Annotated in this window: 249 protein-coding genes, 5 tRNA genes and 3 rRNA genes (2 of these 257 running past the window's edge); 153 read left to right on the top strand and 104 right to left on the bottom strand. The window is 58.9% G+C overall.

Translation table 11 applies throughout. The features are described 5' to 3' along the window. Positions 1-21 carry the final stretch of a hypothetical protein gene (locus tag PCAL_RS11060; RefSeq protein ID WP_011850757.1) on the top strand. It extends 429 nt beyond the left edge of the window, so the window shows 21 of its 450 coding nt (coding positions 430-450); its start codon lies beyond the left edge, outside the window; it ends in the stop codon at positions 19-21. On the opposite strand, the gene PCAL_RS11055 is transcribed toward PCAL_RS11060, so the two are convergent. Beyond that, positions 11-1603, bottom strand: a complete 1593-nt coding sequence (locus PCAL_RS11055) for a B12-binding domain-containing radical SAM protein (protein WP_011850756.1) — start codon at positions 1601-1603, stop codon at positions 11-13. The two genes, PCAL_RS11060 and PCAL_RS11055, sit on opposite strands and share 11 nt — an antisense overlap. A gap of 52 nt (positions 1604-1655) precedes the next feature. On the opposite strand from PCAL_RS11055, the gene PCAL_RS11050 reads away from it, so the two are divergent. Beyond that, entirely contained in the window at positions 1656-2231 is a 576-nt protein-coding gene (locus PCAL_RS11050; RefSeq protein WP_011850755.1) for a hypothetical protein, read from the top strand. On the opposite strand, the gene radA is transcribed toward PCAL_RS11050, so the two are convergent. After that, positions 2228-3226, bottom strand: a complete 999-nt coding sequence (radA, locus tag PCAL_RS11045) for a DNA repair and recombination protein RadA (RefSeq protein ID WP_011850754.1) — start codon at positions 3224-3226, stop codon at positions 2228-2230. The genes PCAL_RS11050 and radA overlap by 4 nt on opposite strands. A gap of 108 nt (positions 3227-3334) precedes the next feature. On the opposite strand from radA, the gene PCAL_RS11040 reads away from it, so the two are divergent. After that, positions 3335-4168, top strand: coding sequence for a class I SAM-dependent methyltransferase (locus PCAL_RS11040; protein ID WP_011850753.1), 834 nt, complete (start codon positions 3335-3337; stop codon positions 4166-4168). 125 nt (positions 4169-4293) lie between these two features. Here the strand turns inward: PCAL_RS11040 and PCAL_RS11035 are convergent, their stop codons facing one another. Genes PCAL_RS11035 through udg form a run of 4 tightly spaced genes read right to left on the bottom strand, consistent with a single transcriptional unit; the run spans position 4294 to position 7894 of the window. After that, on the bottom strand, positions 4294-4761 hold the full coding sequence (locus PCAL_RS11035; protein ID WP_011850752.1) for a DUF2153 family protein: 468 nt from the start codon (positions 4759-4761) through the stop codon (positions 4294-4296). Between the two features lie 30 nt (positions 4762-4791). Continuing rightward, a complete protein-coding gene (locus PCAL_RS11030; protein ID WP_011850751.1) occupies positions 4792-6399 on the bottom strand; it encodes a DUF2070 family protein in 1608 nt (535 codons plus the stop codon). Then, complete coding sequence (locus PCAL_RS11025) at positions 6396-7283, bottom strand: hypothetical protein (RefSeq protein WP_011850750.1); 888 nt, start codon at positions 7281-7283, stop codon at positions 6396-6398. Before PCAL_RS11025 ends, PCAL_RS11030 begins: the two co-directional genes overlap by 4 nt. A gap of 26 nt (positions 7284-7309) precedes the next feature. Continuing rightward, positions 7310-7894, bottom strand: a complete 585-nt coding sequence (gene udg, locus PCAL_RS11020; protein WP_011850749.1) for a type-4 uracil-DNA glycosylase — start codon at positions 7892-7894, stop codon at positions 7310-7312. Positions 7895-7939: 45 nt separating this feature from the next. On the opposite strand from udg, the gene PCAL_RS11015 reads away from it, so the two are divergent. Further along, positions 7940-8611 (top strand): Atg14 domain-containing protein, encoded by a 672-nt coding sequence (locus tag PCAL_RS11015; RefSeq protein ID WP_011850748.1) that lies wholly within the window; start codon positions 7940-7942, stop codon positions 8609-8611. Here the strand turns inward: PCAL_RS11015 and PCAL_RS11010 are convergent. Then, the gene (locus PCAL_RS11010) at positions 8608-8796 is read right to left on the bottom strand and encodes a hypothetical protein (RefSeq protein ID WP_193322728.1); all 189 of its coding nucleotides are present in this window, start codon (positions 8794-8796) and stop codon (positions 8608-8610) included. The two genes, PCAL_RS11015 and PCAL_RS11010, sit on opposite strands and share 4 nt — an antisense overlap. Before the next feature lie 28 nt (positions 8797-8824). Beyond that, complete coding sequence (locus tag PCAL_RS11005) at positions 8825-9703, bottom strand: ATP-grasp domain-containing protein (protein WP_011850747.1); 879 nt, start codon at positions 9701-9703, stop codon at positions 8825-8827. A gap of 31 nt (positions 9704-9734) precedes the next feature. Between PCAL_RS11005 and PCAL_RS11000 the strand changes: the two genes are divergently transcribed. Continuing rightward, positions 9735-10307, top strand: a complete 573-nt coding sequence (locus PCAL_RS11000) for a hypothetical protein (protein WP_011850746.1) — start codon at positions 9735-9737, stop codon at positions 10305-10307. Here the strand turns inward: PCAL_RS11000 and PCAL_RS10995 are convergent. Both PCAL_RS10995 and PCAL_RS10990 read right to left on the bottom strand, forming a co-directional pair. Continuing rightward, complete coding sequence (locus PCAL_RS10995) at positions 10286-10783, bottom strand: hypothetical protein (protein ID WP_011850745.1); 498 nt, start codon at positions 10781-10783, stop codon at positions 10286-10288. The genes PCAL_RS11000 and PCAL_RS10995 overlap by 22 nt on opposite strands. Then, the gene (locus PCAL_RS10990; RefSeq protein WP_193323057.1) at positions 10780-10965 is read right to left on the bottom strand and encodes a hypothetical protein; all 186 of its coding nucleotides are present in this window, start codon (positions 10963-10965) and stop codon (positions 10780-10782) included. Before PCAL_RS10990 ends, PCAL_RS10995 begins: the two co-directional genes overlap by 4 nt. Before the next feature lie 39 nt (positions 10966-11004). On the opposite strand from PCAL_RS10990, the gene PCAL_RS10985 reads away from it, so the two are divergent. Beyond that, on the top strand, positions 11005-11424 hold the full coding sequence (locus PCAL_RS10985; protein ID WP_193322727.1) for a hypothetical protein: 420 nt from the start codon (positions 11005-11007) through the stop codon (positions 11422-11424). On the opposite strand, the gene PCAL_RS10980 is transcribed toward PCAL_RS10985, so the two are convergent. Next, the gene (locus PCAL_RS10980) at positions 11399-11743 is read right to left on the bottom strand and encodes a helix-turn-helix transcriptional regulator (RefSeq protein ID WP_011850743.1); all 345 of its coding nucleotides are present in this window, start codon (positions 11741-11743) and stop codon (positions 11399-11401) included. The two genes, PCAL_RS10985 and PCAL_RS10980, sit on opposite strands and share 26 nt — an antisense overlap. Further along, positions 11737-12237: a hypothetical protein gene (locus PCAL_RS10975; RefSeq protein WP_193322726.1), complete on the bottom strand. Its 501-nt coding sequence runs from the start codon at positions 12235-12237 to the stop codon at positions 11737-11739. Before PCAL_RS10975 ends, PCAL_RS10980 begins: the two co-directional genes overlap by 7 nt. Positions 12238-12268: 31 nt before the next feature. On the opposite strand from PCAL_RS10975, the gene PCAL_RS10970 reads away from it, so the two are divergent. Next, positions 12269-12646: an ASCH domain-containing protein gene (locus PCAL_RS10970; RefSeq protein ID WP_011850741.1), complete on the top strand. Its 378-nt coding sequence runs from the start codon at positions 12269-12271 to the stop codon at positions 12644-12646. Positions 12647-12648: 2 nt separating this feature from the next. Further along, entirely contained in the window at positions 12649-13686 is a 1038-nt protein-coding gene (locus tag PCAL_RS10965) for an aminopeptidase P family protein (protein ID WP_011850740.1), read from the top strand. On the opposite strand, the gene PCAL_RS10960 is transcribed toward PCAL_RS10965, so the two are convergent. Continuing rightward, positions 13683-14519 (bottom strand): RsmD family RNA methyltransferase, encoded by an 837-nt coding sequence (locus tag PCAL_RS10960; RefSeq protein ID WP_193322725.1) that lies wholly within the window; start codon positions 14517-14519, stop codon positions 13683-13685. The two genes, PCAL_RS10965 and PCAL_RS10960, sit on opposite strands and share 4 nt — an antisense overlap. A gap of 91 nt (positions 14520-14610) precedes the next feature. On the opposite strand from PCAL_RS10960, the gene PCAL_RS10955 reads away from it, so the two are divergent. Further along, positions 14611-14907 carry a hypothetical protein gene (locus tag PCAL_RS10955; RefSeq protein ID WP_011850738.1) on the top strand — a complete coding sequence of 99 codons (297 nt, stop codon included), beginning with the start codon at positions 14611-14613 and terminating at the stop codon, positions 14905-14907. Here the strand turns inward: PCAL_RS10955 and PCAL_RS10950 are convergent. Further along, positions 14899-16314, bottom strand: coding sequence for an HD domain-containing protein (locus tag PCAL_RS10950; protein WP_011850737.1), 1416 nt, complete (start codon positions 16312-16314; stop codon positions 14899-14901). The genes PCAL_RS10955 and PCAL_RS10950 overlap by 9 nt on opposite strands. A gap of 44 nt (positions 16315-16358) precedes the next feature. On the opposite strand from PCAL_RS10950, the gene PCAL_RS10945 reads away from it, so the two are divergent. Further along, positions 16359-17432, top strand: a complete 1074-nt coding sequence (locus PCAL_RS10945) for an NAD(P)/FAD-dependent oxidoreductase (protein ID WP_193322724.1) — start codon at positions 16359-16361, stop codon at positions 17430-17432. Here PCAL_RS10945 and PCAL_RS10940 read toward each other — a convergent pair. After that, complete coding sequence (locus PCAL_RS10940) at positions 17394-18512, bottom strand: tyrosine--tRNA ligase (protein WP_011850735.1); 1119 nt, start codon at positions 18510-18512, stop codon at positions 17394-17396. The genes PCAL_RS10945 and PCAL_RS10940 overlap by 39 nt on opposite strands. 33 nt (positions 18513-18545) lie before the next feature. Between PCAL_RS10940 and PCAL_RS10935 the strand changes: the two genes are divergently transcribed. Then, positions 18546-18998 (top strand): DUF371 domain-containing protein, encoded by a 453-nt coding sequence (locus tag PCAL_RS10935; protein WP_226951964.1) that lies wholly within the window; start codon positions 18546-18548, stop codon positions 18996-18998. Positions 18999-19016: 18 nt separating this feature from the next. Then, entirely contained in the window at positions 19017-19709 is a 693-nt protein-coding gene (locus PCAL_RS10930) for a diacylglycerol/polyprenol kinase family protein (RefSeq protein ID WP_011850733.1), read from the top strand. Here PCAL_RS10930 and PCAL_RS10925 read toward each other — a convergent pair. From PCAL_RS10925 to PCAL_RS10915, 3 genes are read right to left on the bottom strand one after another with little or no spacing between them, the layout of a single operon-like run. Then, on the bottom strand, positions 19682-20032 hold the full coding sequence (locus tag PCAL_RS10925) for a PIN domain nuclease (protein WP_011850732.1): 351 nt from the start codon (positions 20030-20032) through the stop codon (positions 19682-19684). The two genes, PCAL_RS10930 and PCAL_RS10925, sit on opposite strands and share 28 nt — an antisense overlap. After that, a complete protein-coding gene (locus tag PCAL_RS10920) occupies positions 20029-20760 on the bottom strand; it encodes an NAD(+)/NADH kinase (RefSeq protein WP_011850731.1) in 732 nt (243 codons plus the stop codon). The genes PCAL_RS10925 and PCAL_RS10920 overlap by 4 nt, the downstream gene beginning before the upstream one ends. Before the next feature lie 34 nt (positions 20761-20794). After that, entirely contained in the window at positions 20795-22642 is a 1848-nt protein-coding gene (locus PCAL_RS10915) for an aldehyde ferredoxin oxidoreductase family protein (RefSeq protein WP_193322723.1), read from the bottom strand. A 176-nt stretch (positions 22643-22818) separates the two neighbouring features. Between PCAL_RS10915 and PCAL_RS10910 the strand changes: the two genes are divergently transcribed. From PCAL_RS10910 to PCAL_RS10840, 15 genes are all read left to right on the top strand, one after another. Beyond that, positions 22819-23223, top strand: coding sequence for a hypothetical protein (locus tag PCAL_RS10910; RefSeq protein ID WP_011850729.1), 405 nt, complete (start codon positions 22819-22821; stop codon positions 23221-23223). Further along, a complete protein-coding gene (locus tag PCAL_RS10905; protein ID WP_193322722.1) occupies positions 23220-23456 on the top strand; it encodes a ferredoxin:quinone oxidoreductase in 237 nt (78 codons plus the stop codon). The genes PCAL_RS10910 and PCAL_RS10905 overlap by 4 nt, the downstream gene beginning before the upstream one ends. After that, on the top strand, positions 23449-24759 hold the full coding sequence (locus PCAL_RS10900) for a complex I subunit 5 family protein (RefSeq protein WP_011850728.1): 1311 nt from the start codon (positions 23449-23451) through the stop codon (positions 24757-24759). Before PCAL_RS10905 ends, PCAL_RS10900 begins: the two co-directional genes overlap by 8 nt. Further along, positions 24747-26378, top strand: a complete 1632-nt coding sequence (locus PCAL_RS10895) for a proton-conducting transporter transmembrane domain-containing protein (protein ID WP_011850727.1) — start codon at positions 24747-24749, stop codon at positions 26376-26378. Before PCAL_RS10900 ends, PCAL_RS10895 begins: the two co-directional genes overlap by 13 nt. Next, positions 26369-27490 (top strand): proton-conducting transporter transmembrane domain-containing protein, encoded by a 1122-nt coding sequence (locus tag PCAL_RS10890; RefSeq protein WP_011850726.1) that lies wholly within the window; start codon positions 26369-26371, stop codon positions 27488-27490. Before PCAL_RS10895 ends, PCAL_RS10890 begins: the two co-directional genes overlap by 10 nt. A gap of 81 nt (positions 27491-27571) precedes the next feature. Then, positions 27572-28510 (top strand): 2-oxoacid:acceptor oxidoreductase family protein, encoded by a 939-nt coding sequence (locus PCAL_RS10885; RefSeq protein ID WP_011850725.1) that lies wholly within the window; start codon positions 27572-27574, stop codon positions 28508-28510. Beyond that, positions 28507-29715, top strand: coding sequence for a transketolase C-terminal domain-containing protein (locus PCAL_RS10880; RefSeq protein ID WP_011850724.1), 1209 nt, complete (start codon positions 28507-28509; stop codon positions 29713-29715). Before PCAL_RS10885 ends, PCAL_RS10880 begins: the two co-directional genes overlap by 4 nt. Continuing rightward, positions 29708-30778 carry a thiamine pyrophosphate-dependent enzyme gene (locus PCAL_RS10875; protein WP_226951963.1) on the top strand — a complete coding sequence of 357 codons (1071 nt, stop codon included), beginning with the start codon at positions 29708-29710 and terminating at the stop codon, positions 30776-30778. The genes PCAL_RS10880 and PCAL_RS10875 overlap by 8 nt, the downstream gene beginning before the upstream one ends. Continuing rightward, positions 30775-31173, top strand: coding sequence for an NADH-quinone oxidoreductase subunit I (locus PCAL_RS10870; RefSeq protein ID WP_011850722.1), 399 nt, complete (start codon positions 30775-30777; stop codon positions 31171-31173). Before PCAL_RS10875 ends, PCAL_RS10870 begins: the two co-directional genes overlap by 4 nt. Continuing rightward, positions 31170-32144, top strand: coding sequence for an NADH-quinone oxidoreductase subunit NuoH (nuoH, locus tag PCAL_RS10865; RefSeq protein WP_011850721.1), 975 nt, complete (start codon positions 31170-31172; stop codon positions 32142-32144). The genes PCAL_RS10870 and nuoH overlap by 4 nt, the downstream gene beginning before the upstream one ends. Then, entirely contained in the window at positions 32141-32491 is a 351-nt protein-coding gene (locus PCAL_RS10860) for an NADH-ubiquinone oxidoreductase (RefSeq protein WP_011850720.1), read from the top strand. The genes nuoH and PCAL_RS10860 overlap by 4 nt, the downstream gene beginning before the upstream one ends. Positions 32492-32581: 90 nt before the next feature. Then, positions 32582-33019, top strand: coding sequence for an NADH-quinone oxidoreductase subunit B (locus PCAL_RS10855; protein ID WP_011850719.1), 438 nt, complete (start codon positions 32582-32584; stop codon positions 33017-33019). Continuing rightward, positions 33009-34229: an NADH-quinone oxidoreductase subunit D gene (locus PCAL_RS10850; RefSeq protein ID WP_011850718.1), complete on the top strand. Its 1221-nt coding sequence runs from the start codon at positions 33009-33011 to the stop codon at positions 34227-34229. Before PCAL_RS10855 ends, PCAL_RS10850 begins: the two co-directional genes overlap by 11 nt. After that, complete coding sequence (locus tag PCAL_RS10845; RefSeq protein WP_011850717.1) at positions 34226-34528, top strand: hypothetical protein; 303 nt, start codon at positions 34226-34228, stop codon at positions 34526-34528. Before PCAL_RS10850 ends, PCAL_RS10845 begins: the two co-directional genes overlap by 4 nt. Positions 34529-34689: 161 nt before the next feature. After that, positions 34690-34796: transfer RNA gene (locus PCAL_RS10840), tRNA-His, on the top strand. 215 nt (positions 34797-35011) lie between these two features. On the opposite strand, the gene PCAL_RS10835 is transcribed toward PCAL_RS10840, so the two are convergent. Both PCAL_RS10835 and PCAL_RS10830 read right to left on the bottom strand, forming a co-directional pair. Further along, positions 35012-36037, bottom strand: coding sequence for a glycosyltransferase (locus tag PCAL_RS10835; protein WP_011850716.1), 1026 nt, complete (start codon positions 36035-36037; stop codon positions 35012-35014). A gap of 52 nt (positions 36038-36089) precedes the next feature. Beyond that, entirely contained in the window at positions 36090-36236 is a 147-nt protein-coding gene (locus PCAL_RS10830; RefSeq protein WP_193322721.1) for a hypothetical protein, read from the bottom strand. A 60-nt stretch (positions 36237-36296) separates the two neighbouring features. On the opposite strand from PCAL_RS10830, the gene PCAL_RS10825 reads away from it, so the two are divergent. Beyond that, positions 36297-36929, top strand: a complete 633-nt coding sequence (locus PCAL_RS10825; protein ID WP_011850715.1) for a cyclase family protein — start codon at positions 36297-36299, stop codon at positions 36927-36929. Between the two features lie 26 nt (positions 36930-36955). Then, positions 36956-37231 carry an ATP cone domain-containing protein gene (locus PCAL_RS10820; protein WP_011850714.1) on the top strand — a complete coding sequence of 92 codons (276 nt, stop codon included), beginning with the start codon at positions 36956-36958 and terminating at the stop codon, positions 37229-37231. Here PCAL_RS10820 and PCAL_RS10815 read toward each other — a convergent pair. Beyond that, a complete protein-coding gene (locus tag PCAL_RS10815) occupies positions 37197-38543 on the bottom strand; it encodes a DUF402 domain-containing protein (RefSeq protein WP_011850713.1) in 1347 nt (448 codons plus the stop codon). The genes PCAL_RS10820 and PCAL_RS10815 overlap by 35 nt on opposite strands. A gap of 183 nt (positions 38544-38726) precedes the next feature. Between PCAL_RS10815 and PCAL_RS10810 the strand changes: the two genes are divergently transcribed. The 5 genes from PCAL_RS10810 to PCAL_RS10790 all read left to right on the top strand — a co-directional run bounded on the left by PCAL_RS10810 (position 38727) and on the right by PCAL_RS10790 (position 41517). Then, a tRNA-Pro gene (locus tag PCAL_RS10810) sits at positions 38727-38837 on the top strand. Between the two features lie 147 nt (positions 38838-38984). Then, entirely contained in the window at positions 38985-39371 is a 387-nt protein-coding gene (locus PCAL_RS10805) for an aspartyl protease family protein (RefSeq protein ID WP_011850712.1), read from the top strand. Positions 39372-39548: 177 nt separating this feature from the next. Then, positions 39549-39698, top strand: a complete 150-nt coding sequence (locus PCAL_RS10800) for a hypothetical protein (RefSeq protein WP_193322720.1) — start codon at positions 39549-39551, stop codon at positions 39696-39698. A gap of 83 nt (positions 39699-39781) precedes the next feature. After that, positions 39782-40306 (top strand): hypothetical protein, encoded by a 525-nt coding sequence (locus tag PCAL_RS10795; RefSeq protein ID WP_011850711.1) that lies wholly within the window; start codon positions 39782-39784, stop codon positions 40304-40306. Between the two features lie 20 nt (positions 40307-40326). Further along, positions 40327-41517, top strand: a complete 1191-nt coding sequence (locus PCAL_RS10790) for a glycosyltransferase (RefSeq protein WP_011850710.1) — start codon at positions 40327-40329, stop codon at positions 41515-41517. Here PCAL_RS10790 and PCAL_RS10785 read toward each other — a convergent pair. Next, positions 41500-42642: a hypothetical protein gene (locus PCAL_RS10785; protein ID WP_226951962.1), complete on the bottom strand. Its 1143-nt coding sequence runs from the start codon at positions 42640-42642 to the stop codon at positions 41500-41502. The two genes, PCAL_RS10790 and PCAL_RS10785, sit on opposite strands and share 18 nt — an antisense overlap. 307 nt (positions 42643-42949) lie before the next feature. Here PCAL_RS10785 and PCAL_RS10780 point away from each other — a divergent pair, with 307 nt between their 5' ends. After that, positions 42950-43864, top strand: coding sequence for a glycosyltransferase (locus PCAL_RS10780; protein WP_011850708.1), 915 nt, complete (start codon positions 42950-42952; stop codon positions 43862-43864). A 31-nt stretch (positions 43865-43895) separates the two neighbouring features. Here the strand turns inward: PCAL_RS10780 and hemA are convergent, their stop codons facing one another. Continuing rightward, positions 43896-45071 (bottom strand): glutamyl-tRNA reductase, encoded by a 1176-nt coding sequence (gene hemA, locus PCAL_RS10775; RefSeq protein WP_011850707.1) that lies wholly within the window; start codon positions 45069-45071, stop codon positions 43896-43898. A gap of 54 nt (positions 45072-45125) precedes the next feature. Here hemA and PCAL_RS10770 point away from each other — a divergent pair, with 54 nt between their 5' ends. The 7 genes from PCAL_RS10770 (at position 45126) to PCAL_RS10745 (ending at position 49306) form a co-directional block, all read left to right on the top strand. Further along, positions 45126-46166: a formate--phosphoribosylaminoimidazolecarboxamide ligase family protein gene (locus PCAL_RS10770; RefSeq protein WP_011850706.1), complete on the top strand. Its 1041-nt coding sequence runs from the start codon at positions 45126-45128 to the stop codon at positions 46164-46166. Continuing rightward, positions 46163-46318: a hypothetical protein gene (locus tag PCAL_RS11635; RefSeq protein WP_226951961.1), complete on the top strand. Its 156-nt coding sequence runs from the start codon at positions 46163-46165 to the stop codon at positions 46316-46318. The genes PCAL_RS10770 and PCAL_RS11635 overlap by 4 nt, the downstream gene beginning before the upstream one ends. Next, the gene (locus PCAL_RS10765) at positions 46294-46647 is read left to right on the top strand and encodes a PaREP1 family protein (protein ID WP_226951960.1); all 354 of its coding nucleotides are present in this window, start codon (positions 46294-46296) and stop codon (positions 46645-46647) included. The genes PCAL_RS11635 and PCAL_RS10765 overlap by 25 nt, the downstream gene beginning before the upstream one ends. 187 nt (positions 46648-46834) lie before the next feature. Then, a complete protein-coding gene (locus tag PCAL_RS10760; RefSeq protein ID WP_193322719.1) occupies positions 46835-47773 on the top strand; it encodes an ATPase domain-containing protein in 939 nt (312 codons plus the stop codon). A 3-nt stretch (positions 47774-47776) separates the two neighbouring features. Beyond that, positions 47777-48508, top strand: a complete 732-nt coding sequence (locus PCAL_RS10755; protein ID WP_193322718.1) for a thermonuclease family protein — start codon at positions 47777-47779, stop codon at positions 48506-48508. Then, positions 48508-49146 (top strand): hypothetical protein, encoded by a 639-nt coding sequence (locus PCAL_RS10750; RefSeq protein ID WP_011850702.1) that lies wholly within the window; start codon positions 48508-48510, stop codon positions 49144-49146. Before PCAL_RS10755 ends, PCAL_RS10750 begins: the two co-directional genes overlap by 1 nt. 48 nt (positions 49147-49194) lie before the next feature. Beyond that, positions 49195-49306: transfer RNA gene (locus PCAL_RS10745), tRNA-Trp, on the top strand. A 288-nt stretch (positions 49307-49594) separates the two neighbouring features. Here the strand turns inward: PCAL_RS10745 and PCAL_RS10740 are convergent. Beyond that, positions 49595-49795 carry a hypothetical protein gene (locus PCAL_RS10740; RefSeq protein ID WP_193322717.1) on the bottom strand — a complete coding sequence of 67 codons (201 nt, stop codon included), beginning with the start codon at positions 49793-49795 and terminating at the stop codon, positions 49595-49597. Between the two features lie 260 nt (positions 49796-50055). Next, on the bottom strand, positions 50056-50412 hold the full coding sequence (locus PCAL_RS10735) for a NifB/NifX family molybdenum-iron cluster-binding protein (protein WP_193322716.1): 357 nt from the start codon (positions 50410-50412) through the stop codon (positions 50056-50058). Positions 50413-50514: 102 nt separating this feature from the next. Between PCAL_RS10735 and PCAL_RS10730 the strand changes: the two genes are divergently transcribed. Genes PCAL_RS10730 through PCAL_RS10720 form a run of 3 tightly spaced genes read left to right on the top strand, consistent with a single transcriptional unit; the run spans position 50515 to position 52601 of the window. Next, positions 50515-50700 (top strand): hypothetical protein, encoded by a 186-nt coding sequence (locus PCAL_RS10730; RefSeq protein ID WP_193322715.1) that lies wholly within the window; start codon positions 50515-50517, stop codon positions 50698-50700. A 39-nt stretch (positions 50701-50739) separates the two neighbouring features. Beyond that, a complete protein-coding gene (locus PCAL_RS10725) occupies positions 50740-51759 on the top strand; it encodes a hypothetical protein (RefSeq protein WP_011850700.1) in 1020 nt (339 codons plus the stop codon). After that, positions 51756-52601 (top strand): transcription factor IIB, encoded by an 846-nt coding sequence (locus PCAL_RS10720; RefSeq protein WP_011850699.1) that lies wholly within the window; start codon positions 51756-51758, stop codon positions 52599-52601. Before PCAL_RS10725 ends, PCAL_RS10720 begins: the two co-directional genes overlap by 4 nt. A 94-nt stretch (positions 52602-52695) precedes the next feature. Here PCAL_RS10720 and PCAL_RS10715 read toward each other — a convergent pair whose 3' ends face one another. From PCAL_RS10715 to PCAL_RS10695, 5 genes are all read right to left on the bottom strand, one after another. Further along, positions 52696-52995, bottom strand: a complete 300-nt coding sequence (locus PCAL_RS10715) for a hypothetical protein (protein ID WP_011850698.1) — start codon at positions 52993-52995, stop codon at positions 52696-52698. 126 nt (positions 52996-53121) lie between these two features. Continuing rightward, positions 53122-53655, bottom strand: a complete 534-nt coding sequence (locus PCAL_RS10710; RefSeq protein WP_011850697.1) for a hypothetical protein — start codon at positions 53653-53655, stop codon at positions 53122-53124. Further along, entirely contained in the window at positions 53643-55820 is a 2178-nt protein-coding gene (locus PCAL_RS10705) for a hypothetical protein (protein WP_226951959.1), read from the bottom strand. Before PCAL_RS10705 ends, PCAL_RS10710 begins: the two co-directional genes overlap by 13 nt. Positions 55821-55980: 160 nt before the next feature. Next, a complete protein-coding gene (locus PCAL_RS10700; RefSeq protein ID WP_011850695.1) occupies positions 55981-57003 on the bottom strand; it encodes an SPFH domain-containing protein in 1023 nt (340 codons plus the stop codon). A gap of 5 nt (positions 57004-57008) precedes the next feature. After that, complete coding sequence (locus tag PCAL_RS10695) at positions 57009-57530, bottom strand: hypothetical protein (protein WP_011850694.1); 522 nt, start codon at positions 57528-57530, stop codon at positions 57009-57011. 46 nt (positions 57531-57576) lie between these two features. Here PCAL_RS10695 and PCAL_RS10690 point away from each other — a divergent pair, with 46 nt between their 5' ends. Continuing rightward, the gene (locus PCAL_RS10690) at positions 57577-58941 is read left to right on the top strand and encodes a TrpB-like pyridoxal phosphate-dependent enzyme (RefSeq protein ID WP_011850693.1); all 1365 of its coding nucleotides are present in this window, start codon (positions 57577-57579) and stop codon (positions 58939-58941) included. Here PCAL_RS10690 and PCAL_RS10685 read toward each other — a convergent pair. After that, positions 58938-59420, bottom strand: coding sequence for a hypothetical protein (locus tag PCAL_RS10685; protein WP_011850692.1), 483 nt, complete (start codon positions 59418-59420; stop codon positions 58938-58940). The two genes, PCAL_RS10690 and PCAL_RS10685, sit on opposite strands and share 4 nt — an antisense overlap. 47 nt (positions 59421-59467) lie before the next feature. On the opposite strand from PCAL_RS10685, the gene PCAL_RS10680 reads away from it, so the two are divergent. Next, complete coding sequence (locus PCAL_RS10680) at positions 59468-60334, top strand: tRNA 2-thiocytidine biosynthesis TtcA family protein (protein WP_226951958.1); 867 nt, start codon at positions 59468-59470, stop codon at positions 60332-60334. On the opposite strand, the gene PCAL_RS10675 is transcribed toward PCAL_RS10680, so the two are convergent. Together PCAL_RS10675 and PCAL_RS10670 are read right to left on the bottom strand one after the other, a co-directional pair. Further along, positions 60320-60646: a hypothetical protein gene (locus PCAL_RS10675; protein WP_011850690.1), complete on the bottom strand. Its 327-nt coding sequence runs from the start codon at positions 60644-60646 to the stop codon at positions 60320-60322. The genes PCAL_RS10680 and PCAL_RS10675 overlap by 15 nt on opposite strands. After that, positions 60643-61563, bottom strand: a complete 921-nt coding sequence (locus tag PCAL_RS10670) for an NAD-dependent epimerase/dehydratase family protein (RefSeq protein ID WP_011850689.1) — start codon at positions 61561-61563, stop codon at positions 60643-60645. The genes PCAL_RS10675 and PCAL_RS10670 overlap by 4 nt, the downstream gene beginning before the upstream one ends. A 44-nt stretch (positions 61564-61607) precedes the next feature. Between PCAL_RS10670 and PCAL_RS10665 the strand changes: the two genes are divergently transcribed. The 3 genes from PCAL_RS10665 (at position 61608) to rrf (ending at position 62985) form a co-directional block, all read left to right on the top strand. Then, entirely contained in the window at positions 61608-62225 is a 618-nt protein-coding gene (locus PCAL_RS10665) for a hypothetical protein (RefSeq protein WP_226951957.1), read from the top strand. Positions 62226-62277: 52 nt separating this feature from the next. After that, entirely contained in the window at positions 62278-62838 is a 561-nt protein-coding gene (locus PCAL_RS10660) for a PaREP1 family protein (RefSeq protein WP_011850687.1), read from the top strand. Between the two features lie 26 nt (positions 62839-62864). Beyond that, a 5S ribosomal RNA gene (gene rrf, locus PCAL_RS10655) occupies positions 62865-62985 on the top strand. A 253-nt stretch (positions 62986-63238) separates the two neighbouring features. Here the strand turns inward: rrf and PCAL_RS10650 are convergent. Further along, entirely contained in the window at positions 63239-64015 is a 777-nt protein-coding gene (locus tag PCAL_RS10650; RefSeq protein WP_193322714.1) for an SAM hydrolase/SAM-dependent halogenase family protein, read from the bottom strand. Positions 64016-64138: 123 nt separating this feature from the next. Between PCAL_RS10650 and PCAL_RS10645 the strand changes: the two genes are divergently transcribed. The 3 genes from PCAL_RS10645 (at position 64139) to PCAL_RS10635 (ending at position 66412) form a co-directional block, all read left to right on the top strand. After that, positions 64139-64453, top strand: a complete 315-nt coding sequence (locus tag PCAL_RS10645; RefSeq protein ID WP_011850685.1) for a hypothetical protein — start codon at positions 64139-64141, stop codon at positions 64451-64453. Positions 64454-64536: 83 nt separating this feature from the next. Then, a complete protein-coding gene (locus tag PCAL_RS10640; RefSeq protein ID WP_193322713.1) occupies positions 64537-65064 on the top strand; it encodes an MFS transporter in 528 nt (175 codons plus the stop codon). A 301-nt stretch (positions 65065-65365) separates the two neighbouring features. After that, positions 65366-66412, top strand: a complete 1047-nt coding sequence (locus PCAL_RS10635; protein WP_011850683.1) for an NOG1 family protein — start codon at positions 65366-65368, stop codon at positions 66410-66412. Here PCAL_RS10635 and rtcA read toward each other — a convergent pair. Continuing rightward, the gene (gene rtcA / locus PCAL_RS10630; RefSeq protein WP_011850682.1) at positions 66409-67452 is read right to left on the bottom strand and encodes an RNA 3'-terminal phosphate cyclase; all 1044 of its coding nucleotides are present in this window, start codon (positions 67450-67452) and stop codon (positions 66409-66411) included. The genes PCAL_RS10635 and rtcA overlap by 4 nt on opposite strands. Before the next feature lie 72 nt (positions 67453-67524). Between rtcA and psmB the strand changes: the two genes are divergently transcribed. Then, positions 67525-68136 (top strand): archaeal proteasome endopeptidase complex subunit beta, encoded by a 612-nt coding sequence (gene psmB / locus PCAL_RS10625; protein ID WP_011850681.1) that lies wholly within the window; start codon positions 67525-67527, stop codon positions 68134-68136. Here psmB and PCAL_RS10620 read toward each other — a convergent pair. Together PCAL_RS10620 and PCAL_RS10615 are read right to left on the bottom strand one after the other, a co-directional pair. Continuing rightward, positions 68133-69029 (bottom strand): electron transfer flavoprotein subunit alpha/FixB family protein, encoded by an 897-nt coding sequence (locus tag PCAL_RS10620; RefSeq protein ID WP_011850680.1) that lies wholly within the window; start codon positions 69027-69029, stop codon positions 68133-68135. The two genes, psmB and PCAL_RS10620, sit on opposite strands and share 4 nt — an antisense overlap. Then, positions 69026-69796 carry an electron transfer flavoprotein subunit beta/FixA family protein gene (locus PCAL_RS10615; RefSeq protein ID WP_193322712.1) on the bottom strand — a complete coding sequence of 257 codons (771 nt, stop codon included), beginning with the start codon at positions 69794-69796 and terminating at the stop codon, positions 69026-69028. Before PCAL_RS10615 ends, PCAL_RS10620 begins: the two co-directional genes overlap by 4 nt. Positions 69797-69886: 90 nt before the next feature. On the opposite strand from PCAL_RS10615, the gene PCAL_RS10610 reads away from it, so the two are divergent. Both PCAL_RS10610 and PCAL_RS10605 read left to right on the top strand, forming a co-directional pair. Further along, a complete protein-coding gene (locus PCAL_RS10610) occupies positions 69887-70162 on the top strand; it encodes an ACT domain-containing protein (RefSeq protein WP_011850678.1) in 276 nt (91 codons plus the stop codon). Beyond that, positions 70159-71505, top strand: a complete 1347-nt coding sequence (locus PCAL_RS10605; protein WP_011850677.1) for a PFL family protein — start codon at positions 70159-70161, stop codon at positions 71503-71505. Before PCAL_RS10610 ends, PCAL_RS10605 begins: the two co-directional genes overlap by 4 nt. Positions 71506-71526: 21 nt before the next feature. On the opposite strand, the gene PCAL_RS10600 is transcribed toward PCAL_RS10605, so the two are convergent. Next, a complete protein-coding gene (locus PCAL_RS10600; protein WP_193322711.1) occupies positions 71527-72993 on the bottom strand; it encodes a hypothetical protein in 1467 nt (488 codons plus the stop codon). Positions 72994-73103: 110 nt separating this feature from the next. Here PCAL_RS10600 and PCAL_RS10595 point away from each other — a divergent pair, with 110 nt between their 5' ends. Beyond that, complete coding sequence (locus PCAL_RS10595) at positions 73104-74246, top strand: fucose isomerase (protein WP_193322710.1); 1143 nt, start codon at positions 73104-73106, stop codon at positions 74244-74246. Here PCAL_RS10595 and PCAL_RS10590 read toward each other — a convergent pair. The 4 genes from PCAL_RS10590 to PCAL_RS10575 form a co-directional block, all read right to left on the bottom strand. Beyond that, the gene (locus PCAL_RS10590; protein WP_011850674.1) at positions 74236-75483 is read right to left on the bottom strand and encodes an RsmB/NOP family class I SAM-dependent RNA methyltransferase; all 1248 of its coding nucleotides are present in this window, start codon (positions 75481-75483) and stop codon (positions 74236-74238) included. The two genes, PCAL_RS10595 and PCAL_RS10590, sit on opposite strands and share 11 nt — an antisense overlap. Continuing rightward, positions 75483-76019, bottom strand: coding sequence for a 50S ribosomal protein L5 (locus tag PCAL_RS10585; RefSeq protein ID WP_011850673.1), 537 nt, complete (start codon positions 76017-76019; stop codon positions 75483-75485). The genes PCAL_RS10590 and PCAL_RS10585 overlap by 1 nt, the downstream gene beginning before the upstream one ends. Before the next feature lie 40 nt (positions 76020-76059). Next, positions 76060-77202 (bottom strand): hypothetical protein, encoded by a 1143-nt coding sequence (locus PCAL_RS10580; protein ID WP_011850672.1) that lies wholly within the window; start codon positions 77200-77202, stop codon positions 76060-76062. A 120-nt stretch (positions 77203-77322) separates the two neighbouring features. After that, complete coding sequence (locus PCAL_RS10575) at positions 77323-78147, bottom strand: proteasome assembly chaperone family protein (protein WP_011850671.1); 825 nt, start codon at positions 78145-78147, stop codon at positions 77323-77325. 124 nt (positions 78148-78271) lie between these two features. Here PCAL_RS10575 and PCAL_RS10570 point away from each other — a divergent pair, with 124 nt between their 5' ends. Beyond that, positions 78272-78868 carry an alpha/beta hydrolase gene (locus PCAL_RS10570; RefSeq protein WP_011850670.1) on the top strand — a complete coding sequence of 199 codons (597 nt, stop codon included), beginning with the start codon at positions 78272-78274 and terminating at the stop codon, positions 78866-78868. Positions 78869-78981: 113 nt separating this feature from the next. On the opposite strand, the gene PCAL_RS10565 is transcribed toward PCAL_RS10570, so the two are convergent. From PCAL_RS10565 to alaS, 4 genes are read right to left on the bottom strand one after another with little or no spacing between them, the layout of a single operon-like run. Next, positions 78982-79716 (bottom strand): DUF2192 domain-containing protein, encoded by a 735-nt coding sequence (locus PCAL_RS10565; RefSeq protein WP_011850669.1) that lies wholly within the window; start codon positions 79714-79716, stop codon positions 78982-78984. Beyond that, positions 79697-80233, bottom strand: coding sequence for a 50S ribosomal protein L16 (locus PCAL_RS10560; protein WP_011850668.1), 537 nt, complete (start codon positions 80231-80233; stop codon positions 79697-79699). Before PCAL_RS10560 ends, PCAL_RS10565 begins: the two co-directional genes overlap by 20 nt. A gap of 28 nt (positions 80234-80261) precedes the next feature. Next, positions 80262-80630: a nascent polypeptide-associated complex protein gene (locus PCAL_RS10555; protein WP_011850667.1), complete on the bottom strand. Its 369-nt coding sequence runs from the start codon at positions 80628-80630 to the stop codon at positions 80262-80264. After that, positions 80627-83302 carry an alanine--tRNA ligase gene (alaS, locus tag PCAL_RS10550; protein ID WP_193322709.1) on the bottom strand — a complete coding sequence of 892 codons (2676 nt, stop codon included), beginning with the start codon at positions 83300-83302 and terminating at the stop codon, positions 80627-80629. Before alaS ends, PCAL_RS10555 begins: the two co-directional genes overlap by 4 nt. Positions 83303-83346: 44 nt before the next feature. Between alaS and PCAL_RS10545 the strand changes: the two genes are divergently transcribed. After that, positions 83347-83736: a hypothetical protein gene (locus tag PCAL_RS10545; protein WP_011850665.1), complete on the top strand. Its 390-nt coding sequence runs from the start codon at positions 83347-83349 to the stop codon at positions 83734-83736. Here PCAL_RS10545 and spt4 read toward each other — a convergent pair. From spt4 to PCAL_RS10520, 5 genes are all read right to left on the bottom strand, one after another. After that, positions 83709-83930, bottom strand: a complete 222-nt coding sequence (spt4, locus tag PCAL_RS10540) for a transcription elongation factor subunit Spt4 (protein WP_011850664.1) — start codon at positions 83928-83930, stop codon at positions 83709-83711. The genes PCAL_RS10545 and spt4 overlap by 28 nt on opposite strands. Then, positions 83927-84511, bottom strand: coding sequence for a DNA-directed RNA polymerase (locus tag PCAL_RS10535; RefSeq protein WP_011850663.1), 585 nt, complete (start codon positions 84509-84511; stop codon positions 83927-83929). Before PCAL_RS10535 ends, spt4 begins: the two co-directional genes overlap by 4 nt. Positions 84512-84553: 42 nt before the next feature. After that, positions 84554-84895: a PIN domain nuclease gene (locus tag PCAL_RS10530; RefSeq protein WP_011850662.1), complete on the bottom strand. Its 342-nt coding sequence runs from the start codon at positions 84893-84895 to the stop codon at positions 84554-84556. Then, positions 84892-85935 carry an ATP-binding protein gene (locus PCAL_RS10525; protein ID WP_011850661.1) on the bottom strand — a complete coding sequence of 348 codons (1044 nt, stop codon included), beginning with the start codon at positions 85933-85935 and terminating at the stop codon, positions 84892-84894. The genes PCAL_RS10530 and PCAL_RS10525 overlap by 4 nt, the downstream gene beginning before the upstream one ends. A 98-nt stretch (positions 85936-86033) precedes the next feature. After that, entirely contained in the window at positions 86034-86504 is a 471-nt protein-coding gene (locus PCAL_RS10520) for an HIT domain-containing protein (protein ID WP_193322708.1), read from the bottom strand. A 284-nt stretch (positions 86505-86788) separates the two neighbouring features. On the opposite strand from PCAL_RS10520, the gene PCAL_RS10515 reads away from it, so the two are divergent. Then, complete coding sequence (locus PCAL_RS10515) at positions 86789-87349, top strand: phosphoribosyltransferase (protein WP_011850659.1); 561 nt, start codon at positions 86789-86791, stop codon at positions 87347-87349. Positions 87350-87486: 137 nt separating this feature from the next. On the opposite strand, the gene PCAL_RS10510 is transcribed toward PCAL_RS10515, so the two are convergent. Then, positions 87487-88458, bottom strand: coding sequence for a hypothetical protein (locus PCAL_RS10510; RefSeq protein ID WP_011850658.1), 972 nt, complete (start codon positions 88456-88458; stop codon positions 87487-87489). Positions 88459-88503: 45 nt separating this feature from the next. On the opposite strand from PCAL_RS10510, the gene PCAL_RS10505 reads away from it, so the two are divergent. Continuing rightward, positions 88504-90099 carry a CTP synthase gene (locus PCAL_RS10505; protein ID WP_011850657.1) on the top strand — a complete coding sequence of 532 codons (1596 nt, stop codon included), beginning with the start codon at positions 88504-88506 and terminating at the stop codon, positions 90097-90099. On the opposite strand, the gene ndhC is transcribed toward PCAL_RS10505, so the two are convergent. Beyond that, a complete protein-coding gene (gene ndhC, locus PCAL_RS10500; protein WP_011850656.1) occupies positions 90096-90455 on the bottom strand; it encodes an NADH-quinone oxidoreductase subunit A in 360 nt (119 codons plus the stop codon). The two genes, PCAL_RS10505 and ndhC, sit on opposite strands and share 4 nt — an antisense overlap. Before the next feature lie 248 nt (positions 90456-90703). Between ndhC and PCAL_RS10495 the strand changes: the two genes are divergently transcribed. Genes PCAL_RS10495 through PCAL_RS10455 form a run of 9 tightly spaced genes read left to right on the top strand, consistent with a single transcriptional unit; the run spans position 90704 to position 96523 of the window. After that, positions 90704-91492, top strand: a complete 789-nt coding sequence (locus PCAL_RS10495) for a hypothetical protein (RefSeq protein ID WP_011850655.1) — start codon at positions 90704-90706, stop codon at positions 91490-91492. After that, positions 91489-92241 (top strand): 5'/3'-nucleotidase SurE, encoded by a 753-nt coding sequence (surE, locus tag PCAL_RS10490; protein ID WP_011850654.1) that lies wholly within the window; start codon positions 91489-91491, stop codon positions 92239-92241. The genes PCAL_RS10495 and surE overlap by 4 nt, the downstream gene beginning before the upstream one ends. A 12-nt stretch (positions 92242-92253) precedes the next feature. After that, entirely contained in the window at positions 92254-92607 is a 354-nt protein-coding gene (locus PCAL_RS10485) for a hypothetical protein (protein WP_193322707.1), read from the top strand. Then, positions 92608-93804 carry a helicase C-terminal domain-containing protein gene (locus PCAL_RS10480; protein WP_011850652.1) on the top strand — a complete coding sequence of 399 codons (1197 nt, stop codon included), beginning with the start codon at positions 92608-92610 and terminating at the stop codon, positions 93802-93804. A gap of 19 nt (positions 93805-93823) precedes the next feature. Then, positions 93824-94705, top strand: coding sequence for an ATP-binding protein (locus PCAL_RS10475; RefSeq protein ID WP_011850651.1), 882 nt, complete (start codon positions 93824-93826; stop codon positions 94703-94705). Then, positions 94693-94875 (top strand): hypothetical protein, encoded by a 183-nt coding sequence (locus PCAL_RS10470; RefSeq protein ID WP_193322706.1) that lies wholly within the window; start codon positions 94693-94695, stop codon positions 94873-94875. Before PCAL_RS10475 ends, PCAL_RS10470 begins: the two co-directional genes overlap by 13 nt. A gap of 20 nt (positions 94876-94895) precedes the next feature. Beyond that, positions 94896-95261 (top strand): DNA-binding protein, encoded by a 366-nt coding sequence (locus PCAL_RS10465; protein WP_193322705.1) that lies wholly within the window; start codon positions 94896-94898, stop codon positions 95259-95261. A 31-nt stretch (positions 95262-95292) separates the two neighbouring features. After that, positions 95293-96180: a M48 family metallopeptidase gene (locus PCAL_RS10460; protein ID WP_011850649.1), complete on the top strand. Its 888-nt coding sequence runs from the start codon at positions 95293-95295 to the stop codon at positions 96178-96180. After that, entirely contained in the window at positions 96164-96523 is a 360-nt protein-coding gene (locus PCAL_RS10455; RefSeq protein WP_011850648.1) for a hypothetical protein, read from the top strand. The genes PCAL_RS10460 and PCAL_RS10455 overlap by 17 nt, the downstream gene beginning before the upstream one ends. A 136-nt stretch (positions 96524-96659) precedes the next feature. On the opposite strand, the gene PCAL_RS10450 is transcribed toward PCAL_RS10455, so the two are convergent. Then, positions 96660-97076 carry a hypothetical protein gene (locus PCAL_RS10450; RefSeq protein ID WP_011850647.1) on the bottom strand — a complete coding sequence of 139 codons (417 nt, stop codon included), beginning with the start codon at positions 97074-97076 and terminating at the stop codon, positions 96660-96662. Position 97077: 1 nt separating this feature from the next. Beyond that, positions 97078-97254, bottom strand: a complete 177-nt coding sequence (locus PCAL_RS10445; protein WP_011850646.1) for a hypothetical protein — start codon at positions 97252-97254, stop codon at positions 97078-97080. 37 nt (positions 97255-97291) lie between these two features. Between PCAL_RS10445 and PCAL_RS10440 the strand changes: the two genes are divergently transcribed. After that, positions 97292-98020 (top strand): BtpA/SgcQ family protein, encoded by a 729-nt coding sequence (locus PCAL_RS10440; protein ID WP_011850645.1) that lies wholly within the window; start codon positions 97292-97294, stop codon positions 98018-98020. Between the two features lie 130 nt (positions 98021-98150). Here the strand turns inward: PCAL_RS10440 and PCAL_RS10435 are convergent, their stop codons facing one another. Further along, positions 98151-99227, bottom strand: coding sequence for a nucleotidyltransferase family protein (locus PCAL_RS10435; protein ID WP_011850644.1), 1077 nt, complete (start codon positions 99225-99227; stop codon positions 98151-98153). Between the two features lie 96 nt (positions 99228-99323). Between PCAL_RS10435 and PCAL_RS10430 the strand changes: the two genes are divergently transcribed. Further along, the gene (locus PCAL_RS10430; protein WP_193323056.1) at positions 99324-99482 is read left to right on the top strand and encodes a hypothetical protein; all 159 of its coding nucleotides are present in this window, start codon (positions 99324-99326) and stop codon (positions 99480-99482) included. On the opposite strand, the gene PCAL_RS10425 is transcribed toward PCAL_RS10430, so the two are convergent. Then, positions 99479-100177 (bottom strand): hypothetical protein, encoded by a 699-nt coding sequence (locus tag PCAL_RS10425; protein WP_011850642.1) that lies wholly within the window; start codon positions 100175-100177, stop codon positions 99479-99481. The genes PCAL_RS10430 and PCAL_RS10425 overlap by 4 nt on opposite strands. A gap of 67 nt (positions 100178-100244) precedes the next feature. Here PCAL_RS10425 and PCAL_RS10420 point away from each other — a divergent pair, with 67 nt between their 5' ends. Continuing rightward, positions 100245-100457 (top strand): hypothetical protein, encoded by a 213-nt coding sequence (locus PCAL_RS10420; protein ID WP_011850641.1) that lies wholly within the window; start codon positions 100245-100247, stop codon positions 100455-100457. A 21-nt stretch (positions 100458-100478) separates the two neighbouring features. Here PCAL_RS10420 and PCAL_RS10415 read toward each other — a convergent pair whose 3' ends face one another. Beyond that, positions 100479-101237 (bottom strand): recombinase family protein, encoded by a 759-nt coding sequence (locus PCAL_RS10415; protein ID WP_011850640.1) that lies wholly within the window; start codon positions 101235-101237, stop codon positions 100479-100481. After that, positions 101234-101776, bottom strand: coding sequence for a hypothetical protein (locus PCAL_RS10410; protein WP_011850639.1), 543 nt, complete (start codon positions 101774-101776; stop codon positions 101234-101236). The genes PCAL_RS10415 and PCAL_RS10410 overlap by 4 nt, the downstream gene beginning before the upstream one ends. 142 nt (positions 101777-101918) lie before the next feature. Between PCAL_RS10410 and PCAL_RS10405 the strand changes: the two genes are divergently transcribed. After that, the gene (locus PCAL_RS10405) at positions 101919-102221 is read left to right on the top strand and encodes a hypothetical protein (protein ID WP_011850638.1); all 303 of its coding nucleotides are present in this window, start codon (positions 101919-101921) and stop codon (positions 102219-102221) included. Here the strand turns inward: PCAL_RS10405 and PCAL_RS10400 are convergent. Beyond that, complete coding sequence (locus PCAL_RS10400) at positions 102211-103341, bottom strand: hypothetical protein (protein ID WP_226951956.1); 1131 nt, start codon at positions 103339-103341, stop codon at positions 102211-102213. The genes PCAL_RS10405 and PCAL_RS10400 overlap by 11 nt on opposite strands. Then, complete coding sequence (locus PCAL_RS11630; protein WP_226951955.1) at positions 103287-103883, bottom strand: S16 family serine protease; 597 nt, start codon at positions 103881-103883, stop codon at positions 103287-103289. The genes PCAL_RS10400 and PCAL_RS11630 overlap by 55 nt, the downstream gene beginning before the upstream one ends. Before the next feature lie 136 nt (positions 103884-104019). Here PCAL_RS11630 and cobB point away from each other — a divergent pair, with 136 nt between their 5' ends. Next, positions 104020-104760, top strand: a complete 741-nt coding sequence (gene cobB / locus PCAL_RS10395; RefSeq protein ID WP_011850637.1) for an NAD-dependent protein deacetylase — start codon at positions 104020-104022, stop codon at positions 104758-104760. Between the two features lie 44 nt (positions 104761-104804). Further along, entirely contained in the window at positions 104805-105164 is a 360-nt protein-coding gene (locus PCAL_RS10390) for a GIY-YIG nuclease family protein (RefSeq protein ID WP_011850636.1), read from the top strand. A 350-nt stretch (positions 105165-105514) separates the two neighbouring features. On the opposite strand, the gene PCAL_RS10385 is transcribed toward PCAL_RS10390, so the two are convergent. From PCAL_RS10385 to PCAL_RS10375, 3 genes are all read right to left on the bottom strand, one after another. Continuing rightward, complete coding sequence (locus PCAL_RS10385; protein ID WP_193322703.1) at positions 105515-105946, bottom strand: hypothetical protein; 432 nt, start codon at positions 105944-105946, stop codon at positions 105515-105517. A gap of 14 nt (positions 105947-105960) precedes the next feature. After that, a complete protein-coding gene (locus PCAL_RS10380; RefSeq protein ID WP_193322702.1) occupies positions 105961-106248 on the bottom strand; it encodes a hypothetical protein in 288 nt (95 codons plus the stop codon). A 506-nt stretch (positions 106249-106754) separates the two neighbouring features. After that, positions 106755-107486: an MBL fold metallo-hydrolase gene (locus PCAL_RS10375; protein ID WP_011850633.1), complete on the bottom strand. Its 732-nt coding sequence runs from the start codon at positions 107484-107486 to the stop codon at positions 106755-106757. A gap of 43 nt (positions 107487-107529) precedes the next feature. Here PCAL_RS10375 and PCAL_RS10370 point away from each other — a divergent pair, with 43 nt between their 5' ends. The 3 genes from PCAL_RS10370 to PCAL_RS10360 all read left to right on the top strand — a co-directional run bounded on the left by PCAL_RS10370 (position 107530) and on the right by PCAL_RS10360 (position 109141). Beyond that, positions 107530-107934 (top strand): hypothetical protein, encoded by a 405-nt coding sequence (locus PCAL_RS10370; RefSeq protein WP_011850632.1) that lies wholly within the window; start codon positions 107530-107532, stop codon positions 107932-107934. Positions 107935-108033: 99 nt separating this feature from the next. Then, positions 108034-108606 (top strand): NADH-quinone oxidoreductase subunit B, encoded by a 573-nt coding sequence (locus PCAL_RS10365; RefSeq protein WP_193322701.1) that lies wholly within the window; start codon positions 108034-108036, stop codon positions 108604-108606. 1 nt (position 108607) lies between these two features. Beyond that, a complete protein-coding gene (locus tag PCAL_RS10360; protein WP_011850630.1) occupies positions 108608-109141 on the top strand; it encodes an NADH-quinone oxidoreductase subunit C in 534 nt (177 codons plus the stop codon). On the opposite strand, the gene PCAL_RS10355 is transcribed toward PCAL_RS10360, so the two are convergent. Both PCAL_RS10355 and PCAL_RS10350 read right to left on the bottom strand, forming a co-directional pair. Further along, positions 109130-110407 (bottom strand): MFS transporter, encoded by a 1278-nt coding sequence (locus PCAL_RS10355; RefSeq protein ID WP_011850629.1) that lies wholly within the window; start codon positions 110405-110407, stop codon positions 109130-109132. The genes PCAL_RS10360 and PCAL_RS10355 overlap by 12 nt on opposite strands. 340 nt (positions 110408-110747) lie before the next feature. Continuing rightward, positions 110748-110921, bottom strand: coding sequence for a hypothetical protein (locus PCAL_RS10350; protein WP_193322700.1), 174 nt, complete (start codon positions 110919-110921; stop codon positions 110748-110750). A 189-nt stretch (positions 110922-111110) separates the two neighbouring features. Between PCAL_RS10350 and PCAL_RS10345 the strand changes: the two genes are divergently transcribed. The 3 genes from PCAL_RS10345 to PCAL_RS10335 all read left to right on the top strand — a co-directional run bounded on the left by PCAL_RS10345 (position 111111) and on the right by PCAL_RS10335 (position 113570). Then, a tRNA-Gly gene (locus PCAL_RS10345) sits at positions 111111-111218 on the top strand. 413 nt (positions 111219-111631) lie between these two features. Beyond that, a tRNA-Phe gene (locus PCAL_RS10340) sits at positions 111632-111720 on the top strand. A 1487-nt stretch (positions 111721-113207) separates the two neighbouring features. After that, complete coding sequence (locus PCAL_RS10335) at positions 113208-113570, top strand: transcriptional regulator (protein ID WP_011850628.1); 363 nt, start codon at positions 113208-113210, stop codon at positions 113568-113570. Here the strand turns inward: PCAL_RS10335 and ccsA (PCAL_RS10330) are convergent. The 3 genes from ccsA (PCAL_RS10330) to PCAL_RS10320 are packed head-to-tail and all read right to left on the bottom strand — an operon-like array spanning position 113542 to position 116841. Beyond that, on the bottom strand, positions 113542-115593 hold the full coding sequence (gene ccsA / locus PCAL_RS10330) for a cytochrome c biogenesis protein CcsA (RefSeq protein ID WP_011850627.1): 2052 nt from the start codon (positions 115591-115593) through the stop codon (positions 113542-113544). The two genes, PCAL_RS10335 and ccsA (PCAL_RS10330), sit on opposite strands and share 29 nt — an antisense overlap. Continuing rightward, entirely contained in the window at positions 115593-116426 is an 834-nt protein-coding gene (locus PCAL_RS10325) for a hypothetical protein (RefSeq protein WP_011850626.1), read from the bottom strand. Before PCAL_RS10325 ends, ccsA (PCAL_RS10330) begins: the two co-directional genes overlap by 1 nt. Then, entirely contained in the window at positions 116416-116841 is a 426-nt protein-coding gene (locus PCAL_RS10320; RefSeq protein WP_011850625.1) for a copper chaperone PCu(A)C, read from the bottom strand. Before PCAL_RS10320 ends, PCAL_RS10325 begins: the two co-directional genes overlap by 11 nt. 184 nt (positions 116842-117025) lie before the next feature. Here PCAL_RS10320 and PCAL_RS10315 point away from each other — a divergent pair, with 184 nt between their 5' ends. The 19 genes from PCAL_RS10315 to PCAL_RS10225 all read left to right on the top strand — a co-directional run bounded on the left by PCAL_RS10315 (position 117026) and on the right by PCAL_RS10225 (position 130786). After that, positions 117026-117145: a cytochrome c oxidase subunit 2A gene (locus PCAL_RS10315; RefSeq protein ID WP_193322699.1), complete on the top strand. Its 120-nt coding sequence runs from the start codon at positions 117026-117028 to the stop codon at positions 117143-117145. A 1-nt stretch (position 117146) separates the two neighbouring features. Then, entirely contained in the window at positions 117147-117623 is a 477-nt protein-coding gene (locus PCAL_RS10310; RefSeq protein WP_011850624.1) for a cytochrome c oxidase subunit II, read from the top strand. 35 nt (positions 117624-117658) lie between these two features. After that, complete coding sequence (locus PCAL_RS10305; protein WP_011850623.1) at positions 117659-119341, top strand: cbb3-type cytochrome c oxidase subunit I; 1683 nt, start codon at positions 117659-117661, stop codon at positions 119339-119341. Positions 119342-119371: 30 nt separating this feature from the next. Beyond that, positions 119372-120118, top strand: coding sequence for an SCO family protein (locus PCAL_RS10300; RefSeq protein ID WP_011850622.1), 747 nt, complete (start codon positions 119372-119374; stop codon positions 120116-120118). A gap of 96 nt (positions 120119-120214) precedes the next feature. Beyond that, positions 120215-120772, top strand: coding sequence for a c-type cytochrome (locus tag PCAL_RS10295; protein ID WP_011850621.1), 558 nt, complete (start codon positions 120215-120217; stop codon positions 120770-120772). Between the two features lie 62 nt (positions 120773-120834). After that, a complete protein-coding gene (cyoE, locus tag PCAL_RS10290; protein ID WP_011850620.1) occupies positions 120835-121674 on the top strand; it encodes a heme o synthase in 840 nt (279 codons plus the stop codon). A gap of 49 nt (positions 121675-121723) precedes the next feature. Beyond that, the gene (locus PCAL_RS10285) at positions 121724-121972 is read left to right on the top strand and encodes a hypothetical protein (RefSeq protein ID WP_011850619.1); all 249 of its coding nucleotides are present in this window, start codon (positions 121724-121726) and stop codon (positions 121970-121972) included. Beyond that, on the top strand, positions 121950-122399 hold the full coding sequence (locus tag PCAL_RS10280) for a cytochrome c oxidase subunit II (RefSeq protein ID WP_011850618.1): 450 nt from the start codon (positions 121950-121952) through the stop codon (positions 122397-122399). Before PCAL_RS10285 ends, PCAL_RS10280 begins: the two co-directional genes overlap by 23 nt. 57 nt (positions 122400-122456) lie before the next feature. Next, the gene (locus PCAL_RS10275; RefSeq protein WP_011850617.1) at positions 122457-124853 is read left to right on the top strand and encodes a cbb3-type cytochrome c oxidase subunit I; all 2397 of its coding nucleotides are present in this window, start codon (positions 122457-122459) and stop codon (positions 124851-124853) included. Next, positions 124837-125061 carry a respiratory chain protein gene (locus PCAL_RS10270; RefSeq protein WP_193322698.1) on the top strand — a complete coding sequence of 75 codons (225 nt, stop codon included), beginning with the start codon at positions 124837-124839 and terminating at the stop codon, positions 125059-125061. The genes PCAL_RS10275 and PCAL_RS10270 overlap by 17 nt, the downstream gene beginning before the upstream one ends. After that, entirely contained in the window at positions 125021-125527 is a 507-nt protein-coding gene (locus PCAL_RS10265; protein WP_011850616.1) for a hypothetical protein, read from the top strand. Before PCAL_RS10270 ends, PCAL_RS10265 begins: the two co-directional genes overlap by 41 nt. 171 nt (positions 125528-125698) lie before the next feature. Then, on the top strand, positions 125699-126202 hold the full coding sequence (locus tag PCAL_RS10260) for a class I SAM-dependent methyltransferase (protein ID WP_193322697.1): 504 nt from the start codon (positions 125699-125701) through the stop codon (positions 126200-126202). 82 nt (positions 126203-126284) lie between these two features. Further along, the gene (locus PCAL_RS10255) at positions 126285-126977 is read left to right on the top strand and encodes a nitrous oxide reductase accessory protein NosL (protein ID WP_011850614.1); all 693 of its coding nucleotides are present in this window, start codon (positions 126285-126287) and stop codon (positions 126975-126977) included. 117 nt (positions 126978-127094) lie between these two features. Then, positions 127095-127709, top strand: a complete 615-nt coding sequence (locus PCAL_RS10250) for a hypothetical protein (RefSeq protein WP_193322696.1) — start codon at positions 127095-127097, stop codon at positions 127707-127709. Further along, positions 127663-128832: a right-handed parallel beta-helix repeat-containing protein gene (locus tag PCAL_RS10245; protein ID WP_193322695.1), complete on the top strand. Its 1170-nt coding sequence runs from the start codon at positions 127663-127665 to the stop codon at positions 128830-128832. Before PCAL_RS10250 ends, PCAL_RS10245 begins: the two co-directional genes overlap by 47 nt. Beyond that, entirely contained in the window at positions 128829-129455 is a 627-nt protein-coding gene (locus PCAL_RS10240; protein WP_011850611.1) for an ABC transporter ATP-binding protein, read from the top strand. Before PCAL_RS10245 ends, PCAL_RS10240 begins: the two co-directional genes overlap by 4 nt. After that, positions 129439-130182: a hypothetical protein gene (locus tag PCAL_RS10235; RefSeq protein ID WP_011850610.1), complete on the top strand. Its 744-nt coding sequence runs from the start codon at positions 129439-129441 to the stop codon at positions 130180-130182. The genes PCAL_RS10240 and PCAL_RS10235 overlap by 17 nt, the downstream gene beginning before the upstream one ends. Next, entirely contained in the window at positions 130179-130526 is a 348-nt protein-coding gene (locus tag PCAL_RS10230; protein WP_011850609.1) for a hypothetical protein, read from the top strand. Before PCAL_RS10235 ends, PCAL_RS10230 begins: the two co-directional genes overlap by 4 nt. A 29-nt stretch (positions 130527-130555) precedes the next feature. Then, positions 130556-130786, top strand: a complete 231-nt coding sequence (locus PCAL_RS10225; RefSeq protein WP_193322694.1) for a ferredoxin — start codon at positions 130556-130558, stop codon at positions 130784-130786. On the opposite strand, the gene PCAL_RS10220 is transcribed toward PCAL_RS10225, so the two are convergent. From PCAL_RS10220 to nosZ, 7 genes are read right to left on the bottom strand one after another with little or no spacing between them, the layout of a single operon-like run. After that, the gene (locus tag PCAL_RS10220) at positions 130688-131845 is read right to left on the bottom strand and encodes an MFS transporter (protein WP_011850608.1); all 1158 of its coding nucleotides are present in this window, start codon (positions 131843-131845) and stop codon (positions 130688-130690) included. The two genes, PCAL_RS10225 and PCAL_RS10220, sit on opposite strands and share 99 nt — an antisense overlap. Positions 131846-131873: 28 nt before the next feature. Next, complete coding sequence (locus tag PCAL_RS10215) at positions 131874-132659, bottom strand: ABC transporter permease subunit (protein WP_011850607.1); 786 nt, start codon at positions 132657-132659, stop codon at positions 131874-131876. After that, on the bottom strand, positions 132653-133240 hold the full coding sequence (locus PCAL_RS10210; RefSeq protein WP_193322693.1) for an ATP-binding cassette domain-containing protein: 588 nt from the start codon (positions 133238-133240) through the stop codon (positions 132653-132655). Before PCAL_RS10210 ends, PCAL_RS10215 begins: the two co-directional genes overlap by 7 nt. Positions 133241-133262: 22 nt before the next feature. Next, a complete protein-coding gene (locus PCAL_RS10205) occupies positions 133263-134531 on the bottom strand; it encodes a right-handed parallel beta-helix repeat-containing protein (protein ID WP_011850605.1) in 1269 nt (422 codons plus the stop codon). Next, positions 134531-135085: a hypothetical protein gene (locus PCAL_RS10200; protein WP_011850604.1), complete on the bottom strand. Its 555-nt coding sequence runs from the start codon at positions 135083-135085 to the stop codon at positions 134531-134533. The genes PCAL_RS10205 and PCAL_RS10200 overlap by 1 nt, the downstream gene beginning before the upstream one ends. Beyond that, positions 135082-135525, bottom strand: coding sequence for a nitrous oxide reductase accessory protein NosL (locus PCAL_RS10195; protein WP_193322691.1), 444 nt, complete (start codon positions 135523-135525; stop codon positions 135082-135084). The genes PCAL_RS10200 and PCAL_RS10195 overlap by 4 nt, the downstream gene beginning before the upstream one ends. A 17-nt stretch (positions 135526-135542) precedes the next feature. Next, positions 135543-137690: a Sec-dependent nitrous-oxide reductase gene (gene nosZ / locus PCAL_RS10190; RefSeq protein WP_193322690.1), complete on the bottom strand. Its 2148-nt coding sequence runs from the start codon at positions 137688-137690 to the stop codon at positions 135543-135545. Positions 137691-137817: 127 nt separating this feature from the next. On the opposite strand from nosZ, the gene PCAL_RS10185 reads away from it, so the two are divergent. From PCAL_RS10185 to PCAL_RS10170, 4 genes are all read left to right on the top strand, one after another. Continuing rightward, positions 137818-138249: a bacterio-opsin activator gene (locus PCAL_RS10185; protein ID WP_011850601.1), complete on the top strand. Its 432-nt coding sequence runs from the start codon at positions 137818-137820 to the stop codon at positions 138247-138249. A 91-nt stretch (positions 138250-138340) separates the two neighbouring features. Next, the gene (locus PCAL_RS10180) at positions 138341-139453 is read left to right on the top strand and encodes a hypothetical protein (RefSeq protein WP_011850600.1); all 1113 of its coding nucleotides are present in this window, start codon (positions 138341-138343) and stop codon (positions 139451-139453) included. Positions 139454-139462: 9 nt separating this feature from the next. Further along, complete coding sequence (locus PCAL_RS10175; protein WP_011850599.1) at positions 139463-140431, top strand: hypothetical protein; 969 nt, start codon at positions 139463-139465, stop codon at positions 140429-140431. A gap of 117 nt (positions 140432-140548) precedes the next feature. Continuing rightward, complete coding sequence (locus PCAL_RS10170; RefSeq protein WP_011850598.1) at positions 140549-141007, top strand: LuxR family transcriptional regulator; 459 nt, start codon at positions 140549-140551, stop codon at positions 141005-141007. Here PCAL_RS10170 and cyoE (PCAL_RS10165) read toward each other — a convergent pair. Beyond that, a complete protein-coding gene (gene cyoE / locus PCAL_RS10165; protein ID WP_193323044.1) occupies positions 141004-141840 on the bottom strand; it encodes a heme o synthase in 837 nt (278 codons plus the stop codon). The two genes, PCAL_RS10170 and cyoE (PCAL_RS10165), sit on opposite strands and share 4 nt — an antisense overlap. 158 nt (positions 141841-141998) lie before the next feature. Here cyoE (PCAL_RS10165) and PCAL_RS10160 point away from each other — a divergent pair, with 158 nt between their 5' ends. Continuing rightward, entirely contained in the window at positions 141999-142454 is a 456-nt protein-coding gene (locus tag PCAL_RS10160) for a helix-turn-helix domain-containing protein (RefSeq protein ID WP_011850596.1), read from the top strand. Positions 142455-142469: 15 nt separating this feature from the next. Here PCAL_RS10160 and PCAL_RS10155 read toward each other — a convergent pair whose 3' ends face one another. After that, complete coding sequence (locus PCAL_RS10155) at positions 142470-144095, bottom strand: cytochrome D1 domain-containing protein (RefSeq protein ID WP_011850595.1); 1626 nt, start codon at positions 144093-144095, stop codon at positions 142470-142472. An 84-nt stretch (positions 144096-144179) separates the two neighbouring features. Between PCAL_RS10155 and PCAL_RS10150 the strand changes: the two genes are divergently transcribed. The 11 genes from PCAL_RS10150 to PCAL_RS10100 all read left to right on the top strand — a co-directional run bounded on the left by PCAL_RS10150 (position 144180) and on the right by PCAL_RS10100 (position 152067). Next, positions 144180-144782 carry a hypothetical protein gene (locus PCAL_RS10150; RefSeq protein ID WP_011850594.1) on the top strand — a complete coding sequence of 201 codons (603 nt, stop codon included), beginning with the start codon at positions 144180-144182 and terminating at the stop codon, positions 144780-144782. A 31-nt stretch (positions 144783-144813) separates the two neighbouring features. Continuing rightward, on the top strand, positions 144814-145260 hold the full coding sequence (locus PCAL_RS10145) for a helix-turn-helix domain-containing protein (RefSeq protein WP_011850593.1): 447 nt from the start codon (positions 144814-144816) through the stop codon (positions 145258-145260). A gap of 22 nt (positions 145261-145282) precedes the next feature. Further along, positions 145283-146005 carry a hypothetical protein gene (locus tag PCAL_RS10140; protein ID WP_011850592.1) on the top strand — a complete coding sequence of 241 codons (723 nt, stop codon included), beginning with the start codon at positions 145283-145285 and terminating at the stop codon, positions 146003-146005. A gap of 18 nt (positions 146006-146023) precedes the next feature. After that, positions 146024-146563, top strand: coding sequence for a hemerythrin domain-containing protein (locus PCAL_RS10135; protein WP_011850591.1), 540 nt, complete (start codon positions 146024-146026; stop codon positions 146561-146563). Next, a complete protein-coding gene (locus tag PCAL_RS10130; RefSeq protein WP_011850590.1) occupies positions 146553-146873 on the top strand; it encodes a hypothetical protein in 321 nt (106 codons plus the stop codon). Before PCAL_RS10135 ends, PCAL_RS10130 begins: the two co-directional genes overlap by 11 nt. Continuing rightward, positions 146874-149030, top strand: a complete 2157-nt coding sequence (ccsA, locus tag PCAL_RS10125) for a cytochrome c biogenesis protein CcsA (protein ID WP_011850589.1) — start codon at positions 146874-146876, stop codon at positions 149028-149030. A gap of 91 nt (positions 149031-149121) precedes the next feature. Then, positions 149122-149700 (top strand): cytochrome c family protein, encoded by a 579-nt coding sequence (locus PCAL_RS10120; protein ID WP_011850588.1) that lies wholly within the window; start codon positions 149122-149124, stop codon positions 149698-149700. A 1-nt stretch (position 149701) separates the two neighbouring features. Then, entirely contained in the window at positions 149702-150256 is a 555-nt protein-coding gene (locus PCAL_RS10115; RefSeq protein WP_011850587.1) for a QcrA and Rieske domain-containing protein, read from the top strand. Next, a complete protein-coding gene (locus tag PCAL_RS10110) occupies positions 150253-151485 on the top strand; it encodes a cytochrome b (protein ID WP_011850586.1) in 1233 nt (410 codons plus the stop codon). Before PCAL_RS10115 ends, PCAL_RS10110 begins: the two co-directional genes overlap by 4 nt. A 2-nt stretch (positions 151486-151487) precedes the next feature. Continuing rightward, on the top strand, positions 151488-151817 hold the full coding sequence (locus PCAL_RS10105; protein ID WP_011850585.1) for a hypothetical protein: 330 nt from the start codon (positions 151488-151490) through the stop codon (positions 151815-151817). Next, entirely contained in the window at positions 151810-152067 is a 258-nt protein-coding gene (locus tag PCAL_RS10100) for a hypothetical protein (RefSeq protein WP_011850584.1), read from the top strand. The genes PCAL_RS10105 and PCAL_RS10100 overlap by 8 nt, the downstream gene beginning before the upstream one ends. On the opposite strand, the gene narJ is transcribed toward PCAL_RS10100, so the two are convergent. Beyond that, complete coding sequence (gene narJ, locus PCAL_RS10095; RefSeq protein ID WP_011850583.1) at positions 152060-152599, bottom strand: nitrate reductase molybdenum cofactor assembly chaperone; 540 nt, start codon at positions 152597-152599, stop codon at positions 152060-152062. The genes PCAL_RS10100 and narJ overlap by 8 nt on opposite strands. A gap of 81 nt (positions 152600-152680) precedes the next feature. On the opposite strand from narJ, the gene PCAL_RS10090 reads away from it, so the two are divergent. The 9 genes from PCAL_RS10090 to PCAL_RS10050 all read left to right on the top strand — a co-directional run bounded on the left by PCAL_RS10090 (position 152681) and on the right by PCAL_RS10050 (position 166059). Continuing rightward, positions 152681-154843 (top strand): nitric-oxide reductase large subunit, encoded by a 2163-nt coding sequence (locus tag PCAL_RS10090; protein ID WP_011850582.1) that lies wholly within the window; start codon positions 152681-152683, stop codon positions 154841-154843. A gap of 85 nt (positions 154844-154928) precedes the next feature. Beyond that, complete coding sequence (locus PCAL_RS10085) at positions 154929-158807, top strand: nitrate reductase subunit alpha (protein ID WP_193322689.1); 3879 nt, start codon at positions 154929-154931, stop codon at positions 158805-158807. Beyond that, positions 158804-160225, top strand: coding sequence for a nitrate reductase subunit beta (gene narH, locus PCAL_RS10080; RefSeq protein ID WP_011850580.1), 1422 nt, complete (start codon positions 158804-158806; stop codon positions 160223-160225). Before PCAL_RS10085 ends, narH begins: the two co-directional genes overlap by 4 nt. Next, complete coding sequence (locus PCAL_RS10075; protein WP_011850579.1) at positions 160222-161133, top strand: ethylbenzene dehydrogenase-related protein; 912 nt, start codon at positions 160222-160224, stop codon at positions 161131-161133. The genes narH and PCAL_RS10075 overlap by 4 nt, the downstream gene beginning before the upstream one ends. 4 nt (positions 161134-161137) lie before the next feature. Beyond that, on the top strand, positions 161138-161866 hold the full coding sequence (locus tag PCAL_RS10070) for a hypothetical protein (RefSeq protein ID WP_011850578.1): 729 nt from the start codon (positions 161138-161140) through the stop codon (positions 161864-161866). Further along, positions 161823-162638 (top strand): hypothetical protein, encoded by an 816-nt coding sequence (locus PCAL_RS10065; protein ID WP_193322688.1) that lies wholly within the window; start codon positions 161823-161825, stop codon positions 162636-162638. Before PCAL_RS10070 ends, PCAL_RS10065 begins: the two co-directional genes overlap by 44 nt. A 21-nt stretch (positions 162639-162659) precedes the next feature. Continuing rightward, entirely contained in the window at positions 162660-164033 is a 1374-nt protein-coding gene (locus tag PCAL_RS10060; RefSeq protein WP_011850576.1) for a TldD/PmbA family protein, read from the top strand. Then, a complete protein-coding gene (locus PCAL_RS10055) occupies positions 164030-165310 on the top strand; it encodes a TldD/PmbA family protein (protein WP_011850575.1) in 1281 nt (426 codons plus the stop codon). Before PCAL_RS10060 ends, PCAL_RS10055 begins: the two co-directional genes overlap by 4 nt. Next, on the top strand, positions 165307-166059 hold the full coding sequence (locus PCAL_RS10050; protein WP_011850574.1) for a HepT-like ribonuclease domain-containing protein: 753 nt from the start codon (positions 165307-165309) through the stop codon (positions 166057-166059). The genes PCAL_RS10055 and PCAL_RS10050 overlap by 4 nt, the downstream gene beginning before the upstream one ends. A 2-nt stretch (positions 166060-166061) precedes the next feature. Here PCAL_RS10050 and PCAL_RS10045 read toward each other — a convergent pair whose 3' ends face one another. From PCAL_RS10045 to PCAL_RS10025, 5 genes are all read right to left on the bottom strand, one after another. Beyond that, on the bottom strand, positions 166062-166991 hold the full coding sequence (locus PCAL_RS10045; protein ID WP_011850573.1) for a phosphoribosylformylglycinamidine cyclo-ligase: 930 nt from the start codon (positions 166989-166991) through the stop codon (positions 166062-166064). Positions 166992-167036: 45 nt separating this feature from the next. Continuing rightward, the gene (locus tag PCAL_RS10040; protein WP_011850572.1) at positions 167037-167891 is read right to left on the bottom strand and encodes a PD-(D/E)XK nuclease family protein; all 855 of its coding nucleotides are present in this window, start codon (positions 167889-167891) and stop codon (positions 167037-167039) included. Positions 167892-167910: 19 nt separating this feature from the next. Next, positions 167911-168849: a bifunctional 5,10-methylenetetrahydrofolate dehydrogenase/5,10-methenyltetrahydrofolate cyclohydrolase gene (locus PCAL_RS10035; protein ID WP_193322687.1), complete on the bottom strand. Its 939-nt coding sequence runs from the start codon at positions 168847-168849 to the stop codon at positions 167911-167913. Further along, positions 168834-169667, bottom strand: coding sequence for a phosphoribosylglycinamide formyltransferase (gene purN, locus PCAL_RS10030; RefSeq protein ID WP_011850570.1), 834 nt, complete (start codon positions 169665-169667; stop codon positions 168834-168836). The genes PCAL_RS10035 and purN overlap by 16 nt, the downstream gene beginning before the upstream one ends. A gap of 258 nt (positions 169668-169925) precedes the next feature. Next, positions 169926-170639: a phosphoribosylaminoimidazolesuccinocarboxamide synthase gene (locus PCAL_RS10025; RefSeq protein WP_193322686.1), complete on the bottom strand. Its 714-nt coding sequence runs from the start codon at positions 170637-170639 to the stop codon at positions 169926-169928. Between the two features lie 98 nt (positions 170640-170737). Here PCAL_RS10025 and purD point away from each other — a divergent pair, with 98 nt between their 5' ends. Together purD and PCAL_RS10015 are read left to right on the top strand one after the other, a co-directional pair. After that, entirely contained in the window at positions 170738-172183 is a 1446-nt protein-coding gene (gene purD / locus PCAL_RS10020) for a phosphoribosylamine--glycine ligase (protein ID WP_011850568.1), read from the top strand. Between the two features lies 1 nt (position 172184). Beyond that, positions 172185-173330 carry a phosphoribosyltransferase family protein gene (locus PCAL_RS10015; protein ID WP_011850567.1) on the top strand — a complete coding sequence of 382 codons (1146 nt, stop codon included), beginning with the start codon at positions 172185-172187 and terminating at the stop codon, positions 173328-173330. Here PCAL_RS10015 and purE read toward each other — a convergent pair. Continuing rightward, positions 173307-173786 carry a 5-(carboxyamino)imidazole ribonucleotide mutase gene (purE, locus tag PCAL_RS10010; protein ID WP_011850566.1) on the bottom strand — a complete coding sequence of 160 codons (480 nt, stop codon included), beginning with the start codon at positions 173784-173786 and terminating at the stop codon, positions 173307-173309. The genes PCAL_RS10015 and purE overlap by 24 nt on opposite strands. A gap of 98 nt (positions 173787-173884) precedes the next feature. On the opposite strand from purE, the gene PCAL_RS10005 reads away from it, so the two are divergent. The 4 genes from PCAL_RS10005 to PCAL_RS09990 all read left to right on the top strand — a co-directional run bounded on the left by PCAL_RS10005 (position 173885) and on the right by PCAL_RS09990 (position 177579). Further along, the gene (locus PCAL_RS10005; protein WP_193322685.1) at positions 173885-175021 is read left to right on the top strand and encodes a 5-(carboxyamino)imidazole ribonucleotide synthase; all 1137 of its coding nucleotides are present in this window, start codon (positions 173885-173887) and stop codon (positions 175019-175021) included. A gap of 187 nt (positions 175022-175208) precedes the next feature. Continuing rightward, positions 175209-175811 carry a thiaminase II/PqqC family protein gene (locus PCAL_RS10000; protein ID WP_011850564.1) on the top strand — a complete coding sequence of 201 codons (603 nt, stop codon included), beginning with the start codon at positions 175209-175211 and terminating at the stop codon, positions 175809-175811. Positions 175812-175833: 22 nt separating this feature from the next. Continuing rightward, positions 175834-176535: an HAD-IIB family hydrolase gene (locus PCAL_RS09995; protein WP_193322684.1), complete on the top strand. Its 702-nt coding sequence runs from the start codon at positions 175834-175836 to the stop codon at positions 176533-176535. A gap of 117 nt (positions 176536-176652) precedes the next feature. Then, positions 176653-177579 (top strand): hypothetical protein, encoded by a 927-nt coding sequence (locus PCAL_RS09990; protein ID WP_011850562.1) that lies wholly within the window; start codon positions 176653-176655, stop codon positions 177577-177579. On the opposite strand, the gene purQ is transcribed toward PCAL_RS09990, so the two are convergent. Continuing rightward, the gene (gene purQ / locus PCAL_RS09985; protein WP_011850561.1) at positions 177576-178217 is read right to left on the bottom strand and encodes a phosphoribosylformylglycinamidine synthase I; all 642 of its coding nucleotides are present in this window, start codon (positions 178215-178217) and stop codon (positions 177576-177578) included. The genes PCAL_RS09990 and purQ overlap by 4 nt on opposite strands. Beyond that, positions 178214-178468, bottom strand: coding sequence for a phosphoribosylformylglycinamidine synthase subunit PurS (locus PCAL_RS09980; RefSeq protein ID WP_011850560.1), 255 nt, complete (start codon positions 178466-178468; stop codon positions 178214-178216). The genes purQ and PCAL_RS09980 overlap by 4 nt, the downstream gene beginning before the upstream one ends. Positions 178469-178589: 121 nt before the next feature. Between PCAL_RS09980 and purL the strand changes: the two genes are divergently transcribed. Together purL and PCAL_RS09970 are read left to right on the top strand one after the other, a co-directional pair. Beyond that, entirely contained in the window at positions 178590-180671 is a 2082-nt protein-coding gene (gene purL, locus PCAL_RS09975) for a phosphoribosylformylglycinamidine synthase subunit PurL (protein WP_011850559.1), read from the top strand. 1 nt (position 180672) lies between these two features. Next, positions 180673-181977, top strand: a complete 1305-nt coding sequence (locus PCAL_RS09970) for an amidophosphoribosyltransferase (RefSeq protein ID WP_011850558.1) — start codon at positions 180673-180675, stop codon at positions 181975-181977. On the opposite strand, the gene PCAL_RS09965 is transcribed toward PCAL_RS09970, so the two are convergent. Further along, positions 181934-182767, bottom strand: coding sequence for a PhoU domain-containing protein (locus PCAL_RS09965; RefSeq protein WP_011850557.1), 834 nt, complete (start codon positions 182765-182767; stop codon positions 181934-181936). The two genes, PCAL_RS09970 and PCAL_RS09965, sit on opposite strands and share 44 nt — an antisense overlap. A gap of 138 nt (positions 182768-182905) precedes the next feature. On the opposite strand from PCAL_RS09965, the gene pstS reads away from it, so the two are divergent. The 6 genes from pstS to PCAL_RS09935 all read left to right on the top strand — a co-directional run bounded on the left by pstS (position 182906) and on the right by PCAL_RS09935 (position 188985). Continuing rightward, a complete protein-coding gene (pstS, locus tag PCAL_RS09960; RefSeq protein WP_226951954.1) occupies positions 182906-184207 on the top strand; it encodes a phosphate ABC transporter substrate-binding protein PstS in 1302 nt (433 codons plus the stop codon). Positions 184208-184223: 16 nt separating this feature from the next. Then, positions 184224-185114, top strand: coding sequence for a phosphate ABC transporter permease subunit PstC (gene pstC / locus PCAL_RS09955; RefSeq protein WP_011850555.1), 891 nt, complete (start codon positions 184224-184226; stop codon positions 185112-185114). Further along, complete coding sequence (locus tag PCAL_RS09950) at positions 185111-186115, top strand: PstA family ABC transporter permease (RefSeq protein ID WP_011850554.1); 1005 nt, start codon at positions 185111-185113, stop codon at positions 186113-186115. Before pstC ends, PCAL_RS09950 begins: the two co-directional genes overlap by 4 nt. A gap of 6 nt (positions 186116-186121) precedes the next feature. Beyond that, positions 186122-186952, top strand: coding sequence for an ATP-binding cassette domain-containing protein (locus PCAL_RS09945; protein ID WP_011850553.1), 831 nt, complete (start codon positions 186122-186124; stop codon positions 186950-186952). After that, positions 186949-187563 carry a phosphate signaling complex PhoU family protein gene (locus tag PCAL_RS09940; RefSeq protein WP_011850552.1) on the top strand — a complete coding sequence of 205 codons (615 nt, stop codon included), beginning with the start codon at positions 186949-186951 and terminating at the stop codon, positions 187561-187563. Before PCAL_RS09945 ends, PCAL_RS09940 begins: the two co-directional genes overlap by 4 nt. Before the next feature lie 219 nt (positions 187564-187782). After that, positions 187783-188985: an ATP-binding protein gene (locus tag PCAL_RS09935; protein ID WP_011850551.1), complete on the top strand. Its 1203-nt coding sequence runs from the start codon at positions 187783-187785 to the stop codon at positions 188983-188985. A gap of 265 nt (positions 188986-189250) precedes the next feature. Here the strand turns inward: PCAL_RS09935 and PCAL_RS09930 are convergent, their stop codons facing one another. Next, positions 189251-189421 (bottom strand): hypothetical protein, encoded by a 171-nt coding sequence (locus PCAL_RS09930; protein ID WP_193322683.1) that lies wholly within the window; start codon positions 189419-189421, stop codon positions 189251-189253. A gap of 400 nt (positions 189422-189821) precedes the next feature. Between PCAL_RS09930 and PCAL_RS09925 the strand changes: the two genes are divergently transcribed. After that, on the top strand, positions 189822-190901 hold the full coding sequence (locus tag PCAL_RS09925) for a hypothetical protein (RefSeq protein WP_011850550.1): 1080 nt from the start codon (positions 189822-189824) through the stop codon (positions 190899-190901). After that, positions 190889-191752: a hypothetical protein gene (locus tag PCAL_RS09920; RefSeq protein WP_011850549.1), complete on the top strand. Its 864-nt coding sequence runs from the start codon at positions 190889-190891 to the stop codon at positions 191750-191752. The genes PCAL_RS09925 and PCAL_RS09920 overlap by 13 nt, the downstream gene beginning before the upstream one ends. Here PCAL_RS09920 and PCAL_RS09915 read toward each other — a convergent pair. From PCAL_RS09915 to PCAL_RS09875, 9 genes are all read right to left on the bottom strand, one after another. Next, the gene (locus PCAL_RS09915) at positions 191742-193787 is read right to left on the bottom strand and encodes a hypothetical protein (protein ID WP_193322682.1); all 2046 of its coding nucleotides are present in this window, start codon (positions 193785-193787) and stop codon (positions 191742-191744) included. The two genes, PCAL_RS09920 and PCAL_RS09915, sit on opposite strands and share 11 nt — an antisense overlap. Before the next feature lie 42 nt (positions 193788-193829). Next, positions 193830-196664: a hypothetical protein gene (locus PCAL_RS09910; protein WP_226951952.1), complete on the bottom strand. Its 2835-nt coding sequence runs from the start codon at positions 196662-196664 to the stop codon at positions 193830-193832. After that, the gene (locus PCAL_RS09905; protein ID WP_193322680.1) at positions 196651-196821 is read right to left on the bottom strand and encodes a hypothetical protein; all 171 of its coding nucleotides are present in this window, start codon (positions 196819-196821) and stop codon (positions 196651-196653) included. Before PCAL_RS09905 ends, PCAL_RS09910 begins: the two co-directional genes overlap by 14 nt. A gap of 397 nt (positions 196822-197218) precedes the next feature. Continuing rightward, positions 197219-198175: a hypothetical protein gene (locus tag PCAL_RS09900; RefSeq protein WP_011850546.1), complete on the bottom strand. Its 957-nt coding sequence runs from the start codon at positions 198173-198175 to the stop codon at positions 197219-197221. A 269-nt stretch (positions 198176-198444) separates the two neighbouring features. Further along, a complete protein-coding gene (locus PCAL_RS09895; protein ID WP_011850545.1) occupies positions 198445-199509 on the bottom strand; it encodes a hypothetical protein in 1065 nt (354 codons plus the stop codon). Positions 199510-199531: 22 nt separating this feature from the next. After that, positions 199532-201481, bottom strand: coding sequence for a hypothetical protein (locus tag PCAL_RS09890; RefSeq protein ID WP_226951951.1), 1950 nt, complete (start codon positions 201479-201481; stop codon positions 199532-199534). Beyond that, on the bottom strand, positions 201369-202361 hold the full coding sequence (locus tag PCAL_RS09885; protein ID WP_011850543.1) for a hypothetical protein: 993 nt from the start codon (positions 202359-202361) through the stop codon (positions 201369-201371). Before PCAL_RS09885 ends, PCAL_RS09890 begins: the two co-directional genes overlap by 113 nt. 209 nt (positions 202362-202570) lie before the next feature. Then, positions 202571-206785, bottom strand: a 23S ribosomal RNA gene (locus PCAL_RS09880). A 48-nt stretch (positions 206786-206833) separates the two neighbouring features. After that, positions 206834-208332 (bottom strand): 16S ribosomal RNA (locus tag PCAL_RS09875). Positions 208333-208587: 255 nt separating this feature from the next. On the opposite strand from PCAL_RS09875, the gene PCAL_RS09870 reads away from it, so the two are divergent. Genes PCAL_RS09870 through PCAL_RS09840 form a run of 7 tightly spaced genes read left to right on the top strand, consistent with a single transcriptional unit; the run spans position 208588 to position 213998 of the window. Further along, positions 208588-208953, top strand: a complete 366-nt coding sequence (locus PCAL_RS09870) for a hypothetical protein (protein ID WP_193322679.1) — start codon at positions 208588-208590, stop codon at positions 208951-208953. Next, positions 208884-209534, top strand: coding sequence for a hypothetical protein (locus tag PCAL_RS09865; protein ID WP_226951950.1), 651 nt, complete (start codon positions 208884-208886; stop codon positions 209532-209534). Before PCAL_RS09870 ends, PCAL_RS09865 begins: the two co-directional genes overlap by 70 nt. Before the next feature lie 15 nt (positions 209535-209549). Continuing rightward, complete coding sequence (locus tag PCAL_RS09860) at positions 209550-210587, top strand: hypothetical protein (RefSeq protein ID WP_193322677.1); 1038 nt, start codon at positions 209550-209552, stop codon at positions 210585-210587. Then, positions 210584-211648 (top strand): hypothetical protein, encoded by a 1065-nt coding sequence (locus PCAL_RS09855; RefSeq protein ID WP_011850538.1) that lies wholly within the window; start codon positions 210584-210586, stop codon positions 211646-211648. The genes PCAL_RS09860 and PCAL_RS09855 overlap by 4 nt, the downstream gene beginning before the upstream one ends. Next, a complete protein-coding gene (locus PCAL_RS09850; protein WP_011850537.1) occupies positions 211645-212670 on the top strand; it encodes a hypothetical protein in 1026 nt (341 codons plus the stop codon). Before PCAL_RS09855 ends, PCAL_RS09850 begins: the two co-directional genes overlap by 4 nt. A 43-nt stretch (positions 212671-212713) precedes the next feature. Next, positions 212714-213703 carry an AAA family ATPase gene (locus PCAL_RS09845; protein WP_193322676.1) on the top strand — a complete coding sequence of 330 codons (990 nt, stop codon included), beginning with the start codon at positions 212714-212716 and terminating at the stop codon, positions 213701-213703. Beyond that, a complete protein-coding gene (locus tag PCAL_RS09840; protein WP_193322675.1) occupies positions 213681-213998 on the top strand; it encodes a hypothetical protein in 318 nt (105 codons plus the stop codon). Before PCAL_RS09845 ends, PCAL_RS09840 begins: the two co-directional genes overlap by 23 nt. Before the next feature lie 200 nt (positions 213999-214198). On the opposite strand, the gene PCAL_RS09835 is transcribed toward PCAL_RS09840, so the two are convergent. Beyond that, positions 214199-214558, bottom strand: coding sequence for a hypothetical protein (locus PCAL_RS09835; protein ID WP_011850534.1), 360 nt, complete (start codon positions 214556-214558; stop codon positions 214199-214201). 121 nt (positions 214559-214679) lie between these two features. Here PCAL_RS09835 and PCAL_RS09830 point away from each other — a divergent pair, with 121 nt between their 5' ends. Together PCAL_RS09830 and PCAL_RS09825 are read left to right on the top strand one after the other, a co-directional pair. Continuing rightward, on the top strand, positions 214680-216254 hold the full coding sequence (locus tag PCAL_RS09830; RefSeq protein ID WP_011850533.1) for an AAA family ATPase: 1575 nt from the start codon (positions 214680-214682) through the stop codon (positions 216252-216254). Beyond that, positions 216254-217528: a hypothetical protein gene (locus PCAL_RS09825; protein ID WP_011850532.1), complete on the top strand. Its 1275-nt coding sequence runs from the start codon at positions 216254-216256 to the stop codon at positions 217526-217528. Before PCAL_RS09830 ends, PCAL_RS09825 begins: the two co-directional genes overlap by 1 nt. On the opposite strand, the gene PCAL_RS09820 is transcribed toward PCAL_RS09825, so the two are convergent. Genes PCAL_RS09820 through PCAL_RS09810 form a run of 3 tightly spaced genes read right to left on the bottom strand, consistent with a single transcriptional unit; the run spans position 217497 to position 220133 of the window. Further along, positions 217497-218030: a hypothetical protein gene (locus PCAL_RS09820; protein ID WP_011850531.1), complete on the bottom strand. Its 534-nt coding sequence runs from the start codon at positions 218028-218030 to the stop codon at positions 217497-217499. The two genes, PCAL_RS09825 and PCAL_RS09820, sit on opposite strands and share 32 nt — an antisense overlap. A 19-nt stretch (positions 218031-218049) precedes the next feature. Beyond that, on the bottom strand, positions 218050-218748 hold the full coding sequence (locus PCAL_RS09815; protein WP_011850530.1) for an acetate--CoA ligase family protein: 699 nt from the start codon (positions 218746-218748) through the stop codon (positions 218050-218052). Beyond that, positions 218745-220133, bottom strand: a complete 1389-nt coding sequence (locus tag PCAL_RS09810) for an acetate--CoA ligase family protein (protein WP_193322674.1) — start codon at positions 220131-220133, stop codon at positions 218745-218747. Before PCAL_RS09810 ends, PCAL_RS09815 begins: the two co-directional genes overlap by 4 nt. A gap of 75 nt (positions 220134-220208) precedes the next feature. On the opposite strand from PCAL_RS09810, the gene PCAL_RS09805 reads away from it, so the two are divergent. Further along, a complete protein-coding gene (locus PCAL_RS09805; RefSeq protein ID WP_226951949.1) occupies positions 220209-220937 on the top strand; it encodes a hypothetical protein in 729 nt (242 codons plus the stop codon). Here the strand turns inward: PCAL_RS09805 and PCAL_RS09800 are convergent. Continuing rightward, positions 220934-221509 (bottom strand): mechanosensitive ion channel domain-containing protein, encoded by a 576-nt coding sequence (locus PCAL_RS09800; protein ID WP_011850527.1) that lies wholly within the window; start codon positions 221507-221509, stop codon positions 220934-220936. The two genes, PCAL_RS09805 and PCAL_RS09800, sit on opposite strands and share 4 nt — an antisense overlap. A gap of 37 nt (positions 221510-221546) precedes the next feature. Here PCAL_RS09800 and PCAL_RS09795 point away from each other — a divergent pair, with 37 nt between their 5' ends. Then, positions 221547-222062 (top strand): Rab family GTPase, encoded by a 516-nt coding sequence (locus PCAL_RS09795; RefSeq protein WP_011850526.1) that lies wholly within the window; start codon positions 221547-221549, stop codon positions 222060-222062. Here PCAL_RS09795 and PCAL_RS09790 read toward each other — a convergent pair. Beyond that, positions 222057-223361, bottom strand: the 3' portion of a protein-coding gene (locus PCAL_RS09790) for a nucleoside/nucleotide kinase family protein (protein WP_011850525.1). The gene runs 618 nt beyond the window's last position; 1305 of the gene's 1923 nt are visible here — the last part of the coding sequence; its start codon lies beyond the right edge, outside the window; it ends in the stop codon at positions 222057-222059. The genes PCAL_RS09795 and PCAL_RS09790 overlap by 6 nt on opposite strands.

Here is a 223361-nt window from a genome sequence, read left to right as displayed (position 1 = left end):
AGGCTCCGAGCTACTGGGTGAACACCAGCACCCCCCTCCTCTCCCTCTCTCTCCTCTCCCTAAGCTCGGCCTTGTAGCGCTCCACGTAGTCCTCCAATTCGGCGATTCTCTTGTCGACGTAGGATATGAAGAAGTTGACTAGGCGGCGGAGTAGGAAGTACTGAGGCCCCTTGAAGTAGTACTTGTTCACAATGTCGCGCGCCCAGAAGATCGAGTGTCTGGCCACGGCTTTAAGCAGATCTATGTGTTCGGGGTAGAGGCTTAACTTGTCCAGCCAGCCAGTCTTGTCAGATCTTACGTGGCTCATGGGGACATAGAACAGTGGCACTATCAAGCTCCTGTAGGGTCTCAGCTTCTCCACTAGCTCTATTGTCTCTAGCACGTCCTCCGGCTCCTCCTCCGGCAGACCCACGATTAGTGTAATCGCCGGTATAAGTCTTATCTCGTGCATAATTGCGGCGGCCTCGACTACAATCTCGTGCCATTGCTCAATCTTGTACGGGGCAGCTTTGCCGGGCATTATCCGCCGCGCCAGCCTTATTGAGCCAGTCTCCAGTCCTATCTGCGCTCCCCACCAGTCCTGATGTTCGTCCAGGATGATCTCTGAGAGCTTTGTGAAAAGCTTCCCCATCTTCTTCTCCCCGTGGTAAATTGCGACGAACGTCGAGTGGCTCCACCCCACCTTTCTGTAGTACCTCTTGGCAAGCTTGTGGAGCTCGATCAGCTTGTCGGGCCTGGGCTCAACGCCGGAGGAGCCGTAGAGGGGGACCTCGTCTGAGTGCAATATGCCGTCCACTACGCCGGCCTCGGCGTTTATCCTCAGCTCCTTCTCTATTTTCTCGAGGGGGTACCACCTCATTGCCCTCAGCGTCACAGAGCAAAAGGCGCATCCCCTTGGGCAGCCTCTCCCAATTTCTACTAAGCCGTTTATGCTGGGGTACTTTATCTCGGAGATCTCTGAGACGTCGGGAGCCTCGGAGACGCCCACATAGACATATCTAGGCAACGGCTTCCCCTCGAGGGCGTTTTTCACAAGTTCAACTACGAGCTTTTCCCCCTCGCCGTCGAAGATCGTGTCTATGCCCCAGCGCTCCACTAGTTCTGGGAAGTAGAGCCACTGCCACGCGGCTGGGCCCCCCACTATTACCTTGAGCCCGTTGGACGCCTTCGCTTTAGCTATATGGGGGGCCAGTCTCTCCATGAACCTCTTGAAGAATAACGCGTTCATGGGCTCCTTGCCCACTATGACCCCCCACGTGCTACTGGGCGGGTTTAGGCCAAAGTAGTCGTGGTGGCTTAACATGAGCACTTTGGCCTCGTGTATGTACTTGTGGACGTGGTCTGGGTCTATCACGGCGGCGTTGATGCCCGCGTCCAGCAGCTTGGCCTCAATCTTGCGCATGCCGTAGGGCGCCTCAAGCGGCCTCCCCCATTTGTCTACCTTGAGCTTAGGCGCAAAGAGGAAAGAGTGGAACTTCTCAGATAGCCCAAACGGCAACTCCACGAAGATAGGCCCAGTGGTCCCAAAGCCGAGAAACTCCTTACGGTGGTAGTTAGACATCATGGAGCGGTCTGCGGTTAAAATGACGTCGAACTTAGGCATACATCTCTCTGTGTTTCCATTTTTATACTTTGGCCGAAGACAAGCCGTGGACATGATATGGTTGAAAGAAGTCGACGAAGAAACACGCCGCCTCATCTCGGAGTTGCTCAACGCCTACGGCCCACCCCCCATCGACGTGGTAGTGGTGGGAGCAGAGAGAACACGGCTAGAGGTAGGGGACTTGAGCAGGCTAGACATATCTCTGCCCTTGGACAAGTACGCAGTTCTGAGGGAGGTCGCCCTCTCGCACGCAGTTGTCGACCCCCAGCTAATTGAGATATGGGCGATACCGCCCGACGTAAGACAAGACGAGCTTGCGGCGGAGCTCTCCCTAGCCCTATTACTCAGACTAGTGGACTCCATGGTGGCAAAGGTCGACTTCGAACTTCTCATGGCGCGTGCCAGCCCTGGAGTAATAGAGGGAGACACAGTGGCGTATACCATAGTGCGCACGTTTGCCAACGACGTGTCAATAAGCCTAGCGCTGGCAGGTCGCCTCTCTGAAGCGTTGCAAATCGTCAATAGGCTGGCGGAGCACCCGGTCTACCAACTATATCGCCAGTTCTGGGACTTCGCATTGACAAATTTCAAATTCCTCCCCTTGTATAACTGGCTGTTGCTCCTCTAGTCGACGAGGCCCTCCTCGGTAATGCGGAACGAAACCTCTCCCTCTGGGTGGTAGGGCGAGTCGAATATCTTGGCAATGCGGATGTTCTCCTTGGACTTGCGGAGCCACAGCCTGTAGGTGGCGCCGTGGGCGAGGATGTTCCCGCCCGCTGGCCTCAGCGGGTTGCCGAAGAAGACGTCTGGCTGGGCCATCACTTGGTTTGTGACAACGACGGCTACGTCGTAGGCGTCGGCCAGCCTGAGGAGGTCGGCGATGTGCTTATTCAACTTCTGCTGGCGCTCTGCGAGGTTCTCCCTGCCGGGGAACTCGGCGCGGAAGTGGGCGATTACTGAGTCTACCACTAGGAGGGCCACGTTGTGTTGTCTAATCAGCGACTTGGCCTGCTCCACTAGCACCATTTGGTGATCGGCGCTGTACGCCCTGGCGTAGAATATGTTGTTAAGGGCTTGGTCTGGGTCGAGGCCCCTGGCCTTGGCTATCTGCATAATGCGCTCTGGCCGGAAGGTGTTCTCTGTGTCAATGTATATAGCCTTGGCCCCCAGCCCGCCCCTGTCCTCTGGCAGTTGAACCATGACGGCCAGCTGGTGGCACAGCTGAGTCTTCCCCGAGCCAAACTCGCCCACCACCTCAGTAACGGCCCTAGTCTCAATGCCGCCGCCGAGTAGCTCGTCAAGTGCTCTCACGCCGGTGGAAATACGCCTAATTTTCTTCCTCCTCTCGTACACCTCCAAAGCCGAGATAAACGAGTGAAGCCCAAGCATTTTCCTCGCCGCTTCCACAATTTGCTGAGCTCTCTCCTCACTACCGACGATCTCCGCCAACTCCTTCACAGAGGCGTAGGCCACGTCTCTCACAGTGTAGTACCCCTTCTCCTTCAGCTTGGCCCCAGTGACACGTCCAATGCCCTCGAGCTCCTCCACGTCGATATCTGGGCTAGCCGCGACAGTAGCCGCCTGTGCCACCTCGGCATCCGCCTTCTTTTTCCTAGTAGACACGTTTTAAACCCCTGTGAGTGTTTATATATTTAATGAAGACAACTTACCCTTCTGACAATGTGACGAGTGGGTCAGGGACTGATACATCTCACCCCACATGTGTGACGCATGTCGCTTAAGGAAAGAGTCGCTGGGGCAATTCCCCCGGAGCTACTCGACAAGGTGCCTACCTCATTTGAGATAATAGGCTCCCGGAGCGGCGCCGTGGCGGTGGTAGAGATCCCCCCAGAGCTAGAGGAGTACAAACACGTAATAGCCAAGGCGATTACACAGATGAATAAACACGTACGCGCAGTTTTGAGAAAGCTGGGTGGGAGGAGAGGCGAATATAGGCTCTACGAGTTTGAAGTACTGGTTGAGGGTCCTACGGAGGTTTTACACAAGGAACACGGGTACTACATAAAGGTGGACCCCACCAAGGTCTACTTCTCCTCTAGAGATCAGACAGATAGACTAGACGTGGCGAAGATGGTGAAAGAGGGCGAGAGAGTGCTCTACCTATTTGCCGGAGTGGCGCCGTACGCCATTGCAATAGCCAAATTGGCAAAGCCCAGGCTAATTGTGGCAGTGGAGCTCAACCCCTGGGGGTTCAAGTACATGGTGGAGAACTTTAGAATAAACAAGGTGAAAAACGCGGTGGGCATCCACGGCGACGTTGCGACAGTTGCGCCGCTTCTCAGGGGGAAATTTGACAGAGTTCTCCTAACGCTCCCCCTAGGCGCGTATAGGTACCTCCCCCTAGCCCTAGAGTGTCTAGACGGCGGAGGCGTCGTACACTTCTACCACACTGGCCGAGAAGAGGCGCCGTTTGCAGAAGCTGAGGCAATAGTCCGCGACGTGTGTCCAAACTGCATAGTAATAAACAGGAGAATCGTACGAGACTACGCTCCAGGAGTTTACAAAGTCAGAATAGACATCTACAAGCCCGACCACATCACCTAGGGCGGCGGCAAGACGTCCTCCGCAGTGAAGCCTCGGCGCCACCTCTCAGAGGCGCACATTCCCAAAGCGGAGAAAACACCGGCCTAGAGGAATATCTTCTGAGAGTTAAATAGGGAGTTGAAGGCTTAGAAGAACCTCGGGGTTCCTCCCTCTTCGCCGCCTCTCCTCCTAGTTGGCGGCTGGGGCCTCTGTTGTACATACAGCATTAGGATTGAGGGGACTTTTCCCTCTTTTGCGAACTTTGACAGTAGGTCGCGGTACTCAGAGGTGTGGGCTATGTCCACCTGGATAAACTTGATTGCGACTTCTCTCAGCATGGCCTCCAGCCTCCTCAACATGTCCTCGGGCATTACCGAGGTGACAACGGGATTGCTGAGCCATGATTCAAAGTCCTTCAACACCCTGGCTATGTAGTTCAACATTGCCTGCGCCGAATAGAGCAAGGCGAGGCGGTCGGCGGCCTTCATAGCCTCGCCGTGGGACTCCAGCTCTTTCACCTGTCTCTCCTGCTCTTTCACCCACTGATCCAGCCGCTCCATCATCGACTCTAGGTATTCCAACACCACGTCCGACGTTGGGACTTCATGAGACATGATTAACCCCCTCGTGTCTGTATATAAGCCTTATGCCAACAGCGAAATTACGACCAGAGGCAAAACAAATATCACAGACACGATTAACGCGCCGACCCTCTTGTATACTCTGACCGCCCTCTGAATTCTCTGAAACCCCAGCTCCCCCAAGACCTCCGCCTCCACCTCTAGCCTCCGGTATGATACTCTATGCGGGCCTAGAGAGGCTTCTGCCGCTTTAACAGCCCTGTCCACCACCTCCAAAATTCGCTGGTGGCTTAGCCTCTCGCCCACCACGCGGTACCCCTTGCCAAATCCGACACCGGTAGACCTGTGAGTATCTGTAGTGGCTATTTCAACCACGTCGTACCTTGACCCGTACCTCTTCACTAACTCGTCGTAAAGTTTCCTGTCTAAGTTATTCCCATCGAACACTATGAGGAGCCCCCTCCTCCCATCGCACGTCACTGCTATGGCTGAGACTCCGGCTGGCCCAATCTCAAGCCCCAGCGGATCTATATGCTCCGCGCTGGCTTTGCCTACGCCGATTTCGAAAGCGCCGCAGTGGGGAGCCTCGTGTAGCGCTTTGATTGCCTCAGCCAAGTTCTCCACGTCGGCCTCCCGCCACCTCACCACTCCATCAAACCTATTCTGCGCGTCCACAAGTACGTACATACCGCCCTCTACGCGCCGGGCAACCCAGAGCGGAATATCATCTGTGGCAGAGTTGACCCTACTCACAACCGCGAGGTGAGGCAAAGTCCCCAAGCTAAATCCCACCAACTTTACATCGCCAATAACCACTTTAGTGGGAGCCACGCCGCTTGCCGGCGCTCCGTCTTGCATATAGTACAAGGCGTCCTTAACCGCGTTGACTATCTTAGATACGGCATGTTGAGAGACGGGGTCTCTCTCGTGGCTACCCACGCCGTGTAAAAACGTGAAAGTGAAGCCAAGTTTCTCAACCTCTCTGTTTAAAATATCCACCAACATGCCTCCCCCAATATGCCTAAAAGGCCCAGGGTGAAAGTCTGATACCACTACCACATGCCTCTTGCCAATTACGTAGAGGTGAAGAGGGACTCTCTCCACAGTTCCAAGCTCTCTAAACGCGTCCTCTATTACGTCGTCTTCGGCAAACACTGCGTATATAAAGCTAGAAAACATGCACATGGCATCTAGGCCGCCGGTTATTCTGTTAATCACGGGCTTTATGCCGTATATAACGGCGGCGTATAGTAACGTGGCCACGGCTAGGGCGGCGAACCCTAGCGCATAGTATAAAACCGAGGTTGTGAAGAGGGGGGCTAAGAAGGCCGGCGACTTGCACTTGAGAGACTGCAAAACGACGGCAACTATGGAGGCGCCAATTAGGGCAAAGGCGAGAGGCGGCTTTTTAAACAACACGTCGAATAACGCCGTCGCAGTGGCCGACACGGCGGAGACGTAATAAGCCCTCCTGGGATTAATCACGTCTCTCTCTGCCACAAACACTACGGCGAACATGGCCAGCGTAAATACGGCGTAGTAAAGTAGGGCAAGTGGGTGGCTCAAGCTCTCAATCGTAGCCAGTAGAGCCAGCAGTAGCGTTGCTACGACGGCTATGTTCTTGGCAGACTTGCCAAAGAGGATGGAATAGGCGCGTTCAAAAGTCCTCATAGCGTCTCCACGTAGTCCCTAATTAGGCTGGAGTACTTCTGCGCAGAGAGGCTCATCTTTAGGTACCTGTTAGCCCTAGGCAATTTGTACATGTGCACCTCCTCCTCCATCAAATTCACCGATGCGTAGCCCACCTCCGCGATGTCCCAGCGGTTCTTAATTCTATTACCTACGCCCTTGTGAAAGTCGTGGTCAACATATGGGTGGAGTATGACTACGTAGTCGAGCCCATACATCAAGAGATTTTTGGCAGCTGTAAACCCCAGGTGGTATGTCTTAGTCACGTCCACGTAGCTAAATCCGATCAAGCTGTTGTCAACCCCCTTTAAGAGTATATCAATCCTGTCTGTGTATTTGTTGGCGAGTTGAGGCACATATGGCACCTTCCTCACAACCTTGGCAATCCTCCTCCCCAGAAACACCGAGGCCCTTTCGAAGAAAGACGCCAATGCTTCAACTACGTCCGCCTCACCGGCTATGCCCTTGAGGCTTACTACGTAGGGTCTCTTGATCTCATAGTCCTCCTCGGACAGCTCGGGGAGGGGCAGGTTCTCTAGCACCTCCTCGCTGAGCAACGTGTAAGGCAGGTAGAAGGCGGAGCCCTGGCGCTCCGCGGCGCCGGATTTACTAATGGCATCCAAGTGTTTGCACAAACTGTCGTCCCATATGCAGTCAACTACGACGCTCCCAGAGAGAAACATGTAGATGGGGTTCTTCGTATTAACCCAGTTGACGCTGATCTTCTGCAACACCGCCATCTGCTCCGCGGTGAGGTTCAACAGAGCCCTCTTGACATGTCCAAGGCCGTAGCGGCTAGACCCATAGTCAAACTCCTTCAGGTGATCCTCGGCAGAGCACCCGCGCCTAGCGCACAGAAAGTCCACGGGACATACTACACCTATTAAACTTTTTAGAAGTACCGCTCAAGCCCTCCCCCGCCTAGGAAAGCCGCCAAGTCTTCTGCAAACGTCCCTCTAAGCCTTGGGTTTCTAAGGACTGCCGCTGGGTGATATGTCACACAGATCTCTACGTCAACGCCCGCCACTTTCCCACGGAAACACTTGCCTCTCACATCTCCAACTCTTTCCACTTGGCGCCCAATGAGCCCCAGGAGTGCGCCGGCGCTTACTGCGCCAAGCGCAATTATGCGCCTAGGCCTCAATATCTCTATCTGGCGCAGTAGATATGGTAGACAGGCGGCCACCTCCTCGCGCGTAGGCGTCCTGTTTCCCGGCGGCCTGCACTTCACCACGTTTGTAATATAGAGGTCCCCCCTCTCTACGCCTAGCGTCGACAACGTCTTGTTCAACAGACTGCCCGCCGCTCCCACGAAGGGTCTGCCTTGCTCGTCTTCGCTGGAGCCCGGCGCCTCGCCGACTATCATTATGCCAAGTCTTCCACTCCCCTCGCCAGGGACAGCGTTGCGCCTAGTCTTGTGCAGTGGACACCTTGTACACCTCTTTATCTCCTCATGTAGTTGCTCAAGCGTATACACCGTATCTTGAACCTTGGCTATATTAATACCTGTGCGGCGTGTTACGTGTTTTGGAGGCTTTTCGGCGCTGTCGCTAAGCAGAAGGAGAAGGACGTAAAGCTCCCCACCGTCAGAGGGAAGCCCGTCTACATTGGCGGAGTTCTGTTAATAGGCGTGGCTGAGAAGGGGGAGTTCGACGTAAAGAGGAAGAAGCTCGTCTCGCTTGAGGTAAAGGACGCAAATGGGCAGACGTACTACCTAGACACTTCCAACACCAGGGTTAAGATAACTAGGGAGTACGTGGACTTAGACGTCTCGGCGTTGCCCAAGTTCTTCGAAATAAAGGTCAGAGAAGTTAACAAGATGATTGAGGAGTTGAAGAAGGCCAGAGGAGAGCTGGACAAGTCTTACCACAAGCTTGAGGAGGCGCTGCTAAAGGGAGTCATAGGGATGGACGTGTACAACGAGCAGATAAAGAGGTTGCAGGAGAGGGAGAGGCGGCTTAGGCAAGCCTGCCTAGACATGGAGAAGAGCATGGCCTCTGTCAACCAGTCCCTGTCTCAGCTAAAGGCGGAGCTTGAGAAGAAGAGGGAGAGGCTGGAGGCAAAGCGGATCTTAGACAAGCTTGACCCAGAGGAGGCGGAGGAGTTGGGCAAGGTGTTAAACACGTTGGGGAGCATCAACGCGCTTTCTCACCTAATAACCAGTAGCATTATACAACTGAGGCTCATCTGCTAATCTATTACATCTGCCCCACTCGCTGGGCACTCGCCGTCTAGGCACCCCAGTATTAGGTGCTCTCTATTGGCCTTACAACGCCTGCAGTATATGAAGAGCTTCCCCCCAAAGAGGGCCAGATTAAACCCCACGTCGAGTATCCTCTCTTCGCCGCATGTCATGCACTTCAAAATCCACTTAGTCACAGGGCCGCTCTCGTGGGAGGTAAAATAATTATCGCCTAGCCACGCGCTCTATGTAGTCGGCTAAGTACACGGCGGGGTTTATCCCAGTGGCTTGTTTAAACCCCCGCCAGTCGGGGCTCGCGTTGACCTCAAACACCACATAGCCCTCTCTCCCCTCGCCTATGTCCACTCCGGAGTAGACGAGGCCCAGCGTCTTAGTGGCCTTGACCGCTATGTCCTCTAACTCGGCGTCGAGCTTGCAAGGAATGCCCACAGCGCCCTGCGCTATATTGGTCTTCCAGCTGTTAGACACCCGGTACATACAGCCGATGGGCCTTCCGTCCACTACTATTATCCTTATGTCTCTATTTGGCTTTTCTATGTACTGCTGTATGTAGAGGGGGTTCCTCGCCACAAGAAGCGTGCGCATTACTTGGAAGGCCACCTCTGGGTCGTTGAACATCATGGCGCCGAAGCCCCGGCTACCCTGTATGGGCTTTATCACCACCTTCCCCATCTCCTTAGCGGCGGCGTATCCGTAGTATAAGTCCTCCGTGGCCACCGTGTAGGGGACTCTAATGCCCGCGAGCTTGAGGAGGTATATGCTCTCCAGCTTATTTCTACACGTCATAAGCGCGTCTACTGGGTTTATGACTGCCACGCCGCTTCTCTCGAGGATTCTAATTGTGGACACACGCCGCATTAAGGTGTTGCTGTCTACCACATACCCCAGCCCCCTTACCACAACCACCGAGGCGTCGAGAGGCCCTCTGCGCGTCTCCACCACGGCTCCCCCTTCGGCTACTCTGACAGATAGCCTCTGTATAGGTATATACCTAGTCTTAAGCCCCCTCTTCTTGACTTCGAAGTATATATCTCGCGTTGGCTCATCCGGCGTCTGGGCCTCCGCCACTATGGCGACGCTCATGTCAATTATATATGGGGGACTATTTATACTAGTGGGCAATCTAGAGGTTGCCAAGGGGATAGCCACCTGCCCCTCCTGCGGCTTCACGGCGCCGGCTCTTGACATGTGTAAAATTACTGGGACATGCGTCGTCTGTGCCCGAGAAAAGCTGGGCGATGCCTGCTCCACTTGTCCAGACAAGGCTAAGTGCGACATGGCGGTGGAGGGCGTCAAGTTCATGAAGCGCCTTGAGCCAGTGCTCGACGTCTACATAGACTTAGGGAAGCACATAACGCGGCAACTGGAGAAATACGACAGAGTTGAGCTGGGGGTTGTATTCCTCAAAAGCCTAATGGGACTTGTAAAACTCTTGGAGCGGGAGAGAAAGGAGCGGGCATTTCCGGCGTGGGTATCAGCCGTGTTTAAAGGCGACGTGATTTCTAGGCTTGTTAAAACGCCGTATGTGGTAAAGCTCGACTTATACCAGCCGTTGAAAGCGTTTTGCGCCGTTTTCAAATGCGAAGGGCTGGAGGCGCCTTTGAACAACCTGCTAAACGCGCTTGTCAGCTTATCTCTTATTGAGAAGACAGGCGATCCGGCGCGCTACTTCCGCCTAGGCGCATAGTAGCTGGTGACGCCTCTTAGGATTGTAATGGCGAAAATGGTCATGGCTAGAGAGGCGGCGATGAGGGCTAGGTAGAGGTAGAGGGGCCAGCCCACTATCCCCGAGGCTGGCGGCGCTGCGGCAGAGGCGGAGAAGCCCAGAGCAACCCCAGCGGTTACAATTGCTGAGTAGAGGAGTTTAAAGCTCGACGCAAACTCTCCCCTGGATGTAGTTGCCCTGGAGAGGAAGATCAAAAGCGCCGACGTTGCCAGAAGTATAAAGGAGATGAGGACCAAGATGCTCTGTAGAAAAATGACATCGCCGTAGCCGCTTGCCGCCGCGGCGTTTCTGCTTAAGTACACTGGGAGATTACTCGAGGCGTATACTACCCCGCCGACCAGCAGAGTGACTAGGTAGAACACGGCTGTGAACAAGCCGTAGAGGGAGTAGCGCTGTTTTAACTCCTCCGACCTTTTGTAGAGCACTGCCCTGCTCATAGTTGTACATACTGCCTAATTTTTATACCACACCACTTACACGTTAGACTTCTCTCAAAGACTCTCCTGCCCGTCAGCTGGTCTATTCTCAGAAACTGGTTGACCACCTCCATATCTCTCCCACAGGAGGGGCACTTGGACAAGTGTGCAAGATATTCGGAGGCTGGGGAAGCGGAGTCCACGTCCGGCTAAACGTTTTAAATTTAATATTTGAGCCCCCCGTGGAGAAGATAACGTTACAAGAGCTAGTGGCTAGGGTGGAGAGAGGCGAGAACGTAGAGGTAGTAGACTACGAGGGGAACTTAGTGGTGGTGGATAAGGTTAAAGGCGTAGTGAAGGGCGACTTTTCTCAAGAGGACTTGAGTGAGCTGAAGAAGAGAAAGCCGCGGGGTAAGCCTACTAAGGAGCAATTGGCCCTAGCCGCCGAGATAGCTAAGTTGCTGGCTGAGGCTAGGCAGAGGTTTAAGATTGTTTATGGGCCAAAAGAGGTCACTATTAGGGTTGGAAGCGGATTTATCAGAGTTACAGAGGACGACGTAAGACTTGCGGGCTACAGCGGCTTGGAGGAAGCCCCCCTCCCGCTGATAATCGACACTCTGCGCAAATACGGCGAAGTTAAGTTGTTGAAGCCTCTGAAGTAGGACGTTTAAGCACAACGACGTTAAGCCGACCGCGTTTTTGTATTTCGACGTAGCCAGCCTCGCTGAGCCTCCTCAACGCCTTGTGTACCGTGCTCTTAGGAAGGCCTAACACCTTCATAATCTCGCTCTGGTACACGACGCCTTGTCTCTCGGCCAGTAGCTTTAGGATGGACTTGTCCACCTCGGGCAAGTCCTCTTTCACGAGCTCCTCTGTGTGGTTTTGTGCGTCGTTTATCATGGCCTTAAGCCTCCGCCGGCCCGTATACACGGCGAAGGCCACTACCGCGATTTGAGCTACTAGGAGTATAAGCGCTAACATGTCAGCTTGCTCAGCTCCTCCTCCAGCTCTATGGCCTCCACCAGGGAGTTCACGTGCCTCCGCGCCTCTAGGAGGTACTTCGACGCTGACACTTCAAACCCCAGCCTCTGTAGCTCCCCGGCGAGGCAGAGCTGGGTTGTTACCACAGACGCCGTTCTGTTCAATTTGTCGTATTCAAACGTTATAAAGCCGCTAACGCCAGCCCTCCTGCTTCTCCTAATTTTTACAATGTCCCTCCCCCCCTCCACGAGCCACCCCATGTGCAACAACGACTCTTTTACGTCCAGGAGAAGCGACGAGACGTCGGAGTTGCACAAGGCCTTCAAGGCGCTGGCCAACTCCGGGAGCTGGGGCGTTATGTGAAGGGCCCCGTCTCTCACCTCTACCCTTTCCGCCACGTTTCTCACGGTTAGATACGCCATTACGGTCTCAAGCTCGGGGCCTGAGAAGACCAAGCGGTCTTCCACGGCGGCGACCTCGCACACGGGGTACATAAGGTTGATTAATATAAAGGTTCGGCTGTCTGTGGGCAGAGAGGTGGACATAGGGCCCTTCGTTAGATTCAAAGAGAAGTATTTGGAGAGCGTACTAAGCGGGAGGAAGAGGGTCACTGTTAGATACGGCGTAGTGAAGCCGAGGCTCTCTCTCATATACATAGTCTGTTGCGACAAAATATACGCCGAGGCCCTCATCACAAGGGTGTACTACACCGAGCTGGGAAAACTCGGCGAAGAGGTAGTAGAGGCCGAGGGATTTACAAGCAGAGAAGAGCTGATAAACGAGCTACGCGAGATATACGGCGAGGTGGGTGACAGGGACGTCGTGACAGTGATCTACTTCACAGTGGTGAGAAAATACGACAAGCCCGTGCCGCTGAAGAGATTAAATAAGGCCCATTTTTAGCCATGCGGAACTTGAAAAAGCTGGCAAAGGCGTTCTCAGAACGCTTCGACTACTTGGTTCTCACAAAGAGCCCCAACTTGGCCTACGCGGTGGGTATGCCAGACGCGTTGGGGCTAGTCCTAGAGCTCTCCACGGGACGCGCCACCCTGTATGTATCTAGGCTGGACTACGCCAGAGCAAAGGCCACCGCCCCCGTAGACAAAATCGTAGCGTTGGCTTCCACAGAGTTGCCCCCAAGGAGGCCTGGGGAGGAGTTAGAGATAGCGTCCAGCTTCCTGGACGTTGCCAAGAGGCTCCAGGGGAGAGTAGCCTCCGACAGCAAGGAGTTGGGAGTGGACGTGTCTACAGAGCTGTTGGACTTGCGTAGCGTTAAAGAGGAGTGGGAGCTAGAACTTATGAGAGAAGCTCTTAAGATAACTGAGAGGGCCTTTCTACGGCTTGGCGAAATGAGGCTTGTCGGACTAAGGGAGAGAGATGTGGCGGCTCTGGTCTACAAGTGGTTTATGGAGGAGGGCGCAGACGGCGTTGCCTTTGACCCAATAGTGGCCTCAGGGCCCAACGGCGCCTTCCCCCACTACCGCTTTGGGGACAGGAAGATTACACAAGGCGACCTAGTGGTGGTGGACATAGGGGCTAAGAAGGACGTGTACTGCTCAGACATGACTAGGACTCTCCTAATGGGCAACCCGGGGCCCGTACTCAAAGACGCGGTATACGCCGTATATGAGGCAGTAAAGGCCGCAGAGAAGGCGGTAAGGGAAGGCGCGCCGGCCGCAGATGTGGACAAGGCGGCGAGAGACGTCCTCGGAGAGTACGGCTTTGCCAACTACTTCATCCACTCCACGGGGCACGGCGTCGGCGTTGAAGTACACGAGCCCCCACGGCTCTATGCCACGTCTAAAGAGGTCCTGAAGAGAGGCCAAGTTATAACCATTGAGCCAGGCGTCTACATCGATGGCGTAGGCGGCGTAAGAATAGAGGACATGGTCTACGTTGCAGAAGGCGGCGTTGTCTTAAACAGAGTGCCCCACCTCCTCTAGCGCCTTTTCGCATACACCCCAATTCCGCTCTCCGCCCCCTCTACGACGAACCCCACTTTGCTAAGCCTTTCCACTACGCCGCGCAGTGGATTAAGCCCCCTGTACTTCACGCCGGTTTGACTCACATAGTGAAACAACCCTCCGCCCCTTTTCAAAATTCTGTAAAACTCTCTGTAAAGACCCTCAGAGTACAGCTTCTGAGTGGCATGGCTAAGTCTCGGGGGGTCGTGTATTACGTAGTCAAACGACGAGTCTCTAACAGCGGCGATGAAGACCAAGCAGTCCTCCACCACTATATCCACCGCAGGAGACCAGAGTCCTCTGCTAAAGGGGTTGTACATGGCCAGAGTTAACACGTTGGGGTCCACCTCCACGGTGACCACCTGCCTAGCCCCCCTCCTCAAGGCCTCAATTGCTGTGTAGCCGAGGCCGGTGCAACACTCAAAGACGCGCCCGCCGACTCTCCTAATCTTCCGCGCGGTTATGACCATGGGGTCCTCCAAGACGCTGTGCATAGTGATTCCATCTATCATCAAGGTGGGGGCCCAGCCCCTCTTAAACACGCACAGCTTATAAAACCGGCTCTCAGCTATCGACAACTCGCGCCACGTCCCCTCCACATATGCATATACTTCACAGCTCTCCTCGTCCACATCTGGAAGCTCGTCCAACGCCACCTCGTACCAGACGCCCCGGTACTCAAACTTGGCAAACCCGCCCACATATTCAACCCGGCTCTTGGTAAGCTCTAAGTCGAAGGACACTTCCCGAGACCTATTTTTCAAGTCCTCTATCTGCCACCTAGACACCACTGGTACCTCCACAGGCCCCACACCTCTACACAGGAATTTTCAATTTACCCCCTCCCTCCCTACACCTCTTCTTAAGTCCTGGAGATAAATAACGGAGGTTTCACTATATCGTATGTATGTCCAATATGTACGCTACAGCCCCATTGGGGAATACCTCCGGCTAGTCATAATGCGCCGGCTCGCCGAGGGCCCCGCCAAGGTGGAGGAAATAGACGAGTTGGCCAGGCGCGCGGTTGAGGAGCTCGGCGAGAGGTACAACTGGCGGGTGTGGCCTCAGCTTCTGAGGCGCGAGGTGGCGATAAGAGGCGGCGTGGTGGAGCTTACAAAGGAGGGCAAGGCGCTGTATGAACAGACTAGAGATGAGGTAGCGGAGTACGTGAAAAAGACGCTCGGCGTGTCGCTAGGATGAGATTCTCCTAATAGTCAGCTCGAGAAGCGGCTCTAACGACGCTTTTAAAATATCGAGGGCGTTTTTGCACTTGTCCAAAACCCCCCTCCTAACGTGCACAAAGAGGTGGGGGGCCCTCCTCCACGCCTCGTTGACTGCGGCCACCAGTGGAGAAATTTCGTATATTGGCACAGGCCCCCGCGCCGTCGTTATATACAAGTCCTCTGCCCTGGGGTCAAAGCTCACGTAAGATATCAACACGTCGCTGGGCTCAAGTCTGCAGTTGGAATCGCCGAGCTCGACGTTGAGCCGCTCCACGAGCTTCTTCTTCAACTTGTCTATCAAGGCCCAGTGCGGCGGGCCAAGCCTATCCACAGCCTCGTTAAGCCTAACGGGGTCCTTAAACACCTCCAAGAAGTCTTTTTCACGCTTCCAAAGAGCCACGTAGTCGAGCTGCTTGCGTGAAAGTAGCTCCCTAAACTTTGGGTCTTTGACAAAGACTGAGACGAAGTACTCGTCTGTGGCCTTCCAAACCACCTCTTCATCTACGTCGCCTGATATAAATCTCGCGAGGTCGCAGAGATATTGACAAATCTCACCCCCGCGCCCCTCCGCACATTTTTCCACATTCTCAGCTATTATGCTCCTCGCGACTTCTGTAAAAAGGACCGTCTTGTGGTGGAGGTAGACGTGCCGATACAAGTTATAGCGCGTGATTAAGTAGCCCTCCAAATTAACTCTCGCCTTCTCGTTAAACAGAAATCTGTCCCCCGCCTCCTCGAGATTTTCCACAACTCGCTCGAGGTCTATGTGTGTAAAACTGGTGCCCACAGCCGCCCCCGTGAAATACATATCTCGCATTATGTAGTCCAGCCGGTCTGCGTCAAATACCCCCGAGAGTATGCTGTGAAACGGCTTATACTTCTCTCCGTCAAACAGCAAAGCCTTGACGAGGTCTGGGTCGTAGCCCAGCTCAGAGAGCCTTGGCGAAACTTTATCCACTAGAAGCCTAGTCGTGACCTCGTGGGGCTTCCCCACGTCAAACATGGAAAGGTCCACATCGACGCACCCACCCTTCTTGGCCATGTGGAGAACTTCGCTGACCACGGCCTCGAAGGAGTGGGAAAACGGCAGGTGCCCCAGGTCGTGCAACAAGGCGGCTATGCGGAGGTGCTGAAGCAAGCCCTCGTCTTTCTCGCCCATCAACTGCATTATCTTCTCCCCAAGCAACGTGGCGATGTACATCACGCCTAAGCTGTGGTCAAACCTCGTATGCGTGGCCGTTGGATATACAAGATAGACGAAGCCCAGTTGTTTCACATACCTCAGCCTCTGGACAAGAGGCTCGCCGTCTATAAACTTGACCTCCTCCTCAGTGAGCTTAATGAAGCCGTGGATTGGGTCTCTAATCGCTTTCTTGTACAACACAGCCCCCGTGGAAGCCGAATATATAAATGCTGACAAATAGTGTCGTGCGTATTGCGGTCATAGGTGCAGGTCCTGCTGGACTGTCCGTAGCAGCCGCCTTAAAAGACGCAGAAGTCTTTGAAGAACACAACGTAGTGGGGCTTCCCAGACATTGCACAAGCCTCGTCAGCGCCGTCTCGGCGGAGAGGGTAGGCATCCCCCGAGAGGTGGTGGTTAGGAGGTACGACGAGCTCTACGTGACAAACCTAGACGGCGACTTTATCCGCTTCCGCATAAGAGGCGGGGTGTACCTACTGGATAGGCCGGGGCTGGAGCGGCGTCTCGCAGAACACGTGGCCAACATCCGCTTTGGCGAAAAGGTGACGGCGATCAAGGGCCCGTACTTGTACACAGAGAGGGGGGAGAAGTACGGTCCATATGACTACATCGTAGTGGCCGAGGGCTCGCTGAGGCGCCTCTCTAGGGCGTACGGCGAGGTGGTCAGACTGCCGGGCCTCCAAGTGGACGTAAAAAGCCCGGCTGAGCTCCCCGGCATCACCGTCGTATACAACCCCAAGATTTCCCAGGCGTATTTTGCATGGGTTGTTGAAGTGGACAAGGGCGTCTACCGCGTAGGCCTAGCCGACAAGTGCTGCCTAGTGGAAAAGTTGAACAAGCTGGTGAAGTTGTTAAAGGGGTCGCCTGTGGACAGGCCGTTTGGCGGCGGCGTGCTTGCCGGACCTCCGGTGCAGAGGGTGGTGCACGGCAGAGTGGTACTCGTGGGAGACGCCGCGGGGCTCGTCAAGCCCCTCAGCGGCGGGGGGATCGTGCTCGCGGTTAAAAGCGGGAAGCTGGCCGCGGAGGCCTTGGCGAGGGGCACCCCAAGCCTTTACGAGGAGGGGACGCGGCAGTTGCGCATGAGGCTGAGGGCGGCGCACCTCTTGTTCAAGCTTCTCTACGGGAAGAGGGCCGTTGACCGGCTGTTGAAAACTCTCAGCGGCGGAGACTACCTCGCAGTGGACTACGACGACCACGTGAAAACTCTCGCAACGGCGGCGCTTACAGACCCCAGGTCGCTTGCCGCGCTCAGAGCCCTCCTCCTAGCGGGTTATAGCTATGTTTCTCATTTCTTCAAGTAGCTTCGCCCCAGGCCCCTGGAAGAACTTATACACCGGCTCCAACAGCGCGGCCAAGGCCTCGGCCGTCACGGCCTTTAAGTCTGCCGGGTGTATCTTCCCCTCCTTATACATGGCCTCAAGCTCCTCGTACTTCCACACCTCCACGTCTCCCCCGTACTTCTCCGGCCTCTTAATAACCAGCGGCGTCTTCCTCTCCTCGCGGAAGGCCGCTATCCTAAGAAGCTCCAGCACGGGGTTGTACTCTACCTCACGCGGCGGGCAGTAGGCCTTGGCCACCTTCTGCCTAATCTCCTCGGGGCTGTCGTGGACAAAAATGGCGCTCTGGGGGATGCTCTTCGACATCTTAAGCTCGCTCAACTCCTCTTTGCTACTGGGCTTGGAGGATATGTTGAGAGCTGGGAGTAGCCTGTGGTGAAGCGCCACTGGCTTAATTCTCTTGCCGTCAACAGTGAGGGGGTAGAACCTAATCTTGTCTGCCACTTGCCTCGCCAGTATGTGCGCCCTCCGCTGGTCAATTCCCCCGTGTGGAATATGGGCGCCGAGCGCGAACACGTCGGCCACCTGGAGCGGGGGGTAGACCAAGTAGGCGAGGGGGATGGACTCCCCCATCTTCCTGCCCAGTATCGTCAAACTATGCCTAACCTGCGACAGAGTTAGATGCCGAGTTATATCCATTAGGAGAAACCAGTACTCGTCGTTGTGGTGGTAGAGGTCTGAGCCGAGGACAAACCGCGTGGCGTCCGGGTCTCCCCCAAGGACCTCTATAATCCTCTTGAAGGTTTCGACGTAGTACGTCACGGCCACCCGCCTAATGGTGTCTAAGTCGCCCCCGAGCTTGTTATTAAGCCACGAGTGAATATCTGCTAGAAAAACCGTGGTCCTCACCCCGGCGCGTTGCAGATCTACCACTTTCGACATGCTCACCACGCCTGTGCCTATGTGGATAAACCCACTTATCTCAAACCCAATGTAGTGGTTCAGCTTGTAGCCCCCCTGGAAGAGCTCCCTAAGCTCCTCCACTGTGATCACCTCCTCAGTGGGGTACCGAAGCACTAGCGAAAGTCTCTCCTCGACGTCCATGGCAACTTTGAAAAAGTGTCAATAAATAATATCGTGTGCCTAGAGAAAGTGAAGAGGGGCGACGTCCCCCGCGACGTGTTTACCGCACGCGGCCACCCCAACATCACTGCCACAAACAGGAGGACGCTTGAAATAACGAAGGACCCGTATGTGACAAAGCGGGGCGACTGCATAGTGGCTTGTTGCGCCGAGAAGGCGGCTGGCGAGCTAGACGCACAAGTGCTCCACGCCTTGGCGCATGAGGGCACCGTGGTGATAATACTCGACGTAGGCACAGCGGTGGACTACGTCGTGGGCAAAACGCCGAGGTGGACGCCCACCTCCCGCTGGCGGCTCGTGGTCAGGAAGTCGGAGTACGTGGACGAGTCCACGGTGGCCGTGGCCAGTGACAAGTCCGCGGCAGAGCTGGATAGGAGGCTGGTGGCAGAGCTTAAGAGAGGCGCCCCGCTGAGGGTCATAGTGGGCGTCTGCCCAAAGGATATATAGCCGGGGGTCTTGTCGCATGTGTCAAAATGGGCGTCGTTAAAGACTCTCGCGGCGAGAAAGGCGATCCACGTTGCCTTTGTAGCGTTGCTCGCAGTGCCCTTCCTAGTAGACGTCTCTGCCGAATTGTACATCTCCCTATTGGTGGTGGCCAGCGGCTTCATTTACTCGATACAAGTCAGGCAGCCGGCCGCGTGGGTTGAATTCCGCCGCAACGTGTTTAAGACCTTTGAGGACTTGTTCAACAGGCTTGAACAACTCATCCCCATTGAGAGGCCAGAGCTAAGGCTTCAGTACCAGAGAGCCCTTAGGCAACTGGAGGAGTTGATAGACATGGCGGAAAGAGACTACGAAAAGAGACATGGCTACCTCGGCGTTTTAATGGGCGGAGTAGGCTTCCTAGCCGCCTTGACCCTCTTTGGCAGGCAACACCTACTCGCCTCCATAGTGAGCATGGCCGTCTACGACACGGTAAGCGCCGTGGTTGGGACAGCCGTTGGGGGCAGAAAAATTGGGAGAATAACCGTGGCCGGTACCCTCGCCGGGGCTTTAGCCAACGTAGTGGCGCTGATGGCCGCGGGCTACCCGCCGCTGGCGGCCCTAGCCATCACCGCGCTGGTGGTGGTGGCAGATGCGACAAGCCCAGAGGACAACCTCACAATACCCGTCGCCGCCGCGGCGGGGTCCTACCTATCTGGCCTCCTGCCTCGGTAAAACACCCCCTCCACTCTCACGCCCAGCCTCCTCGCCGCCGCGGCCAACCTCCCATCGTCTGTAACTAAGACGCACCCCCTCTCCAAGGCGAGGGCCAGCGCCGAGGCGTCGGCCGGCGACAGCCCCGTAAACCTCTTCACGAGCTCTCTCACCTTTCTCTCGTCAACCTCCTCTACTCTCACGCCCAGCACCTCCACCGCCGCCTGCGCCCTCGGGTCCCTCAGCTCTTCAACCACCTCCCTAGTGGTGTACAACTCGCCTTGGAAGATGCGGAGGTCTCTCCCATGTATAAACGCTGAGGCGTCGAGCACAAAACACGTCATAGGCTCCTGAGCCGCTCCATCACTCTATTCAAGAAGTTGAATTCCCCAAACACGGCCAGCCTCAGCCGCCTCTTGCCTCGTTCTACGACAAACCGCCTCCCAACGCCGCCCTCTCTGCCGTCGCAAGTCATAACCGCCTCCTCCCCCACCTCCACTTCCACGCGCCTAGAGCTAAGCACCAGAGGCCTTAGGAAGAGAGTGAAGGGGGCCACAAAGGAGACCACTACGACGTCGGCTCTGTAGTCCACAATGGGGCCATAGGTGGACACCACATAGCCGCTTGTCCCATGAGGCGTTGAGACAATAACCCCATCCGCCCTCCCGGCTATCTCGCCCTCCTCAGTCAAAATCTTAAAACTCAACAGACGTCCGTGTTCCCTCCTAAAAAAGGAAACCTCGTTAAGCGCCGTGCAGCCGCCCGCCTCCAGCGTGGCCAAGTCCACAACCTTGTAATCGTTGCTTATTATGCGCGTGATGGCCTCCCTAGGCGGCATAGGCACCTCAGCGCTTCTGTAAAAATTCACCCTCCCAAGACCTAGGTGCACCACCACAGAGTCAAAAATACACGGAAAACGCCTAATGGCCTCAAGCAAGGTCCCATCCCCCCCGAGGATTAACACGTGGGAAAAACCCACGCCGCAACTCAGATCCACGGCGTTAAACTCCCTCTTCACAGCCTCAGCCAACTCGCCCAGGTCAGGCCTGTAGAAGACTGCAAATGTGGACACGGAGGTTTGAAAAAAGGCCGGCTTAAAAATTGGTTTATAAGAGGTACTGGAACTCCTCCAGCCCTAGCCTCTTCAAAGTCTCGTATGTGGGCTTGCCGTCGACCCAGCCGCGCAACTTGTAAAACTCCTTAATGCCCTCGTCAAACATCTTTGACGCCGTGTGGCCGGCGGCTGGCCCAGTCTTTATAGGCTCCCTCATCTTGGGCGGAAGCTCGTCCTTGACCCACTTGCCCTCCTTCACGTGGAATAGCCTCTCCACGTTGAATATCCTCTCCCCGATGGTCAACATGTCCTCCCCCGTGACATTCCACCCATAGGCGGCGTTGAACAAGTCTGCCAGGTGTTGCTCAAATATGCCGTCTTTGTCAAGCGTGTCGAACTTGCAATATGTGACTGAGTCTGAGAGAGCCATTAAGTGTTGCGCGTAGATTACCAGCCTTACCTGCTTAGAAATACACTCGGGAGTCTCGCAGAGCGGGTCCACCTTCTCGGGAACGCCCAACACCTCCCACGTAGGCGAGTACGCCTCTAGGTGGTCGCCGCCGCGGTTGGCCGTCACGTACGAAATGGCGAAGCCCTTAAGCGCTCTGGGGTCGTAGGCCGGGAAGCCCTGCCCCCTGGAGCCCACAAAGGCGTCGGGCGCGCCGTACTTATTCGCCAGCCTCCAGTCGCCCTCGGCTAAGTCGTTTCCAATGCCGTCTCTATAAGCGGTCTTGTACACCAAGTCTATCAAGGCGCCGGCGTCGCCCCAGTCGATGTCATACTTTATCTTGCCCCTCTTCACAAGCTCGAGGAAGGTGCCCAGCGTGTTGCCCAGCGATATCGTGTCCATACCCAGCTCGTTGGCCAACTTCTCCATCTTAAGCACAGCCTCGGTCTGCGAAAGGCCCAGGTTGCCGCCTAGAGCCCACGTGGACTCGTACTCGTACTTTATCTTCTCACCAGGCACCTTGTAGGGCCCTGAGGTCACAACGGCCATCTGAGTACACTGGATTGGACAAAGCATACAGCCGTGCACCTCCTTCACATAGTTCTGCTTGATATACTCCCCGCTTATTTTCTCCGCCGTCTCGAAGTACCCCGTCTCGAAGTTCCTCGTGGGGTAACCCCCTATGGAGTTTATGATGTTGGCCAAGAGGTTTGTCCCATACTGGTGCAAAGCCTTGGAAGTGGCGTTATTCATGAGCTTTACAGAGTACTCGGTGGCGATTTTGAGGAACTTTTGCTTGTCCACGAAGTCCTTCATCGGGTCGTGGGTCCCCCAGACCACTATGCCCTTGAGCTTCTTGGCGCCGGCAACGGCGCCCAGCCCGCCTCTCCCGGCGAAGCGCTCGTAGTCGCTGAACCTGAGGCCCGCAATTCTCACGAGGTTCTCCCCAGCAGGTCCGATGGTCATTACGCCGGCTTTCTTCTCGTCGGGCTCAAGCCCGGCGTCCTCTAGCAGGGCCTTGGTGGCTGAGCCCGTCCACTTGCCCCATATGTGTTTGGCAGGCCTAATGGACACCTCGCCGTCTTTCACAAGGATGTACACGGGGTCCTCCGCGGCGCCTTCCACAATTATCCCGTCGTAGCCGCTCCTCCTAAGCCAGTAGGCGAAGTTGCCCCCCGCGTTTGAGTGAGTGTAGGAACCCGTCAGGGGGCTCTTGCCGACCACGTTTATCCTGCTGGTGGCCAAGTTGGCGGTGCCCGACAAGGGCCCCGCGAATATGTACAACTTATTCGAGGGCGAGAGCGGGTCTATGCCCCTTGGCAACTCCTTCAACGCCAAGTACGCCCCCAGCCCCCTTCCCCCCAGGAATTTCTTCACGACGTCCTCCTTATATACTTCTTCGCTTATTTTCTCTGTTGACAAATCAACTCTTAGTACTCTGAATACTACCATAGGATTAAGCATGAACTTCCTATTTAAGTATTTCCTAACACTAAGTTTAAATATTTCGAAATGCATGTGCGGCGCAGTTTTCTTAATTATACTTAATTCTAAATTTCTCAAGGCTTCAATGGCTGTATGTTCAAGTTACTTTAGTGAAATTTAAAAAGAGGTCGGCGGGCATTCCTATGGACCTCTTGACTTTAGTCGGCGTGGCGGCCCTCGCCTTCTTAATACTGTACACAAGGGACAACATATATGCCTCTCTCCTATTGACAGGCCTAGGGGTAGCCGTGGCCCTGGGCTCCACGCCCCACTTGGGCGCTGCTGCGTTTATACTCATCACGCTTGTGTATATAGTGGCCGCGCTGACCCTCGTGCTCATCGCCGCGGCCTCGATGGGCGACGTGGCAAAGCCCGTAGAATTTAGGAAGTCTGCCCTCGCCGCAGTTGCCGTGGCCCTCGCAGCCCCCCTCCTCCTAAGGCCTGGCCCCCAGCAAGCGGTGCAACAGGCGTTGGACTACATGTTGATACCTCTGGCGGCCGCCTTCATCGTCTATGTGCTGAAGATTGCTGTAGAGTTGAGTACATGACCGAGTTGGTCACGCTGATCGTCTTGTTGGTGGCGGGCCTTGTTGCCATTGCCACAGCGGTCTCTCTTGTGAGAGTCGTAATTGGTGCCGAGATTTTGACGCTAGCGGCGCTGTATGCGGCGGCGGTTGCTAGAGACATAAACCTGCTCGCCGTTGCGGCCGCGGTGGGCGTCGCCGAGACGCTGATATTCGTCGCTACACTGTTCAAATTGGCGAAGGAGGGCCATGTATAGCCTATATTTCCTGCTGGCAACGCTCCTATCTTCTATACTTGCACTAGCGGCTGTCCGCTTCGGCAGATGGGCTGCTGTTGCCTCCGTGGCCACAATGGCGTTGTACTTCGGCGTCGTGGAGCGAACCGTGTTGGCCACTTTGCCATATGTGGGCGAGGTCGCGTTTTCGCTGACTGCCGACAAGTGGCCATTCGCAACAGTTTCCATAGTGCTCGGCCTGATCACGGCCCTCTACGCCCAGCGCTATTTAGAGCACCTAGGCGCCGAGAGGTGGTACTACATGGTCCACGCCTTCTACGTGCTGTCCTTTGTCTGGATCGTGGCCTTTGAAAACCTCATCTTCGTCTTCCTCGCCCTAGAGCTCAGCATAATAACGAGCTTCCTCCTCATATGGTACTTCGGCTACGGCAACAGGAGGGTGGTGGGCATCCTCTACTTCCTCTGGGCCCAAGTCGGGTCCATCCTCTTCCTAGTGGGAGTGGCGCTGGCTGGGAAATTTGACGCAGATGTGTTTCAAGCCGCGGGGGTTGCCTCCCTCCTCGTGCTTGTGGGCCTGTTGGTGAAGATGGGGACTTTGGGAGTCCACTTCTGGCTCCCCTACGCCCACGCCGAGGCCCCCACACCGCTTTCCGCCCTCCTAAGCCCAGTCCACGTGGGGCTAATGGCTTACTGGATCTGGAGGCTGAAGGAGGGCGCCCACTGGCCCCTCGACGCCCTCTACCTCTACGGCCTAGCCACCGCCGTCTATGGCTCACTCCTCGTCTTCAGAGAGATGGACATCAAGAGGGCTCTCGCTGACTCCACCATCGCCAACATGGGCCTGCTCGTGGCGGCGGCCGCCATGCCCAAGTACCAGGTTGCACCACACCTGCCCCCCTTAGACTACTTGGCCACCGCCGTCTTGTTCGTGGGGCACGCCTTCGCCAAAGCCGCTGGATTTATGCTCTCAGGCATTTACATTGTTAAGTTGCACACCCGCGAGTTGGACAAGCTCGTGTGGGACACCTCGGCCCTCGCCCTGGCGGTCTTGACCTTCGTGGCCCTCTCAGGGGTCTTTGGAATAGTCTTAGTGGGGAAGGCGCTGTTGGCCATGGGGCTTCCCCACAGCCTCTCAGCCGCCGCGCTATTGATACTCGCTCTGTTCTCCACAGCCCTCTACAACTTCTATATACTGAACAGGGTATACAAGGCGGGGAGCGGCCCACTGGACGCGCCTAGAGATATGTACATCCCTACTCTCGCGACGGCGCTGGCGCCCTACGCCCTCCTCGCAGCAGTGCCGTGGCTGTTATGGTCGCTTTAGAGCTACTCCTGGCGCTACCTTTCATAGCCGCGGCGCTGGACCTGTTGACGAGACGCGGCATATTCGCAGTGGCCACCTCGGCGGCTGTGGCGGCGGCTCTGCTTCTGGGCTCAAGCCCTACCACTCACCTATTTAGACTCGATGGACACATACTGGGCCTGTTGGTCTTTGTCTCGGGCATATACGCGGCCATATCCCTCTACTCAATCTTCTATATGAGGGGCAACCAGCGGCTTGGGTGGTTCTGGGCCTGGATGAACTTGTTCTACGGCTCTATGCTCGTCTTCGTCTCGGCAGACCACTGGATCCTCCTCGCGGTAGGGTGGGGAGGCCTCGACATAGCCAGCTGGGGCCTAATCCTCACGTACAGAGACGAAGAGGACGCGGGAAGGGTGGGGCTTGGGGAGAGGTTCTGGGGTCTCACATGGCTGTGGACTCCGAGCGCCTCTGCCCTTAGGGCCATTTTGACCGTGGAGGTGGGCTCCGCCTCCCTCCTCGCCTCTCTGGGCATGGCCGCGGCGCAGTATGGCGGCTACATCTCGCAGTGGGTCGCCCTAGGCGACTTGGCGGCCGCCCTTTTGCTCGTGGCCGCGTTTGCCAAAGCCGCCCAGCTCCCCTTCACAGACTGGCTTATGACGGCAATGTCGGCGCCGACGCCGGTGAGCGCGTTACTCCACTCCTCCACCATGGTCAAGGCTGGGCCCATCCTCCTGCTCAAGTTCGGCTCGTTGATGCCCACGTGGGCCGCCGACGTGGCCTTCGCCGTCGGCATAACCACAGCCCTCTACGGCGGGCTGGTGGCCCTGGCCCAGAGGGAGCCCAAGGTCCTGCTCGCCGCCTCCACCGCCTCCTATCTGGGCTTAATAACGGCGTTTTCTCTCAAGAACCCCCATGAAGCGCTGTGGCTCATATACGCCCACGGCGTGGCCAAGGCCACATTGTTCATGGCGGTGGGCCACGCGATCCATGAGACTCACAGCAGAACGCCCGGGGCGTATCCCCTAGCCGCCAAGGCCGCCATGGCGCTGGCGCTTCTGACGCTGGCGGGGCTGACCCCCCTCGGCGCCTTGGCCAAAGAACACGCCGACGTCTGGGTACTCGCCTTCTCGGCGCTCACGGCGGGCTACGTGGGGAAGCTCCTCCTTAGAACTGGCACAGAGGGCACGGGCCTTGGCCCAATGGCGTTGCCCTACCTAGGCGTGGCCTCCTCGGCGTTTTTAGTGCCAGCGTTGCCGAACCCCCTCTGGGCCCTGGCGCTGATGGGCCTGGCGCTGGCATATGTCCCGCCTCCGCGCGTGTTATACGCCAGGCTCGGCCTGCCCCTGCTATACGACCTAGCGGCCCCGAGGGCGTTTGACGCTGTAAAGAGGGCGGTGGCGATAGGGGACAGAGCAGTCGACCTCCTAATCTTTAAGTCCATCGACGCGTGGAACGCCTTGGTCAAGCTAACCGCCACGGCAGACCGCGTTGTTGACCTAGCTCTACACGGCGCGTTGCCCACGGCGCTTGCCGCGGCGTCGCGGCAGATCTCCAAGAGGAACTTCGACTACTGGCTCTACGTAGCGGGTACGGGCATAGGCGTGGCGCTTGTGTTGGCCTTGGTAGTGTTATGGAGGTAGACAAGCTACTCTTGCCACTTGCCTTCACTGCGTATGTGGTCCTTAGGCTATTTCTACGTGGCGCATGGCCGCTCGACGTGGTATATATCTCCGCCTTAGCTGTTTATAAGGCCGCAGAGGGGTGGCCGCCTATTTTGGCTGGTGTTTACACACTGCCGTATCTCCTCGGCGTGGCCATGGTGGCTCGGGGCAAGTTGGCAAAAGAGGCCGGCATGGCCGCCGCGGTGTCGTACACCGGCGTTTTGCTCATAGCCACGGGGGTTGCACATCTGCAGCTCCTAGGCTTTGCCATGGCCACGCTGGCCCCAGCGGTCTTATTGCCCACGATGGGCGACAGGGGGTCCCTAGAGGGGCTGTTTAGATACCTCGTAATCTCCTCCATAGCCGTCAGCTTTATGGCGGTGGGGCTGGCCACTAGGCCCGACTACCCCGCGTTCGGCAACTTCTTCATATTCATGGCCGTGGCCGCCGAGCTGGGGGCCGCGCCTCTCCACCTCTGGGTTCCCGACGTGTACGGCCGCTCTAGGCCGGCGGGGCTAGCCGCCTTGGCCAGTTTGCCCAAACTGGCGGCCGGCTTCGCGTTGCTCTACGTGAGGCCGGAGGTGGGGGCCTTGGCCGCGTATGGGCTCGGCGCTCTTTCTATGTTCGTGGGAAACCTCGGCGCCTTGACCAGCGGAGACTTGAGGAGGGTGCTCGCCTACTCCACAGTGGCCCACGCAGGCTTCGCCATATTCGCGTACCCCCTGTCCCCCCAGGTGGCCCTCCTGTTGATAATGGCCGACGCCTTGGGCAAAATGGCCTTGTTCAACCACTTGGAGGCCGGGTCGGGCAGATGGGCCGCCTACCTCTTGGCCATGAACCAGATAGGGGTGCCGCCGGCCCTCGGCTTTTGGCCAAAGCTCTACCTCCTCATACTCGCCGCATACACCCTGGGCCCTCACGTCGGCGTATACCTGTTGGCCAACATAGCCCTCTCAGTGCCCTACTACTTTAGAGTGGCTAGAGATCTCCCAAGCGGCGTGGGCCCCGTCGCGGCGGCCATTGCCGTGGTGTTAACCGCCGCCGGCGCCGTTGCGCCCCTCTGGCTTTCACATACTCTATCATTATCTTAAATTTGAGATTTGTAGAAGAAATCTTAACTCAATTCCCTTTTGCACATAGGCAAATTTATATGGATGCTACGGGGTAGACCCATGCGGGTGGAGACAGTCTGGCTAGGCCGCGGCGGGCAGGGCATTGTCACAGCCACGTACATTATAGCAAACGCCGCGGTGATAGACGGGCTCTACGCCATTGCCAACCCCGAGTTCGGCGCCGAGAGGAGGGGCGCCCCCGTCAAGGCCTTTCTCACAGTTAGCAAAGACCCCATAGAGGACCAAGAGCCGGTGAAGACCCCCGACGTGGCCGTGATCTTCGACGACAAGTTAATTGACCCAATGAGGTTTGCCATAGACGCAGTCAAGCCTGGCGGCTACATAATTCTCAACACAGGTAAGAGGCCAGAGGAGGCGAGGAAGCTCGTGGGCAGAGACGACGTCTACCTAGTTGTGTTAGATGCCATAGACATAGCAAGACGTCACTTGAAGCTGGACATTCCCAACGGGCCGCTGGCTGGCGCCTTTGCCAAGGTGATGGGCTTCCCCTCCCTGGAGTCCATAAGACAAGCGTTTGAAACCCAGCTGGGGAAGGCGGTTGAGGAGAACTTCGCGGCAACTAAGGAGGCCTACGAGACGGCTGTGGTCATACCCCCAGAGAGAGTGGACAAGTCGGCTAAGCCGAAGGGCATCATATCCACAACCTCTGCCTTCTTGACTGGGCCGTACGACATCGTGGGCTGGCAAGAGGTGAACAAGGCTGGGGCTGTCTTCCCGGGCACAAGCTTCTTCTACACGACGGGGGGCTGGCGCATTGACAAGCCGGTGATAGACCACTCCAAGTGTATAATGTGCCGCAAGTGCTGGCTGTACTGCCCCGACGACGCTATAATAGAGGCCTGGAGAGAGGTGGAGGGGCCCAGGGGGAGGAAGTTCCGCATGAAGTTCATAGACTTTGACTACGCCTTCTGCAAGGGTTGCGGCGTGTGCGCTGAGGTGTGCCCAACTGGGGCAATACAGATGGTTAGGGAGATATGACGGCGCAGGCAGTTATCCCAAGGGAGAGAAGGGTTGCGCAGAGGCGGATAGCGCTCACGGGGAACCACGCAGTGGCCCTGGCGGTTAAGATGGCCAAAGTTGAAGTAATTGCGGCCTACCCCATAACGCCCCAGACCCCGGCAGTGGAGAAGCTGGCGGAGTATGTAAACAACGGCGAGCTAGACGCCGAGTATATACCGGTGGAGTCGGAGCACTCGGCCATGTCCGCGGTGATAGGCGCCTCAGCCATGGGGGCCAGAACCTTCACCGAGACGTCTTCGCAAGGGCTGTTCCACATGTACGAAAACTTGCCCATAGCTGTGGGCATGCGCCTACCCATTGTGATGGGCATAGCCGCGAGGACGGCCTCAGCCCCAATAAACGTCTGGGGTGACTACAGCGATGTGATGTCTATGAGGGAGCTCGGCTGGATTATCTACATTGTGCAAAACGCGCAGGAGGCTTTTGACACAATAATACAGGCGTACAGAGTCGCAGAGGACTCCCGCGTCCACTTGCCCGTGGCCGTGGCCTACGACGGCTTTTGGACAAGCCACGTCCTCCAGCCGCTCGACGTGCCAGAGGACGAGGAGGAGGTGATAAGGTTTGCGCCTATTACCAGGAGCTGGGTTAAGCTGGACGTGGACAACCCGGCGCAGCTGGGCGCAGTGGGCACGCCTGAGTGGTACTGGGAGGTTAGGTGGCAGGCGGTAGAGGCTCTTAGAGAGTCTATAAAAGTAATCGAGGAAGTCGACTCCGAGTACTGCAAGTGGTTTGGCAGAAGCTACGGGCTCGCGGTCCCCTACCGGCTAGAGGACGCAGAAGTGGCGATAGTCACCTACGGCTCCATCTTTGGGCTTGTGAAAAAGGCCGTCGACCGGTTGCGCTCAGAGGGCGTCAAGGCGGGGGCCCTGAGGCTGAGGGTCATAAGGCCCTGGCCCTACGACCTCTTGAGAAAGCTCCTAGGCCACGTCGACAAAGTCGCTGTAATAGACAGGACAATTAACCACGGCGGCCCGCTCCAGGGCCCCATGGCGGTGGAGGTGGCCGCCACGTTGCACAAGCCCGTGTACAACATCTTAGCCACCATTGGCATGAGGGCAATAGACAGCGACATGATATACGAAGCCGGTTGGAAGATCCACAAAGGCCATTGGGCACCTGGGCAGACATACACTCTGGGCCTCAGGGGAGGCTATGAGTGAGGTCAAGGGTAGATTCCGGGAGAAGATATACATAAGGCGCCACTCGCTTGGCATACCCGGCGTAAAAGTGGCAGAGGAGTACGCCGGCCTCTACGAGTACGCCAACTTTGAACTGCCGCAGGAGGAGCTGTTTCTCCCAGGCCACGGCCTATGCGCGTCGTGCACCATAGGCGTCATCGCTAGACACATGTTAAAGGTCTTGGGGCCAGACACAGTCGTGGTGAATCCCACCGGATGCGCCGAGGTGTCCACCGTCGTCTATCCGCGCACCAACTGGGCCGTCCCCTGGATGCACGTGGCCTTTGGTAACGGGGGCTCTGTGGCCTCTGGCATAGAGGCCGCCATCAAGGCCTTGAAGAGGCGCGGCGTAATTGACCCCAACAGGAAGATAAACGTCGTGGTCTTCGCAGGCGACGGCGGGACGGCGGACATCGGGTTCCAGGCACTGAGCGGCATGCTGGAGAGGGGCCACCGGGTGATCTACATCATGTACGACAACGAGGGCTACATGAACACGGGCATACAGCGTAGCGGCACCACGCCCCTAGGCGCATCTACAACGACGGCCCCCGCCGGGAGGAAGGTGCCTGGGAACGTCACTCATAAGAAGCCCATGGCCCTCATCGCGGCGGCCCACGGAATTCCCTACGTGGCCACGGCCAACCCGGCCTACGTCCACGACATGGTCATGAAGATAAAGAAGGCGGCGGAGGTGGACGGCCCCTCCTTCATACACATACTCCAGTCGTGTACCCCAGGCTGGAGGTTTGAGCCCAAGTACGCGATACGGGTCTTGGAGCTGGCCACAGAGACGGGGTACTGGGTCAACTACGAGATTGAAAACGGCGAGTTTAGAGTCACGATACCCGTCCCCAAGAGGAAGCCGGTGAAGTGCTTCTTACAGCTACAGGGCAGGTTCAAGCACTTGAAGCCAGAGGAGATAGACATGATACAGGCCATCATTGACAGAGACGTGGCCGAGATAAATAGAATGGTGGGCAGAGAGGTGATAGGCCCCGTGGACCCAAGCCTCCCCTGCATGACGCCGCGGGGCGCTAAATGATCACTCACATAAAGCTCTTCGCAGTAGCTCTAAAAAACCTATTTGAAAAGCCGTGGACCGTTAGATGGCCCGAGGAGAGGAGAGACTACGGCCCGGCCCCCCGGGGATTTATAGTAAACGACAAGTCTAAGTGCATCTCTTGCCAGCTGTGCGAGGCGGTCTGCCCCGCCAAGGCCATAAAATTCCACCTAGAGGAAGACGGCAAGAGGTACCCCGGGATAGACTGGGGGAGGTGCATACTCTGCGGCTACTGCGTAGACGCTTGTCCCACCGGCTCCCTTCAGCACACGGCCCACATAGAAATCACGTGGGACAGCCTCGACACGTATAAGAAGCCCAAGGAGATGACGCCCGGCTCCGTGGCCGCCGATGTCGGGGACAAGTCGCTGGTATGATCGCGGGCATCCCAAGCGACATCCTCGCGGCGCTCATATTCCCAGGGATAGCGGGAATCCTCGGCTTCCTCGTAGTGGCCATATGGGCCGAGCGGAAGCTGGTGGCGAGGGTACAGTGGCGCTACGGCCCCCTCTACGTCTCTAAGCCGCTGGGGGGCTTTCTCCAGCCCATAGCAGACCTCATAAAACTAGTGTTCTCCGAGCTCGTCCTCCCCAGACACACCAATAGGCACCTCTTCGCCCTGACGCCCCTCCTCCTCTTCGTCGCCGAGGCTGTGCCAGTGGTCTTCATCGCGGTGGCCCCTGGCCTGGTCATATTCCACCACTCTTACGGCCTGGCGCTGGCCGTGGTGACGTGGTTGCTCATTCCGGTGTTTTTAGTGGGGATGGCGTGGGCGGAGGCGGACAAGTTCACTTACATAGGCGCCGTGAGAGAGATCCTCCTCACCGCTGCCTACGAGGTCCCCCTCCTTCTCTCCGTGTTGGCCATGTTCATCTTGTACGGCACGGCCGACCCCTACGCCGTCGTGGAGAGGCAGAGCCTCTGGGGCGTCCTCCTCAACCCCCTCGCCTTCCTCGCCTTCTACATATCGTTGGCCATGTCCACCACAAGGTTCCCCTTCGAAATCCCCGAGGCAGAGCCTGAGGTGGTGCTGGGGCCGTATACTGAGTACGGCTCTACCCTCTTCATCCTCTCCTTTGGGGCCAACTACGTCAAGATGTACGCAGGCGTCCTCCTGGGCGCAGTGCTGTTCCTCGGCGGGTGGTCCCCCTTCGGCGACTTGTTGCTAGGCGCGCTGGCGGTGGTCGTCAAGGCCGCCCTACTCACAGTCCCGCTGCTACTCCTAAGAGCCATCTACCCCCGCTACAGGATCGACCAAGCCCTTAGGCTAGGCTGGAGCAAATTGCTGGCGCTGGCGGTGGCCGCCGTGGCCCTCTCCGCGGCGCTTAAGGCCGCCGGCGTGGCATGACCGCCCTTCTCCTCTTCCTAGCCCTCCTCTTCGCCGCCTTGGCCGCCCTCGTCTACGTGGGCTACAGACTCGCGCCCAAGAAGCCAAGCGAGGTCAAAGAGCGGAGGTTTGAGGCAGGCAATCCCCCATACGGCGAGGTTAAGAGGAGGCTGGTGGCCCAGTACGTCGGCTACATATACCTCGTCACAGCGGCGGAGGCGGTGGCGGGGCTCTTGATCGTCTACGCACTTCTGAGCGGCGGCGCATCCCCCGGCCTCTTCGCCGCCTTGGCCCTCTCCTTGGCAGTTGTGGCAGCGTTCGTAGCCGCCTATCTAAGGGTGCTAGGAGACATAAAGAGGTGGAGTTAGACAATGGTCGAAATTTAAAGTACCTGGAGAAGAAATTTTAATTATATAAAATTTTTAAAAATCTTTTTAAAGGGAAGCGGCGTTAAACCCATGAGAACTCTTTTGAAAAAGACCGTGGACAAGGTGGCCAAGTGGGGCACTAAGTGGTCTCTATGGCCGCCCCACCTCGTCACCGCCTGTTGCGGCGTGGAGTTCGGCCACGCCTTCGGCTCCGCCTACGACGCCGAGAGGTTTGGAATGCTTCCCATGGGCTCCCTTAGGCAGAGCAACATAATTGTGATTGAGGGCACGATCACCATGAAGATGGCGAAGTTTGTAAAATATGTATACGAGCAGATGCCCGAGCCCAAGTACGTAATAGCCATGGGCGCCTGCGCCATTAAGGGCGGGGTCTTCTACGGGAGCTACCACATGGTCCCCGCCTCCAAGGTGGTGCCAGTCCACCAATACGTCTCCGGCTGCCCCCCGACCCCCGAGGCCCTCCTAAAAGCGGTGAAAAACCTCCAGGACAAGATATATGCAGAGTGAGTGGCCGTTCACGGCCAAGTTCGGGGACACCTTCTTCGTAGAGAGGGAGGAGGAGCTCTTGAGGGGCCGCCGCGGCCTTGTGCTAGTGGTAGGCCCACAGCACCCAGGCTCTGGCCACATGAGGCTGTTCCTAGTGTTGGACGGGGACATAATAGTGGACGTAGTCCCAGACCCGGGCTTTGTCCACCGCGGCGTGGAGAAGCTGGCCGAGAACAGGCCCTACTGGACGTTGATACCTCTCGTGGAGAAGGCCTCAATAATGGACAGCATGAATATAACGTACCCGGCGGTATTGGCGCTCGAGAAGGCCCTAGGCCTAGAGCCGCCTCCCAGGGCGCAGTACCTCCGCTTAATCATGGCGGAGCTCTCCCGGATAAGGACACACCTCTACGACCTAGCCCTCCTGGGCATATTCCTCGGCCACTCCACGGCCTTCATGTGGGGCTTCGCCCTACAGGACCTATTCGCCGAGGTATTCGCCAAGATAACAGGGGCCCGCACCACTATATCGTACCCGGCGCCGGGCGGCGTGAGGCGGGACTTCAAGCCAGAGCACATCGCGCTGGTGGAGAGGCTCTTGGCCAAGGTGGAGAAGAAGCTCGGCGACTTCAAGACGCTGTTCTTAGACAACCCAGTGACCAAGGCCAGGCTGGAGGGCGTCGGAGTCTTAGACGCCAAGGCGGCGGCCGAGGTCGGGGCAGTGGGGCCATTCGCCAGAGGGTCCGGCATAGACTTCGACGTGCGGTCCGCCTACCCCTACGACGCCTACCGAGAAATAGATTTTGAGCCAGTGGTGGAGAAGGCCGGCGACGCCCTTGCAAGAGTCATGGCCAGGTGGCGCGAGGTCTACGCCTCCATAGACCTCGTCAGACAAGCCCTGAGAAGCCTCCCAGAGGGAGACGTAGTCGACCAAGCCCTCCTCGTCAAAAACCCAGAACACAGGCGAGAGGGCATGTCCGGAATACTCGGAGTCTACACCTATCTCTACCCCGAGCCAGGGGAGCACATGGGCATGGCGGAGGCCTCCAGGGGCCTCGCCTACGTCCACATATTTGCCACGGGGACTCAGCGGCTCTACAGAATGCGATTCGTGACCCCCAGCTGGCGCAATCTGCGGGCAATGATAGAGGCCATGAAGGACCAGAGGCTAGCCGACATGCCGGCCATATACATGTCATTCGGCTACTTCCCGCCGGAGGCGGACAGATGACCCGGCTAAAGTTAGTAGACATAGACACAAAAAACGCCGTGGAAATAGACATAGATGGCCAGGCGCACCCCACTAAGATAATAGACAAGCTGAAAGAGCTAGGCATCCTAAAGCCAAACGAGACCGCCATGTTCGGCGTATCGCCAGACGAGCGGCACATATACTACGTGCCAGCGGCCACAGTAGACCAGCTAATCGCCTACCTCAATCAGACAAAACAGATACTGTACTACCGACGCTACCCAATCCACGGATACCGAGGGCCCACGACAACGCAACAAGAGCGCCAAACGGCCTAAGGCGCCACCTAAGCGACTTGTCTACAACACTGTCAGCTGAAGAACGCCGCCAGCAGCCAATGACTCAGAGAGGCAGAGATTACGCACACAAGCAAATACACGCGCTCTTCTGCACACAGGGGCCCCCTAAAAATTTTTAAACTTTAGCTCAGAAACCCCCGGCCGCCGTAGTCTAGCGGCTAGGATACGCCCATGCGCCTAAGGGCGGGTTGTGGTCCCGTTGACCCGGGTTCAAAAGGGGAAACCCCTGGGAGTCCCGGCGGCGGCCTCCATATTTATCAACGTCCTCCTCAGGCATCGGTGCAAGAAGTACGCAATATTACGTACGATGAGAGTGTAGGCGTAGAGAAACCTTCCCCGTTGCAAGAGACTCGTCGTCTGCAAGAGAGAAATGTGTGGATAGCTGAAATTAGCCTACGCCCTTGCTATCCCATGCCACGGCCTTCTACGCATGGTGCCGTCTTAAATGGTACTATAGCGGCTTTAGGTCTTGTCTATTACATAGAAGTGGCGTGTCCTCCTTACGGCGCCGGCTAGTAGGCCTATGAGTTCTAGGAGCGAGGCCAGCCACACGTCAACTATGTACCTCCTCGCCTTGAGGCTGCCGTACACGTAGACGCCGGCGTATATGCCAGTCACCACTGCCGCTAGGTTGGGCCCGTAGAGGACCCACAGGGGGGCGGTGGCCCAGAGGGCGGCTGAGAGGGCCACGGCCGCGACGGCGGCCGCGTTGCCGTAGCGGAGCGCCTCGTGGAGGGAGTTGGCCCACCTGGCCCTCTGGCGGAGGAAGTCGCGGAGGGAGTTCGGGCTCTTCACAGACACCCTGGTGGAGGTTTGGAAGACTTTGTAGCCGCGGCGGAGTAGCTCCATGGCGAATCTGAAGTCCTCTGTGACTGTGTCGCCCATGGAGGGCCAGATCTCTCTGAGCACGTCTCCCCTCACGATTAGCAGCTCGCCGTGGAGGCCGAAGATGGGTCTCTTCAGGAGGCGGAGGGCCAGCCTCTGCCTAGTCAAGTCGTCGAAATGCCTCACCCAGTCTAGGGCGTAGGCGAGTCTAGACTTCCCCGGCCTAGGCACGAGCACCCCGTTGCCCGCCACGTACCCCCTAGCGCCGTAGTAGGCGATGTCCCGCAGAAACTGCCTGTCGAGCGGGTAGCTGTCGTCGTCGAGGAATATGTACCAAACGTCGCCGCGGGCGTAGTTTTTAACAAACCACCTAATAGCCCGGTACTTAGAGCCGTCCTCCTCCCTCGGGACGACGAGCACGTTGGAGAAGGGCAGAGGCCTAGACGAGACGACCACGTACCTCAGCCCCAGCTCCTCTAGACGCCCTACCGTCTCCCGCAAGGCGGGCAACACGCGCCAGTCTCCAACCGTAACCACCACCACGAGGTAGTTCTCAACCTCGGGTCCCCCGCCCGGCCTAGCCCGCTGGCCGAGGCCGATTAGCAGAATGGCGAGGTACAGCCCGCCCAATACGTTAGACACTACGTATGCCAGCTCAATCACGCCTATCCACTTGTGCCACTTTAAAACAGTGAAGAGAGAAGACCCACGGCCCTCAGCCGTCGGCGCCGATTTCGCCGACAGCGCCAGGCGGGGCGAACCCGTCCAGCGCCGCCGGCTTATCCCCGCGCCCCCCGGGGGAGGCCCGGGGAGTGGGCCCGGGGGCGGCTGAAGGCCGTGGGTTGTCTCTACAATGGTACATAGTTATAACAGTGACGTGGTAATACACTTATAATTTAAATATGGAAAAGTTCTACTTCCCATGTACATAGATTTGACACAGTACCTGGGTCCAGACACGCCGGTGTTCCCGGGCTATCCAAGGCCGGCTCTCCTGCAGTGGAGTAAATACGACGTGCACGGCTACTACTCCAACGTCCTCTTTGCCCCAGAGCACGTGGCCACGCACGTGGACTCCCCCGCGCACTTTGTCCCAGGCGCCAAGACGGTGGACCAGATAGACCCGGCCAAGTTCATCTCCAGATTCGTGGCCCTGGACTTCTCCCACCTCCCGCCGAGAGGGGCCGTGACGCTTAGGGACTTCGAGGCGTCTCTGCCGCGGGGCGTGGAGCTGGGGCCCGGCTGGGCTGTGCTAATAAGGACGGGCTACGACGCGTATGCGGGAAGCGAGAAGTGGCTTGAGCACCCCGACATAAGTCCAGAGCTGGCGGAGCACTTGGCCAAGCTCGGGGTAAACGCCGTTGGAGTAGACGCCCCAAGCCCAGACCACGCCCCCTTCGAAGTGCACAAAATTCTGCTGAGCCGCGAGGTGTTGATATACGAAAATTTGACGAACCTAGGGGCCGTGGTTGGGAGGACTGGTCTCTTCATAGGCCTGCCGTTGAAGATAAAGGGCGGCAGCGGCGCGCCAGTGAGGGCTCTGGCGCAAGTATAGATTTATATACAGGCGCAGGGGGATATATGGTCAAGGTAATTAAGAGGGATGGGAGAGAGGAGGAGTTTGTGGTTGAGAAAATTGTCGTGAGCATATTGAAGGCGGGCGCCCCCGTGGACGTGGCGAGGAAGATAGCGAAGAAGGTGGAGTGCGCCGTCATGGACCGGGAGTCTGTCACGGCAAAGGAGCTGACAATGCTCATACTCACTGAGCTGAAGAAGGTGAACGAGCAGTGGTATCGGAACTGGATAGTCTTCGACCAGGCGGTTAAGAGGAGGCGGACTGAGGAGGAGCTTCAATAATCCCCCTTTCTCCGCAGGCCACTGGCGGGGACAGGACCCCGCTGGGAGGCCTAAGCCTCGCCGGGAAGACGTCCTCGTACCTCCTGTACTCCTCCAGGTCCAGCACCTTGGCCTCGCCGCCGACGTACGCCACGTCTACGAGGAGGTCGATGTATATAATCCGCCTGCCCCACTCGGGCTCTGAGTTGACGTTTATGTACGTCCCCACGGCCCTCCCCTCAGGCGTGTAGTAGGTGTGGACCACGTAGTTCCCCCGCCTAGGCACACAGGTAAGGGCGTAGAACCCCCTCTCAATCTTAACCCCAATCCCGTCTAAGACGCCGCCCGGCCTGAGAGGCCTCTTGACCACTAGCCAGTCGCCGAAGACGCCCACCGCCTCTCCCCGCATCTTCACCATCTCTCCCCAGGGCTTTATGTGCCAAATCTCCACAGCCCCCCTAGCCAAAAACTCGGCCGCCCGCTCATAGGCCTCCACGCCCAAATAGTCGAGTAGGTCGAGGCATTTGCCGAGCCCCTGTGCCCTAAGCGCGTGGTGGCCACGCGCCGTGGGGACCACCGACCTCCTAACCTCGTCCAGCCTCTCCTTCGCCGCTTTGTCGAACAGCGCCAGCGCCAGACACCGCCCACGCCTAAGCACAGCACCCGCCTCTCCCCCCTTAGCCAGCTCCACCAGCTCTCTGTAGAGGGCCTCCGCCTCTCTAACAACGGCCTCATCCTCCGCGAACCGCGCCGACGATTTAAACCTCACCCCCAGGCCCCCCAGCCAGCCCAGCCTGGTCTCGGCGAGGAGCCTAAGCCTCACCCGCTCCCCCTCCGGAATGTGGCGGCTAAACCTAACCCCTGGCGAAGTGCTGAGCTCCACGTAGTCGCCTTCGACTATGATGTCGGGGACGGCCACGCCCTCCACTGGGCCGAGAGGCGGCCTCACCACGGTGAAAACTCCCACGGACCCCACCGTCGGCGCAAACCGAGGTGGTACCCTCAGCACAATGCCCCCCGGCCCTTCCACGCGCCCCTCGCCCACAACTTTGCCCACAAACACGTCGTGTACGCCCAGATCCGCCTTAACTACTACGGGATCCACCGCCTCTCTAAGCCTTTCCACAAAGGCCTCCACGGCGCCGCACTTCCCCAGCACGACAACCCCACTTTTCGACTCGTGGTCAATCACAGTGACGTCAGGCGGCGAGTTGTCCACAGGCAGGTCAAACCTCTCCACAATCTTCCCCGTAGGCTGGACAATGGAAAAACCCCAGTCCAACGCCAACTTCGTCAACGCCGTGGCGAAAATCCCGCGGATCCGCACCTTCACGTACAAAAACAAAAAACAGGTTAAAAACGGTGATGAATCCTTCCGCTAAGGACACGTGACGAATACAGCGGCTCTGACCTCTCCAGCGCGTCTGGCAAACAGAATCGGCCCTACGACGCGGTGGTCGTCGGCGCAGGCCCCGCGGGGCGCAAAAACTTAAATAAACGGAAAGTAGGTGGCAAGGGGGCCGTAGTCTAGCCTGGTAGGATAGGGCACATCCCCCTGAAGCGCGGTTCGGGTCCGCGTGACCCCGGGAGGGAGACCCCGGGAATTCAAATCCCGGCGGCCCCACCACACCCTACTCATAAACAGCTCACTAGTATTACACACCGTTGGCTACCCAAGCGTATCACGCAGGCTTACTTCATCTTCGCTACGTGTTGTAGTGACATCGTTCCCGAGGAAGTACGGCACGTCCATACGCGTTACGCACGTCCCGGCTTGAGACATTTATTGGGGAGCACCATTGTCTCTGTTGGCACGTTTTCTGCGAGGGCGAGGATCTGGAATCCCGCGGACAAGAGGAGGGAAGCCGTGGTTGAGCTGGTGGTAGACACGGGGGCTACCTACACCGTGTTGCCGCGCTCTCTGTTCGAGAGACTGGGCATATCGCCCATCAGGTCAATGCGGCTTGCAGATGGGAGAACTGTGGAAAGGCCACTGGGCGAGGTGGGGATAGAGGTAAAGGGCCGCTACGCGAGCGCCACACCTGTAGTCTTCGGCGAGGAGGGCATCTACCTCCTCGGCTCTGTGACCATGGAGGAGCTGGGCCTAGCCCCAGACCCCGTGGAAAAAAGACTCAAGCCCACAGAGGCGTTGCTGATGTAGCAGTGAACACAGCGCCGGACCTTTGACAGTATATAGCCTGCTATAATCTCTAAAGGCAGATAAAAACAGCGTATAAGTCCTTTAGAGTATAGAGTCTTGTCAATGCCGGTGGCTTTGAAAGGCCGCCGGCCTGACGGGCTTATCGATGTTTTTATTTAGCTCGTCCTTCTCGGTGGCGTGATAATTGCCACTTACCTCCCTCTTTATCGAGTTTACGAGCTGGAGCTGTTTAAGAAGAATGTAGAGGTGGTCCAGGCCGAGAGGGCTGTGGTGTGCGTGGATTACTTCACGTCTGATAAGTTGAAGCAACTTGTCGAGGGGTACTGAGGGATTTGGGGGTGGAGGCGGAGCTGTTGGCGGGGAATTGACAGAACCGCTCCTCGTGCGTCCTCCGCCTCCTCAGGCTCATCGTGGAGGAGGGGGGAGATGGGCTGGTGGTGGATTCGGACAACCTCCTCCCTCACGACTTCCCCTTGCTCGACGAGAAGCTGGATTTGCCCCTCTACCACCTCTCGGATGTCCCGTGGGAGCATCCCAGGGTTGTGAGGAGGGAGAACCGCGGCGGAGTAGAGGTGTACTACTGGAGTGTGAAGAACTTGTGGGGGCGCGTAATGCACGTCTTCGCCGGGCCTAAACAGGGCATAAGGATTAAAAAGCCCGTGCTCAATGTCGGGGCCATCGACTACGTGCTCTCTGTGGTGGCAGATGAAATTACGATCGGCATTGTCTACGACAAGTCGGGCATATCCGAGGTGCCTTTCATAGTAGCCACGAAGCACTTGGGCCACTCCAGCTACCCCCGCCTGGGACACCACAAGGCCATACGCAGGAAGATCTACGCCATGGCCCTCGCCAGGCTCTACTGGAAGACGGGCTACGCGCTCCCAGCCCTCCGCTACGCCGCCACAGCTCTCATCTGGGGGCTATCCTTTTAACCCCCCGCACAGACGCTTCCATGTCTCTTGTGGCACACCACTACTGGGGCTCCCCCGGCGGGGGCCAGTTGGTCTGCGCCGCGGCGGCCTACGCTCTGGACAAGGCGGGGTTGGCGCCCGTGCTCAGCGGCACGTTTAAGTTTGACCCGGGGAAGTACGTGGAGTGGTACGGCATAGACATCTCCAAGTACCCCCGCGTAACTCTGCCAGTGGGCGCCAAGGCCTTCGGCCTTTGGGCCAGGCTCCTGGTGTGGTTGCCGGCCAAGAGGGCCGTTGAGAAGTACAGGCCGCGGCTCATTTTCACAGACGAGGTGGCGTATAAGCCCATCGCCGGCGCGGCGCCCCTGGTGGAGTACATACACTTCCCCTTCGAGGTGTTCATAGACCCCCGCTTCAGGGGCACCGGCCTGGCCTATGGGGAGGATCCCTACATAACAGAGCGCTACTCCCGCTTCCCGCTGAGCCTCTACTGGCGCATCTACGTCAAGCTGTTGCCAAGGTACGCCAGGGAGAACCCCTTCCACTACGCCAGCCTAGTCCTCGCCAACTCAAGCTGGACCGCCGACGTGGCCAAGGAGGTATATGGGGAGAGGCCAACCGTCCTCAACCCCCCAATTGCGCCCAACGTAGAGGTGGTGGAGTCGCCTAGGCCCTTCGAGGAGAGGGAGCCCGCCGTGGTTATGCTGGGCCGCTTCTCGCAGGAGAAGCGCTACCACTGGGCCGTCACAGAGGTGGCGCCGCGCCTCGTGAAAGAGGTGCCGGGCGCAATGCTGTACATCTTCGGCGGCGCCGCCACGCCCACGCTGAGGGCCTACATGGAGGAGGTGAAGAGGCTGGCTGAGAAAAGCGGCGTGGCACACGCCGTCCGCCTAATCCCCAATGCCCCGAGGCGGGAGATAAACGCCACCATGGACAGGGCCAGGGCCTTCTTCCACGCCACGATAAACGAGCACTGGGGGATAGCCGTGGCCGAGGCCATGGCCAGGGGGCTACCCCCCGTGGTCCACAAAAGCGGAGGCACGTGGAGCGACTTGGCCCAGGGGGCCGGGCTGGGCTACGCAAGCGCTGAGGAGGCAGTGGAGCAGTTGGCCAAGTTCCTCACAGACCCCAAGGCCTGGAAAGCCGCGTCCGCCGCCTCCGTCGCCAAGGCAAAGGGTCTAACACTAGACGTCTTTGCCAAAAAGCTGGCCGACTTAGTGTCGGCGATTTAACAGGCGTAGGGCCAGCTGGCGGTAGACGGGCGAGGCGGCGAGGAGCACGGTTGCAACGGGCGCGGCGAGGTACAGCGCATAGGCGGCGGCGACAGCCAGCGCAACGGCTACATTAGTAGAGGGTTGGAGGGGGAGCGGGGGGACCAGCACGGCGGCGCCCAGCGCGGCGAAGTGGGAGAGGTACAGCGCGAGGAGTGGCTTCCACATTGGGAGATAGTAGAGCCTAACCACGGCGGAGTAGGCGAGGGCGGCGGCGTTCGCCGCCACGAGACCCACCGCCCCCAGCCTAGACACGGCCACGTAGGTCAGCAACACATTTGCGGGGAAGAAGGCGATGTCGAGGAGGAGGGCCTTGGCCGGCCTATCCCTAAGCGTGAGGATCTCCCTCGGTTCAACGCCCAACAAGACGTTCCACGCGTGAAGCTGAACCCCCGAGAGGAGTAGCGCTACTGCGTTTAGCCGCATCGCGGCCAAGAGCTCACCGTTTCCCAGCTCCTGCGGCCTAAGCACGGCCAAGAGGGCCTCAGGTGCCTTGAGCATAACCGCGGCGGGGACCGCATAGAGGAACAGAATAATGGCGCCGTCCACCAGCGCCCGCCTCTCCTTGTCCGCCGCGGTGAGGAGCGAGCCGTACATCAAGGGGACAATGGTGAGAGCGGGGTATACCATCTTTGACAGTTGGAAAAGCACAAACCCATAGTACAACATGACGGCGCCCCCCGCCGCCGCTACCACGTACTGCATAAGCCCGCCCAGCGCCGTGGTAGCCAGAGACAGAGTCTGAAAAGGCGCCCCCCTCACGAGGCGGAATAAGGTGAGGAGAGCACCCCTAAACGCCGGCTTGACTCTAATGGCGAGAGCTTGGGGCAGAGACATGAGCACGTTGACTGTGAGCACCGCCTCCACAGTTGGGTGCTGTCTAACGGCCAGGGCGCCCCCAATTTTCACAAGCTGAGACGCCGCCCCAAGCGCCGCCGCCAGGCGCTGTCTGTGAACAGAGAGGTAGGCCCCAGCCGGCACGGCGTAGAGCACGAGCATTGCCCCCAGCAAGGCGAGGAGCGCGGGGTCCCACGCGCCGTAGTGGGCAAAGAGAAGGAGGTAGCCCGCCGCCGCGGCCCACGCCACACCGGCGGTAAGAAGGCCAGCCGCGAAAAGGCTTCCATAGGCCCCCGGGTCCTTAGCTAAAACACGGGGATACCATCCGGTGACATAAGACATCAAATTAATTCCAATCGAGTATGCCGAGTTAACTAAGTTTAACACAGCCAAATCGTTCGGCGGAAGCCTTCTAGAGACAGACAACGAGAATACAAGAGATGCCAATAGGGCTAACCCACCAGAGGTAAAGGCTAAGAGCCTAGAACTGGAAAATCGCATAAGAGGTCTCCAGAGGAGGGTTTAAGATATTTTAACATCGCTGTTTTTCGACATAATGATTTTGTCTATGATTACGAAGAACTCGGCGGAGAAGGTGGGAGCGGATTTCGAGGCCGTCTGGGTCTCCTCGCTACAAGTGCCTTACCGCGCCATAATCCTCGTAGACGACTCCGATACGCCTAAGACGAGGGAATTTGTAAAACGCTTTGCCGATGCGCATGGGAAAGAGCTTGTTGTGGAGAGAAGCAGGCTGTACGGGTGGCACAAGCCCACCCGTGCCACTGCTAGGCAGACCGCCATTGACATCTTCTTCGAGCGGTTCAGTGACGAGTGGCTCTTCTTCCTAGACGATGACTTCATATTGAGAAGCGGCTGGTGGGAAGAGGCGCGGGGCTATGTGGAAGAGCCCCGCGTTGGCCTTGTGTGGGGAATTGACTATACGCCGAGATGGCAGGAGAGAGCGGCGTGGGTGAGAGTCAGGGGATTTGACGAGGTGACTCATGCAATTGAGAACTTCAAAGTGAGAGGTGGGCTCCATGACACGCTCCTGAGGAGACGCGCGTTGGAGGGGGTTAAGATACCGCCCTGGCTTAACGTGTTTGAAGACGCATGGGTTAAGAAATATGTGGAGTGCAAAGGGTGGGAGTGGCGGATAGTCAAGACGGGTGGAGACCACTTACGTGATGAGACGACTGGGGGTTATGAGAGGGCTGACTTCTACATAATGGCCTACGTCTCCTCTGCCCTTAAGCTAGAGCCCGTGTCGTGGCGTAGCTTCCTAAAGGCACTCCTCGGCTTACCCGGCTACGTCTATTATTCTGCAAAGGCGTACGGACTGCGGTTAGCGCTACAGCGAGGGATAGACAAGTGGAGACATAGGGTGATATACCGTTGGCTGTTGCTAAGACATAAGCGCAATGAGGATCCCTGTCACGTTGTGATAACAAGCTCACTATCACCGCCGAGATAAAGTAGAGGAGATCTTGCATTTTTTAGATGTATTAAGATTGCAAGGCTTCTTGTAGGAGTTGGATGAGTTTTGCGGCTTCTTCCGCTTTACCGTTTTCAGCCATTTCCTTGAGTTTTGTAATTAGGGGAAGTAGGGTTCTCTTGACTGTGGTTTTGGCGGCTAGGACAGCTGTGTCGCACCCGGCCCGCTTCCCCTCCTCCTCTGCGGCGGCCATGGCCTGGGCCATTATGGCGGATGTTGCCTCTTCCACGTAGCGCCTGGCAAGCAGTCTGGGCAGGCGGGCTACCTCCTCATCCACGATGGCCCAGGCCTTTTCCACCTCCCCTGCCCTTTCCCTGTTGTACTCCTCTGCCAGCTCTCTCAAGTCCTCTATTTTGACCACGGCGACGGGTAGGTTGGGGACCACGGAGCTGGGGACGCCGAGGTCGACGATTACCTTGACTCTGGCCTCCGGGGGGACGCGCTTGATAACCGGCTGGAGGGTGTGGACTGAGGAGAAGACCACGTCGCATTCGGCGAGGCACTTCTCCACCTCCTCCTCTGTGAGGGGCCTCGCCTCGCCTCCCACTCTGTTGGCCACTTCCACTGCCTTTTCATAGGTGCGGTTTAGGACGACGAGCCTTTTGACCCCCCTGGCCGCGAGCTCCATGGCCAGTCCCGCTCCCACTGCCCCCGCGCCGAGGACTGCGACAGAGGCCTCTCTGAGGTCCAACATCCTCGACACGTACATCACCGCCAGGGAGCCGAGGCCTCTGGGCCCCCTGGAAATTCCCGTCTCTGTCCTCACCCGCTTCCCCACTCTCACCGCCCTCTCCACCACCGTCTTGAGGAGCCCCCTGGTGTACCCCGCCTTTACCTGCCTGTCGTAGGCCTCCTCCAGCTGGCCCAGAATGTCGGTCTCGCCTATGAGCATGGAGTCGAGGCCTGCCGCCACTGCGAAGAGGTGCCGAGCCGCCTCTGCCCCCCTAAGCACCTTTACTCCCTCGGCGAAGCGCCTGTAGCGGGCGGCCACCCGCGCCACTTCCTCCTCCGACGCGCCGTATAGGTAGACCTCTACTCTGCCACATGTGTGGAGGACGAACATGGGCGTGGCCTTGGCCAACTCCTCGGCGCATTTTCGCATCTCCTCGGCGAGGGCCCCCAACGCGTCGCCTCCCACTTCTCTGTAGGTTAAAACGACGGCGGAGAGGGGGGCGAGGAAGTCCATACGAGGTCCGCCGCCCCAATTTTAAAGTTTTTATTATCCGTGGGAGTGTAGGCCGTGGTCTCGGTGGCGGTGCTTGCCTCTCACAGCGCCTTGGATGTGTTGGACGGTGCCAGGGACGAGGGGCTGAGGACTATTGCCGTTGCAAAGAGGGGGAGGGATAGGGCGTATCGGGAGTTCCCCGTGGTGGATAGGCTCATCGTGTTGGAGGACTACCGGGACATATTGAAGATCGTCGACGTGTTGAAGGCGGAGGAGGCTGTGTTTGTGCCAAACCGCTCTTTCGCGGTGTATGTGGGCTATGACGCCATTGAGAGAGAGTTCCCCGTGCCCATCTTCGGCAATAGGTTTCTGCTGAGGTGGGAGGAGCGGACGGGGCCCTACAACTACTACCGCCTCTTGGACGAGGCGGGGATAAGGAGGCCCCGGACCTTTAGACCCGACGAGGTGGACAGGCCTGTGATCGTTAAAATGCCGGAGGCGGAGAGGAGGGTGGAGAGGGGGTTCTTCGTGGCGAGGGACAGAGACGACCTCTACAAGAAGGCCAAGAGGCTGGCAGAGGCGGGGGTGATTAGGCTGGAGGACCTCGACCACGCGTCGATAGAGGAGCTAGTCCTCGGCGCACACTTCAACGCCAACTACTTCTACTCCCCCCTACGCAGGAGGCTTGAGCTCCACAGCTTTGACAGGAGGATACAGAGCGACTTAGACGGCGTCTACCGCCTCCCAGCGAGAGAGCAACTGGAGCTAAACCCCGAGGTTAGGTACATAGAAGTGGGCCACGAGCCGGCCACCATAAGAGAGTCCCTCCTGGAGAAGGTGTTCGACGTTGGGCATAGGTTTGTGGAAGCGGCGAGGAGGCTCGTGCCGCCTGGGGTAATTGGCCCATTCACCCTCCAGTTCATCGTAACCCCCCAGCTGGACCTCGTGGTGTACGACGTGGCGCCTCGGATAGGCGGGGGTACAAACGTCTACTTGGGCGTGGGCGGGCAGTATTCAAAGCTGTACTTCGGTAGGCCCATCTCCATGGGTAGGAGGATTGCCATGGAGATAAGAGAGGCAGCCCAGCAGGGGCGGCTGGAGGAGGTTACCACATGATGGAGGCCCTTCTGCTCCCCCGCCGCATCGCCGAGGCGCTTAGACGCGCCGCCGAGGCCGAGGGGGTGTGCCTAGAGGACCTCCTCCTGGACTGGCTCACCCGCGGCGCCGACCTCCACAGAGGGCTGTGGAATATGCAAGGGCAGCCCTAGACCTCCTTGAGGCGGCCAGGGCCGAGCTAGCGGCTGGGGACCTCAGGCAGGCCAGCGAAAAGGCGTGGGGGGCCGCGGCCCTGGCGGTCAAGGCCTACGCCTATTGGCGGGACTCCCAGAGGCTGGCCTCCCACGGGGAGCTGTGGCGCTACGCCAAGAAGATGGCCGAGGAGCTCGGCGACTGGGTACACGACGCGTGGGCTCAGGCCAACGCCATGCACATAAACTACTACGAGGGGTGGGCCCAGAGAGAGCAAGTGGAAAAGGCGATAGAGAGAGTGGCCCGGCTAGTGGAAGAAGTGGCGAGGAGAATAGGCGTGAAGCCGTAAATGCCCAGGGGTCTTCGCGGAATGCCAGCCTTCAAGTGAGATGTCGCAGAGGCGTGAACACGACGGTTCCATTGACTAGTCCCATAAGTTGCCGAAAATAACCATAAGACGGCTTTCCACATACGTAGACACAGACTAGGAAGCCCCATTATCTTAACACGTATAAACCCGGCCACGAGATATGGGTATGAGCAAGAAGAGGGAAAGAGACCCCCTAGAGGAGCTTGAGGGAGTTGGCCCTAAGACGCTTGAGCGTCTTAGGGAGCTTGGGGTTACGTCTGTGGAGCACTTGGCCGAGTTCACCGTTGAGGAGCTGGTGGAGGCTGGCGTGGAGTACGACCGCGCCGTCAAAATCCTTCAACAGGCAATTCAGCGCGTCGGCACGACTAGGCCGTTAACGGCTAGGGAGCTCCGCTCGCAACAGAGGCGCGTTTTCAAGACCGGAGTCTCCGAATTCGACGAGAAGACTCCCTGGCGCGGCATCCGCGAAGCCTTCATCTACGAATTCGCCGGGGAATTCGGCGCGGGCAAGTCCATGCTGGCACACCAGCTCTCTGTCGCGGCGTTGGCGCAGGGCTTCACGACGCGTGTGGTGTACATAGACACCGAGGGGACGTTCAACGACGGCCTTGTCGAGGCAGTGGCAAAGAGGTTCGGCCTCGACGTCGACAAGGCGTTAGAGGCAATCGTCGTTTATCAGCCGGCCAACGTGGTTCAGCTTGAGCAAATCGTCAAGTTCGACCTACCACGGCACATAGCGGAGGGCTGCCGCCTCGCCGTGATTGACACCATTACTGCGCTGTACCGCGCCGAGTTCGTTGGGAGGGAGATGCTGGCGGCTAGACAGCAACGCATTCACTACCTCGTGGATTGGCTGAGGAGACACGCCAGGACGTTTGGGCTAACGTCGGTGCTCACAAACCAGGTCATGGACGTCCCCGAGGCCTTTTCCGTGGGCAAGAGGCCCGCCGGGGGAAACGTGTTGGCGCACGCGGTAAACGCCAGGTTCATGATGGCTAGGCCGAATAAGGCCAAGGCGGAGGGCTACATGTGGCCTCTCGACGTCCCCGGCATGCCCCCGGACGTCCGTATAGACTACCGCATCACGGATGCTGGCCTAGAGTAGGGTGTGTTGAGGTTGGGCTTGTTTGCCGCTGTTGTCGCTCTTGCGCTGTTGTTTGCAGTCCCAACGTTTGGCGCAGTTGAGGAGCACTGCGGCGTAGTCACTAGGGTCGTCGATGGGGACACGTTCTATGTGTCTGGCTTGCCCGAGCGGGTTAGGCTGGCCGACGTCGACGCTCCCGAGCTCTCTACTGCTGAGGGGCAGAGGGCCAAGGCGGCGCTTGAGGCCCTCCTCCTGGGGAGGCGGGTCTGTCTAGACATAGACGACTTGTACAAGACCGACAGATATGGACGCTTCGTCGCTGTGGCGTACCTCGACTACAACGAGACGCATTGGCTGAACGTAAACCAGTGGCTCGTCGAGCGCGGCTACGCCGCATACGTGGACTACCCCAACGAGTTCCACCCGCCGTGGCCCCTCTACTTGCCCAAGGCCGCTGCGCCTAAGGCGACGACCAGCGTAACCCCCGTCACCGTCACAGTAACTCAGACTTCCACCACTACGGTGGCGACCACAAACACAGTCACAGCCACGGTGACGGTCACCAAAACTGTGACAGATACAGTGGTGGTTACGCATACGGTAACGCAAAAGGAGCCTGTCACGTACACGGTAACCACCACTACCACGGTAACTGAAACTGCCATAGCCTTCGGCGGCTACGCCTTGGCACTGTTAGCCGTAGTCGTGGCCCTACTGCTAATGGCGGCTGTCGTAGCTAAATTAGCCAAGCGATAATGCCTCGAAACCGCCGCATAGGCTATACCACAGGCAAAAATAGACGCCCCAACGGCGACCCCCTCCGCATCGCCCTCGACAGGCTTAGGCGGGATTTCCCCGGAAAGAGCCGGTCGTGGGTCAAGAGGGCCCTCTTCAGACTGCCCCACGTGCGCGAGGTGAGGGAGGGCCTCTACGTCGTGGAGGGGGTGAGGGAGCTGGGAGACTGGAAGCCGCTCTACCAAGTGTGGTGGAGCGCGAGGGAGGGGCGGTGGGAGTGTACTTGCTACTACTCCACATTCGGCTGGAGGAGGCGGAGGGGCATTTGCACACACGTGGCCTCCGTCCTCCTCTACCGCCGCTTCAAGAGGGCGGTTGAGGCAGTGGAAAACCGCCCCGTCTACTTCGCCTCGGCGGAGGTGGAGTGCGTAGACGTAAAGGTGAGGGGGGCGCTGGAGCACCGCGTTGTGCCATTGGAGCAGTCTGACACAATCCTCGACTGTGGGAAAAGGCGCAGATTCGCCGTCTACGTCGTGTCGGCGGAGCCAGAGGTGGAAATCCTATGTGACAACGCCCCCGTAAAGCTCCAGGGAGTCAAAGTAAGCTATAAGGTAGCCAAGGCGCTCCTCCAAGACGCCCAACGCGGAGATGCGCCATAGCGCCGAATAGGGCAGTTAAACTTTTAAGCAGAAAAAGATAGCACGTACGGGCCGTTAGCTCAGCCAGGCAGAGCGGCGGGCTCCAGACCCGTAGAGCCGCCGGCGCGGAAGCCAGGGGTTCAAAAGGGGGAACCCCCTGAGAGTCCCCTACGGCCCACCACTCTTCTCCGCCTCTTCCTATTTCGTACTTTGGCAGTAGGGCACTCATCTTACGGCTCTCATCTGCTATTTCCTCTACCTTGGACTTGTCGTATGGGCTTATCCTAATGCTACGCGCCCATGATCTGCCGCCGCGACAATTCTCGCCATTTTGGCTACTCAAATACACGCTTGGTGGTTTCCACATCACCTGTGGACATCACAGGCCTCGCCTCTTTTGTCTTTTTCCACATTGCTGGGGAAACTTCGCCACGGCTCCGCGTCGGCTTAGCTCTTGAGCGTCTATAGGTCAGTTTTCTTGTGCCGCACTGCCGAGGCCGTATATAACTTCGCTGAGGCTAGCGGCCTCCTCTTTCCCAATTACAAATCTTCCGCCGTTGCGGTAGAGCAAGTATGTACTTCCGCCTGTCTCGGTCGTAGCGGCTGACTTAGAGGTGGAGTTGAAGAAAGTGGAGGCGGCCAATAAGGACAGCGGCACGTCGATCTTCACGGGGGCTACTTGGACGAGATTAGAGGGCTGTTTTGAGCAATGTTCCGCCGTGGCGAGGAGAACCCCCTGGCCGACATCGTCAAGCTGAGCCTTGACGTGGCCGGGGGGTGGGGGGCTGGAGTGAGAACAGATGATTAAGGGGTTGGTGGACTCCGAGAGGACCAGGCGGCTTTGGCCACAGTGGACTGCCGCTGGTCAAGGGGTGTGCAATGTGCGAGAGTACTGCCCAGTGAGATTGTGATGGAGCAGGCTAGCCCGTATTAGTGTTCGTGGTGGGGCTCGTGGGCTAGCTCTTCGGGGAACTCTCTTAGCTCGCCTCTCTTCCACTTCTCCACGGCTTCTCTCAGCGTCTTGGCGTCTGCGTAGTACACGGTGACGCCCTTTTGCCTAAAGGCGGCGTACGCTGGCTTCCCGATCTCCTTTGTGATCACTACATCGGGCTTCAGCTTAGTGTACAGCTCGGCCCACCTAGGCCCTCTCCCAGTTATCACCTTCGGCCCCTCTACTATTGTCAAACTGTCTCCATCTACGAGGGCGAAGTAGGGGGCGTGGCCGAACTCGTCCGATATCTTGGAGTCCCACCCCCTATTCTCATCTAGGGGAACAACGACGCGCATATAGGCGTAGGGTTTGTAGTTATTAAGCATTTCCGCAGTGGACCGCCAGCAGGGTGCCCGCTGTAGTCGAAAAAGAATTTAACCCGGGGCGGCGGCTTGGCTGTGGAGGCAGAAGAGAACGTCTCTGACGTGGAGGTTGAAGAGACGTTGGAGAGGGTGGAGGAGCTTAGGAGGAGGATGGCCGCCGTGTGGGATAGGTTTGAGGAAGCCAAGCTTGCCTGGCGGGAGTTAGTCCGAAAGCGGGCGGAGAGGTTGCTTAAGGCAGGGGGCCCGCGCCGAGACACATAACGGCGGCCCAATTTTTTATATCTCAGCCACTGGGCCTCCGTGGGGTATGTGGAGTTGCGGTGCCGGTACTGCGGCGCGCCGCTTGACGTGACGCCTGACTCGGTGGTAGTCGTGTGTAGGTACTGCGGCCAGCCCAACTTTCTTGACGGCTCCGCCGGGAGGGCGCTGGCCGTGCCCACGCTCTCGGCCTCCGAGGTCATTAGACGCGCCGTGGAGAGGACGAAGAGGGACTTCAACCTCGGCAGGCGGATGCGGGACATAAACTTCGCCGCCCCCACGCTCCTCTACCTGCCCTTCTACCTAGTGGACGTGGCAATGTCCGCAGTGTACAAAGCGCGCGTAGTCGTGACCTACACCAAGACGGTGTACGTAGGAGGGAGGCCTCAGACGCGGGTGGTGACTAGGACCGTCGACGTGGAGGGCGCCGTGCGGCTTAGCGACGTGGTGGCCGTGCTTGCGAGGAGGTCTGCATGGGGCCTCTCCGTGGACAAGCTAGTGGACCACTTCTTCAAGACTGCGCCGGAGCCCAAGCCTCTGCCCGAGGTGGCGAAGGAGGCCGCCACTGCCTCCGCCTTTCTTGCGGGCGAGTTTACAGAGGAGCAGGCCAAGGCCAAGGCGGTGCGCGCCCTCGTCCCCAAGCTCTTGGCCGCCGTGGACAGCGACGCCTCTGAGAGAGCCAGGGCTATGCTGGGCGTCATCGCCGCCGCCACGAGCGTGGTGGACAAGGCCGTGGACTACACAGTGGAGAAGCTCGCCGTGTCGCCGCTCACCTACTTGCCCATGTGGATTGTGCCGTACTTCTACAAGGGGTCTCACTACAGCTACTACTCCGCCGGGTGGGACGGCGCCGTGGTAGTGGCCGAGGAGCCCTCCTTCGTGGAAAACAGGGCGATAAGCGTCGTGGGCGCCGCCGCGGCGGCCGGCCTACTCGGGGGACTGGGCGCGGCGGTAGCAGTTGCGGCAGACCCACTGTTTGGAGCCGCGGCGCTGGTCGGCGGCGCGGCCGCTGCGTACCTCGCGGCTGGGGGCCTTTTGAAGAGCAGGAGGGTAGAGACGTGATTATCCAGTGCCCCTTCTGCGGCGCTAAGTACGAGGCGCCGCCCGGGCGCAGATTCTACGTGTGTCCATACTGCGGCACAGCGCTGAGCGAGGGAAAGACCTATGAAAACGTCTACATCTTCAAGCCCGCGGTGGACAAGACCGCGGCGTTTAAGGCTGTGCTAAACTTTAGACCCACGGCGGCCCCCGAGGACCTCCCCGCCGCATCCCCAGTGGAGGCAGAGCTACACTTCCTCCCCCTCTACCTCTACTACGTGTCTTTCCCACCTCTCGACCAACTTGCCACATACGCCACAGCCCTAGCCACCTCTAGCCCCCCAGTCCCCCTCCCGACGGGCTTTAGATTCCCCGCGAGGTGGCGCACCCCATTCAAGCCCACCCTAGAGAGAGTCGGAGTCTTCCACTCGCCGGACCTAGACCCAGAGGCCGCCTTCACCTCGCTTCAAGAGGTGGTGGAAGAGGCCAGGGCATACGCCCAGGTCTTCAAGGTGAAGATAGGCGTTGAGTGGCGCCTCGAGGGCCTCGTCTATTACCCCATCTGGCGCTTGGCCTACGACTACCGCGGAAGGAGGTACAGTGCGGCGGTCGACGCCACAGACGGCACAGTGCTCTACATGGAGTACCCAATATCGGCGAGAGGCCGCGCGGAGGCGCTGGGGATGGCCGCGGCCGTTGTGGCCGGCGCCGCGGCGCTTGGCGCAATGGCGGCGGCTTATGTGGGCCTGCCGCCGGCCCTCGGCGCAGTGGGCGGAGGCGTCGCCAGCCTGGGAGCGGCGACCAGGCTCGTGCTCAACTTAGCCGCGGCGAGAGTGGGCAAGTACAAGGCAGAAAAGAGACTCTAGCTACAGGGACCTCTTAGTACTCCCTATGTAAGACTTGACCACTGTTTGACTACTCGTTTGAAGTTGGATTGTGTGTCTGCTGTGGCCAGTGTGTTTACTTGCGCAGGAGACTTAGCAGGGCAACCAGCGAGGCGAAGACCAGCACTACGCCGACTACGAGGAGGGGCGACGCACCGCCGCCGTAGATGAGGGCTACGCCAACAATTAGCAAGAGCCCTCCCCAAAAGGCCGCTTCCCTCGTCCTACCTACTACGGCGTAGGACACGCCGAAGGTGGCCGCGGCTAGCCCGAGCAGGAAATTCACGGCCAGGGGCACTGTGCCTAGAGATGCCAAAATTAAGTAAATTCCCACCGCCAGCGTTGCCACTGCGGCGGCGACCTCCCCAGCACCCATGGGGATTAATGTTTGACTCTAAAATAAGTTAACTATCGACACTCTGGCACTGTCCCATGCCCCGCAGGCGCTAACAGACGGGGCTCCTTTTGCAAGAGCTTGCCCTAAACATACGTTGTAACGAGGTCACTCCTCTCTGGGCTTAATTCCCGCGGCTCTGTAGATAAATGCGGCTGAGATGTGCGCCAAGACCGTCGCCACGGCGGCGGGTATGAAGAAGGCGGGCACAGTCCACATGGCGTCTGGCATTAAGCCCTCCTTTGTGGCTCTCTCGACTAGCCCACCTGTTGCTAAGTCGATGAGGTAGAGATACACTCCGCCGAGCATGGCCACTAGAATCACATAGGCCACGCCGAGGAGTATTCCGAAACGTTTATACGCCAGGTAGAAAAAGGCTATCACGGCGGCTAGAAAGGAGAGAGGCGACACTGCCATGGCCGCCGTGTAAAGCGGCGCGGCGAAGAAAGGCGTATAGAGAAGTAGTAGGTAGACGTAGTGGCGCCCCTTTGCACCTAAGAAGGAGGCAAATAGGGCAGACCAGAGGAAGAGAAGTAGGCCGAAAAGCGAGGGCACCAGCGTCCCCCAAGGGACTACGAAGGCGAGTAAAGAGGCGAGACAGATGGCTGAAAAAAGGAGGAGTTTGTAGACTAGCTCAGCCATATGTAGATCGCCTCGGCCCCGGTGAGTCTCTTGAAGGCCCACAGTTTTACAAAACTGTGATCCACCTCAGGATAATATCGCTCAGCATTTGAAGGCCTAAGGTTTAAGTTTATGTTTGGCGTGGCTTCGATGGGATATACCTTGACGTATGTAACTGTAAATGTGGTAAATTTGTCGGAGTTAAAGAGGGCCCAGTAGAGCACGGTATCCCACGGCTTGTCGTTGGCCCACCCGGCGTTGTAGTACAGCTTCAAGGTGTAGGGATCTACATTTGCGGCATCGGCGCGGGGGCCTGCCGACTCTAGGAGCTGGCCCACGGCGTAGGAGAACACCGAGTGTATAAGTGTCTTGAACCTGTCTAACTGCAGGGCTCCCACTAGGAAGTCTACCGCCTTTTTAAGCATCTTGGCTATCCACACCCACTGAGGCGGGCTAAGCTCTTCAAACCTCGAATCTCCCACGTAGGCTGCGTAGATAGGGGCCCCAGTTGAGACTGGGATTGGGAACCTGAGGCGCACCTCCCAGTAGCCCACGGGCGATGTGGCGCCGGAGGGCTGGAGCACCCTTCCCGTTACATACATGACAATGGCCGGCCCCCGCGAAAGACTGTCTGCAAAAATACTCACAAGGCCGTGTACCCGTAGCTTGCTAGTCGCGTCGGAGCCGCCCCAGCCGCCGTACATTCCCAGCAACTGCAACTGGGTGAGGAGGTGTGGCTCTTGCCATATTTCAGGTATTTTGCCTTGACTATTCGGCGTTGATTTCCACACCTCGGCCCACCTAGACCCTCTCAGTGGGGTGTGGGGATTGAGCCAGTAGTATCTAACAAAGGGCGCGCTTCCGTCGTTGTACGAGATCCTCAGTTGATACATGAGATCCTCTGTCAGAGTCTTGGCGTGTCTAACCGCAAGCAGTGGAAATCCGCCGGAGATTTGCACGCTGTATCTACACGTTCCCGAGAGCTGGACTCCTGTGGACGAGCCGTATTCGTAGCTGTAGCCGTTTATGTAAAGCCTCCAGTACAGAGTCTGGCAAGCTCCGTTTACGGGGTCGGCCTCAATTACAACGCTTAGAGATCTTGTCCCGTCTTGCAACACGCCGTCAGGCATCATGTAGGGGCCTAGCAAAATGCTTGAGACCCTGGCCCCTACGTATATGGGACTTCGGCTACCGGCGAAGTCGCCCCACGCGACCTCTACAGAGTAGTCGGACACCTCAAAGCCGTGATGCACCGTTCTAATGTACTCAGCCATTCCCTGCACCTTCACCACAGGCGAGCCGCTTACAGACGTAATGTTCAAGATTACTTTCACGCCTATCTGCGTGTTTTGCGACGAGGTAGGGTTTACGCCGGCCACAGTGTAGTACATCGACCTAACAGCATAGAGGGGGTACTTCTCCTCGCCTATCTTGCTACATGTTCCATCAGAGTTGACCTTGTAGATTTGTACAACTATGTTGCCTTGCACTGTGCCGTTCACTGCGACGTAACCTAAGAGGAGCTGATTTACGTCTAACCCCACATACGCCACGTTTCTCACGTTCGAACAAACTTGGATGTCTCCGTGCGGCTGTACCTCCACTACGCCCACTTTTGCGTTGACATTTCTAAAGTAGACGCCCCCTAGTGGGTACACAGTGCTACCCACCGAAGCGGCCAGAGGCTCTGGCAGGGGCTCGGGTTGCCGGCCTTGCTGGCTTCCCCCTACTAGCCTCGCCCTGCCGCCCCTTTGCGGCACATAGCCCATCTCTGCGAGCACTTTTTCAAGGCTCTCCAGCGAGTCGACGATGGCCAGCACTGGCCCCCCGCTTCGGAAGCGGAGGGGGTACCTTCCTTGGGGAGTTTCTAGGTAGAAGTCGCCCGGCGTCTCGGGCGGAGGGCCGCGGGGAACTACGACGTAGGCTCTAGACATGTTGAAGAATTTGACGCGGGTGACGTTGCCAGTGAACGCAAAAACCGCATAGTCTTCGCCGGCAGGCGCCACGAAGAGGGGTAGCGGTCCGACGCCCACTACTTCGACGCCTCGCCCATAGATGTCTTCTGCAAGCTCACCGCTTATTTCTACTTCGTAGATTACAACGCCTATGCCTTTGGCTAAGGCCAGCCACGCCAGTAGTATCACTATTAGAGTACTCCGCATGGCGAATGCACCTCTAATCGGCATAGAGCACAGGGCCTAGACCCATGCCGCTGGTCGCTATAGAGGTATGCATTGCGCCAATAGACGCAGTGGTTGGACGACACTGTGAGGGGAGAACCGCCATAGGGGTGGGACTGACTGGTTTTGCACGTAGCACCGTCGTACCACCTCTTATCGTAACTAGCTAAGTCAGTCTCGTGCCGCAGTTAGCGCAGAACTTGGCATCTGGCGGATTTACGTAGCCGCACTGGGGGCACTTCTTCCCCAGCATATAGCCGCAGTTTATACAGAACTTAGCCCCAGGGGGGTTTACATATCCACACTGGGGGCAGACAATGCCCTGTTGTTGTTGGCCCTGTGATACGGCTACTTGCGGTTGTTGCTGTGGGGTGGCCTGGGGCGCCGGTTGTGCGGTTGCGGGTTGTTGGGCCGTCTGTTGTGGCCATAGGAGGGGCGGTATGAGGACTATGCCTGTGCCCGCGGCGGCGCCTGGGCTTTTGCCGAGCTCTGCGGCGGCTTTTTGGACAGTCTCCATGCGCAGGTACTCGGCTGGGTTTACGCCGGTGGCTCTTATGTAGAACAGCCGGTCTCTCCACACGGGGTCTGTGACGTCGAGTCCTTCAAATTTCAGGTCGATGAGCTCTAGGCCTATGCGGCGGAAGTGGGGGTCTATGGCCGCCTTTGCCACAAAGCTGGCTTGTTCCAGGTTGGCGTATATTGTGAAGATGGACTGCTTGGAGAGCTCGGCCATGAGGAGCTCGTTGAAGTAGCCCCTCAAGAACTTCTGCAGGTCCTCGGTGGTGTAGACGTTCTGCCCGCCTACCACTTGGGTGACGAAGAGGGCTGGGTCTGCCACTCTAAACCACGCCGTGCCGTAGAACTGTATGGGGGCCAGCTCGGCGGTCTGCCCCCGGCCTCCGAACGGGAGCTGGTGTTGCTTTAGGGAGACGAATATCACTGTGGCTGTGAAAGGCGATTTGTCGAACCCAGCCACTCTGCTCAACGCCTGGGTTAGGAGGGGCAGGTTGAGAGTGGTCAACGTGTGGCGCCCCGCGCGAAAGACGTCGTACACCTTGCCGTCGCGCATGAAGACCGCCGCCTGCCACTCCTCGACTATGAGCTGGGCCCCCCACTCAATTCTATCCACGGGGTACCGCCAGATGATGTCCCCCTCCCTGGGGTTGACCCACTGGATGACCTGCGGCATGGCCTCTACTTAAGCTGGGGCGGCTCCCTTATGCCCTTTAGGATTGCGGCCCTCTTGTCCACCTCGGCGTCGAGGGCCTCTACGAGGGACAACAGCTCTCTCAGCGCCTTGGCCCACTCCTCGCTCCCAGGCCTCAGCGACTTGACAGCGGCGGCGGCGTCGGCGATCTTCTTGGCGTATTCCACCAAGGCGAGGTCGTGCCGGTACACTTCCTCGAGGGCCGCCTCGTCTACCTTGACTAAGTCGAAGAAGCCGGAGTAGCCGTGGGGGGCCTTGTCTATCCTCTGGGTCACTCTGTCCAGCGCCGCCTTTACGGAGTCCCAGAGGTACCTCGCCTCGGGGTTTGCGGCCACTAGCCGCGCATCTGCGGGCGAGAGGACGAGGGACTGGGCGGCTTGGGCCAGAATAGAGGCGACGTGCCTCCTCACCAGGGCGTCGGTTTCCCGCCTGACCTCCTTCTTTTTGTACCCAGCGTAGCCGGGGATGTACGAGGCTATTCTCTCGAGGAGCGTCTTCCTAAAGCTCATAGAGTCCACTGAGCCAACGTATTTATACCTTATGCATCTAGCGGCCATGCGTAGGTCGTCGACGGAGGAGTGGATGGTCCCCACTCGGTGGTACAACATAGTGCCCGACCTCCCCAAGCCGCTTCCTCCGTACCTAAAGCCGAATGGGGAGCCGGTTGCGCCCAAGGACTTCGAGATGCTCTTCGCCAGGGAGTTGGTTAGGCAGGAGTTTTCGCAGGAGAGGTGGATATCGATACCGCGGGAGGTCAGAGACGTGTACCTGATATGGAGGCCCACCCCTCTGGTGAGGGCCAGGAGGCTTGAAGAGGCCTTGAAGACCCCCGCGCGCATTTACTACAAGTTCGAGGGCGTCTCGCCGCCGGGCTCCCACAAGCCCAACACGGCGGTGGCCCAGCTCTACTACGTCTCAAGGGAGGGCGTGGGGAGAGTGACTACGGAGACTGGGGCCGGGCAGTGGGGCTCCTCCGTCGCCTTCGCCGCGTCTCTCTTCGGCGTAAAGGCCACAGTCTACATGGTCAGAGCCTCGTATTTGCAGAAGCCGTATAGGCGGGTGTTGATGGAGCTCTGGGGGGCCGAGGTGGTGCCGAGCCCCAGCGACAGGACCGAGGCCGGCCGTAGGTTCCTCTCAGAGGACCCCAACCACCCAGGGTCTCTGGGCATAGCCATATCCGAGGCCGTGGAGGATGCGGTCAAAAACGGCGCAAAGTACGTCCTAGGCTCCGTCTTAAACCACGTCCTGATACACCAGACGGTGATAGGCCTCGAGGCCCTGGAGCAGATTAGGCAGTTCGACGACTACCCGGACTACGTGGTGGGGGCCTGCGGCGGTGGGAGCTCCTTCTCCGGCCTCTTCTGGCCTTTCTACTACGAGAAGAAGGTGGGCAAGGCGGAGAAGGATGTGAAGTTCCTCGCCGTGGAGCCCAAGGCCGTGCCCACGTTGACCAAGGGGGAGTACCTCTACGACTTCGGCGACACGGCGGGCTTGACCCCGTTGATCAAGATGTTCACCATAGGCCACGACTACAAGCCGCCTCCCATACACGCCGGGGGCCTTAGATACCACGGGTGTGCCCCAACGCTCTCCCTCCTGGTGGCAGAGGGGGAGGTAGGCGCCGTGGCGTACGGCCAGAGGGAGGTCTTCGAGGCGGCGGTGCTCTTCGCCAGAACCGAGGGCGTGGTTCCCGCGCCTGAGTCTGCCCACGCGGTGAAGGCCGCCGTGGAGCTTGCCCTAGCCGCGAAGAGGGAGGGGAGGCCAATCACAATACTCTTCAACATGTCGGGCCACGGCCTCCTAGACCTAGCCGCATACGACGAATACCTGCGGGGAGCTCTGCCAGACGTGGAGCCAAGCGCCGAGGCTCTCGCAAAGCACATAGAAAAGGTTAGACAACTACAGGCGGCGAGGCCCTAGCGCCTGAGGAAGTAGATGAGGGCGGCGAGCTTTATCGCGTCGGCGGCCGCGGGTATCTGCCAGTAGCCGAGGAGCACCGTGGGCAAGGTGTAGGCGTAGGCGGCTGCTGAGGCGAGGAAGAGCGTTGCCCACGCGGCGTTTATTTCCCTCAGCCTCTTGTACACGAAGTAGCCCATCACAGGCTCCCCGAGGTACGCCAAGGCCACTAGGGCCGCCCCCACGCCGGCGCCGGTCCACATAAGCGCCACTCCCACTGCGGCTGTGCCTATCACCGGGGGGCCGAGAGCCGTAAAGGCGGCGCTCCTCAGCGCCTTGGTGAAGTTGAAGTAGACGTACACCGCCACGGCCACAAGCGCCGACATGAGGGCCAGAGGCGCGGCGTGGAAAATGCCGTAGGCCTGGGAGAGGATCAACACGGCCTCTATCAAAACGGCCGCCACGACGCTGCCCCAAAGCCCCCTGCGGATGCCAGGGTCCATAGTAGATAAGTGAGCAAAGTATTTTTATCGAAGACGGCCCCGTGCTTGTGCAAATCCGCATCGCTGTGACTAAGCAGGGGGTTGACTTGGGGTCGTACCGGCGGCGGGTCTTTGAGACTATCCGCCGGTATAGGCTTGTGGAAATGGGGGACGTGATCTACGTTGCGGTGTCGGGCGGGAAGGACAGCTGCGCCGCGTTGTCGCTTCTAAGGGAGTACGTCGAGGAGTATAGAGTAGACGCCGAGGTGAAGGCCCTCCACATAAACCTCGGCTTTGGCTACTCCCCCAAGCTGGAGGAGATCGTGAAGAGGCAGGCGGAGGCCCTGGGCGTCGAGCTCCACGTGGCCTACGCCAAGGACTACTTGGACATACTCGCCGCCTCTAAGGCCAGCGGGAGGCCGATATGCTCAGTGTGCGGCGCAGTGAAGCGCTACATAATGAACAAGGTGCCCAGGGAGCTCGGCGCCACCAAGGTGGCCACGGGCCACCACATGTACGACTTCTTGGCCTACTACTTCAAGAACTTGGCCGGGCAGAACCACCAGTGGAACTTCAAAATTTTGCCCAAGGTAGAGGGCCGGGGCCTGCTTCTCACCAAGATTAGGCCCCTCATATTTGCAAGGCCGGAGGAAAACGAGGCGTACTGCAAGTCGAAGGGCCTCCCCGTCAACGAGGTGTGTTGCGAATACGGCCTCTGCGGCGCGGCGCACGCCGAGGTGGTAGAGATGCTACGGGCCGCCAGGAGGAGGGACCCAGACTTCGACCTCAAGCTCATGCGCGGCGTCGTGGACTTCAACACGAAGTTCCGCCCGGCCGAAGAGGAGCCGGTGAAGAAGTGCAAAATCTGCGGCGAGCCCACCAGCGGGGAGGTGTGCACAGTCTGCAGGCTGAGGTCTCTGCTAGGGGCCACGTAGCGCCGCCGCTATCCGCTCAACTAGCCCCTCCACGTCGTCCACGGGCCCGCTGTGAATTAACCTGCCGTTGACGATGACCAGCGGAATTTTGCCGGTGCGGTACTTCACCATTAGCCAAAGCCCCCTCAACGTGGTCGGCGCCGTGACCCTCACGGGGACGGGGCCCAGCTTGGCCAAGGCCGCTAGAAGCCTCGCCGCGTCGTCCGGCAACTCCAACGACTCCCTAAGCCTAATCTTGAACACGTTGGCAATCTCGTCGCATGTCCTACACACGCCGAATTCCACGGGCAAAAACGCCACCACCTCGATCATGTCCCACCGGGGCCCCCGCCCACGATGTAGTGCACCATTTCAGCCACCTCCCGCTGGAAGTCCGGCGCGGGGACAAAGCCCAGGAGACTCCTCATCTTCTCGCAACTGAACCTCTTGCCGAGGAAGGGCAGGTGGGGCCTCAGCTCCCTTGGCGCGGCGACCTTTAGGAGGGCGGCCGGCACCGGGATTTTCACAGCCCTCTTCCCCAGGGCCGTGGCAATGGCGTCTACAAACTCGGCGAGGGGCCTCGGCTGACACTCCGTGGCAAAGAAGTACTCCCTCGACAAGTGGAGAGAGCGCTTGACCGCCTTGGCCAACTCTCTGGCAGAGATAGAGGACACCCCCGCCGATATGGCAGGCGCAATGCCTCTGGAGACCAGCCTCGTCAAAGTGACCCACTCTGGGTGGTCGTTGAACCTCCCGTAGACCAGCGTAGGCCTGACAATGACCCAGTCGTCGAAGCAGTTGGCCACCACGGCCTCCCCCTCCGCCTTGAACTGGTCAAAGGGGGATACTGGGCGTATCCCAGAGAGGTGGGGCCTCTCCTCCTCAATGACCTCCCCCACGGGCCCCCTCACGGTGGCCGCGGAGAAGTGGACCACCTTCCCCCTCCACCCCACGCGCCTCGCGGCGTCGCACAGCCTCTTGGGAAACTCCGCGTTCGCCTCCCTAAGCTCTTCAACCCCACCGAAGTACTCCCCCACCAAGTTTACCACAACGTCGGGCCTCACGCGCTCAATCACGGCGGCTGGGTCTCTGTACTCCACGAGCTGGGCGTATCGAGAGACGAACTGGGCAATGAGAGGCCTCTTAGACGGAGAAGAGGGGCGGTGCGCCACGTAGAGCTCCTCGCCGGCCAACGCCTCAACCACATTGGCACCTATAAAGCCAAGCCCGCCGAAGAGCACCACTCTCACACGACTCAAGCGTCATGAATTTAAATACACGCGCAAAGAAAGGCGTGAGGCTCCTCGCCGCCGTCCTCCTCCTCGCATCGGCGACTTGGGCCATGGTGCTCGACTGGAACGGCAGGCCCCTCTCCGAAGGCACCGCAGTCGTGTACGATGGAAGAGGCGCGGTGGTGGGCCTCTCCTACATAACCTCGGGGCGCCTGCTCTACCCACTGCCCTGGGGCCCCGGCTACACGCTCCGCGTGGCCTGGGGATTCGCCTCGCTGTACGAAGTCCTCGGGGGCAACGTCGTGTGGATCTACGACAGCGCGGTAACCCGCGACACGATCGAGCTGGGGTCACCCCAGTGGGGAATCCGGACGTGGGTATACCCAGTGACAGTAGCCATCAGAGACGGCGCGGGGAAGCCCGTGGCCGGCTGTGTGGCCAAGGTGGTAGACGCCGCGACGAGGGGCAGGTGGCTGTACATCTTCTCCCCAACAGACTCCGACGGCTCCGTCTCAATCAGCCAAGCCCCCGCCACAGACTACTACGTCTATGTGTACTGCGACGGCGTATTGGCGGCCGAAGGAAAGTTCTCCATACAAAGGGGAGCCCCCTCCACGGCGTGGAACGTAGAAATGAAAGTCCAGTTCATAGACACGGTAAAAGTAGCCAACGCGCCATAGCCAACAGCCAAGCCCCGCTGAAAAGTTATATTCCCCTGCCGCGCAACACTACGTGTTTCCTACCAAGACCTGGAAAGACATTGAGTCCTATAGACAGGCCAGGCTCAGGGAGGCCCTCGTGGAGGCTAGGCTTTCTCTAGAGTTTTTGGAAGATGGTCTCGTCCGCAACGCCGCCGGCAAGGCCTTTCAGGCGTGGAAGGCCTACCTAGGCGCCTTAGCCGCCGAGCACAGAGACAAGCTAAAGCCCATCTACCCCGGCTCCCGCAAGATAAGGGCAGGGGAAGAGGAGGTGGAGGATGTGGACGTGGTAATAGCCCTAGCCCCCACCTCTGTCATGTTCAAGATCGCCGCCGAGTTGGCCAAATTCGCCGGCGTTGAGGTGGTGAAAAACACGGCCATAGCCCTCCAACTACACCGCTACCAGTACAACGGGCCAGACCCAGAGGGCCTTTTAACGGACATACCAGACGACAAGACGGCGGCCCACCTCATCTGCGCCCTCCTACAGCCGTTCTCAGAACACCTAGGCGAACTCTACGACAACGTCTGTGGAACACTGAAAAGGCAGACCGCGACGACGCCGAGCACCACCCCCGGCCAGAAAAGTTTATAAACTAGAGCAATTAGGGGTACTGCCCCTAACCCGGCCATAGGCGCCGGTGCTACACCCGGTCTCATCAGAACCCGGAAGTTAAGGCCGGCGCCGCGCTCGGGAGTACTGGGCTCCGCGAGGGCCCGGGAAACCGGCGTGCTGGGAGGGGGCTTCTCTTTACCCTTCCCGCACTCGGTACTGTTAGCTGGAAAACATTTAAACTCGACAGAGCTTTTCTCTGGGGCAGAGAGGCCCGCCTGGGCTTCAATGAATACTCCACGTACGCCAGTGGCCCACCACGGGTCTGGAGCCTACACCTACGACCTCTACAACTTGTCTAAGGACTACTGGGCGTTTTCAAAGGTCAGATAGGATGGCCGTCCTCACGTCTCAGTGCGGCGGCGCTAGGTCATCACGTGCGTCAACACCTCCGTATTTTTATCGCTTGCCCCGGCTTTAGGCCGTAGGTGGCCGCGGCGTTTCCCATGGAGATGGCCAGCTCTAGGTACCCCTCGCTGTTTATCAGGGCCACCGTCTCCCCGGGCGAGGCGTAGCCGTAGGCCTCCACGTACCGAGCCCTGATCGTGGCCGGCCCCTCTACGCAGAGGACGTCGCCGGGGGACGCCAGCTGTCTGACGTCCTCCTCGGTGGCCGAGGTGTAGACGTTGCCAAATCTGTCCACGTAGATCGTGTGGGCGTAAAGCGCGCCTTCTCTGTACTCTGCGCGGGGCGCCTCTAGCCTCTTCCATTGGCCCATGGGCGCTCCCAGCATGGAGGGGCTAATGCCCAGCGACAGGTAGGCCGCCGCTGGGGCAAACACGTCCCGTCCGTGGAAGGTCCTAGAGACCCTGGGGAGCCTCGCCTCAATGCGGTACGCCGCCACTACCCCGTCCTCTTGGGCGGCTAGGGAGAGTACGCCGTTGTCTGGGCCTACGAAGAAGTAGTTCCTTGTCTGGAGCAGGAGGGGCGCCCTCTCGGTTCCCACGCCTGGGTCCACCACTGCCACGAAGATTGTGCCTCGGGGAAACCACTTGTACACGGACTTGAGCACGAAGGCCCCCGTCCACACGTCCTGCGGCGGCACCTCGTGGGTTATGTCTACTACCACGGCGTTGGGGTTTATGGAGAGGATGACCCCCTTCATCGCCGCCACGAAGTAGTCCTTGGTCCCGAAGTCGGTCAACAGGGCTATGACCACGGCATAGACTACTGGCTTTTTAAATACGTTCATAATTCCCTTTGGTGGCAGTGGGCGTGGTAGTAGCCCTCCTCATGTACATGGCTCTTATGACTTTATAGTTACAAGGGCTTCTCTAGTTTTTTGCCGGCGTTGTTGAGGGAGAGGGGAGTTGGCGAAGAGGTCATTGGGGTGGCGTACTCGCTTGAGAAAGCGGTGACGTTTGTTGTCGTGGCTCTGGCTACTGCGCTGTCTCTGAGGGCGGGGCCAAGGTCGTTCCTGCTGATGCCCCTCATGACGGTGCTCATGGCCGTCCTCTTTCCGTTGTTCACTGTCGTTAGGGGGACGCTTGAACTCGTCGTATTTGTGGCGCTGTTTGCGGGCTTGTATATGGGTTTAAGGCCGTTCAATAGATCCCTGGTCAACATTGTTGTCCCGGAGAAGTCGCTGGTAGCTTAAGAGACTCTCTCCGCAGACTGCGGGCCATAGTCTCTAACCCCGTAATTGTCTACGATGTTGTTACCTCCTTCTTTGAAACTGGCGTGGCGGTGTACTCGGTGATCGTCCTCTGGGACCTTCTCGGGGGCCCTCTGCCCGCTGGCATAGCAACTGCGGCAATTGAAGCTGGGTTTCTAATTCTCGCGCCCATTATGGGCGCGGTGGCGGATAGGGTGAACAAGCCTGTGCACTTCATAGCGCTGTCCAGCGTCGTTATAGCTTTGGGGTACTTGTCTCTTTCGCTTGGATACTACGCGCCTAGCGACGTTGGTAAAATCGCGCTTGTTGGAGTTGCCATACTAGCCTTTAGTCTATCGCCGTCGCTTTACATCCCGAATTTTCAGAAATTTGTAAGAGGTTTCTCCAAGGGCGATGCAGAGACTCTCACTGTATTCTCGTCGATAGAGGCGCTCCAGTCTTTAACCTCGATCCCCGCTCCGCTGATTGCCGGCGTCCTTATAAGCTTAATGGGGTATTCGTACTACCTCTTGACCACGGCGCCTCTCATCATAATCGCCACGGTAGTATTCGTGGTGTGGTACACGGCCGCAGCAAAGCGACTTCGGCAATAAACCCCAACGACGTTTAAACAAAGAGTAGAAGTGTTGAAGTTCGCAAGCCATTGGACAGGGGAATTGAGGTAAAGTACGACAAAAACGGCGTACTATACATCTACCTTACCAACGCCAATCTAGGGCTGTTAGGCGTAAGATAGAGTGATAACACATGCCAGCCTATAAGGGAGGGCGTAAAGTAGCGGTCAAGGGATTTGGAACGCCGGGGTCGAGGTAGTTGAGACACATCTTCTTACCGAAGTTCACCGCATGGAAAGGGCTTTTAAATACGTTTATATAGCGGTGCCCAATCCGCCTCGTGTCTTTCGAGGTCGTGGATAAGGCCAAGTTGCCCTACATATACACCGCCGACGAGCTCATCTCTATGTTTCTCACCGCCTATGCCCGAGAGGAGGCTAGGGGCTCCACGGCTGAGCCCGCCTTTGTGAAACAGAAGAGGCTGGAGATTAGGCGGATAGTGACCTCGGGCAAGCTTCTCGCCTCGACTCTTAGGGACATGGCGCTTAGAATGCCCTTTCTCGACAAGTTGCACCCCTTCTACAGAGAGCTCATAGACGTGGTATACGGCGCGCAGGTGTATAAACACGCGGTGGCTAAGGTGGGCAACGCCCACATCGCCATAAAAGCCATAGCCAAGGAGGCTATCACGGCCGTGAGGACGGCGGCGGACAAGAGCCAGCTCTACAAGGCGAGGAAGATGTACCAAGCCAGAGTTATAGACCTACTGAGGGACTTGGCGCCGGAGCTCGACAAGCTCAGAGAAGTCGTGATCTACCTTAGAAAGCTACCGTCGGTGGACCCCACGCTCTTCACAATCGCCGTCGCGGGGGCGCCCAACGTGGGGAAGAGTAGCTTCGTGAGGTGCGTGTCCACCGCGGAGCCCGAGGTGGCTGAGTACCCCTTCACAACTAAGCAGATCCACCTGGGCCACATCATCCTAAAGGGGGACAAGGTCCAGATTGTCGACACGCCGGGCCTCTTAGACAGGCCGCTGGCCGAGCGCAACGCCATTGAGCGGCAGGCCGTGCTCGCCCTGCGCCACTTGGCCAACGTGATCCTCTTCCTCGTGGACCCCACCCCCCACAGCGGCTACAGCTTAGAAATGCAGAAGAGGCTCTACGACGAGATTAAGACGAGCTTTGAGGCCCCCACAGTCGCTGTGGTAAACAAGGTGGACATAGCCACGCAGGAGGAGCTAGAGAAGGCCAGGGAGTTGTTCAACCCAGTGGCCCACATCTCTACGCTAAACTGCCACGGAACAAGGGAGGTGGTGGACTACGTGTTGAACAAGTACTACGTCCCGCTGGCCTTGGAGAAGCTGCGGGAGATTCGGAGGAGGGCCTAGCGCCGGCGGCCCACGCCGTTGACCTCGATCAAGTGGCGTTGGCCAAGCTTCTCCACTCTAAACTTGACTGGGAGAAAGCGCTCCACTATGTACATATTCGTCTGGAGGTGCAGGGTGAGCTCCGGCGTAGTGATGCGGCTGACGCCCTCTGCGAGGGCCATATACACCACGGCCATGTCGGCCATGTGGGAGTCCACAGAGGCGCCCGACTTAAGCGCCGTGAGCAACTTCTCGGCGGCCTCCCTCCCCACGGCCTCCGCGGGCTTCCCCCTCTCGCCCAGGGCGTCTCCCCCCACCACGTTGCCCACGTCTGACTCGGCCCACAGGACGACCCCAGAGCCGGGGCCCAGCCCGTCGTTTCTCACCTCGGTGGAGATGTCGGCGGCGTACCCCTCCTTGGCCAAGGCCTCGGCCGCGGCCCTTGCCTGCCTCTCCGCCACGTGGGCCGGGAGATTGACGGCATGCGAAATACCGCGGATCTTCAACACTTTCCCAAAGTCCACCGCGTCGACGGGCTTTAGCACGTCCACGGGCGCCACCTCCACCTCCACGCGCCCGCCGCCCTTGGGGTAGTGCCCCCGCCTCAACACCTCGATCTTAACCCGGCCGCCAAATCTCCCCACCACTGGCGCAAAGACGAACCTCATGTAGTCTATGGGCGGCGCCCACGCCACGTCGGTGCCCCCCGTGATGCTCAGCCTCACGGGGCACGGTGCGAAGAGGGCAATGGGAGTCAACGTCTGAATAACCAGCGAGATGCTACCCGCCGTGCCGATGTCGATCTGAAAGCCGCCGCACTTAATAGTCTTGGGCTTAAACACCAGCCTAGTGGACCCCTTGGCCGCCCCCTCCAGCTCGGCGTCTGTCAACAGAGCCGCGGCGTTTACGCCGGTGAGGTGCTGGGGCTGTAGGCCTGGGTTGGCCCGCTTCGCCCTAATATTGAAGACCTCAACCGGGACTCCCAAAAGTGCCGACAGTGCAATGGCAGTCCGGAGAATTTGGCCGCCTCCCTCCCCGTACGATCCGTCAATGCGAATCACGCCTCCAGTATTGCCGTGGGTCAAAAATGTTGTGCCGCGATATATTTAAAAATGGGGCACGTGGCGTAGGCCATGGGAGAGGAGGTGTCTATAGGCGCCACAGCGGTGGGCATAAAGACTAAGGAGGGCGTAGTGCTCGCCGCGGAGAAAAGGGTCTCCTACGGATTCTATACGCTTAGCACGGCGGGGAAGAAGGTGTTCATTGTAAACGACAGGCTGGCCATAGCGTCGGCGGGCATCATCGCCGACATGCAGACGCTGGCCAAGATCCTCAAATTAAACGCAAAGGCGTATGAGCTTGAGATGAAGAGGAAGCCCTCGGTGCATGCCATGGCCAAGTTGCTGTCTGTGGTGATGTTCTCTAGGCGGTTTATGCCGTTCTTCGCCGAGGTGCTCGTCGGCGGCATAGACGACGAGGGGCCCCACCTCATCGTCATGGACCCCCTGGGCAGCCTCATCGAGGACAACTACGCGGCGTTGGGCACCGGGGCGAAGCTCGCGATTGCCATAATAGACGCCTCGTATAAGCCAGACATGTCGCTCCAAGACGCAAAGAAGCTCGCCGTCCAAGCACTCAAGGCGGCGCTGGAGCGGGACCCAGTCTCAGGCGGCGGGATAGACCTAGTGGTAATAGACAAAAACGGGGCGAGGGAGGAGGAGGTAAAATTGCAGGTTTTGATTTAGGCCGATTTTAGCTTAGACAGCTTGTTTATAAGTATCGGCACGATTTTGTAGAGGTCTTCTACCACTCCGTAGTCGGCGTATTGGAAGATGGGGGCCGCGGGGTCGCTGTTTATGGCGGCTATAATCCTGCTGTCTAAAATGCCGGCGATGTGCTGGGGCTGGCCAGATATGCCTATCGCTAGGTAGAGCTTCGGCTTAACCTTCTTCCCAGAGAGGCCGACCCAGTGCTCTTCTGGCAGCCACTTGAGGTCGGCCGCTATTGGGCGTGAACAGCCCACTTGGCCGCCGAGTATCTTGGCAAGCTCAAAGGCCATTTGTATATCTTCCTTCTTCTTAAAGCCCCTTCCCACGGATACTATGATTTCGGCCTCCTCAAGCCTCACGGCGCCCTTTGCCTTCTCCTCCACTGCCACAACCCTCGTCTTCGGCGCTGCGTCTACCTGTATCTTCTCCACGGAGCTCTGCACGGCTGGCGGCTCGCCTTGGAATCTGCCCGGCGCTATTGACACAACCACCGGCGTCGGCGACTCTACGGCGGCCACCGCCTTGTTTCCAAACACGTAGCGCTCAGCCTTCACCACGCCCCCCTCCGCCTTCAGCGACAGGACGTCGGTCAAAAACTCGGCCCCCAGCCGCTGGGCCAACAGGCCGCCCACGGTCTTGGCGTTCTTGGTGGAGGGCAACAGCACTACGTCGTAGCCGCCCGCCGCCTTCGCCGCCGCCTCGGCCACAAGCTCTGGCACGCGTGGGTCCACAGCGGCCACGTACACCTTGCTTGCCTTTCCAGACACTGCGGCCGCCTCCGCGTCGCTGAAGACTAGGGCGCCCACCTCGCCCAGCGTAGAGGCAGCGTAGAGCAACTCCTTGTTCGGGAAAACGACTAGCGCCTTCATACCACCCCCTCCTGCCTCAGGTACTGTATAAGCTTCTCCGCCTTTTCCTCGGGCGTGCCGTCCTTGATGATGACCTTCTTGCGCTGAATTACCACGGGCTTGTACGACGCCTTGGCCTTCACGTCTAGGGAAATACCCAAGTCGCCGAGCGTCAGCTTGTGCACAGGCTTCTTCATGGCCGCCCTAATGGCTAGAAGCGTGGGTATCCTGGGCTGGTTTATCTCCCTAGTCACAGAGACCACCGCGGGGAGGGGCGCCTCCACCACCTCCACCCGGTCTTCTAAGTCCCTCTTGGCCACCACTTTGCCGCCCTCCACCTTAAGCTCTCTGGCGTATGTGATCACCGGCCACCCCAGCTCCGCCGCCACTCTCGCGGGGATTTGCCCAGTGTAGTTGTCAACGGTGGCCTCGCCCGCCAACACGAGGTCTGCCCCAACCTTTTTCACCACGGCGGCTATCGCCTTGGCCGTGGCCACGTGGCTGGCGTTGAGGAGGGCCTCGTCTGCCACTAGGTACGCCTCGTCGAGGCCCATGGCCAAGGCCTCTCTTAGGACGTTCTCAGCCTCCTGCACTCTCTTCTGTAGCGGCCCCCACTTCAACACCGTGACCCCGTAGGCCTGGCCCTGCCCCTTGAGCTTCACCGCCTCCTCAACCGCGTTTCTGTCAATGTCGCTTATCTTAAGCGGCGTCTCCTCCACTACGACGGTGTCTCTCACCCTGAGCTGGCCTGTGTCCAGCGCCGTCTTTACCAACACGGCGATTTTCATATGAGAAAATTCGCCCATCCATAAATAGATGCCTTCGCCAAGTTTTGAAACCTCTCTTGAGCACATTTTAAATACGGGCGACTTTTAGCCATGGGCGACTACGTGGTAGTGAGCGTCCTCGGCGCAGACAGAGTGGGCATAGTGGCCGGCATAGCCTCCGTGCTGGCCAAGCACAACGCGAACATCGTGGACATATCTCAAACCGTTGTAAAGGACATATTCTCCATGGTCATGATCGTCGACGTGTCTAAGGCGGATGTGGACATCGCCGCGCTTAGGAGAGAGCTGGAGGAGGAGGGGAGGCGGCTGGGCGTCATGGTGGCGGTACACCACATCGACGTGTTTCGCTACATGCAGAGGATATGAGGTTCGACCCCTCGGAGATAGGCGAAGTCCTCGAGATGGTGCTCTTCAGAGAGTTGGACATACGCGCGGTCACCCTCAGCGTAAACACGGTCCCAGCCGCCAGGCCCAGCGCCGCGGAGCTGGCCGACGCGCTGGAGGAGGTCCTCCTGCCCTACTTGAAGAGGCTTAGGCCGGCCGTGGAGAAGGTGGCCTCTAGGCTGGGCGTCAGGATTGTGACCGTGAGGCTGGCGGTGTCGCCCATGTCCATCCTCCTAGAGCCCTCGGGGAAGGCCGAGGCGGCTCTGGAGGCCGCCCGGCGCCTCGAGGAGCTGGCAGTGAAATACGGCGTGGACATGGTGGGCGGCTTCTCGGGATTTATACACGCCGGCGCCTCCAGGGGCGACAGGGCCCTCATCGAGGCGCTTCCGGATGTCCTCAACTCCACCACTAGGCTGGCGGGGTTTCTCAACGTGGCCTCCACCTACACTGGGGTGAACTTAGACGCTGTGAGGGCCTCGGCCGACGTGGTGCTCAGCCTAAAGCCCCACGCCGCCGCGAGATTCGCCGTCGCCGCCAACGCCCCCGAGGACGTCCCCTTCATGCCGCTTGCCTACCACGGCCTCGGCCTCCCAGACGCGGTGGTGAACATAGCGGTGAGCGGGCCGGGGGTCATCGAGGCGGTGGTGCGGAATATGCCAAACGCAGACGTGCGCACGCTCCACGACGCCATCAAGAGGGCCGCCTTCAAGATAACGCGCCTCGGGGAGCTGGTGGGCAGAGAGGTGGCCAAGGAGCTGGGGGTAGAGTTCGGGGCCGTGGACCTAAGCGTCGCACCCTCCCCCAAGGTGGGAGACTCCGTGGCCGCCATCCTCGAGGCCATGGGCCTCCCCCGGGTCGGGTCCCCCGGCACGGTTTTCGCCCTAGCACTCTTCGTAGACGCGGTCAAGAAGGGGGGCGCCATGGCCACCTCCACCGTGGGAGGCCTATCCGGCGCCTTTATCCCAGTGAGCGAAGACGCCGTCATGTCAAAGGCCGCGGCCGAGGGGCACATAACCTTCGACCTCCTCAAGGCCATGGCGGCGGTGTGCAACACCGGCGTGGACATGGTGGGAATACCCGCCGAAACCCCGCGAGACACCGTAGCCGCACTGATAGCAGACGTCATGGCCCTAGCAGTCCACCTCGACAAGACCCTAGGTGTGAGGCTAATCCCAGTGCCAGGGGCAAAGCCAGGCGACGTATACGACCTAGGAGGCCTCTACGGGCAGGTGGCCGTCATAGGCCTACCCCACAGCGGCGAAGTAGCACTAGTCCAACGCAGAGGCGTCGCGCCCCCAGGCATAGAGAGGCTGAAAAAAGGGTAGCTAAAAAAAGGGTACGTTAGACTACCTAAACTCCGCGTAGAGAAACGGCAGATCTACTTGGCCGCACCAAGGAATCTCCACCTTGTACTGCGTAGTATAGAAGTACAAGTCAAACTGCTTGCCAGAGGGGGCGTCAAACCGCAACCCGCCCAACACTACAAAAAAGTTAGTTCCAGAAGTCCAGGCAACATCAACGCCGACGAGTTCAATGACTTTGGCAAACCTCTCGGCAACCACTTTCCCAGCTTGAGCCGCCTTCCGCAATATCAGCTTACCCAAGTCAACACCCGCGCCGACCTCAACACGGTCTAACATACCAGGGCACTCCTGATAGAACCATCCAGCCAGATGGGGTACCTGTATTTCATAGATGGGGCTATCATTAGGCGAACCAGTGCCAGTGTATCTCTTGTAAAAGATTGTCGTCGTCCCTGGTATCTGAATATCTGCATCTGTCATGTAGGCGTCGCCCATTATTATCTCATTACCAGAGGTTTGTACTGCCGTGGGGTAGACTCTGTAGAGCCAGTCCTGGTCTATAATGAGGCATCCGCGGACATCTCCCGCGTAGTAGTCAATCCTATACACCTCATACTTCCCCTTTGTCAAAATGTAGATCATTTTACCGCCTGAGACCGGAATGCCAGTAAACTTATTGCCCCAATACATCGCGCCAAGCGCGTATGATAAGCCCTCTATCTTAACGCCGACATTGAATAAGTCTTTTATATCCTCTTGAATTGCGAGTCCGTAGGAAAACCTCTTCTCATAGTTTACTGCCAGTCCTATCTGAAACATTCCATAGACTCCAGCTAGGTTTCTGACTCGGAATAGTGGCGTTGGCATAAAGTCGGTTTGGTATTCGTCCTCTTTCACCATGACGGCCTCTGGGCATGCGGCAAAGTGCATTCCCCTGTCTCCTCTATCTCGCTTCACTTTGCCCCTTACTTTGGCCTTTACTTCGTATTTCTCTCCTCTTTCCTTGGCCTTTTTGTAGGCTTTTAAGTCCACCTCCGCAGGTGCCGTGGCTATGTCTGTGCCGTTTACTACCACCACCGTTATGCCCACCTTGGGGTATTTGTCTGCGTTCCACTTCTCAAGGAGCCTCTCCACGTGGCTGGGCGCCTCTGCACGCCCTTTCGCCACCGCCACCGGTTCCAGCTTGTCTGGCAGAGAGTCGTCTTCAGGCGCCGCGGGGAGGATGAAGACGAGGCCATCGAGGGGTCCGGCGTCGTCCTCTATGTAGAGCGTCAGGGTGGCATTACCTTTTCTTCCACCAGGCGCGGTAGCGGTCGCCAAACTCTCACCGGCTTGCTCGACGTATATTCTGCCTGTCGTCTGACTCTGCGCGGCTTGTTGAGCTTGTGCATCTGCGGTTGATGTTTCTGTGACCCCTGGCGCCGTGCTGTAGTAGTCTCTGAGGCCTAAGAAGGCGACCATCACTAACAATACTACAAGCACCGCCACCCATTTGATCCTTCCGCGCATGGTAGCATCTTTTTGCCAGTATTTTTTTTACTTTAGAAGTTGTCGAAATAGTTTTCGTTGATAGTTTTCTCGCGGGGGGAAGGTTTAAGTAGTTGCTTCGCTTCTTGTCTGTGGTTGTTAGAGTGGCCGCGGCGCCGAATGTGGGTGCCGAGATTCGGGAGGAGTATCTGAGGCTTTACGAGGGCCTTCTCCCCAGGGTGGAGGAGGTGGTCTTTATCGTGGTTTTGACTGGGGGCGCCGAGCCTGAGATCTTGAGCCAGGCGGGGCGGTTCAACGTGCTTTTGGCGTGGCCTCACTACAACTCCCTCCCCTCTGCCCTAGAGGCCGCGGCGGCTCTCAGAGAGCGGGGCGCCTTTGCGGAGGTTGTGGCGCTCGAGGGGCCGGGCGCGGAGCCCCCGGCAGAGCGGGTGCGTAGGCTTGTGGAAGTGGCGCGCCTGTTGGACAAGCCGCCGCGGCTCATGCTGGTGGGGGAGCCTAACCCCTGGCTCGTGGCGTCGGACTTGGCGGGGAAGCCCGACGTGCGCGTAGACGAGGGGGAGGTGTACCGCCGCTCCCTCTCCATGCAGGCGGCCGAGGAGGCGCGGCGCTTGGTGGAGTCGGCGCGGGAGAGCGCGTACGGGCCCGGCGAGCTGGAGCGGGTGCTGGCCTACGCCAAGGCCCTGCGTGAGGCGGCGCGGGGGGTGGACGGGCTTACGCTGGGGTGCTGGTGCTTCAACTTCCCCAGGGTCGAGGAGCGGGGGTGGACTCCGTGCATCTCCCTCGCCGTGTTGAACGACTGGGGGGTCACCGCCACGTGTGAGGGCGACCTCAGGGCGCTCTACTCTGCGGTCGTCCTGCGGCGGATTTCTGGGAAGCCGGCGTGGATTAGCAACGTCAACGCGGCGCGGGGCGAGCTCCTCCTCCTTACGCACGACGGCTTGCCCCCGTCCATGGCCAAGGCCTACTCCATTGTCCCCCGCCTAGCCACCAAGGCCCCCGCCGCGATTAGGGCAGAGGTGGAGCCGGGGAGGCCGGTGACTCTGCTCAGAGTGTCCCGCGACTTGAGGCGGGCCCTCCTCCTTGGGGGCATCACCGCCGAGGCGGAGAGGGTAGAGGCGTGTGCGACGCAGATAGCGGTGAGAGTGACCAAGGGGTCCCCCGCCGCGGTCTACAAGGCGGGGCTCGGGAACCACTTGGCCTTTGTCTTCGACGACGTGTACGAAGAGGTGGAGGCCTATCTGAGGTACCTGGGGGCCTCCGTGGTCACGGCCTGAGCCGCGAGATGAAGAATGCCTCGCTTCTGTGGATGTGGGGGAAGGTTCTGCCGCCTATGTCCCCCCAGTAGGATGGGGCTAGCTCGGCCAGCGGCTTCTCTGCTCTGGCGCCGGCCTTGGACACCACCTCTTCCCCCTCCTCTGGCAGAATGGAGCAGACGGCGTATACCACCTCCTCTGCCAGCTGTAGTGCGCGCGTGAGCAGTTGGAGCTGTAGCTGGGAGTATTGGCGGGCCCTCTCTACCCTTGGGTATATCTTCACGCCGGGGTCTTTGGTGAAGGCGCCGCTGGAGGTGCACGGCGCGTCTAGAAGCGCCTTGTCGAACCGCCTGGCGGCGAGCTTTCTAGAGTCTGCGTGTACCACGTCTACGTACTGGTAGGCCCCTAGCGCCTTTAGTAGGTGCCTCATTCTGGCCACCCTCTTTCGGGACACGTCTGCCGCAACTACCTTAAGCTTCCCCTCGGCGATTTGGGTGGCTAGGCTTATCTTCATCCCAGGCGCCGCCGCTAGGTCGAGCACCGAGTCCCCTGGCCTTGGGTCAAGGGCGAGGACTGTGTAGACTGAGGCGAGGTCCTGGGGGATCGCGGCGAAGGTCTTAACCGCTGAGAGGTACTGGATGGGCTTGCTGGCCTTTTTCACAAGCACCATGAAGGGTATGTGGGGGTGGGGTTCCACCTCTGCCTCCTGCTCCAGTAGCTTAAGTCCCTTGTCCACGTCCACTTTGAAGGTGTTTATCCTCAGCCACATCCACGTGGTGTTGCCCGCCTCCAACAGCCTCTCCACCTCGCCCAGGGGGAGGTATCTGAGGAGCGTCTCCACTATCGCCGGGTGGTAGCTGTACTTCACCGAGAGGTAGCGCGCTGGGTCGCCCCTCAGCTCTTCGAGGGCCTTCTCCACGTCCTCCGGCTTGGCCAAGGCCCTCTTGAGCAGCCGCTTCCTGTACCTGGCCACTAGCTCTTTGTTGTAGAGCAGAGAGTCTGCCCTGTACAAGAACCACGCCTTTGCCGCGGCCTTCGCACCGCTTGAGCCAAAGAGCTTCGACGCGGCGAACCTCAAGAAGTAATAGTGCCTAACTGCGTCAAAGGAGGCGTCGTAGAAGACCTTGAAGCTCTCCAGCGCCCTCCAACGCCTCTTGACTTTTTGAAAGGCGTAGTCCAGGGTGAGCTCGTTTTGAACAACTTCGTACAAGACCTTGGCCACGAAGGATACCAGCTCCTCTGCAGTCCACTTAGCCACTAGTCGACCTGGACCCCCAGCACCTTTTGGAAAAACTCCACCGCCTCCTCCCTAGTCACCAGTTGCCCCTTCCCAACCTTGCTCCTCCTCCGCCTTCTAAGCTGCACCCTCAGCCCCGGCTTCGCCAGGCGGACGCACACGTCCATGCCCCATATGCCCACGGCCGGGTCGTACTTCACGCCCGGCAACATTATGTGCTCCTTTATGCCAAAACACACGTTGCCCCTCTCGTCGAAGCTGCTGCGCTTTATCCTATTGCCCACGGCCTGGAGGGCGCGCATGAGGAACTCCACGGCCTTGTCTCTCCTCAGCGTAACTGCCACGCCGATGGGCTCCCCCTTCCTAATGCCAAAGTCCTTAATCGAGCGCTTGGCCCTCCTCAGCGAGGGCTCCGCCCCCGTTAGCTCCCTCAGCAAATTAGCCGCCTTCTCAAGTCTCTCGCCGCCGGTGCCCACCCCTATGTTTACCACGACCTTCTCTATGTACACCCGTTTCATTGGGTGGTCTTTAACAAGAACAAGCTCCTTCCACTTCATCGCAACCCAACAACAACCGCTTTAAAAATTTTCAAAAACCTCAGCTCACAAGCCGCCTCTTTAACATAAGGAGGCCGACGGCCACTGCGACGGCCGCCCCAACGGCAGCGACTATGGCGAAGAGCAAAGTACGCGGTATACACTCTGGAACGAGGAAATCTATCCCTGTCTTTGGCCAAAACTCCACCACCAGCGGGCTTTCGCAGAAACCTGACAGTTCCACAAAGCGGCGGACCAGCCTCTCAGCAGTGGCCCTATCCGGCACAGTGCCGCCGGGAAACGGGAAGACCACGTAGAGGGGGCCAGTCGCCAGTGGGGCAAATGTGTGCATAGTGCCCTCTATGCCCAAAAGGTGGCCGCACACGTCCCGAACCTCCCGCACAGTGCCTAGCTCTTTCTCAATGGTCTGCGTTGCGTTTATCAGGGCCGCTCTAAACTTCTCGTCGCGCGGCAAGAGGTAGGGGCCGTATTTTAGAGTAACCCGCACCAAGTCGTAGATGGGGCCCACCTCCTCCCTAACGCCTCTGAGGAGCTCCACGGCCTTTGCGAGGTCTGCCGTTGCGACGTCAAGTGAGGTGTGGTAGAGGTCTAGAGTAATTACGACTCTTACGTCCTTGTTTTGCCAGACAACGTCCGCCAAATAAGCTACCTCTTGTCTCCCCGCGCGTATAGCCTCCCGCACGTCTTTAAGCCCAAGAAGCACCTCCTCGCCAAGGGCCCTCTCCGCCTCCTCCCTAAGCCCCCTAGCCGTGGAGGCGGCGATGTGTAGTAAGTCGCGCCACTCTAAAGTAACAGGAATTGAACTATTGTCTTCGACGACCACTCGTCGGTGGGCCATGGCGACGGTGACCTTACTAGGCGGGCCCAGGCGCTTGAGTAAGGCGTCTAACAGCCGCTCGGCTTGGGTAGAGTTGAGGGGGGTTGAGGACTTGTTGCTTAAGATGTGTAAATCGGTGATGTTCCCCGCCGTCAGCGGCGAGTTTTTCTCGTCGAAGTCTGTGATGAACACGAGCACTTTACAGCCGTTGACATAGAAGACATAGTTGGGCTGGAACCTCTCAAGTGGCGATGTAGCGTTAATGACGTCGTCCACCAGCCCCGACAAATCGACAGCGGCGACCCAGACTGAGGTTAAGAGGAGGACCCCGGTAATGGCGTATGTAGTTAATAAGCTCTTTACCATGTTGTGTCTCTCTTCGTTAATATTTGAGTGTTTGTGTCATTGCGACGTTTTACGGGGAACTCAATCTCTACAGCCAACTGTGGAGGTGGTGCCAGTGGAGGATGTTTGTAAAAATCGACTTTAAAACACTAGAGGCACTTCTCGCCTTGCCGTTGTTGCCACGGCTTCCATGGGCTTGAAGAGGGCCTCTATGTTTTTCTCAACTAGGAATGCGTATTTTGAGGCGTGTTCTTGTAGTTTTGAGGTGTCTATCTGTGTCTCGGCCAGCTTTGCCACGGCGTTTACCAGCTTGAGTGCGGCTCCCACGTCGGGGCCCGTCCGGCCTACTAAGTCGTTTAAGATGGCTATTACGTCTCTGTGGGTGGCCACTTTCCCGCTGTCGACGAGCCTCTTCACGGCGGTTAAGAGCTTGGACTCTGCGATGAGGAGTACGCCGTCTATGCTCCGGCCTAGGACGGCGTCTAGGTAGGCCCCCTCTAGCCCAGTCACAGTGGCCTCTCGTATGGGGACAAAGCCGTACTCCTTGAACTTTTCCACGAGTCCCTCCTCTGTGACAAAGTACACCGCGTCGCTCTCCTTCTCGCCCAGGGCGGGCATGGCGGAGAGACACGCCACGAGCTTTACCTTGTTCTCCTCGGCCCAGTCTAACACCTTGTGGATAAACTCGGCGTACAGCTGCGGCGGTATTGGGACGTGTTGCCTAATGGCCACGATGCCCGCCTGCCTAGAGTAGAATATGCGGTGTGGCAACTTCGCCGCGCCGTTTACCACGGCGATGACCGGCGGCATCTCCGTGATCTTGATGGCGCCTATCTCCTCCATCTGGAGCTGGTCAATGAGGTACTCCACCGCCACTACCCCAGCAAGCGACGGCTCAGGACACGCCAAAACCAAGATGTTCCTCTTATCCCGCGGCAAGCCGCTGATCTTAACTTCGAGACGCATGTTCCCTCTTACACTCTACTTTATATATTTGGCCCCGTTGGGCGCAAAGGCCGCGTACCGTACGCCGGCGAGGCTAGGGGCGCTTAGTTCTAAATCTTTTAAAAATGGCATAATAGTGCTCCACATGGGTAAGGCTTTGGTGTTCCACGGGTTTAGGAGCTCGCCTGCCAACGTCCAGTGGCTCGCCGAGCCTCTCCGCGGCTTAGGCCTAGAGGTCGTGGCGCCGCAGATTAGGGAAGTGGAGGACGGCTACGAGGCGGGAGTTAGGGAGTTGCCGGTGGTCGTCGCGGCTGGGCACAGCATGGGGGGCACGGTGGCCCTCCTCCTGGCGGCTAAGAACCCCGGGCTTGTGAAATGCGTCGTCGCAGTCGCCGCGCCGGTGGACAGGAGGCTACAGCTACAGTACATATCTCAGTCGAACAACCCCTACCTCAGACGTCTTGCAAACGAGCTCATGGCCCTCGGCAACAAGCTAGAGCTCACCTCCCCCTCTAGGTACATCGGCAACGGAATGCCCCCCGTGCTCTACATAAGGGGGTCAAACGACGACGTGGTGCCAAGGACACATGTGGACATACTGGCCGGGCTCTCTGACCGCTTCAACTTCCCGCTGGAGATCGTCGAAGTGGAGGGGATGGGGCACACCCCCCAGGAGGAGATGCATGTGAAACAAGTGGCAGAGGCTGTGGTGAAGTTTGTATCGAGGTGTATGAAAAGCTAGAAGTGGGCGACAGGAAGGACTTCAGATTGGCAAAGGCGGCATTAATCAATACAACAGGTCTAGAGTATATGTGGAGAGTCTTCCAGGGACGGGGCAACGAAGGGTCTGGAAAACTATCCCAGTTTTGGAAGTACTCCCTTTGCGAATAGCCTCGAGAGGGTGGCCTTGTCTACCTTGTATATGGCTGAGGCGACTTCGGCGATTAGCTTGTCTGAGGGTTTGCATTTCTGGAAGCCTAGGCGTAGGCAGTAGGTGTATTTGTGGATTTTCAAGTCCTCAGCAGTCCTTATCTTCCCCAGGGCTATCTCTTCTGCTATCTTATACGCGCTGTAGAAGGCGGCGTAGTTGAGCAAGCGTTCTGAGAGGTGGGGGTAGGCCACTTCGTAGGTCTTTATGGCTTTGACTAGCAGTACCTCGGGGAAGTAGCCCATTACCGTGCCTGTGAAGGCTAGGCGGAGTACTCTAAATACCTTGTCCTCTTCAGACTTTCCCTTCACTTCCTCGGTCTTCCTCTTGAGCTCCTCCTGCGTCTCCTTGGTCACTACCTCTGTGATTTTTCTCACCACGTCGAGCGCGGCCTCTGACCTGTTCTCTATGTAGAACACGTCGTCGTATTCGCCGGGGGACATGACCCCGGCGCCGTAGACACCCACCACGTACACGGTGGCCACCTCCTTGTCGTATACCCCCTCCTTGGAGAGGCCTCTAAAGGGCTCTATCCCCCTCTCTCTGTACACCGACTGTAGCTCTGCGACTAGGGCCGAGCGAGATGTCACAGCGCCAGAGAGGACCTTCTCTAGGAGGAGTAGCGCGGCCTCTATCCTTGCCCTATGAAGCTGTCTTACCATCTCCCTTCGGCTCGACGACGATGCGCGTAGGTATTGGTAGCTTCGACGCCGCGCGGCGTAGGGCCTCCTTCACGTGCGCCAAGTGTTCCGGCTTGAATTCTACGTAGAATATAACCTGCCCGGGCTCCACACGCGCTGCTCTCCCCGCCGGCGAGCCAAAGGCCAGCCTCATGCCCTCCTGGAGACGGTCTGCGCCCGCCATGGCCAACATCCTGTTTTCTCTCAAGACGTGGTGGGGGACCACGTTTAGCCTGAGGTAGTAGTTGGCGTCGCCTACGTACTTAGTGAGGTACTTTGAGGATATTTGGCGGGCCGCCTCTAGGGCCTGCATCCTAATCTGGCCGCGCTCCTCTGCTACCAACTTCGCGACCATGGTGAAGGCGGCCCGCGCCGCGGCGCTTGTGGTGCCCATGTCGAACTTTGGTATTTGGATCATCGGCGCGCCGTGTATGTACTCCTCCCTCGTATACGGCGGCCCCTTAATCCTCCTGTAACAACGCGCCGGCCTAGCTGGCATGGCAGATTGAAGGGGGGATATTATAAATTTACTTCTTTAACAGCTTCATGGCAGCCTGTACTAAGTCGCCCTTGGCCTCCACAAGCGCCTTTATGGCCTCCTCTCTGCTTGCGCCGGTCTGCTCAATCAACAGCGCTATGTCCTCCTCGCTTGGCTGATACTCAGACGTGGCGGGGGCGGCCGCGGGGGCCACCTTCTGCACAGAGCCCTCTGCCGCCTGGATTTGATAGACCAAGACCTTGTTGGGCATCCGCATTAGGGCCACGGTGGGGCTGTTTATCCTAATGGTCTCCCCGTTCTTCAACTTCAGCTCGACGTACGCTACATCCACCTCCTCCACCTTTATGCCCATGCGCTTTAAGATTTTCTCAAGCTCCCGGGGGCTTGTGGGTATCATAGGGCCCTCCTAATGGCCTCTTTTAACTTTTCCACATCGCCGGCGTAGACGCCTTGGGCAAAGGTCTTGGAGCCGCCTCCTCTAAACCCTATCTCTCTAAGCGCCTTGACTATTGGCCCCACGTCGACGCCACCTGTGTAGATAGTCACCCGCTCGCCAGCCTTAACCACTAGGACTAGGTCGGGGTCCCTCTTGGTGGCCAAGAGGGCAACCCTCTTGGCGAGCTCCTCGTCGTCAAGCTCGACCACGGCAAGCCTCCGCTGGCCCACTGCCTCGGCCTTGAGATTCTCGGCAAGGGCCGCGGCGTAGAGCTCTGCGTAGTGCCTCGCCTTCTTCTCAGCCTCCTCCGCCCTCTTCAAGAGCCTCTTCACCACCTCCACCAGCTCCTCTTTGCTACCGCCTCCAAGGGCGGCGGCCTCTGCGGCCTGGCGCTCTAGCTCTTGCACATAGGCAACTGCGTGGGGCCCCGTGGTGAAGATGAAACGCACTACTCCATCTGCGATGCGCTCTACCTTGTGCACTTTTATGAGGCCTATCTCCCCAGTGCGCCTGAGGTGGGTCCCCCCGCAGGCCTGGACGTCGTAGGGCTCGTCGTCGGGGCCTATCTGCACCACCCTGATCTCTCTGGCGGGCACCACGCCGCCTTGGTAGAGGATGAAGCCGTACTTTGCCTCAGCCTCGTTGCGGGGCATGACTTTGACGTACACTGGGAGGTCGCGCTGCACGACGTCGTTGGCGAGCCTCTCTATCTTTGCCACCTCCTCAGGCGTGGGCAACTTGTAGTGCGTCACGTCGATGCGGCTGAAGGGTATGTCCTTCTGCGCCCCCGCCTGCCAAATATGTGGGCCAAGCACTCTGCGAATGCTCTGGATGAGGACGTGGGTCCCAGTGTGCATCTTCATCAACGCGTATCTCCTCTCCCAATCCACCTCCCCAACCACCTCGGACCCCTCCTGGGGGACGTCGCCTTCCACGACGTGGACTATTACGTGGCCCACCCTCTGCACGTCCACCACCTTGGCCACGCCGCCGCTGTGCCGCAGTACTCCAGTGTCAGCCGGCTGGCCGCCGCCCTCCGCATAAAACGCCGTCTGGTCTAAGACCACGTATTTCCCATCTATTACGCGGAGAACCTTGGCCTTAAACGTCCTCATGTACGCGTCTTCGTAGAACAGCTCCCTAGTCCGCGGCAAGTCGGCCACCTTTGCCATCTCTACCAGCGTCGCCTCGCGCCCCTTCTCCCTCCGCACGTGGCGCGAGGCCAGCAGGGAGTAGAAGTCGTCTGGCACCTTGACCTCTATGCCCATGGACTTCGCCGCCTCGGCCACCACCTCTGGGGGCAACCCGTAGCTGTCGTAAAGCGTGACGAGGTCCTCTTTGTCTAACCCCGCCTTCCCCCGCCTCCTGTTCTCCTCCAACGCCCTCTTCACCACGGCAGGCGCCGACTTCAACACCTCTCTGTACTTCTTCTCCTCCATATCCACCAGCTCGAGAATGAGGGACCTCGCCTCCCACACCTCGGGGTAGTCGTACCTCAGCTCCTTCAAGTGTAGGTCGAACAGCTCAACGAGTGGCGCGTCTACGCCGGCTAACATAAGCCCCCTAAGCGCCCTCCTTATCAAGAGCCTGGCCAAGTACCCCGCGCCGCTGTTGGAGGGTATGACGCCGTCGGCGATCATCCAAGCCACAGTCCTAGAGTGGTCTGCCAAGACGTAGAGGGCCTCCTGAGGCTTCACCACCTCTCTCAGCCACTTCCCGTCCACGCCGATCTTCTCGGCAATTATGTCGTACGCCTTGTCGAGGCTGATGACCTCGGGGTCCATTTGCCCAAAGTATATAGAGGCCTTGGCCATCACGTCCCGCGGCGGCTCTGGCACCCCCAGCCTCTCCCTAACCTTGGCCAAATAGGGGCCGAACACTGCGTCGTAGATTGTGGGCGTCCCCTTTATGAGCCAGTATATCCGCTCCAGGCCGTACCCCGTGTCCACGATCTTGAGCGGGAGCTCCACGTACTTGCCGTCCTTAACCTCGTAGTGCATAAACACGAGGGTGGCCGCCTCAAGCCCCCTCACCAGCACCTCGAAGCACTCCCCAGCGTTGCCGCCTCCCTCCCACATGGACTCCTTAAAGGTGATCTCTTCGGGCGGAATTCCCAGCTCCTCTGTGAAAAACCTGTAGGCGTACTCCGTAGTCTCGTCAATCCAATAAACGTACTTGTCCGGATAATTGAACGCGTGGTGTGCCATCATCTCAAACCCCGTCAAATGCCTTCCGCTCCTACCCACCTTATCCACGTCTGTCAGCCTAATAGAGGGCTGGGAGATAGTGAGGGGGTTAGCGGGAGGGGGGACCGCGCCGCTCGTGACCCAGGGCTGGAAGTCGTAGATAGACGCCCCCACTAGGTACACGTCGTCCCGCCACCGGGCCACCACTGGGTACCGCTTAATGCGGGCGTGGCCGTGGCGCTCGAAGAAGCTCAAAAACCTCTCTCTCACATCTCTCAAAGACTCGACAGCAACCTTCGTCGGAGGGTTGCCAATGAAGCCGTACGGGGTACAGGGCTGGTCGCCGCACACCTCCTGGTCTGGGCGGAGAGTCCAGAAGTGCGACTTGCAGAGGGGGCACTGCTTCCTAATGTGGCCCCTCCTCCTGAATATCTCGGCAGAAAGCATCTGGGTCTTTTGCATGGTATATAAAAAGCTTAATTATAGCCCCCGTGGACGAGGAAGAGGCCATCTCCATCCTCAAGGAGAAGCTCCAAAGCAAGTCGTTTAGGAAGGCGGTGGGGGCGAGGGTGGCAGAGGCCATTGAGGTGCTGATCCGCCGCTACGAGTGCGGCGCGTGCCTCGCCGAGAGCGAAGCGGCGGCCTTGGCCAACGACTACTACGTCTTTGAGTCGCGCCTGCGGCGCCTGCTCGAGCTCTACGACAAGCTTACCCGGGGCGCCTTGAGGGCCGTGGCCGCGGAGGTGCTAGGCGAGGAGTTCCATGCGGCGCCTGTGGAGTACGACGCTTTGCTGGGAGAGCTGGAGGCATATAGGAGGGCGCTGTTCGCGGTGGTCGGGCGAGTCTTGAAGTGCTACTCCTCGACGAGCTCAAGCGCGTAGACGCCCGGCTTGTCTATGCCGAGCCGCTTGGCGATACACGACTTGGCGGGGTCTAACACGGCGATCATCCCCCTCCACTTGTAGGTAAACTCCTCCGAGCCGCAGTTGGGACATTGTTTAGCGTCCTCAGGCACGACGTACTTACAGTGTCTACAGGCCTTGTACCCCGAGAGTGTCTTCTTCCGCGCGCTCATGCCTTCTTGGCCGGGGCCGCCTTCTTCTCTCTCTCCTTAATCCACTCTAGTTTCCCAAGCCCGGGCATCCTCATGGTCATTGTGACGCGGAGGAGGAGGTCTGTCCCCTCGCGCGGCGTTGTAAAGCTCACCCCCGTGATGCGCGCCCTCACTATGTCGCCTACAGACACCCTCCGCCTAGTGCGCTCGCCTATGTAGCTCTTGGTGCTCGCGTCAAAGAAAATATTCGGCTCATCCATGACGTGGATCTTGTTTATAAACCCGACGATGGGCCCTATGCGGACCAACATGCCCACCTCCCTCACATTCTCCACAACTCCCTCCACCACTTCGCCGTCCAGCGGCACAAAGGCCAGTAGGGTAAACCTGGCCTTGTGGTAAGTCCCCCCGTCGCCGAATATTATCTTGCCCTCTCTTTTGACCTTAACCGAGAGGACAGCGACGACGTACCCCACCTCGCGCACAACCCTGTTTTCGTACCGGGCCTTCAGCTGGGCGAGGGCAATGTCCTCAAGCGGCTTGCCAAACTCGCTCGGAGGTATGCGTACATAGTCCTCTGCCTCGACTAATTTGAAAGGCACGTCGTGATTCAACCACCAGTTTATATTTATTACACGGGCTTCTTACGCCACGGCCAGTTGCCCCTTGTGGAACCGCGCAACTGGCACCCCAGCCCTTCTCGCCCTGTCCGCCAGCTCTCTGTCGCCTGTGAGCAACACGGCCCCCAGCTCGCGTGCGCAGTCGAGGACTGCCGCGTCGGCGGGGCCCGCCTTGGGGCAGGGGTGGGGGTGGAGCGCGGCTGCGACTTGGAGCGCCGCCCTGGCCTTCCGGCTCCTCTGCGCCAATTTGCGTAACTCCTCCCACACGGCGTCTGGGATGTACACCTCGTGCTCTAGGAGCTGTGTCGTGTCTATCTTCTTCTCCACTATGAATATGAGGGCGGAGGTGTCTACCACCAGCTTCACAGCCGCGCCACGTGGAAGCCTAGTCTCTCCGCCGCGGCGGCGAAGGAGGGCTCCCTGGCCGACGCCACCACTTGTAGCCCCCTGCGCTTTGCCAAGTCGGCCACTGCGCCTAGGATCTCCTCTGCGCGGTTGGAGGGAGAGCCGAGGTCTATGTCGTCTATGAAGACGGCGGCGCCTTGGTTGGCCAAGAGGAGCTGTAACAAGACGGGGAGAATTGCCTTAGTGTACGTGCCGGCGTTGTAGGAGTTTGTCCACATGCCCCTGCGCTTTATGTACATGGCTATTCTGCCGCTTTTCACAAGCCCCACTCTTACGTCCTCTACGTCGGCCAGGGGGAGGTACTGGTAGAGCTCCTCGCGCAGTCTCTCAAACTGCGACTGGGTGAGAATCCTCGAGAGGTGATGCGGCGTGAACTGCCCCTCGGGCCCCACGCTTGTGGCAGGCATCAGGTCCACGTGCGTCTCATATGTGTACTTCCACGCGGCGAGCCGCCTCCCGCTTACAAAGTAGAACTTGTCCCTTAGTCCAATCCTCAGCGCCAGGAGGGCCCTCTCCGCCTCTCTAAGCTTCTCGTCTTCCACTGCGCCGCAGGTGATGAGGACGTCCTCGTTCAACACTGCGTAGGGGGCAGTGCAGAGCTCCGCTTCGACGGGCTTTAGCAAGACGCCGCGTTCCCCCCTCTTAGCCGCGTGGGCCAACACCTCGCCGCCTTTTGACACCCACTGCTCGACGTAGTTAGACGCCGTGGCGTACTTATAGCCGTAGCCGTACGCCCCGCCCTCCACCTCTGCCTCAAACTCCACCACGAAGGGGATGGACAAGTCGCCGCCGTAGTGCAGGTCCTCGGGCTCGTGGACAATAAGGAGCGGGCCCTCAAGCGCGAGCCACTGCTCCCCCCGGCTCTGCATGAGGAGCGCCAGCGCCTCCATGAAAGAGGTCTTGCCCGAGTTGGGCGGGCCGTAGAGGATGGTGAGGCCTCCAAGCTCTACGCATCCCTCCTCCACGGCTTTAAACTTCTTGAGACAGATGCGCCTAATCATATCCTCCCCCCAGGTCCGCGCCTATGGGAAACTGCGATAAATTTTGAACCATCGCCGTCGTATCATGGCCCAGTTATAAATTTCCACACGGAGGCGGCCTACGCCGTGTGTACAAGCGCCTCCCTCAGCTTCTTGGTCAACTCGGCCAACGCCGCGTCTAAGTCGTCGGCTTTCACCTCGGTGTCCTTTGGGATTATGTGGAGGTGGATGTGGCTCTCTAGCCCGGCCCCCGCTGCTCTGCCTATGTTGAGGCCGATTATGAAGGCCTGCGCCCCGACGACCTTTTTCAACGCCTCGACAGCCCTCTTAGCCATTTGGATCATCTCCGCCCACTCCTCCACTGTCATCTCCTCCACAGTGGCTATGTGTCGGTACGTGGCCACCATGACGTGGCCCCACGTATACGGGTACTTGTTGAGGATCAGGAAGACGTGCCGACCCCTGAGAGGCACGAGCAACTCGTCGTCGCGGCCTTGTTGATTAGCCGCCTCGCATAGAAAACACCCGCCTTTCCCAATCGCCTTTATGTACTTATACCGCCACGGGGCAAACACCACCCGGAACTCCATATCGTCCACAACGCCGGGTCTTAATATCTCTATCCACATTTCACCTTTGGACAAAACTGAGGTTCCCTTTCTTCAGCGCTTGTTTACTGGCTACCGCTTTGCAATAAGCGCCTCCTGTGGCCAAACAGCGGTGTTGTGGGCTGTGACGTGGCGTGAGACTTATAAGTCTGTGGCTTTACGAGTGTGGATGAAGAGTTGAACCCACGCGGCATTGGTGGCGAGAGCCTGCCCAGCAGTGGCGGGCGCTGACCGTCAAAGATTTATACAATTGGCCGCAGTGCCGCATGGCCGTGGTAGAGGTCGGCGGGGTAAAAGTGCGCTTTATTTCGTGGGCTGAGGGGATTCTGCTGAGCGAGGCCCTGGCAGGCAAAATACGAGACTCGGGCTATAGGCCCGAGGTGATAGTCGCCGTCTCAAGAGGCGGCCTAGTGCCGGCTAGAATAATCAGCGACGTGCTCGAGGTCGACGACATTGTGGCAGTTGGCGTGAAGTACTGGGCCCTCGCCCAGAGGAGGGCTGAGAGGCCGGTGGTGTACCACGGCGTAGAGCCGGGGGTCATAAGGGGGAGAAAGGCGCTGGTGGTAGACGAGGTGGCAGACACGGGGCACACTCTTGCCCTCGTAAAAAACCTCCTCGGCCTGCTGGGCGCCGCGGAGGTGAAAACCGCGGTCATACACCTAAAGGCCACCAGCCAATACACGCCGGACTACTACGCGGAGAAGGTAGAAGAGTGGGTCTGGATCTCCTACCCGTGGTCCCGGCACGAGGACATGCGAGAGTTCAAGAAGAGGGGATTCGACATCTCTAGATACGTGGAGAAGATCTGCCCAGGAGAAACGTTTTAAACACAAACGCGTCTACGCGCGTGATGTAGCTTCACCTCGCAGATCTGTGAAGAATCCTTTAAGATCTGAGCACACGTCTTTCACGCCTTCCAGCGGCTAGGCGCTTTTCCTCTGTCTACGCGAGGGAGTGCTATAGGTTAAACGGTCTGTTGTCGGCGTTTTTGCTCTTTGTCATATTCAAGCTCGTTTAGTAGTGTTACTGGTAATCCGCGGTTTTTGAGATACTCCAACTGCCACCCTGTCAGTGCCAGTTCCACTTCTCCGCCCCTCCGCCGAGGCTTAACTGGAATGTCATACCGCCTTAGCTCTTGGTAAAGTGCCTCCGCCTCTTTACCCTTTGCAACAAATAGGCCGTCTCGGCGCTCTAATAAGTAGGCGCCTTTCTGTGCCTCTACCTTTGCGGCGGCCGCGTATTCAATTATGGCCACGTAGAGGACTACGTCCTTTTTGTACACAGGAGAGGGGGCTACAGGCAGTAACAGTCTTATCATCCAGTCCCTCAAGATTACGAACTTTCCGTCGACTACGGCGTCTAGCGCTTCCGCGATTTTCTTTGCCCGCTCTGCGCTTCCCGCATTTATGGCTATTAGGAATGGGGAGACATAGCCGCTTGAAAGTATCAACGTCTTCACCGCTGCGGAGAAGGCTATGTGGCTTCCCACGTCTGCGACTACGTACCGCCCCTCCTCTAGGGCGAAGGCGGCCTCCCGCAGGGCTTTAAGCACATCGCATATCTTCTCTACTACCTTATCCTCGTTGCCTAGCTCAATTCCAAATTTGCAGTAGACCTCTCTTATCGCCTCGGCGGTTTCTCCCACGGGCTGTACTTTCACTACCACTCTGCCCCCGGGGGCTGGGTATGCGGTCATTTTGAGGAGCGACGGGTCCTTCTGTGCATAGGCGGCTAGGGCCATCCAGTGGAGCGCTCTGACGGCCGCCTCTCCGTCTTCCACAGCCTCGTGGACTAGCTCCCTTTTGGAGTCCCCGCCGAGGAGCCAGCCGAGGTTTAAAAACAGCGCGAGTGGGGCCTTGTCGTTTCCGCCCAGCTTCTCCGCCACCTGGGGCGGGAGAGGGACTTCGAGGAGCAGTGGAGCCAAGTCATCGGCCACGTCTTACAAAGTGTAAGCTTTTTAAAGCTGGGACGTATGGGTTAAGTGCCCAAGTTCGTGGTTGTGACTGGGGGCGTGATGTCTGGGCTTGGGAAGGGGGTAGTGGCGGCTAGCGTGGGGAGGATTCTCAGGGCGCGCGGCCTCTCTGTCACTGCGGTTAAGATTGACCCGTATCTAAACGTTGACGCAGGGACTATGAACCCCTACCAGCATGGGGAGGTGTTTGTCACTTTTGACGGGGGCGAGACGGACTTGGACCTTGGCCACTATGAGCGGTTTTTGGACGTGGAGCTTCCGCATAGGAACAACATCACCTCTGGCCAGATCTATAAGTCTGTGATTGAGAAGGAGAGGAGGGGGGACTACTTGGGGCAGACTGTGCAGTTGATTCCCCACGTCACTGACGAGATTAAGAGGAGGCTTGTGGAGGCCGCGGGGGGCTTTGACGTGGCTATTGTGGAGATTGGGGGGACTGTGGGGGACTACGAGCAGTTGCCCTTCTTGGAGGCCGTGCGGCAACTGAGGCTCGAGCTGGGTGGGGATGTCCTCTTCGTCCACGTGGCGTGGGTGCCCATCCTCAAGACCACTGGCGAGTTTAAGACTAAGCCTCTTCAGCACAGCGTGGCAGAGCTCAGGCGTTACGGCATACAGCCAGACGCCGTGGTGGTGAGGTCGGAGAGGCCCATCGACGCCAACGCCGTGAAGAAGATCTCGCTCTTTGCCCACGTGCCTCAGCACGCGATTTTCAACTCCTACGACGTAGACACGATATACAAGGTGCCTCTTCTGCTGGAGCGGCAGGGCATGGGGGACTTCTTGGTTGAGCGGCTCAGGTTGCGAGGCAGGTCGCCTGACTATGGGGAGTGGGAGAGCTTCGTGGCTAGGCTGTCTGCACCCAGCCGGAAAATCGCCGTGGGCATGTGTGGGAAGTACGTGGAGCTCCCCGACGCCTATTTGAGCATTGTCGAGGCTCTGAGGCACGCGGGGGCCGCCCTCGACGTGAGGCCGGAGCTCGTCTGGATAAACTCGGTGGAGGTGGAGAAGAACCCCGACCTTTTGCCCAAGGCGGGGGTAGACGCCATGGTGGTACTCCCGGGGTTTGGGAAGAGGGGAACTGAGGGGATGATAGAGTGCGTCCGCTACGCGCGGACGGAGAAGATACCCTTCTTGGGCATATGCTTCGGCATGCAACTGGCCGTAGTGGAGTTTGCTAGAAACGTCCTTGGGCTGAGAGACGCCAACTCCACCGAGCTGGATCCCCAGACGCCGCACCCCGTGGTCCACCTGGCGCCTGAGCAGGAGAGCGTCGACGTGTTAGGCGGCAGCATGATTCTTGGAAACAGAGAGGTGGAGATAGTCCCTGGGACCCTCGCCGCGGCCCTCTACAAGGCCTCGCTTACGGTGGAGCGGCACAGGCACCGCTTTGAGGTAAACCTAGCCTATGTGCCCAAGCTACAGGAGGCGGGGCTCGTCGTGTCTGGGTGGAGGCGGGACGTGAAGCGTGTGGAAATAATCGAGCTCCCGGCTCACCCCTACTTCATAGCGACGCAGTTCCACCCCGAGTTTAAGTCTAGGCCCACTAGGCCGAGGCCGCTGTTCCTAGGCCTACTCAGCGCGGCTGTGGAGCAAAGCCGGCGCTAGGCTCTCCAAAACTCTATCTTTTTCGCGTATCTGTACGCGTATGTAGACGCGGCGAGCAACACCAATATCCCGACGAGCGCTGTATATACAGTGGACATTAAATCTCTTGTGAAAATATACACCGCTATTGGCAAGGCGGCGGCTGGCTCCAGTGCCACAAGCATGAGGAGGTACCCGAGGTACTGCATGGCCAAGGGGGCCTTCGCGGGGCCAGTCTCAGGGTTGCCTGCCTCGTAGCGCATTAACTTCTGCGGAGTGGGGCGCCGCGGCGCTATCAACATGGCCAAATAAACAGTTCCAACCATTAGGGCGAAAATCACTAAAAATGCTAGGGCTACCATCGTTGCGTCGTCCATGGGTACAAAAAACAGTGGACTATATAACAGTCACTGCAGAGGCCTCCCACGCGCAGACCTATTGATCGTTGCATAGAGGCAACGCCTTATGCGGCGCCGAAAACGCCTCGGTCAGTCGGCATTTGAGCCCCATACATCACTGAAGCGAGAAGGGCGTGGTTCGACGTTGAGCAACGAATAGCCGGGGAAGTCCTCTGTTGCTTCGCGGCGGGGCGGGAAGTGTAAAATACCTCGGGGTTTGCCCGCCTGTGGATGTTTCTCTTATTGCGGCGTCTTTATCGGCTATTGCTTATGGCATTGCACCACTGATTTACAGAGCGGCCTTAGACTGCACATCTCAGTATAGGGCGTTGTCCATATTTGCGCTGTACTCCGTCCTGTTGGGGCTAATTCTGCCGTGGAGGGGCTTGGACGGCGCTGGCGTATTGTACGCCGTGGCGGCTGGCGCCTTGGGGGGCCTTGTGGGGTCATGGTTCTACGTAACGGCGGTTAAGGTGGGCGGGGCCTCGGTAGGCAACTTAAGTAGCTCTGCATACATAGTCCTCCTGCCAGTGGTGTCTGGTAAGTACATCTACTTGGCCTCCGCCGGGCTTGTGTTCGCCGGCATTGCAATATCGGTATGGGGCAACCGGGGCTCCGTGAGGGGGGCCTTGTTTGGGCTAGCCGCCGCCTTGGCGTGGACTTGGTCTATTGGGCTTTACGCCGCCGCGGTGGCGTCGCTGGGGCCTGGCGGGGCCTTGGCAGTTAGGGGGGCCACAGTTTTTCTTGGCGGCGCCGCGCTGAGCCTTAGGTCGAGGATGTGTATGACTTGGCGCCTCGCCTTGGGAGGGTTTGTGGACACGTTCCTCGGCTTTGGCTTATACACCTTTGCCGTGTCCGTCGGAGACTACGTGGCCGTCAGCGTCGTGGCCTCTGCCTACCCGTTGATCACGGCGCTTCTCGAGCGGCCCTTTTTGGCGAGGAGGGCCTTCGGCGCCGCGGTGGCGTTTCTGGGCGTGGCCTCAGTCTTTATAAAACCGGCGTCTTCTCTTGTGTGAAAGTTGTAGTTACAAATGACGATGGGCCACAGACGCCTCTGCTTAAGCCGCTGGTAGAGGAGTTGAAGAAGGCCGGCCACAGAGTCGTAGTGGTGGTTCCAGAGAGACCTCGGTCTGCCGCAGGGCTGGCTAGGACGTTCCACAAGCCGCTGAGAGTTAGGCAGGTGGACGGAGGCGTCTACGTGGTGAACGGGTATCCGGCCGACGCCGTGTTTTTGGCCCTAAAGCTCATAGCCCCCGACGCCGAGGTGGTGGTCTCCGGGGTCAACGTGGGGGAAAACGTGGGCGTCGAGGCGACCTTCGGCAGCGGCACAGTTGGCGCCGCCATACAAGCAGGCGTCTTGGGGGTGCCCGGCGTAGCCGTGTCCATGGAGCAGGGCGGAGATGTTCAGCTAATGCGGCGCGTGGCCGCGGCCGCTGTAGACGCCGTGGGAGGCGGCTTGGGCGACGCCTACGCCGTCAGTATAAATATCCCCGCCGAGTGGGGCGGAGGGCTCTTCTGCCCCGAGAGGTTGGCGAGGGTGGTGTACCAGGAGCGGCTCTACGAGGGGGTTGACCCCCGGGGCGAGGCCTTCTACTGGCGATGGGGCCCTAGGCGGGAGAGACTCGACGCTGGGACAGACGCCTACTACTTCTACACGGAGAGGGGGATAACGGTGATCGGCCTTTGGGAAAACGGAGTGGCGCCGGTTGCAGAGTATGCCAAGAGGCTGGGCTCCCTCCTTGGCGTAAAGTACATAAAGTGTTAAATGACGTCGGGCGTGGACGTGGTAAAGACCATGCGGTACAAATTCGTCCGCTACTGTGTAAACAAGGCCTACGCCGAGGTGGACCTCAAAGACTTGCCGGCGGAGGTTTTAAACGCCTTCGACGACGTGGTAAATCAAATCAGGGATTTGGAGAAGTACTTCACGTCAATTGAGGCCATAGCCAAGGTGCTGAGAGGCGAGGTGTTGGAAAAGTTAAACGCACTTAGGGAAAGGAGCCCCGCCCTTGCGGAGGAGTTTTTGAAAAGAGTAGTGGAACATTGTATGGAACTGGAAGAGGTGGCCGACTCCCCGCTCAGAGACGTCTTCCAGGAGTTGCTTAGGAGGTTTAATGAGGCAAAAAAGTGAGTGAGAGTCGTCTTAAACGCTCCGCCTGGCTTTGGCAAATCGCGCCTCTTGGCAAAGCTCGCCGCCTCGTACAAGCCGTCTCTAGTCTTTGTGAGAAGCCACGTGGAGGGGTTCCAAATGGCGCGCTACATAAGGGAGTTCGGCGAAGAGGCCAGTCTACTCTTCGGCAGAGCGGCCCTCTGCCCCTTTGGGGCATCTACCGCGGCTCAGTGCCTCTCGCTGAGAGAGGGCGGCGTCTGTAAGGCCACGTCTAAGACATTGAGCAAATACGTCCCCGACGTGGAGGCGGTGTATGAGGCCGGCGTCTGTCCCTACGAGTTTTTCCACGCCTCGGCCAGGGGCAGGAGGGTGGCCGTGCTTCCCCTGGCCTATTTATCCAAGGTGGGCAACGTGTCGGCTGTGGCAGACCTGTTCGAAGAGGTGGCTTTCGTAGCCCTCGACGAGGTTCACAACTTCCTCTCTGTGGTGCCCGTGGGCGACGACGAGTTTTACTCTAGGCGCTACTGCGCCGAGGAGGGCGGCCTTTTGCTCTGCCTAGCTCTCCCGCTCGTGGGCGAGCTGGCGAGGAGAGCTCCTAGGCTGATGGCGGCAAGCGCCTCAGTAGTTAGGCACTTCGCCGACATTTTTACATACTTCCTCTCTTCACAGTACATACAGGTGGAGGAACTGCCGGGCCGGGAGAACCTAGAGGTGGAATACATCCCCCTCGAGATTCGCTATAGGACGCGGCTTAGGCCGACCTACGTAGAAAAGGTGGTAGACGTGATTAAGAGGACCTATGAGCAATACCGGAGGGTAGTGGCGTTTTTCCCCAATAAGGAGCTTGCGTCGTACTACGCCGCGAAGATGGACGGGCTGCCCGTCTCCGACAAGCCTCTAGGCGATATAGACCACGTGGTTGTAACATACTTTGGCTCGCCTCTCTCTGAGGGAGTAAACCTCTCCGTGAAGGCGGGCGTGTTGGTGGGGTTCCCCTTTCCCAACGTCAAATCTAGGGAGCTCTGGCTCAAGGTGAGGCTATTGGACAGGCTGGGCTTCGGCGGTTATAAGTACGGCATATTGTTCACAGCGGTGAACAACGTTGTACAAGCCGCGGGGCGCGTGGCCAGGGGGTTGACAGAGGAGAGGAAGCACATAGCGCTCGTCGACGACAGATTTCTCCAGTACAGGAGGCTCCTCCCCAGCTACCTACAGTAGGTTAAAAAGGCTGGTGTAAGTGTGGGAGCTGGGCCTACTCGCCCTCCTTGCCCTGGCCACTGTAAGAGAGGGCGTATTCATCGGCTTTGGGAAAATGGGGCCCGTGATGTTGCCCCTGGATAGACACGTCGTTATCACTGGGCCGACTCGTAGCGGCAAGACGACTCTCGCCAAGAAGATAATTAGGCGGGCCCGCCTGCCGGCGGTTGTGCTAGATTGGCATGGGGAATACGACGTGAGAAAAGTGGACTCCCGGCTGCTCAAGTTCAACTTAGCAGCCCTGGACAAGAAGCTCCTCTGCGAGCTCATAGGCCTTTCTCTAAATCTCACGGAGGCAAGCGTGTACTTCCTCTACCGCGCCATCCGCCGCGCCGAGGTAAAGAGCTTGAGGGACGTAATAACGGCGCTCGACGACTTTCTCGTCTCCACTAGGTCGGAGGTGGAGATGAAGGCGGCGATAGCCAGGAGGCTGGAGTACATTGTAGACGTCTTCGAGAGGGGGGCTGTGCCAGTGGACCTGCTGTTTAAGGCCAAGAGGCCGGTCGCGGTGGACCTCTCTAAGCTGAGGCTATATGAGGAGAAGGTGCTCGTGACCCTCTTCATCATGGCGTCGCTCTACAACTACCTCTTCTCGAGGGGAGTGGCAAAGAGGCCGACGCTGTTGTTAGTGGTAGACGAGGCGCAGAACGTGTTGAAGCGGGGCGACGTGGTGCGGTACCTCGTTTTTGAGAGCGCGAAATACGGCCTCAGAGTTGTCCTAGTGACCAACGAGATGCCGCCAGGCGAAATACTCGTCCACTCCAATGTAATAATAACAAAGCCACATTTTACATACAACATGGATATCCGCCGCCCCACCCTGATAAGCAATAACAAGCTCACTGAGGTATGGATAGTCTAGACTTTGAAAAAGTGGTAAAGCTACTAGGCCTACGCGTCGACGAGCTGGCCCCCTGCGACATCTACGTAAACTACTTCCTCCAATACTTGGCAAATATCGAGGCCAAGATATACGACTTAAAAAACAAGGTGGAATACCTTGAGAGAGTGTGTGCAAAAAGAGATAAATAGAGGGGCTTTCTGTGTACTCAATGGCTGAGATAAAAACTCTCTCTCGAACTTACAGCGATAAAATAGACTCCTACCGCGTGAGGCTTATCACGTTGAAATTCCTAAAAGACCAAGTCCAAAACGCCAAGGGAAACCTCATAACTTTCAGGCCGTCTAAAGTGGCACAAGACCTCCACATATACGACCGACAAGACCTAAGGGCGAAGACCGTCCTAATCAGAACCTTCCTAGACGACTTAGTGCAGAGGGGGTACATCACCGTGGTAAAGAGAAGCGCGAGGGGGAAGGTGTACGGGCTCTACAAGAGCAACAAGTTCTGGGACCTCCTATCCACGTACGAGCCAGACAAGATTCTAGAGCTTTTAGAGACAGAGAAAATTCAGTAATTGTCTTATATACACGCCGTCCCCCCTTTTAGTGAACGTAGAAGAGCTACTGAGACATCTACGTAGGTACAAGGGCGAGAGCTTCAGAGTAGCGCTGGTGGGCACCTACAAGGGGGGGAGATATGTCGAACCCCCGCCGCTGAAATCCGACGCGGCTCTGCTCTACCTCCCACTTGCCCTATCGGCGCTACCCCTCCTAGTGACTAAAGACGTGTGGATACAGTGGGCCATGGGCACCGCGTTGATAGTAGGCGCCTACTTGGCCACATATGCATACCTAAGGGCCAAGTGCTTTACCCCAGACTTGGTAAAAGTAGTACGCACAAACCACGGCGACGTGGAACACCTGCGGAGAAACAAGCTCCAAGTGCTGGAAAACCCCTCGTCGCTCCCCGGGGACTACGAGGTCTACTACACCGCGCCCAGAGTCTGCGTTGCCAAAGACAAAAGGCCCAACGCCTTCACCCTCGACGGGCCCAAGGGGCCAGTGGTGTACTTCACCACAGGCCTCTTCGCCCGCCTCTCCCCAGAGGAGATACAGGCCGTGTTAGAGCACGAGGTTGGCCACGTGAAGTACCGGCACACCTACAAGCTACTCGCCTTCTTAAACGCCGAATACGCGCTAAGGCTCACGCTGGTACACTTGATATACTTGAAATACGCAGTGTACCTACTCGCACTCCACCTAATCGGAGTAACCCTCCTCTTCACAGCCATGCTACAGGCCTTTGAATTTGAGGCAGACAACTACGCGGCGGCCAAAAGCCGCGAAAAACTCGCATCAGCGCTAGTAAAACTAGACTGGAACGGCATAATTGAGACACTACAAAGCCCCATAGCCACGCGGCTCACGCTACTCGCCAGAACACACCCCCTCACAATAGACAGGTTACGGAAAATCCATGTACTTCCTATCTAAACTCGCCAAGACCATAGACCTGCTCAACAGAATAGCACAAAAGCGCCAAGACGAAGAGCTAAAAGCAGTAGTAGACGACTTATACAAGCAACTCACCATAGTCATAAACCTACTCGAAAAAATCTACTCAATATACACGGAGCTGGACATACTCATGAAGACCGACCTAAGGCTAGACCAAGCCCCCCTAGAAGACCCCCCTCAAGGCGAGCGCTTAGCGGACTACGTCGCCCGGCTAGCCTCCGAGGGCAAAGACCCCAGCAAAACCCTGGCCTACCTACTCGGGGCAGGCCTAGCCGTGCTACAGGTAAAAAACGGCGAAGTATACATAGACCAGCGCTAAGCCGCGGACTCAAGCCACCCTGCCAGCTTAGCTTGCACATCGAGCTCTACTAGGAGGAGGGATCAGCGCTATTAACCTCAATCACAAGTCATACAGCCTGGTCTCTTCACCGAGAAGAGACGGGAGGGGGAAAAATTTAACATTTTTCCAAAAGCTCCAGCCCCCTCCTCAGCGCGGCGGCCACGTCTACCCCAGTGCGAAACCTCCGCCGCCACTCTCCAGCAAACACAGCGGCCTTGCCCCCCCTCAGCACCACCTCCACGGCTGAGGTAGGCGCCACGTAGGGCCGAAAGACCACCTCGCCCTCTCTCACCTCCAGAGGGCCCGTGTACGTGTAATACCTAGATTTCACAAGTCTCCCCACTCTGTCCATTAGCCTAGTGAGAAGCCACGCCGCCCTCTTAAGCTCCTCGTCTGCGAGAACTCTCTCACAGCCCCGCGACACCACAGCCATGTAGACGCTCTTCGCATAAAGGTGGACTACAAGTATCCTATCCCCCCTAGTGATGGTGATGCCCCTAACCCCGGGGCTTGCAGTTATAGACAAAAACACGCTATGCGGGCTCAAGGGGGGTCACCGCGTCGGGGCACTTGTACTGAAGCTTCCTGGCACACACGTCGCAGAAGACGTAGCCCATCTTTTTACACACGTACTTGTCCTCAAACGCGTACAGCCTCCTACCGCAACGAGAGCACCTCCCCACCATCAAAGTTTTCGGCGGGTAAACCATGGCGACAACCATAAAAGCCACTTTAAAAATATTTCACATGTTGATAGGCGTCGTCCACCTACTGCCGACCGGGTCCCCCCAGCGCCTAGAACATGCGGTTAGAAGCGCCAAGAGGCTCGAAGAGGCCGGCTTCGACGCAGTGATAGTGGAGAACTACTACGACATGCCGTTTAAGCCCAAGGCGGACTTCGAAGCCGCAGTGGCCATGGCCGTGGCGGCGAGGGAGGTGGCCAGGGAGGTCTCACTGCCCGTGGGGATAAACCTGCTGAGAAACGCATGCGTAAAGGCCTCAATAATAGCGAGACACGTGGGCGCCACGTTTATCCGCTGCAACGCGTACACGGACATAGTCCTCTCCGAGTCGGGAATCTTAACCCCCCAGGCCCCCTACATAAAGGGCGTCAAAGTGCTCGCAGACGTCCACGTAAAACACGGCGAAAGCATTTACCCGCGGACACTCGCCGAGGCGGTGGAAGCGGCTTCCACAAGGGCGGCACCAGCCGCCATAGTAGTCACCGGCAGAAAGACGGGGGAGGCCCCAGACCCAGTAGACTTGGCGACGGCGAGGGCGTACACAGACCTCCCAGTGCTAGTGGGAAGCGGCATATGCTTCCAGACCCTCCCCCTCTTGAAAATAGCAGACGGCGCAATAGTCGGCACATGCGTAAAAGATGGTGCAGAGATAGACCCCGAGAAGGCAAGACGCCTCGTAAGAGAGGCAAAGGCAGTGCTCAAGCCCAAGAGGCCATTGCAGCTGAAGTCCTAGAGACAACGAGGGCTCCAGCGCCCCTACTCAGGTCTAGACGTTACCACCCAGGCGACCTGGCTAGAGAGGTGGTATTTAGCTACAAGGCCGCTGGCGCACCTCTGTGAAATAGCCCCGCGACCAGGGATTGTCAGGGGAGGACCTCCCCCTCTTTTACGTCGGCCTCCACTTCTCTGTTGGGGCCTATGGAGGCGCCCCTGCCCACAGTCACTTCGTCTTTTATAAACACGCCGTCGGCCACCACGGCTTCCACAACTCTGACCCACTTCCCCAGGGCCGCCCCCTCGCCTATTATGCTACGGACTATGTGCGACCCGGCCTCTACCACCACGCCGTCCATCAACACGCTCTCTCTAATGCGGACGTGAGGCCCAATCTTGCTCCGCCCTCCCACTACGACGTAGGGCCCCAACACGCTGCCCGGCTCAACCACGGCGTCGGGCCCTATGTACACGGGGGGAATTATCTTCACCCCCCTAATCTCTGGCCTACACTCTCCACATTTGTCAAGGGCCGCGAAGTTGGCCTTGAGGTAGTCCTGGTGTGTCCCAATGTCGAACCACAGCCCCCTGTGCACATATGCATATACGTCGAACTTCTTCAAAAGCTCGGGAATTATGTGCTTCGCAATCTTGACCTCTCCATTCGCTTCCGGAAAGGCCGCCAAGGCCTCCTCGCTAAATACGTAGACCCCCGCATTTGCCAAATTACTACCCACGGGCTCCCTGGGCTTTTCCACAAACCTCTTAACTCTCCCATCCTCGTCGATGACGGCGATGCCGAACTTGCTCACGTCCTCAGGCGGGACCTCTATGAGCGCTAGAGTGGCCGCGGCCCCCTTCCTCCTGTGGAACTCCCACACCTCCCTCACGGGGAGGTCGGTAAACACGTCGCCGTTGGCCACAATTACGGGGCCCCTCAGCCCCAGGCTCTTAACCACATTCACCACTGCACCCCCGTCGCCCAGGGGCCTGTCCTCCTCCACAATCCTCACTCTGCTCCCCCACCTAGAGCCCACGTAGGCGCGGATGAGGCTAGAGAGATACCTAGCCGACACCACCGGCTCGGCGACCTCAGCCACGTTTTCAACTACCCAGTCCAATACGGGCCGGCCCAACACGGGGAAAAGCGGCTTAGGCTTAGTATAGCTAAGCGGGCGAAGCCTCGTCGCAAAGCCACCAGCCAAGACAATGCCAGCCTCAGCCACGACGCACACAGCCCCCGAATATAAAAGCTTTAACCGAACCGCCTCGCTACGCCCGGCGCTACGGAGGATTTTTTAAATTGGATGTACGGCGTACTCATGGCGTCGGTGTTAGAGTTGTTGGGGCCTCACGCCTACGGGCTTTGGAAATACGGCGTAGGCCCCACTGACGACATAGAAGCCGCCATCGCCAAGCTGAAGGCCAAGGCGCCGCACTTGGCCAAGTTCTTAAGCGAGGTAGCCCAACAGAGGCTCTAGGCTTTAAGCTTAGATAAAAACTCGTAAGCGGCTACCTCGGCCTCGGCAAGACCCACCTCTCGCCTCTCAAGGACGTTTCCCCCCTCTCCGGCTATGAAGAAGGCCTTGCCGCTTCTTGGCGACGAGGCGTTGAGGTAGAACTTGGCGACGATGTATCTACCATCTCGCCTGACGAAGATCTCCACGGGCATTAGGCCCAGCCGGCAGGTGCAGTTCATGTGCAACTCGCCTCCCCTCTGTAGTATGCGTGCGACGGCCAAGGCCTTTTCGGCGATTTCCACGTTGGAGGGCACGGCGTTTATGTGCAACAAGGCGCCAGCCCTGGAGAAGCCCACGGCCACCGTTGGGCTAGAGCGCTGTAGAAAGACTGGCTTATTCCAGAGGGGCTCCCACGAGCCGAACTCCTTAGCCTTTACGCTCCTCACTGTGACGGCCTTTTTTACTAGGGGCCTGAGCCCCTCCGCGTCTAAGACGTAGGCCGGCTTGAGAAGCGCCACCCCTTTCACAATCGTGGCCGAGTAGGAGGTTACGGCGAGGTGTCCCTCCAAAAAATCCCCCACAACAGCCGGCGCCGCAGAGTCCACATCCACGCCAACAAATTCCTCAACTCGCTTGCCGCTGTCCAACTCCAAGTAGACCGCGCGGCCTCCCACGACCCCCACCAACACCACGCATGGAGTAGTAAACGTGGCCACGGAGCATTATGCGGGGTATTTGTTTATTTTGCACGCCGCGTTAAAATCTTAGCTCCGCCGCACTACAGTGGACATCCGCATATTGGCAAAGCTGGTGGCCTCAAAGGTGGGGGAGCAGCCGGTGGATCTCGACGACGTGTTAGAGTCCCTGGGAGTGGACATGGACTGGAAGGAGAAGATAAGGCTGGTGCAAAGCCTCGAAGACGTCGAGGCGGTGTACCACGCGGTGTCGGGGAAGATCTTGCTCCGGAGGAAGATAGGCAACAAAAGCGTCGCCTAGCTCCGCCGCTGGGGGCGGGCGTCAGTCCGCCTTTCTCACCTCCTCGTAGCCGCAGTTGGGGCAGTAGAGGCGTTCTACCACTGCGTATCTCCCCCCGGCCACTCTGACGTCTCGCTCGGCCACCTTGAGGCGGGAGAAGCACCTGGGGCAGGTGTAGGGGGTGGGGCGGTAGAGGCCCGCTACGGCGAGGAGCCTCCTCACCTCGTAGAGCGACAGGCCGAAGGCCCTGGCCGTCTCTCTCAGAGAGCCGCTCTGCCTGTAGTACTCGGCCACCGCTTCCACAAGCTCGGGGTGTCGCTCAGCCACGTTGTTCACCTTGCCCGCAGCCCTCGCCCTCTCGAGCGCCGCCTTCGTCCTCTGGCGGATGAACTCCCGCTCCATGTGGGCCACGAATGCCAAGACGGCCCGGAGGAACTGGCGGTAGACCCCGTCCAGGGACTGTAGCGCCTGCTCCCTCTCAGACGCCGACACTACCACGAGCCCCAGCTTGTTCTCCACGAGGTCGAGGAGGTGGAAGAGCTCTTGGAAAGATCTCACAAGCCTAGAGGTCTCGTACACGAGGAGGACCCTCGGCTTGGGCTCCAGGGCCTCCACCTCGCTCATCAGCCGCTGAAAAGCCGGCCTCTCCCACGGCGCAGAGGCCCCCGACACTCCCACGTCCACGTAGTGCTTCACAATGGCCAAGCCGTGCTCAGAGGCCCACTTCTCCAGGTAAAGGCGCTGATTCTCCGGGTCCTGCTCCTCAGTGGAGACGCGTATGTACGTGACCGCTGGTATCACGAACGTTCCTCTCCCCCGCGCCTAGACTCCCCCTGCCCCCTCTCCCTGCCCCTAGGCCCCCTCCGCCCACGCGGCGGCTTCACCTCCTGCGGCGGCTGGAGGGGGGCCACGAAGTACCCGAGAGGCCAGCCGTAGACTCTATCCCGCTGCTCGCCGCCCGTGGCGTGTACGTCGATTAAGAGGGAGCCTCTGAAGATGTACGGCTCCTCAGCCCACACGCCCACCCTCTCTGGGTAGTAGGCAATGGGGTGGACAAACCACTCGTAGGTTCTGCCGTCGTGGATAAAGCGCACGAAGTCGAGGTACTCATCTGCGTTGTAGAAGCCCCACAGCACTATGACAGAGGCCGGCTGCAACGTGACGCCTATTCTCCCCACCTGCAGAGTGTAGCCAAAGTCCTCCGCCTTTTCTCCGTAGATGTGGCGGGGCTGTAGCGTCTCCACACGCCCCCCTATCTTTTTGGCGTATTCCTGGGCAACGCCGTAGGCCCTCTTGATGGCCTCAACAGCCTCCCCCCTTCCCAAAGGCAGGAACCACACGAACCCCTCAATTGCATCAGTATTTAAACAATATCCTTTCCAACGACGGCGCGCCGCCCGGCGATGCGCTCGGCGGCTCTTAATATATGCACATGCCTCATAATAACCGATGGACATAAAATAGGCGAAGTAGGCCGCGCATATGTTGGGGCTCGTGGCTTTGACCGTGGTGGCCGTGGTGGCGGCCCTCGCCCTTAGGAGAGTGCGAGACAGAGCCTTGACCGCGCTTGCCCTCGCTGGCTTAGTGCTGTTGGCAGTGCCCGCCGTGGTGGTAAACGGCGACGTGGTAGAGAGACTCGTGGCAGCCGTCTACGTCTACGCGCCCTACTGGGAGTACTTAGTCCCCCTAGCCTTCTTCGCCCTGGCGCTACTGCCAGGCGGCAGAGCCAACAACAAGAGAAAGAGGAAGGGGAGGGAGGTCAAAAAAGACGTGGTCATCGTCTAGAGGCGTACACTAGGGCGAGGGCCGCCAAAAGCGCCACGGCCAGCGGAATCAACAAGTTGTTTTCCCCCGTTTTTTTCACAGGAGCCAAGCCGCTACCCGCCTCCGTCTGCGTCTCACTGATGTTCGTAGCAGACGTCGTATTAGCCGAGAATATTGGCTTGTAAACCGTGGCGGTCTTAAGAGTACACGCCACGTCTCTCATGGCCGTGGCGTATATGGAGGACATTATGTAGTACATGAGGCTGTTCTGCGGATTGCCCTGCTCTCTAAAGTAGTCTCCAAACTGGAGGTAGGCCAGGGGGAGGGTGTTTGTATAGCCGCACTGCGCCGCGGCCGCCATGTTCTCCATGGCCTTGCCCCGGGCGATGTCTATGTACTTGCTGGAGGCGCCCGTCATAAGCGCCGCGGCCGTCTCAGCTATTATCTCAATGGAGTTGGCCATAGAGGCCAGGTAGAGGCCTTTGCCGTAGAGGTCCTCGGCGACTTGCACCGCCGTGGATATGTCGCTGAGAGTCATGCCGTAGGTTGTCTCCAAATAGGCGTACATGGCCTTGGCGTAGTCCAAGTACATGCGCGCGACCTCCGCCAAGCCGCTCTCGTTTATCGCAGGGCCGTAGGCCATCTTCTTAGCCTCGTCAACCCACGACTTCAACGTGATAGCTCTGGCGTACATGGCGCCGGGCCTAGGCGCCGTGGAATTCGCGGTGAGGTACACCTCGTAGATCCTCGTATACGACGCCACTACTAGGTCTATGTTGTTTATGGTGAGCGGTATAGTGGAGAGCTGAGCCTCGGCGTCTTTCGCCATCTGAAGGGCTTGGTTGTAGAGGTCTCTGTAAGTGCGCCTAGAGGACGACGCTGCGTTGTCGTAGTAAGTGACGAGGCCTTGGAATATGAGCGAGGCGGCGGTGTAGTACATCCCCCTCGCCTTAAGACTCTCAATCGTGGCCAAGTCCACATTGCCGCCACGCACAGTCTGGTTGTAGTAGCCGTACACTGCGTTGAACAAGTCCCGCGACACTTGCACAAACGCGGCGTCGTCCACCGAGGCGGGCGCTGGGCGGGCTATCTTGCGGCCAGTGAGGTAGTATACGGCGTCCTCAATTGTGCCAATCTCCACGACCTTAATCCCCCCACGCCGCTGGGAGCCTCGCCGATTGGAACAAGCACCGTCTTTATCCCCTGGGCCGCCGCGGCTTGAACCTTCTGCGACACCCCGCCCACGGGACCAATTAAGCCGTCTGGGAGAATTATGCCAGTCATGGCCGTGTCGTTCCTAAGCTCTAGCCCGTTCATCAGTGCGTACATGGCCGCAGTTATGTAGCCGCTGGCCGAGGGGCCCCCCACCTGCGCATCGCTGGCCAACACGCGGAGGAGGGCAGTGTAGTTGTTGTAGGGCACCCCCGAGAGCCTCGCCGCTACGTACAAGGCAATTTGGGCAGAGGGGCCAAAGCCCTGCCCAGCCTCAGGCACTCCGGCCACGTAGGCCCTCCCGTCCCCAGGGGTGAGCAGAGTCACCTTTATAGGCAACACGGCGCCGCCCAAGTCGCTCACCGCCAGGGCGTTGATCTCCACAGAGCTCACCTTGACCGTATATGTCGTCCACCCAACCGCAAACGCCAACACCACCGCCAGCAGAGCTATGATAGCCACTTTTCTCATGGCGCAAATCCCCAAACCCTCTATAAAAAAGTAACTCACTAGAGGTCGTCGGCGGAGGTCTTCAGAGGAGGTCGTGTTGCGTCACTAATCCGACACGCCTGGGTCATCACTTAAAAACGTGGACGCACGGGTTTATATGGATGTGGCCGACCTAATAGCCAAGTCGCGCCACTGCGTAGTGTTCACAGGGGCAGGCATGTCCGCCGAGAGCGGCGTGCCCACTTTTAGGGGGAGCGGCGGCTTGTGGGAGAGGTATAGGCCGGAGGAGTTGGCCACGCCAGAGGCCTTCGCCAGAGACCCCGTCCTAGTGTGGAAGTGGTACAAGTGGCGGCAAGAGATTGTGTACAACGCGAGGCCCAACCCAGGGCACTACGCCATAGCGAAGCTCGAAGAGGCGGAGGTCGTAAAGGCCGTGGTCACGCAAAACGTCGACGGGCTCCACCAGAGGGCCGGTAGCAAGCGTGTGGTAGAGCTACACGGCTCCCTCTGGAGGGCTAGGTGTACAAAGTGCGGGGCGGTCTACAGGCTGGAGAAGCCGGTGGAGGAGGTGCCGCCCAGGTGTCCAAGGTGCAGCTCCCTCCTGCGGCCAGACGTGGTGTGGTTCGGCGAACCGCTTCCACAAGAGGCGTGGGAAGAGGCGGTGAGGCTTATGGCCGCCTCAGACGTTGTGATAGTGGTGGGGACCTCGGGCGTGGTTTACCCAGCGGCGTATTTGCCCAAGTTGGCAAAGGAGAGCGGGGCCGCCGTGGTTGAAATAAACGTTGAGGAGTCAGCCATAACGCCGATCGCAGACGTGTTCATAAGAGGGAAGGCCGGCGAAGTTCTGCCAAGGCTAGCAGAGGAGGTCCTCAAGCGGCTCGGCACCCGCCGAGCTTGACGCCACGTAAAGCGCCAGCCATCGCCTCGTCACAGCCGGGTGACATGGGGAGGGGGTATAAATCCTATCTCGTCTTCTTCCAATGCCCAGCGCAAGTGGTAGACACGGGCGCCCGCCGCTTTGCCCTAGGCGAGGGGGTCTACGTCTACGTGGGTAGCTGCGGCGCGTCGTGCATAAGGCGGGTCCTGAGACACTTGGAACGGTCTCAGACAAAGAGATGGCACATAGACTACCTAAACTGCGCCGCCCTATACGCGGCGGTATTGAAAAGGAGCGAGGAAGAGGTGGCCGCCTGCCTCTCCCAGCTCTGCCCCCACGTCCCAGGCTTCGGCTCCACAGACGACCCAGCCAACCCCAGCCACCTCTTCCAATGCCGACCCGCCGACGCAATACAGTGCGTCTAACGTCGTCGCCCAGCGCCTTTCACAAGGCCGAATGTAAAAACCGCCCCCAAGAAAACGCAATTTAGCTCATGTCCCTGGTCACCCCAAGCGGCAGATCGTCAGTTCCGCACCAATCAGACTAGCGGTTTACGTTATGGACTTCTAACCGGGTCTATGGGCAGAGCGGTGATTGCCGTGGCGTATTGGAGGAGCCGCTGGCGCCAAAGGAGCCGTCGAAAGTTTTCATGGACTCCGACCCCCGTAGGGGCAAGCCGGCGTAAGGCGGACGTGTCAGCGAGACAAAGCACGTATGATGTAGTATAAGGCAAACAAGGCGAAGTAAATTGTCACGAGAAACCAGAGAGAGATGTCTATGTCAGCCCTACGATAAAGAGCCATGTCAAAAACCCAGTTACAAGAGTCCTCAAGACTAGGACGGGCATGAGGATCCTACATGTCTCATCCTCCACCACAGCGCAGGCGGCATATGAGACAAGGGTGAGGCCCCAGAACGAAGCTAGGAAGATGAATGAGGCTATCCAAATGACCCCGCTTCTAATCAAGGCCGCTTCACAGTCCGACTGCCCAGGTATATACACAAGAGGTCTTGCTTTAATGAAAAAGAGGGCGCCGAGATATAGCGTTATGAATATCAACAAGGTATTGACGTACTGCCACTTGATAACGGCGCTTGCGCTCGCCCTCCCGGCCCTAAACGCCAAAAGATGTCGCAATTCCACAAAGAAGAATACCCAGAAAAGGGCGGCGACAAAAAGAGAGGGAATATTTTCCTGGAGTTGCACTACAAGGCAGTCAGTCATCTAGTCATATCTACGCGCACGGAAATGTCCACGGTCACAACTTGTTGAATGCCCATAGTGTGTAGAAGGCCACGTTGAAGAAGTATAGAGCGGTTTGGGAAAGAAACCCCCACCACCGTCAGCAACTGTGCTAGCTCGCTGTAAAAAGCCTCAACTTCTATGTCTGAGTCTCTCTCTTTGACAGCCCTCCTTATCTTCTCCGTAGCGGCTGGGCCAGGCCCTCTTCCCTCGGCGTCGGTGGTATTGCTTGTCCCCACGGCCAGCTTGTGGGCAAGGATGGCCACGGCTGATACGCCTTTCATCTTAAATATCTTTTCCGCAGCTCTATCGTGCGTTTTTAGTATTTCGCCGAGGGGCTTCTTATGCAGCGGCTACATCACCACTGCCCAGCCGTACTGCGAAGCGACACTCCACGCTCCCAGCGCCGCCACATTCCACCAATGCCCCGCGGTGAAGTTCTACAAGGCGACGGCCACGTGGCTGTGGTTGAGGGCACCGCGGTAGTGTTTATGTCTATGCGCCTTTGTAAATGGCGTGGGCGCTACGGTGAGACCGTGGGTGGCACGGCACAGGTCCGCTCGACGCCGGGCGGTGCTGTGATACACAAGGTACCTCTACTGTAACGCCCAAGAAGTGGTCCTAGCCTTCTGATTGCCCGCGTATAGCAGATGTTGCAATCGAAAGACGCTGTGACTGACTATCTGTCTCGGGCTACATGGGATGCAGGGTGCGGCTGTGGGTTGCCTCCGCCAATGTGCCCCCGGCCGTGTACGTCCGGCCCTCGCAGGAGCTATGCGACGCGCTTGACCACGTAGGGCGTCGAGTTTGTAATTTTTACATAGCCGCCCTCTGCCAAGTATTTGACGAAGGCGAGCCCCTCCTCGGAGAGCCTAAGCACGTCGCCTCCTCCTCTGGCACACAGCGCAATTCTGTAGGGCGTCCCCTCGCCAACACATTCCATATACGCCCTTAGGAGTTTTCTAAACTTGCCCTCCAGCGCCGCGGCGAATTCCTCAGCCTCCACGCGCTCCCCGCCGCCTGTATATGCCACATAGCCCTTGAGGCCCTTTAGAGAGGACACCACGTTGATGAAAGTGGGGACGCTCACAATCCAGCCGTCCAGGTCCCCCGTGAAGATGACGTTTCCCACCCCGTAGCAGGTGTGGCCCCACGTATGCGAGCCACAGGGGATTACTCTCACAGAGAGGTCGCCCAAGTCGACCCACCCGGCGGTGAAGGTGTGGACTCTCCCCGCGAAGGGCCCCGCAGATATCTTAGGCCTGTAGTCGCGGGGGGCCCCTGCCCTCTTGAGCACCACCTCGGCGTAGCGCAAGGCGCGGCCGAGGTCGCTGGCCATGCCGTACTCCAATGGGTTAATCACCACGAGCTTGGCCCGGCGGGCCCCCGCCACGTGTCTCTCGTGGTGGTGCGTCACTAGGACAGTGCTCGCCCCGGCCTCCTCGGGGGTGTCCACGCCGAAGTACCCCTCGTACACCCATCCAGTCCCAACGCGCGAGAACACGTATTTTCAACTTACTACTTTAAATATAGTCCAAGTATAGCCCGTGGACTGGGTTGCACAATTTCTGGCAGACGCCGAGAAGATGTTCTCAATACCCCGGGCCGAGCTTGAAAAATTTGTTCAATACATGTCGAGCGACCCAGAAAAGGTGCAAGAGTGGGCAGAGAAGTTGCAAATAGACGAGGGCGACTTGCTAATGCTTACCACCCTCTACATCTTGTATAAGACAGAGGAGAAGGTCTTCGCCGCTCTTTCAGACCTAGAGCTAAAAGTCGACGAGGCGGTAGGCCTCGCGTCGACCATCGCTGCCAACATCCTCAACGCGCTTCCAGAAGAGGAGAGGAGGCCCATCCTAGCCCAGCTAATCCTCGCCATAGCGCTCCAAGTAGAAGACGCGGCCATAAGAAACTCGCTGGCAGAATACGCCAGGGTGCTACTGGCCGAGTGAGAAGTCCTCGTGTAGGGCTTTTCTTCACGGCTCTGCGCCGAACCCTTTCAGCCACCGTCTGTGGTAGCAACATATTTAAAGAGTTTTCCACCTATGCCCATGGCTCAGGCATTGAGGGAGTTTTTGATGAAGAAGGCTAAGCTAGAGCCGCTCTTCAAGTGGGGCGTTAGGTGGTCGCTCTGGCCCGTCCACTTGGTCACCTCTTGTTGCGGGGTCGAGGTTGCCCACACTTCTGCCCCAGGCTTTGACGCAGAGAGGTGGGGAGTCCTCCCGTTCCACACCATGAGGCAGAGCAATGTGATACTGGTGGAGGGTACCGTGACCAAGAAGATGGCCAAGGTGTTGAAGCAGGTGTACGAGCAGATGCCGGAGCCCAAGTTCGTAATCGCCATGGGGGCCTGCGCCGTGCGGGGAGGACTCTTCTGGAACTCGTACCACGTGGTGCAGGTGGACACAGTAGTGCCAGTGGATGTATATATCGCCGGGTGTCCGCCCACCCCCGAGGCAGTGATTAGGGCGTTCATCATGCTCCACAACAAGATCAAGGGTAAGCCGGGGCCCTACGTGGAGCCAGTGAAAGTGGACTTGACGCCTTATCTGCCGCCTCCGCCTAAGCCGCCCGCGGCCAAGCCGGCGGCCCCAGCCCCACAACAGCAACAACCGGCGCAGTAGTATGTCGGCGAAGGCCCCGCCCAAGTGCCCCCAGCCAGCCGACCACCCGCTCTTGGCCAAGGTGAAAGAGGCGCTGGGGGGCGCGGTGCTGTCCCACGGAGTGACGCCGGAGGGCCACCTCTGCGTCATGGTCCCCGCCGCGAAGATACGGGACGTGGCCAACGCGGTCAAGTCCATGGGCTTTGACCACGTCCTCTCCCTCAGCGCCGTGGACTACGTAGGGGAGAAGAAGTTCTTGGTGATGTACGTCTTTGCCTCATACCTCTCGCCGGAGCTCAAAAACCAGCTTCTCCACGTACGTGCCGAGATACCGCGGGACGACCCAAAGATCGCCTCCATAGCTGACATCTTCCCATCAGCCGACTACGAGGAGAGGGAGTGCCACGAGATGTTTGGCATATGGTTTGAGGGAAATCCGCACATGGGCAAGCGCTTTCTCCTCGACCCAGACTGCTGCATCGACGAGAAGACGGGCAAGCCGCTGTATCCGCTGAGAAAAGACTTCAAAGTCCCCGACTGGGGCCTAATGGGCTAGCCTGCGCAAGTAGCGCGCCAAGCTCAACGCCGCGGTGGCAACGGCGAAGTAGCCCAAGAGGGTCAACAAGTCGTACACGCCGGCCTCCAAGCCTCCTGCCCTTTGCAAGACGTAGGCCGCCAGGGAGTTGCTGGCAGACTGCCCCAAGACCCTCGCCTCGGCGACCATGGCAGAGGCTACCCCAGGCGGAGCCGATGTCAAAATAATGGTTGTGTTGGGGACAATGAAGAGGGCAAAGCCCAGCCCTATGGCGAAGAGGTAGAGGGGGGCCCATTGGATGGGCGTGCCGCGAGAGTAGAGGAAGAGGGATGCGGCGAGAATTGCCGAGCCAGCCGCCGCAAGCAACGCTGGCTGATACCTATCGCTTAGTCTGCCCGCGAGAGGGGCAAAGACGGCCATTGCAATGGACATAACTGAGAGCAGGGCGCCCGTGGCGCCTGGGGGCACGCCGTATACGGACTGGTAAAGCAGGCTCAAGGCCGGCGTGAGAGCCGCCGTGGAGAGATAGTTGAGGAACGCCGAGGCCACAGACGAAGCAAAGACGACGTCCTTAAAGAGCCTCACGTTGAGAATAGGCGCCTCGCGCCTACTTTCAAGCACCACGGCCAAAGCCAGAAGGACTAAGCCAGTCAGCGCCAGGCCCACATTGGCGAAGCCCATGACGAGGAGGACCACTGCAGAGGAGAGGAGTAGAGCCCCCGGCCAATCGTACCCAGCCCCCCTCCCCGGTGCGGCGGGTGGAGGACCCACGAGGAGATGCGCCAAGGCCGTCAAGACGACCGCCGGGAGAAATATGAGGCGCCACGAGACAGAGGCGAGGAGGCCGCCAACCAGTGGCCCAGAGACTAGGCCAATGTATACAAACATGGAGTTCATGCCCACGACAGACGCCCTACGTCCAGGCGGCGCTATTTGCACCAGAAGTGCGTTGTTGCTCCCAAAGACCGCCGCCAGCCCCCCGCCCATTAACGCCAAAGCCGCATACAGCGCGTAGAGGCTGGGCGAGGTAGAGGACGCCGCGAGGCCAGCCAGCGCCACCAGTAGACCAGCCCTAAACACGCGGTGCGCCCCCACGACGTCCGACAGCCTACCCATGGGCAGAGCCAACGCGGCAACGGCCAACGTCAACACCACAAGCAAACTGACCGCGGCGGCAGGCGGTATCCCAAACTCCCTAGCCACCTGGGGAAGCGCAATGCTCAAGGTGCTATTCACAAACGGCGTTACAAACGACGTGAGAAATATCGCCAATACTCTATGATCCACACATACAATTTGCCCGGTATAAAAAATGTCCCAAGCAGAGATGACTCTCCTCAAAGCCCCATCGGCTGGGCAACAAAAACTGGTGCGTCTTCTTCACTCTTCTGGCTAAACAAGTAGAGTTATTGGGCAATCCAGGGGCCGCTTCGAGCCTTAGAAGGGGGCCAAGCTGACGCAAGCCACGTGGCGAAAACCGCCAGCACTCAATTATATAGCATTTTTAACCGCAATTAACAAAGATAGTTAGTCTCGCCTGTGTATTAAGGACTTGTTCTCTGCGATGACGTGAAGCGTTACCTAGCTTAGAGATGTGTGCTACAGCCAATAATAGGGTGTTGATACGTCACGAGGGTTTACACGAGGCGCGCCCCGCGGTGTATACGGCGTAGAGACCTAGGGCGATAAATGGGAGACCTAACATCCAGCCGACCCCCTGCGCCCAGCTCACAAGAACAACGCCGACGAGGAGTACTATGACCCCTAGGACAATAAGCAGGAGCACAACAACCTGCGACACATAGACACTACTACGATGTTTTAAAAATCTTGCCACAAGGTGTTGGGTCTAACGCGAGACGGGCCGCAGATGGCGGCGCACTACACCCAACGGATCTCTGTCGACGGGCTGAGCCGTTTGAGCGCAATCGGCAAATTTAGGCTGGTTGATACGGCTTAAACTTATAAACATGCCACATAGTTGACTACAGCGGCGGTAGTCTAGCCTGGTTTAGGATGGCGAGGGAGCAACCCCCACAAGCCTTCCACGCTCGGCGAGGAGAGCCGTTGATCCCGGGTTCGAATCCCGGCCGCCGCATGCCCTTATTTTCCACTTGGGCTTGGCGTCCTTTGATACCTTTTGCCATATTGCCATAAAACATATCACTATAAAGGCCTCTTGCTCGTAGCTTACCAAGACGGGGATGCCTATCCTACATCACGGGGGTCGGTATTTAATCATCCTACGATGGCGGCGTCCCGAGACAAACGAGAGGCATATACAACTGACGATGGACATTACAAACTGAGATGGCACAGTAGCGAGCGGCAAAGGCTTAAGCGCCGGCGCCGATGTAGCAAATCCGCAGAGAGCGTAGAGGGAGGTACCAAGCACTGGAGACAGTGGCTATTAACATATTCGCGTCTCCACGCAGAGCCGCCAAGGCGTGACCGCCGAGACGCCGAGGGTGAGGGAGATAAAGCTTAAAAGTACCCGTGTATTAGACCACAGCGGCCGTAGCTCAGCGGGAGAGCGCCCGGCTGAAGACAGTCGCAAGACCTCCAACGGGCGGTCCCGGGTTCAAATCCCGGCGGCCGCATTCCCTTTTTATATTAATTTCAAATTCTTTGCATCTTGTATAGATGTAACACCTTAATTTTACAATGGTATTGTTGTAAAAACGTAAATGGGCGGAAAAAGCGGGGGCTACCCTACAGATCATCTCCACCGAGGTGGTGTAGATGGCATAGACTACTTGTAGCCTCTCCCCTCGCCGACAGTTTTAGCACACTCTTCCCCTGTACACCCCTTTCACCAATCGGCTATCGGGTAAGCGGAGAAAAATTTTTCTATGTAAGCAGACTGTCATAGAGAGGGGGAGGTCAGCTAGCCTGGAGTCGGGCAGAAACCCCTTGCCAAGCGCCTCATCATCCCCTCCCCCGATGAATTTTCCCAAGACGTATAAGAGCAGTCACTTTGCTCAGCCTCTCCTCTCTCCGAGAATTTGGCCAACTTCCTCGAGATAAAGCGCAGTAATCTGTTTACACTTTGCAGTCAAAAACGGGGGTTGAAGGGCGGTACAAAAAACGTAAGTTGGCGCAAATGACCACGACTACAGCTGTTGCCGTTTGTCTGCTGGCGGCTGTTGTGCTTATGAAGACGTATGTTTCGGCGACTCCCTCACTTCCACGCTGTCTACACTTGTTTTAAACTGCATCTGCTACACGGTGGCACGTATTTGGCACCGCCGCCCGGGAGCGCGGCGCAGGGTATGTCAAGGGAATTCTGCCTAAGGGCATATCCACGCGGGAGGTCAGCCACATGAGGCCTCTAGCTTAGGTTCACATATTCGTCCACTATCCTTTTGTAGTCTAGGCATCTCAGCGCCTCTTGGTATAGGTAAAGGTCTTGAGCGTGTAGAGCCGTGAAAGTCCCTCAACGCTTAGTCTCTTCGGCGAGCTTGGGCAAAGTCTCCTCGATTAGCCGCTTAAAAGCTGTTGCCGAAATCACGCGCGGTCTTTAGACAACCACTTGAGGTCTATAGGGCCGATGGAAGAGAAGAATCCAATTACGCACCTCGACAAGACTGCCGACAACGTGCCTGCATGCTCGGCGTGGTCGTATTCGGCTGTTTAAAAGCCTACTGGTAACGCCGTTGTGACCTCCACTGCGCCGTAGGCGGCCTCGCCGTCGAGAAACAGCGCTCTACCTAGCTACAGATATGCCATCGACGAAGCGACGGGTGAAGACGCTTCTACTCCCTCTACCACCTGCAACCAAGTGAAGAGGGGCTCGTGAAGGCGCCGCCTCTAAGTTGCTGACGCAAGTCGTCGCTCAAAGGCTAGCAAGTTCTGAATGGCGCCAGCTACGCCTTGCCCTCAACAGCTTCGACATGCCCTCTGACAAGATGACCACAAGTAACAAGCGTTCATCTTCTCCAACGACTCCCGCTCGTCCACCCCTCCGCCACCTTCTAACGTCTAAAACCTTTGCATAATCCGAGAGATGTAACTCGACGTCCGCACTCGGCGACGTACGAGAGAGCCGGGCCAGTTGAGATTTATTTATCCAAATTTTCCCCTTCATGTGGATATTTTTCTCCACATCGCCCGTTGCCCCGGGCCGTACTTTAGGCTGTTGGCCAAGGAGTTGGGGATGCCCATAGGCACCCTTAAGTATCACTTGGATAAGCTGACTAGAGACCGCCTCGTCTATACGCTGGGGAGGAGGCCCCGGTACTTCCCCTACACTATGCCGGTGGAGGAGGCCGCCGTTGTCTACCTTGTTAGGGAGGGGCCCGGGGCCCTGGACGCCGTGGAGGTGAGGCGTTGTGGGCGGAGGCTCTGCCCAGAGATAAAGGAGCTGGCAATGGCCCTCGTGAGGCAGTACCCCTGCCTCCAGAGAGACCTCGTGGCCAACTTCATCGACCTCTTCTCCCAGCTACTATAGACGCGGCCACTAGCCCAGCCGCCAGGGCCCACACCGCTGGTACAAGTGGCACAGGCCTAAAGGCCACTACCCAGAGGGGGTCGTCTGCGTTGAGGTATTGGACGAAGGCAGTTAGGTTGAGGTCACGTCCGGCGGAGAAACTCACCGCGGTGTACGCCGCGTTGACGTTGCACATGTCTACAAGCGACTTGGCGTACGACGCCGTGGCCTTGTTCCACCACACGTCTCCCACGAGCTTGTATGGAGGGGCCGCGGCCAAGTTCACGTCGATGACTCCGTAGACCTCTCCCACGCCCACCACTACCCCGCCCACGCCCCTCAAGTCGCCGGGGAGGTCGTACCGCACGGGCACCTCCACCGCGGCCCCGTCCACGTACACCCTCAGCCAGTAGACGGCGCCTCTGGGCACAAGCCTACTCCCGTTGCCTAGACACTTCAGCACATGGTTCACAAGCCCCGGGTCTATGGACAAGGCCTCCATAAGGTCCAGCGGGGCTGGGAAAACCACGACTGTGCCGTTCCTCTCCACCCGCGCCACGGGGAAGCCGCCCCACTCCCCCACCACCTCTCCGCCGCCCCACACCACCACGTACTTCACCCCGCCGACGTCCACCACAGTGTAGTTCAGCCCCGCAAGAGAGAAGGGGCCGCCCACCCTTTCCACAAAGGCGCTATAGTTAAAAGGCGCGACCCTATACAGCCCCGGCGGAATTTCCACAAGCCCCGCGTCGAGGGAGTAGGAAACACCCACCACCCCCACCTTCTCCGGGTAGGGCCAGGGCAGTAGCGTGAATACCACGGCGCCTGGCTCCGCGGCGATGAGTTTGTAGTAAGACATGTTGTAGGCAAAGGGGCCGGATACCGCCACCGCCGCTAGCAAGGCGACGGACAAGACGTGCACCGCCTTGGCCCACCTGTCCATCTTGCCCTTGGCCAAGTGGTACACCGCGGCGAGAGAGGAGGCGGAGATGGCGACGAGGAAGAAGTTGGTGTAAGGCGCGCTCTCCCACGCTGGCCTCACCCCAGCCGCCGTCAGCGCGGCACCTAGGGCCAAGGCAACGGCGTAGGGGAGAAATGCCCCAAGCCTAGGCCCCACCGCGTAGACCCCAAACAGCGACATCCCCGCCACAGCCCCCGCGGCAAGGACAAGGCCGACCCTGATATAGGCCTCGTCCCCCGCCGGTACCTCCACCTGGGCGCCGAGCGACGCCGCGAAGGCCGGGGCGACCACCGCGGCGTAGACGTACAGAGAGAGCGCAAGCATGGAGTAGCCCACGACGGCCGCCACCCTATCCGCCGCCGGCCTCCTGGCCTCCCAAAGCCCAGCCGCCAGCGCGGCCACCGACAGGGCGAAGAGGGGCACGGCGAAGCCGGGCTCTAGGCGCCGCAGGGAGGAAAAGCCCCCCAGCTCAACTGCCGAAGCCCCCAGCGCGGCCCCCACGGCGGCGAGGCGTCCCCTCTTGATGTGCAAGACGGCCGTGGCCGCAAGCCACGCCGCGAGGTGGGCAGTCTGAGCGGGGTCCCACGCCCAGTAGCCCCCCCAGCCAAAGGTGTAGTAGCTCCACACGGCGCCAAATAGGAGACCCGCCGAGGCCAAGACCCACCCGGCGTAGAAGCCCCTCCCGTGCACTGCCCCAGAGAGCATAAGGCCATACCCGGCGAAGAGGGCCGCGTAGTAGAGGGGCGCCCAAGGCGAGGAGAACCTCGGGTCAAGCCATGGGCCGGCCTCAAGAGGGGGAGCCGATGCGAGGAGGTAGGCGGCCGCGGCCGCCGTCGCTAGACGAGCCGCCAGCCGGTGATTTGTTAATGCTAAGGCGGCCGACGGCAGGGCGAGGAGGTACACAATGCCCGCTGGGTTCGCCAGCGCCGCAGTGGCCGCCTCCCACGGCGTCGGGTGCGCCTTAGCGAAGTTGTATAGATAGTAGAGAAACGAGGCAATGAAGAGGACAGGCCCGGCGGGGGGCCTGAGGAGGGGGGAGAGGGCTAGGGCTGAGGCGAGGATGGCTAGGTGGAGGAGGTCCATTACCGGCTCTTTAGGTATAGGACAAAGGCCGAGACCACTAGGAGGTGGGCGAAGGCCCCGTGGAAGGCGGTCTGAGGGCCGGGGGCCCACGGGTCGGCGGAGGCGCCGTAGAACATAAGCAGTCCGGTGAGGGGCTGCACGGCGATGGAGAGGGCGAGGAGTATGTGCCACAGCGAGGGGGAGAAGCCCGAGGCGAGGGCCACTAGGCTGAAGGACACAGCCAGCAGAGCCGCCGCCAGGTGGATGAGCCACGCCAAGTCCCACGACGGCGGCCAGAGGCTGTACGCCAGCGGGGCTTTTACAATCTTGTGGTAGCCCAATATGTAGGCCCCCGACACCGACGCCACCGCCCCCCAGAAGGCGGCCCCTCGGTAGAAGAAGGCCAGCCGCGTCTTATACCTCCGCGGCTCTAGAAGCGACGCCAAGAGAGCCATAAGGAGGGCCGTGGCCAAGGCGAAGAAGTTGTTCAAGGGATACACAGCGTAGGAGATGGGGGGAGGCACCTCTCCCCCTAGCACGAGCAACACGACCCGGCCCGTCAGCGCAGTGGCGGCCAGAGAGGCCAGCGCCAGAGCCGCCACCAGCCTCAGCCGCCCGCCCACCCTCCAGGCGGCGAGGAAGACCAAGAGGTAGAGGACTCCCGCGGCCACTGTGAAAAATCTGTGCACAGGCTCGAAGCTACCCTCCACGGCCTTTAACACGAGGGCGACGGCGTTGCCGGGCCACTGAGTCCCCAAGTCGAAGCCCTGCCCAAGCCCCGCGGTTAAGGCCCCCGTGAAGCTTGTGGCCACTGCGGAGAAAAAGGCGGCTTTTGCAAGCGGCCTAATGTACATGGACGCCGCCGGCTTCCCTAAACTCTGCGACAAAGGATATGGCGGACCCGTCGTCTAGGCGGAGCACCACGTCCGCTACGCGCGAGGCGTTGCCGTAGAACATGACGTGGTACCCCAAGGTGGTGAACTGGAGAGTGGAGAAGGGCCCCGCGCATACTCTGTCCACGGGCACCATGGCCGCGTGAGTGCCGTTAAACTCCGTCTTGTGAAGCTCCGCGGGCCTGCCGCCGACGGAGACCTCCACGATGCACACGGGCCGGGGCGATGGGTTGACAAAGGTAAACAAGACCATCCCCATGTCGGGGGGCACAAAGGTGAGGTAGGCGTCTTTAACATACGGCTTTGCAAACGCTAAAAAGGCCGCCAGCGCGAAGGCGGCCAAGGCCAAGAGGAGCAGGGGGAAATTCAAGCGCATGGGATCAAAAAGTCTACTACAAAAAAGCTTTTCTCAAAACAAGCGCATGTACATGAGCACATAATCTAACACATATGAATATAAAAGTAAATATAAATGTAAAGTTTTATTCTGTATAGATCAAGAAAAATGTTTTGTTTTGATATGGGAAAAACTTTAAAAATGAAAGGTTTTCGGGTATAACATGCCAGAAGAAGTAGAGGCGAGGGGTGCTCTGGCGACTATTTTGATCTATGGCGCAATATTCGCGGTGCTGTGGTTTGTCATATATGCAATAACGCTGAGTAGAGGCATTGTGGGGTAGTATGACGATTCACAAGGAGGAGAAGATCTGGGCCGGCATCGTCGCAGCCATGGTAGTCGTATTCCTGGCGGCTCTGGCCTACGCCGCCTGGGTAATTGGGCTACAGGTCCCCGGCGGCGATGTGCAGATGGTCAACCCCCAGCGCGCGCTAGAGGAGCTGAAGCCTGGGGTGAGAGAGGTGGCCCCCGGCAAGTACGAGGTCACGCTGATTGGCAAGATGTGGTCGTGGTTTCCCAACAAGATAGTGCTCAAGGATCCAGTGGAGGTGAAGTTTAGGCTTACCTCAGTCGACGTGATCCACGGCTTCCAGATAGTGGGGACTAACGTCAACGTGATGGTTTTCCCAGGCTACGTGGCTGAGATCACTTGGAGAGTCCCGCCCAACGCCAAGGGGACGTATCTAATGATCTGCAACGAGTACTGCGGTGCTGGACATCAAAACATGTATGGCTACGTAATAATTGAGAGGTCCTCTTAAACGAAAAATTTTTAAATTCCAATTCTCTTATACTTATGGCTACTACAACAAAGTTTGTATTCGAGGACAGATTCGCCAAGGTGGCGATAACGTTTAGCTACATAATGCTTCTGCTGGGCGGCCTCTTTGGATTTCTGCAAGTGTTGTCCAGGGCCCCCGGCATGCCGCAGTTGGAGACGCCCGAGCTCTACTACAGCGGGCTGACGCTACACGGCACTGCCTTGGCGATATTGTGGACGGCGTTCTTCATAATGGGCCTTGCCGTGTTCGTGGTGACGCGGGAGCTCGACATGAGGCTGAACCCGGTGCTCCTCCGCTCTGCCTGCGTCTTGGCCGTTCTCGGCACTCTAATGGCGGCTGTGGAGATTCTCAGAGGAGAGGCCGCAGTGCTCTACACCTTCTACCCGCCGCTGTACGCCTCGCCCCTCTTCTTCATAGGCCTAGCCGTCTTGCTTATAGGCACTTGGCTGTTCGGCGCCGCCATCTTGCACGCCATTTTCAAATGGAAGGCCGCTAATAGAGACAAGGAGGTGCCTCTGGGCGTCTACGGCGTGTTCACCACCGTGATGATATGGCTCTACGCCACTCCGCCGCTGGCATACGCCGTGTTGTTCAGGTCTCTCCCCATGGCCCTCTTCGGCTCCAACGCCCCAGTAGACGTCTTGGAGTGGAGGCTGTGGTTCTGGTACTTTGGCCACCCGCTGGTCTACTTCTGGCTAGTGCCCGCGGTGACTGTATGGTACACCATCTTGCCCAGAGTGCTCGGCGTGGAGGTGTTCAGCAAGACCATGGCCAAGGCCGCCTTCTTCCTCTACCTAATAGCCTCCACCCCGGTGGGCCTGCACCACCAGTTCGTAGACCCGGGCGTCCACCCGGTGTACAAGTATTTGCACACGGTGCTCACGTACGTGGTGGCTGTGCCCAGCTTCCTCACGGCCTTTAACATAGTAGCCACTCTGGAGAGGGCGGGCAGGGCCAGGGGTGGGAAGGGCCTCTTCGGCTGGATAACCGCGTTGCCCTGGGGCAAAGACCCTGTCTTCACCGGCATAACCTTTGCCATAATCCTCTTTGGAATTGCTGGCTTCTCCGGCGTGGTTAACGCCTCCTTTAACGTGAACTATATGGTGCACAACACCGCCTGGATAGTGGGCCACTTCCACTTGACGGTGGGCGGCGGCGTGACGCTGACATTCATCTCCACCTCCTTCCTGCTGGTGCCGCTCTTGTTTGGCAGAGACTACGTGGCCAAGAGGCTCTTGATCGCGGTGCCCACGCTGTGGTTCATAGGCCAGCTCATCTTCGGCTTCGCCTACCACCTGGCGGGAATATATGGAGCGCCGCGGAGGACCTATCTGCCGCCCTATCTGCAGAACCCCGACTTGACGCAAGGCGCCCATTTCGTGCCCGACTGGATTCCGCTCCTCCAGCTCGGCGCAGTGGGCGGCGTCACCTTCGCGCTGGGAGGCGCCCTGTTCCTACTGCTGACCTTTGCCACAATATTTGCAGGCCCCAGGGTGAGACTGAGCGGCGGCGAGGTGAAGATATCCCCAGACCCCGACCGCGCCACATTCTTCGACAAGCTGGGCCTCGTAATATTGATAGGCCTAGTGCTGATCGTAATCGCCTACTCGCTGCCAGCGATAGAGGTGTACTCCAGAGGCTTGAGCCCAGCCCCGCCCTACAACCCGCTCACAGGCGCCCCTGTGACGACTAGCTAAACTTTTAAGGCAAAAACCTCCCTTTTTTACATGTCCACCCGGTCTCTTATCCTACTCGCAGTAGCCATAGTTCTCCCCTTTGTCGTCGCCCTCGTCATGCAGTCTGGACAGACCACCGCCGAGGAGCACAGCGGCCTATTTGAGCGGATTGTCCCCACGTGCTACATCCCAGGCCAGGAGCCAGCCGCCGCCGACTTTACCCTAGTAGACCAGTTCAACCGCACCGTCACTCTCTCAGAGCTCTGGTCTAGGCCCGTCCTAATCACCTTCACCTACAGCTGGTGCCCAGACGTGTGCCCCACAATGCACCTCGTCCTCAACCGCACTCTGCCGATGATAAGGGGCTATATAGGGGCTGTCTTAGACGTCTCTCTAGACCCCGAGAGAGATACGCCAAGGCGCCTATATGCATATTCGACGGGCAATAGGTACAACTGGACTTTTCTCACAGGCGACCCGAAGACACTGGAGAGAGTGTGGTCGGCATACGGCGTCTATAGGTACGTGGAACAGAGACCCACAGGCCCCTACATAGTCCACAGCGTAGACTGGATCGTGGTAAAAGACGGAAAAATCCTAGGCAGAGTAAGAGGCCTCCCATCCCCAGAAACCCTCGCCAAGTACCTAATAGACATAGCAGAGAGAAGGTGCGGCTACTCCGCTCCCACGCCGACGTCACAGCCCACGACGGCAACACCTCCTGCCATCTCTACCACGTTGATCATGATCACGGCCGTCGGCGCAGCTGTCGTGGCGGCTTTGGCTAAGAGGAGATAGGCTTAATCCCCGTTTTCCCCCACTTCTCTCAGCGCCGAAGCAAATGGCCCACCTTAGAAGAAACGTTTTTAAAAAAGTATAGATATCGAATATTTAATGAAAACATCTCTGGTGATAATAATCGCCGTGGTTATAATAGTCGTAGTCGCGGCGCTGGCCTTAGTGGGCTTAGGCACCCCCGCCACCCAGACCCCAACGCACCCCTCCCCAACCACTTCCCCCTCGCCAACGCAGACTACTACTCAGACTCAACAGCCTCAAACTACCGAGCAACCGCCTTCTGCGCCGTTATACAACGCCGAGTTGGCCAACAAGGGCCTTTCCTTTTTCAAGGAGGTTGGGTGTGTGGCTTGTCACTCGATTAAGTCTCTTGGCGTGTCTGGGGGGAATGTGGGGCCAGACTTGAGTAAGGCGTTGTTAGACTCTCAGTCTCAGTGGCTTGGGAGATACTACAAGGAGAACGGCCTTCAAAACCCCGCCTCAGATCCGGCGAAGGCGGCCGAGCTCTTGGCCAAATTCCTCACCCAGCCCCCGCAGTACGCCACCACCATGACGGCGCAGATAGCCGCCTACAAGTCCCTATACGGCGACCAGTGGGAAAAAGAATACGTCCCAGCCCTAGTGGAATTGATGAAGATGGCCGCGTCGAAGTGAGTTTTATACAAAAACGGCCTTGTTTCGAGTTTAAGTATATAAGGTAATATTTCACTTCCCCCATGGTTAAGCCTTATCTAGTGCTTTTGAAGCCGCGGGTTATTTGGCTTTTGGTATTGGCGAGTGTCGCTGGCTATGTATATGCGGCGCCGGTGGTGGATTGGGGGAGTCTCTTGGCGTTGGTGGTGGTGGGCGTCTTGTCGTCCGGGGGGGCCGCCGCCTTTAACCACGTATTTGAGAGAGACATCGACGCGTTGATGTCGAGGACTGCGGCGCGGCCGTTGCCCAGGGGGTTGGTCTCGGTGGGGGCTGCGTTTGCCTATGCCTCGGCCGTTTCGGCCCTAGGCGTCTTGCTCAGCCTCGCGTGGCTGGGGCCTCTCCCGACGCTTTTTGTCGTGCTGGGGTGGTTTTCCTACGTCGTGGTTTACACTGTGTGGCTGAAGCGGAGGAGCTGGCTCAACGTCTTGGCGGGGGGATTCGCGGGCAACGCCTCATTCCTCACCGGCTACGTCTTCGGGAGGGGGACGTTGGACTGGCCCGGCGTCTTGATGTCCTTCGCCGTATATCTCTGGATCCCGGCGCACATATGGTCTCTGGCGTATAGGTACAGAGAGGACTACAGGCGGGCGGGTGTCCCCATGTTCTCCACAGTAGTCGACCAGCGCACCGCGGTGGTGGCCATTTCGCTCTTGAACATAGCGTCGGCGTTGTACATGGCGTTCCTCTATGTGCTCTTCGGGGGAGATCCCCTCGGCTATGTGTTTGTGGCCCCCGCGGTGGGCCTCACCTTGTACACAAGCGCGCTGGCCCTTGTGAAAAAGAGCGACGACGCCTTCTGGAAGATGTTCAAGGCCTCGTCCCCCGCCCTAGCCCTCTTCCTAATCGCCCTAGTGTTGCACTAACGCCTGTGCGCTAAAAGGTAAATTTTTTAACTTTTGAGTTCTCTCGCACATGTTTTCGAAGAAAGATTACCTCTTGCTCACAGCTGTGTGCACATTGGTACTGCTGGCGTGGCTGTACGTGGTAAACTTCGGGAAGCCTCCCTTTGAGCCCGCTTCCTACATCTCCCAGGTCATATTTGACGCGTACACCGCCGTTGTCGTGGCGGCGGGCGTCGTGGCCAGTATATTCATAGGCGCCATGGTGTACTTCACAGTAAAGTTCAGGGCGGGTGACCATGGAGAGGGGGAAGGTCCTTGAGTATTTGACCATCTTCGGCGCCGCCGCCATCTTGGGCTTCTTAGCCTACATAACGGCGGTGGGGCTGTACGCGGTAGACAACTACGGCAAGACGGCGGGCAAGGCCGCATTTGGCACAGGGGGGTACGAGGTGATAAAGGTCTACGGGCGCCAGTTCTCGTGGGTGTTTGAATATCCAAACGGTACCAAGACCTTCAACGAGCTGGTGATAGAGAGGGGGAAGTTGTACAAGTTGGAAATAACCTCCTTAGACGTGGTGCACTCCTTCTACATAAGAGAGCTCGGCATTAAGTACGACGCGGTGCCGGGCTTCTGGTACACCATGTGGCTTCAGGTGGACAAGCCCGGCGTCTACAACATACTCTGCGCGGAGTACTGCGGCGCAAAGCACTACCTCATGCTCGCCAAGTTGATAGTTGTTGGCTAATTTCCAATTCTGTTGTTTTTTGGAAGAAAATTTTTAAAGAAGGACACACTAGACCACATGCATGTGTTGGAGAAGCTTCTCGACTATTTAACTACGACGGATGCCCACAAGATAGGCATCATGTACATAACGCTGTCCGTCATAAACTTCGTGTTGGCTGGCGTCATGGCCTTCTACATGAGGCTCACCATTGCCGCAACTCCGCCCGGCTCTCCCACGCCTGCTGAGTTCCCAGACCGGCTCTACTACTGGGCTATGTCTCTCCACGGCCTTGCCATGTTGCTCCTATTCGCCACGCAGGCCGTCGTGGGACTGGGCAATTTGCTTGTTCCCAAGCTCATAGGCGCGCCTGACCTCTACTGGCCTCGGATAAACGCCCTCTCTTTCTGGATGCAGGTGCCCGCCACCATCCTCTTCTGGAGCGGCGCCCTCTTCTGGCAACAGGGAGACGCCCCCGGGTGGACCCTCTACGCCCCGCTCTCCACTAGGTCTCAATCAATTGGCGTAGATCTGATACTCTTCGGCATAATCATAGGCGGCTTCTCCTCCACGCTGACTGGTATAAACTTCATACTTACAATTACGCGTCTGCGTAGGCCGGACATACCCATGTTGGACATGTCCCTCTTTGCCTGGTCTATACTTGCCGCCTCACTCTTGATGGTGGCCGCCCTGCCGCCTCTGGCGGTTGGCTCCATAATGCTCATCCTCGAGCGCCACTTGGGCATGGCCTTCTTTGACCAGCCAATCGGCGACCCGAGGCTTTGGCAACACATCTTCTGGTTCTTTGGCCACCCCGAGGTCTACATCTTGGTGCTCCCAGCCATGGGGCTTGTCTCTGAGATTATACAGCGTATGGCGGGTCGGAGGGCCTACGGCTACACCGCCATTGCCATCTCATCTGTGGCCATAGCGTCTATAAGCTTCGCCGTCTGGATGCACCACATGTTTACCGCGGTGCAGGACTACGCGCCTAGGATAGCCTTTGCCATAACCACCATGGCGGTGGCCATACCGTCGGGGGTCAAGGTGTTCAACTGGGTGGCGACCCTCTACGGCGGGCGCATAAGGCTGAAGGCCCCCATGCTCTTCATGTTGACCTTCCTCCTCTTCTTCATAGTAGGCGGCGTCACTGGGGTCTTCTTCCCCGTGGTGACCCTCGACCTGCACCTGCAGGACACCTACTTCGTCATCGGCCACTTCCACTACATAGTCAACGCCATCGCCTTCGCCGCCTTCGGCGCCCTGCTGTACTACTTCCCCCACCTCACTGGGAGGTGGTACCACGAGGGGGCGGCTAAGATAAGCTGGGCATTGATAACTGTGGGCGGCTTCGCCACGTACACCCTGATGGCCGCCGCGGGGGTCCTCGGCTCGCCGAGGCGCTACGCTGGGGCGCCCACGCCCGACCTCTACCCCTACCACGCCGCAATGACCGTGTTCACATTTGTCCTAACGGCAGGGATTGCCCTCCTCTTCTTTAACATCGTGTGGAGCTTGTTCAACGGCAGGCCTGTGAAAAACAGAGAAGACCCATGGGGAACGGCCAAAATAGGCCTGCCCGACGTGGTTCCGCCGCTGGTCAAGACGCACCACGAACCTAACCCATGGCCGTTCATCTTCGGTAACGCCATGATACTGGTGCCCTTCGGCGTGCTGTCCCTACTCAAAGGCTACTCGCCCATTGTGGCCAACTCCGGCCTTTTCACAGGCGGCATGCCCATGGGCATTTTGGCTCTGGGCGTATTTCTAGCCTTTGGAGTTGCCTGGCTGAGATTCGACCTCGTGGGCAACTGGCTTAAGATGAGGCACATGGACGGGGCGGCCCACTTCGAGATACCCAAGCCTCCCAGCGTCTGGGGCGACCTAAAGGCGTCTGTGGGCTGGGTAATATTCTCAGAGTTCGTCATATTTGCCACGTTGATCAGCTCGGCCTACTACGCAAGGGTCGTGCTCTACGACAAGTGGACTGCCGCGGCTGAGCACCTCCCGCCCCTGCTGGGCCCCTTGTCCATCGCCATGTCCATAGCCTTGTGGTCGAGTAGCTTCACGGCCATGGCGGCGAGGAGGGCCCTTCTCTCAGGCTCTCTCGGCCGCTTCTACGGGTGGCTGGCCGCGACCATGGGCCTAGGCCTGTTCTTCGCCGCGGGCCAGTTCTTTGCCGAATATCCAGAGCTCATGCACCACGGCTTTGCGCCTGGTTCGTCCATAGTCGCCAACTACTTCTACACATTGGTCACGCTCCACGGCTTCCACGTAATAATAGGCCTAGTTTTCTGGGCCGTGGTGGCCGTGATGGTGCGCCTCGGCTACTGGGGCCCGAGGAGGCCGCAGGGCGTTGAGGCTGCCGAGTACTACTGGCACTTCGTCGACGGGATATGGGTTCTCCTCTTCTCCACATTCTACCTAGGCCTCATAAACGCCATTCCGCCGCCCTATGCCGCTGGAGCCTAACGCCGTTTTAAAGTACTTCTCTCTGGCGGTGGCCGTGGTGTTTGGAGCGGCCGCACTGTGGGTCGCCGCCAGCGCCGCGTGGGCGGGGCAGTTCGACGCGCCGCTGTTCTCTTCCTTCCTCCTCTTCTCGCTCATGGCGCTGTCCTTCTACTACTTTGAGAGGTGGTATGAGCGGTGGCGGCGCGAGGCAGGGGTGCGGGGCCATTGACATATCTCTGGCCAAGGTCTTCGGCTTCGTCGGCGCGCTGTCCTTTGTTGTAGAGGGTATCCTCCTCCCAGTGACGCCAGCGGCCCACGTGATACTCTTCGCCTCGTATCTCTGGGCCATGCGGCGGTTCTGCATAGAGAGGAGGCGCCACCTCGCCTTGTGGATAGCCACGGCGATAGCCGCCTCGGCCGCCACTCTATACGCCACGGGCATGACCCCGGTGAACCTCCTCTTTAGGAGGGCGCCGCTGGAGGCCTTGGCCTTAGTGGCGCTTCTCTGGGGCATATCGGCGTTGCCCTTCTACGCGGTGAACGACCCCCTCTACAAGGCCACTGGGGATTACAAGTTTAGACTGGCCTGGATCTCCTACGCCGCGGGGGCCGCTCTCTTTGTCGTAAACGTGGGATTCATCGCCCTGGCCTACGCCTTCCTCGTGCTGGCCCTCGCCTTCTTGAACCTCAAGTAGCAATCGCCAAGGCATATTGCGCCTTTAGACCAGCGGTGTATCCGCGGCCACAACTCCTCCGCAGTTGAAGCACCGCGCTAGAGCGATAGAGTGGCTGGCTTGTACGTGGCACCGGGCAGTGGTGACGCGTCTGGGGGCATAAGGGTTAAAAAGTTGAGCTTGGGCGGCGGCGTGATTGAGGAGGTTTTCCGCGACTTGGACCGCTACGATTTGGGGGACAGCGTGTTGGACGTGGGCACTGGCTTCGGCGTTCTGCTCGAGTACTTAGTTAGGCGGGGGGTGGGGAGGATTGTGACAGTGGACGTGGACCCCTCGGCGCTTGGCGCCGCCAAGAGACGCTTTCGGGACTTGGTGGAGGTGGGGGTTTTGAGAGCTGTCTTTGGCAGAGCTGAGGAGTTGCCCTTCGGCAATGGGGAATTCCACTCCGTAGTGTCTTTAATGGCTCTTCACCACTTCTCCGATGTCGAGGCGGCACTGAGGGAGGCCCAGCGCGTTGCCAGGAGACTGGTCTTGTTTTACGACTGGACAGAGGCCGCGGCTATGAGGTACAACCCCCACAGCCCAGAGGAACTTAGGGCGCGGCGGGAGGAGGCGCTGAGAGCCGCCGAGCGGCTTGGCTACCGCTGGGAGATGCACGAGCTTTGGTACAAGCTGGAGAAGAGGAAGACGGCTTGACGCCGGCGTTGTAGTACAACACTCTTGAGGCCCTCCGCCGAACTGTACCACAAAGAATAAATGAGGAGAAAGCCGGAGGCCTATGGCTAAGGCGAACTACCTTGTCCCACTGGTGGTCGCAGTGGTGGTGGGCCTTGCGGCGTATTTCGCAGGCGTGTCCACTGCCCCAACGGCTACAGTGACTCAGACCGTCGAGCGGACTGTTACTCAGACCGTCACCCAGGCAGTTGTTAAGCGGAATGCGCTAGAGGAGATGTTTACTAACGGCACCTTTGCGCATCGGTGTATTCTCTGCGGGATGGACGTCTCCGAGGCTGAGAAGATGGGCGTCTCAGCCATAGTAACCTTCTCCACGGGGAAGACGGCTAAGACCGACGACATAGGTTGCATATTTAGAATGGCGTTGATGCCTGTGGAGAAGTGGCCCTTCATTAGGCGTATCACGAACGTCACAGGGCTGTCTACAGCGGAGGTGAGACAGGCGCTGGGCGACGTGGTGTCCGTCATGGTTCCCGACTACGAGAGCGCTAAGGCCGGCGTGCCGCTTTATATTGACGCCAAGAGGGCCTACTACGTCATTATGCAGAACCTGAAGACCCCCATGGGCGACTGCGTGTTCGCCTTCGCCGATAAAGACACCGCGGCTAAGTACAACACCACGGTGTACGCCTACGACCAGATGTTACAATTATACAAAGAGGTGATGCAGAAGACCGGCATGCCGCGGCCCAATTGGTGCAGAAGCGGCGGAATGATGCCCAGCCACGGCGGCTAGCCCATCTGCGGGCTGAAACCTCCTCTTTCCACGCCCTTTCTTTGCCCTGGTACGCCCCGCCGCTTTCTCTCGGCGGGTTGTTCCACTAGGTTTATAAGCCCCGGCGCCTTTCGCCTCATGGTCTCTCGGAGGAGGTTTCTCGCGGCGGTGGCTGGGGCGTCTCTCGGCGCGGTTTTGGCGGCGTTTTGGTGGCGCTGGGGTGGGGCGGGTGGCGGGAGTGCGGGGGGTGTTAGGCGGTGTGGGGAGGTGCGGCTTGTCTACGGGAGAGAGGAGTGCCCGGTGTGTAAGATGGTGGTGGACTACCCGCCCTCTTCTGCGGCGATGAGGGCCAGGGTGAGGGGGGTGGAGAGGTGGTACTTCTTTGACGATTTAGGCTGTATGGCTGTTTGGTATAGGGAGGTGGAGAGGCAGGGCGGCGAGGTGTTGGAGGTCTGTGTGCGCGATAGAGTGGACGGGGGCTGGATCAGGGGGGAGGATGCCGTGTATTTGGCGACGGGTGAGTTTACGGCTATGCAGACGGGGATTGTGGCTGTCTCGCCCGACAACGTGGAGGCTTACCGGAGGGGCGTGGTGAAGGGGCCGTGGCGCATAGAGACGCTGGACGGGCCGCAGAACTACTCCCCGCCGCCTCCCGGCGAGGTGAGGGGCGTGGTGGACTTTAAATGTCTCGTGGAGAAGTTTGACTATGGGGCTGCGTGGTCTGTTGATCCTAATTGGTATCGCGGTTGCTAGCGCCGCGGCGCAGGTGGTGGTAGTGGACAAGCCCGGCTTCTATGACTATGTGTCTGGGGAGAGGGTGGTGATAAACGCCAGCGACGTGAAAATAGGCGTCTTAGAGGTACGCGGAGGCGGGGGCGAAGTGGCCCTCCCGAGGGAGATGACGGCTTACAAGGTTAAGCCCACGGTGGGCTGCGTCGTGGTGATCGGCGAGCGGGTTGCCGTGGAGGCGGCGCGGGTACACTGCGTCAACGGCTTGCTCATCTTCAACTCCACAGACGTCTACATAGGCAGGCTGGAGATGTGGGGAGACCCCTCTCTCCCGGTCTACCGCCGCGGCCTCGGCTTCTACGTTTTTGGGAGTAGAAACGTCACTGTCAACGCGGCTGTGGGGGGCTACTTCCACGACTGCATCTACGCCGAGTACAGCTCTGCCCTCCGCATAGGCAACTTCTCCCTCGCCTCTTGTAGATACGGCGTGCATATAATGTTCAGCGACGGCGTCTCGGTGGCCAACGGCGTCGTTAGAGACAGCTACGTGGGCGTGGCCGTCATGTATACCTCAAACGCCACGGTAAAGGGGGTCGAGGCGGTGGACAACCGGGAGTGGTCCGAGGGGTACGGCTTCCTAATAGCCGAGGTGAGGGGCGGAGCAGTGGAGGACTGCAGAGCCGTGGGCAACATCCATGGCTTCTACGTCTTGACCTGGGGCGGCACCGCCGTGGCCGTGTCCAACTGCGCCATTGAGGGGAACTACGTGGGAGTGACGATTAGGGGCAAGGGCTCGTCGGGAGTCGCGTTTTACAACAACTCGCTCCTCGGCAACGTGGTGCAGGTAGTGTACATGGCCATAGGCGAAGACTTCCCACAGGCACGGTTCGTGGGCAACATGTGGCAGGGCCACGGCACCTCTGCCCCTTACGTCTACGTAAGCGCCTTCTCAGACCTCTTCACGGCCACGGAGGGGGCACTGGGGTGGCTTGCCGCCTTTCCGGCCAGGGCTGTGATCGACGGCGTGGCTGGGAGGCCCCTGGCCTTTGACCCAAGCCCGGCCCCCGCCCGCGGCGGCTCCCCCTGGCAGTTGGCCCTCCTCTTTGCACTGCCCATTGTAGCATACGCAGCGCGGAGGCGGGCATGAGAGTGCGGAAGAAGATGCGGGGGTTTGTCCTCGACGTGGAGGTGGAGGTGGGAAACGCCATTGTCCTAGGCCCCAACGGCAGCGGCAAGTCTACGCTCCTCAAGTGTCTGGCGGGGGTATACCTCTGCGAAGGCGACGTGTTTGACGACGCCCTCTACGTCCCTCCAATACCCCAACTGCCGCCTGGCACCACCGTGGGGGAGTACGTGCGCCACATCTCGAAGATGCTGGGGGTGGAGTTCGTGGACTTCTTCGACGTGGGGCCCTTCCTGGGGAAGAGAGTGGAGGAGTTGAGCACGGGGATGGCCTACAGGGTCGTCCTCTCTCTGGCCTTTTCCACAGACCGCCGCCTCCTCTTAGACGAGCCCCTCTCCTCTCTAGACGCCAGGTGGAGGCTGAGGCTTGTGGAGCTTTTATCTGGCAGGAAGTTCATGGTGGCGACTCACGACCCCCTCCCCTTCCTCCCCCTCGGCCCAGACGTGGTGGTTCTAGAGGAGGGGAGGGTGAAGGCTGTGGCAAAGGCCGAGGCGGTGAGGGCGTTGTACTTAGAGAGGTGCGGCGGGGAGCTGTGCGCCAGGCCCGGCGGCGCAGTGCCAGTGGTTGGCTATGATGTATCTGCTTAAGCGGGACGTCTTCAGCCCCGTTGGGCTTGCCCTAATGGCGGTGGTGTGGGCGGCGAGCGTGGCGGCGGCGTCGCTTGGCTACGCCTTTGCCGCAGCAATATCCGCGGTGAACATACTCTCTCTGCTGGTCTTCCTCCTCTCCATCTTCGTCGCGGTGGCGGGGGTTGTAAACGATAGAGAGGGCGCCGTCTATTTCTACCTCTCCAAGTGGGGCAGAAGGCGCTACGCGGCTTGGCGCCTCTACGTAAATACTCTCTACGGCGTTGTTGTGGGCTTCGCCTCCACGGCCCCCTACTACGTCCTCAGGCCTGAGCTGTGGCACATCGCGGCCGCTGCGGTCTTTGCCACGGCCCTCCTTGGGTCTCAGCTGGGGACGCTGGCTGCCTTCAGCGCCAGGGGCAGGGGGTATGCCTACATGTCTGCCCTAGCCGCCTGGGTCTTCCTGGCCCTAGTCTACGACCTGGCCGTGGCCTTCGCCGGCCTCTTTGCCCCCATGGGAGACGCCCAGCTCTTCGCCCTCTTAGTGCTAAACCCATTCCACTGCGCAGTCCTCCCCTCCCTCCTCATGCTGGACCCCCACATGCTGACGCTGGGAGCCGCGGGGCAGTTCGCAGTTAGACAGCTGGGCCTAGGGGCCGCCGCCCTCCTAATCCTCGCACTATACGTCATATATACGGCCATATTCGCCTACGCCGCCTACGAGGCCGGCAGGGGGAGAGACATATGAAGTGGGCGCTTCTACTCGCCATCCCCATCCTCGTCGTGGCCCTCTCCCTCTCCGGCCCCCACGTCTCCCACCTAACCCTCGGCCACTTCCTCCTCCACATAGCCACAGCCGTGCTGGTGGTATTGCCCGTCTACTTGGCAGTAAATGCCTATGCGAGAACGGGGAGCAGGAGGTTCCTCCTCCTCACGGCGGCCTTTGTGGCCTTGGCGGCTAGAGAGATAACGCTGAGCTACTTCATGATATCGGGCGCCATGGCTACCGTTGGGGACATCCCCGTGGACCACCTCCTCGGCCTAGTGGCCCTGGTCCTCCTCACAGCGGCATTTCTAGTAAAAGAGCAATAACTCTTTTAAAGCAACGTCCACACGCAAACATGATTATTGTGAGAGTGGACAGGTGGCTTTGCACGGGCTGCGGCTTGTGTGTTGGGCCCGTCTTCGCCCTTGAGGGCGGGTACAGCGCCGTTAGGCCAGAGTTTAGAGTAGACGGAGACTTAGAGAGGGGGCTAGTGCCGATGAGCCTCTTGGAAAACGTGAAGAGAGCCGCCAAGGCGTGTCCCAACCGGGGAATTACGTACGCCATACGCGAAGAGGGCCAGAGTTAAGACAGCCAGCGCCGCGGCGGCGAGGAAGGGCGCCGAGGGGCTCAACGCCTTGTACAAGTAGCCCCCAGCCGCGGGGCCCACGAGCCTCCCCAGCGACCCCGCAGTCTGCATGACCCCAAAGGCTAGGCCCACCTTCTCTGCCCCCTCTGCCACAGCCTTGGAGATAAAGGCAGAGGCTATGATCTGCCCAGCAGACGCCACAGCCACGCCTACGAAGAGGGCTGGGACAGCTGGCACAGCCACGGCCAGCAGGCCGCTCGCCATGGCGGCCAGCCCCACGGATATGCCTCTGCCAACGGAGCCTCCCCTCTCCAGCCTCCTCACAGCCCACTGCGCGCCGCCCGCGGCTACTCCCGCGAAGGCCATCATGAGGCCTATGTAAGCCGGCGTTAGGCCCAAGTCGCTCCCGTAGTAGGACACGATGGACTCGAACTGGCTAAACGACATATTCATGAGGAAAAACGCCGCGGCGACCAGCACCACCACTTCGCCGCCGCCCCCACCTGCCTTGGGCACCGGCGGACTTGCTGGGGACCTATAAACAGCGGCTGTCCACAGCGCAGCCGTGGCTGAGAGGAGGGCCGCCGTGAGGAATGGGCCCCGTGGAGATAGAACGGCCACCACGCCCCCAATTAGTGGCCCTAGGACGAACCCCACGCCGAAGGCCATGCCGAATAGGGCCATGGAGGCGGCCCTCTCCTCTGGGCGGCTGAGCTCCAACACGGCGGCTTGTATTGCTGGAAGCGTCCCTCCGCCGAGGCCGGCGATGGCCCTTGCCACGAAGGCTGTGGGGAGGTCTCTCGCGAGGTAGAGGCCGGCGTGACCCAGGGCCGCTAGGCCGAGGCCGGCGGCGATGATGACCCGCCTGCCCACTCTGTCGGACACCCAGCCCCACAGAGGCGCAGAGGCGAGCTGGGCGAGGGTAAATACGGAGGTCAAAAGCCCCTGCACCACAGCATCTCCACCCAGAGACTTGACCAAGGTGGGCATGACTGGGATCACAGCGCCGAAGCCCACCATGTGGAGGGCCACCGCCACGAAGAGGGCCAGCTTGGCCATAGGCCGCCCGATATATCTGTTAAAAACTTTACCTCTGCCTCACCGCGAGGACTATAAATATGGCCGCTGGGGCCGCCAAAGCCGCGGCGGGTAAAACTAAGACCAAGTCGCCGAGAGAAAGTTTCACCTCGACTGCTGTGATGGGGTTGAGAAAGGAGAGGGAGCTGTCGATGGTGTACATGGCTAAGAATCTTGCGGCGCCTATGGGGTTTATAACATATGCCACAAAGAGCTCTCCAGGGGCGAGAGAGGGGCCTATGACCATTAACACTAGGTCGTGGACGTAGGTGAGGTATAGCCATATTAGAAAGCCTGCCCCCATGGCGGCGGCTTTGTCTGAGAAGTAGAGAGAGACGGAGAAGCCAAGCGATAGGAGGGAGATAGAGAGCGAGGTTAGGGAGAGGCCTAGGATTAACAGCTGGGGGAGCGACACGGCGAAGACGGCGTATACTACAATGAAAGAGGCTAAGTAGGCGGCGAGGGTCGCCATTGCGGTGGAAATGGAGAGGCCTAGCCACCGCTGTAGTAGATAAGAGCGCTTGCTCACAGGCCTGGCCAAAAACCACTCTAACATGCCCTCTTGATCATCTTGGTATACTAAGAGGCCCAAGAGGAGCGAGGTTAGGGAGACAAGGAAAATTGAGGCGTTGACCACCGCCAAGGCCACTCTGCCGTAGAGCTCAGGTTGAATCCACGCCAGTCCCACAAAGGCGCCGTACATGACAAATATGGAGACTGAGGCGAGCGCCACGGCATAAGCCACCACCCATCTGTGCCAGAGCCACTGCCGAAGCGTGTAGAGTAAAATCACCATATCCTCTTCACCTCACCTCCCTCCATTTCCACGACGGCGTCTGCCAGCTCCGCCACTTCGTCACCGCCATGTACTGCGATAAGGACTGTGACACCGCCTTTGAGCCTTCTCAGTTGTTCCACAGCCCACGCCCTCCACGTCTTGTCTAAGTTGCTGAAAGGCTCGTCTAATACGAGTATTGAAGGGCTGTGGCTTAAGGCCAGCGCCAGGGCCAACCTCTGCCTCTCGCCCCCTGAAAGCCGTTGTACCTCCCTATTCCACAACTCCGCAAGGCTCACCATTTCTAACACCTCTACCCAATTCGCCTCAGCGTTCGTCAGCCGTAGGTGTAGCTCGACGACTTCTCTCACCTTTAGCTTAGGAAAAGTCAAAAGCTGGGGCACATACCCAATCCGCCGCTTCACTGCCGGGTTGATCGCAGGATCTGCCCCCTCTATCTCCACATCGCCTCTACAGGGGAGTATGCGTAAAAGACAGCGGAAAAACGTGGTTTTCCCAGAGCCATTTGGCCCTGTGATTACTACAAAGGCCCCCCGGTCCACTTCGAGACTTACATTTTTTAAAATCACTACATCACCCACGGCGTAGGATAAGGAGTTTGTTCTAACTGCGACGCCAGACATAGGCTAAGAGCACTGAAGCGAGGGCCAAGTAGAGCAGGTAGAGGCCGTGGGGGGTGCCGGGAGGCGGTATGGGGTATTTATCTTCCAATACGCCGCCGCCTGGGTAAGCCACGCCTAGCACATACTCCATGAGGCCATAGGCGGGGGATAGCGCGAGGATCTCCATCTGGGGGTGCTCTGAGAGAATTTGGTCAAAGACCCGCTGCACAGCCACGTAGCGGCTGGTGGAAGTGCCCCAGAAGTTGCCCCTCTTGGCGGTGGCGTTGTAAAGCCGCGCCTTGTTGTTAAAAAGCGGAAGAACATCTCTCACATTTTCTACAAAGTAGTTGCCATAAATCGTAGGCGACGATATGGGGTCTAGCCTAACGCCAATGTTGTTGTAGGCAATTACGTTGTCCACCACCTCGACGAAGCTACCTGGGGTAAAGGGAGACCTATAGAAGTCTACGGCTATGTAGTTTCGCGCAAAGATGTTGTTTCGCACCGTGACGTTGTTGGATTCAAAGACCACCACGGCGGCTCCTCCAATGGCTCTCACGTCGAAGACTTGGTTTCCCACTATCTCCACCCTCTCGCTGTACATGGGTATAAAGCCGACGACATACTGGCTTACGGTGTTGTTGGCTATTACAACTCCGGCGCAGTACATGAGATGTACCCCGTAGCGGCTCCCGTTGAAAAACACGTTATCGACAACCCTTAGCCCATATGCATGATCACAGTAAACTCCGTCCAGAGTATGCGTAAAATAGGACTTGGCCACTGTGACATTCCAAGAGTACCACACATATACCCCGTGGCCCCTAAAATACTGCGTAAGCTCGTGTAAAACCACAACCCCGCCTTGCTCAAAACGGGCCACTGGGACGCTTCTAAAACTTGCAATACGGCTATTCACAATTTTTACATTCGACGAGTTATATATCATTATTGGGTAGAGGCACTCCTCCACTGTCACATCCTCGATTACTACATCTCTGGCGTTTTCAATCCAAATACCAGAGTCAAGCCCACTTCTACCACAATTTCTCACTACCACGCCTTTAATTCTCACCCCGCTCGCAACGATCTTAAGCACTGTACCATTGCCACCGCCGTCGAACACTCCTCCGACTAATGTGACAGGTTTGTCGATTACGAAGTTGCCAACGAATGTCCCATTTAGGACGATTAAGGAGCCCGGCGAGGTAGCCTCAAAAGGGTTGGCTTGGACAAAGACGAGGGCCGCCAAGAGGAAGAGAAAAAACATCAAATTTTAAACCTCTCCCCCAGGTATGCAAATATAGGCGCCGCCGCAAGAAGCCAGAAGCCCACGTCTAAGATGTTAAACGCGGTGAAGTTGGCAATTTGGTAAGTACCCATAACGATTGGAGTAAACGGCTCTACCTTTATAGGGGCTCCGGGCTGTATGCTGTGGCCTAGATTGTACAGCCAGTATTGGAAATAGGCGACGCCGCCAATTAGGGCTAGGTACGTGATTAGGGCGACCCACCTCAGCCTAATTTTTCCCAACATATACAAGATATACACCGCGGCCAGCCCCGCGGGGAGCAGGGGAATTAACTTAAGCTCAATCATCTTCTCTGGCTCAAGAGGCGGCAGACCCACGTAGTGGTGCGCAATATTTAACTGCATCAACGCATCTGGCGGCGTGTAGTCCACGTATCCTGCGAGCATTACCTTTATGTAGACCTGGCGCGTATAGCCGAAGATCGGCGAAGAGAGATAAGTGGACCAGAAGGGGAAGGCGTAGCTTGCCAATATTAAGACGAGGCCCACCAGCGTCAAAATTCTGACCTTCATGTCCCCAACGGCGCTATTTCCTCTAACTTGCCCACAAGCTCATCTATCGTATACACTTGCCCAAACTTTGCGGCCTCCTCCCTATTCTCAAAGGCGGCGATGCCAGAGCCCATGGGGGTGGGAATTCTCTTGTTCACAACATAATAGGCCTCGCCCGCCCTTATAAGTCTTCCTGTGGAATAGTCGTGGACATACGCCTTCCCCACATCGCCTAGCTTGTCCACAGCCTTTAGGTAGAGGAGGAGGCATATCACGTCGTCGAAGTAGACCCACTTTCCGTCCTCGTTGTAGACCGCGGCGAACCTCCTATCTACAATAACCATGCCACAGTAGGCGCATTTATCCACGCCGAGTCTCACGTCTGGCACACCGCTCTGCCTAGGCCTTGTCAGCAAATATGCCGCACCCCCAGCCACCAAAAGAGAGGCCCCGAGTGCCATGAGAAATGCCCGGCGACTTACTCCTCTACTACCAGCCATCCCACCATTTCTAAGTGGAGCGGTGAGCAGAACTCGTAGCAGTAGAAGGCAAATACGCCGGGTATATCTGCCACAAACTCTATCTCGGCATATTCGCCGGGCTCCAGCGAGGCCGCCACATTGTACTCAGCAATGGCAAGGCCATGTGTGGCATCTACGCTCTTCTCTATGTTGGTTAAGTGGAGGCGCACTATGTCGCCCTTCTTTGCCACAATAATGTTAGGCCTTATAGTCGACCTAATCACCGTGCCCCAAACCTCAGTGACCCACCTCCCGTCTGGTAGCTGATACCTCTGCACCCGCTCCTTGCCTATTTCAGTCACCGCATTGGAGCTCAACTGGAACTGGCCATCTTTCATGACGTGGGGGTCCGTGCCCACTGGATATACGTCAAGCGGCTTTATCTTCTCAGCCCGTATAGCCTTGGCGTAGTGCGGCTCGCCCCAGCCCACGGGCACCTCTGCGAGTAGCCTCATCTTATCACCAGATATATCTATTAGCTGGAAGTTCTGAGGCTTAAGCGGCCCCACTGGGAAGAATCTGTCTATTGACCACTTGTTCAACGCCACTAGATACTTCCCAGCTGGATTAGGCGAATTAGACTCTGGCACACATATGTGGCCCACGTTGTAGTGTATCTGCACTTTGTCTACCACTGTGAACGGCTTATCGCCTCTGTACTCGGGCGAGCCTAGGGTGAATTTTGTTACTACATTTTCCACGAAGCAACTGATGTAGGCGTTGCCTCTCCCGTCGAATTCTGTGTGTAGTGGGCCTAGGCAGACCTCCACCTGTCCCGCAACCACGCTACCGTAGTCCAATATAGGCACTCCGTATCTGTCCTGCCCCTCGAACTTCTTATCTGCAATGGCCTGCTTTATCTTCTCCGTGCTGTAGACTGTGGCGTAGGGGGCCAGTTTGCCTCCCACAGATATAAAGTGCCCGCCGGGGGATGTATCTACGCCGTGGGGACTCTTGGGCTCTCTAACAAAGAACAACACCCCCTCCTTAATCGCGTCCTCTAGGGAGAGGACTTTTATGCCGTTTATCTCCTTGCAACGGCCTTGCCTCAAGCAGAGGTCCTCAGCCTTTCTCCACAGCACTATGTGTAACAGGTCGTAGTCGTTCTTAGACAACTTTGCCTCATATGGCGTCTCTCCGAACATGCCCTCTGTGCCAAAGGAGTTGACAAACGCCAAACCGTCGCCGGGGCCCCAGGATATTGTGGAAAGGTCTTGCACATAGGGCGGGACCTCTATTTGGAAGCTTTTCGACAAGTCGAATCTCCCAGTGTTACGGTCAAAGGCGAGGAACGTGAGGGCACCCCTCATGTACTCCCAGAAGTACTTTTCATCTTTTACCACTTGGCTCCACGGGACCTTGGTGACACCTGGCTTATATCCTCTGCCCGGCTCCCAAGGCGCTGGATACTGCGTGGCGTATAAGACGTACTCCGTGTTTGGAGTAGTGAAGGCGCCGCCGTGGATAGTTTGTACATTGGGGATTTTTACAATGTCCTTGGTCTCAAAGTCTAGTAGGGAAATGGCGGCTGCTCTCCCGTTCACTTTGTCGCCAATGAACAGCCATCTGCCGACATATTCGGCGTTTTGCCTATCGAACTCGGGGTGGTGGGTGTCGCCCCAGCTGAGCGGCCTGCCAGCGGTGGCTCTCTCGCTGAAGAGAACTTCCATGGTCTTCCTATCGTGGTAGCCCCAGCCCTGCCAAGGCTCGGGAGTGAATACGGCTATTATGCGGTAGAGCTTCAAAGAGGGAAGGCCGTAGACCGCCACCTGCCCCGAGTGGCCGCCGCTTGAGAACATGTAGAACTCGTCGTACTTCCCTCCGGGGAGATACGTGGCCACGGCATTTTCTACGTCTTGAGGCGACAGCCCTCTTGCCGCGGCCAATTCTTGGACCCGTGCCGACACGCCGGGGGGCGCCGGCGCCACAGCCCCCTTGGCCAAGAGCTGGCTTAAGGCGAGGCCCCCCACCAGCCCCACGGCCAGTCCCCCTAGGCCTATAACCACGTCGCGCCTAGAAATCTTTATTTTAGTCGCCTCCTTAGCCCCGCCGCCCCCGGCGCCGGGAGACGACGAGGCAAACCTCACCTTTGTAGGCGTTCGCATATGTAACAGTACGTGGTGCGGGATAAGTCTTTTGGTTAACCTCGTTAACCTCTAGAACGGCGAGTCTGTACAGAGCCGCCGTGGCGTTCTAGGCGGAAAAGCTTTTTATAAGTGAAAAAAAAGACTCATGTATATCTGTATAATTAGACATAAGCCATGCCCTCATTTTTTGGCACAATCTGGGGATGAGTTTAAACATGTTGGATTCAGAGTGGAGAACGGCGACTTGGCTCACCTAGTTTGGAACGGGAGGCTCAGAAAAGTTGTATGCAGGAAGGACTGCTCCATCGCGAAGCTTGTATCTAAGTCTTATATCAAATCTATTCTTACCGTGGATGGATATTTTATATTTGCCATAGTGGTGAGGGGGCAGTCGGCTTATGGGCCTTGTTACGCCCCTTACAGATTTAACTTGACCGAAAGGGAAGTGGAGGCTTTGCGTGTGTTTTCTTCACGCTCTATCAAAGGCGCGGCTGAGAAGCTGGGAGTTTCTAAGGCGGCTACAAGTAAGCTTGTGAAGAGAGCTGTGAGAAAATTACTGGCTCTACTGGGAGAGTGATCCTCTCGCAGTGCTTAAGGCTTGGCATCGGGATGCGCGATGGCCGCCTTAGGGTTCATCATGTTTTTATGTTGACAACGGGAAGTGCTCTATGTCGACAACGCTCTTTCCCCGTTTTGTGGCTGTGATGGCGTCTGGGCTTTTGTCGCTGGTGTTGGGGGGTCTCACGGGGATTTCCATATTGTGGAGCTGGGCGGGGCTTCCTTCGCCTATTCCGCTGGGGCTGGATAGGCACTGGCTTCTCATGATTTTCGGCTTCTTCCTAGCGCTTATTGGGAACGAGGTTCTCCACGTGCTCTCGCTGGAGTGGAGCGGCAGGGCGGCACCCCTTGCATACATGGCTCCTTTCGCCGCCATGCTCTGGTTGACCGTGGCCTTTACCTTGGCGGGGGCCTTTGCCGCGGCCTACCTCTCCTCTTTCGTGGCTTTGCTGATTCTCCTGGCGTACGCGGGCAAAGTCTACCTAGCGCCCTCGCGGATAGGCCTCAGGCCTGTGCTCTACAACTACCTCTTGGCGGCGGCGCTGGCTGTGTCCGCCGTAGTGCCGATTTTCGGCTTACTTGGCCTTTTCAACGCCGCGGTCGCCGCATTGGTATTCCCCATAGGCACCATCTTCGCCGTTATGGCCAGAGACATCTCTCTAGTGACTGGGAAAAAGCCCGCCAGGGGGTGGGGCAACGCCGTTGCCTTTGCCCTCATAGCCGCGGCGTTTTTCACATGGGCCGCCGGGGCGCCGAGGGCAGCTGGCGTGCTTATTCTCACAGCCTCAGCCCTCTCGCTGGCCTCCTCCGGCCTCTTGAGGGGGGTAGAGGTGCGGTACTCCCTTGTCCAGATATACACGGCGTATTTCTGGCTGGCCCTCTCCGGCATAGTTCTGACGGCTACAGGGGGCGCCGGGCTTTGGTACGACGTGGCGGTGCACGCCGCCGCGCTGGGCTTCATTTTTAACATAGTGTTTGGAGTAGACGTGGTGCTTATGGACATGCTGGCTGGCCAAGTCAAGAGGGTTACTGTGTCAATAAGGCGCAGGGGCTTCCCAGTCGCCGAGGCTGTCCTTTCTGCGCTGTTAAACGTGGGGCTCCTCCTCAGGGCCCTCTACCCCGCATGGCCGACGCCTCCCTTGGCCGCGCTCACAGGCCCCGCCGTGGGTGTTGCCATCGTGGCATTCCTATTAAACATGCAACGCAGACTAAGAGGGCTTTAAGCGGCCGCAATGGGCCTCTCGCCTTGGTTGCCAGTGGGGAGGTCTGAGCCCTTGGCTTTTTACAAGGCCGTGGTAGACGTGGTGTGGGCCTCCAGGCTCGCCCTCTTTCTTTCGGCCTTTTTCTTGGCCGGGGGCGCCCTCCTCGCCGCCGTGGGGCAGGTGGCGTGGCATATGTCCCTCATGGTGTCGGGCCTGCTGGCGTTCTACTTCGCCGTAATGTACATCCAGCTACCAGGCTTCATCAACGCGGCGCCGGCTAGGTGGGCCACGTGGCTACTCACAGCCCTCTTCATCCTTGGCACAGCCGCCTCCCAGCTCTACGGCTACGCCGCCTACGCCCCCTTCTCCGCCGTGTACATCGCCCTATACGCCAAGGGGCTTGGAAAAAAGCCCACCTTTTACCCCAACTTAATCACCATACCAGGCCTCGCCCTTCTCCCGCTCTCCCCCACCCCCCTAATGGCGGCGCTATCTTTCCCACTGGCCTCCGTCTACACTCTTCTCTACCGCGTAGACGTCTCTAGGGCAAAGGCGCGTTTTAGGCTGAAGGCGGCGGCTACCCTGGCCCTCCTCTACGCCCTAGCCTGGGCCGCGTCACTGTGGGGGCATCTGTGGTCCTTCATATTCCCCTCCATTGCCCTAACCCTAACGGCTCCTCCCAAGCCCCGCGACGCATACGGCGTGGGGTCCCTCTTCTTTAGAGTAGCCATAGCCCTGGCCCCTCTGGGGCACCACTTCGCCTACATGGCCTTCGCCGTCATAATGTCCACCCTCTGCGTGCCCTACTTCCTCCCCTCAATCCTCTACAGAGAAGCGCCAAGCTACAAGTACGAGCTACTAGCCGCGTCGCTGGCCGCATACGCCCTTCGAAACGTCGGCCTAACGGCGCCAGCCGCCGTGTTAGTAGTGGGGATCGCGGGTTACGCGGCGCTTCGGTCAGCCAAGTCGAAGCCAGTCCCCCTCAACCCGCCGCAGTAACTGAAAATACGATGATGCATCTCTATGTATTTATGTGTGATAAATAATATAAAAATGTTACTATATGTAAAATAGCATAGTGTAACAAGACTTATTAAGTTAAAACTACTTACTACTATGCAGTTTCTTAGAGTTGTTTTACGTACATGCCCAAAGGTCCCCCGCGACGCCTATGCCCATCTAGGCTTTCACATGCGCAATGGGCATGTAATACACCTTGTGGCCACCCCTCGGGGCGTGGAGAGGGTAGTAGCCAAATGCGACGAGTGTGTCTTCTACCAACTGGCGTCAAGCGGGTACATCTTCGGCGGAGTCAAGCTGGGCGAGGGGCGTATCACTATCGTGGTGACTGGCAACGGCGCTGTTAAAAGGGTCTTGAGAAACTCGCCCCAAGTGGTAAAGGTAGAGGAGGTGTCCTACAAGAACCTAGTGCTCACTGAAAAACAGCGAGACGCGCTCCTCCACTTGGCAATGGGCAAGGGGGCCGGCGACTTGGCCAAAGAGCTGGGCGTAAGCAGAGTGGCGGCGCTTAAGCTAATTAGGAGAGCTTTGAAAAAGGTGGCCCTCCTAGTCTAGGCCAGCATTACTGCGACCAAGAATATCGTCAAGACGGGGGCCGAGGATTTATACATCTTCCACATGGCTCCCTCAGTCCTCTTCACCAGCGCGTATATACTCGACGCAACGGCCGCCCCCGCGCCCACGGCGACTAGCAACAAGGACAAGAGGGAGGGCAAAAAGAGCAACGTCAAAAGTGCTATATAGGCGACACTTGCCACGTTCAAGACAGATATCACGACGACAGCCTTCTGCTCGCCAATTACGACAGGAAGCATGGGGACGCCAGCCCTTCTGTAGTCCTCTTTGTACTTGTAGGCCAGAGACCATATGTGCGCCGGGATCCAGAGATACACGGCAAAGGACATTAACACTGCGGCGAGGTCTATGTGGCCCTTTCCCAGCGCATATCCGCCTAGAAAAACCGCGTTCCCGGCGAATCCCCCTGCCAAGACGTTTAGCCAGCTCCTCCTCTTAAGCCACATGGTGTACACCACGGCGTAGAAGAACCAGCCCAAGGCCACGAAGGCCCCCGGCAACGGGCCCAGCAGGAGGAAGCCCAGGGCAACGCCGGCCGCGGAGAGCGCCAGAGAAAAGGCCAAAGCCCTGCCCGGCTTAATTAGGCCCATTGGAAGAGGCCTACGAGACGTGCGCCGCATTGCCGCGTCTATGTCACGCTCCCAGTAGTGGTTAAACGCGGCAGAGCCGCCCGTGGCCAAGAGAGCCGCCAAGAGAAGAGAAGACAGCTTGCCCCAATCCACGCCCCCCGCGGCGTATACGTACCCAGCTGCGCTGGCCAAAATTAAAAGCCAAATGACCCTCGGCTTTAACAAAGTCAGATACGCCTTCACCACGACACTTACACGAAGCAACGCCTAAAAGCATTCTGGTTAATTTAGTTAACCAGAAGACAATTGTGCAATTTTTTCCATACTTCTATTTATTAGTCTATTAGGGAATAAAAATATAGAACATAGAAAAAGTTAAATATTGATACCACTTATTTACTGTGAAATTTCTTCGCGTAGTTTTAAAGCCGTGCCCACAGACGCCGGCCGACGCCTACGCCCACCTGGGCTTTCAGATACAAAACGGCAAGCTCGTCCACGTTGTGGCAACGCCTAGAGGAGTCGTCCACATAGTGTCTAAATGTGAAGAGTGTATACTCTACAAACTCCTCTCCGTGGGGTATGTAAAAAGCGTAGAATTGGAAAACAGGCGACTCGTCGTAGTGGTAGGCGCCACACCGGCTGTGAAAAAGCTCCTGAAAGCCAACCCACATGTCGTCAAAGTGGAGGCAGTGTCTCACAGGAGGCTGGTTCTCACAGAGAGGCAGAGAGCTGTCCTGCGCCGAGTGGCAGAGGGGAGGGGCTTGGGAGAGGTGGCCAAAGAGCTGGGGGTGACAAAGGTGGCCGTGTACAAGGTCTTCAAAAAGGCGCTTGAAAAGGCGGCCCTTCTTATTTAGAAAAAGTAAAGCCTTTTAGAACCAGGGCGCCTTTATGCGCCAAGCTGGGAATATGCCCGTTGGGCTTGGCTCCTCTAGTAGCTGGACTGGCTCTACGTTTTTCAGGTTTATGGTGCCGACAATTTCCCCAGTCTCGGCGTCTACCTTGTACACCGTGTCGGTGCGCTCCAGCGCGCTTATTACATACTTCCCGTCTGGGGTATAGCCGGGGTGCATGGCCCACTTGCCCGGCTTGTTTGCGGCAAATATCGCGGGCTTCGGCGGCCGCGTCGCCACGTCAAGCATGTATATATCTACGGCGAATATGCCCTTGTTTATATTAAACGTGGTGTCAAACCACGCCAAGCCCTTGGGTATTGTGCCATCAGGGAGCGGCGGCGTGGAGTAGAGGCCGCCGCCTGTGTCGGCGGGGAACTCCTGCGGGTAAGTTATGTACTTCTCTAGGTCCATCGTTTGTAGGTTTATCACTGTGATTTTGCCCTCGGCTATGGCGTTGGTTAGGAAGTACTTGTTGGGGACTAGGGTGCCGGGGCCTGGGTGAGGCTTCTTTCCACATGGGATAACGTTGACAACCTCGAAGTTCTCTACGTCGAGTATTGTAATTGTGCTACTCTCCTGCCCTGTGACAGCCACATACCTCCCCACTTTGTCCAACTTGTTGAGCTCGTGGGGGCTTTTGCCAATGCCTGTGGTCTCGTAGGTCTTGTCGCCGATTTGGACTTTGACGCTTCTCCCCTTCTTGTTAGTGTCATAGCTCGTGAAGACGTGTACAATGGGGAAGGAGGGGTCTCTGTAGTCTATCACAAGCACCATCTCGGCGTCTTTTACGTTGACTAGCCAGTAGCCCAAGTCGGTTGTCAATATGGCGCCCTGCCGGCCCATCATGGGCGTGGGGAAGAACTTGCTCACGCCAAGGAATGGGATAACCTTCAACACCTTGAAGGTCTCCGCGTCAAGGATTACCACGTGGCCCGGGTCCTTGGAGCCAGCTATTACGTACTTCCCGTCCTTGTCGTACGCCGCGCTTCTGCAGTCAACGCCGATTTTAATCTGCCTAACCACCTGCATGGAGTAGAGGTCGATCTTGGAGAGCCAGCAGTCCCTTGACATCCCGAGGGCAAACCTCCTCTTGTGCTCAGGCCACTCCTCGCGGCCGAACCTCACCACGTGGACTCTATCCCCCGCGTTTTTCACCCGCTTCAGCACCTTAAAATTCTTCATATCGAGGAAGGTGTAGGCCCCCACCATCTCCACGCCCGGCTCGTGGTATCTGCTCTCAATCAGTATGGCTATCCAGTCCAAGTCGTTGATGTTGTAGGCGGTGGGCTTGCTGGGGAGCTGGTCCTCCGGCACCAACACCCTCAGAGTGCTTTGTATATAATCGGCGCTCAAGTAGGCGAGCCCCCTCTTCTGAAAAGCGTCGTGGGGAGGCGCGGACACCTGCGGCGCCGCGGTTTGTTGCTGTACTTGAACCACGGGCTTCACCCTCACCTCCTCAGCCTTCTCGTACACCACCTTCTGCACAGGCGCGCCGCGGCTCAAGGCAAGGGCCCAGCTACCAACAGCGAAGCCCAGGCCAGCGGCGGCAAAGGCCTTTAACACGTCGCGTCTCCCAGCACCCTTCTCCTGGGACTGCGACATGGCAGTGACTACGCCCGTCCGATTTATTCATTATGGTTAATGTGTTTAACCACAACCCTCTTTAACACCCGCGTATGGGGAGACATGGCAAAGGAGGCCATATATGTGATAATTGCAATCGTAGGCATAATCATCGGCGCGCTGGCGTTCACCTACAGCCCTCCGCCGGCTACAGTCACCGAGACTAGGACAACTGCCACAACGATAACCGAGTCCCCCACCACCGTCACAGCTGGCCAAACCTCCACCCCGGCCACGACCACTGCGCCAGCCCCTTCTGTCAAAGTGCAGTACAACGCCGACTTGGCCAAGAAGGGCGTTGAATACTTCAAACAGCTTGCCTGCAACGCCTGCCACACGGTGAAGGCCGTGGGCATCGAGGTGGGGGGCAACATAGGCCCCGACCTAAGTCAAACCCTCTTGGGCAACGTCGGAATAGAGAAGGGGACAGCGGGCGGCCCCATCATGATGAAGTACTTTGAGAAAAACGGCCTCACAAACCCGGCGGCAGATCCAAACAAGGCTGCCCAGCTAATAGCTAAATTCCTCACAGAGGGAGACAAGGAGCTAGCCCCCACCATGAGTGTACAGATAGAGGCCTTCAAAAAGCAGTACGGCGACAAGTGGGCCAGCGAATATGTCCCAGCACTAGTGGAAATGTTCAAAATGGCAGTAGCCGGAAAGTGACGTATATAACTTGAATTTTTTACTACTTAGTATGAGATTTAAATTTCTCCCCCGGACCTCTTTTTCACTGGAGAAGGAGGATGTCACCGTGTTGTGTCTACTCGCCAAGGGTCTTGGGGCTAAGCAGATAAGCTTTGTGACAGGCCTTTCTCTAAGCGCCGTGTACAGGAGGATAAATAGGCTGAGGGGGCTGGGCTTCGACGGGCCGGGGGTCTACATACCCATAGAGGCCGTGGATGGGCACATAAGGGTCTTGGCCAGGCCTCTCGTGGTAGTTGGAGAGGGGAACTGCGCCTATGTGCCCGACGACTGCGACAACGACTGCCTGCGCTGTCCCTACTACTCCACGCACCTAAGCGCCTTGGTTAAAGTGGTTGGGAGAAACTTCCTCACTCCTGTCCACGCCGCGGAGTACCTCGTGGAGTTGGCGAAGAGGGCGCTGAGACGCGGCTGGGAGCTACGGGGCGGCGAAGTTTAAAACTGGGGCACAGCAAGGGGCCATGCCCAGGCTGATCCCCCGGGAGTGGACCATCGTGGGAGTCTTGACAACAGACCTCGCCGCGGCTCTGGCCCTTGGCCTCCCCTCCGACTGGTGGAGGGCGCTCCTCGCCGTTTTTGCGTTCTTCGTGCACTTGACCACCTTTAGCGCGCTTTTTGAACAAGCCTCGCGGAGGGCCGTCTCGGCGCCTCTCCTCCTTGCAAACGCCCTGCCCTACATCCCCGCCTTATTCAACATGCCGGCGCCCGTCCTCGCCTCCCTCCTCGCCCTAGCCGCGGCCGTCCTCCTCGCCGCGGCCGGCGGCCGGGTGAGGACTCCCGTAGGCTACGTGGCCGGGCTAGCCCTCTACTCCTCCCTAGTGATGCCCATGAGGGCGCTCTTGGGGCCTCCGGCCCCCGGCGAATACGCCGTCTACGCGGCCTACGTGTCGTACTTCACCTCCTTTGCCCTCTACGTGGAGTCCCGCCTGGCCTTTAGGTCTCTAGACCCGACGGCCCCCCTCCTCCTCTGGCTACCCTCAGCCGCCTACGTGGCCGCCCTCAACCCCCTCACTGCGGTGGCTCTGGCAGAGCCCACGTACCTGCTTGTCGACAACTACCTCCGCCACAAGAAGGTCTCCACTGTGGACGAGATAAGGCGCATGGGGAGGAGGATTTTGGCGAGTAGCCTCCTCTTCACTGCCCTCTTAATCGCCGCATATAAGGCGGGGTCAAGGCTTATATAGAGGAGGCGGGGCGGGTCCATGGGCAAGGTGAGAGTGAAGTACGTGACTTCTGTCCTCAGGGAACACCACGACCACATCCTCAGAGCCCTCGCCGTTTTAGACAAGGCCCTCTCTTCCCCCAGCCCAGACCCCGACGACGTGTACACCTTGGTGCAGTTCGCCCAGCGCTTCGTTGACGCGTGTCACCACGGCGTGGAGGAGTACGTGCTCTTCCAGGGGGCAAACCGGGCGGGGTTCCCCCTGACCGGCGGCCCAATACAGGTCATGGTGTGTGAACACGGCGTGGGGCGCTACTTGGCTAGAGTCATGGAGGAGCTGTACCACGCGTGGAAGTCCGGCGACAAGGAGGCCCTACGGGACTTGGCCGACTACGCGCGCATATACATAGACCACCTCTCCCAACACATAGACAAGGAGAACAACGTCCTTTTCCCAATGATAGAGTCCACGGCCCACGAGGCGTCCTCCTCCAAGACCGTGGAACAGATAGAGCGGGAGAACGACCACGAGAGGTGGATCGCCGAGTTGGACAGAGTGGCCAAAAAGTATGGACTATAGGCTGGCCCTCTTCCTCCCAATGTTCTACAAACACGCCTGGACCGCCTACAACGCGAGACGGGGCAGGTACCCCGGAGGCCTTTACGCGAAGGGCATAGCCCTCTACGAGGCGGCCTTCTACCTATGGGCCTTGACCCTCTCCACCCCCCTGGCCCCCCTAGTGTGGACAATGGTGTTAATCCACTTGGCGGGCGTCCCCCTCTACTTCACAGGCGCGCTCAGCCGCTACGCGGCATACGGCCGCGCCTACTCTCTCTTTGAAGCCGCCGAGCTGGCAGTCCTGGCGGCACTCGCCGCCTTCCTCGTATAAATGGACATACTCTACCTAGTCCTACTCACGGCGGCCGCCGCCTTGAACTTCTCCGCGGCGTTTTCAAGGAGGCTGGCGGTCCCCGCCGCGGCGGCCACCACGGCCCTGGCCCTCTACCACTTCGCCCTATTCTTCGCGGATGGGTTTGACGTAGTCGTCGTGTACATAAACGCGGCGCGGGGCATGCCTCCTCTTGAGAAGGCGGCCGCCGCCTTGGCCTCTATCCCCGGCGCAGTCTTCGTGATGGCCACGGCGCTTGTGTGGGGAGGTCTGCGGAGCAGGGCCGCCCACGCCGCGGCGGCCCTCTTGTTGGCATATGCCGCCGCTGAAAGGCCCTTTGAGACAGTGCCCCAGCTAATCCCCGGCTACTACCCCCACTCCGGCATGGGGTTAAACCCCCTGCTGAGGAGCGTGTGGGCAGTGCCCCACCCCGTGGCCGTGCTGGTGGGCTACGGCCTCCTCCTCGCGGGGGCCGCCGCGAGGTCCCACGGGGCTTTTAAGTGGGGGTGGCTGTCGCTATCCCTAGGGCTCTTCTTGGGGGCCGTATGGAGCTACCAGACCTTCGGCTGGAGCGGCTACTGGGCGTGGGACCCCGTGGAAAACGCTCTACTGGCCGTCTGGCTCACGGCCACGGCGGCGCTACACTTAAAAAACGACGGGGGGCGCATCGCTACGGCGGGCGTCCTCCTGGGCGCCGTGGCGGTAAACCAGGGGGGCTTCTCCGCGTTGCACAGCTTCGTGGGCTCCACCCCCACGCCCCAGGTGCTCCTAGCCGCCTCGCTGGCCCTCACGCTGTGGGGACTGGCCAAGATCTCCAAAGGCATCCCCAGGGACCCGGCGCTGGCGGCAACCGCCTTGGGCATGGCCGGGGCCGGCGTTTTTATATACGCAACGGTGGCCTTCCCAGCCCTCTACTCGGCCCTGCTCGGCGCCTCCATCCAGCCACCCTCCGGCGACGCCTTCGTGTCGCTCTTTGTGGCGCCGCTCGCCCTGGCCGTCTACGGCGGACTCGCCCTCTCCTCCCTCTACTACTCCAGGCAACGCTCCGCGCTCCTCATCTACGCCCTCTGGCCAGCGGCCGCCGCCGCGCTGGCGGCGTGGTATAGGCCAGCCTTTGAGAGCCCGTGGTCCACAAACTTCCTCCTCTTCCTCCTGGTTGGCGGCGCGGCGGCGTCAGTGTACTTCGCTGCCAGAAGCCAGCACTCGGCGGCGCACAGGGCCTTACACGCCGTGGTCTTCGCGCTGGTGGCGGCTATAGCCGTGAGCGGGCCCTTCTCCTACAGCCAGGCCTACTACAAACTCACGCCGGTGGAGCCAGGCGGGCGCTACGTCACTCTGTGGAGCTGGCCGTACCCCGCCGAGCTGGCTCTGGAGGTAACGGCCGCCGTCGACTCCGTCGCGGTGGAGGTGCCTCCCACGGCCGCGTTGCCAGCTCTGCCCAACTACACGGCCTATGTCAAGGCCGTCGGTGGCGTCTTCTCCTTGAGCGGGCTGAACTACACGGTAGTGGACTTGGCCGGGGTAAAGTATGTGGTAGTGTGGAGCGGCGGGAGGGAGCTGGGCCGGGTCGGCGCCGTCCCCGTGGTGGAAGTGGAGAGGAACGGCACCGCCGTAGTCTTCCCCGCCCCCCTAGACCTCGTCGAGGCGCTGTCGGTCAACCCAGGCGCCGTCCGCAGATTTTTGGAGTGCGGTGGCGGCGACAACGTGTTACCGAGGGGCGTGGACTTCCGCGGCCGCGTCTACGTGGACGGGGCCGACGCCGTGTTTACGGCGCGCTACGACGCGTCGGGCTGGCTCAAGGGCGTGGGCGGGCTGGTGGTGGGGGTGGCCGATGTGTACAAGCCCCTCGTCGGCTACAACGTAGTCCTCGCGCCCGCCATGGAGACCGTGGGAGGGGCCATGTGGGACGCCGCCACGGCCGCCTACGTCAGAGAGCTGCTGAGCCAATGCAACGCAGGCGCCGCGTATGCAGTTTTGGCGTCTGTGGGCGCTAGAAACCTCACTCAAGTGGCGCTTTACTTGGCCAAGGCCCACGGGGCTTGGGTAGCCGCCGTGAAGCCAGTCCCCCTCATCTCCGAGCTCTACGCCCTCTCAGCCGCCGTCATAGCTCTCTCAGCCTACCTACTGGCCAAAGACCAGAGACAGAATAGGGCGTAAATTGAACCGTTTTTAAACGTTAAAGGCGAAAATGTAATAGTCAAAAACTTTTTCGGTTACAATGTTTAAAAACGGTTCAATTCGGTGCTTTATGCTAACAACTCGGCTGGCAACTCCTCCGTCCAAGGGGTTACCTTGGATCTCTCTGTTAATAGTACTAAGCGCGGTGATAATAGCCGTTGCCACCGCATTCTCACTACTAGGCCTTGGAGCACCTCCACCAGCCGCTACCGCACAGCCCCCGCAGACTGCTACTCAGACTCAGCAGACTCAGACATCGGGCCCGCCTGCGGGTGGGCCGTCTGTTTCTTACAACGCCGAGTTGGCCAACAAGGGCCTTTCCTATTTCAAGGATGTGGGGTGTGTGGCTTGTCACTCGATTAAGTCTCTTGGCGTGTCTGGGGGGAATGTGGGGCCGGACTTGAGTAAGGCCCTCTTCTCTGACACACAGTGGCTTGGGAAATTCTACCGGGACAACGGCCTTCAAAACCCCGCCTCAGACCCTGCCAAGGCTGCGGAGCTGTTGGCCAAATTCCTCACCCAGCCCCCACGAGACGCAACAACAATGACTGCGCAGATAGCCGCCTACAAGTCCCTCTACGGCGACCAATGGGACAAGGAATACGTCCCAGCCCTAGTAGAAATGCTGAAAATGGCCGCCTCGAAGTAATATGGTCGACGAGAATAGACGGAACACTATAAAGATCCTCATTGGCACCACGGCAGCAGTGGGCGCGGGCATGTTGGCGACTCCCCTAGTCGCGTCAATTATTGATGGAAGGGCTGGATACGTAAAGCCGGAGACCACCGGCGCCGTAAAAGTGGAGATATGCAAAGATGTGAATTCTTGCCCGAAGGAGCTCGGCGTCCCCTTGGACGAGTTGCGCAACGGCCCCGTGTTTAAGCTGATACGCGTAAACAGCATGGCTATCCCAGCCGTCTTCGGATTAATCAGAGCAACAGACGGAAAAGAGTACCCAGCGGCCTACGTGGCAATTTGTACACACTTCGGCTGTCCTCTCAACGTCATGGGGGGTAAGTATCTCACAGGCTTTAATTGTCCATGTCACGGAAGCGTGTTCACCGTGTGCAACAAGCCGGAGGGGTGCGGCAACGCCAGATTTCTCGAAATGTACGTATCTGGCGGCCCAGCTGTTAGATCGCTTAGGTCTATCGTGGTGGCGGTGAAAGATGGAGTAGTGTATCCCCTCGTGGCGCACATATGAGGGCGCTGGTTAAGCTCTGGGAGTTGATCCTGGAGCGCTTCCACTTAAAGGAGTTCTTAGAACACCCGGTGCCCCGCTACTCCAACATAAACCCGCTCTACTGGTTCGGCGACGTAGCCGCTGTGAGCTTCTTCCTCCTGGCCCTCACCGGCTTCTTCCTAGCCCTCTTGTACACCCCCTCGCTCGATGTGCGGCAGATACCTGCCTCTGCCATAATGAAGTGGGATCAGCTCTACGGCGTAGAAGGCGGCGAAGTGAGCGCCACAGGGTCATATCTAAGCGTGTACAAGATTGTGTATCTCACCCCGTTCGGCTTTATCCTGCGGCAGTTCCACCTCTGGGCGGCTTACCTCATGATAATGGCGGCGCTTGTGCACTTCTTCGCAAAGTTTGTCCTAGGCGCGTATAAGAGGAGGGGAGGGGGCGCCTTGTGGTTCCTCGGCGTCTTGTTGGGTGTCCTCACCATAAACCAGGCGGTGCTGGGCTATATACTCCCGCTCCACCTCGACGGCATTTTGGCGCTCATGATTGGGCTTAACCTCTTCCGCTACTTCGACTACTTGGGCATCCCCGTGGGGGGTACCATAATTGCCCTACTGGGCTCTAACTATCCCACAAACGAGGTGGTCAAGATGGTATACGTCTTACACATCCTCATAGTGCCAGCGGTGATCTTGATCCTCTTGGGCTTGAAGATCCAGGGCATTTTATACGGCGGCGTGTCGCCTCCCCCAGTGAAAAACGAGGCGCTTAGGCAGAAGATGGTGGAGGACAAAGAGCCCTTCTACCCCCACAGATTTGCGCTTATGGTTGGCCAAGTGTTTCTACAGATATCATTCCTATTGTTGCTGGTGGCCTTCTTCCCCCAGCCGCTGCTGGAGCCCTGGGCGCCTGGCCAAGGAGTGCCGACGGGTGTGCGGCCGCCTTGGCCTGTCATGTGGTACTACACCTATGTGAAAATGATTGATCCCTTCATATCTGTGGGTCTCCCATTCCTATTGGTGCTCTTTGCGCTAGTTGTGCCTCTGCTCGACAGAAGGGGCGGCGTGTCGGTGTCTGAGCGGTGGGTTTGGATATTGATCGCCATATTGTACATGGCCGTGATTGGCTATGGCACAGTGCTGGGCTTCATAGTCGACATACCTAAGCAGATTACGCCGTTTACAAGGATTGTGGTGCCCCCTGACAGCGCTGTGCCATACGTAGGCACTCCTACCCCCGTTGGGTGAGTATGGAGCCCACAGTCCTTGCCTGGCTGACGGCTGGCATCGCCGTGCCGGCGGCCGTGTTGGTGTTCGCGCTAGGCTACGTTAGCAGGGCCGCGTCTACCGCAGTGGGGCTAATATCTGTGCTTGCTCTGCTTGCACTCTTTGCCTATACCGCCAACATAATTATGGCCTACTACTCCGCGGCCTCTTTCCCGCCCGACCCCGCCTGGGTGGAGAAGGGAGTCCTCTACCAGCGTGTGGCCGCTGGCCAGTTAGCCGCGGCGTCGTTTATAATTGGGATTATGGCCGTGCAGTATTACATGGAGATTTCTAAGAGGGAGGGCCATGAATAGGGCCACTGCGTTACTCATATTGGCGCTTATTGTGGCCATTGGAATGGTCTTGTTAAACTACGGCTTGACATACATTAACGGTGTGTACAATACATTTGCCAATAGCCCAAGGGATTTAACGGCACTAAGAGAGGACCCAGTGGAAAGGACGTGGATGTTGCAGAGCGCCGTTTGGACCGGCGTATTCGCCTTGTCTATAGTGGCAGTGATGGCGTACTTGTACTACCTGGCGAGGGAAGAGTTCAAGTAGTCTCAGTAGTCTCAAAATCTTCTTTTAACAGTTTTACAAGGGCGTGGGCCAGGTGTCTGTAGGGGCTCTTTTGTTTTTCTAGACATTGGACAAACTTGTCTAGCCAGGGCTTTATAAACCTCCTGTAGAAGTCCTTCCTCATCAGCTTTCTGCCTAGGTCGTCCACGTTCCTTGACACGGCGAGGAATTCTAACATGGCGGGGAGGTAGTCCGGGAGCTCCCGCCTCACGTCCATGTCGAAGCCAAAGGCTCTGTAATAGGTCAGGATTTGGTGCATGTACCACCCCCTCTCCCTACTGTCTTCCCCAAGCGCGTAATACCCGGCGTATGGGGGGCACTTGGGCGCAAGTTCGAAGAGAGATATGCGGTGGTCTTCCACATCTATGCCCTCAGCCTCTTTGAAGAACTGGGCCACCTCCTCCAGCCCCAGGGCGTGGGCCAGTTCCTCCACGTCGCGCCTTGCCTCAAGCGCCTTCTCGGGCTGGTCCAGGGCCCTCGCTATTGTGATGTAGATTGCTTGTACGGGGTCCACGGCCCTATTTGGACAGTTTTTAAATAGTGGGGTTAAGGGGTGTAACCACTGCGCTTTTCTCTTCCAAGGTAGGTGTGGGCCATGAGAAACGGGTGGTCTCTCCTGGTGTTGGGAGTGACGGTGCTGGTGTACGTGGTGTATTTGGCCATGGCCGTGTGGACTTTCTACAACATGCCTCCAATCCCGGACAAGGTGGTGACTAAGAGCGGGGCTGTGCTTTTCACGGGCAACGACGTGATTGAGGGCAAGAGGCTGGCTCAGAAGTACGGCCTACTGGACTACGGCTCTTTCTTGGGCTTCGGGGGCTACTTCGGCATTGACTATGTGGCCTACACCATGAAGATATATGCGGACAAGATTGCCAACTTGAGGGGGGCCGCCTTCGAGGACGTGAGGCGCCTCATGACGCCTAGGGTGGAGGCGCCGCCGTACGCCTTCGCCTCGTCGCCCTCTGGGACCTTTGTGGTAAGCGACGAGTTCGGCAAGGCCTTCAACGACGTGGTAGAGTTCTACGCCCAGTACTTTGGGCCAAGGGCGGAGGAGGTGGGGCTGAGGCCCAACCTCATAACCAACAGAGATGAGGTCAGGAAGATTGCTGCTTTCTTTACCTGGGGCGTGTTGGTGGCCATGGCTAACTACACCAATGGGTTCCCCTACATGCCTGGCATCTTGTCGCCGAATATCCACGTGACGACCTCCACCTGGGTCACTTTCTTCGTGTTGTTGCTGGCCATAATGCCGCTGGCGGGTTACATAATTATAAAGTTCTTGGACTACTGGAGAGAGCCGCGCATCGCCCTCGACCTCCCGCCTCCGGGCCCCGCGCAGAGGGTGGCCCTCCTCGGCATGGCACTCGCCGTGTTGGGGCTCTCAATACAGGGACTACTGGGCGGCTACCTAATGCACAAGTACACAGAGCCCACCTCTCTCTACGGGATTGCTGGAATTAACTCCGTGTTGCCGTTCAACGTGGCTAGGGCTCTGCACTACAACTTGGCCATTCTCTGGATCGTGGTGACTTGGGTGTCCTTCGCGCTGTTTGTCTTGCCCTACCTCGGCGTGCAATTGTCCAAGGCCAGGGCCTTGGCCATATTGGGCGCCGGGGCCTTCGCGGCTCTGGGCGTGCTGCTCGGGGTCTGGGCGTCTTACCTCCAGCTAATCCCGGACCCGTGGTGGTTTATCTTTGGCTCACAGGGGCGGCCCGTGGTTAACCAAGGCACCTTCTGGCTCCTCCTAATTGCGGCCCTCCTCTTCTACCTATCGGCCGCTGTGTGGAGGGCTTCGAAGACTTCGCCGGAGCCCATACAGCCGCTGGTGAAGATACTGGCGATTGCGCTCGGCGGCACCGCGTTCGGCGCCGTTGTGGGGGCGCTGCCGGTGGTGGCGCCGTGGCCTCACTTCACAATCGACGAGTACTTCCGCTGGATCTTGATACACTCCTTCGTGGAGGGCTTCTGGCCCGCCATAGTGATACCCATACTCCTCATCCTCTTAGTGATAGCGGGCATGGTTCCACCAAAGATGGCCGTGGCGGCGGCTGGGCTAGATGCGACGCTTGAAATAGCCACGGGCATGATAGGCACGGCGCACCACTACTACTGGGGCGGCCAGCCCACTCTCTGGATGTACGTAGGCGCCGTCATGTCCACTTTAGAGGTCTTGCCCATAGGCTTCCTCATTGCCTATGCCCTGGTGCTGTGGAGGAGGGGCGAGTACAAGACAGAGTTGCAGAAGACTCTGCTGACCTTTGTCTTAGTCGCGGCGTTTGGCGGAGCCGTCGGCGTTGTGGCGTTTGGAGCAGGCCTCATAAATATGCCGGTAATAAACTACTACCTCCACGGCAGCCAGGCCACCATGGTCCACGCCCACTTGGCCATGCCGCTGGCCTACGGCGTTCCGTCCATGCTTATGTGGGTAGTGGCCTTTACCCTCGCCGGTGCCTTCTCCGCGGCACAGTTGAAGAGGCTTAGGGTGGCTGTGGTGGTCATGGCAGTCGGCTTCTACATACAGGTGCTCTTGTCGCTCATGTTGCTCGCAACGGCCCAGTTTACAACGACGACGCAGTGGGGCTACTGGGCCTCTAAGGCCATTTTTGCCCCAGACGGGACCCCCGCCTTCTGGATGCGCCCAGACGTGCAAACATTTGTGTGGCTGAGGATGATTGGCGACATAGTGGCCGCCGCGGGCATAGCCGTCTTCCTAATCTACATAGTGAAGGGGTTGCCCAAGGCGCTTAGGGGTTAAAAAGGGGATTCGTCGGAAAAACCCCGATTTTTCCTCTTTCCCTTTCTCGCTTGTAACGCTTTAGAGCCGCCCAGTCCTTGTACATATGCAAATCACGCGTAGGCGGCTTATATCCACTACCGCCGCGCTGGGCGCCTCGGCGGGCTTGTTGGCGCTGGCTCAGAACCTTCAGTATCTAAAGCCCCTGGCGCAGTTTGTAGACGCCCGCCTCCAGTACCCCGACAGGTCGTGGGAGGATATGTACAGGAGGAGGTGGCAGTACGACAAGGTTGCCCGCTCTACCCACGGCGTGAACTGTACGGGGTCTTGTTCGTGGAATGTCTACGTCAAAGACGGCTTGATTGTGTGGGAGCTTCAGGCCACGGACTACCCCGACATATCTCCCGACATTCCCAACTACGAGCCTAGGGGGTGCCCAAGGGGTGCGAGCTTTTCCTGGTACGTCTACTCGCCGCTTAGGGTGAAGTACCCCTACGTGAGGGGGGTGTTGATGGACATGTATAGGAGGTTTAAGCAGGAGACTGGGGACCCTGTGGAGGCTTGGAGGAGGATTGTGGAAGATCCCAACAACCGCCGGGCGTATCAGCGGGCGAGGGGCAAGGCGGGCTGGCGCCGGGTGAGCTGGGACGAGGCGCTGGAGCTAATTGCCGCCGCCTTGATATATACAATTAAGAAGTATGGGCCTGACAGGATCTACGGCTTTACCCCAATCCCGGCGATGTCGCCTGTGAGCTACGCCGCGGGCGCCAGATTTATAGAGCTCATCGGCGGCGTCATGGGCTCCTTTTACGACTGGTATGCAGACCTCCCGCCGGCCAGCCCCCAGATGTGGGGCGAGCAAACCGATGTGCCAGAGAGCGCAGACTGGTTCCACGCCCAGTACATGATTGTGTGGGGGACGAACCTCCCCATGACTCGTACCCCCGACGCACAGATGTACACCCAGGCCAGGTACAGGGGGGCTAAGGTGGCCGTGGTAAGCCCAGACTACAGCGAACATGTGAAATTTGCAGATGTGTGGGTGCCGGTGGCCCCTGGCACAGACGCCGCGTTTGGCCTAGCGGCGGCCCACGTGGCGCTTAAGGAGTACTACGTGGACAAGCAGATTAAGTGTCTGAGGGAGTACGCGAGGCGGTACACCGATTTGCCGTTCTTAGTCGTCCTCGAGCCGCTGGGCGATGGGACCTACGCCTATGGCCGCTTCTTAAGGGCCTCAGACGTGCCAGAGCTCAAGGACAAGGTTGGCCAAAACCCCGAGTGGAAGACTGTGGTGGTGCAGAGTGACGGATCGCTGGCGGTGCCCTACGGCTCTATTGGGTTTAGGTGGGATGGTAGCGGCAAGTGGAATCTCCAGCTGAAGGGGATAACGGCGAGGGGCGAGGGGGACATCGACCCTGTGCTCTCGGTGATGGAGCTTGGGAAGTATGAAAAGGTGAAGGTCAAGTTCTTCGCCGTCGACTTTGACGCAAAGGAGTTTGTCAGAGAGGTCCCGGCCATTAAAGTGGGCGATAGGTACGTCACCACGGTCTTCGACCTCTTGGCGGCCCATCTGGGGGTGAGGCGGGGCGACCTCGGCGGCGACTACCCCGCCAGCTACGACGACCCCAAGCCTTTCACGCCGGCGTGGCAGGAGGCCATCACAGGCGTGTCTAGGCAGCTGGCCATACAAGTGGCGAGGGACTTCATGAACACCGCAATTTACTCGAGGCCGGTCTTCGGCAAGCCGAGCGACCCGCCCTTCTTCGGCGACGACGCCACGCCTTGCGGCGGGAGGGCCATGATCTTTGTGGGGCCGGGGATAAACCACTGGTACCACGCAGACATCATTTACCGCTCTGTGCTGTTGCTGGTGTTCCTCGGCGCAACGCAGGGCAAAAACGGCGGCGGGTGGGCCCACTATGTGGGACAGGAGAAGATTAGGACTTTGATCGGCTGGTCTACGCTGGCCTTTGCCCTGGACTGGGTCAGGCCGCCTAGGCAACAGAACTCTCCCAGCTACTGGTACGTGCACACTGACCAGTGGCGCTACGACCCAATAACCACTGACAAGATTTACCCAGCGCCGTGGGCTAAGAAGTGGCGCAATATGCATGAGATGGACGCCAACGTAGTCGCGGTGAGGCTGGGCTGGTTGCCGTTTTACCCAACTCTCAACGTCAACCCCATTGAGCTTGGGAGCAGACTGGTGCAAGAGGCGAGGCAGGCGGGGGTACCCGACGCGCAACTGTCGGCCTACGTGGCTAGGAGGGTAGCCGAGATGCTTAAAAGCGGCGAGGTCAAATTCGCAATAGAGGACCCAGACGCGCCGGAGAATTGGCCCAGGGTGCTGTTCGTCTGGAGGGCCAACCTCATGGGCTCCTCGTCCAAGGGGCACGAGTACTTCCTCAAGCACCTACTTGGCACAGACAACAACGTAACGGCTGAGGAAGTGGGGACAAAGCTTGTGAAAGAGGTAAACGTGAGGCCAGCTCCCGAGGGCAAGCTAGACCTCCTTGTGGCAATAGACTTCCGCATGGCCACGACCCCCGTGTACGCAGATGTGGTTCTGCCGACGGCCACGTGGTATGAGAAGTACGACTTGTCTATGACAGACATGCACACCTTTATCCACCCGTTTACCCCCGCCGTGGATCCGCCGTGGGAGGCCAAGAGCGATTGGGAGATCTTCAAGGCGTTGGCTAAGAAGTTCTCTGAGATGGCGCCTAAGTACCTCCCGCAGGAGGCCTTTGACGTAGTTATGACGCCGTTGATGCACGACTCGGCGGCGGAAATTGCACAACCATACGGCGAAGTGAAGGACTGGAAGAAGGGCGAGGCGGATGTAGTACCAGGCAAGACTACGCAGAACGTGTCGCTGGTGAGGAGGAGGTATTGGGACGTGTACGACATGTATGTGTCGCTGGGGCCGCTGGTGGTTACAGTGGGCCTATCGGCCAAGGGCATTCCGGCGTTTAAGCCAGTGGAACAGTACAGCTGGCTTAGGGAGAGGAACGGCGTGTCCCAGCCTACCTCGGACTACGTGAAGACGCAGTGTGCAAATGTAGGAGGCTGTCCGAGCATTGAGCTAGATAAACAGGCCGCCGAAGCCATCTTGGCCATCTCGCCGGAGTCCAATGGCGAAGTGGCCTACATGGCGTGGTCAAACCTGGAGAGAGTGGTGGGCCTCTCGCTTAAGGACCTCCCCGCCAGGGAGCTCCGCATCACGTTTGACGACGTCGTCGCTCAGCCGAGGAGGGTCACGACGTCGCCTGTGTGGAACGGCATTGAGGCGCCTGGGAGGACGTATTCGCCGTTTACTGTGAACACGGAGCGCCTAGTGCCTTGGCGCACTTTGACGGGAAGGCAGCACCTCTACATTGACCACGAGTGGTTTAGGGAGTTGGGAGAGTCGTTCCCCATATATAAGAGGCCTTTGGATGTCGTGTTGGTGAACGTTGTTAACAAGTTTGCCAGCGTGTCAGACTTCTGGTACGACCCTGCCAAGTATAGGAGGGAGGTGGGGGGCGAGCGGAGGCTTGTGTTGCGCTTCTTGACGCCGCATGGGAAGTGGAACATACACTCTGAGTACTGGGACAACCTCATTATGCTCACGCTGTTTAGAGGTGGGCAGGTGGTCTGGCTCAACGACGAGGACGCCAAGTGGGCTGGCATAAACGACAACGACTGGATAGAGGTGATCAACGCAAACGGCGTAATTGTGGCTAGGGCCGCCGTGAGTCCCAGGATTCCGAGGGGCACCGCGATTATGTACCACGCCCAGGAGAGGCACGTGTATGTTCCACTTTCTCCCACCACTGGAAAGCGCGCTGGCATTCACAACAGCGTTACTATTACTCACTTAAAGCCCACTAAGATGGTGGGCGGCTACGCGCAACTAAGCTACTCCTTTAACTACTACGGCCCCACTGGCGTAAATAGGGATACTCTTGTGGTAGTAAGAAAGGCGAGTGGGGTGAGGCTATGAGGGTGCGCGCCCAGATCGCGATGGTAATGAACTTGGACAAGTGCATTGGCTGCCACACGTGTAGCGTCACGTGTAAAAACGTATGGACTAATAGGCAGGGCGCAGAGTACATGTGGTGGAACAACGTGGAGACGCGGCCTGGCCCCGGCTATCCGAGGCAGTGGGAGAACCAAGACAAGTACAACGGCGGCTGGGCGCTGAGCGGGGGCAAGCTAGTCCTCAGAGTCGAGTTGAAGAAGAGCTATAAGCCGCCTGGGCTTGACGACTACTATCACCCGTGGACTTACGACTACGAGGTGCTATTCTCAGAGACGCAGGCGGAGCAACAGCCTGTGGCTAGGCCTATTTCCCTAGTAACAAACGAGCCCGTCGATGTGAAGTACGGCCCCAACTGGAACGACGACTTGGCGGGCACCGAGTACATACTGGAGGATGTGAATATGTCAGAGACGGAGCGCGCGGTCTATACGCAGTTTAAGGACGTGTTTATGATGTATCTGCCTAGGATTTGCAACCACTGTCTAAACCCGTCGTGCCTCGCCGCATGTCCAAGAAAGGCGATTTATAAGAGGGAGGAGGACGGCATAGTGCTCGTGGACCAGACTAGATGCCGTGGGTATAGGTACTGTGTGGCCGCATGTCCCTATAAGAAGGTGTATTACAACTGGAAGACTGGGAAATCTGAGAAATGTATCTTCTGCTATCCCCGGGTGGAGGCCGGCCAGCCCACCGTATGCAGTCTGACGTGCGTTGGGAAAATTAGGTACATGGGCGTGTTGCTCTACGACGCAGATAAGGTGCTCGACGTAGCCGCCGAGCCGGATCCCAAGAGGCTTGTCCGCCGCTTTGCAGACGAGGTGCTTCTAGATCCCTACGACCCCAACGTGGTGGCGGCGGCGAGGGAGGCTGGGATTCCAGACGACTGGATTGCCGCGGCGAGGAGGTCGCCTGTGTACAAAATGGTGAAGGTGTGGAAGGTGGCCTTCCCGCTACACCCCGAGTTTAGGACCTTGCCCATGGTCTTCTACGTGCCTCCGCTGAGCCCCGTTGTTACCACATATGAGAACGCATATGGTGCAAAGATCACCGATATAATGCCGAAGGTCTCTGAGCTGAGGATACCCATCCAGTACCTTGCCAACATGTTCACCGCGGGAGACACAGCGCTAGTGGAACAAGCGCTTAAGAAGCTACTCGCCGTGAGAATTTACGAGAGGGCTAAGAACGTGGCTGAGCCTGGCCTCGCAGAGAAGGCCAAGGCGGCCCTTCAGGAGGCTGGGCTGTCTGAGGCCGACGCTGAGGAGATGTACCGGCTCTTCGCCATTGCGAGATTTGAGGACAGGTTCGTCATACCGACGAATCCGAAGAGATACACAAACCAGCCCCAAGTGCAGAGAGGCGTGGTGGGGTTGCCATGATGGGCGGTAGGCTTCTCCACGGGGCCGTCTTAGCCATCGCCGTGGTGTTGGCGGCGCTGGGAGTAATATTGATCACGGCACAGGCGCCGACGGTGGTTGTGAAATATGTGAACGGGAATATACCTCTTGACCCAGCCGCGCCCGTGTGGCCCACGCCTATTGAAGTACCGCTTACGTCGCAACAGTTGACGTATCCACTGCCCGCGGCGGCGGAGACGCGTAGCGTATACGTGTCTGCCGTGTACAATGCCACGCATATAGCGTTCCTGTTGACGTGGCAAGACTCCACTAGGGACGTGGCTACGCCAGGTGGATTAGACGTGTTCCCAGACGCCGTGGCGATACAGTTCCCAGTGTCAAGGGCTCAGTTGCCCTACATATGCATGGGCACCGTGGACAACCCCGTGAATATAATCTACTGGAAGGCGGGTGTGGGCGTGGAGAACTTAGTGGCGGGCGCTGGCTACGGCCTTTCGCCGCAACAGAGAGAGGCACTTGGCCTACAGGCAACTCCCACTTCGCCAGTGGAGCTACTGCCGCAGAATGCCCAGGTAGTGCAGGCATATACCACATACGCTGGGGGCAGGTGGCAGGTGGTGATAGTTAGGCCGCTTGCGTCAGTTCACCCGCTGATGTCCTCGCTGGCCAGCGACTTCAGCGCGGCGTTTGCCACATGGGATGGCGGAAAGGGCGAGCGCGGCGGGCTGAAGGCCACCAGCGGCTGGATCAGCTTCACGCTTGAGAGACCGGCGGCGCCTGCCAGAGTTGAGACTGTTACACAGGCGGCGCCTACCACTGTCACCGCTACACAGATTGTGGAGACTTCGCCGACGTGGGCGTGGGTGGTGATCGGCGTCCTAATAGCGGTTATTGCAATATTGCTCGGCTTGGCGTTCCGCAGGAAGTAATTCGATGCTCTTTTTCCTTCTCTTCTCCGAATTTCTCCTAAACCGCACCCTGAATAGGTTCTGGATTTTTGTCCCCCAGAACCAGTTTACACACGCCCTCTTTCTCGCAATTCAGTGGGGCGGCTATATTGCGATGATCGCCTTGTACGTGTTGGCATTCGCATACCTCGGCTTGTGGGGATCTCTGCCCCTCGCCCTAGTTGCCCTTGTAGTGACTGCGCTTGACTTATCTGCGGCTTATATCGGCGTTGGGCTTAGGCTTATGCCTATACTCCCGCTGGTTTACGCGCTGTTTTTTAGGTCTAGGGCCGGCTACGTCGTCGCCGCCTACTACTTGGCTCAGGGCGTGGTAAATTTGTACGCGCCTCAGCTCCTGTGGGTCACGCCATATCTGGAGTGGGCGTGGGCGTTTATGCCTCTCGTCGGCGTATTTATCAGCGGAATCCGCCACGGCGCCTGGAAGTTGGCGTCGGCGGCGGCTTTGGCCACGGCGGCCGCGGTGGCGGCGTCGCCTTACTACATGGGCATGATTCTCGTCTTTGGGATGGGTCTTACTCAGCCCTGGCTTCTGCCCGTGGCCGTGTTTCTCTCCTTGCTACAAAGAGAGAGACTCTTTATGTACTCCCTCTTAGTGGGCCCGCAGGCCCAGTTGTCAGTGCATTATTTAACCTTGGCAACTGCCATTGGCTATGTTGCTCGTGGGAAATTCAAGGGGGGAGCTGTGGGTAGTTAAGGAGGGCTTGGCCAAGGGGCCCGGGGGCCTTCTTCTTGAGGTGCCCTGGGTCGAGGGGGGCGTGCACTACGGCTCGGCGGTGGTGAGGGGGGCGAGGCTGTTTAAGCCAGACGGCGTTGAGGTAGGAGAGTTTAACCTGGTGTTGGTGCCCTATGGCTTGTACTCAGATGGGTTTAAGCCGGCTAGATATGCAATAGCCGTGGGAGGCGACTATGCCTATGTCTTTGAGACAGAGGGCTGGCGTATTGTGGAAAAGGTGGAATGTAGCGGGAAGTGGGACTTCATGTACGCCTACCCCTTCGCCGATGTTAAATCTCTCTACTGTACCGATGGGTTTGTGGTTGTGGTTAAGCCAGAGACCTACGGCGTTTTTTCCGCGCCCTGTGGCGTGTCGTACCACGTGGATGTCTTAGACCCGCATAGGGCCGTCGTGGCGGATTTTGACTACTCCGACGAGGGCATGGAGCTTCTGCTCAAGAAAATTACTCTCGACGGCCGGTTTCTGGGCGCGGAGAGGGCAGAGTTTAAAGGCGCCAAGGCCGTGGAGCCCTTGTCCACGTCGCCTCTCGTGGTGTACGTGGAGGAGTGGGGCGGGAGGCGCTACGTCTACTGGGGCAGAGAGAGGGTGGAGGTGGGGGAGCGCTTTTTTGTGTCTCGGCTAGGCGTCGTGGTTGAGAACAAGCTGGGCGACAAGACGCTGGCGTGCACGCCCGTCTACGTCCACGGCAATTACTACGTGTGCGGAGAGGAGGTGTTGGAACTAACATATTAATAGTGGTATGGAGTGACTTCTATGGAAGAGTTGTTAAGGAGGGCCGTGGAGTACGGCCTTTCCCTGGGCGCTAAGTATGTGGAAGTGAGGTGGCAGTTGGACTACGGGAGGTGGGCAGGGCTTAGGAATGGGCAGTTTGAGTTCTCCGCCGGGTTTAAGTCCGAGGGCGTGGGGGTGCGGGCGGTGGCGGGGGGCGGGCTTGGCTTCGCGGCCGCGCCCAGTACAGAGGCCTCGGCGGTTTTAGAGGCCGTTGAGCGGGCTGTTAAGCTTGCAAAGGCGGCTGGCTCTCTGCGCAAGAGGCCGGTGGAACTCAGCGAGGAGAGTTTGGCCGTGGTGAAGTACAGCCTTCCCCCCATCGACCTCGACCCGCTTGACTTGGCCAAGCGGCTCGACGAGCATGCCGACAGGTCTTTGACTGTGCGTAGGTTTTACGCCTCTGTGTGGACTACTGAGAAGTGGGTGGCGACGAGCGACGGCGCAGACGTCTACAGCAAAGTGCCGCGGGTGTACGTCTTCGCCATGTTTATAAAGCACGGCCCCTCTGGGAGCCTCCAGCGAGACGTCTTTCTGGGGGGCACCTCGGCGGAGGCGCTGAGGGGCGCTGAAAAGGTGGTGGAGGAGGAGTCTAAGAAGGTGTCGTACCTCTTGGAGCGTGCCCGGCCCATTTCGCCGGGGAGATACGACGTGGTCTTTGCCCCAGAGATGACGGGCATACTTGTGCACGAGTCCATTGGCCACCCCTTTGAGCTAGATAGGATATACGGGAGAGAGGGGGCCGAGGCGGGGGAGTCTTACATAAGGCCGGGCAACCTCAGAGTGAAGATAGGTAGCGACCTCGTAAATATCACAGACTACCCCGCGGTGCCGGGGGCCTACGGCTTCTACCTAGTTGACGAGGAGGGCGTCGTGGCTAGGCCTAAGAGGCTTGTGCAAGGGGGGTGGGCCACCGAGTTTATCACCAATAGGCAGTACGCCGCGGTGATAGGCGTCCACAGCAACGCCGGGGCGAGAGCCTCGGCCTTCGACAGAGAGCCTATTCCCAGGATGTCTAACACATACCTCGAGCCCGGGGACTGGGACCCCGAGGAGATCATCAGAGACACAAAGAGGGGGGTATACGTCGTCTCTTACACAGAGTGGAATATCAACGACACTAGGTACTCGGGGCGCTACGGCATCTTCGAGGGCTACCTAATAGAGGGGGGAGAGTTGAAGGAGCCGGTCAAGGGCTTCATAGAGGTGGACACGCCAGAGCTGTGGGGGAACGTAGACGCCGTGGGGAAGGACTTCAAGCTGTTTATAGGCACATGCGGCAAGGGGAATCCCTCGCAGGGGGTGCCCGTGACCATGGGAGGGCCCACATTTAGGTCAAGGGGGCTGAGGGTAGTGGTATGATGCGCTTCTTGGCCAATAGGGTAGACGAGGCGGCTGTGGCGAAGGCCAGAGTAGAGAACTACATGGTCAGATTCGCCAACGACGAAGTCACCGCGTTCAAGAGCTGGACTGTGGAAAACACCTACCTCTACTTGGCCAAGGGGAGGCGTACCACGTTTGTCAGCACCACCGGCTCCCCCTCCCTGGCCCAGGTAGAGGAGGCCTTGAAGGCCTTGGAGAATATGCCAGAGGACCCCCTCTACGTCCCCCTCGGCGGACCACAGCCCATAAACCACGATGAGGCTTTAGACAACTTTGAGAAACTGCCCGACCTCGTGAAGAGGGCCATAGACGGGGCACACGGCGTAGAGAGGAGCGCGGGGGCGGCCCTCCTCTCCTACGTCACGGTGGAGTATGAAGACACAGCCGGGCGGAGGGGGCGCTACTCCGTCAACCGCGTCTACTTGACCATGCGCTCGTTCCTCGGGGAGCTCTCCGCCACTAGCGCCGTGGCGGCGCGGCGAGTGGCAGAGATAAAGGCCGAGCATGTGGGCGAGCAAAACGCACACCTCCTCTCCTTAGCCAAGGGCCTGCCGCAGAGGCGGGTGGAGACGGGTAGGGCGGACCTCCTCCTCTCACCCCTCGTGTTTGGGCACTTGATGGGCGAGGTAGCCCACTTTTGGGCAAATGGGCTAGAGGTCGTCTCCGGCGGTTCTAGGTACAGCAAAGACGACGTGGGCAAGGCTGTGGCTTCGCCGGCGTTAACCGTGGTGGACAAGACCCACGACCCGTCGGCCTATGGATTCACTCCATTTGACTCAGAGGGCGTCCCGCCTAGGCCTGTGGCAATATACGAGAGGGGGGTCCTTGGGGGCTTTCTCCACACTAGGAGGACTGCCGCGGCGCTTGGGACAGAGCCGACGGGCCACGCGCTCGGCTCTCTGGTCAGGCCTGCCCCCGGCCACTTGGAAGTGGGCGCAGGCGACGCCTCCGGCGATCTGGAGGAGCTCTTCGCAGAGTTGAAAAACGGCTTCTACATCCACAACAATTGGTATACCCGGTATCAGAATGTGAAGACGGGCCAGTTCTCCACAGTGGGGAGAGACGTCGCACTTGAGGTAAGGGATGGGAGGCCTGTGGCGGTGGTCAAGTTCATAAGAATCGCCGACACTTTAGAGAACGTGGTGAAAAACGTGGAGGCTCTCTCAAAGAAGAGGGCCCAAGTCTACTGGTGGGACATGCCCGCGCCCGCCACTTCTACCTGGGCCATTCTGCGGAACATCGGCATAACTACATGAGACTTAGAGAGCAACTGGCTCGCGTCAAGTTTTACACTGAGGAGCTTCGGGCCCGCCTCGCCTCCCCTGGCGCAGACATCTACGCCTTGGAGAGACTTGCCGAGTTAGTGGCACAGTCGTTGATAGACTTGGCGGCCATATATGTGGCGCGTAGACGAGGCGAAAAGCCCCCCACCTACAGGGCGTTACTGGAGGAGTTCGCGCGCGAGGTAGGCTATGACCCCAAGAGGTTAGGCGCAGTGGCCTCTATGCGAAACGTGCTTATCCATCGGTACTACATTGTGTCTGTGGAGAAGGAGCTAGCCTCGTTTAAAGAGCTTGTGGAGATGATGCCGGAGGTGCTTGCCTTGGCCGAAAAGGCCGTGGGCAATAACCCCTGTGTAGAAGACGCCGTGAGGCTTGGGGAGGTGTTTAAGCGCCACGATGTGGTGTACGCGTACCTCTTCGGATCTACGGCGCGTCGCGGCTGTGGACGCGACTTAGACATAGCCGTGAAATTCGCCAAGCCGAAGACGTTGATGGACTTGGCCAGGCTAATCGCAGAGGCGGAGGACCTCTTGGGCCTCCCAGACGGCTCCATCGACATAGTCGACCTCGACGAGGCCCCGCCGCACCTAGTCCTCTCCATAGTGGAGGACTACATCGTGATATACGGAGACGCTGAAGAGGCGCGGTTCTACCTTGTGAGGAGGTACGAAGAGGCGCTAGACCTCTTGGTGACGTATCAAAAGGCGCTGGGGGGCGGCTAGCCTCAGTGGAATACTACGCCGTCGACAGCCACGGGCCCCTCTTCCTTCACCCTCCCCACGACCCTAGCCCTTAGGCCGAGGTCCTCGGCTCTTCTCAAGGCGTCGTTGGGGGTGTCTGTTACGAGGACCATGCCGACTCCCATGTTGAAGACGCGGTACGCCTCCTCCCGCGGCACTCCCCTCTTGACCACTTCCTCGGCCCAGCAAGGCAGATTGCCCAGCTCTAGCTTCGCCCCCAAGTCCCCGAGCACTCTCTTGAGCTTTGCAAAGGCGCCTCCTGTGATGTGTGCCACCGCTTTGACCACGCCCTCTTTCAACATTTCGACTACGGCGCCGTAGTCGGCCACGGGGGCTAGGAGGATGTCCTCGACCGTGGAGCCGCAGAGCCTCTCCCCCAGCTTGAAGATCCGCCTGAGGAGACTGAAGCCGTTGGCGTGGGGGCCCGTGGACTCTAGAGCCACTAGGTAGTCCCCAGGCGCTGGCCTCTTAGGCGCGGCCACTCTCTTGGCCAAGATTGTGCAAACCACGTCTATTCCGTTTACCACGTCTGGCATTATGGCCGTCTCGCCGCCTAAGACGGCAACGTTGGCCCTCTGGGCCGCCTTACGCAGGCCCTCGAACACGGGCGGCACGGCATCCTCTAGCCCGGGCGAGACCGCCACGTAGTCCACGGCCGCAACGGGCTTAAACCCGTCGCTGACCACATCGTTTACATTTACAAAGAGGCAGTCCCACCCGGCCACCTCTAGGCGCCCAGCCTGAAGAAGCCACAGGGCCTTAGTCCCCACGCCGTCTACGTGCAGCGCGTACTCCCCCTCCCCCAGCTCTATCCACCGGGTATAGGCGCCGGCGTAGCCGCCGAGGAGGGAGGCGGCGGCCTTGTGCAACTGCCTATGTTTGTCTAAGTCAACGCCTGCGTCTCTATACCTCACGAGCGGACTTCCCTGGGGATATAAAAGTCGTGTGGCCTCTGCCGTTTACTCCACCACCTCCCCCCTTATCTCAACGCCGAGCTCCTTGGCCAACTCAGCCGCCCTCTTCCTCACCGCTGGCGACACTAGTAGGAGCTTGGGCTTGACGCCAGCCACTCTCTCGTATAGGATGCCGAGCTTGTATAGCTCCCCCACATCGGCTCTGTCGGCAGACGATTTAAATTCCACGAGTATGTGCTCACCGTCTCTGACGAGGAGGTCTGCTTCAACGACGGAGGGGTGGCCGTAGACCAGCCCCTCGGCGTCGTAATAAGTCCACTTCTTGGCCTTGTAGGCCCCGAGGAGGTCCTCCACCAAGTATTTCACAGACTCTCTAAACGCCTCCTCAGCCACGACCCCCCACCGCGTGCCAAGCGCATTCATCTTGGCGGCCAGCTCGCGGATAGCCACAGATTGCGCATCAACAGCCTGCTGAAGCGACATAATGGCACGGGAGTGCTCCTCCACAGCCCTCTGCAGACCTTCAATAGCCCTTGAATGCTCCTCCAAGGTCTTCTGCATTGCTACAATAGCTCTAGTGTGCTCCTCCACAGCTCTCTGTAAACTCTCTACCGCCTTAGAATGCCTTTCAAGGACTCTTGAGTGCTCTTCTAAAGTCTTCTGCATTGAGTTTATCGCCCTTGAGTGTTCTTCTATCGTCTTCTGTAGTGCCTCTATTGCCCTTGTGTGCTCCTCTAGCGCCTTGGTGTGCCTGACCATTGCGCGTTGAAGGGCGGCTATGGCCTTAGTGTTTTTCTCAAGCCGCTTAAAGACCTTGTCTAGCCCAAGTAGGCCCAATACGGCGTATCTAAACTCCTCATCTTCTCTCAGGAGGCGGAGGAAGGCATCTTTGTCAAACACAATGTAGAGGGGGCTTGTCTTAAAAAGCTTTTAACAGTCTAGGCGCGGCAGTTGCCCTAGCCACGTTGTATGAGGCGCGGATTAAGTTTTTCAACAGACGGGCCCTGGTGGCGAGGCCCACGCCCCCTAGGTTGGGGGTTAGGTAGGAGGCCTTCTCTGCCACAGACTTCTCGTCTACGTCGAAGTACCACTTGCCTGTGGCGGGGTCCACCTTCCCCCCAACACCCACCACCACGGCGCCCTCCTTGACCATGTCCCCCGTGAGGCGCCAGGGGTTGTCGCGGTACAGCTCAGGTGGCCTTCCCACTGCGGATATGACGATGTCTGCCTCTTTGACGTAGCGGAGCTTGTCTCTCGTCAAGGCGTGGAGCACGGAGACTGAGGCGTCCAACTGCATGAGCATGACTGCGAGAGGCTTGCCCACTAGCTCACCCTTCCCCACCACCGTCACGTCCCTCCCCTTTACCTCTACGCCGTACATCTGAAGCAACTCTAATATGCCAGCGGGGGTACAAGGCAAGAGGTCCCGATCTAGGTCAAAGAGAGCCAACAACCTCTTCTTGTTCTCGGGGGTCAGCGCGTCTACGTCTTTCTCAGGGCTTAGCCTCTGGAAGAGGAGATCTTCATCCACAAAGGGCGGAACGGGCTTTTGTATAAGTATGCCAGTTACGTCGTCTCTCCTATTCAGCCTCTCTATTAGGTAGAGCGCCTCCTTACTCCGCCTCTCCGGCGGCACGTCCACGAGCTCGTATATCTCCACCTCGCCCCCCACCTCTCTCACGTCTCTAGCCTTCAGCGATACGTACCTCCGCTGAGTCTCCAGCTCCACTGGGTCGTCGTTGAGGAGCAACACGGCGAGCTTAGGCGTAACGCCGACCTCCTCCAAAAGCCGTACATGCCGCCGCGCCCACTCCTTCGTCTTCTCGTGAAGCGGCTTGCCGCTCATCCACGTAACCATGGCGGCAACACGAGGGCGAGCCTGCCCCCAAGCCTGCTCTCCCACTCCTTCAACTGGTATTCCACATAGGCCCTCTGCCTCTCGGCCCACTGCCTCTCCCACGCCTCGTCCACCTTAAGCACCGTCCTGACCGCCCTCGCCTCCACCTCCTCCACCCTCAGCCTGCCCCCCTCTTCATACACCCTGGGCACTTTAACCACCTCTTCCACAAGCTCAAGCCTCCCGTCTGCCACCGCTTGTAGGACCCTCGAGTAAAGCCTATGCTCAAAGATCAACACTCTGTCGGCGATTATCTGCACCTTCTCCTCGGGGGGAAGTGGAAGGGCATACACGTCGCCGATGTAGACAGGCCACTGATCAACTATAGGCCCCCCATCGACGGAGTCGTCAACTACGTGGACCGTGGGCCCCGTCACCTTGACCCCAGCCCTAAAGACCTCTTGATGCACCCTTAGCCCATACATCCCCTTTCCCCCCGCGAAGGGGAGCAACGAGGGGTGTATGTTGAGGACGAGGCGGAACCTAGATATAAACCCCCCGCTTAAGATGTAGTCGTAGCCCGCCAAAGCCACCACCTCTACCCCATGGCTCTTTAAAACCTCAGCCATCTCCTCCTCCCGCACAGCCCTGGGGACACCCCTATGGCGCACATAGCGCGCCTCCATTCCGTACTTCTCCGCAATCTCTCTAACCGGCGCATTCTCGTCACTGTATATTAACACGGGCACTTCAACGCCGCGGAGGACGCCGAGGCGTATGTGGTCCATAATCGCCTTAAAATTCGACCCACGCCACGACGCCAAGACGCCCACCTTCACGTTTAAGCAACCAATTAATTGTATTTATACTTTACCAACGTCGTCTGGGCAACGTTTTAAGTAGACAATTAATGAGCCAGCGATTAGCCGACGGTGGAAAAGTGAGAAACGCTATTTTTTCCTGCCTAATAGGCAATAAACTTTGATGTTTGTATACGACGGCGTAGCAGATGCGTATAACTTTGGCCCATGAGTAGCCCGTTTCTCCACCCAAACGCTTGCTCAGCCTTAATGTTCAGCTTAGACATGGCTCTACTCTCAGACCTTTTGACGGCTTAGGGCTAGTTTTGTAAGTTCAAGCAACTTGGCGTACCGCTCCACAAGGCCCACCGCATCCCCCGTCTTACGGTAGTACTCTTTGTCGAAGTGCTCGCCGCCGCAGAGCAAGCGGAATGTATCGCCGGACACCTCGTCCACGAGGACGAGCTCTCCGCCGACGCGCCCAAACTCAAACTTCACGTCTACAAAGTCGCAGTCTACGCTTGCGTATAGCTCTCTCAAGGCCGACGCGGCTCTGAGCGCCATGTCTTTTACCGCGGCGAGCTCTCCCGCCGTGAGCAAGCCGGCCTCCACTACGTCGTCTTCGAGGATTAGGGGGTCGTGGAGCGAGTCGTCTTTGTAGTGGAACTCCACTATGGGCTTTGCAAAGGGGGTCAGGGGCTTCGCCTTAGGCATGCGCTTGAGGTAGCTCCCGTAGGCCTTAAACCGCACTATGACCTCCAGCGGCGGCACTTGGGCCGGCTTAACTAAAATGGCGTTGGGAGGGACAAACATTAGGTAGTGGGTGGTCACCCCGCGGCCCTGGAGATATTGAAATAGGAGGGTGGAGGTCTCTGCCGCGAGGGCGCCCTTGCCAGGGGCCTTGTCACGCCTAGCGCCATCCCCAGCTGTTACCTCGTCTTTGAAGACCATGAGCAACCCCTCTCTAGTCTTATAGACAGCCTTGGCCTTTCCCTCATAGACTAACTCCATGAAACCCATCTCTTCTGTCTTTAAATGTTTAATTAAAGTAACCCGACGGCGTCTTATGTCTCTCCGCCATATTTTTAAATGGATGTTTTAAGGAGGCCATGGAGAAGGTCTTAGTGGTGGGGGATGGGGCTAGAGAGCACGCGATTGCGTGGGCTGTTGCAAAGAGCGGGGCGAGGATATACGCGGCGGTGGGGCACCCCAACCCGGGCCTTGTGCAATTGGCTAAGGAGACTGGGGGCTGGCACAGGGTAGTGAAGACCACGTCCCCCGGCGAGGTGGTTAAAGTTGCCGAGGAGGTCTCGCCCGACTTAGTGATAATTGGGCCTGAGGAGCCCCTATTTGCGGGAGTTGCCGACGCGCTTAGGGAGGCAGGGTTTTTGACCTTCGGCGCTTCGGCTAAGGCGGCTGTGGTGGAGATGCGGAAGGACGTGGCTAGGTCTCTTCAGTGGAAGTACCGAATACCCGGCCGCTTAATATACGGAGTGTTTAAGGAAGTTGAAGATGCCTACTCTTTTGCCAAGGCGTTGGGCTCTGTGGCCATTAAGCCCATTAGGCAGGCGGGGGGCAAGGGGGTCAGAGTGGTGTACGGCGACGCCAAGTACCTCGACGGGGCTTTCGACGAAGTGGTGACAAGAGGCGCGGCTGAGGTCAAGGAACAGCTACGCCACTACGGCGACGTGGAGGAGGCCGTGCTGGTGGAGGAGGCGGTGTGGGGAGTTGAGTACACCGTGCAGACTCTCACCGATGGGGACTTCGTCTTCCCCCTGCCCCCCGTGCAAGACAACCCCCACGCCTACGAGCTGGGGCTTGGCCCAGAGTGCGGAGGCATGGGCTCCCTTTCCCCATTGCCCTTCATAGAGGATGCGGAGGTGGAGGAGGCAGTAGAGGCCGTGAGAGCTACTGTGGAGGCCGTTGGGAGGGAGTTCGGCGTAAAGTACGTGGGCGCCTTAAGCGGGCAAATGATGCTCACGGCGCGGGGGCCCGTGGTGATTGAGTACTACGCCAGGCTGGGCGACCCCGAGGCGGTAAACGCCTTGTTCCTCTACGACGGCGACGCCTACGACCTGTTTAAAAGAGCAGCCGAGGGAAGGCTCGCCGGGGCCGAGAGGAGGTTTAAAGGAGGGTACACGGTGGTAAAGGCCTTTGCCCCCCTGGGCTATCCTCAGAGCCGCGAGTTGGCCAAGGGCCTGAGGTTTTGGATAGACTGGGACTTAGTCAAGAGGGAGGGATGCCTCGTCTTCTTCGGCTCGGCCGTGGAATCGCCGGAGGGGGGATACGTGACCTTGGGCTCCCGCGCCGTTGAGGTGTTGGCACATGGAGATACGCCAGAGGAGGCGTACCGCCGCGTTGAGCGATGTGCCGCAGCTGTGAGGGGCGAGGGGCTCTTCCACAGGTCCGACATTGCGTCTCCCTGGTATCTAAAGGCCATGGCAGAGAAGGCCGAGCTTGTGAGAGCGGTGTACAAGTGGAGGAGGGGCCGGGGCCTCGACAAGCGGAGGATAGTCTGGAGGCCTGGAGGGGGGGTGGAGGTGTACGAGTTTTAACATGTCCGCCGGGCTCTTCGCCATATACCACTTCGGCGGGGGGATAGACCTGTACCCCTTCCTCTACTACGGCCTCAAGGCGATGTCAAACCGCGGCGACGTGGCTGTTGCGTATGTGTACAACAACGGCGAAATTCGGCGGCTCGAAGTGGACCTGTCAAGGGAGGGTGAGGGGTCAGCCCCCGGCGCCGCGGCGGTGGGTTGCGTCTACGTGGAGGACTGCTGTAAAGAGGTCGACGGGGGCGTAATCTGCAAATTCGGCAGAGAGGAGCCTGTGCCTGGCGAGAGGCCTAGCGCCACGGCATATGTGGCATTGACCAAAGACGGGGCGGTGTACGCGTATAGGCCGCCCAGGCTCTGGCACTTAGCCGTGGGGGTTCACGGCTTCGACTTTGCCATAGTCGCCACGGAGGCCGCCGTGGTGGAGGTGCTGGGGGGCGAAGTCAGGAGGAGCCTCCTCGGGGGCGAATTACTCAAAATCCACAGCTTTGGCGTAGAGTCGGCGAGCGGAGGCGAGGCGGGGGAGCTCTGCGCCTTGGAGGTCCTCTACGCGTCGAGGCTAGACAACGTCATAGATGGCGTAGAGGTGGCAGAGACGAGGGCCAAACTAGCCGAGGCCTTGGCTGAGAAGACCAGGGCCGAGGTAGACGTGGCCATAGGTGTGCCTGAGACGGGGATGTTCTACGCCTCGGCGCTTGCCAGGCGGCTCGGCGTATGGAGCCCGCTTGCCTTTGTGGCAACGGCTAGGGGAAGGAGTGCCCTTTTAGACGAGGTAAAGGAAAGGCTAGCCGTGATTCAGCTGAAGGCCAATGTAGTCAAGGCGGTGGTGAAGGGGAAGAGGGTTATGCTTGTGGACGACAGCGTCATAAGCGGCATCACAATCAGACAGATGACACAGATGTTGAGAGGCAAGGCGGGGGCTAGGGAGATCCACGTCGCCGTGGCCTCTCCCCCGCTTAGGAGGAGTTGCCCATACGGCGTTAAGACGCCGCCGGAGAGCCACATGATCTACAACCACTTGACCCCCCGCGAAGTGGCAGAGGCGCTAGAGGTGGACAGCATAGTCCACCTAGAGGCTGAGGAGGTGGAAAAAGCTGTAGGGAAGAGGCTTTGTACGCTGTGCCTAAGGCCACCTCTTGATAAATGACGAGCGGAGAACGTCCTCCCGCATCTTGGCCATGTGCTCTCTAACCCTCTCCCGAACCTCTGGGTATTTTACGCCCAGTATCCTTGCGGCGAGGTAGGCCGCGTTGGCCGCGTTGCCAATCGCCACAGTGGCAACTGGCGTGCCCCTCGGCATCTGCACTATGGACAACAGAGAGTCGAGGCCCCCCAAGTGCTTGGTGGGAATTGGGACGCCGATAACTGGGAGTGGGGTCAGCGAGGCGGTCATGCCGGGCAGATGCGCCGCGCCGCCTGCTCCAGCTATAATTACGTCGAACTCCTTCTCCGCCTCTTTTGCAAATTGGAGCATGTAGTCTGGGGTTCTGTGGGCGCTTACGACCCTCGCCTCGTAGGGTATGCCCAGTTGTTCCAACACTTCAAACGCCTCCTTCATTACCTCTAAGTCGTTTATTGACCCCATGATTACCGCCACCCGCATAGGCGTAGTATTTTGTCCATTTATAAATTGTTTAAAATTCTCACGATAACGTGGATGCCGCCATCGACAATCTTTTAAACGTTTACTTCAACGCACACATGCGTCTGTTTACGCTGGGCGGTGGCCAGCTGGCGTTGATGATGTGTTGGGAGGCGCAGAGACTCCCCCTGGAGTTTGTGTTCCACGACGACCCCTCTGCGCCAGCGGCCACGTGCGGGAGGCCGGCGGCCGACCCCTTTGAGGAAGTAGATAGGGCAGACGTCGTAACTTTTGAGTTTGAAAACGTGGACTTGAAAGTGGCGGAGTACGCCGAGTTGAAGGGGAAGCTCAAGCCGCCGCTGGCCTATCTCGCCGTGAAGAAGGGCCGCATAGCGGAGAGGAAGCTCTTCCAGTCGCTGGGAATACCCACTGCGTCCTGGAGGATAGCGCGCGACGGCCGCGAAGCCTTGGAAATTGCCAAGTCCATGGGCAGGGCCGTTATAAAAGTACCAACGGGCGGATACGACGGGAAGGGGCAATTTTACTACCCCAGAGAGGCCGACGCAATTGCAGAGTTGGAGGGGGAGCTCCTCGTGGAGGAGTACGTGGATATAGCCAGAGAGTTCTCAATAATTGCTGTGAGAGACGAAAGGGGGGACGTCTACTTCTACCCACCGGCCCAGAACTACTATGTCGACGGCATATTGGTGTGGAACTTTGCCCCAGCCAAGGCGCCAGAGGAGGCCTACGAGTACGTCTACCGCCTCTTAGAGTGGCAGAAGTACGTGGGGGTATTGGCAGTGGAGTTCTTTGAGACGCGAAACGGCGAAATTCTAGTCAACGAGATCGCGCCAAGAGTCCACAATACAGGCCACTGGACGTTAGAGACAGACGCTTCACAGTTTGAAAACCACGTTAGAGCCGTGGCAGGTCTCCCCGTGAGGGGGCCCACCGCGGTGAAGCCCACGGCCATGGTTAACATACTGGGGAGGGGGCTCGAGGAGTTGCCGCTACGCCAGCTGGAGGAGTTGGGCAAGGTCTACTGGTACCGGAAGAGGGACGTCAAGCCTAGGAGGAAGATGGGCTACGTGAATATTGTAGCAGACACCGTAGAGGAGGCGGCGGCGAAGGCAAGAGAGGCGTTGCGCTTAATCTACGGCCGCGATTTTCCAAGACTCGTCCTACGCCGACCGCTATCACGCAGAAGCGAGACCTCTGCACAGAGGCCAGCAAGCCCCTTAAGTAGCTTTGTTTAATCTGTCGAGGTCTACGAGGTTCTTTGCGCCACTTGCGATCGCGAAGTACGCAGATGTGGTAACTGTGAGAGAAGTCTTTGCAAGAGGTGTGTAACTCATGCCGCCTCTGTCTATCTTTTCCAACCCCAGCCAACAGGCCCACGAAATGTAACAGAAAAACCTTTTATCCACATAACATTTGCTACTTATGACAAGCATAATTGAGGCAGTGAGAAAAGAGGTCGAACATTTGAATAGAGAGATTGCCAAGGCAGTGGAGAGGCCCAGCTGGGAGATGCTGAGGCGGTTTGTCCAAAACCAGCTCTACATAGTCCCCCACGACCTAAAGGCGCTTTCCGTGGCCATGGCCAAGGCCCGCGCCCCCGACGAGTATACGTTTGTAAAAATGTTGGTAGACGGAGACTACGCCGCGTACAACGCCTTGCTAAAGCTGGCCGAGGAGCTCCGCGTAGAGTTTCGGTGGCGCGACATAGATCCAGCCGCCGTAGCCTACACCCACTTCCTCTCCTGGCTAGCCCTCCACGGCACATTGGGCGACTTGGCGGTGGCCCTAGTGGTAAATCTCCCCGTGTGGGGGGCGAACTGCCTAAAGCTGGCAGAGTGGGCCAGGGCCAACGGCGTAAAACACGTGGAATTCCTAGAGATATTCAAAGGGCCCTACCATGAACTCGAACGCCTAGCCGAGGAGGTGGCGAGGCGGTACGAAGACATGGAGAAGTACATCTACGTGGCCAAGGCCATTCAGCGCTACGAGCTGGACTTTTGGCGGGCCATTGCGTCAAGTATATAACCTTCCACTTGCATCCCCAGTGGTGTCAATTGCTCTGTTCACAGACCTAGATGGGACGCTGACGCCCCCGGAGAGGGGGAGGGGGGAGTTGCCCAGGGAAGTAGACGAGGCGTTGCGAGAACTGGCCAAGCTAATCCCAGTGGCCGTCGTCACCACTAAGGAGTGCTCACTGGCTACGGCGAGAGTGCCTTACGCCGCAGCGTATGCATGCATAAACGGCGCAGAGGTGAAGGCAGGGGGTTACGTGGCGGTGGCAGAAGACTTAAACCCCGAGGCCCTAGTCCACGTGGCCAAGGCCGCAGAAAGGCTCGACGCGTACGTAGAAGTTAAGAGGACTACCTTCGGCTCGCCGGCCGGTCTCACCATCGACTGGAGAGGCGCCGGCAGACAGCCGGCGGGCCTAGACGCGGTGGTCGCCGAGGCGGAGAGGAGGGGGCTCACAGTGTTGAAATACGGCGGCCATCCCTTCGTGGACATATACGCCACGAAGAGAGACAAGGGAGACGCAGTGCGCCTCTTGAGGGCCCTTCTGGGAGTTTCACACGTCGTGTACATGGGCGACAGCGAAAACGACATCCCGGCATGGAAGGCCGCTGACGTAAAGATCTTGGTGAGACACAAGTACAACGCCCACTTATCCGTAGAAGGCGCCATACCTATCCCACAAGAGGAGCTGCCAAACTACCTCCGACAGGTGGCCAATAACATAAAGACGTCACTGTAACAATGCCGAGCGAGTTAACACTATATAAACAGTCAAAGAAAAGTGCAACGACGCCCCCTTAAGACAGTAGCTCTTTTTGGGATTTTTCTCCAATCGTTTGTAGATAGGGCGTCTTTGGTGTCTCTGCCTTTCCTTCTACACCTGCCTCAAGTGGGCCTTGTCCACGCCATTGCTAATGCTATATCGCTTGCGTCGCTGGCCGCGGCTCCGCTTATGGAGAAGAGGCCAAGCCTTTTCGCCTTATTTGCTACACTTTCCCTAGCGGCGACTGGACCCCTCGCGTTTTTAAACGCCTACGCCTTTGCCGTGGCGTGGGGCATCTCGCGGGGGCTTTCGCTTGTCTACTCCTCCTATCTGGGACCGGGAGATGTGGTGGCCAGGGCCTACGCGGTGAACATAGGGCTTGTCTCGGGATCGCTTTTGGCGGGCTTCGGCGGGGCCTCCGTCTTGCCCCTCTTGACGCCGATTGCCCTCTTATGTGCGGCTTTGGCAAAGGCCCAGCCGTACAGTCGGCAGATGGAGGCGGCCCTGCGCTGGTCAACGTTGACGAGGCTCAACGTCTCATTTCTACTCTTCATGGCGGGATACTTCACTCTTTACCCCTTCATGCCGCTGTATCTATCTCAGACAATGCCAATGCCGCTCGTGGGCATATTCTTCGCCTATGTGGACTTAATCAGCCTGGTCAACTTGTATATAGCCGGCCGCCTATTAGGCCGTCTGCCAGCCGTCTACGTTCCCCCGGCGGTGTCGCTCCTCGTGTTGCTGTATTTAACGATGCACCCCGCCGTGTTCTTCGCCGCGGCGTATTTCATCGACTTGTTGACCTCTGTGTACTTGCTCAACCTGCAGAAGAGGTTTTTGGCGACAAGGCCTGTTGCGGCATTCGCGTTAAACAGGGTCTTCCATAGGGCGGCGGCCGTCGTTGGGTCGTCGCTTGGAGCCGCAGTGGTTGTACACGGCCTAGCCCTCCTAGTGGTCTTAGACGCCGTCTTTGTAGCCCTCTCGGCCGTGCCCTTGGCGCAACGCCGGGGACGGCGCTAGGTCTTTAGCCACTGCTTGAGGCTTAGCCAGAGCTTTAGCCCCCCGACGCCTCCCCTCGACACGTGGGGGCCCACGGCGCGCTCTGGGTGAGGCATTAGGCCCAGCACATTCCCCACGGCGACTCCTGCCACGTCGTCTACAGAGCCGTTGGGGTTGTCCACATACTTAAAGGCGGCCCGGTAGGGCCCCGTGGGTATATAGCGGCCCTCCGCATGGGCCATGGGCATGTACACCACCTCCCCCCTCTGGTAGAGGAGGGTGAAGGGCGTCTCGTTGTCCACAACCCTCACCCTAATCCACCTGCTTACAAAGCCCGGCGGGTCGTTGGGCACGAGAGCCCCCGGGAGGAGGCCCGCCTCAGTCAATATCTGAAAGCCGTTGCATATGCCCAAGACGGGTACCCCCCTCTCCACGTCGACCCTCAGTCTCTCCACTGCCTCAGTAGCCGCGGCTATGGCCCCAGCCCTCAGCCTATCCCCGTAGCTGAACCCCCCAGCCAGCACCACCGCGTCGTATACCCCCGACCTGTAGTCTTTATACCACACCACCTCCCCCCTAAGCCCCGCCAGCTCCAAGGCCCTTAAAACGTCGAAGTCGCCGTTTGTCCCCGGAAACTTCAACACCCCTACGACGATCATGCCGGCGCCACCTTGAGCACCTCGACCACGTGGACGTTGGGGTTCCCCAGCCTAGCCGCCTTGGCCACCTCAAGCGCCTTAGCCGCCGCCTCCTCGGGAGAAGAGGCCTCCAAGTAGAGGGCCAGGCACTTCCCAGCCCTAACCTCTACGCTGTATCCAAGCCTGGCGAGGAGCTCCCTTGAAATTGTCTCCCCCTCGGGCTCCCTTATCGTGGGCTTATACGTCACGTTTAGGTAGACGACGTATCTCACACAGAGAGAGACAGCCCACTTTAAAAGTTTTAACTACTTGTTTAATAGTGGCGCGGAGTTCATATGTGGCGCCTCTTGGCAATATAAGTGAAGGTTTAAAAATGGATAAAAGCTCGTAGACATGGCCCTCACCGCGGCTGAGCTTGAGGCCATTAGGAGGGGGCTTGGGAGAGGGCCCACGCCGGTGGAGCTCGCCCTATTCACCGCGCATTGGTCAGAGCACTGCGCGTATAAGTCGACGAGGGGGAGGCTGTCGCGCCTCCCCTCTAAGGCGCCGTGGGTGGTAAAGGGCCCTGGCACAGACGCGCCGCTTGTGGAAGTGGCCCCCGGCCTATATGTCACGTTTAAGATAGAGTCCCACAACCACCCAAGCGCCGTAGATCCCTACAACGGCGCCGCGACGGGGGTCGGCGGCATTATACGCGACATATTGACAGTGGGGGCCAAGCCCATAGCCCTCTTGGTAAACCTCCATTTCGGCCCCCCGCAGGACGCACACGCCAAGTGGATCGCCCAGGGAGTCGTCAGAGGGATCTCCGACTATGGGAACAGAGTGGGCGTGCCCGTGGTAGGCGGCGAGACGTGGTTTGACGAAGACTTCACTTACACCCCCATTGTCTTAGCCACTTGCGTGGGGGTCGTGAGTGCAGAGGATGTGCCCAGAGGCGGCGTAGAGGCAGGGGACCTCTTCATCGTAGTGGGCTCCGGCGCCGATAAGAGCGGCCTCGGAGGCTCGGCCTTCGCCAGCAAGACGCTGACGGAAGAAGAGGACTTGGGCGCAGTGCAAGTGGCAGACCCCCTCATGGGGAAGAGGCTCATAGACCTCGTGCAAGAGGCTCGGCAGTGCGTAAAATACATAAAGGACCTAGGCGGCGGCGGGCTTGCAACGGCTGCGGCTGAGCTGGCCCATTGGTTCGGCCTAGGGCTTGAGATAGACCTCGACAAAATACATATGTCAGATGCGGAGATGGGCCCCGCCGAGGTTTTAATAAGCGAGACACAAGAGCGGCTGGTACTTGTGACGTCTGAGGGCCAGCTACCCTGCCTCAAGGCGCTGTTTGAGAAATACGACGTGCCATACTCAGTGGTCGGCCGCTTCACCGAGGGGGGCAGACTCGTCTTCAAGTGGAGGGGAGAGGTCGTGGGAGATGTGCCAGTGGAGCTGGCCGCCAACGCCCCCGTGCTGGAGTGGCCCACGAGGCCCTACAAGGCCAAGCCTCTCCCCGACCTTCCCCAGCCCCCGTTAGACAAGGCCATAGACGCCGTCCTCTCGTCGCCTAACGTGGCCAAGAAGGCGGCGATATATGAGCGCTTCGACTTCGACGTGGGGGTGAGGACCGTCGTCAAGCCGGGCGAGGGAGACGCCGCAGTGTTAAAGCTGTTGGAGCTAGGCGACGTGGGGATTGTGGTCAAAGGCGACGCCAACCCCCGCTACACATACCTCAGCCCCAGGCTGGGCGCCGCCAACGCCTTTGTAAAAGCGTATCGCAACGTGGTAGTGGCGAGGGGCATCCCCCTAGCCGCGGTAGACTCCATAAACTTGGGAAGTCCCGCCAGGCCCGAGGTCTATTGGCAGTTTGTAGAGGCTGTGGAAGGCCTCGCAGAGGCGGCGGAGGCGCTTGGAGTGCCCATCGTGGGGGGCAAAGTCAGCCTCTACAACGAGTATTTGGACAAGCCCATAAAGCCGGTGGTGGCCGTGGTGGTGCTCGGGAAAATAGACGACGTGGGCAAGGCGGCTAAGGCGACGTGGGAAGCAGGAGATGGGATATACCTCTGGGGAGTCACAAAGGCAGAGGTGGGCGGCAGCGAGTATTTGTACAGGATATTCGGCGAAGTGGCTGGGGAGCCGCCGGCGGTGGACTACGCAGTGGAGAAAGAGATCTTGCGCCTCGTCGGGACGTGGAGGCCCAGGAAGGCCACTGATGTGGGGCTGGGAGGCCTCGCCGCCGCCTTAGCGAAAATGGCGGTGAACAGCGGCGTAGGCGCCGACGTAGACATATGCAAGGCGCCTGCCGAGACCACTCGCCTCGACTTCCTCCTCTTCTCTGAGTCCAACGGGCGGTTTATCACAGCGGGGGAGGAGGGGCCGGGGGTAAAAATAGGCGAGGCGGAGGGCGAGAAGCTGAGGCTGAGGTGCGGGGGCACTCTCTTGTACAAGAGGAAGGTGGAAGAGCTGAGGGAGCTTATGGCGCTGAGGCTTTAACATGTGCGGCATAGGCGGCGCCTGGGGCCCAGAGGCGGCGCGCTTGGTGTTAGCCATGGAGCCCTGGCTACTACACAGAGGGCACGAGGGCGTGGGCTACGCCTATCTGCGAAACGGAGAGCTCAAGCTGGGCCGCCCCCCCGAGGACGCTGAAGCCGCCGTAATTCACACGAGGTACAGCACCACCGGCCCCTACCAGCAGGCCCTCCAGCCCGTCTTAGCCAAGCACAGAGACATGGAACTCGCCCTAGTGTTCAACGGCACCATCGTGAACTACAGGCGGCTAGACCCAAAGGCCAAATTCGACGGCGAGGCCTTGGCCAAGGCCCTGGCGAGGGAGGTCTGGGAGCTGGGGCTTGAGCAAGGCGTGGCGTCAGTGTATGCAAAGCTTGTGGGCGCCGCCTCCCTCATTGCCTTGACCCACGAGGGGATTCTCACGGTGAGAGACGTGAGGGGGATTAGGCCTTTGGCGGTGAAGCAACACGGCGGGAGCTTCGCCGCGGCGTCTGAGACTGTGGCGCTGGACGGCGGGCTGGAGCTGGCCCCGGGAACTGCTGTGTTCTACGGCAGGAGGATAGCCACGTGGAAAGTGGCGGAGGAGCCGGCACAGAGGCTGTGCGCCCTTGAGTACGTGTACTTCGCCCACTTCGCCAGCGAGCTCGGGGGCAAGTCGGTGTACGCAGTGCGGAGGGAGCTGGGGCGGGCCTTAGCGGAGGCGGAGGAAGTTGCCGACGCAATAGACGTGGTGACGTACGTGCCCGAGACAGCGCGCGTAATAGCCGAGGCGTACGCCTCGGCCCTGGGGAAGCCGCTAGTGGAGGCGGTGGTAAAAAGCCGCTTTGCAGGCCGCATATTCATATCGCCGCCTCACGCAAGAAGCCCAGCCACCGCCTTCAAAGTGCTGAGGGGGCACGTGGAGGGGAGGGGCGTGGCCCTTGTAGACGACTCACTGATAAGAGGCACAAACATAAGGGCTGTTGTGAAAATGCTGAGGGAGGTCGGGGCGCGGGAGGTGCATGTCAGAATAGCCTCGCCCCCCGTGAAGTGGCCCTGCTTCTTCGGCATGGACTTTCAAACCCGCCGCGAGCTCGCGGCATACGCCAGGTCGGTAGAGGCAGTGAGGCACCTCGTCGGCGCAGACACGCTGGCCTACCTCCCCCTGGACAAGTTTAGACAAATCCTCGGCGGGGCCGTGTGTTACGCCTGCTTCACTGGGGAGTACCCAGTGGCCATAGACGTAGAAGAGACGGAGAGGGAGCTGGCTAGAGCTCCACCCTCTCGGCGTCTAGCAGAGACAGGTCTATAAACTCCTCCAAGACGTCCTCCAAGTAGTCCAAGATCCTGACCACGTGCAGTATACTAACGTCTTCGCCAGAGTACTGGAGGCGCGTGGAGAGGGACTTAACCGACGCAAGCGCTCTGAGGACCTTCTCCACGTCTCCCTGCGCCTCCGCCACCCTAGACGCCGCCTCGTACAACTCCCTGGCCACAGACCTGTTAGGAGACAGCTTGGCATACTCCACGAGGTGGTCGGCGGCTCGCTCAATGTACCTGGCAATTAACACGTACTGAGTACAACTACGCGAAGGGGCCTTTGTACACCTCCTCTCTACCACGTGGCGCAGTTTGTCAACCTCGTCGTCCACGGCCTCTAGAAGCCTCACGTCGGGCTTCTCGGCATACGCCACGTGATCCAGCATATAGTTCATAAAGACGTTAAACATGCGCCGCACCAACACCGCCAAGTCCACCTCTGAGTCCACTATTTTTAAAACCACGTAGCCGGCCCCCTGCTCCACCACCGCCGCGCCGTAAAACCTAGCCAACGACACCACCCGCTCCAAAACTTCCCCAGACCCCCTCACCACCACTCGGTCAAACCCAGCTATATACGCCGCCAGAAAGGCCTTCTCGGCCACAGCGCGGTCCCTCACCACAAGCTCCACCGAGGACTCAGAGACGGGAAACACCAGCAACACCCTCCCATCCCGGACAACAAAGACCTCCCTAGCCTCGTCAACCCCCACCTCCACAGCCCACTCCTTAGGCAGATAAATCACATATGAACCACGGACAACAGACACCCTCCTACGCACAAAACCCCGCCAACTCCAATATTTAAGAATGAAACATATGAAAAAGGGGAAGATTGGAACCAATGCCCACGCGATTCTTCTCACATCACCCAAAATTTCATATGCACAAACCTAAAAAAGACGTAGGGAAAGGCCGGCATGCAAATGAACACAAAACTAATAGTGGCGACAATCGTCGCAGTGGTAGTAATCGCCGCGGCGATAGCCCTACTATGGCAACGACCTCCACCAGCTGGGCAACCAACTGCGCCACCACAAGCCACACAAAAAACACAGACAACAACAGGGCAACAGACTACGCCACCTCCACAGACAACTACGCAGACTCAGACGACGACGAAAGTGACGACTACGTCGGCGCAGACCACCACCGAGAGGGTGCCGTGGGCAGGGCTTAAGGGAGATATATTGGGCGGAGGGTCTACCTTTGTCAATCCGCAGATGCAGAAGTGGAGCCGGGACTTCTTGGCAGCTACCAAGGGCGGCGTTAGAGTGAACTACCAGTCCATTGGCTCCGGCGCGGGGGCTGCTCAGTTCATCGCCGGGAAGTTGGACTTCGGCGCATCTGACGTCCCCATGCCGAGGGACCGCTACCTCAACATCAGCGGGAAATTCGTCCAATTCCCCGTGGTAATAGGCTCGATAGTCGTAGTGTACAACGTGCCAGAGATAGCCTTCGAAAAAACCGGCAAATACCTCCGCCTCACCGGCGACGTAATAGCAGACATCTACATGGGCAAGATCGAGAAGTGGTGCGACGAGAGGATAAAACAGCTCAACCCAGACTTGGCGGACAAGCTCCCGTGCAGAGACATAATTGGGGTACACCGGTCAGACGGCTCTGGGACAACAGCAGCCTTCACCCTCTGGCTAAGCAAAGTAAGCCGGGAGTGGAACTCCACAGTGGGCTGGGGCTACACTGTGAAGTGGCCTAGAGACGACCTAGGCCTCGGCATAGGCGCCAAAGGAAACGAGGGGGTGGCCAAGGCCGTGTTAGACACGCCCTACTCCATTGGCTACATCGAGTACGCCTACTGGTGGGCCAATAAGAAGACGTACGACCAAAAGGGCGGCGTCGCCGAGCTTTACAACAGAAACGACGGCCAGTGGCATCTGCCCAGCGTGGAGTCTGTGCAATTGGGCGCATCCTCGGGGCTTCAGCGCGTTGCCCAAAAGCTAGGCCGCTACCCAGACCCCAGAGAGGATTGGAACCCCATATCCATCGAATTCAGCGACCCGCCCAAGGGCTACCCCATCATGGCCTTCGTCTACGTCTTCCTCTGGACAGACTACCCCCAGGACAAGGCCCAGCTTCTACGCGGCTTCTTCTACTGGGTATTGACAGAGGGGCAGAAGCCCGAGCACATTGTGGAGGGCTACATACCCCTGCCCAAGGAGCTGGCGGAGATAGGGCTCAAGGCCCTAGAACTAGTTAAATAACCCACTCTTTTTCTACATGCTAAAAGGACTCCTGGCGTCCCTCTCTTTCATACCCCTGGCAGTCGTGGCCCTCCTAATCTCCCTATTCGTCGCAGAGTCTTGGCCGGCGTGGCAGAAGTACGGCATGTCGCTTATAACGACGGCAGACTGGGACCCCGTGAGGGAGAGCTACGGCCTACTCCCAGCCCTAGTGGGGACGCTGGCGATCTCAGCGCTTGCGCTCACACTCGCCGCCTTCTTAGCCATATCCTTCGTGGCTGTGGCATATGAGTTCCTCCCCCCAAGAGCCGCCGTAGTCTTGGGAACCACCATGGACCTAGTCGCCGCCGTGCCGACGGTGGTCTTCGGCCTCTGGGGCCTCTTCGTCCTGGCGCCAGTTATGCAGACGGCGCAGGAAATACTCTGGAGAGACTTCGGCTGGCTGAGCTACAACGGCGTGGGGCCCTTCGCCGTGGAGCCCAGGGGAGGTACCACTGTGTTGACCGCCGCCCTGCTCTTGGCCATCATGATTACGCCATTCGCCGCCTCTGTAATTAGGGAAGGCTACGCAGCGGTGCCCAAGGAGGTAGTAGAGGCAATACACTCAATCACAAGCCGCAGGTGGGAAATTGTGAGGCTGAAGCTGGCCTACATAAGGCAGTACGTGTTCAGCGGGCTCATCCTGGCCCTGGGGAGGGCCTTCGGCGAAACCGTTGCCGTGGCCATGGTGGTGGGGGGAAACTTCGTAAACGTAATAAAGGCGTTGACTGAGCCGGGCATAAACGTCTCGGCGCTGATAGCGCTACAGTTCCCAAACGCCCAGGCCTACGCATATATGCAACCGGCACTCTTCGCCGCCGCGTTGCTCCTCGCCGTGATAGGCTTCGCAATAAACGCCGCGGCAGTCTACTTCCTATTTAGGCGATGATACAAGCCCTGTTCTACGCGGGGGCCCTCTTGGCGGGGCTGCTCCTATCGGCGCTGGCGGCCGCCCTCCTGGGAGACCCCACGCTGGGCGGCCTGCGCCTCTCCCACGTCCTCTACGCAGCGACGGTTGCAGTGGTGGCGCTCGGCGCGGCGGGGCCCCGCGTCTTGAGAAACACTTTGTCCATAGCCGTGGCCATTGCAGGCGTCCTCGGAGGCGCGGCGCTGGTATACATATTCCTCGCACAAGTGCTCTACGTCGGCACAGCCATGGCGGTAAAACACGGCGGGCTGGCGTTTCTTTGGAACATCCCGCCGACCCCCTCCGACGAGGCCGGCGGCATCGGCCCCGCGCTCTTGGGCACGCTCTACATGACCGCCATTGGGGCACTCTTCGGCTTCCTCATAGGCTTCCCCGTAGGAGTCTACCTCGGCGAATTCCGCCGCGAGCTGGCGGCAAAAGTGGCGAGAATCGGCGTAAACGTCCTCGTGGAATTCCCCACAATAACAATCGGGCTACTCGTCTACGCCCTCCTCTCCCTACTAGGCATAAGGCCGTTCAGCGGATACGCAGGCGCCCTCGCCCTAGCCATAATCATGATACCATACGTGGCGCTCTTCACCGCGGCGGCATACGCCTCTATACCGCAGGCAGTCAAAGAGGCGGCGTACGCGGTGACTGGCTCCCTCTACAAGACACTCTTCGTCGTCATGAGAAAAGTGGCCGCCCGCGCCATCCTCGCCGCGTTCCTCCTAGGCACCGCCAAGATAGCCGGCGAGACGGCCCCCCTCCTCTTCACAGCCTTTGGAAACGACTACTACACCAGCGAAATCTTCGGCGTAGACCTAGGCCAGCCCACCGGCTCGTTGACGCTACTCATCTACTACATGGCCCAGACCCCCTACACAGTTCAAAACGAGGTGGCTTGGGGCGCCGCCGCGGTGTTGCTGTGGATAATACTCGCCATATTCGCCGCCGCCCGCCTAGCCCAGCGCTCGGCGTAGACACATATGAAGCCCCCAAGACGGCGCGGGGAGGCGCGGCGGGGAGGCCCCGGGTACATATGGGCAAAACATTTAAGAACTGGGGTAGGGCGCAACGTGATCGACATTAGAGACCTAAAGCTACAATTCGGCGACGTAAAAGTGCTAGACGGAGTCACCATGAAGATCCCCAACAACGTGATATACGTAATCATGGGCCCCTCCGGCTCCGGCAAATCCACAATACTCAGAGTGTTAAACAGGCTGGTAGAGTTGTACAAGCCCAAGATAGAGGGCGAGGTGTACCTAGACGGACAAGACATATTCAAAATGCCCCTCTCCCTGCTCAGGAGGCGAGTCCAAATGGTCTTCCAAATCCCAAACCCGATCCCAACCCTCTCCATATGGGAAAACGTGGCCCTAGGCCCCAAGCTCAACCGCCTAGTCAAATCCAAGGCAGAGCTCCAAGAGAGAGTAAGGTGGGCCCTGGAGAAGGCCCAGCTGTGGGAAGAAGTGAAAAACAGGCTAGACGCCCCCGCCGCCTCCCTCTCCGGCGGACAACAACAGAGGCTCTGCATAGCGAGAGCCCTCGCCTTTAAGCCAGAGGTCCTCCTAATGGACGAGCCCACCGCAAACCTCGACCCAGTAAACACAGCCAAAATCGAGGAGCTCATGCTCGAGCTAAAAAAGGAGATGACCATAGTCCTCGTCACCCACTACCCGCCGCAGGCCGCGCGGGTGGGAGACTGGGTAGCCTTCCTATACGGCGGAAAAATCGTCGAAGAAGGGCCAGTGAGAGAAGTCTTCACAAGGCCCCGCCACGAGCTCACAGAGAAGTACGTCACGGGGAAGATATGAGGCGCCTACTCGACATGGCAGAGGAGAGAATCTTAAACATGTTAAACGACGCGGCGCAGCTGGCCCTAAAGGCGGTAGACCTCGCCATAGCCGTATACAGGGGAGAAGGCAAGGCGCGCGACGTGAGAGAACTAGCCTCCACAATACACCAAATACACGACGAGGTGGTGGAGTTGGCAATGGAGGCAATAGCGAGGTTCAACCCAGTGGCCACAGACCTCCGCCTCCTCAGAACAGCCATGGAAGCCACCTACGACTTGTACAGAATAGCGAGATACGCCTACGACGTGGCGGAGACAGCGGAGACGCTCGGAGTCAAATGCCCCACAGAGAAAGTGGAAAAGATAACCCAAGTGGTAAAAGAAATGACCCAGAAGGCCGTTGGAATGATTCTGCGCAGAGACCCGGCCCCCCTCCAAGAAGTGCGGAAACTAGACGACGAAGTCGTAGACCGAGAATACAGACAAGCGTTAGCCGCCGCCATCCAAAACCCCACCCCCTGCTCCGTCGTAGAAACCCTAGCGCTGAGATTCCTAGAAAGAGCCTCAGACCACGCAGTATACATGGCCGAAAAAGCCCACTACCTAGCCACAGGCCAAGCCCCACCCTAGCCACGCCCCCACGTCAACAAGACTCGGCTCTGGTCCTCAACACGCGCCAAAGTGGCCAAGGGATGAGATAGCTTTATGCGCATTCCAACGACAAGGGGACCAACTGGTGCAAAGGGCATGCGCTTGGGATCTCGCAGGCGTCGGTCAGCGGTGGCGATAAGGCGTATGTGTTCCACTGTAGTCCACAAAGAGATAAATTTTTGTGGATTACAATGGAACATGCTAAAGGAGATGACTCTGGAGTACGTCGAGTCGCTGAAGTACGTAGACGAGATACCGCGGAGGTTCGCCCTCCCAGAGGCGGGGAGCGACATAGTGGCTGTGGTGGGGCCGCGGCGCGTGGGAAAGACCTTTACACTGTTGAAAAAGGCCGCGGAGACGTTGAAGGCCGGGGGCCAGGCCGTCTACGCCACCTTTGACAACCCAGAGCTGAGGAAGTGGAGCGCCAAGAAGCTGGCAGAGGAGGTGCGCTCTCTCTACCCCAAGGGCAGAGTGGCCCTCTTCTTAGACGAGGTGCAGGAGTGGCCCAACTGGGACTACAACCTTAGGTGGCTACACGACGTGAAGGACTTCCAGATATACGCCACGGGCTCCACCTCGGCCCTCTCCGTAGACCAAGTGCCGAGCCGCCTCAGAGGCAGGTACATCTCCAAGCTACTCCTGCCGCTCTCATTCGCCGAGTTGGCCCACGGCACGGCGCCCCACACCTTCCGCGAGAGGGGGGCCCTCAAGAGCCTACTCGACGACTACCTCAAATGGGGCGGCTTCCCCGAGGTGTGGAAAAGCCGCTCACTCGACAAAGTGAGAGCCCTCCTCGACACAGTCTTCTACAGAGACGTAGTAGAGGCCAGGGGAGTCAGAGAGCCTGAGGAATTCGAGGCTCTCTTCTACACAGTCGTAGAGAACTACGCCAACCCAGTCACCTGGCGAAGCCTCGCCCGCGCCCTCGCCTCAGAGGGAGTAGAAATAGACCCCAAAACCGTGATAAAATACGTCAAATACATGCAGTGGGCCTACCTAATATTCGTCGTGCCCCCCTACGGCAGGCGGCGGGGAGCCCCCCGCAAGATATACCTCGTAGACCCAGCCTTCACAAATTTGACAAAAGCCGGGCTAGACAAGGGGCGGAAAATAGAAAACGTGACATACCTACACCTACTGAGAAAAGCCATCGAAGAAGGCGGGAAGATCTACTACATCAAAAACAGAGAAGAAGTAGACTTCTACTACGTGGGCCAGGAGAGGGCCGTAGTAGAGGCCGCCTACGACCCCGACGAGAGCCACATACGAAAGGCCGCCAAAGCCGCCGAAAAACTAGGACTAAAAAAAGCCCACGTGGTCACATGGGACACAGAGGACACGCGGCGCGTCGGCCAAGTCGACATAGAGATAACCCCCCTATGGAAGTGGCTACTCCAGTAGAGGCGCCAAAAGACATATATCGCAGACACACTTTACTACGTGGAAAACTTCGAGCCACTCGCCGCGGTGTTCTACTTGGCCGGGGCAGGATAAAGAGGCATCTCGACCGTACAAGCTCATCTTCTACAGCAGGAGGTAGGACTAGGCAAATTCCATTCCCACAATCTAAATACGGTCCGCAGACCTAGAGGAGCTCACTTAAGCTCCCCAGTCTCGGCGTCTATGTAGGGGACCGGAGGCGTGGGAAGGTCGTACACCTCCCCCTCTATCCTGCCCACCCCTCGCCGTAGTAGACAACCGCGCCGTCCTCGTCTATTATCACCGGCACCCTCCTAGTCCACCTCTGGCAAAGCACCGCGGCCTCCTCCTCGTCCAAGACAGACGACCACTCCACGTGAAGCGAGAGGTCAACCCACCTAAGAGCCGCCACTATCAAGTCGTCATCGTATATAGCCGAGATGTAAAAATAGCGGCCACTCCCCGCAAAAGTGTACCTCGCCCCCTCCGCGACGCAGAAATCTTACACACCTCCCTCACGTGGGCAAAGTAGCTCAACTTAAAAGTGCTCCTCCATAAGCGTCGAGGCAAGCTCTCTATGTCGCCTTACTGCTTTTAATGCGAGGTGGTAGGTATCGCTACTCCTCCCGGCTAAGCAGAGGTTTGACAGAGCTGAATGCGCCGTGCTGAACTACGCGGCGCTTTGAGAAACTGAGAGATGAGTCTCTCTGGCGGGAGCTCGCCGACAAGGTTTATTATTGGGTTTGAGGAGGGGGACATGAGGTTTGTGGCAGACGTGGGCTCCGCAGTCGACGAGGCAGTGTCGGCGTACCTGCGCTATGCCCCAGCGGCAGAGGTCCTCAAGTAGGCTAATACTGCCCCTCGGAGGCCCCGACCCCGCCTCTCTCCCGCACCACAAGACCAAACGCGTCTTAGGCGAGATGTACGAACTCTGCAACCTCTTCCTCTACGACGAGGCGGCCGGGGCCGGGTTTATGGCAGTGGGGTGCGGCACTGGGCACATACCCCGCGTCCTCCGCGTGGTATTGAACTACGCCAGGTGTCGCACCTACGCGGCTCTGCCTGTGCGCTGGGGAGGCGGAGAGGGGTGGCTCTTGCCCGTGGTTTCTTTTAGCCTCTCCCCCTGCCCACACCTCGTGGCCGAGTACAAGGGGATGCTCGCCCCCCTCTACCCCGTGGTGCACTTCGACGGGTTCAGCGTAGACGGAGTCGCCGCCTACTACATCTCCCGCAGACGCCCCGCGGACGTGGGGAGGCGCCACCTTTGGCCTCCCGTGGTGGCCAAAGGCGGGAGGCCGGCGAGAGTGGTGTGGAGCACCCGCTACCCAGACGTGGCCGTGTTCCCCGACGACGTCGCAGAAATCGACCCCGGGTCAGTGTCTGCCACTCAGTACTACCCAGTGGACTATGCAAACGGCGTCGCGTACTTGTACGGCTTGAGCGGGGGGTGGACGTTAGTAGACGAACTTAGAGTGCCCGGCCGCGGCGCCCACTTGGGCGAGCGGTTCGCGGTGTATGCAGTGGAGGGTGAGTATCTTCAGATGGAGTCTCCCTGGGGGCTCGACTTCGCCGTCAACGTGGTGCTTGGCACTGTCGGCGGCAGGTGGGTCCTCATGGGCAAAGACGGCCTCTACCTCGCCCGCTTCGAAAGGGCCGAGGGGCCTGGAGGCAGAGTCGGCTACGCCGTGGTGGAAGAGCCCTACCGAGGCGACGTGAGAGAGGTGGAGGGCCCCTCAGACCTGCCGCCCTTCGTACTATGCACAAAGAGGGTGGCCGAGGTGGCCAGCGGGTGCAGGTTCCCCGGGGGCTTCTACATGGGGGATAACTTGGCTCTGTGGGAGGACGAGGCGGGGGAGCTTGTGGAGAGGGGCCGAGAGGTTTTGAAATGGCCTCTGTAGTCTACGGCCTATACCCGAGGCAGTACAACGAGCGATCCGACGGCTGGTCGAGGGTAGTTGTCCTAGGGGTGGGAGTGGAGGGGCGCTGTCGCTACTTCCCCGGGTGTAGGGCTGTCCCACTCCTCGTCTTTGAAGACTACCTCTCTTCCCTGCTCAGAGTTTTAGACCTCACCAACGCCTACCTGGCCTACCCCTCTGCCTCCGGCGGGCCTTTCAGACTCCCACTCAAGGCCGGAGACAGGCTGTCCCCCTACGACATGTACCAAGCGACGTCGGCTAGATACCTCGTAGAGTACCTCAAGCCAGTCTTAAAGCGCTACGGGGTGGAGGGGCCTTGGTCTATCTTCTCCCGTGTCCGCGTCCCCGGCCGCGGTGCCCACTTGGACGAGCGCTTCGCCGTATACGCCATTGAGGGCGAGTATCTACAGATGGAATCGCCAGAGGGTGTCGTGCCGGCGTTCCGCTTTGTCTTAGGCACCGTCGGCGACCGGTGGGTCCTCATGGGCAAAGACGGCCTCTACACTGCGGCATTTATAGAAGACGTGGGGCCCAGCGGGAGGGTGGGGTACGCCGTGGTGGAGGGGCCTTACTGGGGCGAGGTTAGGGCTGTGGAGGGGCCCCCATTCCTCGGCGACGTCCTCCCAAGCACCCCCTCTGTAAAGACAAACTGCCCCCTGGGCGCCCTCCAGGTTGGCGACAGCGAGGTCTGTGTCCGCGACGACGAGGTGTTTCACATAGCCACAAGGTGGCCGCTGGCCGCGTTCAGGGGGACCCCCGGCCAATACGCAGTCCGCCTAGCCCAGCTGTTACACAAGAAGTACAAGGCAAAGCTAGCAACCGTTAATACTTAGCGTCTATCTCCCTCAGCCATATCTTCTCAGCCTCCACCTTCCTCACTCTCACGCCCCTCCCCACAAGCCCCAAGCCGTAGGCCCCGTAGAACTCAAGCCCACCCACCTCCCACCCCGGCAAGACAAGAGGCCACCTCAAAAGCAACCACGGGTCCACCTCAACCCGCGGAGCCCACCCCGGCCACCTCACCACCCCACCCACCACAACCGGGTAGAGAAGGCCGTAGGGAGGACCCCTAACCCTCTCCACAGGCCCCCCATACGGCGCCACGACAACTATCCTATCGCCCCTAAGCTCCGCCAAGTAGAGACCGTCCCCACCCATGAGGACCCAATCGCCAGTATCTAACACCCCGTAGACGAAGTCCCACGCCACGTACTCATCCCCACCCCTCCCCACAAGGCGCAGGTAATCGCCCTCCACTTCCTTTATGCGGAACTCCTCGCCCACGAGGCGGCCTCGCCCAGGGAACCTCGACCCAGCTGTCTCGTGGTATCTTGACCCAAGAGCTACGGGGAATTTTGACCCAACGGCTTGGCAGTTGCCGGGGAGGTGGCCGTAGTAGCTGGCGCAGTGTGGGTTGTAGGGGATGGGGTCGGGGAAGTCGAGGAACGGCTCAGGCGGGTGGACAAGCCTACTCCACCCGTCCCCCGTGGGGAGCGGCGTGGAGGGGAAGTCCGCCGGAGGGGCGCGGGCTGTGAAGAGCGGCCGAAGCCACCTCTGCCAGTCGTAGGGGTCGGCAGACACAGCCACGTAGAATTTGCCCTCCCCGTCCACGAGGGTGAGGCAGTACTTATCCCACGGATCTTCGCCCATAGAGACGGCCACGTGGCCCGGCCTCTCCTGCGCCGATACACCCACACGGCACTTTCTAACGCCCAGAGGGATAAGGAGCTTGGGCTCAAACTTGTACACGACATACAACGGCCCATCCTCCGACGGGACGTAGCGGAAGCGGTAGAGGTAGTTGCGGTAGGGGTAGTGAAGCACCACCTTGAACTGCCACCGCCTCCTCACAAGGGGCCACCTTAGGTAGAGCTCGGGGTTGGGAACCTCCTCGTCCAACAGCTCTCTGAGGGACTTGCCCAAGAGCCTCTCCACCCGCTCAGCCGCCCTCCTAACGCTGGGGATGCGGTACGAGAAGAGGGGGTAGAGGGAGGGAGGCCCTCTCACGTCTATGAGCGGCCCCCGATAAGGCGCCGTTACGACGACGCGCCCACCCCTATGCTCCGCCAAGTAGAGACCATCCTCGCCCATGACCACCCACTCCCCAGAGTCAAGCACCCCCAACACAAAGTCCCACGCAATGTGCTCATCGCCGCCGCGGCCCACTAGGCGGAGGTAGTCACCCTCGACTTCTTTAACCCGAAACTCCTCCCCCAAGAGGCGGCCGAGGCCGGGGAAACGCGGGTCGTCCCACTCTGCGTATTCGTGTCTTATCCAGTACAGATCCTCCTCAACCTTGACGAAGTTGCCTGGCTCGTATCGGGCGGCTAGGAGGGAGAAGCCCTCGTAGGAGCAGTCTGCGACGTGGGCAAAGCTGGTGGGTATGTCGCCGATGGACTTGACCAAGCCCCCCTCGCCAACGAGGGCCGGCTGGCAGTGCTCTGGGTACCTGCAGATCTTCCTAGCCTCCTGCCAGGGGAGCACGTCCTCCAACACCAAGTCGGGGACAAGCCTAGTCCACCCCAATTCGCCCGTCTCCAAGTCCTCGTAGGGGACTGGGGGCACTGGGAGGTCGTGCACCTCCCCCACCATGCGGCCTACGCCGATGCCAAAGGCCCTCACACCACCGCCGCTGAGCAAGAGGATGGGCGCCTCCCTCTCCCAGTTTGTACACGTCACGGGGCAGTACCCCGAGGGGCACACCTCTCTATCAATGGCGAGAGGCAGAGAAGCCCGGCGAATAGCCACCACAGCCTCGCTGGAGGGGCACCACCCCATGTAGTAGTGGGCGCCACCCACGCCCTCAAACACCAGCTCCCCCCGCCCCCTCTTTGCTCGGAAGCGGCACCCGGTATTTCTCATGAACATGTACAAAAAATGGGCCGTCTTTAAAAGCCCCTCGCGGGCCGGCTAAGAGGCGGCTGGATAGCCGCCTGTCCTCAGCAGCTGGGCGGCCAGCTCCCCCAGCGCCCCGCCGGCGGCCAGCCTGTCGGCGATCATGTCGCCGAGGCGGCCGACGTATTCCCATGTGCTTATGGCCTCAACGGCGTCTTTGGCCTCTGCGTCGAGCCGCTTGAGGAAGTCGTCGTCAGTGAGCTCGCCCCGCGTAGCCTCTACGAAGACGACGTACACCTCAATCTTGCCACCCACCACCTTGTACTTCCCATAGGCGAAGAGGTATGGCCCACGCAGATCGGGCACAGGCGGCATAGGCCCAGGCCAGGCAAAGACAGAGTAGGCCCCCTCCCCGCCGTACGCCCTCCCATTAAACGCATCTACGAGGTAGCGGACGTACTCCCCAGACGCCCTCTCCCACTTGTCAATAGCCGCAAAGTGGCCTCCAAAAGCGTCTGGATCCTCGTCCCACGCCTTTACCTCACCTAACACGAGCCGCCCGCCCTCGCCGACGCCCAACAAGTCTAGTCTGAGAGGCATCTTTCCCTCCTCTGGGTCGCCTAGCTTTAGCCAAGCGGCTGTTAGCGACTCCTTTTTCTCAATGTTAAAGGCGGCGGCAATCTCTTCACCAAATGTAGATTGTAGACGTACAAGCTCAAGGTAGTCTGGCGTAGGTAGCGAGACCTCAGAGGCTATGGCGCTCGGCTGCGTCTTGCCCAGCGCCACCATGAGCGCGCCCGCCAAGTCCTTAACCGGGGTATGGGCCTGGATCCTGGCCCCACCGCCGACGTCGACGTAGTACTTATCATTCTTCTCGTCTTTTACTATCGAGAGGCCGTACCTCTCCAAGTCCAGCGTAAACCTGTAGACCTCGGCGTCGCGGCCGACGACCTTGACCCTCGCCTTTTGAACCTCCGAGTCCTTAGCCAAAGCCGCAAACCCCACCATACGCCCAAGACCCACATAAGTGCCAAGCCTAACACCACCAACAGACAAAACCATACCAACGTCGTGGCCCCCACGCTTCCTGTAGATTGCGAAAGTGACTTCACCTGTGTCGAGAGTTATCTTCTCCCCTTCAAATACACTAGTAGATTCTCTCTTCTTTACTCTGAGTCCGCCGTCTTTTGTGAGTTCTAGGAACACGAGCTTGCCTTCTTGGTCTATGGCGAATTTTCTAACGTCTATTGCGAGGACGTCGAATTTGCCTTTCTGCCTTTCTACAAAACGCATCAGCTCTGAGGACCTGTCGTACTTGTATAAGGGAAAGGGGGTCTTGTACTTGAAGGCGGCCAGCGCGGCGAGCTGCCGGTAGGCCTCCCACCCCCTACTCCCAGCGGCCCTCCCCACGGCAGTCGCCACGTCGCCAAGCGAAGAGGCAATGCCCACCCACCTAGCCACCTCAACCTCCACCGCGAAGGTGGAAAAGGCCTGGAGAGCCCCATCCCTGAAGCACTGTGCGTATTGACCGTAGGCCGAAGCCGCGGCCTCGAGGTCAGAGGAGAGCTGGGCAGCCAAGTCCAGCGGCTGGCCCAGGTACAGAGCCACGGCGCCGCTCGCCGCGAGGGCCCCCTGAACAAACCTAACCCTCTGAGCCGCCGGGCCAGCCGCGAGGAAAGCCGCACTGGCCACGTCACCCCAGTCCACCCGCCCCGAAGACACGTCTACGTATACGTCGAAGCCCAGCGCCACGCCGTTGGCCAAGAGGTCCGCCAACTGCAGGACACCCACGGCCCCCCTGTACCCCCTGGCAACAGACGCCGCAAGGTCCAGCGCCCTCGCCCCCGAGGCGGCGGCCTTCACAACGCCGTAGCCCCCAGTCACAAGCGCCGCCCCACCCGCCGCCGCATCCAGCTCAGTCACCACCCCCGCCAAGCCAATCCGCTCCGCCGCCCACCTCCTCCCAGCCCCCCGCGCCTCGGCGCATTTATCCCCAGTCACGCCGCCCCAGAACTGCTCCAGCCTACCCCAAAGCCAGTTGAGGAAAGAGCCGTTCTGCGTCACAAGCCGGCCCTCTGTGTAAAAAACGTAATTGCTCCAGCTGTAACTACCCGCCGCCCGAATCCGGTAGGAAAAGACGTAAGAGCCCCCCTCTCTGGCAACGCCGTAGAGGTACAGCTCGTAGACAGAGCGCGGCGGGAGCGTGACGTTTGTTAAAGACAGCCTCGACCCGTGGGCAACGCCGGAGCTCCCCGTTTTGTTAGAAAGGCGTAGCTCCACGGCCCACGTGACTGAGACGTTGCTCGGGTTGACGAGGAGGAGCCGGCCCGCGTTAGGCCACTGGACTTCAAGAGCCAGGGGCACTACGTAAGTGAGGTCGGGCTGGAGGTAAAACACGGCGGAGCCGTACTTCCTCTCCACTGCAGTCACGTTGTAGCCCAGCGGACGCGTGAGGAGGGAGGCCTCCGTCGCGTTGAGCCCGGCCGCGGCGGCAAAGGCCAGGGCCTCTTGCAAATCGGGCGGGCCGCAAGAGCCCTCCACAATATCTTGAGAAACAGAGGCGCCGGGCCTAGACGGCCAGTTAAAGGCGTATGTTATGCGCTGTCCCCTCAAGACGCCGGCCCTCCAGAGGGCGCAAGCAACGCGCTGAGGCGAGACGTCTATAAGGTCGAGCGGGCCGTCCGCCTCCACTCTAACTGTCTGCGCCGCCCACGCGTCGACAAATACGATATAATAAACGCCGGGGGCCGCCGCGCCGGAGACGCTACACTGCTGCCCCCCGCCTGTGGAGCACTCAAAAGCCGTAAGCCCCTTGTCGGACACGACGTAAGCCAAAGTCCGCGGGAGTTCATAAGACCACCAGCCCTGGATTGTAACCGTCGTGTGTCTCTTAAACTCAACGGCCAACACGAAGAACCCCCATCGCCGAGGGGTCACCCCGAGTGTCAAAGACGGCGTAGTTAGGCCCCACCTCGAGAAACTTCCCCTCGGGGTTTGGATACGGGCAAGACCCCACGTCGCAGTGGACGAACTCCCCCCAGAAGACGTTATACGCCAAGGCCGACAAGGCCAGGAGGAGAACCCCGAGAATACCCGAAAACCGTAACTCGCATAATTGCTGAAAACAGTTAAAACGAAAAACTCGACGAGAAGTTGAACAAAAGCAGACGACGTGGAGTCGGAGAGGATGCCGCAATCAACGCCGAGAGGCACGGCAGAATAGCCCCCGCGCCGCCGGTCTTGGTGACAAGAAGCCCCCAGCCGCCAGGCGGTCCCCGCCTCATTGCGAGCAACCCCTCAGCGACCGCTCGACGAAGATCTCCGCCCCCTCCCCGTACACCGCAAGCACGCGCCTCCGCCCCGCCCTCCCCACCGCACCGCCCCTCCCCGGACTTAAGCCCCGCCGCGCGGCCCGTGTATGAGCAGAGGCGACCCGCCGAACCAGCGGCTGTAAGGCCTCTCCATCACCACTCCCAGCACATGAAGCACGTGGCGGGGGTCGTGAGGCCTAGCGGGTCGCCGGCGGCTACCTTAAGGACGTGGGGGCAAGGGTCAGCGAGGGGCCAGTGGAGGATCGCCTCGTCCGGGACGTCCACCTCCACGAGCTCGGGGATGACGAAAGGTCTCGCGCAGCGCCAAGAGGACGGGACGAAGAGGTCTACGCCCTCCACCCCCGCCTCCCTGAGCGCCCTCCTCACGTAGTCCAACACGGCGCCGGCCACCCTCAGCCCCTCCTCGTTACACGCCACCAGCCTAGGCGCGCCGCAGGGAGAGGCGACGTCTTGCTCAGAGCCTCCGTAAGGCGCCAGCACCTTCACGAAGCCGACCTCCCCGAAGTCCTCCAGCGGGTTCTTGGCAGTGGCCACGAACTCCGCCTCGTAGAGGCCGTCGTCGCCCAAGATCACCCACCTGCCGCCCTCAAGCACGCCGGCCACCCGGTGCCACGCGAGCCACCTGCCCACTCTGAGATACCTACCCCTCTCCTTCACCACCGGCAACTCCGCCCCGGCCAGCTCCCCGCCCCCAGCCCCGTGCACCCTCAGCCCAGCTAGCTTCTCAACCTCTAGCTCAACCCCAAGCCGCTCCGCCGTGAAGCCCTCAGACACCGCCGCCCCCCCAAGCCCCACGTAGGAAACCCCCAAAGGCCCCTCGTAGGCGAAGACCCCCCAAAGCCACCACCACCGCGAAAACCCGCCCCCCGCCGGCATCGGAGGCACATAAGCCGCCCTAAACCCCCGCAAGTCGCCGTCCCAATACGTGTCGTCCTTCTCGCCGCGGGGGATCACCCTAAGCCTAAAATTCTGCCGCCACCACTCCAGAGAGCCTTCCCAGTAGAAGGAGTCCTTATAGAAACTGAGGTAGCAACGGTACACCAGATCCCCCCGCGGGAGTCTCCCCACCACGTAGCTCCAGCCGGCCATACCAACTCCGCCAGCCGAAAATATAAACTTGTCGGCCCGCGGCAGACCGGCGATGGGCCGCTCCGGCGGCTACAGCCGCCGCGTTTGCCCGGCTAAAAGCCAGCTCCACGTCCCCTGTCCTGACCAGACTGACAGGCATCAAGATTTTACGCGTCTTGACCGACGGAAGATCAGACCGGGGTGTCAGTAAAGGACGCCCCTCCGAGTTTCCCTGACTCAGGACGGCGTCTAACCAGCCGGCCGAGGCCGGCAGTGATTGCCGCCAGCCCCTAGTCCCAGGTGAAGAGGTCCACGTCGCCTAGCCTCAGCAGAGGGCCGCAGGTGTCTGTAAGCGGCCAGTCGACGACTTCCCTGCCAAGCGCTACCGGGGTGTTCGTAACCAGAGTCACGTGGGCCCCCTCTGCCTCGCACCTGTGGCCGAGGGGCTCTAGGAGGTGTCTAGTATCCTCGTTGCAAGCCACCAGCTTAGGAGCGCCGCAGGGGGAGGCCACCTCGTCCACGTCGCCGTTGTACGGGCCCAGCACCTTCACGAAGCCAACCTCGCCGAACTCCCCCAGCGGGTTATTCACAGTTGGCTGAAAAACCGCCTCGTAGAGGCCGTCGTCGCCAATTAAAACCCAGCGGCCGTCGTCCAAAACGCCGAGGACTCTATGCCAAGCTATCCAGTTGCCAACCCGGAGGTATCTATCCCTATGCCTTATTACCGGCAGCTCGGCGCCGGTCAGCGATCCCGCGCCCGGGGCCCTCACCGGCGGGCCAATCGGCGAGTAGGGAAGCCATCTGCCGCCGAAGGCGTACTTACACGGGCTCAGGATAATTTCTTGGAGCTCGTACATGCAGTACTCGCACTGTACTTCGAGGCCGCGCTCTGTGAGGACGTAGAGTTGGACCTCGCCGACTGGGTAGCTGAGGCCCGTCATTTTCTGCATGTCTTCGTAGAAGCTGCCGTATCCCCACCACCTAGAGCCGCCAAGCGGCGGGACGCACTTAGGCTTAAAGCCGCCTGTGTGGCGCCTAACTAGAATGAGCCTAACGATTGCCTTCCCCCTTTTCAAATACACCATCGGCTTGGCCCAGACCAGGCCCTCAAACACGACGTACGATATCTCGTCTTTTCCGCCTTCCTTGACCACGTCTACGAGGTGCGATATGCGCCGAAACCAGTAGCGGTTTGAGGAGGCGTGCACGGCGAGGACGAAGCCCCCCTCAGCCCTCCCGAGGAGGGCGATAGTCCCGTCGTACGGCGGCTCCCCCGCGGAGCACGGCCCCTTATAGTCGTTGATCGAGTTGATGTTCCGAACCGCAAGCCACTCCCTAAACAAGAGCTCGACCATGAGACGAAAAACGGGGGAGGATTTATTTATTGAAGCAGTTGTAGAGGGCTGCCCTCACCTCCGGGTCGTCAAAGTCGACGAGTTGTTCAAACAAGACTCCGCGCACCTTGAAGCTCGGCCCATCGCCCTCGTAGACCGCCAATAGGGGCGCCACCTTGTGCCTGTCCATGGCGTCAGCCCACTCCACCAGCCTGCTCTTAGCCTGGGGATGCGCCAAGACTTTGTCAGACACTGGGCTACTGCCAAAGGCGTTGCCCCCCGCAGTGACACCGCTCATCGCGTCCACCCTAAACGCGGCGAGGGCAAAGCCGTATGGAGTAAAGGAGCCCCCAGCCAAGATGCCGGCCTCCTGCAACTTAGCCGCGTTGCTCTTAAACTTGTTAACAGTCTCGTCGATTTTCCTCGCCACCTCGGCCCACACCACCCTCCACCCATTCCAATTAGCCAAAGCCAAGCCGTCGGGGGCGGCGCCCCCGGTCCTCCAGCCTCTTAAATGGACATACACCCCCGGCATGTCGCGTAGGTAGTAGCTGGTCTTCTCCCAATACCCCACCAGCCCCAGCATCCCCACCGGCCCCTCCAGCTCCTTGACGGCCACGTCCTTCGGGGCCATGTCCACCTCGTAGGCGGCTTGCACCACGTCTATTCTGGGGCCGAGAAGCCAAAACAGAGGCAGAGCGGCGAGCTTCTGGTGCCACTGGGAGATAGTCGCCAGGCTCGCAAAGGCGCCGAACAACGCGTCGTCGTACTCCACCTCGTAGTTGAAGCACACGTAGCGGACGCCCCTCACGCTCCGCATTTCAAACTTGCTCCGCAGAACCCAGGCAAGGCCATTCTGCTGAAGCACCTCGAAGAACTCCGGAGACGTCCACCTAACAAGCTTCCGCTTCTCATACCACGCCAAGTAGAACCCACCGGCCTCTTCACCGCCCTCCTCATAAAACACGTCAAGGCCCCCAACGCTTACGCTCCGGCCAGCCCGCCCCGGGTTGAAGTAGTTAACACCTTTCTTCTTGTCAAGGCCGAGAATTATGTGCAACTGCCTATCAGACGTCACGATTCCGTTGGGGGTCGTGGCCACCACGGCCGCCACGTCGTCTCTCCCCGTGAGGGCCCTGGCCAGCTTGGTAAAGGCCTTTGCCCACGTATCCTCGTCAATTTCATGCGGCCCCCACGCCCGCGCCGCGACGTAGCCGGCATGGGTGACGTGCGAAAACAGCTTAGCCCCCTCGGCCACCTTGACGAAGGCGTTGCCGAATTTCTCCAGCGCGTCTCTCGACACCTTGGCGTATAGGTTCGAGGCGAGGTCCACCACCGCCGACACCCGCTGCGCCCAAGACACGTACACAGCCGCGTAGTACCTGCCCGCGTGGCTACACGAAGACCGCGTCAGCACCCCTGCGTGGAACCGCTCCACCTCAGCCAAGTCCACCCCAAACGCCGAGAAGACCTCCTCGGCCGCCTCCGGCTCTAAGATCTGCCTCAAGTCCTCCGCTATGAACGCATCCCGGAGCACGAAGCCGACGCCGGTCCCCACAGCCCTAGCCCACTTGGAAGAGCCCAGCGCGTAGTAAACCGTCTTCAACGCCGAGATCAAGCCCTCAGCCCTCTCAGCCGCCTTGCCCACGCCCAGGAGCTTCCCGAAAAAGCCGGCGATCCTCCCCACTGGTATAACCGTAAGCGCGACGTCGCCCAGGAGGGAGTAGTCGTACGGGTCCGCCACCTCGTCGAAGGCCTTCCAAAACGCCTCGTTGCACGGCCCATAGGCGTCCACCAGCCGCCTAGTCTCAAGAGGCAGAAACACCGCGTGGAGAGGCCTCATGACGATAGACCGGTTCCCCGCCACAAGCCGCGGCTTGTCAAAAGACACCGAGAAGTTCCCCAGCGAGTACGCCCCCGGCGGGGCGTAGAGGAAGAGAGAGACGTCGTACTTCGCCTCCTCCCCCCGCCAAACAGCCGGCGCCGCCAGCACTGCGTCCCACGCCCCAACCGACAAGCTGAAATTCAGCACCCCCCTCCCCCCCCCCCCCCCCCGAAAGCCTCACCACGGCGACATACGTCGCGTTGACACACGACGGGTTCCCCACCACGAAAAGCCCCGTCCCGTTGGACTGCACCTCGAAAAACACAGGGACCTCCACCACAGAGCCGTTAGACAAGAAAAACAAAACCACTCCATCCCTCCTGTCAACCCTCTTCACAGAAAGCGAGTACCCAAAACTCCTCAACAACCCACTAGCCTCACCAGCGTCAAGCCCATGCACAGCCGCCCACCCCAACAAGCCAAACAAAGACCGACACGCATACCCAGGAGAATAAAACACCGCGTAGGAATCAGCCCTCGGATCGCCGGAGGACTTAAGATCAACCCGCAGAACCTCCCCAAAAAACTCGCCGGAGGGGCCGCCCCCCACAGACCCCCCGAAGTGCGTAAAAAACAGAGAGCCGTTGACATACACCCAGTGAGTAAACCCGCCCTGGTGCCACAGCACCTGGACAACCCACCTACCACCCACATAAGTCACCCTCAAAATCTCGTCCTCGTAAATCGTATTAACGTTCTTCACAGGAGGAGGCTCTGCGGAGTCGCAACTAGTACAATCCTCCCAAAACAAGGCAAAATCCAGCACAGACCCCTCAACCCTCTCAAAGGCCCACTCAGCCCCCACAGAAGCCCTAACCAACACCCGAGAATACCCCGCATCCCACCACCGCTGAAGATCAAACACCTTCAAGTAGTAAGAACCCCGGTAGTCCCCAGTATCGTTAACAAACAGAACAAGCCCATTAGTATCCACGTTGCCCCCCAACACCAGAACAGCCACCAACAAGACCAGCCACCAAACCCGCATACCCACCGACAAACTCTAATATTTAAACAATACGTTGAAAAAATACGAAAAAACCGCCGAGAGGTTGTACAAAATACCACGCCGGGATCAACGCGCCGTTGAAAGCTAGAAAACACAGCAACCGTCTACCCCCAGCGGGTTTCAAAAGGCGAGGACTTGAGGAAAACAGAGGGGAACCCCCACGCCGCCGCCTCAGCCCTTTCGCCCGCCGCCCCGCACGCTCGGGCGATTGGGAGGGGCCGGCTCTCCCCTCGGGAAACCCTCGGGGGTTACACCGCCCCCCCATCAACCCCGTCTTCTACGGGAGCCCTCGTGCCCCGGGGTTGCCCCCAGGGCAACGGCCGCCTCGTCTCGGGGAGGGCTTCCCGCTTAGATGCTTTCAGCGGTTATCCCCCACGGCGTGGCTGCCCGGCAGTGCCCTGCCGGACAACCGGTACACTAGAGGCCGCGGCGCCCCGTTCCTCTCGTACTGAGGGCACCTTCCCCTCAGGCGGCCAGCGCCCCCGACAGGTAGAGACCGACCTGTCTCGCGACGGTCTGAACCCATCTCACGTTCCCCTTTAATGGGCGGGCAGCCCCACCCTTGGCGGCTGCTGCACCGCCAGGATGGGAAGAGACGACGTCTGGGTACCAAACCGCGGGGTCGATGGGGACTCTCACCCGCGACGAGCCGGTTATTCCTAGGGTAACTTTTCTGTCATGCCCGGCCCCCACTGGTGGGGGCACGAGCGTTCTCTAGGCCCCGGTTTCCCGCCTGGGCCCCTTGCGTTCAAGGGCCCAGTCAGCCCGGCTTTTGCCCTTACACTCTACGGCGGATTTCTGACCCGCCTGAGCCGAGCTTTGGGCACCCCCGATATCTTTTCAGGGGTGTGCCGCCCCAGCCGAACAGCCCGCCTGCCGCTGTCCCCGCCTTGCGGCGGGTAAGCGGAGGGGCGGAGAGTGGGTGGTGTTCCAGGGTCGCATCCACGGGGCCCGGAGACCCCGTTTCATCGCTCCCACCTACGCTCTGCACCCCCCGCCCCCCCGCAACGACAGGCTGCTGTGAAGCTCCATAGGGACTTCTCGCCCCGTCGGGGGTCCCAGGACTGTGCACCTGGAGGTGGGTTCGCCGGGCCCCGGGCCGGGACAGTGGGGACCTCGTTGATCCATTCATGCACGCCGGAACTATCGGGGGGCTGGGGCGGGTACAACAATTCGAAAAACCTCCTTCTGTAGGGGGATGGCACCTCCAAGACGTAGACCCCGTGTCTCTTGTCGTCAAGGTAGACTCTGCTCTCGATTCCCAACTCCCTCAGCCAGCTCCCCACGAGGTCTAGAAGCCGGCGGTTCTTGTTCCAGAGCCTAGCCCTCCTCCCGGTCTTGTCCCCCTCAGCGTCGTAGAGCCCTCTAATGAAGGCGATCCTCTCGTCGGGCGCCAAGCCCTCTAGGTTGGCCAGCTTGTCGTTGAAGAGCTGCCAAAGGCGCTTGCTCGAGACCCGCACCTCTACGCGGGTACGCCCACTTATTACCTGAACCTTAGATCCCAAGCCGAGCTCCTTGAGCAACGAATGAAACATCTTAGCCGCGTTTTCGGCAATGGCGGCGTCTTTTTGAGTCACCACAACTCTGTATTCGGTACGGCCGCCTTTGTAGCGGAGAAGGTACAGCCCGCCATCCCCCACAATTAGGCCGAGCAGATAGGCTACTGAGGACATAAAGATGACCCCCGCCACCAGCCCTTACCCGGCAAGGCATTTGGCTACCTTAAGAGGGTCAGAGTTACCCCCGGCCTTCAGCGGCGCTTCGCCCGGTTGTACCCGGGGTTCACGTACCGCCAGTGGCCAGGATTCAGCCCCCGTACACACCCTTACGGGCTCGCGGGGACCTATGTTTTTGTTAAACAGTCAGGTCCCCCTTGCCACTGCGACCTGCGGTCCCGGGGGTATACCCCAAGACCGCAGGCACCCCTTCTCGGGGGGCGCGGCGGAGTTAAGAGAAAGAGTTAAGAGAAAAGGGAGGATATTTTGGAGGAGTAATTCTTACAGAGAGCCATAATTATCTCCCTGCTCCTTTTCTCCCATATGTGTAGCTCATATGCACCATGGTGGTAGTGTAGAGTAGATCTGACTCCAAGCGTCTTCAAAAATTCCTGTATTTCAATGAGCAAATCCCTATTGGCGTTGTATAAAATAATTCGATCCCTCTTAACTGTTCCTTCTGCGTCTGTGAACCCGCCTAGGAATTTTATCTTCTCCTCCGGCGGAATTTGGCGGAAATATTTGGCTGGATCGTCTTTTATCTCCTTGAAGAAATAATATGCGTCTTTTGAATAGATATATACCTTTACTACATTGTTTGGCGCTCTTTCCTCAATGGGCTTTCTGTTAAATATTATCGACAGCAACGATTTGTAGACTTCTGGTATTTCTCTCCTCTTAGAGCTCTGGACAAATCCAACTAAGTAGTTTTTCCTGCTCCTCTTCATGTAGTAAAATCCATCGCCTACAAGAAATCCAATGAGTTGATTTAAACGCTCCCTCGCGTCCCTCACAGCTTCCGATGGATCCTATAAATTAAATCCTCCGCCGCGCCCTCTCCCGAAGTTACGGGGCCAATTTGCCGAGTTCCCTGGCCCGGGGTCACCCGAGCCGCCTTGGGCTTCTCACCCAGGAGCACCTGCGTCGGTTCTCGGTACGGGCGCGGGGGCTCGTTCCCCGTCCCCTTTTCACGGGCCCCAGGAGTCGGGCGGACCGGGGAAACCCCCGGCTATTCCCGCCTTCGGCCGGTTCTCGCCATTACGGCACTCCCCGGCCTTCGACGGTTAAGCGGGACGGCAGTCCCGCCCGCCCTATCCCGAGGCGTCGGGGACGGGGCCTGCGTTGCCGCAGAACCTACCCCCGCGGCACGGGAATATTAACCCGTTTCCCTTTCGGCGGGTGCCTATTAGGCCCCGCCTTAGGACCGGCTAACTCCTGGCCTATTGAAGTTGCCAGGAAACCCTGGTCCTTTCCGGCGGAGGGGCTTCTCACCCCTCTTCGCTGCTACTACCGCCGGGATCTTCGTCGGCCGCGGGTCCACCGGACCTCACGGCCCGGCTTCTGCCCCACGGCCGCGCCCCCCTACCCCACGCGGGCCAACGGCCCGCGGGCCGGGGTCTCGGCGGCGGGCTTAGTCCCTGTACATCTTCGGGGCCCCCCGCCTCGGCGGGTCCGCTGTTACGCGTTGCTTAGCCGATGGCTGCTGTTAGGCCCACGGCCCCGCTGTCTTGGGCGGGGGACGCCCTTTTAGATTGACACTAAGCCCGCACTTGGGGGCCTTAACCCCGGTCTCGGTTGTTCCCGTCTCGGAGCGGAGGCTTACCCCACCGCCCCCGCCTCCCCCCTTCTACGGCGCTGGCAGGTTCGGAGTTTGACCGGGGGCCGGAGCCTTTCGGCTCCCGCACCCCCGATCAGTACTCTACCCCGCCGGCCGCCTCCGGGGAGGCCGGGCTGAGACCCGCTTCGGGGGGAACCAGCTATCACCGGGCTTGATTGGTCTTTTGCCCCTAGCCCCAGGTCATGGGAACGATTTGCACATCAGAACCCCTTCGGGCCTCCACGGGGCTTTCGCCCCGCTTCACCCTGCCCAGGGCTAGATCGCCCGGTTTCTGGTCTCACGGCCGTGACTACGGGCCCTTTAAGACCCCGCCCCTCGCGGGTTGCCCCGCTGCGGGCTGTCGGTTTCCCTACGCCTCCGGGGTTGAACCCCTTAGGCTCGCCACGGCCGTGAACTCCCCGGCCCGTGTTTCTAGACGTAAGGGCAGACCCTGGACCCCCTCCCTCGTACTCCCCCGTCACCGGGGTTTCCTTCGGGAGGGGGCATCCTTTCGGGCCTGCCCCACTGTAGCCGCCCGGTTTCAGGCTCTTTTCACCCCCCTTCCGGGGTTCTTTTCAGCTTTCCCTCACGGTACTAGTGCGCTATCGGACTCGGGACGTGCTTAGCCTTGCCGGCCAGTGGCCGGCGCGTTCCCCCGGCAAAACTAAGCCGAGGTACTCCGGGACCCCGGGACTCCGCCACGGGCGGTTTCGCCTACGGGGCTATCACCCTCTACGGCGGGGCATTCCAGCCCACTTCGGCTACCGCCCGCCGGCGGTTGCCCGGGCCCAAGCCCCACATCTCCCCACGGTTGTCCCGCGAGGATTTGGTTTGGGCTATCCCCCTTTCGGTCGCCCCTACTCAGGGGGTCCCTGTTGGCTTCCCTTCCTGCGGGTACTAAGATGTTTCCTTTCCCCGCGTTCCCGCCCCTTACGGGGCGCCGGGGCCTATTCGGCCCCGGCAGGAAGCCCCATTCGGGGATCCCGGGTTCTAAGCCTGCCTGCGGCTACCCCGGGCTTATCGCAGCTTGCCACGCCCTTCTTCGGCGCCCGAGCCGAGCCATCCACCGGGCGGCTTTGCCGTGCGGAGCGGCGGTTTGCGGGGCCGAGGAGAAGCCCTTTGGACTACCCACCCCCGGGTGGAGGTGATCCAGCCGCAGGTTCCCCTACGGCTACCTTGTTACGACTTCACCCCCCTTGGGAGCCCCCTGCTCGTCCCCCCACCTTGCGGCGAGGGGCCTCGCAGAGGGCTCCCTCGGGTGGTGCGACGGGCGGTGTGTGCAAGGGGCAGGGACGTATTCACCGCGCGTTGGTGACACGCGGTTACTAGGGATTCCACGTTCACGAGGGCGAGTTGCAGCCCTCGATCCCTACTGGGGCGGGGTTTACGGGATTGCCTCCCCCTTTCGGGGTCGGATCCCGCTGTCCCCGCCATTGCAGCTCGCGTGCAGCCCCGGGGTTTCGGGGCATACTGACCTGCCGTGGCCCCCTCCTTCCTCCGGCTTACGCCGGCAGTCCCCCTAGTGTGCCCCCCTCCCCGTAGGGAGGGGTAGCAACTAGGGGCGGGGGTCTCGCTCGTTGCCGGACTTAACCGGACACCTCACGGCACGAGCTGACGACGGCCATGCACCTCCTCTCAGCTCGTCCGGCAAGGTCGTTAGCCTGGCCTTCATCCTGCTGTCGCCCCGGGTGAGGTTTCCGGCGTTGACTCCAATTAAGCCGCAAGCTTCACCCCTTGTGGTGCCCCCCCGCCAATTCCTTTAAGTTTCAGCCTTGCGGCCGTACTCCCCAGGCGGCGGGCTTAACGGTTTCCCTTCGCCACCGGCCGGGCCCTAAGCCCGACCGACAGCTAGCCCGCATCGTTTACGGCCGGGACTACAGGGGTATCTAATCCCCTTTGCTCCCCCGGCTTTCGCCCCTCACCGTCGGGCGCGTTCTGGCCGCCCGCTTTCGCCACTGGTGGTCCTCCGGGGATTAACGGATTTCGCCCCTACCCCCGGAGTACCGGCGGCCTCTCCCGCCCCCTAGCCCGGCAGTATCGCCCCCGGCCCCCGGGTTGAGCCCGGGGATTTCAGGAGCGACTTGCCGGGCCGGCTACGGGCGCTTTAAGCCCAGTAAACACCCCGACCACTCGCGGAGCTGGTATTACCGCGGCGGCTGACACCAGACTTGCCCCCCGCTTATTCTCCCGGCTTTTTAGACCGGGCAAAAGCCGGGCTCTTCGCCCGGCACTCGGGGTAGCCCCGTCGCGGTTGCCCGCATTGCGGAGTATTCGCGCCTGCTGCACCCCGTAGGGCCTGGGCCCTTGTCTCAGTGCCCATCTCGGGGCTCGCGGCTCTCACCGCCCCTACCCGTCTTCGGCTTGGCGGGCCTTTAACCCGCCAACTACCTGATGGGCCGTGCCCCCACCCTCGGGCGACTGGCGGCGGATCGGCCGCCAGCCCTTTCGGGGAAGGGGCCTTCCAGCGCCCTTCCCCTATGGGGGATTGACCCCAGTTTCCCGGGGGTGTCCCCCTCCCGAGGTTAGGTTAGGCACGTGTTACTGAGCCGTGCGCCGCTCCCGGGCGCCCCCGGGCGCGCGACTCGCATGGCTTAGCCCTACCCCGATAGCGGTCGGGTCCGGCAGGATCAACCGGTTTCGGACGGCCGCAAGGCCGCCCGGGGGGTGGGTTTGTCCGGGCTTCTCCTCGGCGGCGGCGTGGGGGTTTCTCCCCGGCGCCCCGGCCTGGGGGATCCCAGGGGGGGACGTCCGGGGAACATGAAGATGATTTTCGGCCGGGCTTTTGCCCGGCCTCACGCGCGACCTTCCTAGAACACACTTGTTTAAAAGTTTTTCTCTCCTCTCCCCGGCGGGGCGTGTCCGTTAACTATTTATGCCAGGCCTCGGGGGGCTTGTGTGCGTCTCTGCTGAGGCGTTGGCAAAGGTGGACGGGGTGTTGGGGCCTGTGTTTGGGCCTAGGCGGTTTGGCGCGTTTGGGGGCGTGTTTGAGGTTGTGGGGTGCCGCCTGCGCTGTGTGGAGGGGGGCTGTGGGGAGGCTGTGGGGGCTGTGGCTGAGGGGCTTGGGGGCAGGGCCGTGGGTGGGTCTGTGGTGCTGGGGGGCGAGGTGTGTGCTGGACTTGTGTACCGCCTGGGTTTGGCGTCTTCTCTGCGCCTCTCTGTGGGGGACGCCTCTTGGCGGAGGTCTTGGACGTGGGGCGTGGGTGGCTTAGGGCGCGGGTTTGGTTTTACAGGTGGGGGAGGCCCGTCCTCGTTGAGCTGAGGGGTGTGGGGAAGAGGTTTAGGGGTGGTATATACGCCGGCGGAGAGGTGTCGTGGGGGGACTTGGCGGAGATACATAGCCTGCTGAGGGAGGTGGGGGTCTCCTCTACCCTGGGGCGCCGGGGCCTTGAGCTTTATGGTGGGTTCCGCGACGCTCTGCTTGGGCGGCTGGGGCGGTGGAGGGCGACGTACGCGGGCGGGCTGGCGTTTAGGGTTGGCGGGAGGGCTGTCGAGTTTGGGGAGGACCTCTCGGCGAGGGTGCGGGGGGCGGGGCCCCTCTTCTGTGCTGGGCTTAGGCTTTTGGGGGTGGCGGCGCGCCTCGTGGACGTGGGGCGCGGGCGTGGGGACGTTGTCCTTGGGGTAGACGGCTTTTTTGGCCTGGCGGCGGCGTCTGGGGCGGCGCCTGAGGGGTTTGAGAGGCTGTGGAGTGGGGAGGGGCTTCTCGTGTTTCGGCGGGGCGCCACCTACTACTTCGTGGTGGAGGTGGGGGGCGTGTGGAGGGCGGCGTGGGGGGCCTGGGATGGGGAGAGGCGTCAGCTGGAGCTTAGGGGTGGTGAGGAGGAGGTTCTGCGGGGGGTTTGAGAGGGGGTCCTCCGCGTGTACAAGTCGCTGGGGGTGGGGCGGGTGGTGGGGGAGCCGTCTGGGGGCCGCCTGCGCCTGTACTGGCCGGACCTCGCGGTGTTTGAAAGAGGTGCCGCCGGCGCGGCGCAAGAGCACGTGGCCCACGCGGAGGCGAGGGTACAAGTGGTGGGGGACGCGTTGGTGGTGGAGGGGGGCGGCTCGTCGTGGGTTATCCCCTTCAAGCCTCTTAGGGGTAGGGAGTCTCTCTTTGTGGGGGGTGTGGGGCTGTGGGATGTGCTTGTGGGGCTTGGGGTTTTGGCGGCTAGGGAGCCTGAGGGTGTTAGGCTGGGGCGGGAGGGTGTGTGGGGCCTCTTGGCGGCGGCTGTGGAGGCGGGTGGGCGTCCTCCCGTGGGGGTGGGCTATGTGGGGCGTGGGGTGGTGGTGTTTAGGGTTGGGGGGTACGTGGCTCTTCTGCAGGAGTTGTATAACCGGGGCTACTTGGCGCAGTACTCCATGGCGCCGAGGCTTTCTAGGGAGGTGGAGGTGATTAACTTGAGGTACCACGGCGGGCCTCTGCCGCAGGTGGTCAACGTCAAGTTCCCGTCTGAGGTGGGGGGGGGGGGGGATGGCCCAGATGCCCTTGGCCTTATGCAGGATGGCCGGCGGGTTCTGTGGCTTGAGGTGTCTAAGGTGGAAGGCGGGACGTTTGAAGATTTGTACAGGGGCTTTAGGGGTAAGCTGGACCGCCTTGTTGAGGAGGGGCTTTTTGATGGGCGGCGGTTTACTCGGCGGGGGGTTGCCTTGGTGGGCCTTGCGGTGGATGCTGGGTCGGGGGCGACGGTGGATGCTCCTTTGGCGGAGCGCTACGGCGCCTTGGAGTACGTGGCTTATCCGCGGGTGGAGTCGCAGATTTTCCGCTGGCATAGGGCGTTGGATAGGTCGGTGGGGGTGGCGCCGCTTTTTGTGACGTATCAGGTCTTGGGCCGCCAGCTCGTGGCGCGGTTTGTCTTGCTCGACGACGTTCCTAAGGGCGAGAGGGATTTAAAGTCGGCTGTTGAGAGGTGTTTTAGATGATTTCGCTGGCGCCTTTTTACAAGCTTAAGCTGTTTATCTACCGCTCTTCTCGTCTCATCTTGCTTCAGTATGCGGATGAGTGGGACTTGGGCTGGGCTGACCTTGTGGGGAGGGTGGGGGAGTGGTTTGTCTTCTACGTGGTGCCTGGGGGCGAGAAGAGGGTGAGGGTTTTGGAGCTGGTGGGGCAGGTCTTTTCTCCGTGGCCTTACGAGGGGTACGTCCGCGGTAGGCCTTTCGTCATCTTCGGCGGGCGTTGGTGGAGGCTTTTTGGCTTTGTGGTAGAGGGGGTCTTTGAGGGGGGCTTTCGCCCCCTCTGTGTGCCGCCTATTGAGGGGTCTAGGTGGTGGGTATACGCGCCTGTGGCTCAGTTTTTTGACTTCCTCAAGTACCCCCCGGCCGACGACGTGGCCTACGTACTGGCTCCGGGCGGGCTTAGAGTTGTGCGCCAGCATGGGTTCTATGGGGATGTGGTGGACTACAGCTTGTGTAAGTGCGTCTTCTACCGCCCCCCTCCCAGGACTGCCTACGAGGCAAACAACCTCGTGGTGTCTCCCATCGGCCCACCCCTCACTCTTCCAGGCCGCGGCTCACTCCTCGGCGCCGAGCTCCCAGTGGTGAGGAGGCGCCTTGGGTATTTGCGCGTGGGCGAGTGGCTGGCTTGGCATAGAGTGTTGGGGGTGTTGGACTACCAGCCCGGGGAGGCGGCCAAAAAGTGGGTAGTCGTGGGTGATGACGGCTTGTATGTTGCAGAGTTTGTGCCCACCGCTAAGGAGCCTCTAGAGGAGATAGGCGAAGTGGGGTACGTGAAGGTCGTTGCGCCTTACGAGGGGGACGTGGACGACGTCGCCTCTCCGTGTGGCGCCCCCAGGCTGGTGGCCTGTACGGAAGAGACCACCGACTTGTTGAGAAGCTTGGGGCATAGATGCGAGGCGGAGAGGGGCGTGCCGCACGTGTTGTTAGGAAGCCCAGAGGAGGTGGCCCTAGGCAGAGAGGCGCTGGACTGGCCGCTGGCGGATACGTGTAGTGTCTATAGGCCGGGGGCTCATTGGTGGCATTTATGACGTCTATTGCGCGTTGCTGTAGGATTTATGATAGGTTTGTCTACGGCGTGGCGCGCGGCGGCTATGTGGGTGCGGCTTATTGTACGAGCGTGTTTTGGGGGGCTGAGTGGATGGTGGACGTGTTGGAGAATATGAGGCGGTGTGGCGCTGGGCGTCTTAGGTGGTTTAGGGAGTCTTTTTGGAAGGGGCGGGAGTGGGGTGGGGGTGTGGCTGAGTTTAGGCCGTGGTGTATGCCGCCTCTGCTGGCTTCTGGGGCGCCGACGCGTTGGTGGTTTTTGTCTGGCGATATGTACATAGAGGCGGAGGGGGGCTACTTTGTCCCTATCTTGCACAAGTTGGCGGTGTCTGAGGGTTTTGAGGTTGTTTCTGTGGAGGAGTACAGCTATGACGAGCTGATTTCTCTTCGGAGGTGTAGGGAGGGGCTGAAGCACGTTCTTCCGCGCAGAGGCACAGCCCTCCTCGGCCAAGAGCTCCCCGTGGTTAGGCGGCGCAACGGCTACCTCCGGGTGGGCCAGTGGCTGGCTTGGCACAGGGTGTTGGGGGTGCTCGACTACGGGGCCGAAGGCGCGCCCCGGCGCTGGGTCATCGTGGGAGACGACGGTCTTTACCTCGCAAAGTTCGTGCCCACAGTGGAAAACCCGCTGGCGGAGTTCGGCGAGGTGGGGTATGTGAGAGTGGTAGAGCCTTTCCAAGGCGACGTGGACGAAGCGGCGTCCCCATGCGGTGCCCCCAGGCTGGTGGCTTGCGCAGAGGAGGGGGCGAGGGTGGCGGAGGCTCTGCTGGGGTATGTGGCTGGTTTGGCTAGGAGGCTGGGGCTTGTGGTGGAGGTGCGGGGGTGGGGCTGTTCTAGGCCTTTTGTGATTCCGCAGTTGGTGGAGGTGGATGTTCCCAATTCCGTTGTCTTGGACTGGCCTTTGTCTGACGCCTGTCCGCATGTGCTTAGGGCGGCTGATGGGGAGCCTCTTGGCCTCTTTACGCCGGGCCTCGCGAATTTTTACTCGCTTTTTGTAGACGTGGGGTAGCGCCGGGGGCGTTTTGTTTTTATTCTCCGGGTGTGTGGGGGCTGTGCTGTTTGAGGGTTGGAATTTGGGGCCTTTGGAGCGGGTGTCGGTTGAGGTGGCCCGCCTTACTCTCTTTGTGGGTGTGAATAGGGCTGGTAAGAGCATTGTGGCTAGGTCTCTGGCGGCTGTCACAACGGCGTTGTACAGGGCGTCCGTCGAGTACGCGAAGGCGCTTGCGGAGAGGAGGCGGGGGCGTTCCGTCAAAGAGCGGCCTTTGTCTGAGCTGTTTCTACAACAGCTCGAGGACTTTGCTTTGGAGATTCCTGTTAGGGCTGGTGCGAAGTCTGTGGTGGTTAAGCTGAACTACGGGGGCAGAGTCCTCCTTGTCGAAAAGGATGTGTTGGGGAATTTTAAGGTGGGGGGCGACTTGGTGGAGGCTGCGGCTAAGCAGGTGGAGGAGAGTCTGAGGGTTGGGAGGGAGGGGTTCTTCGATTTTGACCCGCTTTTCTACCCCTGGTCTACTCTGGAGTGGTGTAATAGCCTATACCCGGCTGCGGCTAGGTGGCTGGCGTCGGCGTTTGACATTGTGGTTTCTCAGGAGGCTGTGTTTGAGGGGGGTGTGGAGGTGAGGAATCCCTCGTCGATGGTGGTTTCTCTGGCGGATTTGGCTAGGCGTGGCGGCTGTCGGAATCTCGTGCTTGAGGAGCCGGAGGCCCATCTCCACGACGACGCCGTGTTTGAGTTTGCCAAGTTTTTATACGCCGAGGCGTCCCGGGGCAAGGGGTTCTTGGTCACTACCCACAGCGACCTTCTCACTGCGTGGGTTGCGGCCTTGGCGGCTCACCCGAATCCTGGGGAGCTCGGCGTGGATGTGGGCGAGCGGCCCTCTGTCAAGGTCTACCGGTTCCACTTGAGGAGGGTGGGGGACGCGTACGCCGAGGAGCTGGACCTGCGTGGGGGAGAGGTGGATATGGACGAGGCTCAGCTGAGGGTTTTGGAGAACTTGGAGAGGGCGCTCCGGGCAGTCAAGAATGCGCTGCGAGCCGGTAGATAAAAACCACACAATTGGCAATAGGCGCGGCTCTGTGGGCGGACCCGCCTGCGACGCGGTGTGCGACTGCGCGGCGGTGGAGTGCAAGTCAAGCCTTGGAATAGACGAGGACGTGGTGGCGCAACTGGAGGCTTGCCTCAGACTTCTCACGTGCGGTGAGAAGAGGGCTGTGCTGTGTTTTGAGAGAATGAGGATGCCCGGCAGATACGTCAGAGAGTACTACAGGGGAAGGCTCGGCGTCGAGGTGGAGTTCCACGGCCGCGGCTCGCAGCTGTGCCGCGACGCCGGATGTTTCTAGCGGAGACGCTTCGGCGGGCGGTTTTCCGCCCAGCCGTCTTTCGCGAGACTCACGTGACCTTGAACGAGACTGGTGGAGGAGGTTTACGCCTGTGGGGCCTTGTTGGGGGAGTGGTGCCGGTGTTGAGGGGTGTCCGCTGTTATGGTTGCAGGGTCGGGGTGCGGGGCGTGTGGAGCGCCGCTGCGACTGCCAGCTTAGCGTTACTCTACTGTTGATTGCGCGAGTCCGGCGATGTAGATGAGGGGTATGATTGTCGTGAGTAGTATCCCCTCGGGGCTTGCCTTGTCGGCGACTGACGCCAGGGCTAGGGCGTAGGAGCCGAGGGAGTAGCTGTGTAGCCTGTGCTTGCCTAGGGCCCACGCGGAGAGGGCACCTGCAACCATAAGGAGTGTGATTATTATGCCGGCCGCGACGGCTGGCATGATTGCGCCGTACTTTAACATGAAGCTGAGTATGGCGGAGAGCACCGCGAGGTTCGCCGCTGCCGCAGATACGTGTAGGGCGTGGGCGATGGCCTCTAGCCTGGAGGGCTTGCCCCGGTGGGTCTCCGCCCCTCCCATGTGCGCCTCTGCTGGGTTGTAGATATTTTTGTTGGTTGTCCGGGTACTTTCAACGGGATATGACTAGGACGCTTATCTGTGTTGGGGCTGCACGTATTTTTAAGTGGGGCTTTTGTCTGTCGTGGATTGTGGGCGTTTCTTTGTGGAAGTTACTAGGGATGAGGCGCATGTGGGGAGGTTTTTGTGGAGTCCTGTGGGGGAGAGGTGGAGAGTCATGGAGGCTGTTAGGCGTGGCGACTGTGTTATTCACTACATTGCGACGAGGAGTAAGTCGAGGCGTAGGGGGAGCTTCGTAGGGGTGTCTAGGGTGGCGTCTGAGGCTAAAGTAGTCGATAGAGAGGAGCTTTTGCGGCGGGGGGTTGAGTCAGAGTATCTGTCTGAGTGGGGAGACTACGACCAGTTTTACCTGGTGGAGTTGGAGGGGTTTGTGGAGTTTCCGAGGCCTATCCTCCTTGACGAGGCGAAGAATTTCGGCGTCGAGGTTCAGCAGGCGTATTTGTATGAAGTTGACGTTAAGGTGGGGAGGAGACTTGTTGAGGTTGGGCTCCGCGGCGGTGCCCCTGTGCAGAGGCGGGGGTTTGTGGATGAGAGGGTTAAGAGGTTTGTGGCTTTGGCGTTGGTGGCAGGGAAGAACCTATTATTCGTCGGAGCGCCTGGGGTTGGGAAGACGCGGCTTGCGTTGGACTCTGCCAAGCTTTTTACGGGGTGTGAGCCTGTGGTTGAGGTTGGGCGGGATGGGTTAACGTATGATGATTTGGTTTTACATTTTGTGGCTTCTGGCTCTGGGGCGAGGCCTCGGCTTGGCTCATTTGCTAAGGCGGTGGTGGAGAGTTGGAGGAGTATTAGGGAGGGGAGGGGGCCTTGTCAGTTTGTTTTTGACGAGATTAATAGGGCTAATGTCGATTTGGCTCTTGGTAGAGTTTTCACGGCGCTTGACTTGGCTCACAGGGATAAGGTCCCCGTGTTGGAGCTTGACGAGGAGTTGGCGAGGCCGTTGGGGGTGGAGCCGGGGGTGTACTACCTGCCTTTCTCGTTTAGGGTTTTTGCTACTATGAACGTGGTGGATAGGGCCCAGTTGTTTAAGTTGAGCTTTGCCCTGATGAGAAGATTTGCGTATGTATATGTAGCGCCTCCGCACGAAAAGTATGCGTCTGAGGTCCGCGTTGAGGAGCTAAGGGACGACTTCGACTTAGATCCCTACGTGGAGGTGGCTTTGGAAGAACTCTCTATTGAGCCTAGGGGCGGGGACATACCCGCATTAATTAGAATTGGGCTTCCCACCGTCGGCGAGTTGAGGGAGTTTGCAAGGGGGCTGGGGGTCTCTAGAGTGCTGTCGTGGGTTGTGGAGGTGGGGGAGAAGTTGGGGGTTGAGGTGGGGCCTTCTCTGGCCGTCGACATGCTTAAACTGGCGGCTGTGTACATGGTTTTCAGGGACAAAGCCCCGCGTCTTTTCGACAACCCTGGCGAGTTTTCTCAACACGATTTTTTAGATCTTGCCACGGCGTCGCTTGCCGTACCCTATCTGTCGATGGCTTTGCCGAAGATTAGGCAGAGGTACCTCTTGAGCCAAGAGGTAAAAGAGCTTGAGACGCTTAAAAATATTTACTCCAAGGTTGGGGAGTTATTTGGCGAGCAGTCTTTTACTGCTAGGCTGTTTAGGGGACTGTTTGACGAGCTTCCCATCGACCTTGGGTGATGGCGGTTTGTAGAATTAGGGAGGGGGAGTTGTTTCTCATATCGGAAAAAGCCAGAAAGTGCAACTTGGAACCAAGCAAGCTGCGTGCGGCGCTGTTAAACATGAGGGCTGCGATTAGTGTCAGATCGCCTCTCGGCGTTGTGGACACTCCGCGGCCAGATGTGAGGGGTGATAGGGCGTTCTCTGGCTTTTGGGTGGGCGCATATGAATACAAGGATAAACGCGAGGATAGGCACGGCGAGGTGACGCTTGTGGTGGAGCCTAGGGTTGAGAACTATGTGGAGATGGTTAGGGAGGCGGCTGCTCTTCCCTTGAGGTTCCACGTCTTTGCCTTGGGGTCTGTGGAGTTGGCTCACTCGCTTGCGGTGCTTACGAGCGCAGTGTCACATCTCTGGGAGGTGTATAGGGCGGCGTCTAGGGAGCCTAGGTTTTTGACTGAGTTTGTGGAGTCGTCTGTGGGTTTTCTCGACGTGGCGAAGGGGCGCACCGTCTTGTTGAGGAGGAGGCGGGTGCCTAATAGGGCTTTGGCTAACGCTGTCGTGTTTGCATTGAGGAGACTCGTCAAGGATGTGGAAAAGGCGCGGGATTTTGCCAAGGAGGTGCTGGGGGAGTCGCCAGAGGTCAAGAAGGTGGCCGAGTTTTACCTGAACTACATATTGCACATGGCTGAGGCTGTCTTGGCTGAGGTAGGGGATTTGGCGTATTGGGCCGATGGTGGGGAATTCGGCGAATATTGGCGCCTGGCGCTTCCCGTGAGGGGCGGCGGGGGCAGGGGCGGGGAGTTGGCTAGGCTCTTCTTGGTCCCTAGCACTAAGCTGTACGAGCTTTACGTCCTTGCCCAGTTCTTAAAAGCGGTTGGAGGAGACGTAGAGCTCTGCGGCTCACGTTGTCTAAAGGTGGGGAATACCCGTTTCTATTTCAATAAGGCTCCTGTATCCCGCATCATTAAACAACTGACAGGGAGGAGACCGAGACCCGATATTTCGATCAAGCAAGGGGAAAAGGTCGTGGTGGTGGATGCCAAGTATCGGGAGCTTAACAGAGGGCGGCTTGCCCTTGCGGATGCCATTAGACTTGCCGCATACCTCCTCGACGTCGCTAGAAATGGGAGATTAACCGCTGTAGTAGTCGCCTTAGAGAAACCCACGCTGGATCATCCACCAGTAATACGGACAAAACTCACTCCAATGCTCGACATTGAGGTTAGGTTTGTGAAAGTTAATCCCTCGGGCGTCAATGAGGTTAGGGCTCTTCTCTCAGAGCTGCTAGCCTAGATATATCTGCGCCATATGGCATACAGTCAATTAGTACTTCTTCGACTCTCTCAGCTGCGGCCTTTAGGTAGTTGCGGGGTAGCCTCTCTATGGCCTTTACACATACGCCTGCCTCTTCTTCTGCTAATGGCCAATCCTTCACAACGCAGAGGAGGAACAATAATGCGCCTAGTGTCTCTTCGTCTAAGTCGCGGCACCTCTTGAGCCACTCCCCTAGCGGCGTGAATCTGCCTTCTCCGACCCAGTTGCCTGTGCCCACAGTGACTACGCCGAGACGTCTAAGGTCGTTGTATAACATAGCGTATAGGCTCGTGTCCCCCAGCTTGATTCCCTCCTCTTCGGCTACCTTCTTTGCCGCCAGCTCTGCGTCCTCTCTTCTAACGCCTCCGGGGCTGTTTAATACCTGCTTGACGAGTTTTCCGTATAGCCTAAATACGTCTCGTGGCTCTCCCCCCTTGACATATCTCAGGGCTTTTAGCTCACAACAGTCATACTGCTTCACGGGCGTAAATCTGTCTGATTTAAATTTGTCTGGCGTAGATTCTGGCGTCTACTACGTATGCGCCTTTGCCTTCTTCTAGGGCTATTACTGGGTTGAGGTCGGCTTCTGTTATTTCTGGGTTTTCTTCTAGTAGGCGTGAGAACTTGACTATGACGTCTACTACCGCGGGTATGTCGCGTGGCGGTGTTCCTCTGAAGCCTGTGAGGAGCTTGTATGCCTTTACCTCTTTGACCATGTCCCAGGCGTCTTGTTCGTCGAGTGGGGCTAGGCGCATTGACACGTCTTTGTAGAGTTCTGTGTATATTCCGCCTAGGCCGAAGAGGATTACGTGGCCGAAGATTTCGTCGTAGAGGGCTCCGACGATTAGCTCCACGCCCTTTGGCACCATTTTTTGGACGAGTACTCCCTCTATCTCTGCGTAGGGGACTGTCTTGGTGATGGCCTTGATTTTTCTGCAGGCTTCTCTCACGCCGTCGGGGGTTGTGACGTTGAGTACTACGCCGCCTACGTCTGTCTTGTGGACTATCTGGGGGGAGACCACTTTTAGGGCTACCGGATATCCGATCTTCTCCGCGGCGGCGACTGCCTCCTCCTCGCTGTGGGCTAGGGCGAAGTCGGGGGTGGGTATGCCGTAGTGGCGTAGTAGTTCTAGGGCCTCGTCTTCTCTCAGCTTGTTTCTCCCCTCGGAGAGGGCCTTGGCGACGATGGGGTGGGTCATAGCCTCCGCCTCACTTGGCTGTACCTGTATAACGCCCAGAGGGCCTTTGCGGCGCGTTCTGGCGTGGGGTAGGTGGGCACTCCGCTGTCTTCGAGGGCTTCTTCGAATTTTTGCACGAGCTCGCTGCCGCCGAAGTTTACCGCCACTATGGGCTTGCCGTACTTCTTCGCCCCTATTATGTACTCGGCGAGGTTTTTTGTGAGGCCGGGCACCTGCATGAGGGTTACCACAAGCGCCATGTCGAAGAAGGCTGTGGGGAGCAGCATGTCTAGCACGATCTTGTAGTGCTCGTCTGTGGCGCTCCCCGTCACGTCTATGGGGTTTGAGACTGCGGCGAAGGGGAGTAGCTCTCTCTTGAGCTCTTTAGCTATGCTCTCGGGGACCTCGGGGACCTCCAGCCCCAGCGCCTCGAGGGCGTCTACCGCCTGGACGCCCATCCCCCCGGAGTCTGTCACTACGAGGACGCGGGGGCCGCGGGGCGTGGGCTGGGTGGCGAGGGCCTTGGCCATGTCGAACATTTCTCTCACTGAGGATGCCTCTATTGCGCCTGCCTGTTTGAAGAGGCCGTGGTACATCTCGTAGGTGCCCGCCATGGCCGCCGTGTGGCTTCTCACGGCGCGTTGCGCCGCGGTGCTGCCTCTGCCGGCCTTGTACACCACTATGGGCTTCTTGGGCGCTATCCTCCTAACCGTGTCTAACAGCCTCTTGGCCTCGCCTGGGTATTTAAGCCCCTCCATGTACATGGTTATGACTTTTACTCTCTCATCTTCGGCGAAGGCCTCCAAGAGCTCTACCTCTGTCACATCTGCCTTGTTTCCGTAGTTTACTACAAAGCCCATGCCTAGCCTCCTCCTGGCCGCCCAGTCCATTATGGCCGTGGCCACTGCGCCGCTTTGGCTTATCAGGGCTATTGGCCCAGGCGGCGGCCGGCCGGCTCTCTCCACTGGGAGGAACTGGGTGTCGAAGTTTGTGTATGCGTTGTATACGCCGATGCAGTTGGGGCCTAGTAGGCGTATGCCGTACTGCTTGGCCACTGCCTTGACCCAGTTTTCTAGCTCCACGTTGCCCGCCTCGGCGAAGCCGCTGCTTATCACCACGGCCGCCTTTATCCCCTTTTGGCCTGCCTCCTCGAGTATCTTGGGCACCGTGGGGGCGGGCGTGGCGATCACGGCGACGTCTATGTCGTCTTCAACTTCTAGGAGTGACTTGTAGAACTTTATTTTGCGGCCCCAGAGCTCTACCACGTCGTACTTCGGGTTGACGGGGTAGGCCCTGCCCTTGAAGCGGGTTGCCAAGTTCTCCAGCAAGACGTAGCCCACTGTCCCCGGCTTCGGGGAGGCGCCTACGATGGCGGCGCTTTGGGGGTCTAACAGCTTTGAAATCACGCTATATAGAAAACATAGGTTTAAATACATGGGGCGGGGCCTGTTTAAACGATGTGTTGAAAAATGTGCGCGGCCTTGTATACGTTGATTAGGGTAAATCTGCTAGAGGCGCTGGGGGGCGAGGTGGGGTACCTTGGCGAGTGGATTTTCGCGAGGCTGTTTCCGGGGGCGGCAAGGGGGGAGGCCGTGGCCTTGTTAGTGGAGGGGCTCTACTCGTCTGAGGTGTTGAAGCCGCGGGGCGCCGCTCTGCCGAAGGAAGACGTGCCTGACGTCGTGTCGCGGCACGTGGCCGTGGAGTGGCCTATACATAAGTCGTGGTTTGTGCCTGCGGTGGACCACGGGACGCCGCGCGTCTTTATTGACCCCCCGAAGCGCCTTGTGAAATACGTGGGCCGAGACGTGGAGGGGGAGTACGCCAATCTGCTGGCTGTCGGCCTTTGGGAGCTCAGGAGCTACGTCTTGGACGGGGTGGCCCCGGCTCTTTTGGAGGGGTGGCAGTGGCTTTTGCCGCAGGAGGTGGAGGCGGCGGAGGTGCTCTACAGGCGGCTTGTCGGCGGCCCCGACTTTGTGGCGGCTGTGGTTGAGACGCTGCGGGAGGTGGACTTCTTGTTGGTGGAGGGGGGAGAGGTGTACCACGTGGAGGTTAAAACTACCACGTCGCCTACTGAGGCCAAGTTGCGCAAGAAGCGGGCGCTGTTGGCGCGCCGCCAGAGGGTACTTGGAAAACTGGGGCTGAGGCCTGCCCTAGCCGTGGTTGTGCCTAGGGAAAACTGGGAGGTGGAGGTGTGGGTGGAAAAAAGTTAGGACTTTTTGATCTTTAGTATGTCGCCGATTAGCTTGTTGTTTGGAATAAGCACCTTGTTGCCCTCGGCGTCTCTAATCACTGTATACATGGCGGTGATGTCTTCTACGACGCCCTCTTGACCGGCGCCCACGATTTTTTCGCCGATTTTAAACGGCCTTGCTAAGAGGAGGAACGTTCCCGCAACGGCTTGCCCCAATACCTGCTGAGTGGCGAAGCCGATTACTAGGCCTATGAAGCCGCCTAGCGCCGCTGCGGCGGCGCCTCCGGATACTGCCCCGGCGAGGGCGGCGGCGAGGGCGCCTATTCCAATGAGCTTAATGAGGTTTGAGACTGCGCGGCCTGCCGTCTCGCCCTGTTTCTTGGCAACGGGGAGCGCCACGATATCTGCAAAGGCTTTGACTATCTGCCAGCCGAAGAACAGTGTGAGGAGTATGTCGACGTATATTTTGTAGTCGAGGGCTTGTGTAAACGATAGGGGCGGCGCTGCTATGAATTGGAATATTGCCTGTACTATTGCCATTACTACTACGTATAGCACTATCCAAAGGACTAGTCTCCCGACGGGGTTCATAGGCGCACAATGGTCTATGTATTTAAGTATAACGTTGTTGTTTTCCGCCAATTTTATATTGGGGTGTGGGGGTGTTGACGTGCGTCAGATTGTTGTTCTGCTCGGCGTAGGGGGCGTGGGGAAGACGACTCTTGCCTACAGACTCATGGGCGTGTCGCTGAGGCCCACTGTGACTCTTAGGCCCGGCATATATCGCCTCTATCTCTCGGGGAGGGAGGTGAACCTCATTGATGTGCCTGGTCAATACGTCTTTGAAGTTGTGCACAACTTTGCCCGTATGTGGTCTTTCTATGTTGACAAGGCTGTGTATATGTACGACGTGCTTCAATACGTCACTCTTAAGGCGCTGACGGACATCCACAGCGGCCTATTAGATAGGGGGATAAAGCCGTTTAAAAAGGTGGTGATCGTGGGGAATAAGATGGATTTGGCAAAGGAGGCGGGGTTCCACATAGAGGCTGACGAAATCGCGGCAGCTGTCGGGGCGCAGGAGGTTTTTTACATATCTGCGCTGAAGGACGACCCCCGCGAGCTCGTCAAAATAGTCCTATAGGACTGAGATGATGGCCGCTTCTTTGTACAAATCTTCGACGGCTCTGACGAAGTGCTCTGTGTATTCATACCTCTCGCCGCCGCGCCTGACCTCTGCCACGAGCTCCTCCGCGATTTTTAAGGCCTCTTTGTAGAGGCCCTTCTCTATTAGGCGTAGGGCAGCCGTGTACAGCGCTGAGACCTTTAAAATGGGGCAGTCGCAGTTTGGGATACTCCTAGCGGCCTCTGCGGGATCGATTTTTGCCAAGGCGGCTAGCGCCACCTCTGCCGTCTTAAAATCGGAGTACTCCAGCGCCGCAGAGACGAGCCTCTTCAGCGTCTCAACGGCCTCCTGTGGTACTGCGCCTAGGTAATGCGCCATGGCCAACCGCCTCAACACCGGGGGCGCGCCTCTGTCCACTGCCGCGTCTATGTAGTCTCTGTACAGTTTGTAGAATCGGCCCAGCGCCTGGGGGTCCTCTGCGACGCGGCTTGCAAGTATTTGCACAACTCTCTCCACGCACTCATGCGGCGCCCTCCTCGCGTCCACTTGCGCCATGGCCGTCAACACGGCTAGGTCGTTCCAGCCGCACTCGACTCTGGGGAGCGGCGGGGGCGTTTCTAGCGTCACTCTTCTTCCGCCCAGCGCATCTAGCACAATTCTTGACACCGAGCCGCCGTGGCATATGTAGTCCCGCATCTCTCCCTCACACGCCTTGTCTCCGCCTAGGGCCACTCTGGCAATGGCCTCGGCCAGCCTGGGGTGGAACTCTGGGCTTAGGAGCAACAGCCCCCTGTAGATCGACCGTATGTTTGCCAAGTCGGGCTTAGTTAGGCAGGGGATTTCGCCCGCCTTTAGCCTGAGGGCCTCTGCCACCACTGACTCCTTGGGGCCGGCGGCCCATTTGATAGACGTGGCAAATTCCTCTCTAGGCGTGTAGAGCTCTCTGAGCTCCTCCAAAATCTCCTCGGCCACGAGTTTTACCACGTCGGCAGAGGTGGAAAGCTTGGTGAGTATCGCCAACCGCCTCGCTATCTGCGCCGCGTTGGGCAAGACCTGGGCCACTGCCGGGGGGAGGTATTCGCCTTGGAGACTCAAGAGGAGCGCCGCCGATATTGCCCGCGCTTTTTCACACGTGGGAAAGAAGACGGACTTGTAGAGCTGGTAGTACAACTTCGCGAGCTCTTCCAACGCGTCTCTGTACAGCGCCTGGGGGTCGTACTGGGCACACCTCCGCCTCACGTATGCCTTGGCTCCGTACACGGCTAGGGCGAAAATTCCGCTTAAGTCTCGGTGTCTATCGGCGACGTAGTCGATGTA

The organism is Pyrobaculum calidifontis JCM 11548, from assembly GCF_000015805.1.
Taxonomy (GTDB): Archaea; Thermoproteota; Thermoprotei; order Thermoproteales; family Thermoproteaceae; genus Pyrobaculum; species Pyrobaculum calidifontis.
This window is presented reverse-complemented; position numbering and strand designations above follow the sequence as displayed.

Excerpts from the sequence above, each read along its gene's own strand:
- PCAL_RS11055 (WP_011850756.1), bottom strand. The coding sequence starts at position 1,603 with ATGCCTAAGTTCGACGTCATTTTAACCGCAGACCGCTCCATGATGTCT.
- PCAL_RS11050 (WP_011850755.1), top strand. The coding sequence starts at position 1,656 with ATGATATGGTTGAAAGAAGTCGACGAAGAAACACGCCGCCTCATCTCG.
- PCAL_RS11040 (WP_011850753.1), top strand. The coding sequence starts at position 3,335 with ATGTCGCTTAAGGAAAGAGTCGCTGGGGCAATTCCCCCGGAGCTACTC.
- PCAL_RS11035 (WP_011850752.1), bottom strand. The coding sequence starts at position 4,761 with ATGTCTCATGAAGTCCCAACGTCGGACGTGGTGTTGGAATACCTAGAG.
- PCAL_RS11030 (WP_011850751.1), bottom strand. The coding sequence starts at position 6,399 with ATGAGGACTTTTGAACGCGCCTATTCCATCCTCTTTGGCAAGTCTGCC.
- PCAL_RS11005 (WP_011850747.1), bottom strand. The coding sequence starts at position 9,703 with ATGAGCGTCGCCATAGTGGCGGAGGCCCAGACGCCGGATGAGCCAACG.
- PCAL_RS10995 (WP_011850745.1), bottom strand. The coding sequence starts at position 10,783 with ATGAGCAGGGCAGTGCTCTACAAAAGGTCGGAGGAGTTAAAACAGCGC.
- PCAL_RS10980 (WP_011850743.1), bottom strand. The coding sequence starts at position 11,743 with ATGTTAGCGCTTATACTCCTAGTAGCTCAAATCGCGGTAGTGGCCTTC.
- PCAL_RS10975 (WP_193322726.1), bottom strand. The coding sequence starts at position 12,237 with ATGTACCCCGTGTGCGAGGTCGCCGCCGTGGAAGACCGCTTGGTCTTC.
- PCAL_RS10965 (WP_011850740.1), top strand. The coding sequence starts at position 12,649 with ATGCGGAACTTGAAAAAGCTGGCAAAGGCGTTCTCAGAACGCTTCGAC.
- PCAL_RS10955 (WP_011850738.1), top strand. The coding sequence starts at position 14,611 with ATGTATGTCCAATATGTACGCTACAGCCCCATTGGGGAATACCTCCGG.
- PCAL_RS10940 (WP_011850735.1), bottom strand. The coding sequence starts at position 18,512 with ATGGACGTCGAGGAGAGACTTTCGCTAGTGCTTCGGTACCCCACTGAG.
- PCAL_RS10925 (WP_011850732.1), bottom strand. The coding sequence starts at position 20,032 with ATGACGTGTTTTGTGCTCGACGCCTCAGCGTTTATACATGGGAGAGAC.
- PCAL_RS10915 (WP_193322723.1), bottom strand. The coding sequence starts at position 22,642 with ATGGTAGTATTCAGAGTACTAAGAGTTGATTTGTCAACAGAGAAAATA.
- PCAL_RS10910 (WP_011850729.1), top strand. The coding sequence starts at position 22,819 with ATGGACCTCTTGACTTTAGTCGGCGTGGCGGCCCTCGCCTTCTTAATA.
- PCAL_RS10905 (WP_193322722.1), top strand. The coding sequence starts at position 23,220 with ATGACCGAGTTGGTCACGCTGATCGTCTTGTTGGTGGCGGGCCTTGTT.
- PCAL_RS10900 (WP_011850728.1), top strand. The coding sequence starts at position 23,449 with ATGTATAGCCTATATTTCCTGCTGGCAACGCTCCTATCTTCTATACTT.
- PCAL_RS10895 (WP_011850727.1), top strand. The coding sequence starts at position 24,747 with ATGGTCGCTTTAGAGCTACTCCTGGCGCTACCTTTCATAGCCGCGGCG.
- PCAL_RS10890 (WP_011850726.1), top strand. The coding sequence starts at position 26,369 with ATGGAGGTAGACAAGCTACTCTTGCCACTTGCCTTCACTGCGTATGTG.
- PCAL_RS10885 (WP_011850725.1), top strand. The coding sequence starts at position 27,572 with ATGCGGGTGGAGACAGTCTGGCTAGGCCGCGGCGGGCAGGGCATTGTC.
- PCAL_RS10880 (WP_011850724.1), top strand. The coding sequence starts at position 28,507 with ATGACGGCGCAGGCAGTTATCCCAAGGGAGAGAAGGGTTGCGCAGAGG.
- PCAL_RS10875 (WP_226951963.1), top strand. The coding sequence starts at position 29,708 with ATGAGTGAGGTCAAGGGTAGATTCCGGGAGAAGATATACATAAGGCGC.
- PCAL_RS10870 (WP_011850722.1), top strand. The coding sequence starts at position 30,775 with ATGATCACTCACATAAAGCTCTTCGCAGTAGCTCTAAAAAACCTATTT.
- nuoH (WP_011850721.1), top strand. The coding sequence starts at position 31,170 with ATGATCGCGGGCATCCCAAGCGACATCCTCGCGGCGCTCATATTCCCA.
- PCAL_RS10860 (WP_011850720.1), top strand. The coding sequence starts at position 32,141 with ATGACCGCCCTTCTCCTCTTCCTAGCCCTCCTCTTCGCCGCCTTGGCC.
- PCAL_RS10855 (WP_011850719.1), top strand. The coding sequence starts at position 32,582 with ATGAGAACTCTTTTGAAAAAGACCGTGGACAAGGTGGCCAAGTGGGGC.
- PCAL_RS10850 (WP_011850718.1), top strand. The coding sequence starts at position 33,009 with ATGCAGAGTGAGTGGCCGTTCACGGCCAAGTTCGGGGACACCTTCTTC.
- PCAL_RS10845 (WP_011850717.1), top strand. The coding sequence starts at position 34,226 with ATGACCCGGCTAAAGTTAGTAGACATAGACACAAAAAACGCCGTGGAA.
- PCAL_RS10830 (WP_193322721.1), bottom strand. The coding sequence starts at position 36,236 with ATGTACCATTGTAGAGACAACCCACGGCCTTCAGCCGCCCCCGGGCCC.
- PCAL_RS10825 (WP_011850715.1), top strand. The coding sequence starts at position 36,297 with ATGTACATAGATTTGACACAGTACCTGGGTCCAGACACGCCGGTGTTC.
- PCAL_RS10820 (WP_011850714.1), top strand. The coding sequence starts at position 36,956 with ATGGTCAAGGTAATTAAGAGGGATGGGAGAGAGGAGGAGTTTGTGGTT.
- PCAL_RS10790 (WP_011850710.1), top strand. The coding sequence starts at position 40,327 with ATGTCTCTTGTGGCACACCACTACTGGGGCTCCCCCGGCGGGGGCCAG.
- PCAL_RS10780 (WP_011850708.1), top strand. The coding sequence starts at position 42,950 with ATGATTTTGTCTATGATTACGAAGAACTCGGCGGAGAAGGTGGGAGCG.
- hemA (WP_011850707.1), bottom strand. The coding sequence starts at position 45,071 with ATGGACTTCCTCGCCCCCCTCTCCGCCGTCGTTTTAACCTACAGAGAA.
- PCAL_RS11635 (WP_226951961.1), top strand. The coding sequence starts at position 46,163 with ATGATGGAGGCCCTTCTGCTCCCCCGCCGCATCGCCGAGGCGCTTAGA.
- PCAL_RS10760 (WP_193322719.1), top strand. The coding sequence starts at position 46,835 with ATGAGCAAGAAGAGGGAAAGAGACCCCCTAGAGGAGCTTGAGGGAGTT.
- PCAL_RS10750 (WP_011850702.1), top strand. The coding sequence starts at position 48,508 with ATGCCTCGAAACCGCCGCATAGGCTATACCACAGGCAAAAATAGACGC.
- PCAL_RS10735 (WP_193322716.1), bottom strand. The coding sequence starts at position 50,412 with ATGCGCGTCGTTGTTCCCCTAGATGAGAATAGGGGGTGGGACTCCAAG.
- PCAL_RS10715 (WP_011850698.1), bottom strand. The coding sequence starts at position 52,995 with ATGGGTGCTGGGGAGGTCGCCGCCGCAGTGGCAACGCTGGCGGTGGGA.
- PCAL_RS10710 (WP_011850697.1), bottom strand. The coding sequence starts at position 53,655 with ATGGCTGAGCTAGTCTACAAACTCCTCCTTTTTTCAGCCATCTGTCTC.
- PCAL_RS10705 (WP_226951959.1), bottom strand. The coding sequence starts at position 55,820 with ATGCCGATTAGAGGTGCATTCGCCATGCGGAGTACTCTAATAGTGATA.
- PCAL_RS10700 (WP_011850695.1), bottom strand. The coding sequence starts at position 57,003 with ATGCCGCAGGTCATCCAGTGGGTCAACCCCAGGGAGGGGGACATCATC.
- PCAL_RS10695 (WP_011850694.1), bottom strand. The coding sequence starts at position 57,530 with ATGAGCTTTAGGAAGACGCTCCTCGAGAGAATAGCCTCGTACATCCCC.
- PCAL_RS10690 (WP_011850693.1), top strand. The coding sequence starts at position 57,577 with ATGCGTAGGTCGTCGACGGAGGAGTGGATGGTCCCCACTCGGTGGTAC.
- PCAL_RS10685 (WP_011850692.1), bottom strand. The coding sequence starts at position 59,420 with ATGGACCCTGGCATCCGCAGGGGGCTTTGGGGCAGCGTCGTGGCGGCC.
- PCAL_RS10675 (WP_011850690.1), bottom strand. The coding sequence starts at position 60,646 with ATGATCGAGGTGGTGGCGTTTTTGCCCGTGGAATTCGGCGTGTGTAGG.
- psmB (WP_011850681.1), top strand. The coding sequence starts at position 67,525 with ATGGGAGAGGAGGTGTCTATAGGCGCCACAGCGGTGGGCATAAAGACT.
- PCAL_RS10620 (WP_011850680.1), bottom strand. The coding sequence starts at position 69,029 with ATGAAGGCGCTAGTCGTTTTCCCGAACAAGGAGTTGCTCTACGCTGCC.
- PCAL_RS10615 (WP_193322712.1), bottom strand. The coding sequence starts at position 69,796 with ATGAAAATCGCCGTGTTGGTAAAGACGGCGCTGGACACAGGCCAGCTC.
- PCAL_RS10610 (WP_011850678.1), top strand. The coding sequence starts at position 69,887 with ATGGGCGACTACGTGGTAGTGAGCGTCCTCGGCGCAGACAGAGTGGGC.
- PCAL_RS10605 (WP_011850677.1), top strand. The coding sequence starts at position 70,159 with ATGAGGTTCGACCCCTCGGAGATAGGCGAAGTCCTCGAGATGGTGCTC.
- PCAL_RS10600 (WP_193322711.1), bottom strand. The coding sequence starts at position 72,993 with ATGCGCGGAAGGATCAAATGGGTGGCGGTGCTTGTAGTATTGTTAGTG.
- PCAL_RS10585 (WP_011850673.1), bottom strand. The coding sequence starts at position 76,019 with ATGAAGTGGAAGGAGCTTGTTCTTGTTAAAGACCACCCAATGAAACGG.
- PCAL_RS10580 (WP_011850672.1), bottom strand. The coding sequence starts at position 77,202 with ATGGTAAAGAGCTTATTAACTACATACGCCATTACCGGGGTCCTCCTC.
- PCAL_RS10575 (WP_011850671.1), bottom strand. The coding sequence starts at position 78,147 with ATGCGTCTCGAAGTTAAGATCAGCGGCTTGCCGCGGGATAAGAGGAAC.
- PCAL_RS10570 (WP_011850670.1), top strand. The coding sequence starts at position 78,272 with ATGGGTAAGGCTTTGGTGTTCCACGGGTTTAGGAGCTCGCCTGCCAAC.
- PCAL_RS10565 (WP_011850669.1), bottom strand. The coding sequence starts at position 79,716 with ATGGTAAGACAGCTTCATAGGGCAAGGATAGAGGCCGCGCTACTCCTC.
- PCAL_RS10560 (WP_011850668.1), bottom strand. The coding sequence starts at position 80,233 with ATGCCAGCTAGGCCGGCGCGTTGTTACAGGAGGATTAAGGGGCCGCCG.
- PCAL_RS10555 (WP_011850667.1), bottom strand. The coding sequence starts at position 80,630 with ATGATACCCACAAGCCCCCGGGAGCTTGAGAAAATCTTAAAGCGCATG.
- alaS (WP_193322709.1), bottom strand. The coding sequence starts at position 83,302 with ATGCTTTCTGCCGAGATATTCAGGAGGAGGGGCCACATTAGGAAGCAG.
- spt4 (WP_011850664.1), bottom strand. The coding sequence starts at position 83,930 with ATGAGCGCGCGGAAGAAGACACTCTCGGGGTACAAGGCCTGTAGACAC.
- PCAL_RS10525 (WP_011850661.1), bottom strand. The coding sequence starts at position 85,935 with ATGATTAGGCGCATCTGTCTCAAGAAGTTTAAAGCCGTGGAGGAGGGA.
- PCAL_RS10520 (WP_193322708.1), bottom strand. The coding sequence starts at position 86,504 with ATGGAGTTCCGGGTGGTGTTTGCCCCGTGGCGGTATAAGTACATAAAG.
- PCAL_RS10515 (WP_011850659.1), top strand. The coding sequence starts at position 86,789 with ATGGCCGTGGTAGAGGTCGGCGGGGTAAAAGTGCGCTTTATTTCGTGG.
- ndhC (WP_011850656.1), bottom strand. The coding sequence starts at position 90,455 with ATGGACGACGCAACGATGGTAGCCCTAGCATTTTTAGTGATTTTCGCC.
- PCAL_RS10470 (WP_193322706.1), top strand. The coding sequence starts at position 94,693 with ATGGATAGTCTAGACTTTGAAAAAGTGGTAAAGCTACTAGGCCTACGC.
- PCAL_RS10465 (WP_193322705.1), top strand. The coding sequence starts at position 94,896 with ATGGCTGAGATAAAAACTCTCTCTCGAACTTACAGCGATAAAATAGAC.
- PCAL_RS10455 (WP_011850648.1), top strand. The coding sequence starts at position 96,164 with ATGTACTTCCTATCTAAACTCGCCAAGACCATAGACCTGCTCAACAGA.
- PCAL_RS10445 (WP_011850646.1), bottom strand. The coding sequence starts at position 97,254 with ATGGTTTACCCGCCGAAAACTTTGATGGTGGGGAGGTGCTCTCGTTGC.
- PCAL_RS10440 (WP_011850645.1), top strand. The coding sequence starts at position 97,292 with ATGTTGATAGGCGTCGTCCACCTACTGCCGACCGGGTCCCCCCAGCGC.
- PCAL_RS10430 (WP_193323056.1), top strand. The coding sequence starts at position 99,324 with ATGGCGTCGGTGTTAGAGTTGTTGGGGCCTCACGCCTACGGGCTTTGG.
- PCAL_RS10405 (WP_011850638.1), top strand. The coding sequence starts at position 101,919 with ATGTTGGGGCTCGTGGCTTTGACCGTGGTGGCCGTGGTGGCGGCCCTC.
- PCAL_RS11630 (WP_226951955.1), bottom strand. The coding sequence starts at position 103,883 with ATGAGAAAAGTGGCTATCATAGCTCTGCTGGCGGTGGTGTTGGCGTTT.
- cobB (WP_011850637.1), top strand. The coding sequence starts at position 104,020 with ATGGATGTGGCCGACCTAATAGCCAAGTCGCGCCACTGCGTAGTGTTC.
- PCAL_RS10390 (WP_011850636.1), top strand. The coding sequence starts at position 104,805 with ATGGGGAGGGGGTATAAATCCTATCTCGTCTTCTTCCAATGCCCAGCG.
- PCAL_RS10365 (WP_193322701.1), top strand. The coding sequence starts at position 108,034 with ATGGCTCAGGCATTGAGGGAGTTTTTGATGAAGAAGGCTAAGCTAGAG.
- PCAL_RS10360 (WP_011850630.1), top strand. The coding sequence starts at position 108,608 with ATGTCGGCGAAGGCCCCGCCCAAGTGCCCCCAGCCAGCCGACCACCCG.
- ccsA (WP_011850627.1), bottom strand. The coding sequence starts at position 115,593 with ATGGACCTCCTCCACCTAGCCATCCTCGCCTCAGCCCTAGCCCTCTCC.
- PCAL_RS10325 (WP_011850626.1), bottom strand. The coding sequence starts at position 116,426 with ATGTACATTAGGCCGCTTGCAAAAGCCGCCTTTTTCTCCGCAGTGGCC.
- PCAL_RS10320 (WP_011850625.1), bottom strand. The coding sequence starts at position 116,841 with ATGCGCTTGAATTTCCCCCTGCTCCTCTTGGCCTTGGCCGCCTTCGCG.
- PCAL_RS10315 (WP_193322699.1), top strand. The coding sequence starts at position 117,026 with ATGCCAGAAGAAGTAGAGGCGAGGGGTGCTCTGGCGACTATTTTGATC.
- PCAL_RS10310 (WP_011850624.1), top strand. The coding sequence starts at position 117,147 with ATGACGATTCACAAGGAGGAGAAGATCTGGGCCGGCATCGTCGCAGCC.
- PCAL_RS10305 (WP_011850623.1), top strand. The coding sequence starts at position 117,659 with ATGGCTACTACAACAAAGTTTGTATTCGAGGACAGATTCGCCAAGGTG.
- PCAL_RS10300 (WP_011850622.1), top strand. The coding sequence starts at position 119,372 with ATGTCCACCCGGTCTCTTATCCTACTCGCAGTAGCCATAGTTCTCCCC.
- PCAL_RS10295 (WP_011850621.1), top strand. The coding sequence starts at position 120,215 with ATGAAAACATCTCTGGTGATAATAATCGCCGTGGTTATAATAGTCGTA.
- cyoE (WP_011850620.1), top strand. The coding sequence starts at position 120,835 with ATGGTTAAGCCTTATCTAGTGCTTTTGAAGCCGCGGGTTATTTGGCTT.
- PCAL_RS10285 (WP_011850619.1), top strand. The coding sequence starts at position 121,724 with ATGTTTTCGAAGAAAGATTACCTCTTGCTCACAGCTGTGTGCACATTG.
- PCAL_RS10280 (WP_011850618.1), top strand. The coding sequence starts at position 121,950 with ATGGAGAGGGGGAAGGTCCTTGAGTATTTGACCATCTTCGGCGCCGCC.
- PCAL_RS10275 (WP_011850617.1), top strand. The coding sequence starts at position 122,457 with ATGCATGTGTTGGAGAAGCTTCTCGACTATTTAACTACGACGGATGCC.
- PCAL_RS10270 (WP_193322698.1), top strand. The coding sequence starts at position 124,837 with ATGCCGCTGGAGCCTAACGCCGTTTTAAAGTACTTCTCTCTGGCGGTG.
- PCAL_RS10265 (WP_011850616.1), top strand. The coding sequence starts at position 125,021 with ATGAGCGGTGGCGGCGCGAGGCAGGGGTGCGGGGCCATTGACATATCT.
- PCAL_RS10255 (WP_011850614.1), top strand. The coding sequence starts at position 126,285 with ATGGCTAAGGCGAACTACCTTGTCCCACTGGTGGTCGCAGTGGTGGTG.
- PCAL_RS10250 (WP_193322696.1), top strand. The coding sequence starts at position 127,095 with ATGGTCTCTCGGAGGAGGTTTCTCGCGGCGGTGGCTGGGGCGTCTCTC.
- PCAL_RS10245 (WP_193322695.1), top strand. The coding sequence starts at position 127,663 with ATGGGGCTGCGTGGTCTGTTGATCCTAATTGGTATCGCGGTTGCTAGC.
- PCAL_RS10240 (WP_011850611.1), top strand. The coding sequence starts at position 128,829 with ATGAGAGTGCGGAAGAAGATGCGGGGGTTTGTCCTCGACGTGGAGGTG.
- PCAL_RS10235 (WP_011850610.1), top strand. The coding sequence starts at position 129,439 with ATGATGTATCTGCTTAAGCGGGACGTCTTCAGCCCCGTTGGGCTTGCC.
- PCAL_RS10230 (WP_011850609.1), top strand. The coding sequence starts at position 130,179 with ATGAAGTGGGCGCTTCTACTCGCCATCCCCATCCTCGTCGTGGCCCTC.
- PCAL_RS10225 (WP_193322694.1), top strand. The coding sequence starts at position 130,556 with ATGATTATTGTGAGAGTGGACAGGTGGCTTTGCACGGGCTGCGGCTTG.
- PCAL_RS10220 (WP_011850608.1), bottom strand. The coding sequence starts at position 131,845 with ATGGCCAAGCTGGCCCTCTTCGTGGCGGTGGCCCTCCACATGGTGGGC.
- PCAL_RS10215 (WP_011850607.1), bottom strand. The coding sequence starts at position 132,659 with ATGGTGATTTTACTCTACACGCTTCGGCAGTGGCTCTGGCACAGATGG.
- PCAL_RS10205 (WP_011850605.1), bottom strand. The coding sequence starts at position 134,531 with ATGTTTTTTCTCTTCCTCTTGGCGGCCCTCGTCTTTGTCCAAGCCAAC.
- PCAL_RS10200 (WP_011850604.1), bottom strand. The coding sequence starts at position 135,085 with ATGAAGGTCAGAATTTTGACGCTGGTGGGCCTCGTCTTAATATTGGCA.
- PCAL_RS10195 (WP_193322691.1), bottom strand. The coding sequence starts at position 135,525 with ATGGCACTCGGGGCCTCTCTTTTGGTGGCTGGGGGTGCGGCATATTTG.
- nosZ (WP_193322690.1), bottom strand. The coding sequence starts at position 137,690 with ATGCGAACGCCTACAAAGGTGAGGTTTGCCTCGTCGTCTCCCGGCGCC.
- PCAL_RS10185 (WP_011850601.1), top strand. The coding sequence starts at position 137,818 with ATGTATATCTGTATAATTAGACATAAGCCATGCCCTCATTTTTTGGCA.
- PCAL_RS10180 (WP_011850600.1), top strand. The coding sequence starts at position 138,341 with ATGTCGACAACGCTCTTTCCCCGTTTTGTGGCTGTGATGGCGTCTGGG.
- PCAL_RS10175 (WP_011850599.1), top strand. The coding sequence starts at position 139,463 with ATGGGCCTCTCGCCTTGGTTGCCAGTGGGGAGGTCTGAGCCCTTGGCT.
- PCAL_RS10170 (WP_011850598.1), top strand. The coding sequence starts at position 140,549 with ATGCAGTTTCTTAGAGTTGTTTTACGTACATGCCCAAAGGTCCCCCGC.
- PCAL_RS10155 (WP_011850595.1), bottom strand. The coding sequence starts at position 144,095 with ATGTCGCAGTCCCAGGAGAAGGGTGCTGGGAGACGCGACGTGTTAAAG.
- PCAL_RS10150 (WP_011850594.1), top strand. The coding sequence starts at position 144,180 with ATGGCAAAGGAGGCCATATATGTGATAATTGCAATCGTAGGCATAATC.
- PCAL_RS10145 (WP_011850593.1), top strand. The coding sequence starts at position 144,814 with ATGAGATTTAAATTTCTCCCCCGGACCTCTTTTTCACTGGAGAAGGAG.
- PCAL_RS10140 (WP_011850592.1), top strand. The coding sequence starts at position 145,283 with ATGCCCAGGCTGATCCCCCGGGAGTGGACCATCGTGGGAGTCTTGACA.
- PCAL_RS10135 (WP_011850591.1), top strand. The coding sequence starts at position 146,024 with ATGGGCAAGGTGAGAGTGAAGTACGTGACTTCTGTCCTCAGGGAACAC.
- PCAL_RS10130 (WP_011850590.1), top strand. The coding sequence starts at position 146,553 with ATGGACTATAGGCTGGCCCTCTTCCTCCCAATGTTCTACAAACACGCC.
- ccsA (WP_011850589.1), top strand. The coding sequence starts at position 146,874 with ATGGACATACTCTACCTAGTCCTACTCACGGCGGCCGCCGCCTTGAAC.
- PCAL_RS10120 (WP_011850588.1), top strand. The coding sequence starts at position 149,122 with ATGCTAACAACTCGGCTGGCAACTCCTCCGTCCAAGGGGTTACCTTGG.
- PCAL_RS10115 (WP_011850587.1), top strand. The coding sequence starts at position 149,702 with ATGGTCGACGAGAATAGACGGAACACTATAAAGATCCTCATTGGCACC.
- PCAL_RS10110 (WP_011850586.1), top strand. The coding sequence starts at position 150,253 with ATGAGGGCGCTGGTTAAGCTCTGGGAGTTGATCCTGGAGCGCTTCCAC.
- PCAL_RS10105 (WP_011850585.1), top strand. The coding sequence starts at position 151,488 with ATGGAGCCCACAGTCCTTGCCTGGCTGACGGCTGGCATCGCCGTGCCG.
- PCAL_RS10100 (WP_011850584.1), top strand. The coding sequence starts at position 151,810 with ATGAATAGGGCCACTGCGTTACTCATATTGGCGCTTATTGTGGCCATT.
- PCAL_RS10090 (WP_011850582.1), top strand. The coding sequence starts at position 152,681 with ATGAGAAACGGGTGGTCTCTCCTGGTGTTGGGAGTGACGGTGCTGGTG.
- PCAL_RS10085 (WP_193322689.1), top strand. The coding sequence starts at position 154,929 with ATGCAAATCACGCGTAGGCGGCTTATATCCACTACCGCCGCGCTGGGC.
- narH (WP_011850580.1), top strand. The coding sequence starts at position 158,804 with ATGAGGGTGCGCGCCCAGATCGCGATGGTAATGAACTTGGACAAGTGC.
- PCAL_RS10075 (WP_011850579.1), top strand. The coding sequence starts at position 160,222 with ATGATGGGCGGTAGGCTTCTCCACGGGGCCGTCTTAGCCATCGCCGTG.
- PCAL_RS10070 (WP_011850578.1), top strand. The coding sequence starts at position 161,138 with ATGCTCTTTTTCCTTCTCTTCTCCGAATTTCTCCTAAACCGCACCCTG.
- PCAL_RS10065 (WP_193322688.1), top strand. The coding sequence starts at position 161,823 with ATGTTGCTCGTGGGAAATTCAAGGGGGGAGCTGTGGGTAGTTAAGGAG.
- PCAL_RS10060 (WP_011850576.1), top strand. The coding sequence starts at position 162,660 with ATGGAAGAGTTGTTAAGGAGGGCCGTGGAGTACGGCCTTTCCCTGGGC.
- PCAL_RS10055 (WP_011850575.1), top strand. The coding sequence starts at position 164,030 with ATGATGCGCTTCTTGGCCAATAGGGTAGACGAGGCGGCTGTGGCGAAG.
- PCAL_RS10050 (WP_011850574.1), top strand. The coding sequence starts at position 165,307 with ATGAGACTTAGAGAGCAACTGGCTCGCGTCAAGTTTTACACTGAGGAG.
- PCAL_RS10035 (WP_193322687.1), bottom strand. The coding sequence starts at position 168,849 with ATGGTTACGTGGATGAGCGGCAAGCCGCTTCACGAGAAGACGAAGGAG.
- PCAL_RS10025 (WP_193322686.1), bottom strand. The coding sequence starts at position 170,639 with ATGGAGTTAGTCTATGAGGGAAAGGCCAAGGCTGTCTATAAGACTAGA.
- purD (WP_011850568.1), top strand. The coding sequence starts at position 170,738 with ATGGAGAAGGTCTTAGTGGTGGGGGATGGGGCTAGAGAGCACGCGATT.
- PCAL_RS10015 (WP_011850567.1), top strand. The coding sequence starts at position 172,185 with ATGTCCGCCGGGCTCTTCGCCATATACCACTTCGGCGGGGGGATAGAC.
- purE (WP_011850566.1), bottom strand. The coding sequence starts at position 173,786 with ATGCGGGTGGCGGTAATCATGGGGTCAATAAACGACTTAGAGGTAATG.
- PCAL_RS10005 (WP_193322685.1), top strand. The coding sequence starts at position 173,885 with ATGCGTCTGTTTACGCTGGGCGGTGGCCAGCTGGCGTTGATGATGTGT.
- PCAL_RS10000 (WP_011850564.1), top strand. The coding sequence starts at position 175,209 with ATGACAAGCATAATTGAGGCAGTGAGAAAAGAGGTCGAACATTTGAAT.
- purQ (WP_011850561.1), bottom strand. The coding sequence starts at position 178,217 with ATGATCGTCGTAGGGGTGTTGAAGTTTCCGGGGACAAACGGCGACTTC.
- purL (WP_011850559.1), top strand. The coding sequence starts at position 178,590 with ATGGCCCTCACCGCGGCTGAGCTTGAGGCCATTAGGAGGGGGCTTGGG.
- PCAL_RS09970 (WP_011850558.1), top strand. The coding sequence starts at position 180,673 with ATGTGCGGCATAGGCGGCGCCTGGGGCCCAGAGGCGGCGCGCTTGGTG.
- pstS (WP_226951954.1), top strand. The coding sequence starts at position 182,906 with ATGCAAATGAACACAAAACTAATAGTGGCGACAATCGTCGCAGTGGTA.
- pstC (WP_011850555.1), top strand. The coding sequence starts at position 184,224 with ATGCTAAAAGGACTCCTGGCGTCCCTCTCTTTCATACCCCTGGCAGTC.
- PCAL_RS09950 (WP_011850554.1), top strand. The coding sequence starts at position 185,111 with ATGATACAAGCCCTGTTCTACGCGGGGGCCCTCTTGGCGGGGCTGCTC.
- PCAL_RS09945 (WP_011850553.1), top strand. The coding sequence starts at position 186,122 with ATGAAGCCCCCAAGACGGCGCGGGGAGGCGCGGCGGGGAGGCCCCGGG.
- PCAL_RS09940 (WP_011850552.1), top strand. The coding sequence starts at position 186,949 with ATGAGGCGCCTACTCGACATGGCAGAGGAGAGAATCTTAAACATGTTA.
- PCAL_RS09935 (WP_011850551.1), top strand. The coding sequence starts at position 187,783 with ATGCTAAAGGAGATGACTCTGGAGTACGTCGAGTCGCTGAAGTACGTA.
- PCAL_RS09925 (WP_011850550.1), top strand. The coding sequence starts at position 189,822 with ATGCCCCAGCGGCAGAGGTCCTCAAGTAGGCTAATACTGCCCCTCGGA.
- PCAL_RS09920 (WP_011850549.1), top strand. The coding sequence starts at position 190,889 with ATGGCCTCTGTAGTCTACGGCCTATACCCGAGGCAGTACAACGAGCGA.
- PCAL_RS09915 (WP_193322682.1), bottom strand. The coding sequence starts at position 193,787 with ATGTTCATGAGAAATACCGGGTGCCGCTTCCGAGCAAAGAGGGGGCGG.
- PCAL_RS09900 (WP_011850546.1), bottom strand. The coding sequence starts at position 198,175 with ATGGCCGGCTGGAGCTACGTGGTGGGGAGACTCCCGCGGGGGGATCTG.
- PCAL_RS09895 (WP_011850545.1), bottom strand. The coding sequence starts at position 199,509 with ATGGTCGAGCTCTTGTTTAGGGAGTGGCTTGCGGTTCGGAACATCAAC.
- PCAL_RS09885 (WP_011850543.1), bottom strand. The coding sequence starts at position 202,361 with ATGCGGGTTTGGTGGCTGGTCTTGTTGGTGGCTGTTCTGGTGTTGGGG.
- PCAL_RS09855 (WP_011850538.1), top strand. The coding sequence starts at position 210,584 with ATGATTTCGCTGGCGCCTTTTTACAAGCTTAAGCTGTTTATCTACCGC.
- PCAL_RS09850 (WP_011850537.1), top strand. The coding sequence starts at position 211,645 with ATGACGTCTATTGCGCGTTGCTGTAGGATTTATGATAGGTTTGTCTAC.
- PCAL_RS09840 (WP_193322675.1), top strand. The coding sequence starts at position 213,681 with ATGCGCTGCGAGCCGGTAGATAAAAACCACACAATTGGCAATAGGCGC.
- PCAL_RS09835 (WP_011850534.1), bottom strand. The coding sequence starts at position 214,558 with ATGGGAGGGGCGGAGACCCACCGGGGCAAGCCCTCCAGGCTAGAGGCC.
- PCAL_RS09825 (WP_011850532.1), top strand. The coding sequence starts at position 216,254 with ATGGCGGTTTGTAGAATTAGGGAGGGGGAGTTGTTTCTCATATCGGAA.
- PCAL_RS09815 (WP_011850530.1), bottom strand. The coding sequence starts at position 218,748 with ATGACCCACCCCATCGTCGCCAAGGCCCTCTCCGAGGGGAGAAACAAG.
- PCAL_RS09800 (WP_011850527.1), bottom strand. The coding sequence starts at position 221,509 with ATGAACCCCGTCGGGAGACTAGTCCTTTGGATAGTGCTATACGTAGTA.